At 62.1% G+C, this 230,686-nt stretch carries 198 protein-coding genes and 9 tRNA genes (2 of these 207 cut by a window edge); 97 read left to right on the top strand and 110 right to left on the bottom strand.

The window, feature by feature from the left end; genetic code table 11:
- The 4 genes in view from RQP54_RS10425 to RQP54_RS10410 are tightly spaced (at most 9 nt apart) and all read left to right on the top strand, a layout consistent with a single transcriptional unit that may run on beyond the window.
- Positions 1-349: the 3' end of an FAD-dependent oxidoreductase gene (locus RQP54_RS10425; protein WP_315678203.1), read on the top strand. 785 nt of this gene lie to the left of the window's left edge; 349 of the gene's 1,134 nt are visible here — the last part of the coding sequence; the start codon falls outside the window, past its left edge; it ends in the stop codon at positions 347-349.
- Entirely contained in the window at positions 333-1,874 is a 1,542-nt protein-coding gene (locus RQP54_RS10420; RefSeq protein ID WP_315678202.1) for an FAD-dependent oxidoreductase, read from the top strand. The genes RQP54_RS10425 and RQP54_RS10420 overlap by 17 nt, the downstream gene beginning before the upstream one ends.
- A gap of 9 nt (positions 1,875-1,883) precedes the next feature.
- Entirely contained in the window at positions 1,884-2,543 is a 660-nt protein-coding gene (locus RQP54_RS10415; RefSeq protein WP_315678201.1) for a GntR family transcriptional regulator, read from the top strand.
- Positions 2,544-2,552: 9 nt separating this feature from the next.
- Positions 2,553-4,022 (top strand): NAD-dependent succinate-semialdehyde dehydrogenase, encoded by a 1,470-nt coding sequence (locus tag RQP54_RS10410; RefSeq protein ID WP_315678200.1) that lies wholly within the window; start codon positions 2,553-2,555, stop codon positions 4,020-4,022.
- A 76-nt stretch (positions 4,023-4,098) separates the two neighbouring features.
- Here RQP54_RS10410 and RQP54_RS10405 read toward each other — a convergent pair whose 3' ends face one another.
- Entirely contained in the window at positions 4,099-6,660 is a 2,562-nt protein-coding gene (locus tag RQP54_RS10405) for an EAL domain-containing protein (RefSeq protein WP_315678199.1), read from the bottom strand.
- 160 nt (positions 6,661-6,820) lie between these two features.
- Between RQP54_RS10405 and RQP54_RS10400 the strand changes: the two genes are divergently transcribed.
- From RQP54_RS10400 to RQP54_RS10390, 3 genes are all read left to right on the top strand, one after another.
- A tRNA-Gly gene (locus RQP54_RS10400) sits at positions 6,821-6,894 on the top strand.
- 56 nt (positions 6,895-6,950) lie between these two features.
- On the top strand, positions 6,951-8,756 hold the full coding sequence (locus RQP54_RS10395; RefSeq protein ID WP_315678198.1) for a gamma-glutamyltransferase family protein: 1,806 nt from the start codon (positions 6,951-6,953) through the stop codon (positions 8,754-8,756).
- A 5-nt stretch (positions 8,757-8,761) separates the two neighbouring features.
- Complete coding sequence (locus RQP54_RS10390) at positions 8,762-9,235, top strand: low molecular weight protein-tyrosine-phosphatase (RefSeq protein ID WP_315678197.1); 474 nt, start codon at positions 8,762-8,764, stop codon at positions 9,233-9,235.
- 59 nt (positions 9,236-9,294) lie between these two features.
- On the opposite strand, the gene gabT is transcribed toward RQP54_RS10390, so the two are convergent.
- The 11 genes from gabT to RQP54_RS10335 form a co-directional block, all read right to left on the bottom strand.
- Positions 9,295-10,590, bottom strand: coding sequence for a 4-aminobutyrate--2-oxoglutarate transaminase (gabT, locus tag RQP54_RS10385; protein ID WP_315678195.1), 1,296 nt, complete (start codon positions 10,588-10,590; stop codon positions 9,295-9,297).
- Between the two features lie 36 nt (positions 10,591-10,626).
- Positions 10,627-11,769 carry an ABC transporter substrate-binding protein gene (locus RQP54_RS10380; protein ID WP_315678193.1) on the bottom strand — a complete coding sequence of 381 codons (1,143 nt, stop codon included), beginning with the start codon at positions 11,767-11,769 and terminating at the stop codon, positions 10,627-10,629.
- Between the two features lie 50 nt (positions 11,770-11,819).
- The gene (locus tag RQP54_RS10375; RefSeq protein ID WP_315678192.1) at positions 11,820-13,307 is read right to left on the bottom strand and encodes an aldehyde dehydrogenase; all 1,488 of its coding nucleotides are present in this window, start codon (positions 13,305-13,307) and stop codon (positions 11,820-11,822) included.
- A 124-nt stretch (positions 13,308-13,431) separates the two neighbouring features.
- Positions 13,432-14,820, bottom strand: a complete 1,389-nt coding sequence (locus RQP54_RS10370; RefSeq protein ID WP_315678191.1) for a DUF3138 family protein — start codon at positions 14,818-14,820, stop codon at positions 13,432-13,434.
- A gap of 35 nt (positions 14,821-14,855) precedes the next feature.
- Positions 14,856-15,695 (bottom strand): ABC transporter permease, encoded by an 840-nt coding sequence (locus RQP54_RS10365; protein WP_315678190.1) that lies wholly within the window; start codon positions 15,693-15,695, stop codon positions 14,856-14,858.
- Positions 15,692-16,618: an ABC transporter permease subunit gene (locus RQP54_RS10360; RefSeq protein WP_315678189.1), complete on the bottom strand. Its 927-nt coding sequence runs from the start codon at positions 16,616-16,618 to the stop codon at positions 15,692-15,694. The genes RQP54_RS10365 and RQP54_RS10360 overlap by 4 nt, the downstream gene beginning before the upstream one ends.
- A gap of 5 nt (positions 16,619-16,623) precedes the next feature.
- Positions 16,624-17,778 carry an ABC transporter ATP-binding protein gene (locus RQP54_RS10355; protein WP_409997551.1) on the bottom strand — a complete coding sequence of 385 codons (1,155 nt, stop codon included), beginning with the start codon at positions 17,776-17,778 and terminating at the stop codon, positions 16,624-16,626.
- A 47-nt stretch (positions 17,779-17,825) separates the two neighbouring features.
- Complete coding sequence (locus tag RQP54_RS10350; protein WP_409997569.1) at positions 17,826-18,956, bottom strand: polyamine ABC transporter substrate-binding protein; 1,131 nt, start codon at positions 18,954-18,956, stop codon at positions 17,826-17,828.
- Positions 18,957-19,071: 115 nt separating this feature from the next.
- On the bottom strand, positions 19,072-20,466 hold the full coding sequence (locus RQP54_RS10345; RefSeq protein WP_315678188.1) for an aspartate aminotransferase family protein: 1,395 nt from the start codon (positions 20,464-20,466) through the stop codon (positions 19,072-19,074).
- Positions 20,467-20,495: 29 nt separating this feature from the next.
- Positions 20,496-21,863: a glutamine synthetase family protein gene (locus tag RQP54_RS10340; protein ID WP_315678187.1), complete on the bottom strand. Its 1,368-nt coding sequence runs from the start codon at positions 21,861-21,863 to the stop codon at positions 20,496-20,498.
- A 9-nt stretch (positions 21,864-21,872) separates the two neighbouring features.
- Positions 21,873-22,670: a gamma-glutamyl-gamma-aminobutyrate hydrolase family protein gene (locus RQP54_RS10335; RefSeq protein WP_409997568.1), complete on the bottom strand. Its 798-nt coding sequence runs from the start codon at positions 22,668-22,670 to the stop codon at positions 21,873-21,875.
- Between the two features lie 146 nt (positions 22,671-22,816).
- Between RQP54_RS10335 and RQP54_RS10330 the strand changes: the two genes are divergently transcribed.
- Positions 22,817-24,295 carry a PLP-dependent aminotransferase family protein gene (locus RQP54_RS10330; protein WP_315678185.1) on the top strand — a complete coding sequence of 493 codons (1,479 nt, stop codon included), beginning with the start codon at positions 22,817-22,819 and terminating at the stop codon, positions 24,293-24,295.
- 9 nt (positions 24,296-24,304) lie between these two features.
- Here the strand turns inward: RQP54_RS10330 and RQP54_RS10325 are convergent, their stop codons facing one another.
- On the bottom strand, positions 24,305-25,606 hold the full coding sequence (locus tag RQP54_RS10325) for an FAD-binding oxidoreductase (RefSeq protein WP_315678184.1): 1,302 nt from the start codon (positions 25,604-25,606) through the stop codon (positions 24,305-24,307).
- A gap of 204 nt (positions 25,607-25,810) precedes the next feature.
- Here RQP54_RS10325 and RQP54_RS10320 point away from each other — a divergent pair, with 204 nt between their 5' ends.
- Positions 25,811-26,764, top strand: coding sequence for a DMT family transporter (locus tag RQP54_RS10320; protein ID WP_315678183.1), 954 nt, complete (start codon positions 25,811-25,813; stop codon positions 26,762-26,764).
- Here RQP54_RS10320 and rraA read toward each other — a convergent pair.
- A complete protein-coding gene (gene rraA / locus RQP54_RS10315) occupies positions 26,751-27,269 on the bottom strand; it encodes a ribonuclease E activity regulator RraA (protein WP_315678182.1) in 519 nt (172 codons plus the stop codon). The genes RQP54_RS10320 and rraA overlap by 14 nt on opposite strands.
- A gap of 177 nt (positions 27,270-27,446) precedes the next feature.
- Between rraA and RQP54_RS10310 the strand changes: the two genes are divergently transcribed.
- The 6 genes from RQP54_RS10310 to RQP54_RS10285 all read left to right on the top strand — a co-directional run bounded on the left by RQP54_RS10310 (position 27,447) and on the right by RQP54_RS10285 (position 33,735).
- Positions 27,447-27,887: an SWIB/MDM2 domain-containing protein gene (locus tag RQP54_RS10310; protein WP_315678181.1), complete on the top strand. Its 441-nt coding sequence runs from the start codon at positions 27,447-27,449 to the stop codon at positions 27,885-27,887.
- Positions 27,888-28,059: 172 nt separating this feature from the next.
- On the top strand, positions 28,060-29,070 hold the full coding sequence (locus RQP54_RS10305; protein ID WP_315678180.1) for an ABC transporter permease subunit: 1,011 nt from the start codon (positions 28,060-28,062) through the stop codon (positions 29,068-29,070).
- The gene (locus tag RQP54_RS10300; RefSeq protein WP_315678178.1) at positions 29,067-29,966 is read left to right on the top strand and encodes an ABC transporter permease subunit; all 900 of its coding nucleotides are present in this window, start codon (positions 29,067-29,069) and stop codon (positions 29,964-29,966) included. The genes RQP54_RS10305 and RQP54_RS10300 overlap by 4 nt, the downstream gene beginning before the upstream one ends.
- Positions 29,967-29,976: 10 nt before the next feature.
- Complete coding sequence (locus RQP54_RS10295) at positions 29,977-30,975, top strand: ABC transporter ATP-binding protein (RefSeq protein WP_315678176.1); 999 nt, start codon at positions 29,977-29,979, stop codon at positions 30,973-30,975.
- Positions 30,972-32,009 (top strand): peptide ABC transporter ATP-binding protein, encoded by a 1,038-nt coding sequence (locus RQP54_RS10290; RefSeq protein WP_315678175.1) that lies wholly within the window; start codon positions 30,972-30,974, stop codon positions 32,007-32,009. The genes RQP54_RS10295 and RQP54_RS10290 overlap by 4 nt, the downstream gene beginning before the upstream one ends.
- A 109-nt stretch (positions 32,010-32,118) precedes the next feature.
- Positions 32,119-33,735 carry an ABC transporter substrate-binding protein gene (locus tag RQP54_RS10285; RefSeq protein ID WP_315678174.1) on the top strand — a complete coding sequence of 539 codons (1,617 nt, stop codon included), beginning with the start codon at positions 32,119-32,121 and terminating at the stop codon, positions 33,733-33,735.
- A gap of 104 nt (positions 33,736-33,839) precedes the next feature.
- On the opposite strand, the gene RQP54_RS10280 is transcribed toward RQP54_RS10285, so the two are convergent.
- From RQP54_RS10280 to RQP54_RS10255, 6 genes are all read right to left on the bottom strand, one after another.
- Positions 33,840-34,868 carry an HD domain-containing phosphohydrolase gene (locus RQP54_RS10280; RefSeq protein ID WP_315678173.1) on the bottom strand — a complete coding sequence of 343 codons (1,029 nt, stop codon included), beginning with the start codon at positions 34,866-34,868 and terminating at the stop codon, positions 33,840-33,842.
- A gap of 34 nt (positions 34,869-34,902) precedes the next feature.
- Positions 34,903-38,472, bottom strand: coding sequence for a response regulator (locus RQP54_RS10275; protein ID WP_315678171.1), 3,570 nt, complete (start codon positions 38,470-38,472; stop codon positions 34,903-34,905).
- Between the two features lie 23 nt (positions 38,473-38,495).
- On the bottom strand, positions 38,496-39,635 hold the full coding sequence (locus tag RQP54_RS10270; RefSeq protein ID WP_315678170.1) for an FIST signal transduction protein: 1,140 nt from the start codon (positions 39,633-39,635) through the stop codon (positions 38,496-38,498).
- A 130-nt stretch (positions 39,636-39,765) separates the two neighbouring features.
- Positions 39,766-40,578, bottom strand: coding sequence for an enoyl-CoA hydratase/isomerase family protein (locus tag RQP54_RS10265; RefSeq protein ID WP_315678169.1), 813 nt, complete (start codon positions 40,576-40,578; stop codon positions 39,766-39,768).
- A 76-nt stretch (positions 40,579-40,654) separates the two neighbouring features.
- Positions 40,655-41,470, bottom strand: a complete 816-nt coding sequence (lgt, locus tag RQP54_RS10260) for a prolipoprotein diacylglyceryl transferase (protein WP_315678167.1) — start codon at positions 41,468-41,470, stop codon at positions 40,655-40,657.
- 9 nt (positions 41,471-41,479) lie between these two features.
- Positions 41,480-41,722: a TIGR04438 family Trp-rich protein gene (locus RQP54_RS10255; RefSeq protein WP_315678166.1), complete on the bottom strand. Its 243-nt coding sequence runs from the start codon at positions 41,720-41,722 to the stop codon at positions 41,480-41,482.
- Between the two features lie 98 nt (positions 41,723-41,820).
- Between RQP54_RS10255 and RQP54_RS10250 the strand changes: the two genes are divergently transcribed.
- Positions 41,821-42,135, top strand: coding sequence for a c-type cytochrome (locus RQP54_RS10250; RefSeq protein WP_315678165.1), 315 nt, complete (start codon positions 41,821-41,823; stop codon positions 42,133-42,135).
- A gap of 113 nt (positions 42,136-42,248) precedes the next feature.
- On the opposite strand, the gene acs is transcribed toward RQP54_RS10250, so the two are convergent.
- Positions 42,249-44,243, bottom strand: coding sequence for an acetate--CoA ligase (acs, locus tag RQP54_RS10245; protein ID WP_315678164.1), 1,995 nt, complete (start codon positions 44,241-44,243; stop codon positions 42,249-42,251).
- A gap of 144 nt (positions 44,244-44,387) precedes the next feature.
- Between acs and RQP54_RS10240 the strand changes: the two genes are divergently transcribed.
- The 3 genes from RQP54_RS10240 to murI are packed head-to-tail and all read left to right on the top strand — an operon-like array spanning position 44,388 to position 47,441.
- Positions 44,388-44,996: a TIGR00645 family protein gene (locus tag RQP54_RS10240; protein WP_315678162.1), complete on the top strand. Its 609-nt coding sequence runs from the start codon at positions 44,388-44,390 to the stop codon at positions 44,994-44,996.
- Between the two features lie 20 nt (positions 44,997-45,016).
- A complete protein-coding gene (locus RQP54_RS10235) occupies positions 45,017-46,567 on the top strand; it encodes a fumarate hydratase (RefSeq protein ID WP_315678160.1) in 1,551 nt (516 codons plus the stop codon).
- Between the two features lie 7 nt (positions 46,568-46,574).
- A complete protein-coding gene (gene murI, locus RQP54_RS10230; RefSeq protein ID WP_315678159.1) occupies positions 46,575-47,441 on the top strand; it encodes a glutamate racemase in 867 nt (288 codons plus the stop codon).
- Here murI and RQP54_RS10225 read toward each other — a convergent pair.
- The 3 genes from RQP54_RS10225 to RQP54_RS10215 all read right to left on the bottom strand — a co-directional run bounded on the left by RQP54_RS10225 (position 47,382) and on the right by RQP54_RS10215 (position 48,040).
- Positions 47,382-47,648 (bottom strand): hypothetical protein, encoded by a 267-nt coding sequence (locus RQP54_RS10225; RefSeq protein WP_315678158.1) that lies wholly within the window; start codon positions 47,646-47,648, stop codon positions 47,382-47,384. The genes murI and RQP54_RS10225 overlap by 60 nt on opposite strands.
- A gap of 202 nt (positions 47,649-47,850) precedes the next feature.
- Positions 47,851-47,927, bottom strand: a tRNA-Arg gene (locus tag RQP54_RS10220).
- 36 nt (positions 47,928-47,963) lie between these two features.
- Positions 47,964-48,040, bottom strand: a tRNA-Pro gene (locus tag RQP54_RS10215).
- A gap of 64 nt (positions 48,041-48,104) precedes the next feature.
- On the opposite strand from RQP54_RS10215, the gene aat reads away from it, so the two are divergent.
- The 3 genes from aat to RQP54_RS10200 are packed head-to-tail and all read left to right on the top strand — an operon-like array spanning position 48,105 to position 50,430.
- Positions 48,105-48,875 carry a leucyl/phenylalanyl-tRNA--protein transferase gene (gene aat / locus RQP54_RS10210; RefSeq protein WP_315678157.1) on the top strand — a complete coding sequence of 257 codons (771 nt, stop codon included), beginning with the start codon at positions 48,105-48,107 and terminating at the stop codon, positions 48,873-48,875.
- On the top strand, positions 48,859-49,596 hold the full coding sequence (locus tag RQP54_RS10205; protein ID WP_315678156.1) for an arginyltransferase: 738 nt from the start codon (positions 48,859-48,861) through the stop codon (positions 49,594-49,596). The genes aat and RQP54_RS10205 overlap by 17 nt, the downstream gene beginning before the upstream one ends.
- A gap of 18 nt (positions 49,597-49,614) precedes the next feature.
- A complete protein-coding gene (locus RQP54_RS10200; protein ID WP_315678155.1) occupies positions 49,615-50,430 on the top strand; it encodes an IclR family transcriptional regulator in 816 nt (271 codons plus the stop codon).
- Positions 50,431-50,502: 72 nt separating this feature from the next.
- On the opposite strand, the gene pbpG is transcribed toward RQP54_RS10200, so the two are convergent.
- From pbpG to RQP54_RS10125, 15 genes are all read right to left on the bottom strand, one after another.
- Positions 50,503-51,486, bottom strand: coding sequence for a D-alanyl-D-alanine endopeptidase (gene pbpG, locus RQP54_RS10195; RefSeq protein ID WP_315678813.1), 984 nt, complete (start codon positions 51,484-51,486; stop codon positions 50,503-50,505).
- A gap of 167 nt (positions 51,487-51,653) precedes the next feature.
- Positions 51,654-53,192, bottom strand: a complete 1,539-nt coding sequence (locus RQP54_RS10190) for a 2-isopropylmalate synthase (protein ID WP_315678154.1) — start codon at positions 53,190-53,192, stop codon at positions 51,654-51,656.
- 24 nt (positions 53,193-53,216) lie between these two features.
- Entirely contained in the window at positions 53,217-54,032 is an 816-nt protein-coding gene (gene pssA / locus RQP54_RS10185) for a CDP-diacylglycerol--serine O-phosphatidyltransferase (RefSeq protein WP_315678153.1), read from the bottom strand.
- A 133-nt stretch (positions 54,033-54,165) separates the two neighbouring features.
- The gene (locus RQP54_RS10180; RefSeq protein ID WP_315678152.1) at positions 54,166-54,789 is read right to left on the bottom strand and encodes a DUF6806 family protein; all 624 of its coding nucleotides are present in this window, start codon (positions 54,787-54,789) and stop codon (positions 54,166-54,168) included.
- 96 nt (positions 54,790-54,885) lie between these two features.
- Positions 54,886-54,978: transfer RNA gene (locus RQP54_RS10175), tRNA-Leu, on the bottom strand.
- A 66-nt stretch (positions 54,979-55,044) separates the two neighbouring features.
- Positions 55,045-55,118 (bottom strand) — tRNA-Cys (locus RQP54_RS10170).
- Between the two features lie 80 nt (positions 55,119-55,198).
- Positions 55,199-55,274, bottom strand: a tRNA-Gly gene (locus tag RQP54_RS10165).
- Positions 55,275-55,342: 68 nt separating this feature from the next.
- Positions 55,343-57,763 (bottom strand): endopeptidase La, encoded by a 2,421-nt coding sequence (gene lon, locus RQP54_RS10160; RefSeq protein WP_315678151.1) that lies wholly within the window; start codon positions 57,761-57,763, stop codon positions 55,343-55,345.
- Between the two features lie 169 nt (positions 57,764-57,932).
- The gene (clpX, locus tag RQP54_RS10155) at positions 57,933-59,198 is read right to left on the bottom strand and encodes an ATP-dependent Clp protease ATP-binding subunit ClpX (RefSeq protein WP_315678150.1); all 1,266 of its coding nucleotides are present in this window, start codon (positions 59,196-59,198) and stop codon (positions 57,933-57,935) included.
- 101 nt (positions 59,199-59,299) lie between these two features.
- Complete coding sequence (gene clpP, locus RQP54_RS10150; RefSeq protein ID WP_409997550.1) at positions 59,300-59,929, bottom strand: ATP-dependent Clp endopeptidase proteolytic subunit ClpP; 630 nt, start codon at positions 59,927-59,929, stop codon at positions 59,300-59,302.
- A gap of 126 nt (positions 59,930-60,055) precedes the next feature.
- A complete protein-coding gene (gene tig / locus RQP54_RS10145; protein ID WP_315678149.1) occupies positions 60,056-61,366 on the bottom strand; it encodes a trigger factor in 1,311 nt (436 codons plus the stop codon).
- 78 nt (positions 61,367-61,444) lie between these two features.
- Positions 61,445-61,531: transfer RNA gene (locus RQP54_RS10140), tRNA-Leu, on the bottom strand.
- 88 nt (positions 61,532-61,619) lie between these two features.
- Complete coding sequence (locus tag RQP54_RS10135; RefSeq protein WP_315678148.1) at positions 61,620-64,802, bottom strand: efflux RND transporter permease subunit; 3,183 nt, start codon at positions 64,800-64,802, stop codon at positions 61,620-61,622.
- Between the two features lie 7 nt (positions 64,803-64,809).
- Positions 64,810-65,994: an efflux RND transporter periplasmic adaptor subunit gene (locus RQP54_RS10130; RefSeq protein WP_315678147.1), complete on the bottom strand. Its 1,185-nt coding sequence runs from the start codon at positions 65,992-65,994 to the stop codon at positions 64,810-64,812.
- Positions 65,995-66,118: 124 nt separating this feature from the next.
- Positions 66,119-67,843, bottom strand: coding sequence for a PAS-domain containing protein (locus RQP54_RS10125; RefSeq protein WP_315678146.1), 1,725 nt, complete (start codon positions 67,841-67,843; stop codon positions 66,119-66,121).
- Positions 67,844-67,935: 92 nt separating this feature from the next.
- Here RQP54_RS10125 and hpnC point away from each other — a divergent pair, with 92 nt between their 5' ends.
- The 9 genes from hpnC to RQP54_RS10080 all read left to right on the top strand — a co-directional run bounded on the left by hpnC (position 67,936) and on the right by RQP54_RS10080 (position 84,795).
- Positions 67,936-68,805: a squalene synthase HpnC gene (hpnC, locus tag RQP54_RS10120; protein ID WP_315678145.1), complete on the top strand. Its 870-nt coding sequence runs from the start codon at positions 67,936-67,938 to the stop codon at positions 68,803-68,805.
- Between the two features lie 28 nt (positions 68,806-68,833).
- Positions 68,834-69,673: a presqualene diphosphate synthase HpnD gene (gene hpnD, locus RQP54_RS10115; RefSeq protein ID WP_315678144.1), complete on the top strand. Its 840-nt coding sequence runs from the start codon at positions 68,834-68,836 to the stop codon at positions 69,671-69,673.
- Positions 69,674-69,685: 12 nt separating this feature from the next.
- Entirely contained in the window at positions 69,686-70,990 is a 1,305-nt protein-coding gene (hpnE, locus tag RQP54_RS10110) for a hydroxysqualene dehydroxylase HpnE (RefSeq protein WP_315678143.1), read from the top strand.
- Between the two features lie 57 nt (positions 70,991-71,047).
- Complete coding sequence (locus RQP54_RS10105) at positions 71,048-73,447, top strand: penicillin acylase family protein (protein ID WP_315678142.1); 2,400 nt, start codon at positions 71,048-71,050, stop codon at positions 73,445-73,447.
- Between the two features lie 13 nt (positions 73,448-73,460).
- Entirely contained in the window at positions 73,461-74,573 is a 1,113-nt protein-coding gene (hemH, locus tag RQP54_RS10100) for a ferrochelatase (protein ID WP_315678141.1), read from the top strand.
- Between the two features lie 6 nt (positions 74,574-74,579).
- A complete protein-coding gene (locus RQP54_RS10095; protein ID WP_315678140.1) occupies positions 74,580-79,310 on the top strand; it encodes a response regulator in 4,731 nt (1,576 codons plus the stop codon).
- Between the two features lie 83 nt (positions 79,311-79,393).
- Complete coding sequence (dnaG, locus tag RQP54_RS10090) at positions 79,394-81,289, top strand: DNA primase (RefSeq protein WP_315678139.1); 1,896 nt, start codon at positions 79,394-79,396, stop codon at positions 81,287-81,289.
- Positions 81,290-81,573: 284 nt separating this feature from the next.
- Complete coding sequence (gene rpoD / locus RQP54_RS10085) at positions 81,574-83,892, top strand: RNA polymerase sigma factor RpoD (RefSeq protein WP_315678138.1); 2,319 nt, start codon at positions 81,574-81,576, stop codon at positions 83,890-83,892.
- Between the two features lie 60 nt (positions 83,893-83,952).
- Complete coding sequence (locus RQP54_RS10080) at positions 83,953-84,795, top strand: shikimate dehydrogenase (protein WP_315678137.1); 843 nt, start codon at positions 83,953-83,955, stop codon at positions 84,793-84,795.
- 38 nt (positions 84,796-84,833) lie between these two features.
- Here the strand turns inward: RQP54_RS10080 and RQP54_RS10075 are convergent, their stop codons facing one another.
- Complete coding sequence (locus RQP54_RS10075) at positions 84,834-85,118, bottom strand: late competence development ComFB family protein (protein ID WP_315678135.1); 285 nt, start codon at positions 85,116-85,118, stop codon at positions 84,834-84,836.
- A gap of 231 nt (positions 85,119-85,349) precedes the next feature.
- Here RQP54_RS10075 and RQP54_RS10070 point away from each other — a divergent pair, with 231 nt between their 5' ends.
- From RQP54_RS10070 to RQP54_RS10035, 8 genes are all read left to right on the top strand, one after another.
- A complete protein-coding gene (locus RQP54_RS10070; protein ID WP_315678134.1) occupies positions 85,350-85,661 on the top strand; it encodes a winged helix-turn-helix transcriptional regulator in 312 nt (103 codons plus the stop codon).
- Positions 85,662-85,796: 135 nt separating this feature from the next.
- Positions 85,797-86,150 (top strand): FKBP-type peptidyl-prolyl cis-trans isomerase, encoded by a 354-nt coding sequence (locus tag RQP54_RS10065; protein ID WP_315678133.1) that lies wholly within the window; start codon positions 85,797-85,799, stop codon positions 86,148-86,150.
- A gap of 78 nt (positions 86,151-86,228) precedes the next feature.
- Positions 86,229-86,777, top strand: a complete 549-nt coding sequence (gene grpE, locus RQP54_RS10060) for a nucleotide exchange factor GrpE (protein WP_315678132.1) — start codon at positions 86,229-86,231, stop codon at positions 86,775-86,777.
- Between the two features lie 118 nt (positions 86,778-86,895).
- On the top strand, positions 86,896-88,839 hold the full coding sequence (dnaK, locus tag RQP54_RS10055; protein ID WP_315678131.1) for a molecular chaperone DnaK: 1,944 nt from the start codon (positions 86,896-86,898) through the stop codon (positions 88,837-88,839).
- An 88-nt stretch (positions 88,840-88,927) separates the two neighbouring features.
- Positions 88,928-90,064, top strand: coding sequence for a molecular chaperone DnaJ (gene dnaJ, locus RQP54_RS10050; protein WP_315678130.1), 1,137 nt, complete (start codon positions 88,928-88,930; stop codon positions 90,062-90,064).
- Between the two features lie 92 nt (positions 90,065-90,156).
- Positions 90,157-91,521, top strand: coding sequence for an MBL fold metallo-hydrolase (locus RQP54_RS10045; protein WP_315678129.1), 1,365 nt, complete (start codon positions 90,157-90,159; stop codon positions 91,519-91,521).
- Between the two features lie 96 nt (positions 91,522-91,617).
- Complete coding sequence (locus RQP54_RS10040) at positions 91,618-92,853, top strand: parallel beta-helix domain-containing protein (RefSeq protein ID WP_315678128.1); 1,236 nt, start codon at positions 91,618-91,620, stop codon at positions 92,851-92,853.
- A gap of 28 nt (positions 92,854-92,881) precedes the next feature.
- Positions 92,882-93,994, top strand: coding sequence for an SO2930 family diheme c-type cytochrome (locus RQP54_RS10035; protein ID WP_315678127.1), 1,113 nt, complete (start codon positions 92,882-92,884; stop codon positions 93,992-93,994).
- Positions 93,995-94,087: 93 nt separating this feature from the next.
- Here the strand turns inward: RQP54_RS10035 and RQP54_RS10030 are convergent, their stop codons facing one another.
- Positions 94,088-95,539, bottom strand: coding sequence for a DUF4139 domain-containing protein (locus tag RQP54_RS10030; protein ID WP_315678126.1), 1,452 nt, complete (start codon positions 95,537-95,539; stop codon positions 94,088-94,090).
- A 229-nt stretch (positions 95,540-95,768) separates the two neighbouring features.
- On the opposite strand from RQP54_RS10030, the gene RQP54_RS10025 reads away from it, so the two are divergent.
- From RQP54_RS10025 to RQP54_RS10005, 5 genes are all read left to right on the top strand, one after another.
- The gene (locus RQP54_RS10025; protein WP_315678125.1) at positions 95,769-98,087 is read left to right on the top strand and encodes a DUF1631 family protein; all 2,319 of its coding nucleotides are present in this window, start codon (positions 95,769-95,771) and stop codon (positions 98,085-98,087) included.
- A 134-nt stretch (positions 98,088-98,221) separates the two neighbouring features.
- Positions 98,222-99,718, top strand: a complete 1,497-nt coding sequence (locus RQP54_RS10020) for an ATP-binding protein (protein WP_315678124.1) — start codon at positions 98,222-98,224, stop codon at positions 99,716-99,718.
- Positions 99,715-100,401 (top strand): response regulator, encoded by a 687-nt coding sequence (locus RQP54_RS10015; protein WP_315678123.1) that lies wholly within the window; start codon positions 99,715-99,717, stop codon positions 100,399-100,401. Before RQP54_RS10020 ends, RQP54_RS10015 begins: the two co-directional genes overlap by 4 nt.
- Positions 100,402-100,471: 70 nt before the next feature.
- Positions 100,472-102,352 (top strand): potassium transporter Kup, encoded by a 1,881-nt coding sequence (locus tag RQP54_RS10010; protein WP_315678122.1) that lies wholly within the window; start codon positions 100,472-100,474, stop codon positions 102,350-102,352.
- Between the two features lie 108 nt (positions 102,353-102,460).
- Positions 102,461-103,618 (top strand): GGDEF domain-containing protein, encoded by a 1,158-nt coding sequence (locus RQP54_RS10005; RefSeq protein WP_315678121.1) that lies wholly within the window; start codon positions 102,461-102,463, stop codon positions 103,616-103,618.
- 15 nt (positions 103,619-103,633) lie between these two features.
- On the opposite strand, the gene RQP54_RS10000 is transcribed toward RQP54_RS10005, so the two are convergent.
- Positions 103,634-105,868, bottom strand: coding sequence for a fatty acid desaturase (locus RQP54_RS10000; protein WP_315678119.1), 2,235 nt, complete (start codon positions 105,866-105,868; stop codon positions 103,634-103,636).
- A gap of 100 nt (positions 105,869-105,968) precedes the next feature.
- On the opposite strand from RQP54_RS10000, the gene RQP54_RS09995 reads away from it, so the two are divergent.
- The 9 genes from RQP54_RS09995 (at position 105,969) to RQP54_RS09955 (ending at position 113,242) form a co-directional block, all read left to right on the top strand.
- The gene (locus tag RQP54_RS09995) at positions 105,969-107,033 is read left to right on the top strand and encodes an AraC family transcriptional regulator (protein ID WP_315678118.1); all 1,065 of its coding nucleotides are present in this window, start codon (positions 105,969-105,971) and stop codon (positions 107,031-107,033) included.
- A 63-nt stretch (positions 107,034-107,096) separates the two neighbouring features.
- Positions 107,097-107,939, top strand: a complete 843-nt coding sequence (locus tag RQP54_RS09990) for an alpha/beta hydrolase (RefSeq protein ID WP_315678117.1) — start codon at positions 107,097-107,099, stop codon at positions 107,937-107,939.
- An 84-nt stretch (positions 107,940-108,023) separates the two neighbouring features.
- Complete coding sequence (locus tag RQP54_RS09985; RefSeq protein ID WP_315678116.1) at positions 108,024-108,629, top strand: hypothetical protein; 606 nt, start codon at positions 108,024-108,026, stop codon at positions 108,627-108,629.
- A 26-nt stretch (positions 108,630-108,655) separates the two neighbouring features.
- Complete coding sequence (locus RQP54_RS09980) at positions 108,656-109,408, top strand: prolipoprotein diacylglyceryl transferase (protein ID WP_315678115.1); 753 nt, start codon at positions 108,656-108,658, stop codon at positions 109,406-109,408.
- Positions 109,405-110,094, top strand: a complete 690-nt coding sequence (locus RQP54_RS09975; RefSeq protein WP_315678114.1) for a hypothetical protein — start codon at positions 109,405-109,407, stop codon at positions 110,092-110,094. The genes RQP54_RS09980 and RQP54_RS09975 overlap by 4 nt, the downstream gene beginning before the upstream one ends.
- 26 nt (positions 110,095-110,120) lie before the next feature.
- A complete protein-coding gene (locus tag RQP54_RS09970; protein ID WP_315678113.1) occupies positions 110,121-110,843 on the top strand; it encodes a hypothetical protein in 723 nt (240 codons plus the stop codon).
- A gap of 3 nt (positions 110,844-110,846) precedes the next feature.
- The gene (locus tag RQP54_RS09965) at positions 110,847-111,038 is read left to right on the top strand and encodes a hypothetical protein (protein ID WP_315678112.1); all 192 of its coding nucleotides are present in this window, start codon (positions 110,847-110,849) and stop codon (positions 111,036-111,038) included.
- Positions 111,039-111,064: 26 nt separating this feature from the next.
- Positions 111,065-111,766 (top strand): hypothetical protein, encoded by a 702-nt coding sequence (locus RQP54_RS09960; RefSeq protein ID WP_315678111.1) that lies wholly within the window; start codon positions 111,065-111,067, stop codon positions 111,764-111,766.
- A 3-nt stretch (positions 111,767-111,769) separates the two neighbouring features.
- Complete coding sequence (locus tag RQP54_RS09955) at positions 111,770-113,242, top strand: radical SAM protein (RefSeq protein WP_315678110.1); 1,473 nt, start codon at positions 111,770-111,772, stop codon at positions 113,240-113,242.
- A gap of 105 nt (positions 113,243-113,347) precedes the next feature.
- Here the strand turns inward: RQP54_RS09955 and RQP54_RS09950 are convergent, their stop codons facing one another.
- The 3 genes from RQP54_RS09950 to RQP54_RS09940 all read right to left on the bottom strand — a co-directional run bounded on the left by RQP54_RS09950 (position 113,348) and on the right by RQP54_RS09940 (position 116,035).
- Positions 113,348-114,565 carry a hypothetical protein gene (locus RQP54_RS09950; protein ID WP_315678109.1) on the bottom strand — a complete coding sequence of 406 codons (1,218 nt, stop codon included), beginning with the start codon at positions 114,563-114,565 and terminating at the stop codon, positions 113,348-113,350.
- Between the two features lie 125 nt (positions 114,566-114,690).
- Complete coding sequence (locus tag RQP54_RS09945; RefSeq protein ID WP_315678107.1) at positions 114,691-115,374, bottom strand: FMN-binding negative transcriptional regulator; 684 nt, start codon at positions 115,372-115,374, stop codon at positions 114,691-114,693.
- Positions 115,375-115,384: 10 nt separating this feature from the next.
- A complete protein-coding gene (locus tag RQP54_RS09940; protein ID WP_315678106.1) occupies positions 115,385-116,035 on the bottom strand; it encodes a LysE/ArgO family amino acid transporter in 651 nt (216 codons plus the stop codon).
- A 72-nt stretch (positions 116,036-116,107) separates the two neighbouring features.
- On the opposite strand from RQP54_RS09940, the gene RQP54_RS09935 reads away from it, so the two are divergent.
- Positions 116,108-116,998: a LysR family transcriptional regulator ArgP gene (locus RQP54_RS09935; protein ID WP_315678105.1), complete on the top strand. Its 891-nt coding sequence runs from the start codon at positions 116,108-116,110 to the stop codon at positions 116,996-116,998.
- Between the two features lie 30 nt (positions 116,999-117,028).
- On the opposite strand, the gene RQP54_RS09930 is transcribed toward RQP54_RS09935, so the two are convergent.
- The 22 genes from RQP54_RS09930 to rpsO all read right to left on the bottom strand — a co-directional run bounded on the left by RQP54_RS09930 (position 117,029) and on the right by rpsO (position 137,545).
- The gene (locus RQP54_RS09930; RefSeq protein WP_315678104.1) at positions 117,029-117,499 is read right to left on the bottom strand and encodes a DUF1178 family protein; all 471 of its coding nucleotides are present in this window, start codon (positions 117,497-117,499) and stop codon (positions 117,029-117,031) included.
- Entirely contained in the window at positions 117,496-118,110 is a 615-nt protein-coding gene (locus RQP54_RS09925) for an NUDIX hydrolase (protein WP_315678103.1), read from the bottom strand. Before RQP54_RS09925 ends, RQP54_RS09930 begins: the two co-directional genes overlap by 4 nt.
- A 44-nt stretch (positions 118,111-118,154) precedes the next feature.
- A complete protein-coding gene (gene nuoN / locus RQP54_RS09920) occupies positions 118,155-119,648 on the bottom strand; it encodes an NADH-quinone oxidoreductase subunit NuoN (RefSeq protein WP_315678102.1) in 1,494 nt (497 codons plus the stop codon).
- Between the two features lie 24 nt (positions 119,649-119,672).
- Entirely contained in the window at positions 119,673-121,148 is a 1,476-nt protein-coding gene (locus RQP54_RS09915; protein ID WP_315678101.1) for an NADH-quinone oxidoreductase subunit M, read from the bottom strand.
- A gap of 12 nt (positions 121,149-121,160) precedes the next feature.
- Positions 121,161-123,200 carry an NADH-quinone oxidoreductase subunit L gene (nuoL, locus tag RQP54_RS09910; protein WP_315678100.1) on the bottom strand — a complete coding sequence of 680 codons (2,040 nt, stop codon included), beginning with the start codon at positions 123,198-123,200 and terminating at the stop codon, positions 121,161-121,163.
- Positions 123,201-123,206: 6 nt separating this feature from the next.
- Positions 123,207-123,515: an NADH-quinone oxidoreductase subunit NuoK gene (nuoK, locus tag RQP54_RS09905; RefSeq protein WP_315678099.1), complete on the bottom strand. Its 309-nt coding sequence runs from the start codon at positions 123,513-123,515 to the stop codon at positions 123,207-123,209.
- On the bottom strand, positions 123,512-124,141 hold the full coding sequence (locus tag RQP54_RS09900) for an NADH-quinone oxidoreductase subunit J (protein ID WP_315678098.1): 630 nt from the start codon (positions 124,139-124,141) through the stop codon (positions 123,512-123,514). The genes nuoK and RQP54_RS09900 overlap by 4 nt, the downstream gene beginning before the upstream one ends.
- Before the next feature lie 24 nt (positions 124,142-124,165).
- The gene (nuoI, locus tag RQP54_RS09895) at positions 124,166-124,687 is read right to left on the bottom strand and encodes an NADH-quinone oxidoreductase subunit NuoI (protein WP_315678097.1); all 522 of its coding nucleotides are present in this window, start codon (positions 124,685-124,687) and stop codon (positions 124,166-124,168) included.
- Positions 124,688-124,697: 10 nt separating this feature from the next.
- The gene (nuoH, locus tag RQP54_RS09890) at positions 124,698-125,780 is read right to left on the bottom strand and encodes an NADH-quinone oxidoreductase subunit NuoH (protein ID WP_315678096.1); all 1,083 of its coding nucleotides are present in this window, start codon (positions 125,778-125,780) and stop codon (positions 124,698-124,700) included.
- Positions 125,777-127,891 (bottom strand): NADH-quinone oxidoreductase subunit NuoG, encoded by a 2,115-nt coding sequence (gene nuoG, locus RQP54_RS09885; protein ID WP_315678095.1) that lies wholly within the window; start codon positions 127,889-127,891, stop codon positions 125,777-125,779. The genes nuoH and nuoG overlap by 4 nt, the downstream gene beginning before the upstream one ends.
- Before the next feature lie 12 nt (positions 127,892-127,903).
- Positions 127,904-129,259 (bottom strand): NADH-quinone oxidoreductase subunit NuoF, encoded by a 1,356-nt coding sequence (gene nuoF / locus RQP54_RS09880; protein WP_409997547.1) that lies wholly within the window; start codon positions 129,257-129,259, stop codon positions 127,904-127,906.
- Positions 129,256-129,744 (bottom strand): NADH-quinone oxidoreductase subunit NuoE, encoded by a 489-nt coding sequence (nuoE, locus tag RQP54_RS09875; RefSeq protein WP_315678093.1) that lies wholly within the window; start codon positions 129,742-129,744, stop codon positions 129,256-129,258. The genes nuoF and nuoE overlap by 4 nt, the downstream gene beginning before the upstream one ends.
- Complete coding sequence (locus RQP54_RS09870; protein WP_315678092.1) at positions 129,741-130,994, bottom strand: NADH-quinone oxidoreductase subunit D; 1,254 nt, start codon at positions 130,992-130,994, stop codon at positions 129,741-129,743. The genes nuoE and RQP54_RS09870 overlap by 4 nt, the downstream gene beginning before the upstream one ends.
- A gap of 15 nt (positions 130,995-131,009) precedes the next feature.
- Positions 131,010-131,618 carry an NADH-quinone oxidoreductase subunit C gene (locus RQP54_RS09865; protein ID WP_315678091.1) on the bottom strand — a complete coding sequence of 203 codons (609 nt, stop codon included), beginning with the start codon at positions 131,616-131,618 and terminating at the stop codon, positions 131,010-131,012.
- Between the two features lie 8 nt (positions 131,619-131,626).
- Positions 131,627-132,106, bottom strand: coding sequence for an NADH-quinone oxidoreductase subunit B family protein (locus RQP54_RS09860; RefSeq protein WP_315678090.1), 480 nt, complete (start codon positions 132,104-132,106; stop codon positions 131,627-131,629).
- A 3-nt stretch (positions 132,107-132,109) separates the two neighbouring features.
- Positions 132,110-132,469, bottom strand: coding sequence for an NADH-quinone oxidoreductase subunit A (locus tag RQP54_RS09855; RefSeq protein ID WP_315678811.1), 360 nt, complete (start codon positions 132,467-132,469; stop codon positions 132,110-132,112).
- Between the two features lie 58 nt (positions 132,470-132,527).
- Positions 132,528-132,612, bottom strand: a tRNA-Leu gene (locus RQP54_RS09850).
- Between the two features lie 120 nt (positions 132,613-132,732).
- Positions 132,733-133,089, bottom strand: coding sequence for a preprotein translocase subunit SecG (gene secG / locus RQP54_RS09845; protein WP_315678089.1), 357 nt, complete (start codon positions 133,087-133,089; stop codon positions 132,733-132,735).
- A 33-nt stretch (positions 133,090-133,122) separates the two neighbouring features.
- Positions 133,123-133,866, bottom strand: coding sequence for a triose-phosphate isomerase (gene tpiA, locus RQP54_RS09840; RefSeq protein ID WP_315678088.1), 744 nt, complete (start codon positions 133,864-133,866; stop codon positions 133,123-133,125).
- Positions 133,863-134,858 carry an NAD(P)H-quinone oxidoreductase gene (locus RQP54_RS09835; RefSeq protein ID WP_315678086.1) on the bottom strand — a complete coding sequence of 332 codons (996 nt, stop codon included), beginning with the start codon at positions 134,856-134,858 and terminating at the stop codon, positions 133,863-133,865. The genes tpiA and RQP54_RS09835 overlap by 4 nt, the downstream gene beginning before the upstream one ends.
- Before the next feature lie 66 nt (positions 134,859-134,924).
- Entirely contained in the window at positions 134,925-137,078 is a 2,154-nt protein-coding gene (gene pnp / locus RQP54_RS09830) for a polyribonucleotide nucleotidyltransferase (protein WP_315678085.1), read from the bottom strand.
- A 200-nt stretch (positions 137,079-137,278) separates the two neighbouring features.
- Complete coding sequence (gene rpsO / locus RQP54_RS09825; protein WP_315678084.1) at positions 137,279-137,545, bottom strand: 30S ribosomal protein S15; 267 nt, start codon at positions 137,543-137,545, stop codon at positions 137,279-137,281.
- Positions 137,546-137,872: 327 nt separating this feature from the next.
- Between rpsO and RQP54_RS09820 the strand changes: the two genes are divergently transcribed.
- A complete protein-coding gene (locus RQP54_RS09820; RefSeq protein WP_315678083.1) occupies positions 137,873-138,253 on the top strand; it encodes an Hsp20/alpha crystallin family protein in 381 nt (126 codons plus the stop codon).
- 55 nt (positions 138,254-138,308) lie between these two features.
- On the opposite strand, the gene tsaD is transcribed toward RQP54_RS09820, so the two are convergent.
- A complete protein-coding gene (tsaD, locus tag RQP54_RS09815) occupies positions 138,309-139,370 on the bottom strand; it encodes a tRNA (adenosine(37)-N6)-threonylcarbamoyltransferase complex transferase subunit TsaD (RefSeq protein WP_315678082.1) in 1,062 nt (353 codons plus the stop codon).
- 129 nt (positions 139,371-139,499) lie between these two features.
- On the opposite strand from tsaD, the gene RQP54_RS09810 reads away from it, so the two are divergent.
- The 3 genes from RQP54_RS09810 to RQP54_RS09800 are packed head-to-tail and all read left to right on the top strand — an operon-like array spanning position 139,500 to position 141,595.
- Positions 139,500-140,276, top strand: coding sequence for a type IV pili methyl-accepting chemotaxis transducer N-terminal domain-containing protein (locus RQP54_RS09810; protein ID WP_315678081.1), 777 nt, complete (start codon positions 139,500-139,502; stop codon positions 140,274-140,276).
- 4 nt (positions 140,277-140,280) lie between these two features.
- Positions 140,281-141,186 (top strand): DNA-binding protein YbiB, encoded by a 906-nt coding sequence (ybiB, locus tag RQP54_RS09805; protein WP_315678080.1) that lies wholly within the window; start codon positions 140,281-140,283, stop codon positions 141,184-141,186.
- A gap of 40 nt (positions 141,187-141,226) precedes the next feature.
- Positions 141,227-141,595, top strand: coding sequence for a VOC family protein (locus tag RQP54_RS09800; RefSeq protein WP_315678079.1), 369 nt, complete (start codon positions 141,227-141,229; stop codon positions 141,593-141,595).
- Between the two features lie 13 nt (positions 141,596-141,608).
- Here the strand turns inward: RQP54_RS09800 and RQP54_RS09795 are convergent, their stop codons facing one another.
- Entirely contained in the window at positions 141,609-142,193 is a 585-nt protein-coding gene (locus tag RQP54_RS09795) for a hypothetical protein (protein ID WP_315678077.1), read from the bottom strand.
- Positions 142,190-143,404: a sterol desaturase family protein gene (locus RQP54_RS09790; protein WP_315678075.1), complete on the bottom strand. Its 1,215-nt coding sequence runs from the start codon at positions 143,402-143,404 to the stop codon at positions 142,190-142,192. Before RQP54_RS09790 ends, RQP54_RS09795 begins: the two co-directional genes overlap by 4 nt.
- Positions 143,405-143,457: 53 nt before the next feature.
- Here RQP54_RS09790 and RQP54_RS09785 point away from each other — a divergent pair, with 53 nt between their 5' ends.
- The 5 genes from RQP54_RS09785 to RQP54_RS09765 all read left to right on the top strand — a co-directional run bounded on the left by RQP54_RS09785 (position 143,458) and on the right by RQP54_RS09765 (position 148,119).
- Positions 143,458-144,732: an NAD(P)/FAD-dependent oxidoreductase gene (locus RQP54_RS09785; RefSeq protein WP_315678074.1), complete on the top strand. Its 1,275-nt coding sequence runs from the start codon at positions 143,458-143,460 to the stop codon at positions 144,730-144,732.
- A gap of 126 nt (positions 144,733-144,858) precedes the next feature.
- The gene (locus RQP54_RS09780) at positions 144,859-146,463 is read left to right on the top strand and encodes a methyl-accepting chemotaxis protein (protein WP_315678073.1); all 1,605 of its coding nucleotides are present in this window, start codon (positions 144,859-144,861) and stop codon (positions 146,461-146,463) included.
- 29 nt (positions 146,464-146,492) lie between these two features.
- On the top strand, positions 146,493-147,098 hold the full coding sequence (locus tag RQP54_RS09775) for a chalcone isomerase family protein (protein WP_315678072.1): 606 nt from the start codon (positions 146,493-146,495) through the stop codon (positions 147,096-147,098).
- A gap of 253 nt (positions 147,099-147,351) precedes the next feature.
- A complete protein-coding gene (gene rpsU / locus RQP54_RS09770) occupies positions 147,352-147,564 on the top strand; it encodes a 30S ribosomal protein S21 (RefSeq protein ID WP_315678070.1) in 213 nt (70 codons plus the stop codon).
- A 108-nt stretch (positions 147,565-147,672) separates the two neighbouring features.
- Positions 147,673-148,119, top strand: a complete 447-nt coding sequence (locus tag RQP54_RS09765) for a GatB/YqeY domain-containing protein (protein ID WP_315678069.1) — start codon at positions 147,673-147,675, stop codon at positions 148,117-148,119.
- Between the two features lie 74 nt (positions 148,120-148,193).
- Here the strand turns inward: RQP54_RS09765 and pmbA are convergent, their stop codons facing one another.
- Positions 148,194-149,621 (bottom strand): metalloprotease PmbA, encoded by a 1,428-nt coding sequence (pmbA, locus tag RQP54_RS09760; protein ID WP_315678068.1) that lies wholly within the window; start codon positions 149,619-149,621, stop codon positions 148,194-148,196.
- A gap of 23 nt (positions 149,622-149,644) precedes the next feature.
- Here pmbA and yjgA point away from each other — a divergent pair, with 23 nt between their 5' ends.
- Together yjgA and mog are read left to right on the top strand one after the other, a co-directional pair.
- Complete coding sequence (yjgA, locus tag RQP54_RS09755) at positions 149,645-150,271, top strand: ribosome biogenesis factor YjgA (RefSeq protein WP_315678066.1); 627 nt, start codon at positions 149,645-149,647, stop codon at positions 150,269-150,271.
- Positions 150,268-150,867, top strand: coding sequence for a molybdopterin adenylyltransferase (gene mog, locus RQP54_RS09750; protein WP_315678065.1), 600 nt, complete (start codon positions 150,268-150,270; stop codon positions 150,865-150,867). The genes yjgA and mog overlap by 4 nt, the downstream gene beginning before the upstream one ends.
- Before the next feature lie 69 nt (positions 150,868-150,936).
- On the opposite strand, the gene cysE is transcribed toward mog, so the two are convergent.
- Together cysE and RQP54_RS09740 are read right to left on the bottom strand one after the other, a co-directional pair.
- On the bottom strand, positions 150,937-151,710 hold the full coding sequence (gene cysE / locus RQP54_RS09745) for a serine O-acetyltransferase (protein ID WP_315678064.1): 774 nt from the start codon (positions 151,708-151,710) through the stop codon (positions 150,937-150,939).
- Positions 151,711-151,756: 46 nt separating this feature from the next.
- The gene (locus RQP54_RS09740) at positions 151,757-152,560 is read right to left on the bottom strand and encodes an RNA methyltransferase (RefSeq protein ID WP_315678063.1); all 804 of its coding nucleotides are present in this window, start codon (positions 152,558-152,560) and stop codon (positions 151,757-151,759) included.
- A gap of 130 nt (positions 152,561-152,690) precedes the next feature.
- Here RQP54_RS09740 and RQP54_RS09735 point away from each other — a divergent pair, with 130 nt between their 5' ends.
- Positions 152,691-153,551: an inositol monophosphatase family protein gene (locus RQP54_RS09735; RefSeq protein ID WP_315678062.1), complete on the top strand. Its 861-nt coding sequence runs from the start codon at positions 152,691-152,693 to the stop codon at positions 153,549-153,551.
- A 41-nt stretch (positions 153,552-153,592) separates the two neighbouring features.
- Here the strand turns inward: RQP54_RS09735 and RQP54_RS09730 are convergent, their stop codons facing one another.
- The gene (locus tag RQP54_RS09730; RefSeq protein WP_315678061.1) at positions 153,593-156,562 is read right to left on the bottom strand and encodes an EAL domain-containing protein; all 2,970 of its coding nucleotides are present in this window, start codon (positions 156,560-156,562) and stop codon (positions 153,593-153,595) included.
- A gap of 196 nt (positions 156,563-156,758) precedes the next feature.
- On the opposite strand from RQP54_RS09730, the gene RQP54_RS09725 reads away from it, so the two are divergent.
- Complete coding sequence (locus RQP54_RS09725; RefSeq protein WP_315678060.1) at positions 156,759-157,913, top strand: alpha-hydroxy acid oxidase; 1,155 nt, start codon at positions 156,759-156,761, stop codon at positions 157,911-157,913.
- A gap of 83 nt (positions 157,914-157,996) precedes the next feature.
- On the opposite strand, the gene RQP54_RS09720 is transcribed toward RQP54_RS09725, so the two are convergent.
- Together RQP54_RS09720 and RQP54_RS09715 are read right to left on the bottom strand one after the other, a co-directional pair.
- Positions 157,997-160,675 carry a bifunctional acetate--CoA ligase family protein/GNAT family N-acetyltransferase gene (locus RQP54_RS09720; protein WP_315678810.1) on the bottom strand — a complete coding sequence of 893 codons (2,679 nt, stop codon included), beginning with the start codon at positions 160,673-160,675 and terminating at the stop codon, positions 157,997-157,999.
- A 94-nt stretch (positions 160,676-160,769) separates the two neighbouring features.
- A complete protein-coding gene (locus RQP54_RS09715) occupies positions 160,770-161,528 on the bottom strand; it encodes a substrate-binding periplasmic protein (RefSeq protein WP_315678059.1) in 759 nt (252 codons plus the stop codon).
- Positions 161,529-161,641: 113 nt separating this feature from the next.
- Here RQP54_RS09715 and RQP54_RS09710 point away from each other — a divergent pair, with 113 nt between their 5' ends.
- The 6 genes from RQP54_RS09710 (at position 161,642) to RQP54_RS09685 (ending at position 169,618) form a co-directional block, all read left to right on the top strand.
- A complete protein-coding gene (locus RQP54_RS09710; RefSeq protein ID WP_315678058.1) occupies positions 161,642-162,544 on the top strand; it encodes a prenyltransferase in 903 nt (300 codons plus the stop codon).
- Positions 162,545-162,550: 6 nt separating this feature from the next.
- Complete coding sequence (gene dinB / locus RQP54_RS09705) at positions 162,551-163,792, top strand: DNA polymerase IV (RefSeq protein WP_315678057.1); 1,242 nt, start codon at positions 162,551-162,553, stop codon at positions 163,790-163,792.
- Between the two features lie 149 nt (positions 163,793-163,941).
- Positions 163,942-166,380 (top strand): EAL domain-containing protein, encoded by a 2,439-nt coding sequence (locus RQP54_RS09700; RefSeq protein WP_315678056.1) that lies wholly within the window; start codon positions 163,942-163,944, stop codon positions 166,378-166,380.
- Positions 166,381-166,448: 68 nt separating this feature from the next.
- Positions 166,449-166,871 carry a hemerythrin family protein gene (locus RQP54_RS09695; RefSeq protein ID WP_315678055.1) on the top strand — a complete coding sequence of 141 codons (423 nt, stop codon included), beginning with the start codon at positions 166,449-166,451 and terminating at the stop codon, positions 166,869-166,871.
- A gap of 106 nt (positions 166,872-166,977) precedes the next feature.
- Entirely contained in the window at positions 166,978-168,402 is a 1,425-nt protein-coding gene (locus RQP54_RS09690) for a bifunctional enoyl-CoA hydratase/phosphate acetyltransferase (protein WP_315678054.1), read from the top strand.
- A 1-nt stretch (position 168,403) separates the two neighbouring features.
- Positions 168,404-169,618 (top strand): acetate/propionate family kinase, encoded by a 1,215-nt coding sequence (locus RQP54_RS09685; RefSeq protein WP_315678053.1) that lies wholly within the window; start codon positions 168,404-168,406, stop codon positions 169,616-169,618.
- A gap of 40 nt (positions 169,619-169,658) precedes the next feature.
- Here the strand turns inward: RQP54_RS09685 and queF are convergent, their stop codons facing one another.
- Genes queF through yaaA form a run of 3 tightly spaced genes read right to left on the bottom strand, consistent with a single transcriptional unit; the run spans position 169,659 to position 172,278 of the window.
- Positions 169,659-170,525, bottom strand: coding sequence for an NADPH-dependent 7-cyano-7-deazaguanine reductase QueF (queF, locus tag RQP54_RS09680; RefSeq protein ID WP_315678052.1), 867 nt, complete (start codon positions 170,523-170,525; stop codon positions 169,659-169,661).
- Complete coding sequence (locus RQP54_RS09675) at positions 170,522-171,445, bottom strand: alpha/beta fold hydrolase (protein ID WP_315678051.1); 924 nt, start codon at positions 171,443-171,445, stop codon at positions 170,522-170,524. Before RQP54_RS09675 ends, queF begins: the two co-directional genes overlap by 4 nt.
- A gap of 56 nt (positions 171,446-171,501) precedes the next feature.
- Positions 171,502-172,278, bottom strand: coding sequence for a peroxide stress protein YaaA (yaaA, locus tag RQP54_RS09670; protein WP_315678050.1), 777 nt, complete (start codon positions 172,276-172,278; stop codon positions 171,502-171,504).
- 62 nt (positions 172,279-172,340) lie between these two features.
- Here yaaA and RQP54_RS09665 point away from each other — a divergent pair, with 62 nt between their 5' ends.
- Both RQP54_RS09665 and RQP54_RS09660 read left to right on the top strand, forming a co-directional pair.
- Positions 172,341-173,303, top strand: coding sequence for a MaoC family dehydratase (locus RQP54_RS09665; protein WP_315678049.1), 963 nt, complete (start codon positions 172,341-172,343; stop codon positions 173,301-173,303).
- A gap of 112 nt (positions 173,304-173,415) precedes the next feature.
- Positions 173,416-176,403: a valine--tRNA ligase gene (locus RQP54_RS09660; protein ID WP_315678047.1), complete on the top strand. Its 2,988-nt coding sequence runs from the start codon at positions 173,416-173,418 to the stop codon at positions 176,401-176,403.
- A 67-nt stretch (positions 176,404-176,470) separates the two neighbouring features.
- Here the strand turns inward: RQP54_RS09660 and RQP54_RS09655 are convergent, their stop codons facing one another.
- The 3 genes from RQP54_RS09655 to cysM all read right to left on the bottom strand — a co-directional run bounded on the left by RQP54_RS09655 (position 176,471) and on the right by cysM (position 178,248).
- Complete coding sequence (locus RQP54_RS09655; protein ID WP_315678046.1) at positions 176,471-176,698, bottom strand: sulfurtransferase TusA family protein; 228 nt, start codon at positions 176,696-176,698, stop codon at positions 176,471-176,473.
- A gap of 31 nt (positions 176,699-176,729) precedes the next feature.
- Positions 176,730-177,281 carry an NUDIX hydrolase gene (locus RQP54_RS09650; RefSeq protein WP_315678045.1) on the bottom strand — a complete coding sequence of 184 codons (552 nt, stop codon included), beginning with the start codon at positions 177,279-177,281 and terminating at the stop codon, positions 176,730-176,732.
- Positions 177,282-177,345: 64 nt separating this feature from the next.
- Positions 177,346-178,248 (bottom strand): cysteine synthase CysM, encoded by a 903-nt coding sequence (gene cysM, locus RQP54_RS09645; protein ID WP_315678044.1) that lies wholly within the window; start codon positions 178,246-178,248, stop codon positions 177,346-177,348.
- A 40-nt stretch (positions 178,249-178,288) separates the two neighbouring features.
- On the opposite strand from cysM, the gene RQP54_RS09640 reads away from it, so the two are divergent.
- Positions 178,289-178,373, top strand: a tRNA-Leu gene (locus tag RQP54_RS09640).
- 52 nt (positions 178,374-178,425) lie between these two features.
- Here the strand turns inward: RQP54_RS09640 and rfbC are convergent.
- The 6 genes from rfbC to RQP54_RS09610 all read right to left on the bottom strand — a co-directional run bounded on the left by rfbC (position 178,426) and on the right by RQP54_RS09610 (position 184,384).
- Positions 178,426-178,971 carry a dTDP-4-dehydrorhamnose 3,5-epimerase gene (gene rfbC / locus RQP54_RS09635; RefSeq protein WP_315678043.1) on the bottom strand — a complete coding sequence of 182 codons (546 nt, stop codon included), beginning with the start codon at positions 178,969-178,971 and terminating at the stop codon, positions 178,426-178,428.
- Positions 178,968-179,855, bottom strand: a complete 888-nt coding sequence (gene rfbA, locus RQP54_RS09630; RefSeq protein WP_315678042.1) for a glucose-1-phosphate thymidylyltransferase RfbA — start codon at positions 179,853-179,855, stop codon at positions 178,968-178,970. The genes rfbC and rfbA overlap by 4 nt, the downstream gene beginning before the upstream one ends.
- 6 nt (positions 179,856-179,861) lie before the next feature.
- A complete protein-coding gene (rfbD, locus tag RQP54_RS09625; RefSeq protein WP_315678041.1) occupies positions 179,862-180,767 on the bottom strand; it encodes a dTDP-4-dehydrorhamnose reductase in 906 nt (301 codons plus the stop codon).
- Complete coding sequence (rfbB, locus tag RQP54_RS09620) at positions 180,764-181,831, bottom strand: dTDP-glucose 4,6-dehydratase (protein ID WP_315678040.1); 1,068 nt, start codon at positions 181,829-181,831, stop codon at positions 180,764-180,766. Before rfbB ends, rfbD begins: the two co-directional genes overlap by 4 nt.
- A gap of 30 nt (positions 181,832-181,861) precedes the next feature.
- Positions 181,862-182,965: an NDP-sugar synthase gene (locus RQP54_RS09615; protein WP_315678039.1), complete on the bottom strand. Its 1,104-nt coding sequence runs from the start codon at positions 182,963-182,965 to the stop codon at positions 181,862-181,864.
- 114 nt (positions 182,966-183,079) lie between these two features.
- On the bottom strand, positions 183,080-184,384 hold the full coding sequence (locus RQP54_RS09610; RefSeq protein WP_315678038.1) for a hemolysin family protein: 1,305 nt from the start codon (positions 184,382-184,384) through the stop codon (positions 183,080-183,082).
- A gap of 24 nt (positions 184,385-184,408) precedes the next feature.
- Here RQP54_RS09610 and RQP54_RS09605 point away from each other — a divergent pair, with 24 nt between their 5' ends.
- The gene (locus RQP54_RS09605; protein ID WP_315678037.1) at positions 184,409-185,257 is read left to right on the top strand and encodes a symmetrical bis(5'-nucleosyl)-tetraphosphatase; all 849 of its coding nucleotides are present in this window, start codon (positions 184,409-184,411) and stop codon (positions 185,255-185,257) included.
- A 25-nt stretch (positions 185,258-185,282) separates the two neighbouring features.
- Here RQP54_RS09605 and RQP54_RS09600 read toward each other — a convergent pair whose 3' ends face one another.
- The 11 genes from RQP54_RS09600 to RQP54_RS09550 form a co-directional block, all read right to left on the bottom strand.
- Positions 185,283-186,767, bottom strand: a complete 1,485-nt coding sequence (locus RQP54_RS09600; protein ID WP_315678036.1) for a DEAD/DEAH box helicase — start codon at positions 186,765-186,767, stop codon at positions 185,283-185,285.
- A 130-nt stretch (positions 186,768-186,897) separates the two neighbouring features.
- Positions 186,898-187,464, bottom strand: a complete 567-nt coding sequence (gene dcd / locus RQP54_RS09595) for a dCTP deaminase (protein WP_315678035.1) — start codon at positions 187,462-187,464, stop codon at positions 186,898-186,900.
- A 54-nt stretch (positions 187,465-187,518) separates the two neighbouring features.
- Positions 187,519-188,838, bottom strand: a complete 1,320-nt coding sequence (gene guaD / locus RQP54_RS09590; RefSeq protein WP_315678034.1) for a guanine deaminase — start codon at positions 188,836-188,838, stop codon at positions 187,519-187,521.
- 59 nt (positions 188,839-188,897) lie between these two features.
- On the bottom strand, positions 188,898-189,518 hold the full coding sequence (locus RQP54_RS09585; RefSeq protein ID WP_315678033.1) for a chemotaxis protein CheC: 621 nt from the start codon (positions 189,516-189,518) through the stop codon (positions 188,898-188,900).
- A complete protein-coding gene (locus RQP54_RS09580; protein WP_315678032.1) occupies positions 189,518-189,931 on the bottom strand; it encodes a response regulator in 414 nt (137 codons plus the stop codon). Before RQP54_RS09580 ends, RQP54_RS09585 begins: the two co-directional genes overlap by 1 nt.
- Positions 189,932-189,969: 38 nt before the next feature.
- A complete protein-coding gene (locus RQP54_RS09575; RefSeq protein WP_315678031.1) occupies positions 189,970-191,013 on the bottom strand; it encodes an adenosine deaminase in 1,044 nt (347 codons plus the stop codon).
- Positions 191,014-191,071: 58 nt separating this feature from the next.
- The gene (locus RQP54_RS09570) at positions 191,072-192,223 is read right to left on the bottom strand and encodes a BMP family ABC transporter substrate-binding protein (RefSeq protein ID WP_315678029.1); all 1,152 of its coding nucleotides are present in this window, start codon (positions 192,221-192,223) and stop codon (positions 191,072-191,074) included.
- Between the two features lie 37 nt (positions 192,224-192,260).
- Entirely contained in the window at positions 192,261-193,181 is a 921-nt protein-coding gene (locus RQP54_RS09565; protein WP_315678028.1) for an ABC transporter permease, read from the bottom strand.
- A gap of 13 nt (positions 193,182-193,194) precedes the next feature.
- On the bottom strand, positions 193,195-194,253 hold the full coding sequence (locus RQP54_RS09560; protein WP_315678026.1) for an ABC transporter permease: 1,059 nt from the start codon (positions 194,251-194,253) through the stop codon (positions 193,195-193,197).
- The gene (locus tag RQP54_RS09555; RefSeq protein ID WP_409997546.1) at positions 194,246-195,799 is read right to left on the bottom strand and encodes an ABC transporter ATP-binding protein; all 1,554 of its coding nucleotides are present in this window, start codon (positions 195,797-195,799) and stop codon (positions 194,246-194,248) included. The genes RQP54_RS09560 and RQP54_RS09555 overlap by 8 nt, the downstream gene beginning before the upstream one ends.
- Positions 195,796-196,737, bottom strand: coding sequence for a LysR family transcriptional regulator (locus RQP54_RS09550; protein WP_315678025.1), 942 nt, complete (start codon positions 196,735-196,737; stop codon positions 195,796-195,798). Before RQP54_RS09550 ends, RQP54_RS09555 begins: the two co-directional genes overlap by 4 nt.
- 84 nt (positions 196,738-196,821) lie before the next feature.
- On the opposite strand from RQP54_RS09550, the gene xdhA reads away from it, so the two are divergent.
- The 3 genes from xdhA to RQP54_RS09535 are packed head-to-tail and all read left to right on the top strand — an operon-like array spanning position 196,822 to position 200,974.
- Positions 196,822-198,315: a xanthine dehydrogenase small subunit gene (xdhA, locus tag RQP54_RS09545; RefSeq protein WP_315678024.1), complete on the top strand. Its 1,494-nt coding sequence runs from the start codon at positions 196,822-196,824 to the stop codon at positions 198,313-198,315.
- Positions 198,312-200,642, top strand: coding sequence for a xanthine dehydrogenase molybdopterin binding subunit (gene xdhB / locus RQP54_RS09540; protein WP_315678023.1), 2,331 nt, complete (start codon positions 198,312-198,314; stop codon positions 200,640-200,642). Before xdhA ends, xdhB begins: the two co-directional genes overlap by 4 nt.
- Entirely contained in the window at positions 200,639-200,974 is a 336-nt protein-coding gene (locus tag RQP54_RS09535) for a YnfA family protein (protein WP_315678021.1), read from the top strand. Before xdhB ends, RQP54_RS09535 begins: the two co-directional genes overlap by 4 nt.
- Before the next feature lie 30 nt (positions 200,975-201,004).
- Here RQP54_RS09535 and RQP54_RS09530 read toward each other — a convergent pair whose 3' ends face one another.
- Genes RQP54_RS09530 through RQP54_RS09520 form a run of 3 tightly spaced genes read right to left on the bottom strand, consistent with a single transcriptional unit; the run spans position 201,005 to position 203,042 of the window.
- Positions 201,005-201,799 (bottom strand): transporter substrate-binding domain-containing protein, encoded by a 795-nt coding sequence (locus tag RQP54_RS09530; RefSeq protein WP_315678020.1) that lies wholly within the window; start codon positions 201,797-201,799, stop codon positions 201,005-201,007.
- Positions 201,800-201,857: 58 nt separating this feature from the next.
- Positions 201,858-202,700, bottom strand: coding sequence for an FTR1 family protein (locus tag RQP54_RS09525; RefSeq protein WP_315678019.1), 843 nt, complete (start codon positions 202,698-202,700; stop codon positions 201,858-201,860).
- Positions 202,701-202,712: 12 nt separating this feature from the next.
- Positions 202,713-203,042, bottom strand: a complete 330-nt coding sequence (locus RQP54_RS09520) for a cupredoxin domain-containing protein (RefSeq protein ID WP_315678018.1) — start codon at positions 203,040-203,042, stop codon at positions 202,713-202,715.
- Between the two features lie 219 nt (positions 203,043-203,261).
- On the opposite strand from RQP54_RS09520, the gene RQP54_RS09515 reads away from it, so the two are divergent.
- Genes RQP54_RS09515 through RQP54_RS09495 form a run of 5 tightly spaced genes read left to right on the top strand, consistent with a single transcriptional unit; the run spans position 203,262 to position 208,234 of the window.
- Positions 203,262-204,596 (top strand): glutamine synthetase family protein, encoded by a 1,335-nt coding sequence (locus tag RQP54_RS09515; protein WP_315678017.1) that lies wholly within the window; start codon positions 203,262-203,264, stop codon positions 204,594-204,596.
- 27 nt (positions 204,597-204,623) lie between these two features.
- Positions 204,624-205,991: an aspartate aminotransferase family protein gene (locus RQP54_RS09510; RefSeq protein ID WP_315678016.1), complete on the top strand. Its 1,368-nt coding sequence runs from the start codon at positions 204,624-204,626 to the stop codon at positions 205,989-205,991.
- Positions 205,992-205,997: 6 nt separating this feature from the next.
- Positions 205,998-206,783 (top strand): SDR family NAD(P)-dependent oxidoreductase, encoded by a 786-nt coding sequence (locus tag RQP54_RS09505; protein ID WP_315678015.1) that lies wholly within the window; start codon positions 205,998-206,000, stop codon positions 206,781-206,783.
- Positions 206,780-207,559, top strand: a complete 780-nt coding sequence (locus tag RQP54_RS09500) for an SDR family NAD(P)-dependent oxidoreductase (RefSeq protein WP_315678014.1) — start codon at positions 206,780-206,782, stop codon at positions 207,557-207,559. Before RQP54_RS09505 ends, RQP54_RS09500 begins: the two co-directional genes overlap by 4 nt.
- Positions 207,560-207,580: 21 nt before the next feature.
- Positions 207,581-208,234: a GntR family transcriptional regulator gene (locus RQP54_RS09495; RefSeq protein WP_315678013.1), complete on the top strand. Its 654-nt coding sequence runs from the start codon at positions 207,581-207,583 to the stop codon at positions 208,232-208,234.
- Between the two features lie 12 nt (positions 208,235-208,246).
- On the opposite strand, the gene RQP54_RS09490 is transcribed toward RQP54_RS09495, so the two are convergent.
- Entirely contained in the window at positions 208,247-208,870 is a 624-nt protein-coding gene (locus tag RQP54_RS09490; RefSeq protein WP_315678012.1) for a Crp/Fnr family transcriptional regulator, read from the bottom strand.
- Positions 208,871-209,151: 281 nt separating this feature from the next.
- Here RQP54_RS09490 and RQP54_RS09485 point away from each other — a divergent pair, with 281 nt between their 5' ends.
- The 3 genes from RQP54_RS09485 (at position 209,152) to RQP54_RS09475 (ending at position 214,555) form a co-directional block, all read left to right on the top strand.
- Complete coding sequence (locus RQP54_RS09485; protein WP_315678011.1) at positions 209,152-210,588, top strand: 8-oxoguanine deaminase; 1,437 nt, start codon at positions 209,152-209,154, stop codon at positions 210,586-210,588.
- 104 nt (positions 210,589-210,692) lie between these two features.
- Positions 210,693-213,893 carry an EAL domain-containing protein gene (locus RQP54_RS09480; RefSeq protein WP_315678010.1) on the top strand — a complete coding sequence of 1,067 codons (3,201 nt, stop codon included), beginning with the start codon at positions 210,693-210,695 and terminating at the stop codon, positions 213,891-213,893.
- Positions 213,894-213,928: 35 nt separating this feature from the next.
- Entirely contained in the window at positions 213,929-214,555 is a 627-nt protein-coding gene (locus tag RQP54_RS09475; protein WP_315678009.1) for a LysE family translocator, read from the top strand.
- Positions 214,556-214,586: 31 nt separating this feature from the next.
- Here RQP54_RS09475 and RQP54_RS09470 read toward each other — a convergent pair whose 3' ends face one another.
- From RQP54_RS09470 to xdhC, 3 genes are all read right to left on the bottom strand, one after another.
- Entirely contained in the window at positions 214,587-215,324 is a 738-nt protein-coding gene (locus RQP54_RS09470; protein WP_315678008.1) for a transporter substrate-binding domain-containing protein, read from the bottom strand.
- Between the two features lie 95 nt (positions 215,325-215,419).
- On the bottom strand, positions 215,420-216,643 hold the full coding sequence (locus RQP54_RS09465; protein WP_315678007.1) for a urate hydroxylase PuuD: 1,224 nt from the start codon (positions 216,641-216,643) through the stop codon (positions 215,420-215,422).
- Positions 216,644-216,885: 242 nt separating this feature from the next.
- A complete protein-coding gene (gene xdhC, locus RQP54_RS09460; RefSeq protein WP_315678006.1) occupies positions 216,886-217,701 on the bottom strand; it encodes a xanthine dehydrogenase accessory protein XdhC in 816 nt (271 codons plus the stop codon).
- A 104-nt stretch (positions 217,702-217,805) separates the two neighbouring features.
- Here xdhC and RQP54_RS09455 point away from each other — a divergent pair, with 104 nt between their 5' ends.
- Positions 217,806-218,339 (top strand): hypothetical protein, encoded by a 534-nt coding sequence (locus RQP54_RS09455; protein WP_315678005.1) that lies wholly within the window; start codon positions 217,806-217,808, stop codon positions 218,337-218,339.
- 3 nt (positions 218,340-218,342) lie between these two features.
- On the opposite strand, the gene RQP54_RS09450 is transcribed toward RQP54_RS09455, so the two are convergent.
- The gene (locus RQP54_RS09450; RefSeq protein WP_315678004.1) at positions 218,343-218,744 is read right to left on the bottom strand and encodes a hypothetical protein; all 402 of its coding nucleotides are present in this window, start codon (positions 218,742-218,744) and stop codon (positions 218,343-218,345) included.
- Positions 218,745-218,772: 28 nt separating this feature from the next.
- Positions 218,773-219,864 (bottom strand): beta-N-acetylhexosaminidase, encoded by a 1,092-nt coding sequence (nagZ, locus tag RQP54_RS09445; RefSeq protein WP_315678003.1) that lies wholly within the window; start codon positions 219,862-219,864, stop codon positions 218,773-218,775.
- A 97-nt stretch (positions 219,865-219,961) separates the two neighbouring features.
- Here nagZ and RQP54_RS09440 point away from each other — a divergent pair, with 97 nt between their 5' ends.
- On the top strand, positions 219,962-221,074 hold the full coding sequence (locus RQP54_RS09440; protein WP_315678002.1) for an ATP-dependent 6-phosphofructokinase: 1,113 nt from the start codon (positions 219,962-219,964) through the stop codon (positions 221,072-221,074).
- Between the two features lie 21 nt (positions 221,075-221,095).
- On the opposite strand, the gene RQP54_RS09435 is transcribed toward RQP54_RS09440, so the two are convergent.
- Both RQP54_RS09435 and RQP54_RS09430 read right to left on the bottom strand, forming a co-directional pair.
- Complete coding sequence (locus tag RQP54_RS09435; protein WP_315678001.1) at positions 221,096-222,634, bottom strand: methyl-accepting chemotaxis protein; 1,539 nt, start codon at positions 222,632-222,634, stop codon at positions 221,096-221,098.
- Between the two features lie 107 nt (positions 222,635-222,741).
- Positions 222,742-223,245 carry a DUF1236 domain-containing protein gene (locus tag RQP54_RS09430; RefSeq protein ID WP_315678000.1) on the bottom strand — a complete coding sequence of 168 codons (504 nt, stop codon included), beginning with the start codon at positions 223,243-223,245 and terminating at the stop codon, positions 222,742-222,744.
- An 83-nt stretch (positions 223,246-223,328) separates the two neighbouring features.
- Here RQP54_RS09430 and mutS point away from each other — a divergent pair, with 83 nt between their 5' ends.
- From mutS to RQP54_RS09395, 7 genes are all read left to right on the top strand, one after another.
- Positions 223,329-225,923: a DNA mismatch repair protein MutS gene (gene mutS, locus RQP54_RS09425; protein WP_315677999.1), complete on the top strand. Its 2,595-nt coding sequence runs from the start codon at positions 223,329-223,331 to the stop codon at positions 225,921-225,923.
- Between the two features lie 200 nt (positions 225,924-226,123).
- On the top strand, positions 226,124-227,014 hold the full coding sequence (locus RQP54_RS09420) for a transporter substrate-binding domain-containing protein (protein WP_315677998.1): 891 nt from the start codon (positions 226,124-226,126) through the stop codon (positions 227,012-227,014).
- 26 nt (positions 227,015-227,040) lie between these two features.
- Positions 227,041-227,955: an amino acid ABC transporter substrate-binding protein gene (locus RQP54_RS09415; protein ID WP_315677997.1), complete on the top strand. Its 915-nt coding sequence runs from the start codon at positions 227,041-227,043 to the stop codon at positions 227,953-227,955.
- A gap of 59 nt (positions 227,956-228,014) precedes the next feature.
- Positions 228,015-228,914, top strand: coding sequence for an amino acid ABC transporter substrate-binding protein (locus tag RQP54_RS09410; protein WP_315677996.1), 900 nt, complete (start codon positions 228,015-228,017; stop codon positions 228,912-228,914).
- A 74-nt stretch (positions 228,915-228,988) separates the two neighbouring features.
- Complete coding sequence (locus RQP54_RS09405) at positions 228,989-229,732, top strand: amino acid ABC transporter permease (protein ID WP_315677995.1); 744 nt, start codon at positions 228,989-228,991, stop codon at positions 229,730-229,732.
- On the top strand, positions 229,729-230,394 hold the full coding sequence (locus RQP54_RS09400) for an amino acid ABC transporter permease (protein WP_315677994.1): 666 nt from the start codon (positions 229,729-229,731) through the stop codon (positions 230,392-230,394). The genes RQP54_RS09405 and RQP54_RS09400 overlap by 4 nt, the downstream gene beginning before the upstream one ends.
- A 13-nt stretch (positions 230,395-230,407) precedes the next feature.
- On the top strand, positions 230,408-230,686 hold the beginning of the coding sequence (locus RQP54_RS09395) for an amino acid ABC transporter ATP-binding protein (protein ID WP_315677993.1). The gene runs 456 nt beyond the window's last position; 279 of the gene's 735 nt are visible here — the first part of the coding sequence; it begins with the start codon at positions 230,408-230,410; the stop codon falls past the right edge of the window.

The following is a 230,686-nucleotide window of genomic DNA, read 5'->3' as shown; positions in this document are numbered from 1 at the left end:
TTCCTCGCGCAACTACGACGACACCGACCCGGCCGTGGACGCCGCCATGCTGCGCGCCATGCTGGAGCGCGCCTGCACCTACCTGCCGGGGCTGCGCCACTGCAACGCCATCCGCACCTGGACCGGCGTGCGCTGCGCCACCCCCGACGGCGTACCCATCATCGACGCACACCCCCAGTTGCCCGGTGTGTGGCTGGCCGTGGGCCACGAAGGCCTGGGGGTGACCACGGCACCGGCCACCGGGACGCTGATGGCTGCCTTGGTACACGGTACGAGCGCGCCCCTGGACGCTGCCCCCTACCGGGTCACCCGTTTCACCGCTGCAGAACACCATGCCCCTGCCCACTGAACCGGCGCGCGTCGCCTTCACGCTCAACGGCCAAGCCTGCACGGCCGACCATGGCATCAGCCTGATGGCTGCCATGGCCAACGCCGGGCAAGCCACCACACGCATCAGCGTAGGCGGCGAAGCCCGCTCCGCCCTGTGCGGCATGGGGGTGTGCCAGGAATGCCGCGTCACGGTGGACGGCCAGCGCCGCCTGGCCTGCCAGACCCCGGTATGCGAAGGCATGGTGGTACAGCGCCTGGACGGCAACGAGCCGGTGCCACAGCCCCTCCCTTCGGCTCCCGCAGGCCAGGCCACGGCACACTGCGATGTGCTGGTACTGGGCGCCGGCCCTGCGGGTCTGGAAGCCGCACAGGCTGCCGCCGAGGCGGGCGCGCAGGTGGTGCTGGTAGACGACAACCCGCTGCCCGGCGGGCAAATCTGGCGCCAGCGCCCCGGCGCCCCCTCCGAGGCCCACGCACTGACACGGCGCATCGACGCCCAGCGCACGATCGAGCGCCACAGCGCCACCCGCGCCGTGTCCTTTCCCGCGCCCGGGCAGGTACTGCTCGAAGGCCCGGACTCCGCCTGGGTGCAGTCCTACCAGCACCTCATTCTCTGCAGCGGCGCACGCGAACGCCTGCTGCCTTTTCCGGGTTGGACGCTACCCGGCGTCACCGGCGCCGGTGCCCTGCAGGCCCTGGTCAAGGCAGGCACCCAGGTGGCGGGGCAACGCGTGGTCGTGGCCGGTAGCGGGCCCCTGCTGCTGGCCGTGGCCCACACCCTGCGCGAACACGGCGCCCAGGTGCCGCAGGTGGCCGAACAAGCCCCCTGGAGCGCCATGATCGGCACAGCGGCCGCGCTGTGGCGCTGGCCGGGCAAGCTGGTACAGGCTGCCCGACTGCACACCGCCGCCTGGCAGCCCGGCACGGTAGTGGTGCGGGCCCTGGGTACCGAGCGGCTGGAAGCCGTGCGCCTGCGCCAAGGGGCGCGCGAGTGGGAGCAGGCCTGCGATCGGCTGGCTTGTGGTTATGGGCTGGTACCCAACAACGCCCTGGCGCGCTTGGCCGGATGCACCGTGGACGCAGCCGATGCGGTCGTGGTGGACAGCCAGATGGCCACCAGCGTGGCCGGCATATGGGCAGCGGGCGAGCTCACGGGCCCAGGTGGCAGCGAGCGCGCCCGCGTGCAGGGACGCATGGCCGGGTATGCCGCGACCGGACAGACCGAGCGCGCCCAGAACCTTCGCGGTGAGCTGCGACGCTGGCAAGCGTTTGCCGACACCATGGCACACGGCTTTGCCTTGGGCGAATCGGTGCGCCAGCTGGCCGACGACGACACGGTGCTGTGCCGCTGCGAGGACTTGACCGTGGGCGAAGTGCGCCACGCGGGCGGCTGGCAGCAGGCCAAACTGCAGACGCGCTGCGGCATGGGCCCCTGCCAGGGGCGCACCTGCGCCACCGCGGCCCAAACCCTGTGGGGCTGGGAAACACCGGCACCGCGCGAACCTGTGGTGCCAGTACGCATCGACTCCCTGCTGCAGCGTTAGCATTGCACCATGCCCAGCAGCGAACGCCCCCCCATCAAGCTCCGTGCCGCCGACCAGGCCTACGAAGCCATCGAAGTCCTGATCTCCACCTTGCGGCTGGAGCCCGGCTCCCCCATCGTCGAAGCCGATCTGGTGGCCATGACCAGCCTGGGCCGCACCCCGGTGCGCGAGGCCCTGCTGCGCATGGTCTCCATCGGCCTGATCCAGCAGCAGCCGCGCCGCGGCCTCGTGGTGTCGAACATCGACCTGGCCGACCACCTCGACGTGATCCAGACCCGCCGCGCACTGGAGCGCCTCATCGCCGCCTGCGCCGCCCGCCGCGCCACGGCCATGCAGCGCCAGGAGGTACTGCGCCGCGCCCAGGCCATGGTGGACGCCGCGGCCCAGGGCGACCTCGATGCCTACATGCAGGCCGACCATGCGCTCGACGTCGTGATCCACCTCGCCAGCCAGAACCAGTCGGCCGTGCAATGCGTGCTGCCGCTGATCGTGAAATGCCGCCGTTTCTGGTACGCCTACCAGCACGAAGGCGAAATTGCCGAAGGGGCGCGCCACCACCTGGCACTGGCCCAGGGCATCGCCAGCGCCAACGAATCCGCCGCCATGCTGGGCGCCGACCAGCTGATGGACTACCTGGAAAAATTCGCCCGCCGGGTGATCAACAACTGAAAAAGAACCATGACCTCTCCGTTAAGCCAACTCAAAGACCCCAGCCTCTTGAAGACCGACGCCCTGATCAACGGGCAGTGGGTTGCTGGCGCCAGCCGCTTTGACGTCTGCAACCCCGCCACCGGCGAGAAGCTGGCCGATGTGGCCAACCTCGGCGCTGCCGATGCGAAGCTTGCCATCGACGCCGCCAACGCCGCCTGGCCTGCCTGGCGCAACAAGACCGGCAAGGAGCGCTCCATCATCCTGCGCAAGTGGTTTGACCTGCTCACCGCCAACACCGACGACCTGGCCCGCATCCTGACCGCCGAGCAAGGCAAGCCCTTTGCTGAAGCCAAGGGCGAGATCGCCTACGGTGCCTCCTTCGTGGAGTGGTTTGCCGAAGAAGCCAAGCGCGTCAACGGCGAGACCCTGCCCCAGTTCGACAACAACCGCCGCCTGATGGTCCTGAAGCAGCCCATCGGCGTGTGCGCGGCGATTACGCCCTGGAACTTCCCCCTGGCCATGATCACCCGCAAGGTGGCCCCTGCCCTGGCTGCCGGTTGCCCCGTGGTCATCAAGCCGGCTGAATTGACTCCGCTGACCGCCCTGGCTGCCGCCGAGCTGGCCATCCGTGCCGGTATCCCGGCCGGTGTCATCAACATCCTGAGCGCTGACGCTTCCAACTCCATTGCCGTGGGCAAGGAGATCTGCGCCAACGACGTGGTGCGCCACCTGAGCTTTACCGGCTCCACCGAAGTGGGCCGCATCCTCATGGCCCAGTGTGCTCCCACCATCAAGAAGCTGGCGCTCGAATTGGGTGGCAATGCCCCCTTCATCGTGTTCGACGATGCCGACATCGACTCCGCCGTGGAAGGTGCCTTTGCCAGCAAGTACCGCAACGCCGGCCAGACCTGCGTGTGCTCGAACCGCCTGTATGTGCAAGAAGGCGTGTACGACGAGTTCGTCACCAAGTTCGCTGCCAAGGTGAAGACCGCCAAGGTGGGCAATGGCTTTGACGAGGGTGTGAACCAGGGTCCGCTGATCGAGGAAGCCGCCGTGGCCAAGGTGCAGCGCCATGTGGACGATGCCGTGGCCAAGGGTGGCCGCGTGGTCGCCGGGGGCAAGGCGCTGGGTGGTCTGTTCTTCGAGCCCACGGTGGTGGCCGACGCCACGGCCGACATGCTGTGTGCCAAGGAAGAGACCTTCGGCCCCTTCGCGCCGGTGTTCAAGTTCAAGACCGAGCAGGAAGCCATTGATGCGGCCAACAACACCGAGTTTGGCTTGGCCAGCTACTTCTACAGCCGCGACATCGGGCGCATCTACCGCGTCGGTGAAGCGCTGGAGTACGGCATGGTGGGTTGCAACGTGGGCATCCTGGCCACCGAGCACGTGCCCTTTGGTGGCGTGAAGCAGTCCGGCCTGGGCCGTGAGGGATCTCACTTCGGCATGGACGACTATGTCGAGATCAAGTACCTGTGCATCGGCGACATCCTGAAGTGATGCAAGCCCTGCAGCCGCTACGTTTCCAGTAGCGGACTACGCAATAACGGCGCCGGGTGGCGCCGTTTTTTATTGCCTAATCGGTCGAAACCACGGCCGAACCCGGTGCATGCAGCCAGGGCTCCCACTCGGACGGTGGAATCGCTTTCGACAGCAACCAGCCCTGCATCAGATCGCACCCCTGGGCACGCAGGAAGCGACGTTGGGTTTCGGTTTCCACCCCCTCGGCGAGGGTCTGCATGCCCAGTGAACGCGCCAGCTGGATGGTGGCGGTTATGATGGATTCGTCGGCCACATCCTCGCCGATGTGGCGCACGAAGCTCTGGTCGATCTTGAGCTTGTGGAAGCCCAGGCGGCGCAGGTAGGACATGGACGAATAGCCGGTACCGAAATCGTCGATGGCCACGCGCACGTCCATGGCGCGCAACTGGCGCATGGTGTGCTCGGCCTTGCGGGTGTCACCCATGGCCACCGATTCGGTGAGTTCCAGTTCCAGGCAATGGCCTGGCAGCCCAGTTTCGTGCAGGACGCGCTCCACCATCAACACGAAATCGGTCTGACGGAACTGGATGAACGACACATTCACGGCCATGACCCAGTTGCGCCCGGCAAAGTCCCAGTTACGGGCCTGCTGGCAGGCCTGGCGCAACACCCATTCACCGATGACCAGAATCTGGCCGGCACTCTCGGCCACGGGGATGAACTCCACGGGCGAAACCATGCCAAGAATCGGGTGCGTCCAGCGCAGCAGCGCCTCGGCACCGGCTACACGGCCACTGTCCAGTCGGGCCAACGGCTGGTACATCACGGTCAGCTCGCCGCGCTCCACGGCCTTGTCGAGCGCCGACGACAGCTCCAGCAGGCGCTCGGAGCGCACTTGCATCGCCTGGGTAAAGAAGCGAACCCCGTTGCGCCCCTCCTGCTTGGCCTGGTACATCGCCGTATCGGCATTGCGCAGCAAGGTGTCGAGGTCGGTCGCATCGTCGGGAAACATCGCAATGCCTATGGACGCCGTCACCCCGGACTGGAACGGCCCCAGGTCAAACGGTGCATGCAGCGCATGCTGCAGCCTTTGGGCCATGCGCACCGCACCATCCCCGTCGATGTCGTCCAGCACCATCACAAATTCGTCTCCGCCCATGCGGCAGGCAATGTCGGTGTCGCGCAAGCTCTGCTGCAGCCGTCGTGCCACTTCCATGAGCATCTTGTCGCCTAGCGCGTGCCCCAGAGAGTCGTTGATGTTCTTGAAATGGTCGATGTCCAGAAACACCACCGCCATGGCCTGACCGTGCCGATGCGCGCGCGCTGCCGCCTTGTCGAACAGGCGACGCAACTGTGCCCGGTTGGGCAGGCTGGTCAGGTGGTCAAAGTCCGCCAGTCGCGCGATTTCCGCCTGATCCTGCACCCGCTCGGTCACATCACGCGAGAGCACCATGGCCGTGGCCTTGCGGCCAGATGCGGGGGCCTTGCGCGCGGCCGACAATTCGAACCAGTGAACGCCATCCGGCAGGCCCAGTGAAATGCGCTGCCCCGTGGAGTGACCCTGGGCTATGGCCTCTTGAATGCAATGCAGTACCAAAGCCGATTGCTCGGGTGGCATGACGTCGGCCACCCGCTTTCCCAGCAAGGCTTCACGCTGGGCAACCAGGAGGTCTGGCTGGTTGGCATGAACCTGCAGGTAGCGGCCTTCACCGTCCATCTCGAACAGCAGGTCGGGCACGGCCCGCAGCGTGGCTTCCATCTCATCGCGCTGCGCCTGCACCTGCGCCACAGCCTCGCGCACGCGACGGCGCAGCCACATCGAAACCAGCACCAGGGCGAGTGCTCCCCCCGCCGCGGCAATGAACGAGTGCACGACCCACTCGGGAATCGGCGACTCGGCGTGCACGCCACTCCATTCCCGCAGAACTTCGTAGTACGGGGATCCGGCATCCGCCTGCCACTGCTGTAGACGCGCATCGATGGCAGCCAGCACATCGGCCTGGCGATCCTTCCCGGCTGCGAAGTACAGCTTGGCGGGGTTGAACAGCACCGGGCTTCCGACCAAGCCGTAGGCCGGCGCGCTGTAGTCACCGAAGTGGTAGCTGGACGCAGCGACATCCGCTTGGCCCTGCTGAACCATCGAAAAGGCAGCGGCCACGGTCGGTGTGGCAACGAACTCGGCCTGAACGCCCATGCCTTCAAGCAACGCGCGCAGAGAATCCCGTTGCACGCCGCTGGCCAACACCGCTACGCGTTTGCCCCGCAGGTCCACCACCGACTCGATCTTCGTTCCCGGCCGCCGGTACAACTGCGACCAGCTGCTCAGTGCAGCCACTGCATGGAAGTCAAAACGTGCTTCGCGCTCGGACGTGCGTGCAACGTCCGGCATGATGTCCAGTTCCCCTTGCTCCAGACGCCTGAGGCACTCCTCCCATTCGCAGGACTGGAATCGCAACTCCCAACCCTCGACCTGCGCGATGTCCTTGAGCAAGGCAATGAAGACGCCGGTAGCGTTGCCGCCATCTTCGAAGAAGATTTTTGGAGGGTTGTTGTAGACACCCACGCGCAAGACGCGCTCTGCTGCCATGGCGCCCATGGAGCACGCCAGGCTCCAGACCACCAAAAGGTAACGCACCCAGTTCAACCACTGACCCATCCGAACTCCTGCGCACCTGCGCCATGGACTTACCCAAGAGGACCCGGCCCTCGCCAGGGGCACGGCATGCCCACCATGGTAGTACGAAACAAGGCACTTGCCACGGATTGATTCGCACGACCGGGAGCCACGACGCGAAGCCGCTAGAATCTGTCGGATCGCGGGTGTCGTTCAATGGTAGGACTCTTGCTTCCCAAGCAAATAACGTGGGTTCGATTCCCATCACCCGCTCCACATCCCTTGCCCTGCTGGGATACACCCTCTGGCACGGGCACCGCTGAAGGCCTGCCATGACTGCCTTTCCATTGCGCCTGCTTTCTGTTGTGCTGCTACCCATCCTGGTGGGCGCCTGCGTCGCCCCGCCTCCGACCCCGGCACTTTCCTACAGCATCCCAGCCCAGCCGGAAGGCAGCTCAGGCTATACCGACAAGCCTGGCTGGCATACGCAACGCTTCGCCGTGGCAGCCGCCAACCCCTTGGCTACCGACGCGGGATTGCAGGTGTTGCGGGCCGGCGGCAGCGCGGTGGACGCTGCTATCGCCGTGCAGATGGTGCTGACCTTGGTGGAACCCCAATCCAGCGGTATCGGTGGCGGCGCATTCCTGCTGCACTACGACGGCCAGAACGTGGCAGCATTTGACGGGCGCGAGACCGCCCCCGCCGCAGCGACGGAAAACCTGTTCCTGCAGCCAGACGGCAAGCCCATGCCCTTCATGGCAGCCGTGGTTGGTGGGCGTTCGGTGGGTGTGCCGGGCACGGTGCGCATGCTGGAGCTGGCCCACCGGCAACACGGCAAGCTGCCTTGGGCGCAGCTGTTCATCCCCGCCATCACGCTGGCTGACAACGGATTCAAGGTGAGCCCCCGGCTGCATACCTTGCTCGCCAGCGAAACCCAACTGGCCAAGGATCCGGCAGCTGCCGCCTACTTCTTTGACGCCAGCGGCAAGCCTTGGCCCGTGGGGCATGTGCTGAGAAACCCCGAGCTTGCAGCCGTGCTGCGCGCCCTGGCCACCCAGGGCAGCCGCGCCCTGTACGAAGGGCCGGTGGCCCAGGCCATGGTGGCCAAGGTGCAAGGACACCCCACCAACCCAGGCACGCTATCGATGGTCGATTTGGCCAACTACCAGCCCGTGCAGCGCCAGGCCTTGTGCCACCCGTATACCACCTCCGCCGGGCGACATCTGCGGCTGTGCGGCTTCCCACCACCCAGCTCGGGCGCCATTGCCATCGGGCAGATGTTGGGCATGCTGGCCCATACGCCTGCGCAAACACTGCCGCTGGGAACCGACGGTCTGCCGACACCGCAGTGGCTGCACTGGTACACCGAAGCGGCGCGCCTGGCGTTCGCCGACCGCGCCCAATACGTGGCCGACCCGGCCTTTGTGTCGGCACCCGGCGGTGATTGGATGTCGATGCTGGCCCCGGATTACCTGGCCCAACGCGCACGCAGCATTGGCGCCACGTCCATGAAGGTGGCCCAGCCCGGGCAGCCTGGCACGGTGCGCACCAGCTTTGCGCCCATGCCAGCCCAACCCGAGTACGGCACCAGCCACATCAGCGTCGTGGACGCGCAAGGCCATGCCGTGGCCATGACCACCACCATTGAAGACGCCTTCGGTGCGCGGCAGCTGGTGAAGGGTTTTCTGCTGAACAATGAACTCACTGACTTCAGCTTTGCCCCCCGCGACGCCCAAGGCCGCCCGATTGCCAACCGTGTGGAGCCCGGCAAGCGGCCGCGCTCCAGCATGTCACCCACGCTGGTATTCGACGCCGACACCAAGGCCTTGCTGATGAGTGGTGGCAGCCCCGGCGGTGCGCTCATCATCCACTACACCGCCAAGACCCTGTGGGGCACCTTCAACTGGGGCCTGAATGCGCAGCAGGCCATCAACTTGCCGAACTTTGGCTCCACCAACGGCCCCACCGTGCTGGAGGAAAAGCGCTTCCCCGCAGCCACCCTGCAGTCCCTGCAAGCCATGGGCCATGAGGTGCGTGAGATCGGCATGCCCAGCGGCTTGCAGGCGATCCAGAAGACATCCACCGGCTTCTTCGGCGGCGCCGATCCGCGCCGCGAAGGCGTCGTGCTGGGGGACTGAACGCCGTGCCATCCATTCTCTTTGTGTGCATGGGCAACATTTGCCGTAGCCCAACGGCACACGGTGTGATGCAGCACCTGGTGGAGCGCGCCGGTCTGGCGCACCACATCGAAGTGGATTCAGCAGGTACCCACAACTACCACCCGGGTGAACCGCCAGACGAACGCTCGCAAGCCCATGCGCACCGGCGCGGCTACGACCTGAGTACCCAGCGCGCACGCCAGGTGCGTCTGGAAGACTTTGCGCACTTCGACCTGATCCTGGCCATGGACCGGGAGAACCTCGACCGGCTGGAAGCCCACTGCGGCCCCGAGCACCGACACAAGCTGGGGCTGCTTACCCGCTACTGCACGCGCCACACCGATGCGGTGGTGCCCGACCCCTACTACGGGGGCGCTGCCGGATTCGAGCATGTACTCAACCTGGTGGAAGACGCCTGCGAGAACCTGCTGCGCCAGTTGCAAACCGAACGCCCATGAAAAAGGGGCCCGCGGGGCCCCTTGCATGTTGCGATGCGTCGCGTATCGCGAGCGCCTGATCAGGCCGCCAGCACCTCGTCCAGAATGCCCATGGCTTCTTCGAACACGCTGTCCTCGATGGTCAGCGGGAACAGGAAGCGCACGGTATTGCCGTACACGCCGCAAGTCAGCAGCAGCAGGCCCTTTTTCAGCGCAGCTTGCTGCACGCGCTTGGTCAGGTCCGCATCGGGCGCGCCGGTCGTGGCATTCACGAAATCGCAGGCCACCATGGCACCCAGGGCGCGGATATCGCCCATGGTCTTGTTCGATGCCTTGGCCTTCTCCAGACGGGCCTTCAGTCGCTGACCCAGCACATTGGCACGGTCACAGAGCTTTTCTTCCGCCATGATGTCCAGCACGGCGTGGGCAGCTGCCACCGCCAGGGGGTTGCCAGCATAGGTACCGCCCAGACCACCGGGGTTGGGAGCGTCCATGACTTCGGCACGGCCGACCACGGCAGACAGGGTGGTACCGCCGGCCATGCTCTTGGCCATGGTCATGAGGTCGGGCGACACGCCGTAGTGCTCCATGGCGAACATCTTGCCGGTACGGGCAAAGCCAGTCTGCACTTCATCGGCAATCAGCATGATGCCGTGCTCGTCACACAGGGCGCGCAGCCACTTGGCGGCTTCGGCATGGATCGGGTTGAAACCACCTTCGCCTTGCACCGGCTCGAAAATGATCGCGGCCACACGGCTGGGTTCGATGTCGCACTTGAAGAGCTGTTCAATGCCCTTCTTGGCGTCAGCCAAGGACTCCTCGCACTGGGGGAAGGGAGCGTGGTACACCTCGGGTGCAAACGGGCCGAAACCGGCCTTGTACGGTTGCACCTTACCGGTCAGACCCACGGCAAAGAGGCTGCGGCCATGGAAGCCGCCGCCGAAGGCAATGACACCACCACGCTTGGTGTGGGCACGGGCGATCTTGATGGCGTTTTCCACCGCTTCAGCACCGGTCGAGAAGAAGGCGGTCTTGGCCGGGCCGGCGATGGGCACCAGCGCGTTGATGCGCTCGGCCAGAGCCACGTACTCGGCGTAAGGCACCACCTGGTAGCAGCTGTGGGTAAAGCGCTGCAACTGGGCCGCGATGGCGGCCTGGATACGGGGGTGCACATGGCCGGTGTTCAGTACCGCGATACCGCCAGCGAAGTCGATGAAGCGACGGCCTTCGATGTCCCAGAACTCAGAGTTCTTGGCGTGGTCGATGAAGAAGTCGCCCATCACGGCCACACCACGGGGCGTTGCGGCCAGACGGCGTGCGTGCCATTCGGCGTTGGTACCGGCCTTTGCGCTTGCGGGGTTCATTACTGCGTTCATGCTTTTCTCCTGATTTGCTCAACAATGAATGGAAAACTATTGACTGATCCGTCCGTCGCCAGTCACGACATACAAACTTCCGGGGGATTGCAACCCCCGCTCGCCAGCCTTGCGGTAGTCGAACCGCAGACCAGACACCTCGATGGGCTGATTGGCCAGCACATAGCGCAGGCCCCTGCGTGTGGGGCCAGTACCGAGTTGCTTCAAGCCTTCCAGCGCAACGCGCGCCGCCAGATAGCCTTCGAATGAAGCCTCATCCACGACGACGCGCTCACCCTCCGCCAGCCGCTCCATGGCGGTTCGGTATTCACGCCCGACGACCAGGTGCGTTGCATTGGGAGAAGGCAGGCCACTGACCACACCCATGCCACGCGCGCCGTCTTTCAGCGCAGCGATCAGCTTGCGGGTACCGACATCGCTGTGCGCAACAAACAAGCCCTTGTAGCCCGCCGAGCGCATTTGGCGCACCAGGGCCTCGGTCATCTGGTACGAGCCCAGACTCAACACCGCTTCGGGCTTGCTGGCCATGAGGGCAGCCACCTGCGGGGCCAGTTCGATGCTGGTGTCGCCCACCTCGACCTGCGCCACCAGACTGACCTTACCGGACTTGACCGACTCGCGCAGCAGTTGCACCTGGCGCGCAGCATCCGGGCTGCGCGGCAGCACGACTGCCAACTGGGTAACGGACATGTTGGACAGCAGGCGCACCATGCCTTCCATGACTTCTTCGTCCCCACGACGCACCGGGAACACCCAACCCGCAGGATCTCGTACCTGCGACACCAAGCCTGTCGCCGCGCCGATGAGCGGGACACCATGGCTCTCCAGTACGGGCACCAAGGCCGCGACACTGGGCAGGCCCACGGCGCCGATCAAGCCGACGACCTGCTCGTCCGCAATCGTGGTGGTCAACGCGTCCTTGGCCTGAGCAACGGTCTCCTGCGGCACCGGAAGGGTGTCCAGCGCAACAAGATGCACCTTGCGCCCCGCAATTCCACCCGCACGATTGGCGTCTTCAAAGGCGGCGCGGGCACCGCGATAGTAGGAAACACCGACTTCAGCGAAGGCACTGCTCAATGGCATGAGCACGCCAAAACGAACGATGGAGGGGGTCACACCCGGCTCAGCGCTGGCCAACGAAAACGCAAGCAGGCCCATCAGGGCCATGCAGGTGCTCACGAGTCCTTTGGCAATTGTCGCTCCAGTGCGCATGGGTATGGCTTTCGTCGTCAAACGGGTGAATCGATACGAATCCAGGTCGTCTTGCATTCGGTGTACTTGTCAAACGCATGCAAGGACTTGTCGCGACCCACGCCGCTTTGTTTGAAACCGCCAAAGGGCACGGTGATGTCGTCCTCGTCGTACTGATTGACATGCACGGTACCCGCGCGCAAGGCGCGGGCCACACCATGCGCCTTGTTCAGGTCACGGGTCCAGACGCCGGCTTGCAGGCCATAGATGCTTGCATTGGCCTCCTTCACGACTTCAGCCACATCGGTAAAGGACATGACAGCCAGTACGGGGCCGAAAATCTCTTCCCGCGCAATGGTCATGGATGGCTTGACGCCATCGAAGATCGTAGGTTGCACGTAGCAACCGCCCGATTCCACCAAGGCCTGTTCACCACCGGCCACCAGCTTCGCTCCTTCGGACTTGCCACTCTCGATGTAGCGCAGGACCGTATCCATCTGGATCCGGTCCACCAGCGCGCCCATTTCGGTATCCGGCCGTGTCGGATCAGCGGGCGCATACTGGGGCACCAGTTCCATCGCCTTCTCCAGGAATCGGTCCTTGATGCTGGCTTCCACAAACAGGCGCGAAGGTGCGTTGCAGCTTTCGCCCTGGTTGAAGAAGATGCTGCCGATGGACGCCTCAACCGCACGATCGAGGTCAGGACAATCGGCAAAAACGATGTTGGGTGACTTGCCACCCAGTTCGGTCCAGGCACGCTTGAGGTTGCTCTGCCCTGCCATCACATGGATCTGCTTGCCCACTTTGGTGGACCCGGTGAAAGCGATGCAGTCCACGTCCATGTGCAGGGCCAGCGGCGAGCCCGCTTCGGGGCCAAAACCAGTGACGACGTTCAATACGCCAGCGGGAATACCTGCCTCCAGGGCCAGATCTGCCAGACGCAGAGCTGTCAGCGGTGACTTCTCACTCGGCTTCAAAACCACCGAGTTGCCGGCAGCAAGGGCTGGTGCGATTTTCCAGGCCGCCATGATCATGGGGTAGTTCCACGGCACGATGACGCCAACGATGCCAACCGGCTCGCGCGTGATCAAGGCCAAGGCGGTGCTGGGCGTGGGCGCAACTTCGTCGTAGACCTTGTCGATCGCTTCACCATACCAGCGGATACAGTTGGCGGCGCTGGCCACATCGACAGAGCGCGCATATTTCACCGGCTTGCCCATGTCCAGGGTTTCCAGCAATGCCAACTCGTCGGCGTGCTCTAGCACCAAGTCGGCAAAGCGCTGCATGAAGCGCTTGCGCCTGGCGGGTGCCAAGCCGCTCCAGCGCCGGTCGTCAAAAGCTCGTCTTCCCGCGGCTACCGCAGCATCCACATCGGCCTGGGAGCACCGCGCAACCTGGGTCAAGACGCGTCCATCGACTGGCGAAACACAATCGAAGCATTGGCCGTCCAAAGCATGCACGCGCCGACCATCCACCACGGCACGGCCATCGAACTTGAGGGAGCTGCCTTCTAGCGCTTCAGACATAGTTGTTCCATCTGCAGAGATACCAAGTGGCACCAATTTCCCATTGAAAACTGGCCTCACACATGAGCCCAATTGAAAAGGGGCGACTCGCCGGTCGCCCCTTTGATTGCATTGCAGCGCTGATTTAGAACGACAGCACGAGAGCAGTGCCAATGCGTGAACGCTGGCGTGTAGCGACGCCGTTTGTGTCAACGAAGTTGTGACCACTAGATTGGTCGATGCGGTACTCCACCTTCCACTGCGCATTGGAATTGATCTGGTAGTTCGTACCCAAGGTCAAACGCGTAAGGTTTGCACCATTGTCAACTTCACCCGCGTTCTCGATCGTTCCGTCTGAAGCACGTACAGGACCGAGGCCAGTGGCCGCGTCATCACCAGTCCTCGTCAGAGTGTTTTGAGTCGGTGTCGTGATCACATAAGTACCACCGCCGTTCTTGCTGTTAGCGAGATAGTCAGCACGTGCGATCAACTGCAGGCGTGGGGTAGCTTTGTAACCAACCAAAGCAGACAGTCCCGTCCACTCCGCATCGAGTTGAGCGCCAGAGGCGTCAGTGTTGGACGCTGCACCACGCATCCAACCAGCAGTAATTTGTCCATTGAACTGCCAGTCACCGTGTGTATACCCGCCGTCCAACGCCATGATGCGGAAGTTGCGATTTACGGATCCATGCAATCCGGATAGGCCAATGTATGCAAATTCGTTGATGAACCAGTCACCGCGATATGCCAGCGCCACACTACGGTCCTTAGTGCCATTGGAGTAGGTATTGGGGCTGCTGGTGTCGTTGTCCGTATCAATGGACGGGTCAACATTACCGATCATCCACTTCACGGCATACTTGCCACCATCCAAAGTGTGCGCCATGCCAAGGCCTTGATACTGTGTTGCACCTGCGAGGTCATACAGCGCGTTATGGCTGATCAACTGATTACCCAGCGTCGGATTGGCATTCGGAAATACGTACTCATAGCCCTGATAGTCAGGAATCACACCACCAACGACCCGGTGACCATCGGCAACTGGGATGGAAATAGATGCCTCGTGAACAAGGTTCTCCTGATTTGCGCCAGGGAGAATTCGCAGCGTCCAATCCACCCCCTCACCTTGCGTTTCTTTGGTGATCTGAACCATGCCATAGCCGCTGTAGGTTTTGTCGTCCAAGGTGGAGCCCGACGACGCACCGAAGTTATTGCTACCGATTTGAGAGTCGTAGCCGGCGCCGGCTTCAATCGTGCCGTTGATTTTCATGCCCTTGAAGCCAGTCTTCTCCGCCTCATCATCGGCCAGGTCCAGACGCTGTTCCAAGCGATTCACCTGCTGGGCAACAGCAGCGGATGCTGCTGGTGCTTCCGTCTTGGCATTGAGCGACTCTACCTTCTGTTGCAGCGCCTGCAGCTGCGCACGCAGCGCGGCAATTTCCTTTTGCAGATCGGCCTGAGACTGCGCTTGCGCGCTGACCCAAGGCATGGCTGCTGCGAGTGCAACAACCAACAGCTTCGACTTGAATTCCATCATCATCTCCTTTTGAAGTTATAAAACCAAAGAACCTATGCAGCCCGGTAGGCAGCCGCCATTTCTGCAGCCCTGCGCCTCTCAGCACGGGCAATCCAAACACTCGCCAAAATCACGCCAATACTGACGACAGCCACCGTCAGGGTTGCCACCGTGTTCACACTCGGGCTCAAGCCCAGACGGGCTCGGCTGAAGATGACGATGGGCATGGTGGTGGATCCCGGCCCCGACAGGAAGGCGGAAAGCACCACATCGTCCAAAGATAACGTAAAGGTCAGCAACCAAGCGGAGCCAATTGCCTGCGAAATCAAGGGTAAGGTGACTAGGAAAAACACCTGCAACGGGCGACAGCCCAGGTCTTGCGCGGCCTCTTCGAGCGATGGACTCATCTCCTGAAGACGGGACTGCACGACTACGGTCGCATAGGCCATACCGAGTAAGGTGTGACCCAACCACATCGTGATCAGGCCACGATCAGGAAATCCGAACAGCCGCTGCACCGACACCAACATGAGCAGCAAGGACAGACCCACGATCACTTCCGGCATCACCAGCGGTGAGTTGACCATACCGGCGAACAGGGTTCGTCCGGGAAAACGCTTGAAGCGGTGCAGCGCCAGACCAGCCAAGGTTCCCAATACAACCGAGGAACATGCTGTCGAGAATGCAATTTGGAAAGACAGTATTGCTCCATTGATGATTTCAGTGTCCTGCATCAGCGCGTGGTACCACTTCAGCGACCAACCGCCCCAGCTGGTCACCATTGGGCTGGCGTTGAAGCTCAGGATCACCAAGGTGGCGATCGGCAAATAGAGAAAAATGAAAACGGCGATCATCCAAATCTTGGATGTCCATTGCCCCATGGTCAGTTTCATGGTCGACCTCCTTGGGTGCTCTCAGCCTGGTATTTATTGAAAAGTGCGAGCGGCACGATGATCAGCAGAACCATGACCACGGCCACCGAGGCCGCCATAGGCCAATCGTTGTTGGAGAAGAACTCGTCCCACAGCACACGACCAATCATCAGTGTCTCTGGACCACCCAACAGTTCGGGGATCACGAATTCACCAATGCAGGGGATGAAGACCAGCATGGACCCAGCAATGATGCCGCTCTTGGACAGGGGAACGGTCACCATCCAGAATGCTTTCCAGGGAGTGGCGCCCAAGTCCTGCGCTGCCTCCAGCAGTCGCAGGTCCATTTTCACGAGGTTTGCATACAGAGGCAAAATCATGAATGGCAGGTACGTGTAGACCATGCCGAGCACCAGGGAAAACGGCGTGTTCATCATCTTGATGGGCTCGGATATCAGGCCCAGCGACAGCAGCACATTGTTGAACACCCCGGCATCGGACAACAGCATCTTCCATGCATACACACGAAGTAGAAACGATGTCCAGAATGGCAGCATCACCAGCATCAGCAAGGCCGGACGCTTGTCTGCCGGGCTGCGCGCCATGAAGTAGGCAAAGGGGTAGGCAATGCTCAGACAGATGAGCGTGGTGATCGCTGCGAACTTGATCGAGCTCAGGTAAGTCTGCAGATACAGGGTGTCCTGAGTCAAGCTGAAGTAGTTTCCGAAATTCAACTTGACGGTCAGCGCGTTGTCGGCAAAAGCCAACACGTCCTTGAAGAACACCACATCCATTTCGGACAGGCTGATCTTGAAGACCACCAGAAATGGAAGCAGGAAGAAGACCAGCAGGAACAGCATCGGAACACTGATGACGGCAGCCCGTCCCCAGTTCCCGCTGATTTTGTCGTAGAACGACAAGGGGTTGCGAATCGAGGTAGACATAGGCATTAACGTGTCAGAACCACCACATCGCTGCCGCACCACCAGACATAGACGCGGTCACCCCAAGTCAATCGAGTGAGGTCATGGCGCGCTGCGTTGGTATGCGTTACCTTGACCAGCATGCCACTATCGAGCTTGACATGGTACGTGGTCAGACTACCGAGATACGCAATGTCTTCGACCACGCCCTGCGCAACGTTGTGGCCAATTTCTGCGGGAGATTCACGCTCGACGTCCGACGGCGGCTCCTTGCCGATATCCATCTTTTCGGGACGCACAGCGACATGGACGGTCATGTCTGGCGTACCGGTGATGCCATGGCTCACATAGTGCTTGCATTCGGGCGAATCGATGACCACGTGATCAGGCTCATCAACCACGACCTTGCCCTTGAACAGGTTCACGCTGCCAATGAAGTCTGCAACGAATCGGCAATTGGGCGTTTCGTAGATTTCAGCGGGCTTGCCGATCTGCAGGATCTTGCCTTCGCTCATCACAGCGATGCGGGTCGCCATGGTCATGGCTTCTTCCTGGTCGTGCGTCACCATCACACAGGTCACACCGACCTGTTCGATGATATGCACCAGTTCCAGTTGCGTACGTTGGCGCAACTTCGCGTCCAGTGCCCCCAGCGGCTCGTCGAGTAGCAGCAATTTGGGACGCTTGGCCAAACTTCGGGCCAGCGCGACGCGCTGCTGTTGGCCGCCAGACAGTTGGTGGGGCTTGCGCTTGGCATACTGCTTGAGCTGTACCAATTCGAGCATCTGGGATACCCGAGCCTCGACTTCTTCCTTGGGCAGGCCGTCACGGCGTAGACCGAAGGCAATGTTGTCCCACACCGTCAGGTGCGGGAACAAGGCATAACTTTGGAACATCATGTTGATCGGGCGCTCATAGGGCGCCTGACCAACGATGTCCTCACCGGCCAGAAGAATCTGACCCGAGGTAGGGGTTTCGAACCCGGCAAGCATCCGCAACAAAGTGGACTTACCGCATCCCGACGACCCCAGCAGCGCAAAGATTTCACCTTGCTGGATGTCGACAGATACTTCGTCAACGGCGAATACATCACCGAATTGCTTGACGATGCGTTTGATCTGAAGGAAGGGCGCGCCAACGCGCGCGCTGGTACCACTTCCTGGATTATTTACGGAGGCCACAGAAATTTCCTTTGATGCTTGCTTGAACCGGGTACTAACCCCAACGATCACAGACCGGTTTTGAACCCGGTGAAGGTACGGGTAGCCAGACGACGGATATCGTTGGTCAAAGCCTTGGGGGGAACCATCTTGGCCATGTCCGCCGAGCTCGGGAACACTGCGGGGTTCTTAGCCACAGCTTCGTTGATGAACTTGCGTGATTCCTTGTTGGGATTGGCGTACTTCACCTTGTTCGAGATAGCTGCGTGGACCTCAGGACGCAGGATGTAATTGATGAACAGGTGGGCGTTCTTGGGATGGGAGGCGTCGGCAGGAATCGCCATCATGTCGAAGAACAACAAACCGCCGTTTTTCGGAACGAACGCGACAATGTCATTGCCATTCTTGGCATCGATGGCGCGCTGGCGAGCCTGGGCAATATCTCCACTCCATCCAAGTGAGAGGCACAACGCACCGCTGGCGAGGTCGTTGATGTAACCCGAAGAGCTGAACAAAGTGATATAGGGACGTACGGTCTTGAGCAACTCAGCAGCGTCCTTGTAGTCATTCGGGTTCTTGCTGTAGGGATCACGTCCGAGGAAATGCAAGGTGGCGGGAAGCACTTCGGTCGGTGCATCCAGCACAGAAACTCCACAGCTCTTGAGCTTGCTGACGTACTTCGGATTGAAAAACAATTCCCACACGTTTTCAGGAATTGGCTCGCCACCGAGTGCTGCCTTGACCTTGGCAGTATTCACGCCAATGGTCGTGTAGCCCCACAGCCAGTTCACCAGGTATTGGTTGCCGGGATCAACGCCATCTGCAATCTTGGCCTGCAGATCAGGGTCCATATTCTTAAGGTTGGGCAGCGCCGACTTATCGAGCTTCTGGAACAGGCCGCCATCGATCTGCATGCGGGCAAAGGTCGATGAAGGCACTACGAGGTCGTAGCCCGTCTTGCCTGCCACCAGTTTGGCGTGAACAATTTCGTTGTTGTCGAACGTGTCGTAACGAACCTTGATGCCCGTTTCCTTTTCGAAGTTCGCAATCGTGTCTTCAGCGATGTAATCCGACCAGTTGTAAATATTGAGGACCTTTTCCTCTTGCGCCATGGCACCGACTGCAGCCACGCTGGCGACACCGGCGACCGCCAGTGCGCGCATCAACTTACCTAACCATTTGGAACCTGTTGGATTCATCACTTGTCATCTCCTAGATTGATATGAAAACAGCGTTATCGCCACTACCTTGTGGGGCCGCTAGCGGCCCCGATCACCCGATACTTTGACCGCGTCCCCGGCCATTCGCATCAAATTATGCCAACCACCCCCTGGCCTGAACGTCTTCACGGGTCAGGTCAAGGCAATGCAAGATCAATGCCACCATTTCATCGATTTGCGCATGGGTCATGGTCAAGGGCGGAGCGATGATCATCCGATCACCAACCGCGCGCATGATGAGACCGTTTCCGAAGCAATGTCCGCGGCACACCATGCCGACCGACAGCGAGGGGGCAAAGGTTTGCTTGGACGCTTTGTCCTTCACCAACACCAAACCGCCCACAAAGCCACAGGTTTCCGCCAGCCCCACAAGGGGGTGCGCGGCAACCTCCTGGAACTTCTTCGCCAGATAGGGGCCTACATCGTCGCGAACCCGTCCGACCAGGTTTTCGCGCTCCATGATTTCCAGGTTCGCCAAAGCAACAGCGCAGGCAACCGGATGGCCACTGTAGGTGTAGCCGTGGTTGAACTCGCCGCCTTTTTCGATCAAGACGTCAGCGACACGGTTGCCCACCATCACTCCACCCAGCGGGATGTAGCCACTGGTCACAGCCTTGGCGAAGGTCACAAGATCAGGCTTGTAGCCAAACTTCTCGTAGGCAAACCAATGGCCCAAGCGACCAAAGGCACAAATCACTTCATCGCTGATCAACAGGATGCCGTACTTGTCGACGATGCGTTGGATCTCTCCCCAGTAGGTCGATGGGGGAATGATCACGCCACCGGCCCCCTGCAAGGGCTCGGCAATGAAGGCCGCAACCTTGTCCGCACCCAGTTCCAGGATTTTTTCTTCAAGCCAGCCGGCGGCGCGGATACCGAATTCTTCTTCGGACTCACCAGGGCGACCGTCTTCGAAGAAATACGGTTGGCCAATGTGGGTGATGTTCGGAATCGGCAGGTCCCCTTGGGCATGCATGCCGCTCATGCCACCCAGTGACGCGCCTGCCATGGTGGAACCGTGATAGCCATTGGTCCGCCCGATGATGATCTTGCGCTGAGGTTGACCCATCAAGTCCCAGTAGCGGCGCACCATACGCACGTTGGAGTCATTGCTTTCACTACCGCTGGACGAATAGAAGACGTGGGAAAAATGCCGATCCCCGACTCGGGGTGCAAGCGACGCCAGCTTGGCCGCCAGTGTGGCTGCTGGCACGTTGGTGGTCTGGAAGAAGCTGTTGTAGTACGGCAGTGCCATCATCTGGTCGTAGGCCGCCTGCGCCAACTCCTTGCGGCCATAGCCAGCATTGACACACCACAACCCACTCATCGCATCCAGTACGCGCTTGCCTTCGGAATCCCAGACGTAGATGTCTTCGGCTCGCGTCATGACGCGAGCACCCCGGGTGCCCAAGTCCTTGAAATCGGTAAACGGGTGCAGGTAGTGTGCGCTGTCGATGGCCTGAATGGCCTTGGTATCTACGGTTGTCATGGGAATTGCTCTTTCTCGGATCGAAACCATTACACGTGCAGCAGCAGATGCTCACGCTCCCAGGGCGAGATCACCTTCATGAACTCGTCGAACTCCAACTCCTTGATCTCCGAATACACCGTGATGAACTCCTTGCCCAGCACCTCGTGCAGATCAGTTTCCTTGCGCAGCCAATCCAGGGCCTCGCCCAGGCTCCGCGGCAAGGAATAGGCCGACAGGTAGGCGTCACCGCGCATTTCCGGCTTGGGCTTGATCTTGTTCTTGATGCCCAGGTAGCCACAGGCCAGGGTCATGGCCATGGCGACATAGGGATTGGCATCGGCTCCGATCACACGGTTTTCAACGCGACGGGCCGCCGGCGAAGAAATGGGCGAACGAATGCCCACGGTACGGTTGTCATAGCCCCATTCGATGTTGATCGGAGCCGCCGTGTTGCGTGACAGTCGGCGGTAGCTGTTCACATACGGTGCAACCAGCACCATGGCGGCCGGAATGTAGCGCTGCAGGCCACCAATGTAGTGCATGAACATGTCCGACGGCGTGCCATCTTCGTTACTGAACACATTCTTGCCGGTCTCCCTGCTCACCAGGCTTTGGTGCACATGCATGGCACTGCCGGGCTCGCCAGCAATCGGCTTGGCCATGAAAGTGGCGTACATGTCGTGGCGCAAGGCTGCTTCGCGTACCGTTCGCTTGAAGAAAAACACTTCGTCGGCCAGCCCCAGTGGATGGGCATGGAAGAAGTTGATCTCCATCTGGCCCGCACCCACCTCATGGATCAGGGTGTCGACATTGAGCTCCATCTTGTCGCAGTAATCGTAGATCTCCTCGAACAAGGGATCGAACTCATTCACTGCATCGATGCTGTAGGCTTGGCGCGAGGTCTCGGCGCGACCACTGCGACCGATAGGCGCCTTGAGCAAGGTGTTGGGGTCGGTATTGCGCGCAGTCAGGTAAAACTCCAACTCAGGCGCCACCACGGGCTCCAACCCCTCGGCAGCATACAGGTCACAGACGCGGCGCAGCACGCTGCGCGGCGCGAACGGCACCAGCTTGCCCTCATGGTCAAAGCAATCGTGGATCACCTGCGCAGTCGGGTCGGTGGCCCAGGGAACGATGCGCACCGAGGACGGATCCGGACGCAACTGCATGTCGCGGTCAGTGGGCTCGATCACATCGTAGTACGGACCACTCTCCGGAAACTCTCCTGTCACCCCCATGGCCACGATGGCCTGCGGCAAGCGCATGCCGCGGTCTTCGGTGAACTTGGCGCGGGGAAGGATCTTGCCACGCGCCACCCCAGTCAAGTCAGGCACCAGGCACTCCACCTCGGTCACGCGACGTTCGTTGAGCCACTGCTCGAGATCATTGAAATTCATGGATTTGCTATCGGTCATATCGTCCTCCTACCGCGCTGAAAGGGTCGCACTGTTGCTAGACACCCGTTGTTCGTATCGTTGACGGCATGCTGCCCCAAAGGCACTCAGCAGGGCTTCATAAAAATGATTTTCTGCAGGGCGCCACTCTGGGTGCCACTGCACACCACAGGCAAAGCCCCCACCCTCTTCCATCTCAAAGGCTTCGATGAGCCCATCAGGCGCATAGGCCACCGGGCGCAATCCGGTAGCCAACCGGTCCACCCCCTGACCATGCAAAGAATTGACATGAACGACCTCACCCCCCGCAAGACGAGCAATCTGCGAGCCCGGCTCGAGGCGCACTTCATGTGCCAGCCCATATTGCCGCAGATAAGGCGCACCCGACTCCTCCCGATGGTCCAGCAAGCCGGGCTGCGCATGCACTTCCTGCAGCAAGGTGCCACCCAGCGCCACATTCATCTCCTGGAAACCGCGGCAGATGCCCAACAAGGGGATCTGTCGGCGAAGACAGGCCTTCACCAATGGAAGCGTGAGTGCATCACGCTCGGTATCGAGCCACATGCCTTCATAGGCCATCTCTGCACCAAAGTGCGTGGGGTGAACGTTGGATGGCGAACCAGTCAGCAAAACGCCGTCCACCAGATCCAGCAAGCCCTCGATATCCGCCTCACGCGCCAAGGGAAACACTGCAGACTGCGCACCGCAATAGCCATTCACAGCCTGGGCATACTTGTCGCCCAAGACCCAGAAAGGCATCTTCTCGGCCCGGTCTCCGAGCCAGCGATGGTCCGCAGGTAGCCACACCAAGCTTGGGGGCTTATGCATACATGTCTCCGTTTTGTTTTCAGCAATTGTGGAGCAAAATTGGTATGTCGTGGGAGCCATTTACCCCTACATCATGGTGCCACTGCTGTAAAGTGGCACCATTCAGGCTGGATACCCGAGGAAACAAACAAAACCATTTCTACACCATGCTCTCTGAACTACTACTGACCGAGATCGCCCGTCTGAATGACAAGGACGAGCTGCCACTCCACCGGCAACTGTACGAAGCATTGCGCCGTGCCATGCTCGACGGCAAGCTCGCAGCAGGTGACCGTCTGCCGTCGAGTCGCGAGTTGACCGCCGACCTGAAACTTTCACGCAATACGGTGGTGGCCGCCCTGAGCCAACTCAGTGTCGAAGGCTACCTGGTGAGTCGCGTCGGCAGTGGAACCTATGTCAGCGACACCTTGCCGCGCGCCACGAATCGCCCCCGCTCCGGCACCACCGCCACACACCCCGACGACCTGTCCGAACGCGGTGTTTCGCTGTCAAGCTCCTTCTGCGCAACGCAGTTGGAGGTGCAGCCCTTCACACCGGGCATTTGTGACTTTTCCGCGTTCCCGGTGGCCCTGTGGCAGCGGCTGCAGAACAAGCATTGGCGCATGACCTATCCCGACATGCTGGACTACAGTTCCAGTGGTGGCTATGCGCCCTTGCGCCGTGCCGTCGCGGACTACCTGCGCGTCTTCCGCAGCGTCCCACTCGATGTGGACCAGGTCATCATCACCAGTGGCACCCAGCAGTCGCTGGAGCTGTGTGCGCAGATGCTGGCTGATCATGGCGACACGGTATGGATCGAGGACCCGGCTTATTGGGGCGCCGTCAAGGCCTTCATGGCTACCGGATTGAAGCTGCACCCGGTGCGCGTTGACGAGCAGGGAATCGCCCCCACCAGTGACGATGAACAGGCCGCACCCCGCATCATCTACACCACGCCAAGTCACCAATATCCCACAGGCGCCGTCATGTCATTGGCGCGCCGGCAACAACTGCTGACGCTCGCTGCGGCCCATAACGCCTGGGTACTGGAAGACGACTACGACAGCGAATTCCGCTTCAGCGGCCCACCCATTTCATCACTGGCGGGACTCGACCGCGAAGAGCGCGTGCTGTACCTGGGCTCGTTTTCCAAGGTGCTCTACCCCGGACTCAAACTCGGCTACCTGGTGGTGCCCAAGCGCCTGGTCAGCGCATTCAAGCAAGCCCATTACGATCTCAACCGTCCGGGACAGATGCCATTGCAGGCCGCTCTGGCCGAATTCATCGAACTGGGCCATTTCGCCAGTTCGCTGCGCCGTGCCCGCCAAAGCTATGCCCAGCGCCGCCAGTGCCTGCTGGAAGCGCTGGCCCCCTGCCTCGCCGATGGCAAGACCCAGATCAGTGGCGCCGAGCAAGGCCTGCACCTGTGTCTGCGCCTGCCCCCCGAAGTGGACGATCGTGCCTTGGCAGAGACCCTGGGACAAAAAGGCATTCTGGTGCGTCCGCTGTCGGCCTATTGCCTGCAGCGCAAGGACCTGCGCGGGCTGGTGATCGGCTATGGTTATGCGACGCTGGAGGACATCCAGCGCTATGGGCCGGAGCTGGCCCACATGGTGTGCCAGGAGTTGCGAAAGTTCAGTGCCTAGCGTGCTGATTCACAGCATGTCCATGATCTGGTGATAGGCCATCCCGAGCACCAGGCTCGGGGTGCGCAACCATGTTCCCCCGGGGAACTTGCGGTGCCTGAGTCGGGCAAACACGTCCAGCCGCTGGGCCTGACCACCGATGGCCTGTGCAACCAGACGACCAGCCAGGCCTGTGATGGCCACACCGTGCCCGCTGAAGCCCTGGAGGTAGTACAGGTTGGAGCCGAGGCGTCCAAAGTCCGGTGCGCGATTCATGCTGATGTCCACGAAGCCGCCCCACACGTAGTCGATGGGCACACCCGCCAACTGAGGAAAAACCTGGGCCAAGCGTTTGCCCATGACTTGCTGCAAATCTGCGGGCGTTCTGGCCGAGTAGCTTACCCGCCCGCCAAACAGCATGCGACGGTCCGCGCTGAACCGGTAATAGTCCAGCACGAAGTTGTTGTCACAAACCGCAGCGTTGCTCGGAATCAGACGCTGGCACAGGGCAGCATCCAGCGGCTGGGTTCCGATGATGTAGGTCCCCACCGGCATGATGCGCGCCGCAATCTCCGGAGCAACACGTGGACCGTGTTCGGGCAAGGTGCAGTTTCCAGCCAGTACGCCGTAACTGGCGGTCACCGACCCCTTGGCAGTGCGCGCCACAACCGAGTCGCCCCGCTGCAGGTCTGTCACAGCACTGTACTCATGGATCTTCACACCCAGCGACTGCGCCGCACGCGCCAGACCCAACCCGTATTTCAGTGGATGCAGGTGACCCGATCGCCGTTCATAGGCCGCGGCCTGGTACAGCGGGCTGTCGATCAGACTACGCGTTTGCGCCCCTCGCACGAATTGTGACTTCAAACCCCAGCGGTCTTCCATCGCCCGCATATCCGCTTCCAGAGCCCGGGCTTTGCGTGCCGTCTCGGCCACATACAGATATCCAAACTCGCGGTCACAGTCAATGCCGAACTGCGCAATGCGCTCGTCAATGAGATCGACCGCCTCCAGGGACATCTCCCAGGCCAGACGCGAGGCTTCAGGACCAAGCTGCGCATCAAACGGCCCCTGCCCGCTGGCATAACCCACGATGGCCTGCCCGCCATTGCGCCCGGACGCACCGCTGCAAATCCGGTCTGCCTCCAGGACCACCACCGTCATCCCCCGCTGTGCACATTCGATGGCAGCGGACAGGCCGGCAAAGCCCGCGCCAATCACGACCACATCAGCCCTCACATCGGAGTCCAGCGGCGCAAGCGCTGCCGTGCGTTGCACGCTAGCCTCGTAGTAGCTGCGCTGATTGAGTTGTGTATCGGACTTCAACAACATGATGGTTCCCTCAAAGCAGTGTCGTGGCGAATAGGCACCCCGGGGGGAAGCCTGCCCTGCAAACCATTCATCCTAGGGTATCGTCATGGATAAGGCTGGTGCCAATTGCTAGCTGCAGGGACATCCAATGCCGTCTTGCGCAGGGCGCACCACCGTGACCGTACTCGTGTACGCTCGTCGCTTCCGGCCATTCAAATGATCCCAATGCATCCTTCCGACCATGCTGAACTCCACCGCCCCTGGCTGGCGTATCTTTGTCTTGGGGGCAGCATGGCCATGGTCGGGAGCTACGTGGCCTTGTCCAAACCACTGGTCGGCATTTTTCCGGTCTTCCTATTGGCTTGGCTGCGCTTTGGCATCGCCGCCGTTGCCATGTTGCCCTGGCTGCGCCGCCCTGCCAATGAGGCCCCCATGAGCACGACCACGCGGCGCCTCGTGTTTCTCGAATCGTTTCTTGGCAATTTCCTGTTTTCGATCTGCATGCTCTATGGCGTCAGCATGACCAGCGCCGTATCCGCAGGCGTCATCATGGCCAGCATTCCGGCGGTCATCGCACTCCTGAGTTGGTGGTTCCTGGGCGAGCGGATTCACGCCCGCGTCGGCGCCGCGGCCACACTTGGGTTTGTCGGCATGGCCTTGCTGTCGCTATCAAAAAATGAGCTGTCCACGCAAGATATTCCTGGGGTTCAGGCCGATTTCACCCACAAGGCATGGATAGGGAACCTGCTCGTGTTCGCTGCAGTGGTATGCGAGGCATCGTATGCCGTCATCGGCAAGCGCCTCACCGGGGCGCTCGGCCCGCGTCGCATTTCGGCCCTCATCAACCTGTGGGGCCTGGTACTGGTCACACCGCTGGGCCTATGGGCAGCCTGGTCGTTCGACTTTTCCAGCGTCACCACCGGTGCTTGGCTGTTGCTGGTGTTCTACGCACTTGCGGCGAGCGTGTGGACCGTGTGGCTGTGGATGACCGGACTGCGCAGCGTCCCCGCCGCTCAGGCAGGTATCTTTTCCGTCTTGCTGCCGGTCTCTGCCACGGTGGTAGGCGTCACGGTGCTGGGCGAAAAGCTGCTACCGATGGAAATGGCTGCCTTCGGCGTCTCTATCGCTGGCATCTTGCTTGCCACCTGGCCCGCCAAGTCGCCCGCTACAGCGGCTTGACCGAGATCACCATGCCGTCTTCGTCGGCGTACAGCCAATCACCAGGGCGCACCCACACGCCCTGCACCTGAACGGCGACCTCGCTTTGACCCTCACCGCGCTTTTCGGTGGGCAAGGGCATCGACGCCAAGGCGCGAATGCCGACTGGCTGCTGCGCCAATTCGGCCACATCACGCACACAGCCATCGATTACCACGCCAGCCCAGCCATTGCGTGCTGCAGCTGCCCCCAGGTTGCCACCGAGCAGGGCACGGCGCAGCGAACCGCCGCCGTCGACCACCAGCACCTTGCCGACGCGCCCCTCAGGCGTGTCCACATACCCCACGCTATCGACGGCCGCCTTGACCAGGGTGTTGTCCTCGAAACACTTCACCGTCTGTACAGGGCCTTGAAAGCGACGCTGTTGACCGAAATCGCGAAACACCGGAGGCAGAACGCGAAAGTCGCCCGAACTGTCGTTCTTGTAGGCATCACACAAATCGCAAGTGGCAAGGTGTTTCGTCATCGCATGACCTTCAGAGTGGAAATGGCGACGATTCTCCAATGAAAAAACAACATTTCGCGATGATTTTTCCTTGCATTCGCTTGGAAAGCAGCATATTTGCCATTAGCATGTGCCGTATCAGTGGAGAGCGCCTGCTTTCACTGGTGATCAACCAACGATTCTTAAGGACATTCGACTATGGCAACTGCAAAAAAGGCTGCTCCCGCAAAGAAGGCCGCCGCTCCCGCAAAGAAAGCTGCTCCCGCCAAGAAGGCCGCTGCACCTGCTAAGAAGGCTGCTCCCGCCAAGAAGGCCGCTGCACCTGCTAAGAAGGCTGCTCCCGCCAAGAAGGCCGCTGCACCTGCTAAGAAGGCTGCTCCCGCCAAGAAGCGCACCCCGAACGCAGCTTTCATGAAGGCGCTGACACCCAGCGCCGCACTGGCTGCCATCGTTGGCAACAAGCCTCTGCCCCGCACCGAGGTGGTCAGCAAGCTGTGGGACTACATCAAGAAGAACAAGCTGCAGGACGCCGTCAACAAGCGCATGATCAACGCTGACGCCAAGTTGAAGGAAATCTTCGGCAAGGTTCAGGTGTCGATGTTCGAAATGGCTGGCCTGATCGGTAAGCATTTGAAGTAATACACTCCTCACCCACGAGTGCCAAGGCCAGCGCTTTCGCTGGCCTTTTTCTTTGGGCGTCATGGAAAACCCTTGTCTTCCTTCAAGCTGCCCCTGCCCCAGCGCCGATAGAATCCCGCCCTTGCTGCGCCAAAAGCGCTTTTCAACCCCCTCGCGGAGACTCCACACCACCATGCTGCGATTTCTCTTGACGCGCCTGAGCTTGGTCATTCCTACATTCATCGGAATGACGTTGCTGGCGTTCTTCCTCATTCGCCTTGTCCCTGGCGACCCTATTGAAACCCTCGCAGGCGAGCGCGGCATCGACGCCGAACGGCACGCGGTTCTGCTCAAAGAGTACGGGCTGGACAAACCGGTACTGGTGCAATACGGCATCTATATCGGCAAGGTGCTGCATGGTGATTTGGGCAAATCCATCATCACCCAGGCTCCGGTGCTGCAGGAGTTTGCTGCCTTGTTTCCGGCCACCATCGAACTGGCCCTGTGCGCCATCCTGTTTGCACTGTTGATCGGCATCCCTGCGGGCATCCTCGCTGCGGTGAAGCGCAACTCATTTCTGGACCACGGCGTCATGGGGGTCTCGCTCACGGGCTATTCGATGCCCATCTTCTGGTGGGGTCTGCTGTTAATCCTGCTGTTCTCCGTGCAGCTCGACTTGACCCCGGTATCGGGGCGGATCGCGGTCCAGTACTTCATCGAACCCAAGACCGGATTCCTTCTGATCGACTCGCTTCTCAGCGGCGAAGAAGGTGCTTTCAAATCCACCGTTTCACACCTGATCCTGCCGACCATCGTTCTTGGGACCAACCCCTTGGCCGTCATTGCACGCATGACCCGCTCGGCCATGTTGGAAGTGCTGGGTGAAGACTACATCCGCACAGCACGTGCCAAAGGCCTGTCCACTTTGCGCATCGTGGGTGTCCACGCCCTGCGCAATGCCCTGATCCCGGTCATCACTGTCATCGGCCTGCAGGTCGGCGTGTTGTTCACCGGTGCCATCCTGACCGAAACCATCTTCTCCTGGCCTGGTGTTGGCAAGTGGCTTATCGAAGCCATCAGCCGACGCGACTACCCCGTGCTGCAAGGCGGCATGTTGCTGTTGGGCGTCGTGGTCATGACCGTCAACCTTCTGGTGGACGTCGCCTACGGCATCATCAATCCCCGGATCCGGCACCAGAAATGAGCACCACCACACCGAATGCAGCGGATCGCGCTGCCCCTCCCTCGCCTTTGCGTGATTTCTGGCGCTATTTCAGCGCCAACCAGGGGGCCGTCATTGGCCTGTGCATTGTGATCGGCGTCATGCTGATGGCAGCCCTGGCGCCGTGGATTGCGCCCTATGAGCCCAATGTGACCGACAACTCCGTATTTCTTGTCCCCCCAGCGTGGCAGGCGGGCGGCTCGAGTGCGCACCTCCTGGGTACCGATGCCATCGGACGCGACATCCTCTCGCGACTGATCCATGGCGCAAGGCTATCATTGGTCATCGGCGTGGCCGTGGTCACCCTGTCGGTTGTTGCGGGCACGGTGCTGGGTCTGCTTGCCGGCTATTTCCGCGGCGTGTTCGAAGTTGCTGTCATGCGCGCCATGGACATCATCTTGACACTGCCGAGCTTGTTGCTTGCCATCGTGATCGTAGCCATTCTCGGCCCGGGCCTGATGAACGCCATGCTGGCCGTGGCCATCGTGGTACTGCCGCATTACGTGCGCATAACGCGGGCAGCCGTCATTTCCGAAGCATCGCGCGACTACGTCACTGCTGCCCGCATGGGTGGCGCCGGCCACATCCGCCTGATGTTCAGCGAAATACTGCCCAACTGCACGGCACCCCTGATCGTCCAGGCCTCACTCGGCATTTCGACCGCCATTTTGGATGCTGCTGCCTTGGGCTTCCTGGGCCTGGGCGCACAACCACCGGCTCCCGAATGGGGCACGATGCTGGCCGATGCACGCGAATTTGTCTTGCGAGCCTGGTGGGTGGTGACATTCCCCGGCCTGGCCATCCTGATCACCGTGTTGGCCTTCAATCTTCTGGGCGACGGTTTGCGCGACGCGCTCGACCCCAAACTGAAACGTTGAGGCAAGCACCATGGCATTACTTGAAATTGAGAACCTGTCGGTGGAGTTTCCATCGCACAACGCCGTCATGCACGCGGTCGATGGCGTCAGCCTCACCGTGGAAGCCGGCGAAGTCCTGGGCATTGTGGGTGAATCCGGCTCTGGCAAGAGCGTCACCATGATGGCCCTGATGGGCCTGGTCGCTTATCCCGGACGTGTCAAAGCCGACCGCCTGCGCTTTGACGGTCACGACCTGCTCAAGATGGACGACAAGTCGCGCCGCCAACTCGTCGGCAAAGACCTGTCGATGATCTTCCAGGATCCCACCACCAGCCTGAACCCCTGCTTCACCGTGGGCTTTCAGCTGGCCGAGACCCTGCGCCTGCATTTGGGCATGGACAAGGCCACTGCACGCAAACGTTCGATCGAACTGCTGGAGCAAGTGGGCATTCCCGCGCCGGAGAGCCGCCTGTCGGTCTATCCGCACCAGCTTTCGGGCGGCATGAGCCAGCGCGTGATGATCGCCATGGCCATCGCCTGCAACCCCAAGCTGCTGATCGCCGACGAGCCGACCACGGCCCTGGACGTGACCATCCAGGCCCAGATTCTGGATCTGCTGCGCAGCCTGCAAAAGGAGCGCGGCATGGCCTTGGTTCTGATCACCCACAATATGGGCGTGGTCAGCGAAATGGCCCAACGGGTGGCCGTGATGTACGCCGGCCAGCTGATGGAGCAAAGCAGCTCGCAGACCCTGTTCACCCAGCCCCAGCATCCGTACACTGAGGCACTGATGGCCGCGATGCCCGAGCGCAGCGATGGCAGTGGCCGACTGGCCACCATTCCCGGCATGGTCCCGGGGCTGTACGACCGCCCAGTGGGCTGCCTGTTTGGCCCCCGTTGTAGTCACGCCCAGGAAGGCCGTTGCAACACACGCCCTCAACTGCTGGCACGCGGCGCCGGTTCCGTGCGCTGCCATTTCCCCTTGGGTACTCCCATGGCCTCCCCTGTGACCACGGAGATGAATCCATGAACACTTCCAGCTCCTCGAACGCCACAAGCCCTGCGGCCTCCAGCGACACCTCACTGCCCCCCGTCGTGGCCAGCGCCAGCCAGCTGAAGCAGGTGTATGCGATCTCTCGTGGGCCCTTCAGCAAGCCTGACCAACTGCAAGCGGTCGGTGGTGTGACGTTCACCGTCCGCGCTGGACGCACCCTGGCTGTGGTCGGTGAATCCGGTTGCGGCAAGTCGACCCTGGCACGCATGGTGTCGCTGATCGAAAAACCCACGGCAGGCCAACTGACCATTGCCGGTGTCGACGTCGTCGGTGCGGATGCCAAGGCACTCCATGCGCTGCGCCAAAAAGTGCAGTTGGTATTCCAGAACCCCTATGGATCGCTCAATCCGCGCAAGCGCATTGGCCAGATCCTGGAAGCTCCGCTGGAAATCAACACTGAACTCACGACCGAGCAGCGTGCCCAGAAGGCCCGCAGCATGCTGGCCAAGGTGGGGTTGCGCCCCGAGCACTACGACCGCTACCCGCACATGTTCTCGGGCGGCCAGCGCCAGCGCATTGCGATTGCGCGCGCGCTCATGCTGGAACCTGCACTGGTAGTGGCCGATGAACCCGTGTCCGCGCTCGACGTTTCGATCCAGGCCCAAGTACTGAACCTGCTCGACGATCTGCAACGCGAAATGGGCCTTGCCTACCTGTTCATTTCCCACGACTTGGGCGTGGTGCGCCACATTGCCCACGACGTGCTGGTGATGTACCTGGGGCACACGGTCGAGCAAGGAGAAAAGCATGCCATCTTCGAAAGGCCCCTGCACCCCTACACCCAGGCCCTACTGGCCTCGACACCGGGGTTGGCAGGCCATGGCGCGCAGCGCGAGCGCATCGTGCTCAAGGGCGAGTTACCCTCGCCACTGAATCCGCCCAAGGGCTGCGTGTTCTCGACCCGCTGCCCCCATGCCACCACACGCTGCCACGCCGAGCGCCCACCACTCGAAAACTTCATGGGACGTCAGGTGGCCTGTTTCGAAGTAAAAAACCTCGTAAACCCTTAAACAATTGATTAATAAAAACGACCGTGCTGGCGTAACATGTTGGTTCGGTGACCGGGTGCACAACGCCCGGTTCATGTTTTTAGCCATAGGCTATTTTTAGGAGTTCTGAATGAATCGTTCCACCTTTGGTATGCGCAAGATCGCCCTGCTGTGTGCGGTCGCTGTACCCGCTGTGATGGCCATGTCGGCCGCCCAGGCCAAGACCCTGGTGTACTGCTCGGAAGGTAGCCCCGAGAACTTTGCCCCCAGCATCAACACCACCGGCACGTCCTTCGACGCGACCGAACAGATTTACGACAACATCGTCGACTTCGAACGGGGCGGCACCAAGGTCGTTCCTGGGCTCGCCGAAAGCTGGACAGTCAACAAGGACGGCACCGAGTACACCTTCAAGCTGCGCAAGGGCGTGAAGTGGCACTCGAACAAGAACTTCACCCCATCGCGCGATTTCAATGCCGACGACGTGCTCTTCACCATCGAGCGCCAGTGGAAGGAAAACGACCCCTACTTCCGGGTCACCAGCGCCAACCACGCCTACTTCGGTGACATGGGCATGCCCAAACTGCTCAAGTCCGTGGACAAGATCGATGAGTACACCGTGAAGTTCACCTTGAACCAGCCTGAAGCCCCCTTCCTGGCCAACATGGCCATGCAATGGGCTGGCATCCAATCGAAGGAATACGCCATCGCCATGCTCAAGGCGGGCACTCCGGAGAAGATCGACCAAGAACCCATCGGAACCGGCCCCTTCATGCTGGTGCAGTACCAGAAAGACGCAATCATCCGCTACAAGGCTTTCCCGCAGCACTATGCTGGCAAGGCCAAGATCGACGACCTGATCTTCTCGATCACCCCCGACGCTTCGGTGCGCTGGGCCAAGCTGCAAAAGGGTGAGTGCCACGTCATGCCTTACCCGAACCCGGCCGACCTGGATGCCATGCGCAAGGACGCTAACGTCACGGTCATGGAACAACCGGGCTTGAACATCGGCTATCTCGCCTACAACACCACCAAGAAGCCTTTCGACGACGTGCGCGTGCGCAAGGCAGTGAACATGGCCATCGACAAGAAGGCCCTGGTGTCTGCCGTGTACCTGAGCACCGGCGTACCCGCCACCAACCCCATTCCGCCCACACAGTGGTCCTATTTGAAGACCCTGAAGGACGACGCCTTCAACCCCGCAGAAGCCAAGAAGCTGTTGGCTGCTGCCGGCTACAAGGATGGCTTTACCACCGACCTGTGGGCCATGCCCGTGCAGCGTCCTTACAACCCCAACGCCAAGCGCATTGCCGAGCTGATGCAAGCCGACCTGGCCAAGGTGGGCATCAAGGCTGAAATCAAGAGCTTTGAATGGGGCGAGTACCGCAAGCGCATGCAGGCGGGCGAACACCAGATGGGCATGCTGGGCTGGACCGGTGACAATGGAGACCCAGACAACTTCCTCAACACGCTGTTGGGCTGCGCGTCTGCCAAGCAAAACGGCTCCAACGTGGCGAAGTTCTGCTACCAGCCGTTTGAAGACCTGGTGCAGAAGGCCAAGGTCACCAGCGACGTGAAGGAACGCACCAAGCTGTACGAGAAGGCACAGGTGATCTTCAAGGAACAAGCCCCCTGGTTCACCATCGCCCACGCCGTGCAGTTGAAGCCCGTGCGCAAGGAAGTCATCGACTTCAAGCTGAGCCCCTTCGGCCGCCATACGTTCTACGGTGTTGACATCAAGAACTGACAACTGACGAGTTGAAAAAAGCCGGTACGTTGTACCGGCTTTTTTTTGCCCTTGCTAAGGAGTGTTCAATCTGCGCCGACAGGCTCCGCGGCGCAATTCAGAGCTCAAGCATCGTCTTTGTACTGTTCTCGAATCGCGTGTACTTCGCTCAGGCTGGCCAAGAAGGCCTCCACCACGCGGGGATCAAAATGTCCTCCTGCGCCGTTCTTCACATGACTCACGGCATCTTCCACGGACCACGCCTTTTTGTAGGGGCGCTCTGACGTCAGTGCATCAAAGACATCCGCCACGGCAACGATGCGACTAAAAATCGGAATCGATTCACCCTTAAGACCTCCGGGATAGCCACTTCCATCCCATTTTTCGTGGTGCCCCAACGCTATCTCAGCACCAACCTGCAGTGTTCTGGATGAGCTGCCTTGCAACAATCGGTAGCCGATCACGGCATGCTGCTTCATGATTTCAAATTCATCGGGGGCGAGCTTGCCAGGCTTGAGCAAGATATTGTCGGCAATACCCACCTTGCCGATGTCATGCATGGGGGCCGCTTCAAGCAACAAATCCTGCTCCGCCACGGACATGCCCATTCGCGCAGCAATGATGCGTGAAAAGTGGGCCATGCGAAGAATGTGTGCTCCCGTCTCCGGATCCCTGAATTCGGCAGCACGACATAGTCGCATGACCGTTTCACGCTCACGCTGCACAATGACGTCGGTCGCTTTGCGGACCTCATCCGCTAGCCAGGCTGCTCGATCGAGCAGGCTCCTGCGGGCCTCCGAAACGGTGAGCATGTTCTTAACCCTGGCAAGGAACTCGACCTTGTCGACCGGTTTGGTCAGGAAATCCGTCGCACCCGAATCCAGGGCACGATACCGGATCTGTTTCTGATCGTTGGCGGTGATCATGAGAATCGGCACATGTGTCTGCTGCTGGATAGCCTTGAACTCAGTAATGAATTCAAGGCCATCCATCTCGGGCATCATGTAATCAACAATCAGCAGATCGCATACGTTGGTGCTGGCCCAGCCCAATGCCTGCTTGGGAGCCGCAAAGCATATCCCCTCTGCACCATCGATTTTTTTCACCAAGGCATCAAAGAGAACCAGGTTCACTTCATTGTCGTCAACGATCAATACCCGCTGTGTCATCTTGATGTATTCCGCTCAGTTATTCCGTCGTTCGCCCAATGACTTCCTGCAGGGCAGCGACCACCATACCCAGTTCGGCAAACAATAGCACCATTGTGTCCTGCATGGTGGGCTCGAAACCCGCACGCACTCCAGCTTCGAGTTGTGCCGCAAGTTGCGCGGCAGGCTGAGCGCCGAACAAACTGAGATTGCCTCGCAGCGCATGCATCACCAGCATGAAGCTCATTTGATCGCCCGCGGCGAAGGCTGATTCCAAGCGAGCCCTGTCAATGGGCCATTGTTTCAAAAATGCGTCTGCGATGATTTCGACCATTTCCATGTCCTGCTGCCGCATCGCCTCAACGTAGTCAAAACGAGGCAGCAGACCATCAGTACGCTCAGGCATACCGGCTACAGCGGCACCATGCCCATTTCCGGGTACCGGCTTGTACGGATTCAATCGCTCGAGAACCTTCTGGAGTTCATGTGCAGCAATTGGTTTGGAAACGTAGTCATCCATCCCGGCTTCTAGGCAACGCTCGCGGTCACCTTGCATGGCGTTCGCCGTCATCGCCACGATAGGAACACGGCCGGAACGCTCCTTGGAGCGAATCAACCGTGTGGCCTCCAGCCCATCCATCTCCGGCATCATCATGTCCATCAGTACGACGTCGTACTTCCCAGTCAGTGTCATGTCCACACCAATGCGACCGTTGTCTGCGACATCAACATGATGACCCCAACGCTCAAGCAATGCGAGGGCAAGTTTCTGGTTCACCACGTGGTCTTCAACCAACAAAACATGCATCGCCTTTTGCTGATCACGCATGGAATGGCGAGTAACCAATTGACTCTGGCGGAGACCTGTTGGTTCCATCAGACGGGAAATGGCCTCGAGAAGTTCGTCACGCGTTACCGGCTTGCTGATGTAGCCTGCAATTCCCACCTCCTGAGCACGTTGCGCGTCACCCTTCATGCCAGCGCTGGAAAGCATGAGCATGGGAACACCCGGAAAGCTTCCTGCTTGAACAATCCGCTCCGCAGTAGTGAATCCATCCACATCCGGCATTTGCGCATCCAACAGAACCATGTCACAGGATGCACGAGCGGCCTGCTGTTCGTACAACCAAGCCAACGCACTGGTGCCTGAATCAACAGCATGAACCTGCATGCCGGCGTTTAGCAACGTGGCAACTAGAACCGTTCGGTTCACTTCATTGTCATCGACGACGAGGATACGCTTGCCAGAAAGATCGACAAACGAGTCGCCTGCGTACCGCCTGGCCGGATCAGGCTTCAGGCGCATGGTTACGTGAAAGGTACTCCCCTTGCCGAGTTCACTCTCAACCCAGATCTTGCCGCCCATCGCCTGCGCCAGCCGCGCACAGATGGTTAGCCCCAAGCCTGTCCCACCATACTTGCGGGTGATCGAGCTATCTTCTTGTGAAAACGCTTCGAATATCGATTCCAGCTTGTCAGCAGGGATTCCGATCCCCGTGTCTTGGACACTGAACTCGATCAGCGAGGGATCCGCGTTTGGCGCCGCGGCGCGCTGAACCCGCACAAGTATTTCACCTTTGGCAGTGAACTTGATCGCGTTGCCGACAACGTTGATCAGTATCTGCCGCAGACGGCCTGGATCACCGATGACGTAACTGGGTACGTCCGGATCGATGTCACACACCAGCTCCAGTCCCTTCTCTTGTGCGCGCAGCGCTGTACTCTTCAAAGCTTCCGAAACGGTGTGCCCAATGCGGAAAGGAATATTCTCGATCAGCAGCTTTCCGGCCTCGATCTTGGAGAAGTCGAGAATGTCATTGATAACCCGCAGAAGCGCTTCGGACGAAGACTTCACGATACCGAGGTACTCCTGCTGCTCCGCATCCAGACGGGTATCGAGCAATAGTTCCGTCATACCAATCACCCCGTTCATCGGGGTGCGGATTTCGTGGCTCATGTTCGCAAGAAAGTCTGACTTGGCCTTGTTGGCAGCTTCCGCTGCAGCCATGGCCTGCTGTAGCTCTTCACTGGCCAATTTCGCGGCCGTGATGTCGGCCAAGTACCCGGTGAAGACGGTCGATCCGTCGCTTGACCGTTTAGGTTGCGATTCCGCATGCACCCAGACCACCTGACCAGAATCCGCATGGACAAATCGGAAATCCTCGGCCCAGACGGTATTGGCCGAGTAGGCATTGGCGATCGATGCATTCAATGCCAAAACGTCGTCTGGATGAACTTGGCGGAAGATCTGATCCGGAGACGCGATGATGGATTCGGGCGCAACTCCGGCGATGGTCTGAATGGCCGCACTGATGAACGGGATGGTATGTGTTCCATCAGGATACAGTCGGTACTGGTACACCGCCACAGGAACCAATCGGGTGATCTCCCGCAAGCGCGCATCGGCTTCGACCAGTTCGGTTACATCCTGCCAAATACCTGTAAATACCGTGTCGCCGTTGGGCGCAGGCTCGCTTTCAGGACTGATCTCTGCGCGAATCCAACGCACGCTGCCATCGGGGATGCGAACGCGATAGTCTCCTCGCCATTGAGAGCGGCTTAAAGCGGCTCGCCGAATACCGTCGAAAACCCGCTTCGCATCTTCAACCAGCAGTTGACGTCCGACCAACTGCGGCTGGGCCAGGACATCGTTAGCGCTGAGCCCCAGCACATCGAAGACTCGTTCGCTAACGAAATTGAAAGAGAACCGATCACCCCCCACTTGTCCCTGAAATACGACTCCGGGCACGGCATTGGTGATCCGCCTCAACCGTGCCTCTGCCGCCTTGATTTTGGACTCCATCGCCTTGCGTTCCGTGATGTCGGTGCGTATGGCAATGAACATCGACGGTCGACCATCTTCCCCGCGCAACGGCACGATGGTTGCATCCACCCAGAAAAGCGCCCCGCCTTTGGCGCGACTGCAAACTTCCCCATTCCAGACCTTCCCGGCACAAATGGTGTCCCACATCGCAGCGAAGTACTTGGGTGTATGCACGCCGGCATTGAGCATCCTGTGGCTCTGCCCGATCAATTCCTTGCGTGTATACCCACTGATCTGACAAAACTTGTCGTTGGCATAGGTGATGTTGCCCGCAACATCTGTAATGCTCACAATGGCATGCTGGTCCAATGCAAATTTCTGGTGGGCCAGATCCGCCAAGGCGGCCTGCAGGTCTTTCTGCGTCTCTTCACGCTCCCGGAACAGCGTACTCATCAATTCCGAAAGACTCTCCAGGTTGTCGTCCTTGAACGCTTCCTGGTCCATGTCGACAAAGTCCATCAGTGATATCGCTGTGCTCTTGAGTGAATCAATGGCACGGGTGCGGCTTGCAAGTTCCGCACGCAAGCGCTGATTGGTCTCGGTCAACTCTGCCGAACTTAGCTCCAGACTGCGTGTCTTGAGCTCCAGATCACGGTCATTCTGCTGATAGGCTTCATCCACCTTGGACAGGAAATCACCCAACCGGAGCAACACGTGCACTGCCTGCGGTGACAACTGATTCCCGGCAGAGGGGGCCAACTTCCCCAATTCGCCCAGAACCGACTGCATCGAGGCCTCGTCCAGCCCCAATACACGCTTTGCCTGGCGCGCCAACAGCTTATGCATGCCCGTGCTATCTCCGCTGCGACTCAGCCCGCCTCGCCGATGTATGTGACGGTCATGGTCTGGTTATGCAGTTTGCAGTCAACGGCCTTGGTGAAGGGACTGATCTCGCCATAAGAATAGAACCCAGCTAGCGTCGCACCGCTTCCAAAAACATCGCCCACGGCCTCGACCTCTTCGTCCACGCGCCCCCCCATCACCAACTTACGTCCGACACAACTCACCAGCAATGCCAGTCCGCCTGGTCCACGGCCATGCATGTCAGCAGCCGCCCGGGCCGCACTTTCGGCACCGTCTACAAGTGCATCGGTATTCGCGTGCATGAGCTTGAGGTACCCGTCGTTGTCAATTTCTCCCGCCAATGTCAAGCTACCGGCCGCCTCATCAACCGCCAAGATGGTGCGGATGAGACCGATTTCACTATGGTCGCTTCCCAGCATGGCAAATGGGAACAGCAGACCTGAAGCCGGCAATCCCTTGGCATGTTCACCCAAATACTTTTTGTAGATCCTCAGCGCGGGTTCTCCATCCAATTCATACAGGACGTTGTTAACCGCTCGCGTAACTTTGCGTGCGGGTCCAAATGGAGACCACCCCCCAAAGGAGCCATGGGAAAACACAAGGGCATCGCCGTAAAGCCCGATCGCTACCAGACGGTCGTTGCTGACGCCGCCATCGTCCAGCACAAGGGTCTGTGCAAACGCGCCGCCATCACCCGCCAAACCTCCAGTGATGGGTAGACTTTGGCCAAGCACCGAGACCATTCCGTCAATCACAGCACTGCCATTGATCTGGACCCCTTGGCCAAAAACCAAAACTGCTCTCAACCCCTGCCTTGGAAGCCCCTGGGCCAGCCTGATGCCAGCGTCACGGGAGTCAGTCATCTCGGCGAGTTGCGTCGTACTCTGCCGTACATCCACCGAATCGAAATGGATGCCGGTAACCACCAGCGTTCCATCATCGACGCCGTTTCGCGAGATTTCACCAGCAGTCGAACACCCGGCAAGATGAGCCTGCGGAAATGCCCTTACCAAACTCCCTGCCGCGGCTTGTATTCCCTTGACTGACCCGAAAGCCAAGACCAGACTTGGCTGCAAGGCCACCAAGTCGGAATAGTCGGCGCTGGCAGCGTTGGCTTCAGCGATGGAAAGCTGCAGGGATTTCATGTCCGACTCCTCAGTCGTCAATGTTTGAGGTACCACCGCATTCCGATATTTGGGAATCGGCTCCAAGCACATCATAGAACGAAGTGTGCAACTCTCGCCACGGTATGGGGGCGATTGCAAAGACGCAGTACTAGGATCCCGAAAATCGCGGCTTGCGTTTCTGCAGGAATGCCTCGATCCCTTCCCTATGTTCCGGTGAGTCCGCATAGGCATATGGATCGATGCTCTCATTCGCTACCGAATTCAAAGCGCTCTGCGCCTCGTCTGCGTGACAGCCGATAAGACTCAATGCCCTGAACATCCGCTTGTGTGCACGGGTAGCCAGAGGCGCCAGTTGCACCTGGCGCACTACGAAGGCCATCGCATCGGCCTCCAGCCGTTGATCGTCGACGCAATGGGTCAGAAACCCACACTGAAGCATGCGGTTCGCGTCGAAGACCTCTGCGCCCAACAACATGGCACGGGCCACGCTATCACCCACAGCACGGGAAACCAAAGCAGCCTCTTTTTCCGCCATCGGGAATCCCAGTCGAGCAATGGGTGCACCATACCGCGACGATGCCGCGCCAAGCCGGACATCACAACAACTGGCAATTTCAACCCCTGCCCCCATACAGTTGCCGTCGATGCGAGCCACGATAGGCACGTCGCAATCCAGCATGCACTGCAGGGCCCCCCAGACATCCTCTTCATGAAAGGAGCGCAATGTCTCCGGCTGGAAGCGGAAATCAGGGTATTCCGAAATGTCACCACCCGCACAGAAATGGCCATTGGCACCGCTCAACAGAACGCAGCGAAGGTTCGTATGCTCTTGCAGGGTCGCAAATACCTGCCGCAGTTCACGCCACATGGAGCGCGACATGGCATTGAACTTTCCCGGGTGATTCAGAACAACCTGAACCCAGTCGTCGTGCCGCACTACCTTGACCTCACCGCCAGCCATACCGGCACTCCTCGAAAAGGTGGATCATTCGCTATCTATTTAATAGCTACCCACAAAGCAAATGCCAAGGGAGCGGTCAATTTTGCCCCGAGTTCCTGACGCTGAACCAGTACCAGAGTGCTGCCCCTGCGGCCACCATCGGAATGCATAACCATTGCCCCATGCTCATGCCCAACGCCAGTAAGCCGAGATGCGCGTCGGGCTCCCGAAAGAACTCTGCAATGAAGCGAAACAGGCCATAGCCGAACAGAAACGCCGCGGCCACTTGACCACGCTGGCGCTGCCCCTTGCCATACCACCACAGCAGCACGAAAAGCAACAGCCCCTCCAACAGAAATTGGTATACCTGCGACGGATGCCGAGGCAAGTCCCCAGCGTCGCGAAACACCATGCCCCAAGGAAGGGCTGGATCAGCCACGCGTCCCCACAGTTCACCATTGATGAAGTTACCTACCCGACCGCTGGCCAGGCCCGTGGGAACACACGGGGCGACAAAGTCCGCCACCTCCCAGAAGCTTCGACGGCGCGTATAGGCAAACCACACCATCGCACCAATAACACCAAGCAGGCCCCCATGGAAACTCATGCCGCCCTGCCACACAGCAAACACCTCTAGGGGATGGCTGGCGTAGTAAGCCGGCTTGTAAAAGAGGCAATACCCAAGACGCCCGCCCAGCACGACCCCAACCACACCCAAAAAAAGAATGTCCTCGACATCGGCAAAGCGCCAGGCGGAGTTACCTGCCGTTGCAGAAAATCCAGGGTGCTGCAGCCTCGCCCGCCCCAAGACCATGAAGAGTGCAAATGCCACCAGATAGGTAATGCCGTACCAATGAACGGCAATGGGTCCCAGTTTCAACGCAACCGGGTTAATTTGGGGATGGATCAACATGCAAAAGGTCTAACGCTTTCTCTTGTTCAGGGTGCCCATGGCGTCCTTGTTTTTGGCGATGCGGGCATCGCGCTTGGCATCTTCCCGCTCCATCGCCTTCTTCTTGGTGTAACCCGTCGTGTCTGCCCAGATCCACCAGGCCGATGCCAGCCCGAAGGGGGTCAGCACCACCCACCACGCCCATGAAGCTACTGGATCGATCTCAAGGTACTTCATCAGCGTCAACACGACACCAGCATAGAGAAAATACATAAACTACTCCAAGAAACTGCAAAGACGGTAAGAGCTATGTCAACCACCGTGACTACAATCGCGTTCGCTTACTGTAACCCAACCCTGAAAGGCAACTTATGAAGAAGATCGTCTTGACCGCCGCCCTCGGCGCCCTCGCAGTATTGGCCACCGCCCCTGCCTTCGCGAACGAAGACCTGGCCAAGAAGAAGAACTGCCTGGCCTGCCACTCCGTCGACAAAAAGGTCGTCGGTCCCGCTTACAAGGAAGTTGCCGCCAAGTACAAGGGCGACAAGGGTGCCGTGGACAAGCTGGCTACCAAGATCATCAAGGGCGGCTCCGGTTCATTTGGCCCGGCTCCCATGCCCGCAAACCCTCAAGTCAGCGAAGCTGAAGCCAAGCAGCTGGCGACTTGGGTTCTGGGGCTGAAGTAATCCTTCCGCACTCACCCAGCAGCGCCTGACAGTCTGCAGGGACAAAAAAGCCGCTGTTTTTACAGCGGCTTTTTTGCGTCAACTCGGAAAAAACCCTTGCGGGCTTTTCCAGATCAGTAGGTCTGGCCCAATTGATCCAAGATGGCAGGGTTCTCCAGAGTCGAGGTGTCCTGGGTGATGGACTCGCCCTTGGCCAGCGAACGCAGCAGACGGCGCATGATCTTGCCCGAGCGGGTCTTGGGCAGGTTTTCACCAAAGCGGATGTCCTTGGGCTTGGCGATGGGGCCAATCTCCTTGGCCACCCAGTCGCGCAGCTCTTTGGCAATGGCCTTGCCTTCGTCAGTGCTGGGCAGCGGGCGCTTCAGCACGACGAAGGCGCAGATAGCTTCACCGGTCAAATCATCGGGACGTCCCACCACAGCAGCTTCGGCCACCAGGTCGGTCTTGGCCACCAGGGCCGATTCGATTTCCATGGTGCCCATGCGGTGGCCCGACACGTTCAACACATCGTCGATGCGACCGGTAATGCGGAAGTACCCACGATCGGCGCTGCGCACGGCACCGTCGCCAGCCAGGTAGTAGCCCTTGAGTTCCTCAGGGAAGTAGCTCTTCTTAAAACGCTCGGGGTCGTTCCAGATGGTGCGGATCATCGATGGCCAGGGGCGCTTCACGACCAGGATGCCGCCAGCGCCGTTGGGCATTTCGTTGCCAGCCTCGTCGACGATAGCGGCCATGATGCCGGGCAGCGGCAAGGTGCAGCTACCGGGAACCAGCGGTGTGGCACCGGGCATGGGGCTCATCATGTGGCCGCCGGTTTCGGTTTGCCAGAAGGTGTCGACAATCGGGCAACGCTCGCCGCCCACGTGCTTGTAGTACCACATCCAGGCTTCGGGGTTGATGGGTTCGCCCACCGAGCCGAGCACGCGCAGGGAGTTCAGGTTCCAGTTCTTGGGGTGCACCTTCTCGTCGGTTTCCGCCGCTTTGATGAGCGAACGGATGGCAGTCGGTGCGGTGTAGAACAGCGACACACTGTGGCGCTCGATCATCTGCCAGAAACGGCCGGCGTTGGGGTAGGTGGGCACACCTTCGAAGATGACCTGGGTAGCACCTGCGGCCAGCGGGCCGTAGGCCACGTAGCTGTGGCCGGTGATCCAGCCGATGTCGGCCGTGCACCAGAACACGTCTTCGGGCTTCAGGTCAAACGTCCAGTCCATGGTCAGCTTGGCCCACAGCAGGTAGCCGCCCGTGGAATGCTGTACACCCTTGGGTTTGCCGGTGGAGCCGGAGGTGTAAAGAATGAACAGCGGATGCTCCGCACCCACGGCCACCGGCGCGCACTCCGAGCTTTGACCCGCCAGCGCCTGGTCGAACGTCAGGTCGCGGCCTGCCACCATGTTGCACGCGGTCTTGGTGCGTTCGAACACAAATACGGTCTTGACGGCTTCGCAGCCGCCCATGCCCAGCGCCTCGTCCACGATGGCCTTCAGCGGCAACTCCTTGCCGCCACGCATCTGATAGTTGCTGGTGATGACGGCCACGGCACCGCCGTCAATGATGCGCTCCTGCACGGCTTTGGCAGAGAAGCCACCGAACACGACGCTGTGGATGGCACCGATACGGGCGCAGGCCTGCATGGCGATCACGCCTTCGAGTGTCATGGGCATGTACACCAGCACCCGATCACCCTTCTGGATTCCCTTGGCCTTGAGTGCATTGGCAAACTGGCTCACGCGGGCCAGCAGCTCCTTGTAGGTGGTTTTGGTGACGGTGCCGTCATCGGCCTCGAAAATGACCGCCACCTTGTTTTCGGTGGGCGTGCCCATGTGCTTGTCCAGGCAGTTGGCCGAGGCGTTCAACTCGCCATCGTCGAACCATTTGTAGAACGGCGCGTTGGTCTCATCCAGCACCTTGGTGAAAGGCTTGTTCCAGACCACATTGGCCTTGGCCAGGCGCGACCAGAAGCCGTCAAAATCCTGTTCCGCTTCGCGGCACAGGGCGTTGTAGCCGTCCATGCCAGAAATGCGGGCAGCCGTCACGAAGGCTTCGCTGGGATGGAACACACGGTTTTCAACCAGTACGGACTCGATGGCGGCGCTTTGTTCACTCATGGACAGGTCTCCTCAGGGATGTAAGAACTGGCGTGAATGTCGGCGCATCCACTTACATCCTACTGACTGAGGATACTGACAAACCTCGCTGGCGGCATATGGCCGCCGCCCTACAATCGGGTGGTATTCGATCACCGAACCTCCATGTCCAACACACCCCATACCACGCCGCCTCGGCTGCGCCCCCTTCCCGCCTTCATTTTCGCCAGCCGATGGCTTCAGCTACCGCTTTACCTCGGCTTGATCGCTGCGCAGGCTGTGTACGTTTTTCACTTCTGGGTAGAGCTGGTACATCTCCTGGAAGCGGCTTTCGGCAGCCAGGCTGCTCTGCAGGCACTGATCTCCAGCATCGGCTACAAGGAGTCCGCCATCGGTGGCGCGACGGGCCTGAACGAGACCATCATCATGCTGGTGGTGCTGGCGCTGATCGATGTGGTCATGATCTCCAATCTGCTCATCATGGTCATCGTTGGAGGCTACGAAACCTTCGTCAGCCGCATGGATCTCGATGGACACCCTGACCAACCGGAATGGCTGGGCCATGTCAATGCTTCGGTACTCAAGGTCAAGCTAGCCATGTCCATCATCGGCATTAGCTCCATCCACCTGCTCAAGACGTTCATCAATGCGGCGAATTACGACGAGAAAGTGCTGATCGCACAAACTGTGATCCACATCGCCTTCCTGTTGTCTGCCATGGCGATCGCTTACACCGACAAGCTGATGTCAGCTTCGCCCAGTACAAAACACTGACTTTACCTTTGGACACTGCCATGACCACCATTCGCCAAGAAGACCTGATCGAATCCGTAGCTGCAGCGCTGCAGTACATCAGCTACTACCACCCCAGTGACTACATCGAACACTTGGCCCGCGCCTACGCGCAAGAGCAAAGCCCAGCAGCCAAGGACGCCATGGCGCAGATCCTGACCAACAGCAAAATGTCGGCCATTGGCCACCGCCCCATTTGCCAGGACACCGGTATCGTCAATGTGTTCCTAAAAGTCGGCATGAACGTGCGCTGGGAAGGCTTTACTGGAAGCCTCGAAGACGCCGTGAATGAAGGCGTACGCCGTGGCTACAACTACGCCGAGAACATGCTGCGCGCCAGCGTGGTGGACGACCCACAGTTCGCCCGCAAGAACACCAAGGACAACACGCCAGCAGTGATCTTTACCGAAATCGTGGCTGGCGACAAAGTGGACGTGACCGTGGCCGCCAAGGGCGGTGGCTCCGAGAACAAGAGCAAGATGATCATGATGAACCCCAGCGACAACCTCGTTGACTGGGTGCTCAAGACCGTGCCCACCATGGGTGCAGGCTGGTGCCCACCGGGCATGCTGGGCATCGGCATCGGCGGCACCATGGAAAAGGCCGCGCTGCTGGCCAAGGAAAGCCTGATGGACGAGCTCAACATGTACGAGCTACAAGCAAAGGCTGCCAAGGGCGAGAAGCTGACCCAGGTGGAAGAGCTGCGCCTGGAGCTGTACGAAAAGGTCAACGCGCTGGGCATCGGTGCCCAGGGCCTGGGAGGCCTGACCACGGTGCTGGACGTGAAGATCAAGATGTACCCCACGCACGCCGCCTCCAAGCCCGTGGCCATGATCCCCAACTGCGCCGCCACCCGCCACGCCCATTTCGTCATGGACGGCTCCGGCCCGGTGTACCTGGAAGCTCCGAGCCTGGACCTGTGGCCCAAGGTGGACTGGACCCCCAACACCGAAACCAGCAAGCGTGTGGATCTGAACACCCTGACCAAGGAAGAGGTTGCCAGCTGGAAGCCGGGCCAGACCCTGCTGCTCAACGGCAAGATGCTCACCGGACGCGACGCCGCGCACAAGCGCATCCAGGACATGCTGGCCAAGGGTGAAAAGCTGCCTGTGGACTTCACCAACCGCGTGATCTACTACGTTGGCCCCGTCGACCCGGTACGTGATGAAGTCGTCGGCCCGGCCGGCCCCACCACGGCCACCCGCATGGACAAGTTCACCGACATGATGCTGGCCCAGACAGGCCTCATCGCAATGGTGGGCAAGGCCGAGCGTGGCCCGGTTGCCATAGAAGCGATCAAGAACCACAAGTCGGCCTATCTGATGGCTGTGGGTGGCGCCGCCTACCTCGTATCCAAGGCCATCAAGGGCGCCAAGGTAGTGGGATTCGCGGACCTCGGCATGGAAGCCATCTACGAATTCGACGTGGTTGATATGCCTGTGACCGTGGCGGTCGATGCAGGCGGCACCAGTGCCCACATCACAGGTCCTGCCGAGTGGCAAAAGAAAATAGCAACGGGTGAATTCAAGAACATTGCCATTGCCAGCCATTGACACAGGCGTGAACGAACTTGCCCGCCGACCGATTGGGGTCTTTGACAGCGGCGTCGGTGGATTGAGTGTCTTGCGCGCACTGTGGAGCGAGCTGCCTGAGGAAGACTTTGTCTATGTGGCTGATGCAGGCCATGCCCCCTACGGCGAAAAGGATGACCTGGCTGTGCTCATGCGCGCACAGGCGCTGACACACGAATTGCGCTACCGTTACGGCATCAAGGCACTGGTCGTGGCCTGCAACACCGCCACAGCAGCCGCCATAGCCGAACTGCGCGCCAGCCATCCGGACTTGCCCATCGTGGGTATTGAGCCAGCGGTCAAGCCAGCAATGGCCCAAACGCGTACTGGTGGAGTCGGTGTGCTGGCGACACGCGGAACGCTGCAGAGCGAAAAGTTTCGCACGCTGTTGCAGTCGCTATCGGCAACAGCAGCACCGAAACTGCAGGCATGCGACGGATTGGCGGATGCCATCGAGCGCAATGACGCTATGAAAATAGAAGCGCTATGCACTGAATACACAAGGGCTATAGGACCTTTTGGGCAGAATTTCGGCGACTGCGACACGGTGGTGCTTGGTTGCACCCATTATCCGTTCGCGCTCGACACCCTTCAGCGCCTGTGTGGACCGACGGTGCTTTTTGTCGAGGGAGGCACTCCGGTTGCCAAGCGCACTGCCCAAGTACTGGCCACACATTGTTTGCGCCACCCCGACACGAACAGGTTAGGGCAAACCGAATTCGTCACGACCGGGGATAAGCAAGCCCTTGCTGCCGCACTGCAACGCTGGCTGGGGGTGCTACCGGACAGTGCCAACTTAGCGCCCAACCAAGCTGTTGGACCGATGAGTAGCGGCGCGCCTGCCAAACAGATGTGACAGCCCAAGGACCCGCAACTGGGCTTCGCGTTCGCCCAATTGCTGCGCCAAGGCACTCACCAGTTCTGGCCGCAGATACCACAATGCATCCAGGTCACTGGCATAGCGCAGGCGCTGCAACAGACCCAATTGAAAGGTCTCTTCAATGGCAGGAGCGTCGAACAGCAGCAGCTCAATCATGGCGGAGCGTGCCGCATCGAGCAGCATTCGATCCTCGTCTGACGGCACGGAACCCGTCAGCCACCCGAGCAAACTATCCTTGATCGAAGAAACAGCCCAAGCCACCGTTCAGCCTTTCCTGCGGACGTGCGGACGCACGCATTCATACGTAGTCCATTGGACTACTCCCAACGAGGGATAAAAGGAAGAATTGAGGCAGAGAAACGGCCCAGTAGCGAACTGGCCAAACTGGCGTGCCCGGAGGGGATCGAACCCCCGACCCACAGCTTAGAAGGCTGTTGCTCTATCCAACTGAGCTACGGGCACCAAGAACAAAGGCCCGATTGCGGGCCTTTTGAAAATTGGTCGGGGCGAAAGGATTCGAACCTTCGACCCTCTGCTCCCAAAGCAGATGCGCTACCAGACTGCGCTACACCCCGACAATCTAGTATTCTACCCTGAAGCTAGCCTCGATCCCTTCGGCAACCGCCGAGAATTTAACCCATGCCGTCACACCCCTTGCCTTGGCTCAGCCTGGACTCCGCGTTCCCTCCCATAGAACAGGCGTGGCCGCAAGAATCCGAAGCCCCGGGGCTGCTTGCCGCCGGCGCTGATCTCAGCGTGTCACGTTTGTTGGCCGCCTACCGACAAGGAATCTTTCCTTGGTACTCCGAGGACCAACCGATCCTCTGGTGGAGCACCGACCCAAGAATGGTGCTGGACACCCGTCAATTTCGCATCCACCGATCGTTCCGGAAGATACTGCGCCGATTTATCGCCAACCCGAACTGCGAAATACGCATTGACTGCGATTTTGCGCGCGTCATCGCCCGCTGTGCCTCAACCCCGCGCGACGGTCAGAACGGAACCTGGATCGTCAAGCCCATGGTGCAGGCGTATACAGCATTGCATCATGCTGGCCACGCCCATAGTGTCGAAACTTGGGTGGAGGGGCGTCTGGTGGGTGGTTTGTATTGTGTTGGCATCGGACATGCCGTGTTTGGCGAGTCCATGTTCTCAGTGGAAAGCGATGGGTCCAAGATCGCCTTGGCGGCCCTGGTGGCGTTGTGCCTGCAGCATGGCGTCACCGCCATTGACTGCCAGCAACAGACTCGTCACCTGTACTCCCTTGGGGCACGCCCATGGTCTCGAACCGCCTTCCAAGCCCAATTGATACGCGAATGCGAGCAGCAACCGATTGACTGGACGTGGAAGCACCTATACTGGAATCCCCTGCTCGCCGCCCGACACCCCGATGATGTCCGACCTGAATGACGTATCAGCGAACACCGTTCAGTTCTATGCGACGGCGCCCTACGAGTGCAGCTACCTGCCAGGTCGCATGGCTCGATCGCAAGTCGCCAGCCCGAGCCATGGCATTTCAGGGAATTCCTATTCATCGTTGATTGCACAGGGCTTTCGGCGTAGTGGACTGTTTACCTATCGTCCGCACTGTGACATGTGCACTCAGTGCACCCCACTGCGCATTCGTGTCGCCGAGTTCGATCCCAGCCGCTCCCAGCGCCGGGCTTGGAATGCCCACGGCTCGCTGCAAGCGCATATCCGCGACCTGGAATTTGATGCCAAGCATTTTGATCTGTACACCCGCTACCAATCCGCTCGCCACCCCGACGGGGGCATGGATCGCGATGACTCCGAGCAGTACCGTCAATTCTTGCTGCAGAGCCAAGTACCGACAAAACTCGTAGAATTTCACAATGTGGAGGAAGCCGGTAACCAATCGACACTGAAGATGGTTTCCATCGTTGATGTCTTGCAAGACGGGCTGTCAGCGGTCTACACGTTCTTCGAACCCCATGAGCAGGCAAGCTACGGCACATTCAACGTTTTATGGCAGGTGCACTGGGCTCGGCAGTTGGGGCTGCCATTTCTTTACCTGGGATACTGGATTCCCGCCAGCCCCAAGATGAGCTACAAGGCGCGGTTTCGTCCCTTCGAAATTTATCGCAACGGGGTTTGGTTGCAGCCAGAGTGAGTACAGCGGTATCTATCAATGACAAACACCACAAAAAGAAGCAACACAAAAGACGACAGCCCTCCAGCCACTCCATCGGTTCAGGTCATGGAGAGGATGTTCCTGTTGATAGATATTCTTGCAGGACGCGAAGAGGCCATGACATTGAAAGAGATCAGCGACAAAGCTGGTTTGCACCCCTCAACGGCCCACCGCATTCTCAATGACCTCGTTATTGGACGCTTTGTGGACCGCCCACAGTCCGGCACCTACCGACTGGGTATGCGCTTGTTGGAACTGGGTAATTTGGTTAAAGGGCGGCTCAATATCCGTGACGCAGCCCTGGCTCCCATGCGTGAGTTGCACAAGCTGATCCAGCAACCAGTCAACCTCAGTGTGCGTGTTGGTGACGAAATTGTGTACATCGAGCGAGCATTCAGTGAGCGCTCCGGGATGCAAGTGGTGCGCGCGATCGGAGGCAAAGCACCATTGCACCTGACCTCGGTCGGCAAGCTCTTTCTCAGTGCTGATGAACCGCAGCGCATACGCGCCTATGCAGCCCGTACAGGCTTGCACGGCCATACGAAGAACAGTCTCACCCGCATCGAGGATTTGGAGCGCGAGCTTTCACGTGTACGCCAATATGGCTACGCACATGACAATGAAGAACTGGAGCTGGGTGTGCGCTGCATGGCAGCCGGAATTTACGACGATCAGAACAAGTTGGTGGGGGGGCTATCGATCTCTGCCCCCAGTGGGCGCATGGACGAAGCGTGGCTGCCAAAACTGCGCGAAGCCGCCCAAACGATTTCAGAAACACTTGGGCATCAGCCCAATGCCCGCGCAAGAAGTTAAATCCCAGCCTGACTGAAAGACCAGACACGATACCCAAAGATAGAAAAGGCGCCTTCCGGCGCCTTTTCTATTTCAGTTGGGAAGCGTCATGGCCATACGCAAGTCCGAACGCTCCAACGCCGACAACTTGACTCCTGTGCCGGCGGGGCCTGACTCAACCCATCGACGCACCCGCTGGGCATCCGCAATGCGACTCAACTTACCCGCAGAGTCCAGGAAAACCATGATCAGCTTGCGTCCAGCCACTTTGGCTTGCATCACCAAACACTGTCCGGCCTCGGAGATGTACCCGGTTTTTTGCAGGCCGATATCCCAATCGGGGCTTTTCACCAGACGATTGGTCGTGTTGTATTGCAGGGTTCTGCTTCCCACTTCCACTTGATAATTGGGCGAAGTAGACAACTCACGCAACAACGGATCCCCATACGCGTAATTCACCAATACCGCCAAATCACGTGCGCTGGACTGATTCTGACTGGAAAGCCCCGTTGGCTCGACATATCGCGTGTCATTCATCCCAAGAGTCCGAGCTTTCGAGTTCATGAGTGAAATAAAGGTTTGCAGACCACCAGGGTAGGTACGACCCAGCGCATGGGCCGCACGATTCTCGCTCGACATCAACGCAAGGTGCAGCAATTCACCGCGGGTCAATTGCGTTCCCACCCGAAGACGAGAAGAACTACCTTTCTCCGTATCCACATCCGCCTGGGATATGGTGATGGACTCGTCCATCGGCAATCGCGCCTCGCTGATCAAGACGCCAGTCATGAGTTTGGTGATTGAGGCGATTGGAAGCACGGCTTGGTCGTTTTTACGGTAAAGAACCTCATTGGTCTCCTGATCGACCACCAACGCAACGCTAGACTTCAACGCCAAGCCATCTGCACCTCCATGAAGGCCCGCGACCTTCGCGAAGGATGGCCTATGTGCAGAGACCAACACAGCGCCTTTACGCGTCTTCCCTACTTTTTTCGTTAGGGTACTAACAGGCTTGGCAACTTTCTTGTGTTGGTTCTTGGGCGTTGCGCCAGTGGCCACGGACACTGCCAATGCCATACACCAGGCAACGCCAACGCGCACAATCAGTGTTCTCAAATTGATCCCCTGCAATTGTTTGTCCACACCTCACCCAGCAAGCAAGTCTGGGACTAGCCTAGTGTACGAAAGAAAGTACTTATTGATCAAGTACTTGCAGAAAATTGTTCATGAAGTGTCTGAGAAGACTACCCCTGCGCAGCCACGCGTTCAACGTTCGAATGCAGTTTGTTCAGCGCACTGAGGTAGGCCTTAGCAGAAGCAACCACTATGTCAGGGTCAGCACCCACGCCATTCACAACCCGGCCATTGCTTTGCAATCGCACAGTCACTTCGCCTTGGCTCTCGGTCGATCCGCTGATCGCATTGACCGAGTAGAGCACCATTTCCGCTCCGCTATTCACTTGCGACTCGATCGCCTTCAGCGAGGCATCCACCGGTCCGTTGCCGTCGGACTCAGCCCGCACTTCTTGGTCCGATACCGTGAACACCACGCAGGCATGTGGCCGCTCACCCGTTTCACTGCGCTGGGAAAGTGAAACGAACCCGTAGCGCTCATGCAGGTGCTCGTGACTTTCCTCACTGACCAGCGCAAGAATATCCTCGTCAAAAATCTCGCTCTTCAAATCTGCGAGCTCCTTGAAACGGGCGAAGGCCGCGTTGACATCGGCCTCGCTTTCCATCTGCACCCCTAGCTCTTGCAGACGCTGCTTGAAAGCGTTGCGACCGCTGAGTTTGCCCAGCACAATCTTGTTCGCCGTCCAACCCACATCTTCGGCGCGCATGATTTCGTAGGTGTCACGGGCCTTGAGTACGCCGTCCTGATGGATCCCCGACGCATGGGCAAACGCATTGGCTCCAACCACAGCCTTGTTAGGCTGCACCACAAAGCCGGTGGTCTGACTGACCATGCGGCTGGCCGCCAATATGTGCCGGGTGTCGACGCCTACATCGAGATGAAAATAGTCCTTACGGGTCTTTACCGCCATGACCACCTCTTCGAGGCTGCAATTGCCCGCGCGCTCCCCCAATCCATTAATGGTGCACTCGACCTGGCGTGCTCCGCCGATCTTCACACCGGCCAGGGAATTGGCTACCGCCATGCCGAGATCATTGTGGCAATGCACCGACCAGATCGCCTTGTCGGAATTGGGAATCCGCTCACGCAGTTCACGGATGAAATTGCCATACAGCTCCGGAATCGCGTACCCCACTGTATCCGGCACGTTGATGGTAGTGGCGCCTTCCGCAATCACTGCTTCAAGCACGCGGCAAAGAAAATCAGGCTCACTGCGGTACCCATCCTCAGGACTGAACTCGATGTCGGCCACCAGATTGCGAGCGAATCGAACCGCTTGCTTGGCCTGCTCCAGTACCTGCTCCGGACTCATGCGCAGCTTCTTTTCCATGTGCAAGGGAGAAGTCGCGATGAACGTGTGAATTCGCGCACGGGCTGCATTCTTTAATGCTTCAGCCGCACGTGCGATGTCGCGGTCATTGGCGCGCGACAAGGAGCACACCGTCGAATCCTTGATGTGGTTGGCAATCAACTGCACAGCTTCGAAGTCACCATTGGAACTGGCCGCAAACCCTGCCTCGATGACGTCCACCCGCAGGCGCTCGAGTTGCCGCGCGATGCGCAATTTTTCATCGCGCGTCATTGATGCACCCGGTGACTGTTCGCCGTCACGCAAGGTAGTGTCAAAAATAATCAGCTTCTCAGACATAAAAACCTCCTGCAGCACGCCACACTACTTGTGCAGTCCCCGTTCATCGGGTTCGTCCGTAGACGTGGAAATCACACTGGTCTGTACCCCGCGAGCCTTGCGCACACTGTAGACCACATATCCACTGACGCCATACAACACAAAAATGCCAAACATGACTGTAGGCGGGTCAATGTTGATCAAGGCAATGACCAGGGCGATCAACACGATCACCGCAAACGGTACGCTCTTTCGCATACCGATGTCCTTGAAACTGAAGAATGGCACATTGGTCACCATGGTCAGCCCCGCGTACAAGGCGACAAAGAACATGGGCCACGCCAGCGACGCACCGCTTCTCCCCAAGTCCGTCGACAACCAGATGAAGCCCGCAACCAAAGCGGCAGCGGCTGGCGACGGCAATCCCTGAAAGTAGCGCTTATCCACCACCGCCGTGTTGACGTTAAAGCGTGCCAACCGCAGTGCCGCACAGGCGCAATAGACGAATGCGGCGAACCACCCCCAGCGCCCAAGGTCGCGCAAGGCCCAGATGTAGGAGATGAGTGCCGGAGCAGCCCCGAAAGACACCATGTCGGCCAAAGAGTCCATCTGCTCCCCGAACGCGCTTTGGGTGTTTGTCATGCGTGCCACCCGGCCATCCAGGCTGTCTAAGACCATGGCGCAGAAGACGCCCAATGCCGCCAAGTCAAATCGCCCGTTGACCGCCATCACAATGGCGTAAAACCCGCAGAACAGTGCTGCCAGCGTGAAGAGGTTGGGAAGAATGTAAATGCCCTTGCGTCGCTTGCGCACCACCATTCCATCCACGTCATTGACGCCAGCATCATCGGACCACTGCATTGACTCTCCTCATGGGGTACTTCCACCCGTTACAAATATCGTCTTGCACGCTGCGGCAAGTGTAATACTGCACTATCCTGCAGCCAGGCTTGCATCGTCTGGTGCTCGCACAGACGATGCACCGTGTGTAGCCTCAATGAAGATGACGCGGTTTGCGCCCCCCCCCATGCCCACCACTCCCCCCCAGTCCGCGAGGGGGTTTACCCAGCTCCAGCGAGCTCACCAACGCGTCAAAGCGCTGTGAAAAAAGCTTGTCAACTTCCGCTACCACGCCTTGCAACTCAGTCGCTTCAAAGTGCCGCTCCATCACACTAATCACATCCTGCACCAACATGTCCCGTTGTACCTGCATGATCGCCGCCGGAGTGGGTCCAACAAACAGTACGACAAAGTCATCGCGCGCCTCAGTGCCATCGTCCTCCTCCTCTTCGTCGAAGTCGGCATCGTAAAAGCTAACCTCCAGCGCAGCCCCTTGGGCGGCAATGTCATTGAGGTTCATGCACACTTCGTCAAGCACCTGGCGAAAGTCCTCATCGCCCCTTACCGTCCAGCACAGCTGCAGCAAACCCTCCTGACGATTGAATACGATGCCCGGCTCCTCCTCGTAGGCACTGGCAGCGCCCGCCTCCAAGGTGTCTGCGCCTGCGTATTGCCACATCGGTTTGAGCGCCGTCGCAAGTTGCTTCATCTGGACCCCGGCCACCAAGGGCACCTGCCCGTGGACATGAATTTCAAAGGGGGCATTAAAACGTGACATGAAGATCTACCCAAAGTAGCGCACAGCTACGCGTGTACATCGCGCCCCGTGCGTTGTGAAATGAGCGCGCTCGCCCTGCAATCGCACAGGAATTGTTGGTGCCCGAGACCGGGGTCGAACCGGTACGCCCGTTATGCACGAAGCGGCGGATTTTAAGTCCGATGTGTCTACCAATTTCACCACTCGGGCACAGCGGCTATTCTGAAACAAAAAAGCCCCGCGAACTGGTTTTCACGGGGCTTTTCAAGAACAATTTGGAGGCGCGAACCAGAGTCGAACTGGTCTAACCGGATTTGCAATCCGGGGCATAACCGCTTTGCTATCGCGCCCTCTCAGATGAAAGCCACAACCATGGCGATGACTTTCAACTCAATAAAAATGGGAAGCATAGCTTCCCATTTTTTCAACTTGGAGCGGGATAAGAGGCTCGAACTCTCGACCTATACCTTGGCAAGGTATCGCTCTACCAACTGAGCTAATCCCGCGCTGCAATACAGAAATTATAGTGTAGTTTTGGAAGAATTTTGCATTGCCTCCAAAAAAACGTCACAATTCAATGTTTGACTGCCTCGACCTCGGCAGTGGCACCTGCTGCTAACGCAACCGCAGGCGCCTCTTCCTCGGGGAGAGGCACCGGCGCAGATGTCAGAGCAAATTCCAAGACTTGGTCAAACCACCGCACTGGAACAATCTCCAACCCGTCTTTCACATTTCCAGGGATTTCCTGAAGGTCCTTTGCGTTTTGTTCCGGAATCAACACAGTCTTGATGCCCCCACGCAGTGCTGCCAAGAGCTTTTCCTTTAGTCCACCGATCTCCGTAATTTCCCCACGCAGGGTGATTTCCCCAGTCATCGCGACATCGCCCCGCACAGGAATTCCAGTAAGCGCAGACACGAACGCAGTGGCCATGGCTGCGCCCGCGCTCGGACCATCCTTGGGCGTCGCACCATCGGGTACGTGGATGTGAATGTCCTTTTTCTCAAACACATCATCCTTGATGCCCAGTCGTCGAGCCCGGCTACGCACCACGGTACGGGCCGCCTCTACTGACTCTTTCATGACATCACCCAAGGAGCCGGTACGAGTAATCCCGCCTTTGCCTGGAGTGGTCGCTGCCTCAATGGTCAACAGGTCCCCCCCAACTTCAGTCCAGGCCAATCCCACCACCTGTCCGACCTGGTTCTGTTGTTCGGCGCGACCATAAGTGAAGCGACGTACACCCAGGTAATCGTGAAGATTTTCAGCGTTGACAAGGACCTTCGGCTGCAACTTTTTCAGCAACAGACCCTTGACGACCTTACGGCAAATCTTTGACAGTTCGCGCTCGAGCGAGCGTACTCCCGCCTCGCGGGTGTAGTAGCGAACGATATCGCGAACTGCGGCCTCCTCTACCGCCAACTCAACGTCCTTGACACCGTTGGCTTCCATCTGCTTGGGCAGCAAATAGGTCTGGGCAATGTTGACCTTTTCGTCCTCGGTGTAGCCCGACAGGCGAATCACTTCCATGCGGTCCAGCAACGCCGGCGGGATATTCATCGAGTTGGAGGTTGCAACGAACATCACGTCGCTGAGGTCGTAGTCGACCTCCACATAGTGGTCGCCAAACTTGTGGTTCTGCTCCGGATCCAGCACCTCCAGCAAGGCACTGCTGGGGTCGCCACGAAAATCCGTTCCCAGCTTGTCGATCTCGTCGAGCAGGAACAAGGGATTGCGGGTGCCGACCTTGGTCAGGCTCTGCAATACCTTACCGGGCATCGCACCGATATAGGTACGGCGGTGCCCACGGATTTCCGCTTCATCGCGCATGCCACCCAATGCCATGCGCACATACTTGCGACCCGTGGCCTTGGCAATCGACTGGCCCAGCGACGTCTTGCCGACCCCTGGGGGGCCGACCAGACACAGGATCGGTGCCTTGACCTTGTCGACCCGTTGTTGGACCGCGAGGTATTCCAGGATGCGGTCCTTGACTTTTTCCAGGCCATAGTGGTCTTTGTTCAGCACAGCCTCCGCATTTGCCAAGTTGTGCTTGATCTTGGTCTTGGTCGACCAAGGCAACCCCGTGAGCACGTCGATGTAGTTGCGCACCACGGTAGCCTCCGCCGACATCGGCGACATCAGCTTGAGCTTCTTGAACTCTGCCTCTGCCTTCTTCAAGGCATCCTTGGGCATCTTGGCAGCCTTGATTTTTTTCTCGATCTCTTCGAGGTCGGCGCCGTCTTCCCCCTCGCCCAACTCCTTCTGAATCGCCTTGACCTGCTCATTCAGGTAGAAGTCGCGCTGGTTTTTCTCCATCTGTCGCTTGACGCGACCGCGAATACGTTTGTCGACGTTGAGGATGTCGACTTCGCGTTCGATCTGGTCAAGCAGGCACTCCAGGCGATCCTTGACCGCCACAAAGCCCAGTACCTCCTGCTTGTGCTCCAGCTTCAGCGGGAGGTGGGCGGCGATGGTGTCAGCCAGGCGCCCTGCGTCGTCAATGCTGGAAATGGACGTAAGAATCTCCGGTGGGATTTTCTTGTTCAGCTTCACGTACTGGTCAAACTGCTGCATGACTGCGCGGCGCAGCGCCTCTATCTCACTGTTCTTTTCCGTCGAAGGCTCGGCACCATCGACGGGAAGCACGTTGGCCATGAAGTAGCTCTCACCCTCCTCAATGCGAGCCACACCAGCCCTCTGCTGACCTTCGACCAGTACCTTGACAGTCCCATCTGGCAGCTTCAGCATCTGCAGGATTGAGGCAACACAGCCCATGTCGAACATGTCGGAAACCGATGGCTCATCCTTGGCTGCGGCTTTTTGCGCCACCAGCATGATCTTGCGATCGGCTTCCATTGAGGCTTCCAATGCCTTGATGCTTTTGGGTCTGCCCACAAACAAGGGAATGACCATGTGGGGGAATACGACCACATCTCGCAACGGCAGCAGCGGCAAGTCGATCGGAGTGGCTGGAAGAGAAGGATGGCCGGACATAGAGATACCTTTTGTATATGCCTGACGAATATGGTCAAACCAAAAAAAATTTCAAGCCGTCTGATTATGACGACACACCAATGACCACAAAGGGCGAATCAAATGCCCCATAGCCCCATTCATGCGGGGTCAGGTCGGGGGGACACCCCGACCACATCGCGTCTGCGAATCACGCCTTTTTGGCGGATTCCCGGTACACCATCAATGGAGGCTTGGACTCGTTGATGGTTGCCTCTTCAATCACAACCCGTTCCACATTGGCCACGTTGGGCAGCTCAAACATGGTGTCTATCAGGGCATGCTCCAGGATGGAACGCAGTCCCCGTGCACCTGTCTTCCGCTCCAAGGCCTTCTTGGCAATGGCCGTCAGGGCGCTCGGACGCACATCCAACTCGACGCCTTCCATGGCCAGCAGCTTGGCGTACTGCTTCACCAACGCATTCTTGGGCTCGGTCAGGATCTGCACCAAGGCCTCCTCGGTCAGTTCGGCCAAGGTTGCCACAACCGGCATACGCCCAACCAATTCCGGAATCAGGCCAAACTTGATCAGGTCTTCAGGCTCCACTTCGCTGAACACCTCGGTCAGCGAGCGTTGCTCCTTGCTCTTGACGCTTGCCCCGAAACCCATGCCAGAAGACTGGGTGCGGTTGTCAATCACTTTTTCCAATCCCGCGAAAGCGCCACCGCAGATGAACAGGATGTTGGTTGTATCGACCTGTACGAAATCCTGATTCGGGTGCTTGCGACCACCCTGGGGCGGAACGCTGGCCATGGTGCCTTCAATAAGTTTCAGCAAGGCTTGCTGCACACCTTCGCCCGAGACATCACGAGTGATCGATGGGTTGTCGGACTTGCGCGAAATCTTGTCGATCTCGTCGATGTAGACAATGCCACGCTGTGCCCGCTCGACGTCATAGTTACAGCTCTGCAGTAGCTTTAGAACGATGTTTTCAACGTCCTCGCCCACATAGCCAGCTTCGGTCAAGGTGGTGGCATCAGCCATCACAAACGGCACATCGAGCATGCGTGCCATGGTCTGGGCCAGCAAGGTCTTACCCGACCCCGTGGGGCCAATGAGCAGGATGTTGCTCTTGGTCAGTTCAACATCGTCTTTGCGCGCCTGATCCTTGTGGCGCAGGCGCTTGTAGTGGTTGTATACCGCCACCGCCAGGGTCCGCTTGGCAGGTTCCTGACCAATAACGTAGTTGTCCAGGTTGGACTTGAGTTCGGCCGGGGTCGGCAAATCACTCTTGGCCGATTTGCCCTCGACGGTCGCCGGCAGCTCGTCGCGAATGATTTCATTGCACAACTCGATGCACTCGTCACACACGAATACCGACGGACCTGCAATGAGTTTCTTCACCTCATGCTGGCTTTTACCGCAAAACGAGCAGTACAGAGTTTTTTCGCTGGATGCGCCTTTTTTCTCGGCCATTTCGTCGCGCCCTTCAAGACAATTTGCAGCAATGATAGCTAATCACGGGTGGCACCCTCGCACGGACAGGTACCGCAATACGGGCGCAACACCCGCCAACTTCAAGCGCGCTTGGCGATAACGCTGTCAACCAAGCCATACTCCTTGGCCTCGTCGGCCGAGAGGTAGTAATCGCGCTCGGTGTCGCGCTCAATACGCTCCAACGGTTGGCCCGTACGCTCGGCGAGGATACGGTTGAGTTGCTCGCGCGTTTTCAGAATTTCGCGAGCATGGATTTCTATCTCGGTCGCCTGACCCTGGGCGCCACCCAAAGGCTGGTGGATCATGACCTTGGAGTTGGGCAACGAAAAACGCTTACCCTTGGCGCCGGCGGCCAGCAAGAACGCGCCCATGCTCGCCGCCATGCCGGTGCACAGCGTCGACACATCGGGCTTGATGAAGTTCATGGTGTCGAAAATCGCCATACCGGCGCTGACCGAGCCGCCTGGGGAGTTAATGTAAAGCGAAATATCCTTGTCGGGATTTTCGCTCTCCAGGAACAACAACTGCGCCACAACCAGGTTGGCGGTCTGGTCATTCACGGGACCCACGAGAAAAATCACGCGCTCCTTGAGTAGCCGAGAATAGATGTCGTAGGAGCGCTCACCGCGCCCCGACTGCTCGATCACCATGGGGATCATTCCCAGGGCTTGGGTTTCCAAAGCGCTGTTCATCGTGGCACGGTAGTTCATTGTGTCTCCAAGTGGAAGGTGAGGATGCGAAGTGATTAGACCAAGAAAATAGGGGTTGGCTGAAGAATAACAAGTTCAGCACAACCCCCTTGGCGGATGCCACGCAGTGGCACCCGGCGTTCCCACTCAGTTCTGGCCCATCAGCTCGTCGAAGGCGACGGACTTCTCAGTCACCTTGGCTTTTGCCAAGACAAAATCCGTGACGTTGTTTTCGATCACCACGGCTTCGACTTCAGCCATGCGGCGGTTATCGCTGAAGTACCAGCGCATCACGTCGGCGGGCTTCTCGTAGCTCGATGCCAGCTCTTCTACGTGGGCTTTCAGTTGCTCGGGCTTGGCCTGCAGGTTATTGGCCTTCACCAGTTCAGCCACCACCAGACCCAAGCGCACGCGACGCTCGGCTTGGGGGCGGAACATGTCTTCCGGAATCGGCGCCTTGTCAGCGTCCTTGATGCCGCGTTGCTTGAGGTCTTCGCGGGCACCAGCCACCAGACGTTCCACTTCTGCTTGCACGCTGGCCTTGGGCAAATCGAGTTCAGCCTTGGACACCAGCGCATCCATGACGGCGGCCTTGTTGCGACCCAGCAGACGGAACTTGACTTCACGCTCCAAGTTCTTGCGGATATCGGCACGCAGACCTTCCACCGTGGCGTCGGCGATGCCCAGGGACTTGGCCAATTCACCATCAACTGCGGGCAGGTGGGCAGCCTCGAGCTTCTTCAGGGTCACCAGGAAGTCGGCAGTCTTGCCTGCCACGTCCTTGCCATGGTAGTCGGCGGGGAAGGCCAGCGGGAAAGTCTTGCTTTCACCAAGCTTCATGCCGCGCGTGGCATCCTCGAACTCCTTGAGCATCTGGCCTTCGCCAACGATGAACTGGAAGTCGGAAGCCTTGCCACCGGCAAAGGGTTCGCCGTCGATCTTGCCTTCAAAGTCCACCGTCACCCGGTCGCCGTCCTGGGCTGCTGCATCCTGGGCGCGCTGGGCGAACGTGCGGCGCTGCTTGCGCAGGATTTCAACCGTCTTGTCGATCGCTGCATCGGTCACCTCGGTGCTGATCTTTTCCACTTCAGCGGTGCTCAGGTCACCGATCTTGACCTCGGGGAACACTTCGAACACGGCATCAAAAGCCACCTGACCTTCAGGCGCCTTCTCTGCTTCGGTAATGCGCGGCTGACCGGCCACACGCAGCTGGGCTTCGTTGGCGGCGACCGAGAAGGCTTCGCCAACCTTGTCGTTCATCACTTCGTAGTGCACGGAGTAGCCGTAGCGCTGGGCCACGACGTTCATAGGCACCTTGCCTGGACGGAAACCGTCCATCTTGACGGTACGGGCCAGCTTGCGCAGGCGGGTATTCACCTCGTTCTGGATCGTGTCCACGGGTAGCGTCAGCGTGATCTTGCGCTCGAGCTTTTCCAGAGTTTCAACGGTAACAGCCATTTCGGATCTCCTAAATGCTTGCAGGCAGTCCAGTCCGCCACGCGGCTGCAGACTGCCCTACAAAATCTCAATAAACAGTGGTGCGCGGGGGGGGACTCGAACCCCCACACCATTGCTGGCGTCAGGACCTAAACCTGGTGCGTCTACCAATTTCGCCACCCGCGCAGGAAAACACCAGGAACTCGAACAGCCCTGCCAGCCACCGGCTGGCATACGCCCGACGAACCCGATTGAAATCGGTCAACCTGCTATTTTAACCTGCCTGAGGCGCTGGTTCGGGACTGGGAGGTGGATTAGTGTCCCGGCGTACTCGGAACCAGGCCGCATACATAGCCGGAAGGGCCAGCAGAGTCAGCACCGTGGCCACGATCAGCCCGCCCATGATGGCCACCGCCATCGGCCCCCAGAACACCGAGCGCGACAGCGGAATCATGGCCAGCACCGCCGCGGCGGCCGTCAGGACAATAGGGCGCAGTCGGCGCACCGCCGACTCCACGATCGCGTCCCAGGCAGGAATGCCATTGGCGCGGTCTTGCTCGATCTGATCGATCAGGATGACCGAGTTGCGCTGGATCATGCCCATGAGCGCGATGACGCCGAGCAAAGCCACAAAGCCGAACGGACGGCCCGACACCAACAGGGCCATAGCCACACCAGCAATACCCAAGGGGCCGGTCAGAAAGACCAACATCGCGCGGCTGAAGCTGTGCAGCTGAAGCATCAGCAACGTGAACGTGATGAAGAGCATGATCGGAATGCCTGCCGCAATGGAGGCCGAGCCCTTGCTGCTCTCTTCGACCGCACCCGCGACGTCGATGCGATAGGCATTCATGCCCTTCGCCCTCCACGAGGCCTCCAGCTCCCGCAGCTTGGGGAGCAACTCGGCAGTGACGGTTGCACCTTGCAGACCTTCCACGATGTCACCCTGGACGGTAATGGCGTAATCACGACCCTCGCGCCACATGACGCCGGGCTCCCAGGTGAACGTAGGCTTGGCAATCTGCGTCAGCGGAATCGACTTGCCGCTGGCGGTTGGCAGGTAGGCGTTGCCGATATCAGTAATGGCATTGCGTTCATCGAGCGGCTGGCGCATCACGATGTCGATCAGCTTGTCACCCTCCCGGTACTGGCCCACCGTGGTTCCGGACAAAAGTGTCTTGGATGCCTGGGCGATCGACTGACTGGTCACGCCCAGGGCGCGCGCCTTGGTCTGGTCCACTTCCAGGCGGATGACCTTGACGGACTCATTCCAGTTGTCATTAACACCGCGCATGTTCGGGCTGGCACGAAGCACGGCCTTGACTTCATCTGCACGCGCCCGCAGCACGGCGGGTTCACCCCCCACGACCCGGAACTGCACCGGATAGGGCACCGGTGGGCCATTGGGGAGAATCTTCACCCGGGCACGCACCTCGGGAAACTCTTCCGCCAAGATTGCCGGCAAACGGATACGCAGCGGTTCACGCAGCTTCAGGTCCTTGGGCAGGATGATGAACTGCGACACGTTCGACTGCTGGAAGATGTTGTCCAGTGGCAGGTAGAACCGCGGCACGCCCGAACCCACCCAGGTGGTGACCGACTGGACGTCAGCCTCCTGCATCAGGCGCGCTTCGATGCGCTTGGTAGTGGCCTCGTTGGCAGCGAACGGTGTGCCCTCCGGGTACCAGACATCGAGCAGGATTTCGGGACGCGACGAGTCCGGGAAAAACTGCTGCTGCACCTTGCCCATGCCGGCAATGCCCGCGGCGAACATGAACACCGTCGCACCAATGGTGATCCAGCGGTGCTGCACACACCAATTCACGGTCTTGCGAAATGCGTTGTAGAACGGCGTATCGAACAGTTCATGCGGCTCCTCGCCTGCACCATGCGGCTTGACCTTGAGGAACACGGTACCCAGGTAAGGCACGAAGTACACCGACACCAGCCAGCTCAGCACCAAGGCCATCACCGTCACACCGAAGATCGCGAAGGTGTACTCACCGGTGGAGGAACGCGCGATACCAATGGGAAGGAAGCCCACGGCGGTGATCAAAGTGCCGGTCAGCATGGGCATTGCCGTGATTTCGTAGGCAAAGGTGGCAGCACGCACCTTGTCGTAGCCTTCCTCCATCTTTCGCACCATCATTTCCACGGCGATGATCGCGTCGTCCACCAGCAACCCGAGGGCAATGATGAGCGAGCCCAGGGAAATCTTGTGCAGGCCTATGCCCCAGTAGTGCATGCCGAGAAAGGTCACTGCCAGCACCAGGGGAATGGTGATCCCCACCACCAGTCCGGGGCGGAAATCCACGTAATAGCGATGGTACAACCGCGTTGCACCGTCGCGCTTGTGCAGGCCTAGGCTGATGAAGCTCACTGCCAACACCACCACCACGGCCTCGATCAGCACACCGATGAACTCGTTCACCGACTTGGCCACCGCGGTCGGCTGGTCCTGCACTTCCACCAGTTTGATGCCAGCCGGTAAGGTGGAGCCGATTTGCTCGGTGGCTGCCTTGAGCGCCTTGCCCATGGCGATGATGTCACCGCCCTTGTTCATGGACACGCCCATCGCGATGATCTGCTGCCCCTGGTAGCGCACCTTCACCTGCGCCGGATCGACGTAGCCGCGCTTGATGTCTGCGATATCGCCCAGACGCAACTGGTTTCCGCTGGCGCCGCGGATCGGCATGGCGCGCAGCTCCTCGACCGCGGTGAACTGGCCACCGACCCGCATCTGCACCACGTCTGCCGGGGTTTCGAGCGTGCCAGCACCCTCGACCGCGTTCTGCTGGCTCAACTGGGCCAGCACCTGGTTCATGTCCAGCCCCAGTTGGGCCAGGCGTTTCTGCGATATCTCGACGAACAGCTTCTCGTCCTGCACACCATAGAGCTCGACCTTGTTGACGTCCGCCACCTTGAGCAGCTTCTGCCGCACATCGTCAGCAAAGGTCTTGACCTCGGCGTCACTGAAGCCGTCGGCCTGCAAGGCGTAGATCACCCCGTACACGTCACCGAATTCATCATTGAAGAACGGGCCCTGCACCCCTTGCGGAAGGGTCAGACGCATGTCGCCCACCTTCTTGCGCACGGTGTACCAGGTGTTGGCGACATCCGACCCGCGGGTGGAATCCTTCACCTGGAACAGGATCGTGGTCTCACCCGGCTTGGAATAGCTGCGGATCTTGTCGGCATTGGGCACTTCCTGCAGCGTGCGCTCGATCTTGTCCGTGACCTGTTCGGCCATCTGCTGCGCCGTGGCGCCGGGCCAGAAGGCACGCACCACCATGAGTCGGAACACGAACGGTGGGTCCTCGTCCTGGCCAAGCTGGAAGAAGGCGACCGTACCCAACAGCATGAGCACGATCATCAGGAACTTGGTCAGTGGAACATGGTCCACCGCCCAACGCGAGAGGTTGAAGCCCTTCTCGGGATGCAAGTGCTGGTCACTCATGGCCTGCTCACTTTCCCGCCACTGCAGAGGCTGCGCCGGCCGGCTGGATGGCTGACGTCGCTCCTGAATTAGGAGCTGACTGCCCAGCATTTGTGCCGGCATTGGCCGACTTTTCCTTGTAGACCGTGACTTTCTGACCGGGAGAAAGCACGTGGACACCGGCGACCACAACCTGCTGCCCCGCACGCAATCCGCTGGCAACCACCACCTCGTTGCCATCGGCTGTGGCAATCTGGATCGGCTGAAGGTTCACCGTCATGCTTTGCGTATCCAACACCCAGACCGCGGTACCACCACCATCCTGTCGCAGGGCGCTGGTCGGAAGCTTGATGGCCTGGGTATCCGAACGGCCCAGGGCCTGGGGGAGCACGGTGGCCGTGGTACCGAGCGCTGGAGCGTCACGCCCTTCCAATCCAACCTTGACGACAAACGTACGTGTCACCGGGTCGGCGCTGGCGGCCACTTCCCGGACCGCGCCCTTGTGCAAACCGTTGACACCCCACAGGCGAACCTCCACCGCAGAGCCAGCCTTGACGCGGGCAACCTTGTCCTCCGGGACCGAGAACACCACATCGCGCGGGCCGTCCTGGGCAATGCGCACGACCGGCGTTCCGGCGGCAACGACCTGGCCTGGTTCCGCCTCCACGGCCGTGACCACGCCCGACACATCGGCCTTCAGCACGGTGTAGCCCGCCTGGTTGCCTTGGGCCGAGCCTTGGGCCAGCGCCTGATCCAGTTGCGCCTGCGCGGCTTTCAAGGCCGCATCACGCCGCTCCAGCTCAGCGCCGCTGATGAAATTCTGTTCGCGCAAATCCTTGTAGCGCTTGTAGTCGGCCGCCGCAAGGTCGCGGTTGGTTTGCGCAGCAGCCACTTGGGCCTTGGCGGCAGCGGCTGCGAGCTGGTAGTCCTGTGGATCAAGCTGGGCCAAGACATCGCCCACACGGACGCGCTGGCCGACCTCTGCCTGGCGGCGAATGATCTTTCCCCCGACCCTGAAACCCAGCCGCGATTCGGAGCGCGCCCGCACTTCGCCCGAGAATTCCGCGACAGCCTGCAGGTTGCTGTCCTGCACCTGCATCACCTTGACCGAGCGAATGGGTTCTGGCTGCGCAGCAGGCTTGCTGCAAGCCACCAGCAACGCAGCGACCCCGACCAGGGCGCCGACCAGTGCGGAATTTCGATAAATTGACATGAATACCTCACTCTGATGCCCAGCGGAGTGGCACCGATTATTAATGACTGACTGGTTAGTAATTTAACCGATTGCCCAAATCCCTGTCAAATGCCCGACCGAACGCGGTCTACTCGCCGCGCGCCTAACGGTCCAGCGATGGAGCCGCAGGGGCCACCATGGGAAAGATCAGCGAAAAGCGGGTCCCTTCCCCCTGTCGCGTCTCCAGCGTCACGCTTCCTCCAAGGGTCTTTTTGACCAACTCCTCAACGATGGACGTGCCCAGCCCGGTGCCCCCCTGACCGATTTTGGTGCTGAAGAATGGCTGGAAGATGCGCTCCCGTACCTCCACAGACATTCCCACCCCGTCATCCGCCACCACCAATTCGACCTGCTGACCAGGAAGCTCTCGCAGCACCACCTCCACTTGGCCTTGGGTGCGCCCCTCAAAGGCATGGAGGAATGCGTTGTTGACCAGATTGATCACGATCTGCCCCAATGCGCCGGGGTAGCTATCCATCCATACGCCCGGCGCAAGGCTGGGCACCAGTCGCTGCGACCGGTGCTTGAGACTGGGCCGAAGGGTATCGAGAACCTCCGCAACGGTCTGGCCCGCATCGAAGCGACGACGCTGCTCACTCACCTGGTCAGCGCCTACCTGCTTGAGCTTGCTGACCATCTCCACAGCGCGGAAGAGATTGCGCTGGGTCAACGCACTTCCTTCACGGATTTCCTGCACGAAAGCCGTCAACTCGGACTTTCGCAACCCCTCTCCCTGCAAGCGCTGCGTGATGCGCTTGGCTGCATCCTCACAGGTGGTGGCTGCCATCAGGCTGTTGCCCAGCGGCGTGCTGAGTTCATGCGCCACGCTGGCTGTCAGGGCACTGAGCGCCGCGCGGGTACTGCTGTGTGCCAGCTCTTCCTGCAAATGCTGCAAGCGCTCCATGGCTTTCTCCAGCGCCTGGGTTCGATCGTGCACTCTCTGTTCCAGCGACTCATTCAGGTCGTGAATGTGCAATTCCGCCGCTTTGCGCTCCGAGATGTCCGTATAGGTGGTCACCATCCCCCCATCGGGGGTGGGAGTGCCGATGACTTCCAGCGTCACCCCATCGGTCGGCCGCGTTCGCTCAAAATGGTGAGGCAAGGCCTTGCGGGCGAGTTCGATGCGCTGGCGGACCAGTTCATCAATGTCTCCCGGACCATATTCGCCGCGACGCGCATTGTGGTAGCCCATGTCTTCCATCCGTGCGCCAGGCCGGGTGAGTTCGGGAGGAAGCTGCATCAGCTCACCAAAGCGGCGGTTGCACATCTCCAGCACCAGATCCTGGTTGACGAAGCTGATGCCCTGGTTGACGCTGTTGAGCACCAGTTCCAGCAGCGCTGCCTTCTTCGCCAGTTCCTGTTCCCGTTGCACCAATTGCGCCGTCCGCTCTTCGACCTTGCGCTCCAGTTCCTCACTGAGTTCCTTGAGGGCCTGCTCCCGATGCCTTGGAACCGTGACGTCGGTGTAGGTCGTGACCATGCCACCGCCAGGCAATGGGTTCCCTACCACCTCCAGGATGACACCGTCCGGACGGACCCGTTCGAATCGGTGCGCCTGGAATCTAGCTGCCAGCTCCATGCGGGCACGGACTTGTTCTTCCACATCACCGGGGCCGTACTCCCCCCGGCGAGCCAGGTACCGGAATCCTTCCGCATTGCTGGTCCCAGGCACCAGCAGGTAGTCCGGATAGTTCAGCAGTTCCTGGAAACGTCGGTTCGCAGCCACCAGACACAACTGGGCATCGACCACGGTGAAGCCGATGTCCAGCAGGTCCAGTCCCGCCAGCAACAATTCCCAATTGGCGCTGGCCTTAGTGCCGATATCCATAGGTCCCCTGTGTCGTGTGCAGATTGCGCTCGCAGTCATTCTGCCCCAGCGTCGTAGCGGCGACAATTGTCCGATTCCAGATTACGCGGCCCATGCCTCCCGACAACTTATCCGCCAGCGCTCCTCCTCCGGTGGTGCACTACGAAAATTTCCCCGTGGCCTCGGTGTTGTGCCCGCCCGCCCTGCGCTCTCCGATTGCGGCGATTTACCACTTCGCCCGTACGGCAGACGACCTGGCCGATGAAGGGGCTGCCAGTGCGCACGAACGGTTGGCGCAATTGCATGCATTTCGTGCTGCATTGCAACAAGCAACCGCCACCACGCCTTACCCTACCGAGGCCCCATGGTTTGCGGTGATGCGCCCGCTGCAAGCTGCCATACAGCGCTACCAGCTGCCAGTGAACCTGCTGGAAGATCTGCTGGACGCCTTTTCCCAAGACGTGCGTTACACGGCCGACGGCCACCGCTATGCCGACGAAGCCGAGCTGCTGGACTACTGCCGCCGCTCAGCCAACCCAGTCGGACGCCTGTTGCTGCACCTGTACGGCATCGACGCGCCCCAGGCGCTGGCATGGAGCGACGACATCTGTACCGCACTGCAACTGATCAACTTCTGGCAGGACCTCGGGCGCGACATTGCCCAGCGGCGCTACTACCTGCCCCTGGATGGCTGCGCCCAGTTCGGCTACAGCGAAGCCGACATGCAGGCCGCCCGACCAACCCCATCCGCTACGAATTTGGTAGCCTCCCTCGCCCATTCCGCGAGGGCCCGGATGCTGAATGGCACCCCACTGGTGCACCACATCCCGGGTCGGGCCGGCTGGGAGCTGCGCCTGGTGGTGCAGGGGGGCCTGCGCATTTTGGACAAGATCGAAGCCGTCGACCATGCCACGGTGCGCCAGCGGCCTGTGCTGCGCTGGTGGGACTACGCCGTGATGTTGTGGCGTGCCGCGTGGATGTAGCGAGCGGATGTAACAATAGCGCCCGCCTATGACCCCCGAGCAATACGTCCAAGACAAGGCCGCCGCCTCCGGCAGCAGCTTCTATTACGCCTTCCTGTTCCTGCCGGCGCGCCGCCGTGCCGCCATCACGGCGTTCTACGCCTTCTGCCGCGAAGTCGACGACGTGGTGGACGAAACCACCGATCCCGGCGTCGCCGCCACCAAGCTGGCCTGGTGGAGCCGGGAGGTGCAGCAGGCTTTTGCCGGCAGCCCCAGCCATCCGGTGCTGCAGGCCCTGATGCCCCTGCAGGCCGAATTCGGCATCGAAGCGCGCCACCTGCAGGCCGTGATCGAGGGCTGCCAGATGGACCTGCAGCAGACCCGCTACCTCGACTGGCCGGGCCTGCAGCGCTATTGCCACCTGGTAGCCAGCATCGTTGGCGAAGTTGCAGCCCGCATCTTCGGCCAGACCCAGCCCCAAACCACCGAGTACGCCCACACCCTGGGCCTGGCCCTGCAGCTCACCAACATCCTGCGCGACGTCGGCGAAGACGCGAGGCGCGGGCGCATCTACCTGCCCGTAAACGAACTGCAGCGGTTCGACGTCAAGGCGCACGAGGTCCTCTCCGGCCAGTACTCCGAGCGTTTCACCGCCCTGATGCAATTCCAGGCCCAGCGGGCACATGGTCTGTTCGATCAGGCATTGGCACTGCTGCCCGCGGAGGACCGGCGTGCACAGAAGCCGGGCCTGATGATGGCGGCCATCTACCGCGCCCTGCTGCGCGAAATCGAGCGCGACGGCTTTGCCGTGCTGCATCAGCGAACCAGTCTGACCCCCTTGCGCAAGCTTTGGCTGGCGTGGCGCGTGCAGGCACTCGGCCGCCTCTGAGGCCCGGACACCATGCGCATTGCCGTCGTCGGTGCGGGTTGGGCGGGGCTGTCGGCGGCGGTCCATGCCCGGCTGGCGGGTCACCAGGTGGAGATCTTCGAGGCCGCCACACAGCCCGGCGGTCGGGCCCGTGCCCTGCCCCTGACCCTGCCCGACGGACGCTCCATTGAGGTCGACAACGGGCAGCACATCCTCATCGGTGCTTACAGTGCCACGCTGAACCTGATGCAGCACGTGGGAGTGAAACCACAGCAGGCGCTGATGCGCCTGCCGCTGGCCCTGTGCTACCCCGATGGCAGCGGACTGCAACTGCCACCCTGGCCCGCTCCGATGGACGCGGTGGCTGGCCTGCTGACAGCGCGGGGCTGGCCCTGGAGTGCACGCTGGGCGCTGCTTCGCCGCAGCCTGTATTGGCAGGCCAAGGGGTTTCGCTGCAGGGCCGACACGTCGGTACAGCAACTGTGCGCGGGGCTTCCGACCATCGTCATGGAATCGTTGATCGAGCCCCTGTGCGTGTCGGCACTCAACACCCCCGCCGAACGGGCCAGCGGACAGGTTTTCCTGCGCGTGCTGCAGGACTCGCTCTTCGGCGGCCAGGGTGCATCCAACCTGCTGCTGCCACGCACCGACCTGGGACGCCTGCTGCCTCAGGCGGCAGTGGCATGGTTGCGCCAGCAGGGCAGCCCGGTGCACCTCGGCCAGCGCGTTCGTGCGCTCACCCAAGCCGACGTGGGCTGGGCCATCGACGGCCAGACCTTCGATGCTGTCGTGCTGGCCACTTCGGCACCCAATGCGGCCTTGGCCCTTGAAAACATTGCGCAACGCGCTACTGATTCAATAGCAACAGCAGTGCAAGGCTGGATCCGCTGCGCATCGGCGCTGGCGCACGAAGCCATTGCCACCGTCTACACCTACTGCCCTGGCGCGCGCCTGCCGCAGCCCATGCTGGCCCTGCACAGCAACGCCGGGCACCCCGCGCAGTTCGTATTTGACCGCGGGCAACTCGGTGGCCCGGACGGGCTGTGGGCCTTTGTGGTCAGTGCTTCGGGCACCGAGCGTGGACTGCTGACCCAAGGCGTACTGGCGCAGGCCCGTGGGCAATTGCCCCACTTCCTGGGGTCGTCGCCCATCGTCGCACTGCAGACAGTGGTCGAGAAGCGGGCCACCTTCGCTTGCAGCCCGGGCTTGGCCCGACCAGAACTCTGCATCGCCCCGGGTCTGTGGGCCTGCGGCGATTACGTGGAAGGCCCTTACCCAGCCACCCTGGAAGGTGCGGTGCGCAGTGGAGTCGCCGTGGTGCACGCCATCGGCACCTGAAGGTACTGCCGGACGCTGCGCCGATGCGCATAATCCGGAGCAACAAGAGGAGAGGACATGCGTCTTGCATTGAAAATCGTAGCCGTCGTGCTGGCCGCCATCCTGCTGGCGGCAGGCGGCGCTGGCGTCTGGTACTTCAATTCCAAGCTGCCCCAACGCAAGGGGGATGTTGCACTCAAGGGTCTGTCGGCCCCGGTCAGCGTCGACTACGACGAACGCGGCGTGCCCCACATCCGGGCCCAGAACGAGGCGGACCTGTACCGCACCCTGGGTTACGTGCACGCCCAGGACCGCCTGTTCCAGATGGAAGTGGTGCGCCGCCTGGCGCAGGGGGAGCTGGCCGAAATCCTCGGCCCCAAGCTGGTCGAAACCGACAAGCTTTTCCGCACCCTGCAGTTGCGCCAGCATGCGATCGACTATGTGGCCAGGATGGACATGAGCACACCGGCTTCCAAGGCCTTGCTGGCCTATCTGGACGGCATCAACCAGTACCAGGCCACCCATCCAGCACCGGTCGAGTTCGACATCCTGGGTATCCCCAAGCGCCCCTTCACGCCGCAGGACACCATGGCCGTGTCGGGCTACCTGGCCTACAGCTTTGCGGCAGCCTTCCGTACCGAGCCGGTCATGACGTTCATCCGCGACAAGCTCGGTCCCGACTACCTGCGCGCATTCGATATCGAGTGGCATCCAGAAGGCGTGATGCAGGCCGCGGCCCTCACCGACAGCACCTGGAACAGCCTGGCCCATGTAGCGCGAGCCAGCACCCAGGCCATGGATATCGCCAGCGTGCCGCTTTTCGAAGGCAGCAACGCCTGGGCCATTTCCTCCCGGCGCTCTGCCAGTGGCAAGCCGATCCTGGCTGGGGACCCCCACATTGCGTATGCCGCACCCGCCGTCTGGTACGAGGCCCACCTCAGCAGCCCTGGCTTCGAGCTCTACGGGCATTACCAGGCACTGAACCCGGTGGCACTGCTGGGGCACAACGAACGTTTCGGCTGGAGCCTGACCATGTTCCAGAACGATGACTTGGACCTGATCGCCGAGCAGACCGCGCCTGACCACCCCAACCAGGTCATGTTCCGAGGCGAGTGGGTCGACATGCAGGTGCGCACGGAGACCATCGCCGTCAAGGGCGGCGCACCGGTGCAACTGAGCTTGCGCCGAACCCCCAACGGTCCAGTCATCAATGACGCTTTCTCGGCCACCCTCGGCGCCGCGCCGGTATCCATGTGGTGGGCCTTCCTGGAGACCGAGAACCCGATACTGGAGGCGTTCTACGAGCTCAACCGCGCCGACACCCGTGACAAGGCCCGCGAGGCGGTGGCGAAAATCCATTCACCGGGACTGAACATTGTCTGGGCCAGCGCCAGCGGCGATATCGCCTGGTGGGCTGCGGGCAAGCTGCCGCAGCGCCCCACTGGCGTCAATCCGAGTTTCATTCTGGATGCATCCAAAGGCGAAGCCGAGAAGCTGGGCTACTACGCTTTCCAGTTCAACCCCCAGGAGGAGAACCCGGCGCGGGGCTACATCGTCTCGGCCAACCACCAGCCCCGCCCCCCCAGTGGCGTGCCAGTTCCGGGCTACTACAACTTGCCTGACCGGGCGCGACAGCTTGACCAGGCATTGGCCGAACCCAAGCGCAAGTGGGATGTCTCGGCCGTGCAGACCCTGCAGCTGGACGTTGGCAACGGCTATGCACGCCGCGTCCTCGACGAGATCCTGCCGGTTCTCAAGAGTGTCGTCACCGACGACAACGAAAAGGCCTTTCTCGAACCGCTTGAGAAATGGGATGGCACCTACACCCGCGACAGCATCGCAGCCACCCTGTTCAGCCAGTTCCTGTACGAGTTGGCAAAGGCCGCCATGGCCGACGAGTTGGGGGAGGAACTGTTTGCCAGCCTGTTGCGCACCCGCGCGCTCGACCATGCCCTGCCGCTATTGGTTGCCGACGAGAAGTCTCCCTGGTGGGACAACGTCAAGACCACCAAACGCGCCGAAAGCCGCTACGAGATTGCAGCGATGGCCTGGCACCGCACCTACGAACACCTGAGCACCCTGTATGGCAGCAGCCTGCTCGAGTGGGCCTGGGGCAAGGCACACACCCTGACGCACAACCACCCCCTGGGCCAACAGAAGCCACTGAACCTGCTGTTCAACGTGGGGCCGTTTGCCGTTCCTGGTGGGCGAGAGACCCCCAACAACCTTTCCGGCAACGTGGGGCCTGCCCCCTGGGCGGTCAGCTACGGTCCCTCGACACGACGTGTCATCGACTTCGCCAACCCGGCCGCGTCGGTGGGCATCAACCCCGTGGGCCAAAGCGGCGTGCTCTTCGACCGCCACTACGACGACCAGGCCCTCCCCTTTGCCGAAGGCATCTACCAACCCCAGCATCTGGCCTGGGATGACGTCCGCGCGCACCGGCAAAGTACGTTAAGCTTGCGTCCAGCCCCCTGAGAGCCAGTGCGCCATGCCACAGAAGAACAACAGTCGTTTCGGAACGGAGCCTCCCTACCACCATGGCCAGGGAGGCGGAGTGGCTGTGCTGTACTGCAACCTCGGCACTCCGGATTCCCCCAGCCCCAAGGACGTTCGCCGCTACCTGGCGGAATTCCTCAGCGATCCGCGCGTGGTGGAGATCCCGCGTCTGCTGTGGTGGTGCATCCTGCATGGCATCATCCTGCGCTTTCGCCCGCGGGCCTCGGCGCGCAAGTACGCCAGCATCTGGACCGACCAGGGTTCGCCCTTGGCCCTGTGGACGCGCCAGCAGGCCCAGGCGTTGCAGCAGCGACTGCGCGGGGCAGGTAAACAGGTCACGGTGCTGCATGCCATGCGCTACGGGCAAGACAGCATTGCCCAGCAGCTCGATGTCCTCAAAGCGCAAGGTATCCAGCGCGTGCTGGTGTTGCCAGCCTACCCGCAGTACTCGGGCACCACCACGGCCAGTGTCTTTGATGCGGTGTACTCCTGGGCGCACCGCATACGGTCCCTGCCCGAGATGCGATTCGTGAACCGGTACCACGATCACCCCGCCTACATCGCCGCGTTGGCCGCTTCGATCCGCAAGCGCTGGGCGCTCAGCGGCCGGCCGGACCGCTTGCTCATGAGCTTTCATGGTGTGCCGCTGCGTACCCTTCAGTTGGGTGACCCCTACCATTGCGAGTGCCACAAGACAGCGCGCCTGCTGGCCCAGGCCCTGGGTCTGAAGAAGGACGAGTGGGGCGTGAGCTTCCAATCGCGCCTCGGACGCGCACAGTGGCTGCAGCCCTATACCGAGCCGACCCTGGTGCAGTGGGCACAGACGGGCGTGCGCAAGGTGCACGTGGTCTGCCCAGGCTTCACGGCCGACTGTCTGGAGACCCTGGAAGAGATCGCCATGGAAGCACGCCATGCGTTCCTCGATGCGGGCGGTACCGAGTTCCACTACCTGCCCTGCCTCAATGACGAGGACCAGTGGATTGATGCTTTGGCCGACATTGCAGCACTGCACCTGCAAGGCTGGCCGCTGGATGGCGCCGATACATCCGATCCCGCGGCCCTGGAGAGCCGCTCGCTGGCACTGGCCATGGGTGCACCCGACTGAGTCGCCATGTTGCCCGACCGCCTGCCCGTGTTTCAGCGCTACGTGTGGTGGACAGCCGCCGTCGTCGTTGCAGTGGGGGTCAGCTTGGGCTTCTACCTGCACCTGGATGCCCGGGTGGCCAAGGCGACCCAAGTACGGGTGCAATCCATCCTGCTGGCGGATGAGCTGCGGCAGTCGTCGGATGAACTCACGCGTATGGCCCGCAACTACGTGGCCACAGGGAACCCTGAGTATCAACAGCGCTACCAGAGCGTACTGGACATTCGCGAAGGGCGAAAGCCACGCTCGGTCAAGTTTCTCGGGCGCGCCTTTGGTCGAGATGACGACACCAGTGCGCCCAGCGTCGATACGGCGATGCCCCTGCTGGAGCTGATGCGCCGCACAGGCATCACCGGCACCGAATTCGACACCCTTGCGCGCGCCAAGACGAGTTCCGACAAGCTCGCGCTGACCGAATTCGCCGCCATGGCCATGGCGGAAAAGCATGCCGGCAGTGCTGCCGAATTGTCCAAGGCCCAGGCGATGCTGTATGACAGCGCCTACCAATCGGCCAAGGCGGACATCATGGGCGCCATCGATGCGTTCTACAGCGCAGTCGACGAGCGCACCTCGGGCGAGTTGCGCACCATCGACCGGCTGGCTTCCATCACGCGCACAGCCCTCATTGGCTTCGGACTTGCACTGGTGTTACTGCTGGCCCTGGCAAACCGAGCCATCCATCGCATCCTGGGGGCTCGGCTGGAGACTGTGCACTCCCTGATCACACAACTCGGTCAAGGGGATTTTTCCCGCACCATCGTGGTTCCGCAAGGCGATGACCACAGTGTGCTGGCCCGATTGGCGCAGACCCAGGAGAGCTTGCGCTCCATGCAGGAGGCCCGTGTACAGAGCGACTCAGCCCGCGAAGCTGCGATGCGTGAGGCGACGACCCTGATGCAGGCCATTGATGAGTTTGCGATCGTTTCCATCACGGACACGGCAGGAACGATCACCTATGCCAATGAAATGTTCAGTCGCATCAGCGGCTACAGCAACGAGGAACTGATCGGACAGAACCACCGGTTGGTGAAATCGTCCATGCAGGATGACGCCTACTGGATCAAGGTCTGGAAGACCATTTCCAGTGGCTATGTATGGCGTGACGTCATCTGCAACAAAGCCAAGGACGGCCATCTGTATTGGGTCGACAGCGTGATTGCGCCGTTTTTCAACGGACAGCGGATCGAAAAGTACATCTCGATCCGCACCGACCTGACCCAGGTGAAGGAGGTGCAACGCTCGCTGGAAGCCGAACGGTCGCGCCTGGCCAATCTGATTGCCGGAACCAGTGCTGGTACCTGGGAGATCAATCTGCAGACCGGCGCCATACAAGTCAATGCCCGCTGGGCCGAGATGCTTGGCATGACGCTAGCCGAACTCGGAAGCTCCACCAATGAGATCTGGATGCAACGCACCGATCCTGCCCACCTGAAGGTGGCACAAGAACGGTTGAAACAACACTGCCAAGGCGTTTTGGAGACCCTTGACTTTGAAGCCCGGGTACTCCGCAAGGATGGTACCTGGGTCTGGCAACGTTCGGTGGGGAAGCTGCTGTCGCGCACCCCGGATGGGCGGCCCGAGTGGATCTCGGGCATGACCCTGGACATCAGTGCCCAAAAGGAATCGGAAGATCAGCTCCGCACCGCTGCCAAGAAGCTCGAGGACAACGCCATCTTCCTCGCACGTGCAGGACGCGTGGCAGGAATCGGACGCTGGCAGATCGACCTTGGTGACTGGAGCGTGGAGTGGTCGGAGCAGACCTGCCACATCATGGACATGCCTCCGGGGCACCAACCCAGTTTCGAGCAGATGATGGGATTCATCGCACCGGAATTCCAGGACCAAGTGCGAAGCGCCTTTGCCGTAGCCAGTGAAACCGGAAGGCCGTGGGACATGGAAGTGCAACTGGTCACCGCCATGGGTCGGCGCGTATGGACACGTTGCGCCGCCGAAGCCGAGTATGCCGATGGCCGGCGGACCCGGCTGGTCGGCATCTTCCAGGACATCTCCCAGCGTCGCAAGCTCGAAGACGAAATACGCCAGAAGAATCAATTGATGCGCCAGGTGCTGGACCATATTCCGGTAGGCATCAGCGTATTCGACTCCCGTCTCCATTTGGTCGAGCGCAACGAGCTGTTCCGGACCCTGCTCGACCTTCCCGAGTCGCTGTTCACCCCGCCCACCGTGACGTTCGAATCCATCATCCGATTCAATGCACTGCGGGGCGAATACGGCAAAGGTGACACCGATTCGATCGTGCGGGACATCGTCGCCCGGGCCAAGCTCGGCATGCCCCACCGGTTCCAGCGCGACCGCGGCGATGGCCGCTCCCTGGAGGTGCGCGGGGCGCCGATGCCGGATGGTGGGTTTGTCACCACCTACGCCGACATTACGGAACTCAAGCAAGCCATGGATGCAGCGCAGGAAGCGTCGCAATCCAAGAGCCAGTTTGTGGCCAACATGAGCCACGAAATTCGCACCCCCATGAATGCAATTCTCGGGTTGCTGCGGCTGATGCAGAACACGGATCTGGACAATCGCCAGCTCGACTACATCACCAAGACCGAGGGCGCTGCCAGATCGCTGCTGGGCCTGCTCAATGACATCCTGGACTTCTCCAAGATGGAAGCCGGCAAGATGGAACTCGATCCGCAGGAGTTCCGGCTGGACCAGTTGCTGCGCGATCTTTCGGTCATCCTGTCGGCCAATGTCGGGATCAAGCCGATTGAGGTGCTTTTCGACATCGATCCCACGGTACCCAAAGAGTTGGTCGGAGACAGCCTGCGTCTGCATCAGGTTCTGACCAACCTGGCGGGCAACGCCATCAAGTTCACGGCCGAGGGAGAAATTGTGGTTCGCGTCGCCGTCAAATCGCTGACGGACAGCGCAGCCACGCTCGAGTTTTCCGTGTCCGATACCGGCATCGGCATCGCGCAGGACAAACTGCAGCACGTCTTTGAACTCTTCTCGCAGGCCGAAGGGTCCACCTCGCGCAAATATGGCGGAACAGGTCTCGGACTGTCGATCTCACGCAAGCTGGTCCACCTGATGGGGGGAGATCTGAAGGTTGCCAGCACAGTCGGGCAAGGTAGTCGCTTCTATTTCACAGTCACCATGCCCAGAGCAAGGGCAGGCTCTGACTCCCCCGCACAGACCCAGGCCGAAGCAACACTGCACGGACTCAAGGTGCTGATCGTTGACGACAATCCCGTCGCACTCGAAATCTTGAGCGACATGGCGCGCCAGTGGGGTTGGGACGTGGAGGTCGCGGCCAATGGGGAAGCCGCACTTTCCTTGGTTCAGGCACTGGTATCCAGCATGGCATCCGACCCAACGGCGCGACCATTTGACGTCGTGCTGCTGGACTGGCACATGCCGGGTGGCAGCGATGGATGGCAAACGCTGCAGGCCCTGCGAAGCGCACTGGAAGGCGGAGCGCCACAGCCAGACTACATCATGGTGACGGCCAACGGCCGCGAAAGCCTGGCTGCCCGGACCGCGGCGGAGCAAGCCAGCCTCAGTGGCTTTCTCGTCAAGCCGGTGACAGCCTCCATGCTCCTGGATACCGTGGCCGATGCCCGAGGCGGCAGGCGCAACCTGCGAACTCGCCCACGCACCGAGGCGGGGCACACAGGCCAGCTGCAGGGCTTGCGCATCCTGGTAGCCGAGGACAACCTCATCAACCAGCAGGTCGCTACCGAATTGCTCAACTCGGAAGGTGCCTATGTGGAGCTGGCCGACAATGGCAAGGACTGCGTGGACTTGCTCCGTCGGCGCGGCAGCCAGCACGGTTTCGATGCGGTGCTGATGGACCTGCAAATGCCGGAAATGGACGGACTGACGGCCACACGCGCCATTCGGAAGGACCTGCAGCTCACCAAATTGCCCATCATCGCGATGACAGCCAATGCCATGGTGTCGGACAGGGAGGCGTGTCTGGCTGCCGGAATGGATGACCATGTCGGCAAGCCATTCGATCTCATGCACCTGATACGCGTGCTGCTGATGCGCACCGGCCGCATTGCGCAGAGCGATGCGATGGTGCCAACTGACAAGGTGGATCTCGCTTCCCCGCACTATGGCGAAGCCGATTCACCGGTACCCGATGCCGCCTTGGTCGAAGCGCGGCCAGCACTGGAGCGCATGGGCGGAAACGTGTCGCTGTACCAGTCGGTACTCGCCAACTTCCTTGAACAGGCGGACAAATTCGCCGATGAACTGGACCGCTTAAATTCGCTGCACGACGCCGCTGCCGCGGTACGGCACCTGCATACCGTCAAGGGACTGTCCGCCACGGTAGGGGCCACGGGTCTTTCGAACATCAGCAAGACGATTGAAAAGAAGGCCATTCAAATGGGCGAAGTTCCAGCACGCGCAACACGCGATTTCCGCACGGCCGTCGAAGTTGCATGCGCTGCATTGCGCCAGACCAGCCTTTCGCTTGGCCCGACGGACGCCCCCAGGAATGCAGATGAACCGGCAGATCGATCCCAAACCCTGAACCATCTGCACATGCTGGCCGACTTGCTGGCCCATTCCGACATGCAGGCGATGGAGGAATATGCGGTCATTGCGACGTCGCCCCTGTTGCAGGGGGAACAGTTGGACGGACTGGGGCAGGCAATGGCCAGCTTTGACTTCAGCGCCGCGCACGTCCATACGCTGGCACTGATAGAAGCGCTGGGCCACCAGCACTGATTGCAGAACCGCTGCACACCAAGGCATTGGCCCGCTACGCCTCCAAGGCGGCTCCCGGATCCTGGCTTTCTTACAATCACCCCATGTCCATTCCACAAACCTTCATCCAGGAGCTCGTTGCGCGGGCCGATGTTGTGGAAGTTGTGGGGCGTTACGTCGCGCTCAAGAAGGGCGGCGCCAACTTCATGGGCTTGTGCCCCTTCCATGCCGAAAAATCACCGTCATTCACGGTGAGTCCTTCCAAACAGTTCTACCACTGCTTTGGTTGCGGCAAGAACGGCAACGCCATCGGGTTCCTGATGGAGCACAACGGCATGAGCTTTGTCGAGGCCGTGCACGATCTGGCCCAGCACTATGGCATGCAAGTGCCGCAGGAACAGTCCAGCCCCCAGGATCGCGCGCGCGCCCAGGAGCAACGCCAGAAGCTAGCCAGCCTGAGCGATCTGCTGGAAAAGGCGGCCAAGTCCTACAGGAAGTCCCTGAGAGAGTCGCCCACCGCCATTGCCTACCTCAAGGGACGAGGACTGACCGGCGAAATCGCCCAGCGCTTCGGCCTGGGCTACGCGCCTGCTGGCTGGAGAGCTTTGGCAAGCGTCTTTGCGCACTACGACGATCCCCAACTGGTCGAGGCCGGATTAGTTATTGCCTCTGACGATACGCCAGAAGCGGACAATGGCAAGCGCTACGATCGTTTCCGCGACCGCATCATGTTCCCGATCCGCAACGTCAAGGGCGAGTGCATCGGTTTTGGCGGCCGGGTTCTCGGGGATGAAAAGCCCAAATACCTGAATTCGCCCGAGACGCCGGTGTTCAGCAAAGGGCGCGAGCTGTATGGTTTGTACGAGGCGCGCCAGGCCGTGAGAGAAGCAGGCTACGTTCTGGTTACCGAAGGCTATATGGACGTGGTGGCCCTGGCCCAATGGGGCTTCCCGAACGCCGTCGCCACGCTGGGAACTGCCTGCACCGACGAGCACGTGCAGAAACTGTTCCGCTATACCGAATCCGTGGTTTTCAGCTTCGATGGCGACAGTGCCGGGCGTCGGGCCGCGCGCAAAGCACTGGATGGAGCGCTGGCCTACGCCGAGGACACCCGCAGCATCAAGTTCCTGTTCCTCCCTCCCGAGCACGACCCCGACAGTTTCATCCGTGCGCATGGCAAGGAGGCTTTTTCCGCCTATGTGGCAGGCGCCACGCCACTGAGCCAATTCCTGCTCGAGACCGCACGGGAAGGATGTGCCCTGGACACGGCCGAAGGCCGCGCCAAGCTGGCCAGCCAGGCGCACCCCCTCTGGAATGCCTTGCCCGATGGCGCCCTGAAGCTGCAGGTTCTTGCCTCATTGGCCGACTCGGTCCAGTTGAGCCCGCGCGAACTGCAATCGTTGTGGAACCCCCAGTACGGCAGCCGCGCAGGCAATCGCTCCAGCAAGCGCGGCGCTCCCAAGACCACGGAGTCCGCGCAAACCTATGCGTCCCCCTCTCGTCACGACGCTCTCCCCTCTGCAAGTCGCAGGAGACCCGCGGCTTCCGGCACCCGTACACGGGCCGAAGTGGTGTGCCAGGCCTTGGTGCACTCGCCCGGTCTGTGGGCCATGCTGAGCAACGAGGACCACGCCATGCTGTGTGCCATGGAAGAGCCCTATGGCGCCTTCTGTGCCTGGCTGGAGGGTCAGTTGCTGACGCAGGGAAACCTGGATCGGGCCACCCTGCTCGAAGCGTTACCAGCCCAAAGCAGCTTCTATGCGAGCGCCTCGGTCTGGAGCCAGCAGGTTACCCAGAGCACGTTGGCCGAAGCTGACACCCTGGCGGAGTTGCGCGATGTACTCAACCGCATGCTGGTCGATCGACTGAAGGAACTGGAAACCCAGGCCATTGCCTCTGCAGGGCAGGATCCCCAGGCTTTGCCCCGCTACCGGGAACTGCAGATGCGTCGACGCCAGCTCGAAGCTGCATTGAAGCAGGCGCTGCAGGCAGCATCCTGAGGTGGCCTGACAACACCGCATCCACACAGGCGCCAAGCCTGCGCGTACCAGCGGGCAAGGCCGTTATAATGTCGAATTCGGCAAGTGCGACAGCAACACCTCCGGGCCGGCCACCGATGACATCCGCTCACACCAGGCCACCTACCGCAAGGACTGCATTCCAAATGATCGCCCTCCCCCCTTGCCACCCGGAACCCCTCCATCGCTTGTGCTGACTGACTGCCCACGCCTGTGTGCAGCAGGAAGCGCTGATTCGTTTCCCGTCTCGTTGTCAAAGGTCGTACATGCCCGCACAGAAAGCCGCGAAGTCAGTCCAGTCAGCCGCTAAGTCCGATAAGAAAGAGAAAGCCAGCGCCGTGCCCGCATCCAAATCCGCCCCGAAGTCCAAGGCAGCCCTGCTCAAGGAAGCCGCTGACGCACTCCTTGCCGCTGAATCCACCACCAAGAAAAAGCCCGGGCGCCCGCCCAAGAGCGCGAGTGCCGAGTCCGAGTCCAGCCCTGCGTCCAAGAGCACGACGGGCGCCAAGCGCGGCCGCAAGCCGAAGGCAGCCAAGGAAGAGGCTGCCTCCGACGATCTGGACCTGTCCGACATCGAAGCCGACTTGGCCGGTGACGAAGAGGCTCCCGCCGCCGGAACGCCGGGTGAAAAGGTCAAGCCTTTGCGCATGAAGATCAGCAAGGCCAAGGAACGGGCCTTGATGAAGGAATTCGGCCTGGACGAGACCGTGCTGACCGAGGAAGAACTGGTCAAGCGTCGTGCCCGCCTCAAGACCCTGATCACCCTGGGTAAGACCCGTGGCTTCCTGACCCACGCGGAAATTTCTGACCACCTGCCCGACAAGTTGGTCGACGCCGAAACCCTGGAAGTCGTGATCTCCATGCTCAACGACATGGGGGTGGCGGTGTACGAACAGACGCCCGACGCCGAGACCCTGTTCCAGAACAACGTCGCCCCGACCGCGACTTCCGTGGAAGAGGCCGAAGAAGAAGCCGAAGCAGCCCTGTCCACCGTGGACAGCGAATTCGGCCGCACCACCGACCCGGTGCGCATGTACATGCGTGAAATGGGCACCGTGGAACTGCTGACCCGCGAAGGTGAGATCGAGATCGCCAAGCGGATTGAAGGCGGTCTGATGGCGATGATGGAGGCCATTTCCGCGTCTCCGGCCACCATTGCCGAAATCCTGCGCCTGGGCGAGGAAATCCGCTCCGGCCAGACGGTCATCACGACCATCGTGGACGGCTTCGTCAATGCCAATGAAAACGACGACTATGTCGCCGAAGAGGATTTTGACGAATTCGACGAAGCCGACGATGACGATGGCAAGGGCGGCTCCAAGGCCCTGACCAAGAAGCTCGAAGAGCTCAAGAACCAGGCCCTGGAGCGCTTTGATCGCCTGCGCGAGCTGTTCGAGAAAGTGCACAAGGTCTATGACAAGGAAGGCTACGGTACGCCGGCCTACCTCAAGGCCCAGAAAGCCTTGTCGGAAGAACTCATGACCATCCGTTTCACCGCCAAGGCGATTGAGCGCCTGTGCGACATGGTGCGCGGCCAGGTGGATGACATCCGCAAGAAGGAACGCGAACTGCGGCGCATCATCGTTGACAAGTGCGGCTACCCGCAGGAACAGTTCATTGCCGATTTCAGCGGCCGCGACAAGAACGGCAACCGCGTGCCCTCGCAATTGCTGAACCTGAAGTGGATCGAGAAGCAAGCCGCTTCCGACAAGAAGTGGGCTGCCGTCATGGGCCGCAACATTCCGCCCGTGCAGGATCTGCAGCAGAAGCTGATCGACCTGCAAGCTGCCGTGGTGGTACCGCTGGACGAGCTCAAGGACATCAACAAGCGCATGAACGCTGGTGAGTACGCTTCCCGCGCTGCCAAGAAGGAGATGATCGAGGCCAACCTGCGCCTGGTGATTTCCATTGCCAAGAAGTACACCAACCGCGGTCTGCAGTTCCTCGACCTGATCCAGGAAGGCAACATTGGCCTGATGAAGGCCGTGGACAAGTTCGAATACCGCCGCGGCTACAAGTTCTCGACCTATGCCACCTGGTGGATCCGCCAGGCCATCACGCGCTCGATCGCGGACCAGGCCCGTACCATCCGTATCCCGGTGCACATGATCGAAACCATCAACAAGATGAACCGCATCTCGCGCCAGCACCTGCAGGAGTTCGGCTTCGAGCCCGATGCCTCGGTCTTGGCCGAGAAGATGGACATCCCCGAGGACAAGATCCGCAAGATCATGAAGATCGCCAAGGAGCCGATCTCCATGGAGACCCCGATCGGTGATGACGACGACAGCCACCTGGGCGACTTCATCGAAGACAGTGCCAACACGGCACCGGTCGAGGCCGCCATGCAAGCGGGTCTGCGCGACGTGGTCAAGGACATCCTGGACAGCCTGACACCACGTGAAGCCAAGGTGCTGCGCATGCGCTTCGGTATCGAGATGACCTCGGACCATACGCTGGAAGAGGTGGGCAAGCAGTTCGACGTGACGCGCGAACGTATCCGCCAGATCGAGGCCAAGGCGCTGCGCAAGCTCAAGCACCCCAGCCGCTCGGACAAGCTGCGCAGCTTCACCGACTCCCTGTAAGAAAACGGCCTCATGCCCTTATGGAGAGGGCGTAGGCCGCTATCACTTCAGTAGCGACGCATGGCTGACACGCACCCCTACCGACTTGCCGGCGTCATGGGCTGGCCAGTGGCGCATTCGCGCTCACCCTTGATCCACAACCATTGGATCGGGGAACTGGGCCTGAACGGCGCCTATGTACTGCTCCCAGTCCAGCCGCAGCAGCTGGAGACCGCGCTGCGGGGCTTGCCTGCACTGGGTTTTGCCGGCTGCAACCTGACCATTCCGCACAAGGTCGACTGCATGCGCTGGCTCGACCAGGTGGAACCCCTGGCCCAGCGCATCGGTGCGGTCAACACCGTAGTGGTCAGCCCTGAAGGGGCGCTGCTCGGACGCAACACCGATGCCTTCGGCTTCATCGAGAGCCTGCACCAGGAACATCCCCAGTGGAAGGCCGCATCGGGCCCGGTTTGCGTGATCGGAGCGGGTGGAGCTGCCCGCGCGGTGCTGTGCGCCCTGCTCGACGATGGCGTTCCTCTGGTGCGGCTATGCAACCGCAGCATCGGCAAGGCCCAGGAATTGGCGGAGGAATTTGGCTCCCGGGTCCAGGCACTGCCGTGGGAAGAACGCAACGACGCCTTGACCGGAATCACGCTGTTGGTCAACACCACCAACCAGGGCATGCACGGCCAACCCGCCCTGGAACTCTCGCTGCAGCAACTACCCAACGACGCTGTCGTGGCAGACATCATCTATGTGCCATTGGTCACCCCGTTGCTGCAAGCCGCCCAGGCACGAGGAAATCCGACCATGCACGGACTCGGCATGCTGCTGCATCAAGCCCGACCCGCGTTCGAAGCCTGGTTTGGCATTCGCCCCGAGGTCACGCCAGCGCTGTGGGAAAAGGCAATCCGCAGTCTCTGACGGAAAAATTGCGGTGACTCGTTGTTTGAATCACGCAATCAGGCGCCAGCGGCTTGGCTGCTGCGCCCCTGGACGAAGGTGAAGGCGAAATCGAGCGCCTCCTTGAGCGAGAGTTCGATCGCATGACGCTCCTGCTCCGTGAGATAGAACATCATGTCGACGTCGTGGCGGACATAGCGCGCCGGCAGGCGGTTCAGGGTCACGCAGGCGACATCGGCCAGCGCGTCAGCTCCCAGGTCCGGAAAGTCATGGGAACGCCGAACCACTTCTTCGAATACCAGACGCTCGTAGTAATTGTGGACTTGCTCGAATGAATAGACCATAGATGCCCCTGCGCTCGCGAAATTGATCAGGTGATTGATTCAAACTTAGCACCGTCTGCGGGCACTGGCAAGGGCTTTGGTGCCACGGAAAAAAATATTTTGCTAGCTATGAAACTAGTAGCGTCGCACAAAGTAGGCTATAGTCTGCGCCGAACAACAGGTGCGTACAAACCCGCTTGGCCGCCTGAGAAAGCATGTTATCCTGCATCCGATTGAGGAGAGGTTTTTAGAATGAGCGCAAAAGAATCCGCAGCCATGGGGCACCTGTTGGGCCTGTTGGAAGCACGCTATGCGATCCGCGTTTTGTGGGCCCTGCGTGATGGTCACGGTCAAACCTTCCGATTGCTGCAAGACAGCGTCGGTGGTATCACTCCCAACACATTGAACACCCGCATCAAGGAATTGCGCGAAGCCGGTCTCATGACCCACGGCAATGACGGCTATGCCTTGACCGCTTCGGGTCTGGATCTGCTCAAGCGTATGGGCGACATTCAGACCTTTGCCACCAAGTGGGCCAATGCCCAGGCGAAAAAGGCCAAATAAGCCGTTTCGCCCCACCCCAGCAGGCCCCGGGCCTGCTTTTTTTTTGCTACGGCATAATTGATGGTTTAGCCGACAGAAGGACGCCTCTCTGCGATCCTGCGCATTTGGTGCGGCAAATCACTTCAAGGACTCCCCATGATCACCACTCCCAGCGGCCTGCAATATGAAGACACCGTGGTTGGCGAAGGCGCCGAAGCAACGAACCGCCAGCGCGTCACCGTGCACTACACCGGCTGGCTGTACAACGATGGCCAGCAGGGCGCCAAGTTCGACTCCAGCAAGGACCGCAATGATCCCTTCGTGTTCACCCTGGGCGCCGGCATGGTGATCCGCGGCTGGGACGAAGGCGTGGCCGGCATGAAAGTTGGTGGCAAGCGCACCCTGATCATCCCCGCAGCACTGGGCTATGGCGCCCGTGGCGCTGGTGGCGTGATCCCGCCCAATGCCACGCTGAAGTTTGACGTGGAGCTGCTGGGCTTGGCCGGCTGACATCGCGTCCGACCCTCTTGAATCCCTCCCGAACCGCCCCATCTAGGGGCGGTTTATCGTTTATCCACTGAAGCAAGCATGTCTGAAACCATCCCGACGCCCTCCGCTGACGACACAGTGGCCGCCGCTCCCGAAGCCAGCGAGCAGGCTCCTGCCGAACTGACCATCGAATCGCTGCAAGCCGAATTGGCCAACCTTCAGGCCAAGAATGCTGATCTGGCCGACCAGTTCCTGCGCGCCAAGGCCGACACCGAGAACGCCCGCCGCCGCGCCGAAGATGAGATCGCCAAGGCACGCAAGTTTGCTGTGGAGTCCTTTGCCGACAGCCTGCTGCCAGTCGCAGACAGCCTGGAAGCGGGCCTCGCCATCAAGGATGCCTCACTGGAACAGATCCGTGAGGGGGCCGAAGCCACCCTGCGCCAGTTGGTCGCTGCCCTCGAACGCAACAAGGTGGTGGCGGTCAACCCCGCAGCTGGCACCAAGTTCGACCCGCACCAGCACCAGGCCATCAGCATGGTCCCGGCCGACCAGGAGGCCAACACAGTCGTGACGGTACTGCAGAAGGGCTACACCATCGCCGAGCGCGTTCTGCGCCCTGCCCTGGTGACAGTCGCAGCCCCCAAGTAAGAAAGCCTGTGGGTTCGCCCGGTTTTTGGCTGACCCTGCCGTTATCAGGGTCTTGAAAGCCGCCGCGGCGTCCACACCTGCCATTCATCCAGTTTTCGAGAAATTCAAGGAGTTCATCATGGGAAAGATCATCGGTATTGACTTGGGCACCACCAACAGCTGCGTGGCCATCATGGAAGGCAACACCACCAAGGTGATTGAGAACGCCGAAGGTGCGCGCACCACCCCGTCCATCATCGCCTACCAGGAAGATGGCGAAGTGCTGGTCGGCGCCTCGGCCAAGCGCCAGGCGGTGACCAACCCCAAGAACACCCTCTATGCGGTGAAGCGCCTGATCGGCCGCAAGTTCACCGAGAAGGAAGTGCAGAAGGACATCGACCTGATGCCCTACACCATCGCTGCCGCCGACAACGGCGACGCCTGGGTGGAAGTGCGCGGCAAGAAGCTCGCTCCCCAGCAGGTCAGTGCCGACGTGCTGCGCAAGATGAAGAAGACCGCCGAGGACTACCTGGGCGAGGCCGTGACCGAAGCGGTCATCACCGTACCCGCCTACTTCAACGACGCCCAGCGCCAGGCCACCAAGGACGCCGGCCGCATCGCCGGTCTGGATGTCAAGCGCATCATCAACGAACCCACCGCTGCAGCCCTGGCCTTCGGTCTGGACAAGAACGAAAAGGGTGACCGCAAGATCGCCGTGTACGACCTCGGCGGCGGTACCTTCGACATCTCCATCATCGAAATCGCCGACGTCGATGGCGAAAAGCAGTTCGAAGTGCTGTCCACCAACGGCGACACCTTCCTGGGCGGTGAAGACTTCGACCAGCGCATCATCGACTTCATCATCGGCGAGTTCAAGAAAGAGCAAGGCGTGGACCTGTCCAAGGACGTGCTGGCCCTGCAGCGCCTGAAGGAAGCCGCCGAAAAGGCCAAGATCGAGCTGTCCTCCAGCGCCCAGACCGACGTCAACCTGCCCTACATCACGGCCGACGCCACCGGACCGAAGCACCTGAACATCAAGCTCACCCGCGCCAAGCTGGAAAGCCTGGTGGACGAGCTGATCGAGCGCACCATTGCTCCCTGCCGCACCGCCATGAAGGACGCCGGTGTTTCGGCCTCCGACATCAATGACGTGATCCTGGTCGGCGGCATGACCCGCATGCCCAAGGTACAGGAAAAGGTGAAGGAGCTGTTCGGCAAGGAGCCACGCAAGGACGTGAACCCCGACGAAGCCGTGGCCGTGGGTGCTGCCATCCAGGGCCAGGTGCTCTCCGGTGACCGCAAGGACGTGCTGCTGCTGGACGTGACCCCCCTGTCCCTGGGTATTGAAACCCTGGGCGGCGTCATGACCAAGATGATCAGCAAGAACACCACTATCCCGACCAAGTTCGCCCAGACCTTCTCCACCGCCGACGACAACCAGCCGGCCGTGACCATCAAGGTGTTCCAGGGCGAGCGTGAAATCGCCGCAGCCAACAAGCTGCTGGGCGAGTTCAACCTGGAAGGCATTCCGCCCGCAGCCCGAGGCGTGCCCCAGATCGAAGTGTCCTTCGACATCGACGCCAACGGCATCCTGCACGTGGGCGCCAAGGACAAGGGCACCGGCAAGGAAAACAAGATCACCATCAAGGCCAACTCGGGTCTGACCGAAGCCGAGATCCAGCAGATGGTGAAGGATGCCGAGCTCAACGCCGCCGACGACAAGAAGAAGCTGGAACTGGTCCAGGCCCGCAACACCGGCGAAGCCACCGTCCACAGCGTCAAGAAGAGCCTGACCGAGTACGGCGACAAGCTCGAAGCCGGCGAGAAGGAAAAGATCGAAGCTGCGCTGAAGGACCTGGAAGAAGCCCTCAAGGGTGACGACAAGGCCGCCATCGAAGCCAAGACCGAGGCCCTGGGTACCGCGGGCCAGAAGCTGGGCGAGAAGATGTACGCCGACATGCAGGCCCAGCAGGCGGCCGCCGGCGCCGCCGGTGGTGCCGACCACGGTGCGGAGCAGGCCAGTGCCAAGCCCGCCGACGACAACGTGGTGGACGCCGAAGTGAAGGAAGTCAAGAAGAACTGATTTCCGACCGGAAACGGACCGACTGCCGCGTTGAACACCCCTGGGTGAGGCAACGCGGCATTTGTCTTGAAACGAGCATCGAACCATCATGGCCAAACGCGACTACTACGAAATCCTCGGCGTGCCCAAGAACGCCTCGGAGGAAGACATTAAAAAGGCCTATCGCAAGCTCGCGATGAAGCACCACCCGGACCGCAACCAGGGTGATGCGGCCAAGGCGGCCGAAGAGAAATTCAAGGAGGCCAAGGAAGCCTACGAGATGCTGTCCGACGCCCAGAAACGCGCGGCCTACGACCAGTACGGCCACGCGGGCGTGGACCCGAACCGCGGCATGGGTGGCGGCGCGGAAGGCTTTGGCGGCTTTGCCGAAGCCTTCGGCGACATCTTCGGCGACATGTTCGGCCAGCAACGCGGCGGGCGTGGCGCTGGTGGCCGTCAGGTCTACCGTGGCAGTGACCTCTCCTACGCCATGGAAATCACGCTGGAGGAAGCAGCCAAGGGCAAGGACGCCCAGATCCGCATCCCCAGCTGGGACAGCTGCGACGTCTGCAAGGGCTCGGGCGCCAAACCAGGTACCCAGGTCAAGACCTGCGGCACCTGCAACGGTGCCGGTGCGGTGCAGATGCGCCAGGGCTTCTTCAGCGTGCAGCAGACCTGCCCCACCTGCCGCGGCACCGGTAAGGTCATTCCCGAGCCCTGCACCAGCTGCCACGGGCAAGGCAAGGTCAAGCGCCAGAAGACGCTGGAAGTCAAGATTCCGGCCGGTATCGACGGTGGCATGCGCATCCGCAGCGCTGGCAACGGTGAACCGGGTACCAACGGCGGCCCCCCGGGCGACCTGTACATCGAGATCCGCCTGAAGAAGCACGACATCTTCGAGCGCGATGGCGATGACCTGCACTGCTCCGTGCCCATCAGCATGGTCACGGCGGCACTGGGCGGCGAGATCGAAGTGCCTACGCTGGCGGGAAAAGCCGCTATCGACATCCCCGAGGGCACCCAGACCGGCAAGCAGTTCCGCCTGCGCGGCAAGGGCATCAAGGGCGTGCGATCGAGCTACCCTGGCGACCTGTACTGCCACATCGCCGTGGAGACGCCGGTGAAGCTCAGCGAGCACCAGCGCCGCCTGCTGCGCGAGCTCGACGAGTCGTTCAGGAAGGGCGGCAGCAAGCATTCGCCCAGCGGCGACACGTGGACCGATCGGCTGAAGAACTTCTTCAGCTGAGCCACTTCGCTGCCCCGGACAAGCCGCCCCGTGCCATGCACCGGGCGGCTTTGTCGTTCTGGCATGATGGACTCTCCAACCGAGGAACCTTCATGAGCGTGAACATCACCTTCCTGGGCGCAGCCAATACCGTTACCGGCTCCAAGTACCTGGTGCAGCATGGCGACGAGCGCGTGCTGGTGGACTGTGGCCTGTTCCAGGGCTACAAGCAGTTGCGGCTGCGCAACCGCACGCCCCTGCCGGTGCCGCCTGACCGCATTGGTGCCGTGGTGCTGACCCATGCCCATCTGGACCACAGCGGCTACCTGCCCCTGCTGGCCAAGGAGGGTTTCCAAGGCAAGGTGTACGCCAGCGCCGGCACGCGCGACCTGTGCAAGATCCTGCTGCCCGACAGCGGCCACATCCAGGAAGAGGACGCCCTGTTTGCCAACCGACACGGCTTCTCCAAGCACGATCCGGCCCTGCCGCTGTATACCCGCCAGGACGCGCTGGACTGCCTGCCGCTGATCAAGGCCGTGGAGCCGCACAAGACCTACCAGCCCCTGCCGGGCTGGAAGTTCACGCTGTTTTCCGCCGGGCACATTCTGGGAGCGACCAGTGTCCTGCTGGAAGTCGCGGGCCGACGCATCCTGTTCTCGGGCGACCTGGGCCGCCCGAACGACATGCTGATGAACCCACCGGAGAACCCACCCGCAGCGGACACGGTGCTGATCGAATCCACCTACGGCAACCGGACCCACCCCTCGGACGACATCCTGGGCGAGTTGGGCGAAGCCCTCAAGCGACTGGCCGCCCGAGGCGGTATTGCGGTGGTGCCGGTGTTCGCCGTCGGCCGTGCGCAGGCCTTGATCCATGCCATTGCCCAGCTGAAGCTACAGGGGGCCATCCCCAAGCACCTGCCGGTCTTCCTCGACAGCCCCATGGCCGTCCACACCACCCAACTGTTCGAGAAACACATGGGCGAGCACCGGCTTACCAAGGCGCAGGCCCATGCGCTGACCCACAGCGTTACCATGGTCTCCAGCACCGATGAGTCCAAGGCCCTGGCCTCGCGCCATGGCCCCATGGTGATCCTGTCGGCCAGTGGCATGGCCACGGGCGGACGCGTGCTGCACCACCTGGCCCACCATGCGGGCAAGCACCAGAACATGATCATCCTGACGGGCTACCAGGCCCCCGGCACCCGTGGCGCCACCCTGGCTGCCGGTGCCCGCAGCCTGCGCATCCATGGCCGCGACGTGGAAGTGAATGCCGAAATCGTGCAACTGGAATCGGCCTCGGCGCATGCCGACGGCAAGCAGCTGATTGACTGGCTGCGCGCCATGCCAGCTGCCCCGCGGCAGGTCTACGTGGTGCATGGCGAGGCGGAAGCCGCAGACACCCTGCGATGCCGCATCGAGCGCGAACTGCAATGGCGCGCGATGGTGCCCGAACAGGGCTCCACCTGGCCCAGCTGACCCCGAGAAAACCCCAAGATCGCCGGGCTACGTCACCCCCCTGACGGGCGAGATGCACCCCCTATACTGGTTTCCAAACCACACGAGGAGATCGGTATGACCTTGCTTCGCTCCACGGCCCTGGCGGCCGCCTGCCTGCTGGCGGCCAACTGCGCTCAGGCCCTGACGCCTTCCGAGCAGATCCTGGAACAGTTCATCGATGCCAAGGACGGCAGCGTCATCACCCTGCCCGCGGGCCGTTTCGAATTCAACACCACCCTGTCCATTTCGGCCAACAACGTGACCGTCAAGGGGGCGGGCATGGACAAGACGGTGCTGTCCTTCCAGGGCCAGAATACCGGCAACGGCATCGATGCCACCGGCAAGAACCTGAAGTTCGAGGATTTCGCCATCCTCGACAGCAAGGCCGACGGGCTGAAGGTACAGAACTGCGAAGACCTGGTGATCCGCCGCGTATCCGTGGACTGGAGCGGCCCACCCAAGGAGACCAACGGCGGCTACGGCCTGTACCCGGTGGCCTGCAAGCGCATCCTGGTGGAAGACAGCTACATCCGCGGTGCCTCGGACTCGGGCCTGTACGTGGGGCAGACCGAAGACATCGTGCTGCGGCGCAACCGCGTGACCGAGAACGTGGCCGGCATCGAAATCGAGAACTCCATCCGCGCCGACGTATACGACAACGATGCCTATGCCAATACCGGTGGCATCCTGGTGTTTTCCATGCCCGACCTGCCCGTGATCCAGAACGGTGCCGGTACCCGCGTGTTCAACAACCGCATCCGCAACAACAACACGCCCAACTTTGCCGGCAAGGGGAACATCGTGGGCCTGGTACCAGCCGGCACCGGCATCATGATCCTGGCCAACCGCGATGTGGAAGTGTTTGGCAACAGCATCGAAAACCACCAGTCCGCCAGCGTCATCGTGACCAGCTTCTACGCCTCCGAGCGCCCCATCAAGGACCCGAACTACGAAGCCCAGGCCCGCAACACCTCCATCCACGACAACGTGATGCTCAATGCCGGCTATGACCCGGCCGGCATCATCGCAGAGATCAAGGACGGGGCTTGGTGGGCCGGGGTGAACTTCAAGCGCATGCCCCACGTACTGCACGACGGCATCAAGGCCGGCAAGATCAAGGACATTGCCGAGCTCAACCTGTGCTTCAAGAACAACCAGATGACCCAGCCACAGGACGCCTTTGCCAACCTGGACCTGGAAAACGCGGGAACGCTCAAGGCCCTGGTGCGCTGGTGGAAGCCGCGTGCCTACAGTGCCATTCCGGCCGCCCACGACTGCACCCTGCCCCCCTACCTGCCGTTACCGCGGTAAGCGCGGCCCGCTGACTGTGACCGACCTGATGACATCGCTGCGCCGCGCCCTGCTGGCCTGCAGCCTGCTGGGCCTGGGCGTGCACGCGGCCAGCCCCTTGCCGGAGCAGCTCGATGCCTATGGCGTGCTGCGCAGTGACGGCCGCGAACTGAGCGTGCAGGGCAACACCCTGGTGTACAGCCTGGCGTCACCCCTGTTCACCGACTACGCACTCAAGTTCCGCACCATCACCGTTCCGCCGGGTTCCAAGGTGGGTTACCGCGCAGACGGCGTACTGGATTTCCCCGTGGGTACGGTCATCAGCAAGACCTTCTTCTACGCCAAGGACCCGCAGAAGGTGGGTGGCTGGGTCAAGGCTGCCGCCCCGGGCGGCGAGCGCATCGACCTCGCCAAGTACCAGCTGGTGGAGACGCGCATATTGCAGCGCGACACGGACGGCAACTGGCTGGCCAACGCCTACGTCTGGAACGAAGCGCAGACGGCTGCGACCCTGCGGCGTATCGGCCAGAGCGTGCCGGCCACCCTGCGCGACCCGGCCACCGGGCAGACCCAGACCTTCAGCTACGGCGTACCCAACGCCCGCCAGTGCCAGACCTGCCATGCCGTCAACGCCACCGTAGGCCAGGCCGGTATCCAACCCATCGGCCCCACGGCCCGCTACCTGAACGCCAGCTACGCCTACAGCGATGGGCCACGCAATCAGCTGGAGCGGCTGGCCCAGATCGCCACCCTGGAAGGCCTGCCAGGCAATGTGGTGGAGGTGCCGCGCAACGTGGCCTACGCCAATGCCCAAGGCGCGCCCCTGGAACAGCGCGCCCGGGCTTACCTGGAGATCAACTGCGCCCACTGCCACCATGCGCTCGGCGACGCACGCCAGAGCGGCCTGTTCACCACGCTGCAATCCAGCGGCAGCACCCTGGGGCTGTGCAAGCAACATGTGGCCGCCGGTTCGGGGGGTGCCAACATGACCTACGACATCGTGCCCGGCAAGCCGCAGCAGAGCCTGCTGGTGCACCGCATGGAAGCCACCAGCGGCCAGGCCATGATGCCGCGCGTGGGCCGCAGCCTGGTCGATGTGGAGGGCGTGGCGCTGGTCCGGGAATGGATCAGCAGCCTCAGCGGCAGTTGCGCCACGCACTGAAGCCCGCTGCAGTCGCTATCGTTCCAGTAGCGTGCTACGCAGTATCCATGCGGGCAGCGGCCATTTTCCCCCCTTATTCAAGCTCCCGAAGCATCAGAACCGGGTCAGCACCCGGTAGGTGAGCTTGGTGCTGCCTTGCGCGGGCACGTTCACGGTCCAGGTAGCCAGGTTGGCCGCTGCCTTGGTATGCGGCTGGCTGCTGGCGGTCATCTGCCAGTCGCCGGGGATGGGCTCCTGCACGGTCACCTGCACGGCTTCGTCCTTGGCGTTCTTGAGCACGATCTCGTAGGCGGTGTCGAAGGCATAGCCCTTGCGGTTGTCGTTGCTCACCTGGCGGAAGTCGGTCTGGCGCTTGTCGGCCGTTACATCGAAGGCCTCGCCCAGCTTCAGGCGCACCTTCTCATTCTTGGGCGTGTGGTCGATGCGGTCTTCGCCGATGAACTGCGCGTTGCCAGCCTTGTCCTTCTTGTAGACCCGCACCACGCCCTTGGGCAGAGGCAACCCCAGGCGCGCGGCTTCCCTGTTCTCGAACTCGACGAACACCCCCACCTTGAGCTTCTTGCCAATCTCCCCTGCCTGCGACTGGTAGTAGTAATCGCTGCCACGCAGCACCATCTCCTTGCGCACTGGCACGCCGTTGGCGGACATGAGCGCCACCTGCTTGGTCTGGTTCTCGGCGATGGTGGTGGGGCGCGCCAGGGTGTACAGGTGGTACTCGAACAGGCCTTCCTCGGCCATGTCATTGGCCACCTTGGCCATGGCGGGTGCGGCCATGGCCAGGGCGCGTGGCGCGGCCTGCATTTCCTGCTGCACCCGGTTCACATCACCCGCCACCAACTGCAGACGGGCATTGCGGTAGGTTGCACCGCTGGTATTGGTCAGTGTCACCCAGCCCGAAATGTCGAGCATGTCGTCCTTGGCCCCGAGTTCCACCACGTAGTCGGCGCGCCAGGACAGGCCACCCGTGAGGTAGCTCAGCTCGATGTCCTGCGCCTGGGGCTGCGCGTTTTCCAGTGCCATCACCAGCGTGGGGCGGTCGCGCAAATTGGCAGGTACCTCGCCATAGACGATACGCCCGGGCACCCCGGTCTCGATGCGGTTGCCCACCTGCAGCACCACCCCGCCATTGGCGGCCAGCACCTTGGCACTCTCCACGGTCTCGGCACCGGTGGTCGGGTGCGTGCGCACCACGCTCACGGTCTGGCCCACGTACTTCTCCAGCAGCTTCTGCGGGCTCAGCAGGTCGAAGTCAAAGTTCTGCTCGACCACGCGCACGGCACCGGGCTGGCTCACGCTGCGCAGCAGGGCCGTTTCGGCACGCATGCGCGCACTGACATCGCGAAACGCCAGGTTGCTGGCACCTGGAGGCAGCGCAATGCGGCGCTGGTCTTTCACCAGGGCCAGGTTGTCGTTGTAGATGGTGACGGCCACCTCGCGCTGGTCGGCCAGGGTGGAGCGTTGCTCGGCAGCTTGCGCGAAAGCACCGGAACCCAGACCGGCCAATGAGATCGCGGCGCAGACGGGAAGCAGGGAAAAAACGTTCATGGAAAGTCCTTGGGTGATCGACGCCACGATGGCGAGCGTGCTGACTCATAACGCATGTTCCGGCCTTGCGCAGGAGCCACCTTACAAATCGTAACGAATTGGAGCGCCTGGCAACACGCTACGGGTGCTCGGATTCACAACTTTTTCACACCCGCGTGCGAACATCGGGGCATCGATCCAGACACGCTGCTTTTGTCGTTGGCAGCGCATTGATAGACCGCAAAAGACCGTGCGCAACCAGGACCACCTCACCAGCCTTACCCAGCACCCGCGGGCTGCTGCCTTGGTGCGTGCCCTGGTGGGTCAGGCGCTGCAGTTCTTCCAGTCCCAGGAAAGCGCCTTGCTGCTGGCCGTGCGTTCCCACCTGCAGGACATGGCCGACAGCCGACTGCCACCGGAGAAAGCCCAGAACGTACGTTCTGCCATCCAGCTGCTGGGACAGCAAGGCCCTGCATTCCGGGCGGCGCTGCGTACGCAACTGCCGCTGAGCATTCAGGAGGAAGTGGCACAGAGCTTCCCTTCGCTGGAACCCACGCACAAGATCCCCGGCATCGGTGACCTCGACGGACTCAGCCTGAGCCTGATCGACGTGGACGAAGTGCACCGCATCCTGCTGCTCGACCGCATCTGCCAGCGCTTCAATGCCCGCTACGAACCGGGGCTGGAGCCGCTCACGCTGCGCCTGGGGGTGCTGCGCGGCATCGAGAACACCGCGCTCGCAGACAACCCTTTCCGCCCGCTCGTGTTTGCACGCGCCTTCATGAAGGCCTGGGAAAACGGTCCGTTCGACCAGGCCGCCACCGAAGACCTGATGGATTCGCTGGAGCCCGACCATTTCCTGGACCTGACCCCGCTCTACACCGACCTCAACTGCACCTTGTCGAGCGCCGGCATCGAGGCACAGAAAGTGCACCGCGTGCGCAAGACCGCCGACTCCGGGTTCGCTCCGCTGCCTACAGGCGCAGCACAAGGTGCATCGGCAAATGCCGCCGCTGCGGCCCCCGCCTCGGCTCCCGGTGGTTCCACCCCCAACCCTGGGACTGGTGGCCACGCCGCCCAGCCGCCCTCTTCCGCCTGGGCTGCACTGGTCCCCGCCGGGCGCAGCATTGCCGCACAGGCCAAGGCCTTTCTGCAGCGCCTGGGCGTTGCTGCCGCGGGAGCGCCAGCCCCCGAGGGCGCCAGTGGCATGCACGGCGCGGACGCCAGCCCCACCAGCCTGCCCGATGCCGACCCGCAGCTGCTGCACTACCTGGACGCACTGCAGGCAGGGGGCAGCACGGTCTCCCACTTCGGACTGTACGCACCGGAAGCCGATGGCACCGACAACGTGCTGCGCCGCCTGCGCGAGCGCGACGAGATCCGCCGCGCCCCCGAACCCGACCGCGCCACCGTGGACGTGTTGGCCGAGGTGTTCGACTACGTCTTTGCCGACCCCGCCATTCCGATGCAACTCAAGGTCATCCTGGGGCGCCTGCAGATTCCGGTGCTCAAGGCCGCCATGATCGACCGCGACTTCTTCATGTCGCACGAGCACCCGGCGCGCAAGCTGGTCGACACCCTGGCCCATGCGGCCGTGGAATGGGCGCCGGAGCGCGGTGAGCAGGACCCGCTGTACCAGCGCATCGAATCCACCGTGCAGCGGGTGCTGACCGAGTTTGCGGATGACCTGACCCTGTTCCAGGAACTGCTGGCCGAGTTCACCGAATTCCTGTTCGAGTGCGAGCAGCAGGCCCAAGCCCGCAACGAGCCCGTGGCGCAGCACGAAGTCTCCAAGGAGGCGCTGCAGTCTGCACTGGCACAGGCCGACGAACTGGTGCACGCCCGATTGCAGGCCTTGCCCGAGGGGCTGCCGCTGGCGCCGTTCCTGACACCCTTCCTGACCCACCAATGGCGCGAGGTGATTGCGCGTGCCTGGCTGGCTGAATCGACCCAGCCAGGCGCCTACGCGGCAGCCTTGGCAACGATGGACCAACTGATCTGGAGCACCCAACCCAAGACCACCACGGACGAGCGCCAACGCCTGGTGGCCGTGCTGCCCGAGCTGGTGCGCACGCTCAACACCGAGCTCGATGCGATCCACTGGGACGGCGACGCCCGCGCAACCTTCACCAAGCGCCTGATCTCGACCCACATGCTGGCCATCCGCATGAAGGCCCCGCAGCCCCAGGACGCCCACACGGCCAACCAGGAAAAGGAAGACAGCGAGCAAGCGCTGGTAGCCCTGGAGCAACGCCGTGCTGCCAAGCGCGCGGCGCAGGACGACAGTTTCGATGCCGCGGCCCGGGCCCTGACCCGCGGCCAGTGGTTCGAGGTGCACGAAGGCGGCGCACCGGGCTTTCGCTGCAAGCTGCAGTGGATCAGCCCCATGCGTACCCGCTTCCTGTTCACCAACCGCGAGGGCTTCGATGCCTTCGTGCGCAGCGAGCGCGAGGTGGCCGCCATGCTGCGCATGGGCCAGCTGCAGACGCTGGACCAGACCCCGATCGTGGGCCGGGCACTGGACAAACTGCTGGCCAGCAACGAATCCGAGTTGCAGTTGGCAGCGTAAGCACGGCACACTCGGCCAGCGCGAAGCCTGGCTGGCGGGTCGCCAAGACAAGGCCGATCCCCTCGAAACTGCTGGCACGGTCACCCGGGTTCCTAATGCAATCCTGACACCTGCAGTGATACGCTGCGGTCCCGATGACTGACTTGCCTGATCCTCCACCGGTGACCACCGTGCTACGCCCGCTGGGCGTGGTGCTGGGGACACTTGCGCTGTCCACCCTGGCGGGGCTGGTGCTGGACAGCCATACCTCCCTGCTGAGCCAGGCCATGCTCTTCGTACTGGGCGTGGTCGTGGTGGCGTACAGCCAGCCCTGGCAGGCCTCGCTGGGTTGTGCCCTGGGCGCGGTGGCGGCATTCAATTTCTTTTTCGTTCCGCCACGCTGGACCTTCCAGGTCGAAAGCAGCGAGAACATCGTTGCCCTGGCAACGATGTCCATCGTCGCCCTGGTGATCAGCCATCTGTCTGCCACGCTGCGCCGCGAGACGCAATCAGCGCACAGCAATGCGCAGCGTGCCGATCAGTTGCAAACACTTGCCACCGAACTGGCCGACGCACGCTCGGTGGAAGACATTGCAGGCATCGGGATGCGCCATCTGAACCGCGCGTTCCGCGGCCCCAACTACCTGGCCCTGGGCGGGCCGGATGAAGCATCGGCATGGGGCGCGCACATACCCTCAGCCGTCATTGATGGGCTGGCCTGTTGCATGAAGGAATCCGCCACCTTGGGGCCGGGAACCGGACGCTGGCCCGGCCTGGATGCCTGGTACCTCCCACTCGGTGACCACCACAGCCTGGGCGCGCTCTGCATCCAGCCGGCGCGGGCACCAGACGCCACCGGTCGCGAACATGGCCAGGCCATTGCCTCGCTGCTCACACAGGCAATCTGGCGCCTTCGGCTGCAATCCGCCTTCCAGAGCGCGCAATGGGAGGCCCAACGCCAGCAGACGCACAGCACCTTGCTGGCCTCCATCGCGCACGACCTGCGCACACCGCTGGCGGCCGTGGTCGGCGCGGCGTCAGCGCTGCAAACCCAGTCCGACAAGCTCAGCGCTGCCGAGCGCCAACGCCTGCTCGCCAGCATCGTCCGTGAGGCCAGTTACCTGTCGGAGGTGACCGAAAACACGTTGCAACTGATGCAACTCGCGAACCCCACCAGCGCAAGCGCCCACCAATGGGAGTCGATGGAAGAGATCGTCGGGAGCGTGCTGGCGCGGGTACGCCAGCGCGACAGCACCCGCCGTATCCGCTCCAAGGTGCCGACCGACTTGCCGCTGATCAAGGCCGACCCGGTACTGTTGGCCCAGCTGCTCACCAACCTGCTGGACAACGCGTTGAAGTACAGCAGCGAGGCCGTCGATCTGTCGGTGGGTACCGACGAGGGCACTTTGGTCGTCGCAGTGAAGGACCGCGGTCCGGGCATTCCCGACGACCGGCTGGAGGCGATCTTTGCGCCCTACGCACGAGGTGACCAGTCGGGACAGCGTGGCAGTGGCCTGGGCCTGGCGGTATGCCGCGCCATCGCGAAGGTGCATGGCGGCACACTCACGGCAAGGCGTCGCGGCGGCGGCGGCAGCAGCTTCATGCTGCGCCTGCCCATCGACACGCCCCCCACGGCGACGGAGTCCCCATGAGCCTGCGTGTATTGGTGGTGGAGGACGACAGGGAGATTCGGGCGCTGCTGCAATCGAGCCTGTCCGTGGAGGGCTTTGAGGTCGTGACGGCGGTGTCCGTCCGTGAGGCGCAGGCGCTGGTGGACCACACCGCGCCCGACGTCATCGTGCTGGACCTGGGTTTGCCTGACGGCGATGGCATCACGCTGGTACGCGCGGTGCGCAAGCAGCACACCACCCCCATCCTCGTGGTTTCGGCCCGGCACCAGGAAACACAGAAAATTGCATTGCTCGATGCCGGTGCCGATGACTACCTGACCAAGCCTTTTGCGGTCGGCGAGCTGCTGGCCCGCATTCGCGTAGCCCTGCGCCATCGAGGCACCGCACTGGGTGCCGCCACGACCCTGCATGAACTGGACGACCTGAAGGTAGACCTGTCCCTGCGCGAGGTGCACTGCCGGGGCAACCTGCTGCACCTCACTCCCACCGAGTTCAAGCTGCTGGCCCGCCTGGTACGCAGCGCCGGGCGCGTCGTCACACATCGGCAGTTGCTGACCGATGTATGGGGCCCGGAATTCACCGAGCACACGCACTACCTGCGCCTGTACATGGGCCAGCTGCGTGCCAAGATCGAACAGGACCCGGCCGACCCGCGTCACCTGCTGACCGAAACCGGCGTCGGCTACCGCCTGGCCGTGGCCTGAGCGGCGGTACTTATGCGTTACTGATGCGTGGCCCGTCACAGTGGTGCCTTGTTCATCACTTGGTACGGCAATGAGCGCGAACCCCCAACGCAACAGCCTGGCTGCCCTCACCTTGGGCGCCTTGGGCGTCGTCTACGGCGACATCGGCACCAGCCCCCTGTACACCATGAAAGAGGTGTTCGGCCCCGGCACGGGAATTCCCCTGGACGCACCGCACATCATCGGTGCGGTTTCGGTGATTTTCTGGGGTCTCATGGCGGTGGTCACCCTCAAATACGTGCTGCTCATCCTGCGCGCGGACAACCGTGGCGAAGGCGGGATCATGGCCCTGACTGCACTCGCTTCGCGCGCCGCTGGGGGTACCCGTCGCCTGCACCTCACGCTTCTGCTGCTGGGCGTATTCGGCGCCTCGCTGTTCTACGGTGACAGCGTGATCACACCGGCCATTTCCGTGCTCAGTGCGGTCGAAGGCCTGGAGGTGGCCACACCCGCCTTCAAACCCTACGTGCTGCCCATTGCCGCCGCGGTGCTGACCGGGCTATTCGCCATGCAGCGTTTCGGCACCGCCACGGTGGGCAAGCTGTTCGGTCCCATCATCATGGTCTGGTTCGGCGTGCTGGCCTGCACCGGAGTGGTGGAGATCGCCCGTCAGCCGGCGATTCTTGCTGCCCTGAATCCACAGCATGCCGTGGCCTTTCTGTGGGCACAAGGCTGGGGCGTCTTTCTGGCCGTCGGCGCCATCGTCCTGGCGTTCACGGGGGCCGAGGCGCTGTATGCCGACATGGGGCATTTCGGCAAGCGGCCGATCCAGCTGGCCTGGCTGGGCCTGGTACTCCCATCCCTGGCACTGAACTACATGGGCCAGGGCGCACTGCTGCTGCGCAACCCCGCTGCGCTGGAAAACCCTTTCTATCTTCTGTTTCCGCCCGAGTGGCTCATCCCTGCCGTGGTACTGGCCACGGTAGCCACCGTGATCGCTTCGCAAGCGGTGATCTCCGGTGCCTATTCCATGACGAAGCAGGCCATCCAACTGGGGCTGCTGCCACGCATGCACGTGCACTACACCTCCTCAAAGGAAGCGGGGCAGATCTACATGCCCGAAGTCAACTGGTTCCTGCTGCTGGCCGTGCTGCTGGCCGTGTTCGGCTTCGGCAGCTCTTCCGCCATGGCCGCAGCCTATGGCATCGCCGTGACCATGACGATGCTCATTACCACCCTGCTCACCTACTTTGTCGTACGCAATGCCTGGAACTATCCCTTGCCCATCGCAGTGGGGGCCACCGGCCTGTTTCTCAGCCTGGACTTGCTGCTGGTGGTGTCCTGCTCCATCAAACTCCTCCAAGGCGGCTGGTTCCCGCTGGCGCTGGGGCTGCTCATCTTTGCCGTCATGGCCACATGGCGCCGGGGACGCGAGCTGCTGATCGACAGCATCCGCCAGGACGACCCCGAGCTCATGCCCTTCATTCAGGCGATCTCGGCCGACGAGACCATGCACAAGGTTGCCCGCACCGCCGTGTATGCCGTGGCCAACCCCGGCACGGTGCCCCAGGCCCTGTTGCACAACCTCAAGCACAACCAGGTGCTGCACGAACGCAACATCATCCTCACCGTGGTTTTCCACGAGGTTCCCTGGATACCCTATCAGGACCGGGTGGAGCTGGAGCCACTGACGGAGTACTTCTGGCGCGTGCAGATCAACTACGGGTTCAAGAACACGCCCGACATTCCCAAGGCGTTGGAGCTGTGCAAGGCCAAGGGCTTGCCGATCAACCTGTTTGAGACCTCCTACTTCCTGAGCCGGGAAACCATCGTTCCGACCAAGGGACACGGCATGGCGCGCTGGCGGGAAACCGTGTTTTCAGTGATGTCGCGCAACGCCGGCAGCGTGGCCGGGTTCTTCAACCTGCCCAACAACTGCGTGGTCGAACTCGGAACCCGGGTGCAGATCTGAAGGGCATGGCCGCCGCAAGCGCCAGCGGCCCGAACCGAGGGAGAAGGCAAGCTGCGACGCCACCGGAAGGCGGCACAATACACGCCTCCATCATTACCCGCTCCCCCGATGAACTTTTCACTGGCCAGCCTGGCCGTCGAGCTGTTGCTCTTTTCCGCTGCCTGGCTGGCGGTCGGTCTGTCCATCCGCGAGCACAAGCGCGCCTGCCTGAACTGGGCCTGGGGCTGGCTGCTCATCGGCATTGCGGCGCTGCTCATGTTTGGGCGCCAACTGTGGGCACCGTTCAGCATGGAGCTGCCCATCAACTTCCTGCTGCTCACGGCCTTCCTGCAGATCCAGCAGGGGCTAGCCCACCTGGAACGCAAGGCGATTCGCCCCGCCTTCCTGGTTGCAACCTACAGCGGCCTGGTGCTGATTGAGGTGGTGCGCTGGCTGGAGCCCGGGCACCCGGACTGGTTGGCCTGGATCTTCGCCTGCACGCTGGCGGTACCGGTGTCGGGCATCGTGCGCTTGCTGTGGTCGAACGCACCCGAGTGGTTCCAGCGCCAGCGCATCACCCAGGTGCTGCTGGTGTTTCCCGTGGTGCTGACCGTGGTGGTGCTGCTGGTGCGCGCTTTCATGATGAGCCAGAGCCGCAACGCCGCGCATTTCGACTTCGAAGGCACCACCACCTTCATCATCGTGGCCACCACGGCGTTCCAGGTCTCGCTGGGTTTCTTCAATTTTTCGCTGTTTGCGCTGGTGCTGGGCTCGTTGATCAAGCGTCTGGACAACCTGGTGTCACAGGACCAGATCACTGGGCTGAGCAACCGCAGCGTCATGCTGGAGCGGCTCAAGGCAGAGCATGCGCGCTTCCTGCGCGGCGGCCGCCCTTACGCCCTGGTGCTGATGGATCTGGACCAGTTCAAGCAGGTGAACAACCGCTACGGCCACACGGCCGGGGACAAGACCCTGCGGGCCATCGGCCAGCGCCTGCGGGCCACGGTGCGCGACTCGGACGTCATCGCGCGCTTCGGTGGTGACGACTTCATGCTGTTGCTGCCCGACACCGAACTGGCCGACGCCTGCAAGCAGGCCGAGCGCATCCGTGCCGCCATTGCGGACGAACCCCTGGTCTCCTCGCGTTGCACCGTATCACTCACCATGAGCGTCGGGCTGACGGTGGTGCGCCATGTCGATGTCGACACCGCACCCTGCCTGTCCCGGGTGGACACCGCGCTGCGCCAGGCCCAGAACCAGGGCCGCAACTGCCTGCGCGTGGCCTGAAGAGACTCCTGACCCCTACACCCAACCAGCACGCGCACTGGCCTGCGCGGCCAGCTGCTTCTCGGCCGCGTTGGCGTAGTCGCGGTCCCAGGCCAGCACCTTGGGCGTCATGAGCTTGTGCCACAGCGGTGGAATCATCGCAACCGATATGGTGGTGAGGTAGCCGCCGATCATCATGGGCGCATGGGGGTAGGGCTGCAGGTCCTGGTAGGGCACCTCGCCCTGGGCGTGGTGGTGCGAATGCCGCGTCAGGTTGAAAAGCGCCCAGGAACTGATGCGGCTGTTGGTGTTCCACGAATGGCGCGGCTGCACCGGTTGCGCCGGGTCACGGACGATACCGTAGTGCTCCATGTAGTTCACGATCTCCAGCAGCGCCTTTCCTGTCAGACCGAAGGCACAGAAGTACAACGCAGCCCCGACCCCGCCGAGTCCGAAGGCAGCAGCGACCAGCACCGCACTCATGGCCAGCCCCCGCAGGTAGGCATTGTGCCAAGACAGTACGGGCAAGCCCTTGCGCTGCAACCGCCCCGCTTCGATACGCCAGGCGCTGATGTTTCCACGGATGGTCGAAATCAGCACGTGGGCGTACACGTTGCGTCCGCGCGGCGCCGTGGCCGGGTCGTTGAGGGTCGACACGTAGCGGTGGTGGCCGTACACGTGTTCAATGGCAAAGCCGACATCAAAACTGAACGCCAGCAACCATCGACCCACCCAGAGCGACACCGGGTCCCAGGTGCGGTGTGTGAGCTCATGCCCGGGCACGGTTCCGACCATGCCCACCATCAGCCCCATGAGAACCACGCCCAGCGCATGTTCGTACCAGGTGGTGGCGGACTTTGCGGCCAGCAGATCCATCCCCGTCCACTGCGACAGCATGGCACCCGCGCCCAGCGCATCGCCCGGGCTCACGCTCCACACCGCTGCAAAGCAGATCAGCAACAGCAGGGGCAAAGCCATCCACAGCTGGACGGTCAATATCCACGGATGCCGGTAGGTGGGGGTACTGGTGTCGTCCCCCGCCACAAGATCCAGCCCCATGCTGATGAGCAGGTAAACCAGCAGCCCCACCGTGATCCAACTGCCACCTGCAAACAGCGCCGCTGCCACGGCCAGCCCTTCCACGTGGAAGAGGAAGAACTTGAGGTAGTGCCACACCGCGGCCACCCACTCCATCAGCGACTTGGGAGGCGCTATGGTTTCAATAGCTGCCTGCGCAGTCTTTTCGGGGGCAGAGAGCTCTTTTTGCGTTACAAACCGGTCGGCGTGGATGTGCGCACGGGCCAGGCCCAGCCCCACCAGCGCCGCATGGGCCGCGTCCACCATGGCAGGCGGACCGCACAGGTAGGCGTGCATGCCAGGCTCCACCACCTGGGGCAGTTGCTCGGTCACCAGACCGCGCCCCCCGGCCCAACCGGCGTCTGCCTGGGCTTCGGACAACACCGGCACCAGACGGAAGGCACCGGCCCAGCCTGCAGCCATGGCGCGCAGCTCGTCCATGCCATACAGGTCGGCCTGGGTGCGGGCGCCGAACAGCACCGTCACCGAGCGCGCCGAGCCCTGCTGCTGCAGTGCGCGCAGCATGGCCAGCACCGGGGCCAGCCCGGAGCCGCCCGCCACGAACAGCAAGGGCGCATCCGACTCGCGCAGCCAGAACTGCCCCAACGGACCCTGCACGTGGGCACGCTGCCCAAGCAGATCGTTACCGTGCACATGGCCGGTGAATGCACCGCCCGGCACCTGGCGCACGAAGAACTCCACCACGCCCTGCGCATCGGGCGGGTTGGCAAACGAATAGCTTCGGGTCTGGCCCGGCAGCGCATCCAGCGACAGCTGCGCAAACTGTCCCGGCTTGTAGTGCAGCGGCGCATCGAGCCGCACCCGCAGGCACTGGATGTCGTGCGTCAGCGCCTCCTGCGCCACCACCGTGCCCGCTACCTCCTGCACCGCCAGCGCCCGGGTCTGTTCCACCTCGATGCGCACCGGCCCCATGGGCACGCTCTGGCAGGCCAGGATGGTGCGCTGCGACAGCTCCTCCTCGGACAGCAGGTAGCTGAATTCGGTGAGCTCGCGCACCCGCCCCTCCACCAGCTTGCATTTGCAGCTGGCGCAGCCGCCCACGCGGCAGCTGTGGGGAAAATCCACGCCCTCGCGCAACGCCGCGGTCAGAATGGTTTCGCCCTGCTGCACGCGCACTGGCTGGGCATTGATGGTGGCTACCGTTCCGGTGGAACGGCCTTGAAATCCAAGCATGTCGTCTCCTCGTATTTATGCCCTGCATGGTAGGCAAGCAGGCTTTTCAACGAAAGGTTAGACTGCGCCAATCGCAGGTCATTTCTTGCCAAGCACACCCATGCCGCAAATCACCGTGCCCCCGCCGTCCCGCGCGATCCAGGTCCCCACGCTGTACCTGCGCACGCTGATCGAACTGACACAGGAAATGGGTTATGACCCGGACCCCTGGCTGCGGGCAGCCGGCATCGCGCCACAGGAGCTGGCCCAGCCCGCGGTGGAACTGGACACCCCGCGCTACGTGGCGCTGGTACGCGCGGCCGTGCTGCACACCCGCGAGCCTGCCCTGGGCCTGCTGCTGGGGCGGCGCCTGCGCATCAACACCCACGGCACCTTGGCCTATGCGCTCATGAACGCGGCCAGCCTACGCCAGGCCGCCACGCTGGTAGAGCGCTTCATGCCGGTGCGTACCAACCTGCTGCAGCCCCATTTCAAGAACGACCCCACTGCCCCGCAACTCAGCTTTACCCCCGCGGCGGACCTGGACGTGGCCGAGCTGCTGATCCTGGAAACCGTGATGCTCACCGTGCGCAACGTGTTCGACTACCTGGCCCCAGGCGCACAGTCGGTGCTGGCTGCCACCTTCACGGCACCCGCCACGGGCTATGCCGCGCTGGCCCAGGAGTTGTTTGCCTGCCCCGTGCACTATGGCGCAACCGGGAATGCGCTGCACCTGAACCCGGCCACACTGGACATGCCCATGTCCACCGCCGACGCGCAGGCACTGGAAAACGCTGCCGCCCTGTGCCAGGCCGAGCTCGACAAGATCACCCGCCAGGAGTCGCTCACCGCACGCATCCAGCGCAGCCTGCTAAGCTGCGCTGGCGCCCTGCCCTCGCTGGCCACCAGCGCACGCCTGCTGCACATGGCCCCACGCACCCTGCACCGCCGACTGGAGGCCGAGGGCACGAGCTACCGCGCCATCGTGGAGCAGGTGCGCCACCGCCTGGCACTGCAGCACATCCGCAACCCGCACTTGAGCCTGCAGGAAATTGCCTACCGCCTGGGCTACACCGACCAGGCCAACTTCCGCCGCGCCTTCAAGCGCTGGGAGGGCGTGGCGCCGCAGGTGGCAAGGGAGGCCCTGCCACAAGCCCCCCGCGCTGCGGACCATGAACGTCCCTGAGCCTGCCGGACGCCAACGCCGCATGCACTGGCCCGCCCCAACCCGCCTACCGAACCCCACCCCATGACACCCACCACCGCCCCCCTTCCCCACTGCAGCCTGGGCGCTGCCACCGGCCCGCTGCTGGTGTACTTCCATGGCGCGCCCGGTGGTCTGGCCGAGGCACAGGCCTTGCAGGCCGATGCACAGCGGCTGGGGCTGCGCGTGATCTGCCAGGAGCGCTTCGCGGCACCTTCTGCATTGGCGGGCGAGGCCTACTTCCAGGCCCTGGCCGACGATGTGGCGCGCCATGCGCAGGGGCAACCGGTGGACCTGGTGGGCTTTTCCATCGGCACCTTCGTGGCGCTGCAGGTGGCCCGCCTGCTCGGCGCCCAGGTGCGCAGCCTGCACCTGGTATCCGCCGCCGCCCCACTGGAGGGCGGCGACTTCCTGCCCGCCATGGCTGGGCGCCCGGTGTTCCAGCTGGCCCAGCGCCAGCCGCACCTATTGCGCGCCCTCACCGCGGTGCAAGGCCTGTTGGCCCGTGTGGCCCCCGACGCATTGCTGGGTAGCCTGTTTGCCAGCGCCCAGGGTGCCGACCAGGCACTGCGCACCGACCCGGCCTTCCGCCAACGCACGCTGCACGACCTGCGGCGCTGCTTCAACGCCCTGCGCAGCGGCTATGTGCGTGACGTGGTCGCCTACGTGCAGCCCTGGCACGCGCAGTTGCGCGGCGTGGCGGCCCCCACCCACCTATGGCACGGCGACGCCGACAACTGGTCGCCCCCGGCCATGGCGCGCTACCTGCAACAGCAACTGCCCGATTGCGTGGAATGCCAGGTGCTGCCCGGCCTATCGCACTACTCCACCCTGCACATGGCCCTTCCCCGCATTGGTGCGCAGATCGCGGGCGCGGCGACGCAGTAACCGGACCGGACTGCTGTCGCTACGAAATTGGTAGCTGCCTACGCAATGGATACGAGGGGAAAACCCCAATTCATTGCATGGCCAATGCCGAAGGAGAACACTGAAACAGCCGGTATGATCGCGCGCCAAGGGAGGCTATTCACAATGTTCGATGCTATCGGGCGCTTCTTCGCCGTTCTGGTCGGTTTGGTATTTGTGGTGAGCGGGGGCGTGTGCACCGCCATTGACACGACCTTCTTCTTCTCCCAGCTTTCCTCTGGCAGCATTGCTCCTGCTTTTCTCGCCGTGTTGGGCATTGCTCTCTCGCTTGGCTTGCTGCGTGTCGGCCTTTGGATGATGGGGGTGAAGCGGAAACCCATCGTTGACGATAGCGCCATAGGCGTCACAACAGGCCCAGGTATCTACGTCGGAAAACGCTTTGTCGTCACCATCTTGAGCATCTCCAGCGATGGAGGCGTTCTGGAACGCCAGCAACTGCGCGGCATTGGCCTTCGTATCGATGGCACCGCTGTGATCGTCGATTTGCAAGACAGCGCAAGCGGTGCGACGTTGGCAGTGCGGATCTGGGACATAAAGCCTGCACCCGCAGACTTCAAAGCATCCGGGAGCATCGGTGAAGAGCTAGACGCTCCAGATTTCATCGTGGAGATACGCCGACCAGCGCACTCCTCCAGCAGCACTGCGAACTGAAGCTGATTCAGAACTTCTTCCCCTGCATGAGCCTCTTCATCACCGACCCCGACCGGGCCCACACCGTGCATTACCTGCTCGAATGGGCTGCGCTGGTCACCGGGGCCTGGGTCTACCGCCAGCGCAAGGCGCGCCAAGGCAGCGCCAGCGTGCTGCAAGGCCCGCTGTTCCCCGTCGTCATGGGCTGCCTGCTGGGCGCGGCCATCGGCAACAAGGCCATGTTCTGGCTGGAAAACCCGCAACTTTGGCCCGAATACCTGCACATGCCCACGCTGTGGTTGCAGGGGCAGTCCATCGTTGGCGGGCTGCTAGGGGGCTGGATCGGCGTGGAGCTGGCCAAATGGTTCAGCGGCTGGAGGGGGCCGCGCACCGGCGACGACTTCGTGCCTGCCATCCTGGGCGGCATTCTGGTCGGGCGCGTGGGCTGCTTCCTGGCCGGGCTGAACGACGGCACCTACGGCGTGCCCACCACCCTGCCCTGGGGCATGGACATGGGCGACGGCGTGCCGCGCCACCCCACGGCCTTGTACGAATGGCTGGCGGCCATGCTGGCCCTGCTCACTTGGCCACGCTGGGGGCGGGCGTTGGCCCACACGCCGGGCCTGGCATTCCGCTGCTTCATGCTCGGCTACCTGCTGTGGCGCCTGGCCATGGACGGCATCAAGCCCGTGCCCTACGCCTATTGGGGCGGCCTGTCCGGCATCCAGTGGGCCTGCCTGGCCGCAGCTACCGTCATTGCTGCCAGCGTAGCCATCGAACACAAGGAGACACACCCATGAACTCGTCCCATCTGAACCGCCGCCATGCCATGGCCCTGGGGCTGGGCGCTGCCGTGGTGGGCGGCTGGGGCTGCGCCACCGCCGTGGTGTCGAGCCAGACCAGCACCAGCAAGACCGTGGAAGGCGACGTGGTGCTGTCGGACGACATACTGGCCTTTGGGCGTGCCGACGAGGCCATGGCCAAGTCCATGGGCAAGGCCGATGTGGTGGCCTTCCTGGGCGCGGCCAACACCTACCTGCTGGTCGAAGGCGGCAGCGCCCTGCTGGCCATGACCCAGCTCGACCCCGCGCGCCTGAGCCTCACCCCCGACAACCACCGCCTGTACCTGAAGGACAAGACCGTGTGGGGCACGCTGGAGTTCAACTACACCTCGGACGCAGCCACCGCCACGGACGCGGAGAAAGCCCTGTTCAAGACGCTCGGGTTCGTTCGTACCACCCCGCAGACCGTGCGGCGCATGGTGAGCATCAAGGGCGCGGTGTACCCCGCCATCCAGCTGCAGGGTGCCGCATTCACGGCCATGCAAAAGCCCCGCCCGCTGCGCTTTCACGCACCGCCCAGCACCGAGACCAAACCCAACATCGGGGCCATGGCCCTGCTGCCCGCCGCCATCGTGGTCGATGTGGTCACCGCCCCCCTGCAATTGCTGGGCGGCCTGGCTGTGCTGATCAGCCTGGGGCGCTGAGTTCGTACACACCGAGGAGGACAACCATGCAAGAAAACATTACCGTCCACGACGAGCAACGACGCAGGCTGATGCTGCTGGGGGCGGGGGCTGCGGTGGTGGGGGGATGGGCGTGTGCTACTGCGTCCTCCGTCCCAAAAGCACCGCCCATGATTCAGCAGCTTGCAGCAAAAGGCGAGCCAAGACTGCGGGAAAAGCTAGTGGCAATTGGTAGGCCACATCCCCTATTAAATCGAGCAATGAACATCAATGACGGTTGGATGTCAGTGCTTATTGGCATGCACGGCACCTACTTGATCAGCAACTACGGCGCTTACAACTTCATGCAGAACGATGGATGGGAGGACCCACGCCTCCAGTTAGAGGCGGACTCCGAACTCCTGCACATTGACAACAAGGGAGCCGTCAAGGGTTGGCTCAAGATCGTTTCGAATGAAAGCGCTGGTTCGGCATCCGATCGGATGGTGCTGACCAAACTGGGCTTTAACCTCCCCGATATTGGTGCTCCATTCAGATGGTTGGAGATTGGGGGAGTGGTACTTAGGCCCTTGCGTGACCCCATCACAGCCGCCACGAACCCCGACTCCAAGAACCTCACTTTTCGCGCACCGAAGATTGGCGAGCCAGACCAGTTTTCCGGCCTCGTTTTCGCAAACTCAAATTTGAATGATCGACTCACGATAAAGAACCAGGTTAGCCACAAAAAGGTCTTCGGCCTTCCCTTCTTCGAAGTAACAGTTTCCAGCTAACCCATGTCCCGCAAACAACGCCCCTACCACTTCTACGACACCACCTCCAGTGTCTGCTCCACCTGCCTGCACTCGGTGGAAGCCAAGATCCTGTTCAAGGACGGCAAGGTGTACATGGACAAGTGGTGCCCGGCGTATGGCACCGAACGCGTGCTCATCAACGACGACGTGGACCACTGCCGCCTAAGGCGCTGAGTCCGTACACATCAAGGAGGAGAACCATGCAGGAAAGCAATACCGTGCACGACGAACAACGACGCAGGCTGATGCTGCTGGGGGCGGGGGCGGCGGTGGTGGGGGGATGGGCGTGCGCATCACGCCGCTACGTGGAACAACCCAGCAATGAGGAATACAGGGCCAAGCGAGGTGACGTTACGTTATCGGAATCAATACTAGGGTTTGCGTATTTGAACAACGATCTTCAGCGAATCTTGCAATGGGAAGACGCTGTCGCCCTACTTGGCAAGCAGAAGACCTTCATTATCTCTACAGGGAAAAGTGCATTTGAAGAGTTGAAGCACATGAGCCGCTTTGGTCTTGGTCTGAAAAAAGACACCAAACTATTGAAATTCAAGGACGATGCCTTTTGGGGGCGACTGGCATTCACTTACGCCGGCAGCGACACGCTATCAAAATCCGAAGCTGCCACGCTCACAGAGAAGGGGTTTCAGGTCAGTGGTATTGAGTCATCCAGATGGCTGTTCGTCCACGGGCGTGCATTTCGGCCAATGGTGACTCAATCAAATTTTGTTGTTAGTGAAGCGAGACCCAAGGCTCTTGATTTCAGAGAACCAGGGAACGACGAGAGTCCCCCAGGGTGGCCAGACCACGACTTTGCCAGCGTAGAGAACAAGCTGAGCTTGATGAATCAAATCGGAGATTTCATGGGACTTCCGCTGTTTAACCTTGGATTGACCAACTAACCCATGTCCCGCAAACAACGCCCCTACCACTTCTACGACACCACCTCCAGTGTCTGCTCCACCTGCCTGCATCCGGTGGAAGCCAAGATCCTGTTCAAGGACGGCAAGGTGTACATGGACAAGTGGTGCCCGGCGCATGGCTCCGAGCGCGTGCTCATCAGCGACGACGTGGACTACTACCGCCTGGGACGCGAGGTGTTCGTCAAGCAGCCGGAAATGCCCAACCTGTTCAACACCCGAATGGAGTACGGCTGCCCCTATGACTGCGGGCTGTGCCCGGACCACATGCAGCACTCGTGCCTGAGCATTGTGGAGATCAACGACCACTGCAACCTGAACTGCCCCATCTGCTACGCCGACAGCGGCACCCACCGGCCCGAACACCGCAGCCTGGACGAGGTGCGCCGCATGCTCGACACCGTGGTGGCCAACGAGGGCGAGCCCGACGTGGTGCAGATTTCGGGTGGCGAGCCCACTACGCACCCGCAGTTCTTCGAGATTCTGGACGAGGCGCGCAAGCGCCCCATCAAGCACCTGATGATCAACACCAACGGCGTGCGCATTGCGCAGGACGCCGCGTTCGTGGAGCGCCTGGCCAGTTACGGTCCGCAGCGGCTGGAGGTGTACCTGCAGTTCGACTCGCTGCGCGCCGCCGCCCTCAAAGAATTGCGCGGCGCCGACCTGACGCGCATCCGCCAGCAGGCGCTGGAGCGGCTCAATGCGGCGGGCATTTCCACCACGCTGGTGGTCACGGTCAAGCGCGGGCTCAACGACGATGAGCTGGGCGACATCATCCGCCACGCGCTTGCGCAGCCCTGCGTGCGCGGCATCACCTTCCAGCCCATCCAGGAAGCCGGGCGCACCGACGGCTTCAGTGCCCAGCACCGCCTCACGGTGAGCGAAATCCGCCGCGGCATTGCCGAGCAGAGTGGCGTGTTCACGCTCGACGACATCGTGCCCGTGCCCTGCAACCCCGACACGCTGGCCATGGGCTATGCCCTGAAGCTCGGTGGCCAGGCCGTGCCGCTGACGCGCCACCTCAAGCCCCAGGAGCTGGTGGAGGGCTCGGCCAACACCATCGTGTTCGAGCAGGACCAGACGGCCAAGGACATGGTGTTCAAGCTGTTTTCCACCAACCATTCGCCCGAGTCGCAGGCCAACTGCCTGTCCGAGCTGATGTGCTGCCTCCCGCAGGTGGCCTCGCCCGAGGGCATGGGCTACCAGAACGTGTTCCGCATCCTGATCGTGCAGTTCATGGATGCGACCAACCTGGACATCCGCTCACTCAAGAAGTCGTGCATCCACTTCGCCACGCCCGAGGGGCAGATGGTGCCGTTCGAGGCCTACAACCTGTTCTACCGCGATGGCAAGCGCCAGGTGCTGGACACGGTGCGCAAGAATCTGGCGGCCAGCCACCGTGCCCGCAAGGTGTGGAGCATTGCGCCTGCACCGCAGGAATTGGACCCGGTCGCCTGAGGCCAGGTAACCGGGGGGCCGCGACGCGGTCCACACCGAAAGGCTAGTGAGGCGCTACACAATTGGTAGCTGTCTACGCAATAAATACGCGGGCTATGGCCAGATTTATGCAGTATCTTCCTGCAGCATGGACGCCGTGCGGGGCTGCAGCAGCAGGTCGGTCAATGCGACCCACTGGGCGGCGCTGTCCTGGGCCGGTGCCACGCGGTGCAGGTAGCGGCGCACCAGGTCCTGGCCCAGGTTGTAGTTGATGACGTAGGCACGGTTGTGCTCGATGAAGCGCAGCCGCTGGCGGGCGCGCGCCTCGTCGTACAGGCAGTAGCGCATCAGCAGGGCCACGGCCTGCGCGGCGTCGATCTCGCCGTCCAGAAAACGCTGCGCCACCATGTTGCCCGCGTACGAGAGTTGCTGCACCACGGCCTGCACCCGGTAGTACTGCGGCGCCTCCGCCGAGTCCAAGCCTGCCAATGGGAACAGCACCGCCTGCTCAAAGGCCAGCCGCTCCTCGGCCGGGAAAACCACCTCGATGCCGTGGTTGGCCGCGCCTTCGGACAGCAGGGCCATGGGCGAGTACAGCGGGAACACGCTGTATTCCAGCCAGCCCTTGCCCTGCACCAGGTGGTGCTCGCCCAGCAGGTGGAACACGTGGTGGCCGGGGTAGCCTTCGTGCGCGGCGAGGTCGATGGCGCGGCTGATGCCCATGGGCAGATCGGTGTTGACTTGGATCAGGCTGTGGCCGCGGCCCTGGAACCAGTTGTAGGCGCTCCACACCTGGTTGGTGACGTACTCCACGCGAAAGCTCTCTCCTGGCGGCAGCGCAATGTGCTGGGCCGTGCGCTGGCGTGCTTCGGCGATGGCGGCGCTGAACACGGCGTCGAGCCGCTGCACGGGGATCTGGAAGCGGCGGTTGTAGGCCACCATGCGCTCCGGCACGTCGCCACTGCCCGGCAGCAGGGCGCCCAACCCGTCCAGCACGGCGTCGAGTCGCGCTTCATCCACGGGTGGCGAGACCGCGTCGTACAGGCCCAGCGATTCCTGGTCGAACGGCAATCGCTCGCCCTGCAGTTTGCGGATGTACACCGCCACGGACGCGACATGCTTGTGCAGGAACTGCCAGCGCAGCCGCTCGGCGCCAGACAGCGCCAAGGCCAACAGTTCGCTGTGCAACCGTTGCGCCTGCCCCAGCAAGGCCTCTAGCGGCTGGGCACTGCCCGTGGGGAGCAGGGCCTCGGGGCCGTAGTAGGCGTCCACGTAGCCGGGGTCATGCTGGCCCACGGCCAGCACCAGTTGCACGTAGGCAGATGCTGCGGTATCGAGTGTCATGCGGTTCCTTGGAAGCTTGCGCTGCGGGCAGCGTGTCGGCGATGGTAACGCGACCCGCCAGGCCGATTGAAGCGGCCTGCCAGGCGCTATGCAATCAATAGCTGCCTACGCAATATCCATGCGGGCTAGGGCTTGAAAATGCCATCCAAACCGCCAGAAACGGCGTGCCCCTCGGCGGCCAGGGCCTGCACCACCTGGCGGGCTACCGCGCGCTGCTGCTCGCCCCCGGCCGCGTGCAGGCCCAGCACCGTGCCCTGGCGGTCCTCCAGGGCTTCGTCCTGACTGGCCTTGTTGCGCCCCTCCAGCCGCTCAATGGGGATCTCGATGCCGACGATGGCGCCGAGCAGCTTGTCGATGTAGTCGGCCGGGGCATCCTGCACCTGCCAGGGTGCGGCCCGGCCTGCCTCTTGCGCGTGCGTGAGGCGCTGCAGCATGTCCAGCAACCAGCTGCGGTCTTGCACGGCACGGGCGGTGCCGTGGGCGTGGGCCACGGCATAGTTCCAGGTCGGCACCACCTTGCCGTGGGTTGCCTTGCCCGGGTACCAGCCGGGCGATATGTAGGCTTGCGCGGCGGTGAACATCACCACCGCCGGGGCACCGTCGGCCAGCTGCCGCCACACCGGGTTGCCCCGCGCCACATGGCCGATGAGCGTGCCGTGGGCCCCTTGCGTGCGGTCCAGCACCCAGGGCACATGGTTGGCCACCAGGCCGTCGGCGCACGCCGACACCCAGGCCCCCAGTGGATGGGCGTCGATCAGTGCCCACAGTGCATCGCGCTCGGTCAGGGCATGGTAGTTGGGGAGGTACATGGCGGCTCGCTCAGAAATTGACCAGCACGTGGCGCACCAGCAGCGCGGACAGCGTCCACATGGTGAGTGCGATCAGGGCGTCGAGTATGGCCCACGCCCGTGGGCGGGCGAACAGTGGTGCCAGCCAGCGCGCCCCATAGCCCAACCCCACGAACCACAGCACACTCGCACCACTGGCCCCGGCAATGAACCAGCCACGCGCTGCGGCCGGTTGCTGGGCACCGATGGAGCCCATGAGCATGACCGTGTCCAGGTACACATGGGGGTTGAGCAGCGTGAAGGCCGCCGCCTGGGCCAGCGCTGCCCCACGGCCCAATACCTGCACCCCCGGGGCGGCCTGCAACCGGTGCGGCTGCAGCGCCCGGCGCATGGCCTGCAGGCCATAAATGGCCAGGAACACGGCACCGGCCACCGCCATTGCCTGCGCCACCAAAGGCCGTTCGCCCAAGGCCTGCGCCATGCCCAGCACCCCGGCGGCAATGAGCACGGCGTCGGATGCGGCGCAGAAGGCCACCACCGTGCCCACGTGCTCACGGCGCAGGCCCTGGCGCAGCACAAATGCGTTCTGCGCGCCGATGGCAACAATGAGCCCGAGGCTCAGCACGAAGCCCTGCAGCAGGGCGGGAAAGAGCGATGCAAAGGAGGGAAATGTCGACAACATGGCGCTAGCTTGCCAGCCTTCCGAAATAAAGCCAAACTATCTTTACTAACATCAATTCAGTTTTTCTAAACCATGCTGGACTACGCTTCCCTCCATGCCCTGGCCACGGTGGTGCGCGAGGGCTCCTTCGAGCGCGCTGCCCGCGCCCTGCACGTCACGCCCTCGGCAGTGTCCCAGCGCATTCGCCTGCTCGAAGAGCGCGTGGGCTGTGCCCTGGTGGTACGGGCCCAGCCCTGCACCGCCACAGAAACCGGGCGGCGCATGTGCCAGCACATGGACCGGGTGCTGCTGCTGGAGCAGGAACTGGAGGGCACCCTGCCCGCGCTGGCCGCCGACACCGCGGTACGCGTGGGGCTGCCAGTGGCCGTGAACGCGGACAGCCTGGCCACCTGGTTCGCCCCAGCCATGGCCGCCTACGCGTCGACCGCTCCGGTGCTCATGGACGTGGCGGTGGACGACCAGGACCACACCTTCGAATGGCTGCGCAACGGCACCGTGCTCGCCGCCGTGACCGGCACCGCACGCGCCGCCACCGGCTGCAGCAGCCAGCCGCTCGGCGCCATGCGCTACGTGGCGGTATGCAGCCCGTCCTTCCACGCCATGCATTTCGCCAATGGTGTGGGCGCAGGCAGTCTGGCCCGGGCCCCGGCCCTGGTGTTCAACACCAAGGACGAACTGCAGTCACGCTGGGTGCATCGCCTGTGCCACCGCCATGTGGAACTGCCTCGCCACTACCTGCCCTCCAGCCATGCCTTCGTGGCGGCCTCGCTGGCCGGCATGGGCTGGGGCATGAACCCGCTGGTGATGGTACGCGAACACCTGGAGCGCGGCAGCCTGGTGGAACTGTTGCCCGACACGCCGCTCGATGTGCCGCTGCACTGGCAGCGGGCCCGCGCCGCGTCCAAGCTGCTGGAGGGGCTGACGCACCACGTCATGGAGGCGGCAAAAGAAGCACTGCTGTAGCCGCCCAGGCGACCCGGATTCAGAACGGCCCTACTGCAAGGTGTGCTTGGCAGGTTCAGGCAGGGCCAGCGGCAGCACGTCGATGCCTTCTTCGAGCAAGTCCCGTACCTCGTCTGGGGACGCCTGGCCACGGATGCCCCGCTCCTGTGCTTCCCCGTAATGGATCTTGCGCGCCTCTTCGGCGAACTGGGCACCCACATCGTCGGTAGACTCGACCACCTTGCGCGAGATCTCCATCCAGGCACGGACCAGTTCGGGAGGCAATCCCCTGGGCGCACCCTGCGTCGTGCTGACCACGGGCGCTGGAACCACGGCCTGCTGCTCCGACGCCGGGGATTTGAGATTCAAGCGTGGAGCCGACAGGCCCTTGTGCACCTCACCCGAGTTGCAGACTGGGCAGGTCAGCAGCCCACGTTCATGCTGCGACTGGAAATCGTCTTCATTGGCGAACCAGCCTTCAAACGTGTGCCCGGCGCCACAGTGCAGGTTCAGGACCTTCATGGCATGGACTCCGGGGCCGGTACCTGCTGCCACTGCACGGGCAGGCGCCCCTGCAGGTGGTTCTGCAACCAGAAAGCGCCTACCAGGGTCTTGGCATCGGTGATTTCGCCATTCATGCAGGCATGAAACAGCGGATCCAGCGCGATGTCAAATACTTCGAGAAACTCCCCGCCATCCAGAGCCCGTTCACCGGCCGTCAATCCCTTGGCCAGCCAGACCTCGATGAATTCGGTGGAATACGCAATGACCGGGTGCAATACGCCCAGGCGCGCCCATTGGCTGGCACGGTAGCCCGTTTCCTCGCGCAATTCGCGTTGGGCGCAGGCCAATGTGGCCTCGCCCGGGTCAAGCTTGCCGGCCGGAAACTCCACCATGGTCTGGCCCACGGGGTAGCGGAACTGGCGCTCCATGACCGCACGCAGGTTGCCATCGGGACCTTCCAGCATGGGGATCACCATGACCGCACCGGGATGCACCACGTACTCGCGCACGGCCTGCGCACCATCGGGCAGGCGCACCGTGTCGCGGAAGGCATGCAGAAAACGACCGCGGAACAGCTCTTCGCTGTGCACGCGGTCTTCCTGGAGTGGGGTACTGGGACGATTCAGCAAGCGCGAGCGCCTCTACCCGAAATGAGACACGACCCCGACCGGAGTCAGGTCGTCAGCATCTGCAGCACAGCCTCGGCACACAGGGCCATCAGGGTTCCGGGAACCAGACCCAGCACCAGCACCAGCAGGCCGTTGACGGTCAGCACCATGCGCATCTCGCCAGAAGCCTCGATCGGTTGCGCATTCTCGGCCGGGGCATCAAAGTACATGACCTTGACGACGCGCAGGTAGTAGAAGGCACCGATCAGGGACATGATGACGGCATACACCGCCAGCGCAATGTACATGGGCGAGTTGGATACGACCAAGGCCTGCAGCACCGAGAGTTTGGCGTAGAAACCGACCATGGGCGGAATGCCGGCCAGCGAGAACATGCAGGCGGCCATGATGCCGGCGTACAGGGGGCTGCGTTGGTTCAGGCCCGCGAGGTCCGCGAGTTCGTCACTCTCGAAACCCTTGCGCGACAGCAGGATCAGTACGCCGAAGGAAGCCAGGGTCGTCAGCACGTAGGTGATGATGTAGAACATGGCCGAGCTGTAGGCGTTGGCGCCGCCCTTGAAGCTGCCATTCACCAGACCAGCGATGACACCCAGCAGCACGAAGCCCATCTGGGAAATGGTCGAGAACGCCAGCATGCGCTTGACGTTGGTCTGCATGATGGCAGCCAGGTTACCGACGAGCAGCGAAGCAATGGCCAGGAACATCAGCATCTGCTGCCACTGCGCTGCCAGCGGCCACAGGCCTTCAACCAGCAGGCGCATGATGATGGCAAACGCAGCCAGCTTGGGCGCGCCACCGATCATCAGCGTGATGGCGGTCGGGGCACCGTGGTACACGTCGGGAATCCACATGTGGAAAGGCACCACACCCAACTTGAAGGCCAGACCGGCCACGATGAACACCAGGCCGAACACCAGCACGCCCATGCGCAGTTCACCCGATGCCACATAGCGCACCACTTCACCCAGGTTGAGCGAGCCGGTGGCGCCGTAGAGCATGGACATGCCATAGAGCAAGAAGCCGGAAGCCAGGGCGCCAAGCACGAAGTACTTCATGGCGGCTTCGGTGGCATTGAGGTCATCACGGCGCAAGGCCACCAGGGCATAACCTGCCAGGGTCAGCAGTTCCAGACCGAGATAGATCACCAGCAGGTTGGAGCCGCTGATCATCACGAACATGCCCAGCAGCGAGAACAGGGTCAGGGTGAACAATTCACCACCACGGGCCAGCATGTCGCGTTGGACCGCATAGTCGCGGGCATAGACCAGGGTCACCATGACGGCGATGGTGGCGAAGAATTTGAGCCAGTTGCCCATGGGGTCACTGACCAGCATACCTTCGAAACCGTAGTGGGTAGCGCCAGTGGCGGCGAACTGCCACTGGATGAGGGCCACCGCAGCCAACGTGCTTTGGGTAATGGCGTAGGACAGGTTGCGGCGCGGTGTGTTCACGCCGAGGTCCACCAGGGCCACCACACAGGCCATCACCAAGAGGATGGCCTCGGGGTAGACGGTAATCAAACTGATGGTATCAATCATTTTTTCGCTCTCGTTCCCAACCGGTTATTGCAGCTTGCTTGCGCTCACCTGTTGCAGCAGTTGCATGACAGAGGCATCCATCACGTCGGTAAACACCTTGGGGTACAGGCCCATGCCCAGGGTCGCCAGGGCCAGCAGCAGCATGATCGTGAATTCACGCGCACCGATGTCGGTCAGACCCTTGACGTCGTCATTCGCCACAGCGCCCAGGTAGACACGCTTGAACATCCACAAGGTGTAGGCCGCGCCAAAGATCAATGCGGAAGCGGCGGCGAATCCGATCCAGAAGTTGTACTTCACGGCGCCCAGGATCACCATCCACTCGCCCACGAACCCGGCAGTGCCCGGCAGGCCGCAGTTGGCCATGGAGAACAGCAGGGCAAAGGCCGCGAACTTGGGCATGGTGTTCACCACGCCCCCGTAGCTCGCAATCTGGCGCGAATGCACACGGTCGTACAGCACGCCAATGGACAGGAACATGGCAGCGGACACAAAGCCGTGGGCAATCATCTGCACCAGGCCACCCGAAATGCCCAGTTCATTGAAGATGAAGAAGCCCAGGGTCACGAAACCCATGTGGGCGACCGACGAATAGGCCACCAGTTTCTTCATGTCCTGTTGCACCATGGCCACCAGACCCACGTAGACCACAGCCACCAGTGACAGCGCGATGATGAACCAGGCCCATTCGCGCGACGCGTCCGGGGCGATCGGCATGGAGAACCGAAGGAAGCCGTAGGCACCGAGCTTGAGCATGATGGCCGCCAGCACGGCAGAGCCACCGGTAGGCGCTTCCACGTGCACGTCGGGCAACCAGGTGTGCACCGGCCACATCGGAACCTTCACGGCAAAGGCGGTGAAGAAGGCGAAGAACAGCAGGGTTTGCTCCTGCATGGTCAGGGGCAGCGCATGCCACGTGGCGATATCGAAGCTGCCTCGGGCCTGGATGTAGAGATAGATCAGCGCAACCAGCGTCAGCAGCGAACCCAACAGGGTGTAGAGGAAGAACTTGAAGGCGGCGTAGATCTTGTTCGGACCACCCCAGACGCCGATGATGAGGTACATCGGGATCAGCGTGGCTTCGAAGAACACATAGAACAGCATGCCGTCCAGTGCGGAGAACACGCCGATCATCAGGCCACTGAGGATCAGGAAGGCGCCCATGTACTGGTTGACACGCTCGGTAATCACTTCCCAGCCGGCCAGCACCACGATCACGGTGATGAACGAGGTCAGCAGCACGAACCACATGGAGATGCCGTCAACGCCGAGGTGGTAGTAGATGTTGAAGCGGCCGATCCATGGCGCCTTCTCGACGAACTGCATGGCCGCCGAGCCGATTTCGAAATTGATGTACAGCGGCAGGGTCACCACGAAGCTGCACAGTGCGCCCAGCAAAGCCACGGCACGCACAAAGCCAGCGTTTTCGTCCTTGCCTACGACCAACAGAAGCACGCCGAAGACGATCGGCATCCAGATTGAAAGGCTCAAAAATCCCATTTTCTTGTTCTCCTACTTGAGCCAGACGAAATAAGGCCACATGAACCAAGTCATCAAGGCAAACACACCCAGTACCATGACCAGTGCGTAGTGGTACAGGAACCCAGTCTGCAGCTGGCGCACCACGGCAGCCACGGCGCCCACCACTTTCCAGGAGCCATTGACAACGGCGCCGTCGATGATGGCCTGGTCGCCCACCTTCCACAGACCGAGGCCGAGACCGCGGGCCGCACGGGCCAGGATGTTCTCGTTGATCCAGTCCATGTAGTACTTGTTTTCCAGTACGGTCACCACCGGCGACAGCGCACGACCGATGGCGGCAGGGATGTTCGGCGCCACCATGTAGAACACGAAGGCCGTCACCACGCCGCCCAGGGCCAGGGCGAAGGGCAAGGTAACAAAGGCATGCATGGCCATGGCCGCTGCACTGTGGAACTCTTCGGCCAGTTCCGCCATCGCGGGGTGGTGCTCGGCATTGACGACGATGGCACCGCTGAAGAAGTCACCGAACAGCATGGGCTGGATCGTGAGGTAGCCGATGAACACCGACGGAATGGCCAGCAGCACCAGCGGCAGAGTCACCACCCAGGGGCTCTCGTGCGGCGTATGGTCATGGCCATGACCGTGGTCATCGTCATGGTGGTCGTGCTCACCCGGGAAAGGCTTGTGGTGGAAGTGCTCCTTGCCATGGAACACCATGAAGTACATGCGGAAGCTGTAGAACGCTGTCACGAACACGCCGATGATCACGGCGTAGTACGCATAGTGGGCAAACGGCAGGTGGCTGGCGTGCACGGCTTCGATGATCGAGTCCTTGGAGTAGAAGCCGCTGAAGAACGGCGTACCGATCAGGGCCAGCGAACCCAAGAGCGAGGTGATCCAGGTGATGGGCATGTACTTGCGCAGGCCACCCATGTTGCGGATGTCCTGGTCATGGTGCATGCCGATGATGACCGAGCCGGCGCCGAGGAACAGCAGGGCCTTGAAGAAGGCGTGGGTCATCAGATGGAACACGGCCACCGAGTAGGCAGAAGCACCCAGGGCCACGGTCATGTAACCGAGCTGGGACAGCGTGGAGTAGGCCACCACGCGCTTGATGTCGTTCTGGATGATGCCCAGGAAGCCCATGAACAGCGCGGTGATCGAACCGATGACGAGGATGAAGTTCAACGCGGTGTCGGACAACTCGTACAGCGGCGACATGCGGGCCACCATGAAGATGCCGGCCGTCACCATGGTCGCGGCGTGGATCAGTGCCGAGATCGGAGTCGGACCTTCCATCGAATCGGGTAGCCAGACGTGCAGCGGAAACTGGGCCGATTTACCCATGGCACCCACGAACAGGCAGATGCAGATGACCGTGATCAGCATCCAGTCGGTGCCCGGGAAGCCCAGGGTACCCAGGTTGGGGGCAGCGGCAAACACCTCGGTGTAGTTGAGCGTACCCGCATAGGCGGCGATCAGGCCGATGCCCAGGATGAAGCCGAAGTCACCGACACGGTTGACCAGGAAGGCCTTCATGTTGGCGAAGATGGCGGTTGGTTTGTTGAACCAGAAGCCGATCAGCAGGTAGGACACCAGACCCACAGCTTCCCAGCCGAAGAACAGCTGCAGCAGGTTGTTGCTCATGACCAGCATGAGCATGGAGAAGGTGAACAGCGAGATGTAGGCGAAGAAACGGTTGTAGCCGTCGTCCTCTTCCATGTAGCCGATGGTGTAGATGTGCACCATCAGCGACACGAAGGTCACCACGCACATCATCATGGCCGTGAGGCCATCGACCATGAAGCCGACTTCCATCTTCAGGCCGCCCACCACCATCCAGGTGTAGATGGTCTCGTTGAAACGCGCACCATCGTTGATGACCGACTGGAGCGTCATGGCCGAGAGCACAAACGCCAGCAGGACACCCAGAATGGTGAAGGTATGGCTGGCGGCGCGCCCGAACATATTGCCACCGAACTTGGTGCCGAAGATACCCGCCAGTGCGGAGCCTGCCAGGGGCAGCAGCGGCACCGCAAGCAAGGTGGTTGCAGACAAGGTTTGACTCATATCGTATTAACCCTTGAGCGAATTGAGCTCTTCGACGTTGATGCTCGAACGGTTACGGAACAGCAACACCAGAATGGCCAGGCCGATGGCCGACTCCGCAGCAGCGACGGTCAGGATGAAGAAGACAAATACCTGGCCCTGCAGGTCGCCCAGATAGTGCGAGAAGGCCACGAAATTGGTGTTCACCGCCAGCAGCATCAGTTCGATGGCCATCAGCAACACGATCAGGTTGCGGCGGTTCAGGAAGATGCCTACCACCGACAGCGCAAACAGCATCGCGCCCAGCGTCAGGTAGTGTCCCAGGGTAATGGTCATGACTTTTCTCCTTCAGCAGCGGCGGCATCTTCACGCACGGTGGGTGCCATCTTCACTACTTCCATGCGGTCGCGCGACTTGACACGTACCTGCTCCGCGGGGTCGACGTACTTGCTGTCCTTGCGCGCGCGCAAGGTCAACGCGATGGCCGCAAACATGGCCACCAGCAGGATCGCTGCCGCAATTTCCAGCGGGTAGATGTACTTGGTGAACATCAGCTTGCCCAGCTCCTTGGTGTTGGACGCTGCAGCGGCCATGGCCTGGGCTTCTGGGGACTCGACCACGCGAATCGGCATCAGCACCAGCGCCATTTCAAACACGATGACCACGCCGACGACCGCAGCCAGGGGGAAGTGTTTCCAGAAACCTTCGCGCAAGGCTTCGACGTTGATGTCCATCATCATCACGACGAACAGGAACAAGACCATGACCGCGCCGACGTACACCAGCACCAGGGTGATGGACAGGAATTCCATCTTCAGCAGCATCCAGATGGCGGCGGCCTGGAAGAAGGTCAGCACGAGGAACAAGGCCGCATGGACCGGGTTGCGCACCGTGATCGTACGGAACGCCGCGAACAGCATGACTGCCGCAAACAGGTAGAAAAGACCGGTGGTTACGTTCATGACAAGTTACATCCTGTAGTCCGGTTAGCGGTATTTGGCGTCGGCCTGCTTGTTGGCCGCGATTTCTTTTTCGTACTTGTCACCCACCGCCAGCAGCATTTCCTTGGTGAAGTACAGGTCACCGCGCTTTTCGCCGTGGTACTCGAAAATGTGGGTCTCCACAATCGAGTCCACCGGGCAGCTTTCTTCGCAGAAGCCGCAGAAGATGCACTTGGTCAGGTCGATGTCATAGCGGCTGGTGCGACGGGTACCGTCCTCGCGCACCGTCGACTCGATGGTGATCGCCATGGCGGGGCACACGGCCTCGCACAGCTTGCAGGCAATGCAGCGCTCTTCACCGTTCTCGTAGCGACGCAAGGCGTGCAGCCCACGGAAACGCGGCGACAGCGGGGTCTTTTCTTCAGGGTACTGAAGCGTGACCTTGGGGCGGAACAGGTAGCGCCCGGTCAATGCCAGGCCCTTGAACAATTCCAGCAGCAGAAAGCTGCGCAGAAAATCGCCCAGGGAAAACGGAGCAGCAGTACGCGAGATGCTTTGATTGGACATGGACACGTCCTCACTTCCAGATGTTGAAGGGTGTCTGCAGCCAGATACCCACCACCATCAACCAAACCAGGGTCAGGGGAATGAACACCTTCCAACCCAGACGCATGATCTGGTCATAGCGGTAGCGCGGGAAAGTGGCACGGACCCAGATGAAAAAACTCAGGATGAAGAAGGTCTTGGCACCGAGCCAGATCCAGCCCGGGATCCAGTCGGTCAGCGGGCTGCTGAACGGTGCCAGCCAGCCACCGAGAAACATCACCGATGCCAGGATGGACACCAGCCACATGTTGGCGTATTCCGCCAAGTAGAACATCGCATAGGACATGCCCGAGTACTCGACCATGTGTCCAGCCACGATTTCGGCTTCACCCTCGACCACGTCAAACGGGTGGCGGTTGGTCTCGGCCAGGCCCGACACGATGTAGATCACGAAGATGGGCAGCAGCGGCAGCCAGTTCCAGGACAGCACGCCCAGTCCGGCGGACGCAAACGTGCCCTTGGCCTGTGTCATCACGATGTCGGTAAGATTCATGCTGCCAGTGACCATAAGCACGATCACCAGGCAGAAGCCCATGGCAATTTCGTAGCTCACCATCTGCGCCGATGCGCGCAGAGCGCCCAGGAAGGCGTACTTGGAGTTCGAGGCCCAACCGGAGATGACGATGCCATAGACCTCCATGGACGTGATGGCCATCACAAACAGCAGACCTGCATTGATGTTGGCCAGTGCCACGTCAGGTCCGAAGGGCACCACGGCCCAGGCAGCCATGGCCGGCATGATGGTCAGGATGGGGCCAATGAAGAACAACCCCTTGTTGGCCATCGAGGGAACCAGGATTTCCTTGGTCAGCAACTTGAAGGCGTCGGCAATCGGTTGCAGCAGGCCCCACGGGCCCACGCGGTTCGGGCCCACACGAACCTGCATCCAGCCCAGGAACTTGCGTTCCCACAGCGTGGCATAGGCGACGGCTCCCATTAGCGGCAAAACGACCGCCACAATTTTGAGCAAGGTCCAGACCACCGGCCAGCCAATTTCAACCCAGCGAGGATCGGAAGACAGCGCCAAGCCGCCGTTGTAGAGTGCGTCGATCATGCTTGTACTCCCTCCTGACGACCGTCCGCCGTAGCCTGCAAGGATGCGGCGCGCCGCACCAAGCCATCCAACTGGTAGATCGATGCACTGACCGGTGCCACAGCCTGTTCAGACAGGTCGATGGCAGCGTCATTCTGGTTCGACAACCCTGCTGCGCGACCGGTTTGCGCATCGATGCGGCCGGCAGCGCAGATCTGCTCGTACACCTGCTGGGAAGACACCTGCTGGAAGCCATCCAGTCCCAGCACATTGCCCAGAACGCGCAGGACCTTCCAGCCTGGACGGGTATCACCCAATGGCTTGACCACGGCGTGGAAGCCTTGGGCACGCCCCTCGGCATTGACAAAGGTGCCCGACGTTTCGGTGAAGGGGGCGATGGGCAGCAGCACGTCGCTGATATCCAGATTGGTCTTGAACGGGCTCAGTGTGACGACCATGTCGGCGTTGGCCAAGCCAGCAGAAGATCCCGCGGTATCGGCGCCGGGCTCAACGTTGAAGAGCACCACGGCCTTGGCAGCACCGGACAGCATTTGGGCCGCATTCAAACCGCCTTCGCGCGGTTGGGCACCGACCAGTTGGGCACCGACGGTATTGGCGGCTTCGGTCAGCACACCCACCTTGGCACCCGTCTGTTCTCCGATCCAGTTGGCCAGACGCAGCAGGCTCTCGAACGCGGGGTGGTGCGCAGCCGCATTGCCCAGCAAGACAGCCTTGCGCTCACCTGCCAACAACGACTGGGCGATTGCTTGTGCCGTTGCATCGGCGGTCGCAGCCACCGGCGCTGAAACACCCTTGATGGCAGCTACCGCGCTGGCGATCCCTGCCAGTGCACTGACCCACTTCGCTGTGGGCGCAAGCACGCTGTGGCGTACCGGCAAAGCCCAGTCCTGCTCGCTGGCGAGCAGGCGATGGACCTGGCAGCCCTTGCGTGCTGCGTGGCGTACGCGCATGGCAAACAAGGGATGATCCTTGCGCAGGTTCGAGCCCACGACCAGGACGCTTTGCAACTCGGACAAAGCGGCGATATCCATGCCCAGGTAACGAACACCACTGGGCGCAGCAAACTGCGCATTGCGCAGGCGATAGTCCACACTTGCGCTGCCGAGACCGTGGACCAGCTGTGTCAGCAACTGGACTTCTTCGAGCGTGCTGTGCGGGCTGACCAAGGCACCCACCGCATTGGCGCCATGGTCGGCGGCGATGTCCTTCAGGCCGTTGGCCACGTATTCCAGGGCCGTCTGCCAATCCACCTCACGCCATTGACCATCCTGCTTGAGCATTGGTTTGGTCAGGCGGTCTTCACCATTGAGCGCCTCGTAGGAGAAGCGATCGCGGTCGGCCAGCCAGCATTCGTTGACAGCGTCGTTTTCCAGCGGCACTACGCGCATCACGCGGTGGTTCTTGACCTGGACGATCAGGTTGGCACCGGTGCTGTCATGGGGGCTGACGGACTTGCGGCGCGACAACTCCCAGGTACGGGCGCTGTAGCGGAAAGGTTTGCTGGTCAGTGCACCCACTGGGCACAGGTCAATCATGTTGCCCGACACTTCGGAATCGATGGTGGCGCCGACAAAGGTTTCAATCTCGGCATGCTCACCACGGTGCGACATGCCCAGTTCCATGACGCCCGCCAGTTCCTGACCAAAGCGCACGCAACGCGTGCAATGGATGCAGCGGCTCATCTCCTCCATGGAGATCAGGGGCCCGACGTCCTTGTGCTCGACCACGCGCTTCTCTTCCTCGTAGCGCGATTTCGTACCGCCGTAACCGACGGCCAAATCCTGCAACTGGCACTCGCCGCCCTGATCGCAGATCGGGCAATCCAGCGGGTGGTTGATCAGCAGGAACTCCATCACGGACTGTTGCGCCTTGATGGCCTTGTCGCTCTTGGTGCGCACCACCATGCCCTGGGTCACCGGGGTGGCACAGGCAGGCATGGGCTTGGGCATCTTCTCGACGTCGACCAGGCACATGCGGCAGCTGGCCGCGATGCTGAGTTTCTTGTGGTAGCAGAAATGCGGAATGTAGGTGCCAGCCTTCTCGGCCGCATGCATCACCATGCTGCCTTCGGTGACTTCGACCTTTTTTCCGTCCAGTTCGATTTCAATCATCTTCAGACCCACTCAAATGGATGCAGGGACGAGACAGGACTTGTGTGTCACGTGGTGCTCGAATTCATGGCGGTAGTGCTTGATCATGGCGCGCACAGGCATGGCTGCCGCATCACCCAGTGCACAGATGGTGCGTCCCTGGATGTTCTCGGCCACGTTGTCCAGCAAGTCCATGTCGCTCGGACGCCCCTGCCCTGCTTCGATGCGGTCAACCATGCGTGACAACCAACCCGTACCTTCGCGGCAGGGCGTGCACTGACCGCACGACTCGTGCATGTAGAAGTAGCTCAGACGCTGCAGCGCCTTCACCATGCAGCGCGAGTCGTCCATGACGATCAATGCGCCAGAACCGAGCATGGAGCCAGCCTTGGCAATGGAGTCGTAGTCCATCGTACATTCCATCATGATCGACGCCGGCAACACGGGCGAAGACGAGCCACCGGGAATCACTGCCTTGAGTTGACGGCCCTTGCGCACGCCACCCGCCAGTTCCAGCAACGTGGAGAACGGGGTACCCATGGGAATTTCGTAGTTGCCGGGGCGCTCCACATCACCGCTGACCGAGAATATCTTGGTGCCGCCGTTGTTGGGCTTGCCACACTGCAGATAGGCTTGGCCACCGTTGCGAATGATCCAGGGCACGGCAGCAAAGGTCTCGGTGTTGTTGATGGTGGTGGGCTTGCCGTAGAGGCCGAAGCTGGCCGGGAACGGCGGCTTGAAGCGCGGCTGGCCCTTCTTGCCTTCCAGCGACTCCAGCAATGCCGTCTCCTCGCCACAGATGTAGGCACCAAAACCGTGGGCGGCGTGCAACTGGAAGCTGAAGCTCGAACCCAGGATGTTGTTGCCGAGGTACCCGGCGGCACGGGCTTCTTCCAACGCCGCTTCGAAGCGGTCGTAGACCTGGAAGATTTCGCCGTGGATGTAGTTGTAGCCAACGTTGATCCCCATGGCATAGGCGGCGATGGCCATGCCTTCGATCACGATATGGGGGTTGAACATCAGGATGTCGCGGTCCTTGCAGGTTCCAGGCTCTCCCTCGTCCGAGTTGCAGACCAGGTACTTCTGTCCCGGAAACTGGCGCGGCATGAAGCTCCACTTCAGACCCGTCGGAAAGCCTGCACCACCGCGGCCGCGCAAGGCGGATTCCTTGACGGTGGCAATGACTTGGTCCTGGGTCATGCCGGCACCGCCGTCCTGACCCAGGATCTTGCGCAGGGCCTGGTAGCCACCGCGGGCCACATAGTCCTTCAGGGACCAGTTGCTGCCGGTGAGGTCTGCATAGATTTGCGGATTGATGTGGCGACCATGGAAACAGGTCTCATTGCCGGTGGAGGCAAACTGGTTCAGCAGATTCTGGACGCTCATCATTTGCCCTCGGCAGCCTTGAGTCCATCCACCAATTGGTCGATGCGCTCTTCGGACATGAAACTGCACATGCTGCGGTCGTTGACCAGCATCACCGGCGAGTCGGCACAGGCGCCCAGGCATTCGCTTTGCTGCAGCGTGAACAGGCCATCGGCCGTGGTCTCTCCCATGGAGATACCGAGCTTCTTTTCCAGGTATTGCAGGGTCTTGACACCGTCACGCAACTGGCACGGCAGATTGGTACAGACGTTGAGCTTGTACTTGCCCACCGGCGTCTGGTTGTACATGTTGTAGAAGGTGGTAACTTCATGCACAGCCATGGCGGGCATGCCCAGGTAGGCACCCAGCTCAGCCTCGCTCTCGGGACTCACATGGCCCAACTCCTGCTGGATGATGGCCAGACAGGCCATCACAGCAGACTGCGCCTGCTCGGCAGGGTACTTGGCGACTTCGCGCGCAAAGCGCGCCTTCATAGATTCAGAGATCATCGATCAATCTCTCCAAAAACAATGTCCATGGTGCCGATGATGGACACCGCATCGGCAATCATGTGGCCCTGGGCCATTTCGTTGAGCGCAGACAGGTGCACAAAACCTGGCGGACGGATCTTCATGCGGTAGGGCTTGTTGCCACCATCGCTGACCATGTAGATGCCGAATTCACCCTTGGGATGCTCGACCGCGGCATAAGCCTCGCCTGCCGGCACCCGGAACCCTTCAGAGAACAGCTTGAAGTGGTGGATCAGGGCCTCCATGTTGGTCTTCATGCTCTCGCGCGACGGAGCAGCCACCTTGATGTTGTCCGTGATGACCGGTCCGGGGTTGGCGCGGAGCCAATCCACGCACTGCTTGATGATGCGGTTCGACTGGCGCATTTCTTCCATGCGCACCAGATACCGGTCATAGGTATCGCCGGTCTTGCCCACCGGAATGTCAAAGTCGAGCTTGTCGTAAGCGTCGTAGGGTTGCTTCTTGCGCAGATCCCAGGCAATGCCCGAACCACGCAGCATGGGCCCGGTAAAGCCCAGGTTCAGAGCGCGCTCCGGGCTCACGATACCGATGTTGACCGTACGCTGCTTCCAGATGCGGTTTTCGGTCAACAGCGTGTGGTATTCCTCCAGGCACTTCGGGAAACGCTGCGTGAAGTTGTCGATGAAGTCCAGCAGCGAACCCTTGCGGTTATAGTTCAGCGCATCCACTCCCTTGGCGCCGCGAACCTTGCTGGACTTGTGCTGCGGCATGGTATCCGGCAGATCGCGGTACACACCGCCCGGCCGGAAGTAGGCCGCGTGCATGCGCGCGCCGCTGACCGCTTCATACATGTCGAACAGGTCTTCGCGCTCGCGGAACGCGTAGATCAGGATAGTGGAGCTGCCGATGTCGTTGCCATGGGAACCCACCCACATCAAGTGGTTCAGGATGCGGGTGATCTCGGCATACATGACACGGATGTACTGCGCACGAATGGGTACTTCGATCCCCAGCAGGCGCTCCACCGCCAGGCAGTAGGCATGCTCATTGCACATCATCGACACGTAGTCGAGCCGGTCCATGTAGGGCAAGGCCTGTATGTAGGTCTTGGTCTCTGCCAGCTTTTCCGTCGCACGGTGCAGCAAGCCCACGTGCGGGTCGGCACGTTGGATGACCTCACCGTCGAGCTCCAACACCAAACGCAGCACACCGTGCGCTGCCGGGTGCTGCGGACCAAAGTTCAGGGTGTAGTTCTTGATTTCCGCCATAACTCGACGCGCCGATCAGCGCAGCCCCCCATAGTTGCTTTCCCGCACCACACGCGGCGTGTTCTCCCGCGGCTCAATGGTGACCGGCTCGTACACGACCCGAGCCCGCTCCGCGTCGTAACGCATCTCGACATGCCCGGACATCGGGAAGTCCTTGCGGAACGGATGTCCGATGAAACCATAGTCCGTCAGGATGCGGCGCAAATCGACGTGGCCATCAAAGACGATGCCATAGAGGTCAAAGGCTTCGCGCTCAAACCAGTCTGCGGAAGCCCATACCGAACACACCGAGGCAACCATGGGCATCTCGTCATCGGCCACAAACACCTTCAGGCGCACGCGCTGATTCAAGGACACGGACAGCAGATGCAGCACCACTGCAAAACGCTTGCCATCAATGGCCGCTTCCGGATACTCCGAATAGTCAACACCACACAAATCGATCAACTGCTCGAACTTGCACCCCTCGGTATCGCGCAATGCCAGCGCAGCAGCCAGATAGTCAGCCGGAGCAACGCATACCGTCACTTCACCGTGGTCCACCACCATGCGTCGAATGGACTTGCCCAGCGCCGCCTGCACGGCAGCCTGGATCTGTTGGGTAGAAACTGCGATTTGGGTCATTGTGGTCCTCACGCGCGCGCAATGGTTTCGGTGCGGCGAATCTTTTGCTGCAGCTGCAAGATGCCGTACACCAGTGCTTCCGCCGTGGGCGGACAACCCGGGACATAGACATCCACCGGCACCACGCGATCACAACCACGCACGACCGAATAGCTGTAGTGGTAGTAGCCCCCACCGTTGGCACAGGAACCCATGCTGATGACCCAGCGCGGCTCCGACATCTGGTCATAGACCTTGCGCAGGGCAGGCGCCATCTTGTTGCACAAGGTTCCGGCAACGATCATCAGATCGGACTGGCGCGGGCTGGCACGGAACACCTCCGCACCAAAGCGACTCAGGTCATACCGCGCAGTCGCCGCATGCATCATTTCGACCGCGCAGCAGGCCAAACCAAAGGTCATGGGCCAGATCGAGCCAGTCTTGGCCCAGTTCATTACCGAGTCATAGCTCGTGGTAACAAACCCTTCTTTGAAAACGCCTTCAATCATCGATCACTCCCAGTCCAGGGCACCCTTTTTCCACATGTACACGAAGCCGATCGTCAGCACGACGACGAACTCCGCACCAATGAAAAATCCCATCAAACCAATCTCCTTGAGCGCAACCGCCCAGGGAAACAGGAACGCAGTTTCCAGGTCAAACAAGATAAACAGGATGGCCACGAGGTAGTAGCGCACATCGAACTTCATGCGCGCATCTTCAAAGGCCTCAAAGCCACATTCGTAAGGAGAGTTCTTTGCCGGATCAGGCCGGTTGGGACCCAGCACATACCCGATGACCTGGGGCAGTATGCCAATGGCAATGCCAACCAGAATGAACAAGAGGACGGGGAGGTATTGATCGAGGTTCATCTGGTTCACTGATCACTGCTCACCCCCGAGGGCATTGCACCCTTAGGAGTCTTGTTTTTGGTGCCGTCGGCGAGACTCGAACTCGCACAGCTTTCGCCACTACCCCCTCAAGATAGCGTGTCTACCAATTTCACCACGACGGCTGCTTGTCTTTTGCTTCGAAAACGCTGCGAGGGCTCCCGTAGGGCACGCGTTCTCGACAGACTCCGAGTTTACCCTGATTTCGCCCCATTTTCGGTAGGGCGAAGTCAGCACGCACCAAATTATTTAGCAGGAATCTGGGCAGCACCCGATGCAGCCGCAGCAGGCGCGGGCGCAGCAGGAGCAAGGGCAGCCGCCGGGGCCGCGGCAGATTCCAGAACACTGTTGCCCCCGGTGGGGCGCAGGTTGCCGAAATAGGCCAACGCCAGGGTGCAGATGAAGAAAATGGTTGCCAGGATGGCGGTGGTGCGGGACAGGAAATTGGCACTGCCCGTCGCGCCGAACAGGCTACCCGAAGCGCCGCTACCAAAAGCCGCCCCCATGTCGGCACCCTTGCCATGCTGTACCAAGATAAGGCCGATCATGGCAATGGCACACAGCATCTGAACAGTCAAAATGATCGAAGCAACAATACTCACACGATTCTCCTAAGAACTTGCAAACAATTCGATTCAGGACGCAGCAGCAATGATGGACAGGAAGTCCGCTGCCTTGAGCGACGCGCCACCTACGAGACCGCCATCGATGTCGGGTTGCGCCAGAAGCTGGGCAGCATTGGCTGCGTTCATGCTGCCGCCATACAACAGCGGCACCCGGGCCGACTGGGCGCTGGCCGCATGCAGTTGTGCGCGAAGCACCGCATGCACGGCTTGCGCCTGCTCCGGGCTGGCGGTCTTACCCGTGCCAATGGCCCACACCGGTTCATAGGCCACCACGATCTCGCTGATGCAATGGCCATTCACATGGATCACGGCAGCCAGTTGGCGCTTGACGACCTCTTCGGTCACACCCGCCTCACGCTCAGCCAGCGTTTCCCCCACGCAAACGATCGGTGTGATGCCACTGGCCAAGGCGCGCTGCGCCTTGTGTGCCACCACCACGTCGGTCTCGCCATGGTACTGGCGGCGCTCCGAGTGGCCGACGATGGCATAGCGCACGCCCAGATCCCGCAGCATCACCGCCGACTGCTCGCCCGTAAATGCACCCGACTCGTGCTGCGAGACATCCTGCGCACCCACCGCAATAGGAGACCCCTGGGTCAATGCCACCACCTGAGACAGGTAGACCGATGGCACGCACAAGGCCACGTTGCAATTCCAGGGCGTGGTTGCGCCCGCCAGCAAGCCCTTGATCAAGGCTTCGTTGGCAGCCAGGCTGCCATTCATCTTCCAGTTGCCAGCGATGAGTTTTTTCATACGTCACCCCATGTCAAAACAATTTTTCCGATATGCGCATTGGATTCCATCAACGCATGGGCCTGCGGCGCTTGCGACGCCGCGAAGGTAGCGTGGAGCACCGGCTTGACTTTGCCCTGCGCAATCCAAGGCCATACATTGGCCAGACAGGACTGCGCCAGCGCTGACTTGAACTCCACACTGCGCGCGCGCAAGGTGGAGCCGGTAATGGTCAGGCGCTTGCGCAGGACCAAGCCGGCATTGAACTGTGCCTGCACACCACCCTGTACGGCAATGAACACCAGACGCCCGTCCTCCGCCAGCAGTTCGACTTCGCGCGCAACGTAATCGCCTGCCACCATGTCGAGGATGACATCGACACCGCGCCCCCCCGTGATGCGTTGCACCTCGGCGACGAAGTCCTGGCTGCGGTAGTTGATCGCATGGTCCGCCCCCAGGGCGCGACAGGCATCGCACTTGGCCTGCGAGCCTGCGGTCACGATGACTGTCGCACCCGCAGCCTTTGCCATCTGAATCGCAGTCACGCCGATGCCGCTGCTGCCACCCTGGATCAACAGGGTTTCACCAGCGCGCAGACGCCCGCGGTCAAATACGTTGCTCCACACGGTGAACACCGTTTCCGGCAGGCTGGCCGCCTCGGCATCGGACCAGCCCGCAGGGGCTGGCAGACACTGCCCGACCGGCGCCACACAGTACTGCGCATAACCGCCACCGGCCACCAGAGCCACCACGCGCTGCCCGCGCACCAGCCCTGCCTGAGCCATGGCAGCAGCATCGCCATCCACCAGCTCGCCGGCCACTTCCAGACCCGGCAGGTCTGAAGCACCGGCAGGCGCCGGATAGGCACCCTTGCGTTGCAGCACATCAGGGCGATTCACACCGCTGGCAGCGACACGAATCAAGACTTCGCCCACCCCTGGCTCCGGGACAGGGCGATCCACCAGACGCAGGACGTCTGGAGATCCAAAGGACGAAATTTCAATCGCTTTCATGGCGAAATCGGCATCCAGCCCGCATGATAACTGCGTGAGCAGCTACCAAATCAGGAGCAACTCGGTTTAGGCCGCAGGCTGCTCGGTCACTTCGGCAGCCGGTGCAGCCACAGGCGCTGCAGGCGCGGGGCGATCCAGCAAGGCCTTCATGGACAGCTTGATGCGACCCTTTTCATCGGTCTCCAGCACCTTGACCTTGACGATCTGCCCCTCGGACAGGTAGTCGGTGACCTTCTCCACGCGCTCGTGGGCGATCTGGCTGATGTGCAGCAGGCCGTCCTTGCCGGGCAGCAGGTTCACCAGGGCGCCGAAGTCCAGCAGCTTGGTGATGGGGCCTTCGTAGACCTTGCCGATTTCGACTTCGGCGGTAATGCCTTCGATGCGCTTCTTGGCCTCGTCGGCCTTGGCAGCATCGGTAGCCGCGATGGTGATGGTGCCGTCTTCCTCGATGTTGATCTGGCAACCGGTTTCCTCGGTCAGCGCACGGATCACGGCGCCGCCCTTGCCGATCACGTCACGGATCTTCTCGGGGTTGATCTTCATGGTGTAGAGCTTGGGCGCGAAATTGGAGATCTCGGTCTTGGCTTCACCCATGGCGTCTTGCATCTTGCCCAGGATGTGCATGCGGGCTTCCTTGGCCTGGGCCAGCGCGACCTGCATGATTTCCTTGGTGATACCCTGGATCTTGATGTCCATCTGCAGCGCAGTGATACCGTTGGTGGTACCGGCCACCTTGAAGTCCATGTCACCCAGGTGGTCTTCGTCACCCAAGATGTCGGTCAGCACGGCAAAGCGGTTTTCTTCCTTGATCAGGCCCATGGCGATACCGGCCACGTGCGCCTTCATGGGCACACCGGCGTCCATCAGCGACAGGCAGCCGCCGCAAACCGAGGCCATGGAGGAGGAACCGTTGGATTCGGTGATCTCGGACACCACACGGATGGTGTAGGGGAACTCTTCCTTGGAGGGCAGGCAAGCCACGAGGGCGCGCTTGGCCAGACGGCCGTGGCCGATCTCGCGGCGCTTGGGGCTGCCCACGCGACCGGTTTCGCCAGTGGCGAAGGGGGGCATGTTGTAGTGCAACATGAAGCGGTCGTCGTACTCGCCGCTCAGCGCGTCGATGTGCTGGGCATCGCGCTCGGTACCCAAGGTGGTGACCACCAGGGCCTGGGTTTCGCCACGCGTGAACAGGGCCGAGCCGTGGGTACGGGGCAGCACGCTGTTGCGGATCTCGATCGGGCGCACGGTACGGGTATCGCGACCGTCGATACGGGGCTCACCGGCCAGGATCTGGCCACGCACGATCTTGGCTTCGATCTCGAACAGCAGGCCTTCGACGGCCACGCTGTCAAAGGCGATGTCAGCCGCCTTGAGGCCAGCCATGACGTCGGCATAGGCAGCGCGGCAGGCTTGGGTACGGGCTTGCTTGTTGCGGATCTGGTAGGCCGCTTCGAGCTTGGCCTTGCCCAGTTCGGACACCTTGGCGATCAGGACCTCGTCCTTGGCCGGGGCAGTCCAGTTCCAGACGGGCTTGCCGGCGTCGCGCACCAGTTCGTGGATGGCGTTGATGGCGATGGCACCTTGCGTGTGACCGAACACCACGGCACCCAGCATGATTTCTTCCGACAGTTGCTGGGCTTCAGATTCAACCATCAGCACCGCAGCTTCGGTACCAGCGACCACGAGGTCCATGGCCGAGTCCTTGCGCTGGGTCTGACCCGGGTTCAGCACGTATTCGCCATTGATGTAGCCGACGCGGGCGGCACCGATGGGGCCATTGAAGGGGATACCGGACACGGCCAGGGCCGCGCTGGTGGCGATCATGGCGGCGATGTCGGCATCGACTTCTGGGTTCAGCGACACGGTATGGATGACCACCTGCACTTCGTTGAAGAAACCTTCAGGGAACAGGGGGCGAATCGGGCGGTCGATCAGGCGGCTGGTCAGCGTCTCGAACTCGCTGGGGCGGCCTTCGCGCTTGAAGAAGCTGCCGGGAATCTTGCCGGCGGCATAGGTCTTTTCCAGGTAATCGACGGTCAGGGGGAAGAAGTCCTGGCCAGCCTTGGCTTCGGTCTTGGCAACCACCGTGGCGAGTACCACGGTGCCGTCCATATCGAGCAGCACGGCGCCCGAGGATTGGCGTGCAATTTCACCGGTTTCCATGCGGACCGTGTGCTGGCCCCATTGGAATGTCTTGGTCACTTTGTTGAACATTGTCATGTGTTTTCTCCGTCATGTTCTCGGGATGCAGGCCACCCCGTCAAGCCCGGATTCAACCACGCAGTCCACGATGCCATTCCACAGAGACTGCCGCGCAATTTCTCTGGAATGACACAGCTTCGCTCTGCTTTGTGTTGTCTCCGAAGTAAAAAACGCCTGAGCTAGTGAACTAACTCAGGCGTTCGTCATTGGTTTCGCGATTACTTGCGCAGACCCAGCTTGGCGATCAGCGCGGTGTAGCGGTCAGCGTCCTTGGACTTCAGGTAGTCCAGCAGCTTGCGGCGACGGCTCACCATGCGCAGCAGGCCGCGACGGCCGTGGTGGTCCTTGGCGTGGGTCTTGAAGTGGGGGGTCAGTTCGTTGATGCGGGCGGTCAACAAAGCCACTTGAACTTCGGGGGATCCGGTGTCGGACGCGCTACGGGCGTTGGCCTTCACCACTTCAGCTTTGACGCTGGATGCAATCATGGTATTTCCTTGGAAATGGGAGCCACAGGCAAAACCTGCTGGTCCCGGTTTTTGACTTGCGCCAGCAGCTGGAACTGCCACTGGCGTGCGCTCTGCCCAATGCAGAACTGCCGGATTATAGCCGCAGTTCATGACCAGGGCAATTCCAGCGCACCACAACACCGTGGATTCGCCAGGCGGCACTAGGGGCGATCGGCGCCATTTCAAGCCCTGCCGATGGCTCTAAATTTTTTGCCGATCGCCTTGAAAACCAGCCACACCGGGCCTAGCTTCGACGGCATGCAGCGCTCACGGTGAGTGCCGCGCAGTCCGACACAGGAGTCATCCATGTTCTTCGCCGCTACCGCCCAACCCCGCCTCCACACCCCCGCCTTTGCAGCCGTGGACCGCTCGGTACAGCGCTTCATCAACCAGACCATCGCGTCCAGCAACCGCAGCGGTTGCGCCTACTCGCAGGACGAGACGCACTACCAGTTGGAACTCGATCTGCCCGGCGTGCCGAAAGACCAGCTGTCGATCTCCATCGAAGACAACCAGGTGCGCATTCAGTCCAAGGAAGGTGCCGCTCGCCAATACCGCCTGGCCTACGAGTTCGCGCAGGAAATCGACGCCAGCCGCAGCCAGGCCTCGATGGAACATGGCGTACTGACCCTGAAACTGGCAAAACGCCTGCCGGTCAGCAAAGCCAGCGAGTTGAATATCCAGTAAGCGAACCTGAATCGCTACGCTTTTAGTAGCAATCTGCGCGCGTCCAGCGTTGATTTCAAGCCGCCATGGCCTGCAATGGCCAGCGCGGTTTGACGTCGAAGGCGTACTCGTACAGTGGGGCCTGCATGCCGCTTTGCAGGCGCATGGCTCCCGCCATGGCGATCATGGCGCCGTTGTCGCTGCACAGGTGCAACTCGGGGTAGTGAACCCGGACTTTGCGCTTGGCGCATTCGGCGTTGAGCAAATCCCGCAGCGCCCGATTGGCCCCCACGCCGCCAGCAACCACCAGTCGCTTGAGTCCCGTTTGCTTGAGCGCAGCAATCGACTTCTTCACCAGCACATCCACGATCGCAGCCTGTGTGGAGGCCGCCAGGCTCTTCCGCACCGATTCGTCGAGCAGTTCAAAGCTCGCTACACCCTGTGCGGCGACCAGCTTGTTGGCCTGCACCAATACCGCCGTCTTGAGACCGGCAAACGAAAAATCCAGGTTGCCACTGTGCAAAAGAGGCCTAGGCAGGGCAAACGCCGCACCATCGCCGCCTTCGGCCATGCGCGCGAGGGCCGGCCCCCCGGGGTAGCCCAGGCCCATGAGCTTGGCCGACTTGTCGAAGGCTTCCCCGGCGGCATCGTCAATCGTTTCACCGAGCAGCTCGTACTGACCTACTGCCTCCACCCGCATCAGCTGGGTGTGCCCCCCCGACACCAGCAGGGCCACAAATGGAAACTCCGGCGCATCAGCACTGAGGAAGGGGGACAGCAGATGCCCTTCAAGGTGGTGGATCCCCAGCACAGGCTTGCCCAGCGCCGCCCCCAAGGCACAGGCGACACCCGCCCCCACGAGCAAAGCGCCAGCCAGACCGGGGCCACGCGTGTAGCACACCACATCCACGTCCGACAGGGCGCGACCTGATTGCGCCAGCACCTGCCGCGTGAGCGGAACCACGCGGCGGATGTGGTCTCGGCTCGCCAACTCGGGCACAACGCCGCCGTAGGCCTGGTGCATATCGATCTGGCTATGCAGGCCGTGTCCGAGCAGGCGCGGCAATTGGGCGTCAGGCGCATCCACCAGCGCCACACCCGTTTCATCACACGAAGACTCGATTCCCAAAACCAGCATGCATCCCCCTTGCAAGGGCGCCAGTGTAGAGGAAGCTTGTAACCAGACATGCGAATTAACAAAGGTCAAGGATGCCGTTTACGCTGCACCGCACAATCCGCGCTCCTTCCTTCGCCCCCCTTGTTCGCCATGAAACTCGATCGCAGAGCCATACTTGCCTTGGGAGCCTTTGCGGCGCTGCCGGCCACGGCCCAAGTCACGGACATCAATGACGCCATCAACAAGGCTGGCCGCCAGCGCATGCTGAGTCAGCGTGTAGTGAAGGCTTACATGGCCCTGGGCCTGCAGGTACAGCAAAGCACTGCCACCAAGGTGTTGGACCAGTCCATGGCCTTGTTCGACCGGCAGCTGGTTGAACTCAAGACCTTCGCCCCCGCCGCCACCGTGCGCGAAACCTATACACAACTCGAAAACCAGTGGTCCGGACTGAAGGGCTTGCTGGTCGGTGCCGCGCCCAGCGTGGCCAACGCTGCCAAGCTGTTGGCGCAGGACAGTGCGGTACTGGCACTGGCCAATACGGGAACCCAGCAACTGGAGCAGATTCACGGCAAACCTGCCGGCAAGTTGGTGAACCTTGCCGGACGCCAGCGCATGCTGTCGCAGCGCATGGCCAAGTATTACCTGGCCAGCACCTGGGGCGTCGAGACCGGCGTCGCCAGCGGCGAAATCGCCAAAGCCCGCACCGAATTTGCGCAGGCACTGGAAACGCTGCGCAATGCCCCCGAAGCGACCCCCGACATCCTGCAGGAACTGTCGCTGGCCGACGGCCAGTGGGTGCTCTTCAGCGCAGCCCTCAACGCCAAGCCCAGCGGCCAGGGCGCATCCAACGTGTTCATTACGAGCGAAAATCTGCTGGCCGTGATGGATAAAGTCACCGGCTTGTACAGCAAACTGCAGAAAACCTAATTGCATGACCATCGGGCACTACATCAAGGACATCGGACGCGGCAAGGAAGGTGCCCGCGACATCACCCGCGAGCAGGCCAGCGACCTGATGGGCCAGATTCTGGACGGCCAGGTCAGCGACCTCGAGCTGGGCGCCTTCTGCATTGCCATGCGCATCAAGGGCGAGTCGGTGCAGGAAATGCTCGGGTTCCTGGATGCCATACGCCAACGCATGGCGACATTCCGAGCGCAAGCTGTTGCGCCGGTCGTGGTACTGCCCAGCTACAACGGCGCCCGCAAGCTGCCACTGCTGACCCCGTTGCTGGCGCTGCTGGTAGCGCGCCAGGGCTTGCCCGTGCTGATCCACGGCGCCAACACCGAATCAGCCCGCGTTTCCACACAAAATGTCCTCTCAGCCCTCGAAATCACTGCGCGGCCAGCTACTGATTCGATAGCGAACGGGGAAGTTCGGTTTGTACCGACCAGCGCCATCCATCCGCAGCTGCAACACCTGCTCGAGGTGCGCAATACCCTGGGGCTGCGCAACAGCGCCCACAGCCTGGTCAAGCTGCTCGCCCCCTGCACCGGGGCCCACGTGCTGGTCACCAGCTACACCCACCCGGAATACGCCGACTCCATGGCCGCAACCCTGCAAGCACTGGGTTCCACCGCCCTGCTTCTGCGCGGCACCGAGGGCGAAGCCGTGGCCGACGCCCGTCGCTGCCCGCGCATGCAGGGCATCCACCTTGGCTCCTGTGAGGAGTTGCAAGCACGCCAGGAGGGCTCGTTGGCCCAACTGCCTGAACTGCCTGCCGACATCACGCCTGAGAGCACCGCCCGCTATACCCGCGCCGTCCTGGCGGGCGAGCTTCCCATCCCAGAGCCCGTCGCCTGCCAATTGCGCCATATCGTGGCACTGGCCGCCCGCTAGCCCTACACTGCGCTCCTTCCATCCACCGAAGGAGTGCTCCATGATCGGCTACATCACCCTGGGAACCAACGACCTCGCACGCGCCACGGCGTTCTATGACGCTCTGCTGGCGGAAATCGGGGCCAAGCGCCTGTGGGAATCGGATCGCGGCATTGCCTGGGGTATTGCCTGGGACAAGCCCAGCCTGGGGGTCATGCGTCCGTACGACGGGCAGGCCGCCAGCGTGGGCAACGGCGTCATGGTGGCATTGGCCGTCGCCAAGCCCGAACAGGTGGACCGCCTGTACCGCAGGGCAATCGAACTCGGTGCGAAAGACGAAGGCGCCAACGGCCCGCGCGGAGACAAGTTCTATGCCGGCTACTTTCGCGACCCGGACGGCAACAAGCTCAACGTGTTCTTCATGACCTGAGCGTTGCCATGGTTCAGGCTGGCACCGGGCTGGGGCTTGGTCGTGCAAGGACCGTGCCCAGCCCGATGACCGCCAGGGCCAACAGGTAGTGAAATGCCTGCGTCCGATTGAACAAGCCCGCGAGCAGCGCATCGGCCGGCATCAGGGCCGCAACGGCAAAGCTGGCCAGCAGAACGGCACCAAACACCATTCCCATCACCGAGCGCATCTGCCACATGGTCCACGCGACCAACAAGGCGCTCACGCCGGGAATCACCTGGGACCACAGTGGCGTCAGGATCTGGGACAGCGCCACGCCCACGCCCCCCACCAGCACCACGAACCGCCCCACGGCGCTCGACCGCCGGGCCAACTGCCCTTGGGGCCAGCGCAGCGCTGCCAGCGTCAGAAGGAAGGCCACACAAGCCGCCAGCAGGCTGGCAAAACGATGCGGACCGAGCGCCCATTCCAGCCCGCTGAAGCGCAACACACCACAGGCCGCCGCCAGACCCAGCAACACCATGGCACCGCGCCAGGCCGGTCGCTCCACCCCGGCGTACCACCAGGAACCAACACAGGCCAGCAGCAATACCAGATCGGACAAGGCGTCGGCGTTCATGCACGGGCCTCCTGCACGGGCTGGGCACCGAAGCGCACCATGTAGAACGCGCTCCCCAGCCCAAAGAGCATGAATGCCCAACGTAGCGGATCGGGTGCCTCAAACCCGAACCAGTCAGTGGAAACGGCAAACACCACGCCCAGTGTGGCGGAGCGCGCGGCTTCTGCCCAGCGCGCCCAAAGCCGCCCTTCGAGCAGCCCCCCCAGACACACACTGCTGGCCACGATGCCCAGTGCGTAGGTCAGCCCCAGGGCCAGCGGCAGGCGTTCTGCCACGGCGATGCAATGGCTGATGAACGGCACGGCCACGGCGTACTGCAGTGCCACATACCAACGGATCGGCCCGGGCGCGGTGGGCTGGAAACGCACGAAGGTGCTGCCATCGAAATGGGCTATGGGCTCGTCGGACCAGCCCCCGGGCGGTGCCAGCCACACCCCGAGCTTGGCACGCCAGCCCTGGGCCGCGCGCGACTCGTTCCACAGATCCACGTAGTAGTGCAGGTTGCCCCACACCGGGTTGAACGAGCGCAGCGGCTTGCGGATGCCGTAGTGGATCTTTTCGTCCTCACGCTCGTCGATGAAGGTGCCGAACAGGCGATCCCACAGAATGAGGATGCCACCGTAGTTGCGGTCGATGCAGTAGTCGTTCTGACCGTGGTGCACGCGGTGGTTGGACGGCGACACGAACACGCGGTCAAACCAGCCCAGGCGCCCGACCAGCTCGGTGTGCACCCAGTACTGGTAGAGCAGGTCGATCAGTGCCACCGTCATGAACATGATGGGTGGCACACCGGCCACTGCCATGGGCAGGTAGAAGATCCAGCCGAACAGCCAGCCGGTAGAGGTCTGCCGCAGCGCCGTGGACAGGTTGTAGTACTCCGACGAATGGTGCACCACGTGCGAAGCCCACAGCACCGAGACTTCGTGCCCGAGTCGGTGGGCCCAGTAGTAGCAGAAGTCGTAGAACACCAGCGCCAGCACCCACAGCCACCAGGGCTGGGTAGGCCATTCAGTGGCACGGAAGGCCTCGAACACCAGCGCATAGATGCCGAACTTGGTGAATATGCCCAGTACCTGGCTCAGCACACCGTGGTGCAGGCTGGTGACGGCATCGGGAATATCGTAGACCGGAAGCGCCTTGCGCCAGGCCAGCCATGCCTCCAGCACGATGGTCAGCATGAACACGGGAATGGCGTAGACGATGGGATTCATGGGCTGTCACAGGATCGATCGGAAGCGTCGGATTGTGCGGATGCGCCCCAGCCATGGCAACGGTGTTTCCCCCTACACTCCCCGCCATGCAGGAGTTTGACGTAGCCATCATCGGTGCCGGTGCCGCCGGGCTTTTTTGTGCGTCGGTGGCGGGCCAACTGGGCTTGCGCGTCGTACTCATCGACCACAGTCCACGAGTGGCGGAGAAGATCCGGATCTCCGGTGGCGGGCGCAGCAATTTCACCAACACCAGCGTCAGCGCCGCAAACTACCTGGGCCAGAACCCGCGCTTCGCCAAATCGGCGCTGGCGCGCTACCGGCCGCAGGACTTCCTGGAACTGGTGCGCAAGCATGGAATTGGCTTCCACGAAAAGCACAAGGGACAGCTGTTCTGCGACCGTTCGGCCCAGGACCTGATCGACATGTTGTTGGCGGAGTGTGGCAACGGGGGCGTCAGCCACTGGCAGCCGTGTGCCGTCCGATCGATACGCTTTTCAGCCTCCAGCCCTTGTGGAAAGAGCGCAAGCAGCTATGAATTGGATAGCGACCGGGGTGCCATTCGCTGCAGTGCCTTGGTCATTGCCACGGGCGGCTTGTCGATCCCCAAGATAGGGGCAACCGGCTTTGGCTACCGGGTGGCCGAGCAGTTCCAGATTCCGGTGGTGAGCACCCGCCCCGCCCTGGTACCCTTGAGCTTCGACGCGCAGCAGTGGGCTCCTTTCTCGGAGCTCAGTGGCCTGTCACTGCCGGTGGACATCGCCACCGGTGGAAAGAAAGATGGCATGCAGTTCCAGGAAGACCTGCTATTCACCCACCGCGGCTTGAGCGGCCCGGCCGTGCTGCAGATTTCAAGCTACTGGACACCGGGCACCCCTGTCCGGCTGAATCTGGCGCCCGGCAGCAAGCTGGCAGATGCACTGTTGCAAGCCAAGGGTGAGGGCAACCGGCGCAAGCTCACCAACGTCCTGTCCACCTTGCTGCCCTCCCGCCTGGCGGATACCTGGATTGCACGCGGTCCAGCCCTGGGACACGACTGGCAGCGTCCGGTCAATGAATGCTCCGACAAGGCTTTGCTGGTATTGGGCGAGCAACTGGCGCGCTGGGAAATCACACCCACCGGGACGGAAGGCTACGCCAAGGCCGAGGTCACCGCCGGAGGGGTCGATACCGCGGCCCTGTCCAGCCAAACCATGGAGTCGCGCCAGAGCGGCCTCTACTTCATCGGCGAAGTGGTCGATATCACAGGATGGCTGGGCGGCTACAACTTCCAGTGGGCCTGGTCGAGTGCCTTTGCCTGCGCACAAGCCCTGGCTGTAAGACTTGCTTAATACTTCGACAAATTAGGGAATTTACTTACCGTTTCGAGCAAATTTAGTTGACGTTGATGGCAAACTCAGGGGCGTTGGTAGGAATTGCGGCACCGCAATCGGAACCCTGATCAGAGGAATAGAAATATGTTTTCGAACATGAGTCTGGGCAAGCGTTTGACTGTGAGCTTTACCTTGGTCATCGGATTGATGGCGATTCTTGCGTCACTGGCCTATGTGCGCATCAATGACCTGAACGCCGAGTTCTCCACCATCATCACCGACCGATACCCCAAGACAGCGGTCGCCAACGAGATCAAGGTCCAGATCAACGAGATCTCCCGCTCCATGCTCAGTATCCTGATCATGGAAGACCCGGGTCAGATCAAGGGTGAGGTCGACAAGATCGAAAAGGTCTCCGCCGCCAATGCCGCTGCGTTCGAGACGCTGGAAAAAACCATGACCGATGAGAAGGGCAAGGAACTGCTCAAGCCCATCATCGCCATCCGCGACAAGCTCAAGCCCCACCAGAAGGCGTTTCTCGACCTGATCAACCAGGAGAAGAAGGAAGAGGCGCAGCTGAAGTTCCTGTTTTCCATGCGGCCCTTGCAGACCAAGTATTTCGAAGCGCTGGACGTGTTCGTGAAATACGAAAACAGCCTGATGGAGTCCGCCAACGAGACCTCGAACCATATCGCCAGCCAGACCACCACCCTGATCCTGGTGCTGGCCTTTGCCGCCGCCATTCTGAGTACGCTCATCGGCTATTTCGTCACCCAAAGCATTGTTTCGGCCATGCGCCGCGCCTCGGACATCACACAGCGCGTCGCCTCGGGTGACCTGACCAGTGACATTCAGGTGCTGACCAAAGACGAGGTCGGCCAGATGATGGCGGGGCTCAAGGAGATGAACCAGGGACTCAAACACCTGGTGGGCGAAGTCAACCACAGTACCCATTCGCTGACCAACACCGCGTTGGAGATCGCGCAGGGCAACCACCAGCTCAACGACCGCACGGTGGAGCAATCCCAGGTCCTACAGGAAACGACGTCGTCGATGCAGGACCTGACCAACGTGGTTCGCCACAGCACGCAATCCACCCAGGAAGCCAATGAGCTGGCCGCCACGGCCTCGCACATCGCATCCAAAGGCGGCACCGTGGTGGCGGAAGTGGTGCAGACCATGGGCGCGATCCACTCTTCCAGCAAGAAAATCGCGGACATCATCGGTGTGATCGACGGTATCGCGTTCCAGACCAATATCCTGGCACTCAACGCGGCGGTCGAGGCCGCGCGTGCCGGAGAACAGGGCCGGGGCTTTGCCGTGGTGGCCTCCGAAGTGCGCAGCCTGGCCCAGCGCTCGGCAACGGCAGCCAAGGAAATCAAGGCGCTCATCGATGACTCGGTCAACAACGTCGAGGCCGGGAGCCGCCTGGTGACCCAGGCCGGCTCCACCATGACGGAAATCGTCGACAGCGTGCAGCGCGTGGCCTCCATCATGGGTGAGATCACGGCCGCCAACCGCGAACAGGGCGAGGGCATCGCGCGTGTCAACCAGGCCATTGAGCGCATGGACCATGTCACGCAGCAGAACGCCGCCATGGTCGAAGAAGCCGCCGCCGCCGCCGAATCGATGCGCGAGGAAACCGACCGGCTGGTGCGTGCCATCAGCGTCTTCAAGCTCGACGTGTCGGAAAGCCCTGCCCTGCCCGGCACGGCATCGCCACTCGCACTGCCACACCATTCCACTTGATTTCCCAACTTGTTACAGGAGCCAACGCCATGCGCATTACCCCTCGAATCGCTTCCATCACATTGACAGCAGCATTGGCAATCGGTGGTGCTGCACTGCCCGCCATGGCCGCTGACGTCGGCGGAGTGAAGGTGGACGACACGGCCACCGTCGCAGGCAAGGAACTCAAGCTCAACGGCGCAGGCATGCGCCAGATCCTGATGATCAAGGGCTACGCCATTGGCCTGTACCTGCCCGAGAAGAAGGAAATGAGTGCCGCCGAACTCCTGGCGCTGCCGGTGGACCGCCCCCGGCGCGTGGCACTGCACATCCAGCGCGAAATCAACAGCGACGAGTTCGGTCAGTTGTTCATCAAGGGCATGAACGCCAACTCCACCAAGGAAGAAAAGGCCAAGGTGATCAACCAGACCACCAAGTTCGGTGAGATGTTCGCAGCGCTGGAGCCGGTGAAAAAGGGCGACGTCGTGACCCTGGACTGGGTTCCTGGCCAAGGCACGGTCAGCACGCTCAACGGCAAGAAGATCGGCGAAACCCTGCCCGACATTGCCTTCTACAACGCCGTGCTGCGGATCTGGGTGGGCGAAAACCCGGTTCAGGAAAACATCAAACGCCTGTTGTTGACAGGCAAGAACTGATATCTCGGCCGGGTCGGCCGCCGATCGACAGCCCAGGCCAGCGCAACTGCGCTGGCTTTTTCCATTGCAGGTCCCCCCAACGCAGGGACTCGTGCCGCCTCGCAGTTCCGGCTATAATGCTTGGCTTACTCCTTGGCACGACCCCCGTCGGCCAAATACTAGTTACAGACGGGGGACAATCGCTGAACGTGGCAGGTGGGGCCCGATCTTCCCCACCCGACTGGCGACAGCACATTTTTGAAATCATTACGTAATGACAACGATCCGTGTAAAAGAAAACGAGCCCTTTGAAGTTGCCCTGCGCCGCTTCAAGCGCACCATCGAGAAACTGGGCCTGCTGACCGACCTGCGCGCCCGCGAGTTCTACGAAAAGCCCACTGCCGAGCGCAAGCGCAAGAAGGCTGCTGCCGTGAAGCGCAACTACAAGCGCATCCGCAGCATGCAGTTGCCCAAGAAGCTGTACTGATCCGGTACAGCCCGCTGCGGCAAGAAATCAAGCCCGCCTGGGGACGCTCCGGTGGGCTTTTTTGTTTCTCACCCATTTGTTTCCCCTTTTGTTCAAAGGAATGACGCCATGTCCCTCAAGGACCAGATAACCGAAGACATGAAAACCGCCATGCGCGCCAAGGACACGGAGCGCCTGGGCACCATCCGCCTGTTGCTGGCTGCGATCAAGCAGAAGGAAGTGGACGAACGCGTGGTGCTGGACGACGCCGCCGTTGTGGCCCTGGTGGACAAGCTCATCAAGCAGCGCAAGGACTCCATCGCAGCCTTCGAGCAGGCAGCCCGCCAGGACTTGGCCGACAAGGAAGCGGCTGAACTCAAGGTGCTGCAGACCTACCTGCCGGCACGCATGTCGGCGGACGAAGTCCTGGCTGCCGTGAAGGCCATCGTGGCCGAGGTCGGCGCCTCCGGGCCCGGCGACATGGGCAAGGTCATGGGCGTGGTCAAGACCCGACTGGCCGGCAAGGCCGAAATGTCTGCCGTGTCGGCAGCCGTGAAGGCAGCTTTGGCGGGTTGATAGACGCCACCAAGACTCTGAAATGCAGAACGCCCTCGTAAGAGGGCGTTCTTGTTTGCAGCGTTCGAGGCGTATCAGTTACCGGCGATCTTCATGCGGTTGATGAGGATAGAGCCCACCGCCTTGGCGCCATAGACATACTCGTCTGCGCCAATGGCCTCAATGCCCTTGAACATGTCTCGCATGTTGCCGGCAATGGTGATCTCTTGCACCGGAAATGCGATCTTCCCGTTTTCGACCCAGAACCCACTTGCACCGCGCGAGTAGTCCCCGGTTACGTAATTCACGCCCTGCCCCATCAGTTCGGTCACGAACAGACCCGTGCCGAGCATTTGCAGCATCGCCTCCAGATCATCACCCTTGCGGGTGCGGCGCGAGGTGAAACGCAGGTTGTGGGAGCCACCAGCGTTGCCCGTGGTGCGCATGCCCAGCTTGCGGGCTGAATAGCTGCTCAGGAAATAGCCCTGCACCACGCCCGCGTCGATAACCTTGCGCGGCTGGACCCGAACGCCCTCCTCATCGAAGGGCGAACTACCCTTGCCACCCAGGACAAACGGATCCTCGTACAGGTCGATGTGCTTGGGGAAGATGGCCTTGCCCAGACTGTCGAGCAGGAAACTGCTCTTGCGGTACAGCGCACCGCCGCTCACGCCCTGGACAAAGGCGCCGAGCAACCCTGCGGCCAAAGGGGATTCGAAAAGCACCGGGCACTCGGTGGTGGCGATCTTGCGGGCCTTGAGGCGACTCAAGGCACGGCGGGCCGCATATTCACCCACGGCCTGCGGGCTGGCCAGCGCCTGCGCATTGCGCTCGGAGCTGTACCAGTAGTCGCGCTGCATGTCGCGCCCCTTGCCCGCGATCGGTGACACCGACAAGGAGTGGCGCGAGCTGGCATAGCCCCCGCGAAAACCGTTGGAATGGGCCGAGAAGAAGTGCGATTGTTGCGCCGACACCGACGCACCTTCGCTGTTGGTGATCTGCTTGCTGACCCCACGTGCCGCGGCTTCGCATTCCAGCGCGATGGCAGCGGCCTGTTCGCTGGTCACGTCCCACGGATGGAACAGGTCCAGGTCGCGCAGGCGGTCTGCGTCCGAGGCCAGATCGGCGGCATCGGGCAATTGGGCAAACGGATCTTCCGCCGTGAAACGGGCGATGTCGTAGGCCGCCTGCACCGTGCGGGCGACAGCCGCTTCGGAAAAGTCGGACGTGCTGGCATTGCCCCGGCGGTGACCGATGTAGACCGTCACGCCCAGCGACTTGTCGCGGTTGCGCTCCACGTTTTCCAGTTCGCCATTGCGCACCGACACACTCAGGCCACAGCCTTCGGATATCTCTGCGCCCGCGTCGCTGGCGCCCAGGTGGCGCGCATAGGCCAGCGCCTGGTCCACCACGCCTTCAAAGTAGGCCCGGCTATAGGAAAACCCTGGCAGAGCTTCAGTCAGCTTCACAGGCTTGTGGGCGGTTCCTACCGCAACAGAGTGGGTGGCATGGGGTTTGTTCATAGCGAAGGCTATGATACTTGCCTATGCCACGCAAACCGAAAAAAGGCTATTTCGTTCGCGGACAGTTCGTTGCCGAGGGCAGCGAACTCGACCTGGAACTGAAACGCGAACTCAAGGGTGGGGACGAACCCACACGTACCGACCTCAAGAAAGAAAGCTCCGAGCTGCAAAAGCTCGGCGAAGACCTGCTGACCCTGCGCGCCGAGCTCATGGAGAAACTCGAACTCCCGGCGCGGCTGGTCGAAGCGGTGGCAGAAGCCAAGCGCATCACCAATTTCGAAGGCAAGCGCCGCCAGATGCAGTTCATCGGCAAGCTCATGCGCCAGCTGCCGCCCGAGCAGGTGGAAGCCGTGCGCGCCGCCCTGGTGGAGCAGCACATGCCCAGCCGCAAGGAAACCGAGCTGCTGCACCACGCCGAAAAATGGCGCGCACAACTGATCGCCAACGACGATGCCGTGGGCCAGTGGCTCAACATCCACCCGGCTACCGACAGCCAGCAGCTGCGCGCGCTGGTGCGCCAGGCGCGCAAGGACGCCAAGCCTGAGAAACCCGGCGAGGCCCCACGCCACGGCCGCGCCTACCGCGAAATCTTCCAGTTGGTCCGCACAGCCCTCGGTGGCGACAACGAATCGGAAGAGCCTTCCGAATGAGTATTTCCTTGCACGACAGCGTCAAGATCGGCCTGGTGTCCATCAGTGACCGCGCATCCACCGGGGTGTACGAAGACAAGGGCATTCCTGCACTGCAGGAGTGGCTGCGCCGCGCGCTGCACAACCCGCTGCAGTTGGAAACCCGCTTGATCGCCGACGACCAGGCCACCATCAGCGCCACGCTGATCGAACTGGTCGATGCCGGTTGTTCGCTGGTACTCACCACCGGCGGCACCGGACCCGCTCCGCGCGACGTGACCCCGGAAGCAACGCTCGCGGTGGCCGACAAGGTGATGCCGGGCTTTGGTGAGCAGATGCGTGCCATCAGCCTGCATTTCGTTCCCACGGCCATCCTGTCACGTCAGGTGGCGGTGATCCGCAAGCAGTCCCTCATCATCAACCTGCCGGGGCAACCCAAATCCATTGCGGAAACGCTGGAAGGGCTGAAGGATGGAGAGGGCAAGCAGATCGTTGGCGGCATCTTCGCCGCCGTGCCCTACTGCGTGGACCTTATCGGTGGGCCCTACATGGAGACCGTGGACACGGTGTGCAAGGCCTTCCGTCCGAAAAGCGCCATTCGGGCACCCAGAGCATAAAACTGGGCTGAGGCCCGCACAAACATTGCGCGGCCAGCTACATTATCAAAAGCGACTACGCAACAAACGCTACTTCCCTACCAACTGGTTGAGCTTCTCCGCCTCGAAGCACTCCTTGCGCGCGGCATCCTGGGGCATGCAATCGCCGCGCTGGGCCGCGGCAGACAACTGCTCGATCGCCTTCCACAGCAGGGCAATCTGGTGGTCCTGTCCGGCTGCGGTGTTGATGAGTCCGTGCATGGCCTGGCTCAGGGGGTCGTCTTCGAGCGTGATGCCGTAGGCGTTGAATTTGCGCTCCTGCGTGGTCACGTCGGCACTCACACCTTCCTTGCTCGGGATGATGCGCGCCGGAATGCCCACAGCGGTCGCCCCTGGCGGCACCGGCTTGATGACCACCGCATTGGAACCGATCTTGGCGCCGTCACCCACCTCGAAGCCTCCAAGCACCTTGGCCCCGGCACTCACGACCACATCCTTGCCCAGGGTCGGGTGGCGCTTGGCCCCCTTGTACAGGCTGGTGCCACCGAGCGTGACGCCCTGGTAAATGGTGCAACCGTCGCCGATCTCGGCAGTTTCACCCACCACCGTGCCCATCGCATGGTCGAAGAACACACGCTCGCCGATCTTGGCGCCCGGGTGGATTTCGATGCCGGTCAGGAAGCGCGAGATGTGGGAAATGAAGCGCCCCAACCACTTGAGCCCGTGGTTCCAGCACCAGTGGGCGCGCCGGTGCAGAACCAGCGCATGCAGCCCCGGGTAACAGGTCAGCACCTCCCAGGTGCTGCGCGCGGCGGGGTCACGGTCGAGGATGCACTGGATATCGGAGCGGAGTCGGGAAAACATGGGGTGAGTCTAAACCTTGGCTGGTGGCGCGGAGCCGATAGGGTTTTCAGACCTTCGCCTGCAGCTTTTCCAAAGCCGCAGACTGCTGCAGCACGGCCTTGGCGATGCCGCGAAGGATGTGTATTTCCTCCTGCGTAACCTGTGCCCGGTTGAACAGGCCATTGAGCCGGGGCATGAGCTTCTTGGGTGCTGCAGGGTCCAGGAATTCCAATGCCACCAGCGCCTGTTCCAGATGACCCAGCATGCCCGCCACCTGGGCCGCGTCGGCCAAGACGGGCTCGGCGGCTGCGCTTTGGACACCAAAGCCGCCCAGCGCCAGGCGCCATTCATAGGCGATGACCTGCAACGCCGCACCGATATTGAGCGAACCGAACTGGGGGTTGCTCGGAATGCTTAAGGCAACATGGCAGCGGTACACGTCTTCGTTGCGCATGCCGAAACGTTCGGAGCCGAACAGGAAGGCCACCCCCTGCTGCCGGACGGCCGGTTCATTGGTCAAATTGGCATCCAGCCCGCATGCAGATTGCGCAGGTAGCTCCTGTTTTCGTAGCAACTCAAAATGCTCGCGCGGCGAGCGCGTGGGTGGCCCGAAGTCGCGCGGTGTCATGGCGGTGGCACACAGGTGGCTCATGCCGTCCAACGCTTCGTCGAGCGTGTCGACAATGCGGCACTTCTCCAGCACGTCGAGGGCGCCGCTGGCACGCTGGATGGTTTCCTCGCGGCGCAGCACATTGGCCCAGCGCGGCGCCACCAGCACCAGGTCGTCAAAGCCCATGGTCTTCATGGCGCGGGCAGCAGCGCCCACATTGCCGGCATGGCTGGTCTGGATCAGGATGAATCGGGTTTTCATGGACAGGGAGAGACAGGCCAAGGCCAGGGCGCGTAAAATAGCGCTATTGTCGCCTGCGGCATCGACCCGCTGGCATCACCGCTCATCCCGTGCCGCTGTCCGACGGACTGCAGCCCACTACAAGCTATCCATGACGACCAATCAGCACCCCATGCTCAATGTAGCTGTGAAAGCAGCCCGTACCGCCGGCTCCATCATCAACCGTGCAGCGCTCGACATCGAGTCGGTTCGCATTTCGCAGAAAAAGGCCAATGACTTCGTGACCGAAGTGGACCATGCCGCTGAACGGATCATCATCGATACGCTGCTGAGCGCCTACCCCGGACACGGCATCTGGGCCGAAGAATCCGGCCGCACCATGGGTGCCAAAGACTCCGATTTCGTCTGGATCATCGACCCGCTCGATGGCACCACCAACTTCATCCACGGCCTGCCGGTGTACTGCGTGAGCATTGCTCTGGCAGTCAAGGGCAAGATCGAACACGCCGTGGTGTACGACCCCACCCGCAACGACCTCTTCACGGCCACCCGTGGTCGCGGTGCATTCCTCAACGAGCGCCGTATCCGCGTCTCGCGTCGCACGCAGCTCAAGGAGTCTCTCATCTCCACCGGTTTCCCGTTCCGCCCCGGCGACGATTTCAACCGCTACCTAGCCATGATGGGCGAGGTGATGCAACGCACCGCCGGCCTGCGCCGCCCGGGCGCTGCCGCGCTGGATCTCGCTTACGTGGCTGCCGGCTACACCGAAGGCTTTTTCGAAACCGGCCTGCAACCCTGGGATGTGGCCGCGGGCTCCCTGTTGGTGAGCGAGGCCGGTGGCCTGGTGGGCAATTTCACCGGCGAGCCCGACTTCCTGGAACAGCACGAATGCCTGGCGGGCACCCCCAAGGTTTACGGCCAGCTCGTGGGTGTGCTGGGCAAGTACAGCAAGTTTGCCAGTGCTGGCGAGAAAGCCGCGGTGCGCCAGGCACCCGCTGCATCGGCCGAGTAAGCCGCCGCACCACCTAACGCAGGCCCCTCCGTGGGCCTTTTTTACAGCCCGACGAAGCGGCTCGACGCGGTATCACGCAAGTCAAGCATCTGCACCGGCACGGGACGGCCAAACAGATAGCCCTGGAATGAACGGCACCCGTTTTCCTTCAGGAAATCGCGCTGACCGGCAATCTCCACCCCTTCCGCGACCACGCCGAGGTCCAGGCTGGCCGCCAGGGTCAGAATGGTCCGGGCGATCGCCGCATCATTGGGATCGTGCAGCACCCCGCGCACGAAGGACTGGTCGATCTTGAGGTGGTCCAGGGGCAGTTGCTTGAGGTAGCTCAAGGACGAATAGCCGGTACCGAAGTCGTCCAGGGAGAAACTGACCCCGATGGAACGCAGCTCTGTCATCTTGAGCGTGACATCGGCAAAGTCGGTCAGCAGCAGGCTCTCGGTCAGCTCCAGCTTGAGCCGGTAGGGATTGGCTCCCGTCTGCCGCAGCACATCGAGCACTTGCGTCGTGAAGCCCGGATGACGGAATTGACGCGCACTGACATTGACGGAAATGCTCAGATCGCGGGTCAGCGCATTGCCACGCCACAGCACCAGTTGCTGGCAAGCCGCGCGCAGCACCCACAGGCCGAGATCCAGGATCAGCCCGGTCTGCTCCGCCACCGGAATGAAATCCCCGGGGCTGACCATGCCGCGGGTGGGGTGCACCCAGCGCACCAGCGCCTCCACACCCGTCGTACGTTCCTGTGCATCGACGACAGGCTGGTAGTACAGGACCAGCTGGTCGCGCTGCATGGCCTGTCGCAGTTCTGCCTCCACCGTAGCCCGCGCGGTCGCTGCGGCCTGCATCGTGGGGTCAAAGAAGCGCAAGGTGTTTCGTCCCGCCGCCTTGGCCTGGTACATGGCCAGGTCGGCCCGCTTGAGCAGTTCGTCCAGCGTCAGTCCCTCCCCCTGGAACATGGCGACCCCGATACTCGGCGTGCTGTGGTGCTCGGCACCGCTGAGCCGGTACGGCTCGTTGAGCGTCTGCAGGATCTTGCGTCCGACGGTTTCCACATCGGCCGCGGCCTCATCCGCTATGGGGCTGAGCTTCTGCAGCATCACCACGAATTCATCGCCTCCCAAACGGGCCACGGTATCGGCGTCACGCACGCATTCCCCAAGGCGGATCGCTACCTGCTTGAGCAGTTCGTCGCCCACATCGTGGCCACGGGTGTCGTTGAGGTCCTTGAAGTTGTCCAGATCGATGAACAGGATCGCGCCGGTGCTGCCGTCGCGCTCGCGCAGGGCCAAGGCACTGTGCAGGCGGTCCATCAGCAGGCGCCGGTTGGGCAGGCCGGTCAACGCATCGTAGAACGCCAGGCGCTCGATCCGGTCTTCGTCGCGCTTGCGCTCGGTAATGTCGCGTCCGATACCGCGGTAACCAATGAATTTGCCCTGCTTGTCGAAAATCGGCGCACCACTGATCGATGCCCACATGACGCTGCCATCGGACAGGCGTCGGGCCACCTGGAAATCGTGGAACGTTCGATGCGCGAACAGGTCGGCACGGTGCTTGGCCCATTCCGATGCGCTGACGCCCTCCACACCCGATTCCCAGCGGGTCTTGCCAATCAGCGAATCCGCTTCCAAGGACATGGCCCCGGTGGGACTGCCGTCAATCCGCACAAAGCGGTACTCGGCGTCCTGCTCCCAATACCAGTCGGACGACAGGTCCGTGAGGGCGCGAAACCGAGACTCGCTGGCGGCCAGGCGCTCCTGCGCATGACGACGGTCCGTGACATCGGTGAGGAAACCGCTCCACAGCGTGCTGCCATCGGGGGCCAGCTCGGGAATGGCATGGCCCAGGATCCAGCGCACTTCCCCGCCCGCAAGGCAGAGCCGGTACTCGTGCTGCCAAGGGGTGAGCATGCGCGCCGACAAGTCGATGGAGCGGCGAAACTCCGGCAGGTCATCGGGATGGTGCAGCGCCAGCGCGCACCGAGGGTCCTCCAGCACCTGCTCTGCCGTCAATCCCCGGTACATGTCGCGCAGCGGCTCGGCCAGGTACAGGAACCGGTACGCACCTTCCGGGCTGCGCAGCATCTGGAAAATGACCCCAGGCGCCCGCGAGGTCACCTTCTGGATGAACTGCAGCCGTTCCTGCAGCCGTGCATTGGTGGCCTTGAGCAACTGCTCGCTGGCCAGCAGGTTTGCCGCATTGGCCCGTTCCTGGGTCACGTCACGCACGTAGCTCAGCAGGTATTGGCCGTCTCCGATCTCGACCCGGTTCGCGCTGTGCTGCAGCACCACGCGCCGCCGGTCTGGCCGAACGAACGGCTTTTCCATGACGGGCAGGCTCGAACCCGCATCTCCCTGGGACTCAAGCCACTGGATACGCTCCTGGGAATCTCGCCAAAAGCCGATATCGGCCTCCGTTCGTCCCAACACATCCTGCAAGGAATAGCCCGTCACTTCGGTCCAACACGCATTCACGTCCACGAACGCCCCATCAGACAACCTGCTCAGCGAAATCGCCGTCGGACTGTGACCAAAAATGGCCGACATCTGCTGCTGCACGTGCATGCGCAGCGCAGAGCCGTCACTAGACTCACTGCGATCCCAGAATTTGACGACGACCTCGCCCTGCGCACACTGGTAGGCCATCATGAGATACGAGCGCCCGGACAGCAGGCCCTCTCCCGAAAACGGGGTCGGCGGCAGTGCCCCGCCGTCCTGGGCCAGTCGGCACAGTTGCCGATGGATCGGGCGAAGCTGCAGGCCAGGAAACACCTGAGCAAAAGTCTGCCCCACAGCACCGCCCAAGTCGCGCTGCATCAAGCCAGAACCGGCGGTGTTGCATGCCAGCAGCACCAATTCACCAGCGCTGTCGAGGCGCCACTTCAGCAAACCCAGGACATCGCCATTGGCCTCTTCCAATGCCTGCCAACGCCTCTGCTGCGATTGCAACTGGCTTTCCAAAGCGGCTACGCGCTGCTTCAATGTTTCAAGTGACAGGGCGACGGAGGAATCCATGGGAAATGAAAATTCCAAAACCAGGCATTGTGCCGCATTGGCGATGCGGCGCCTATGGCCGAGGCTGCGCGGCGATGGCCCGCATGTTCCGAAGTCAACTGGACGCCATCAAAATTTTTTCACGCTGACGACACCGCTCTTCACACCACCTTCCCTGACCCGGACGCTACCATGCAGGCCGACCAAGGAGACTGCCATGACGACCATCACCACCATCGAAGACCTGCGTGTTCTGGCCAAGAAACGCGTACCGCGCATGTTCTACGACTATGCCGACTCCGGCTCGTGGACCGAGAGCACCTACCGCGCCAATGAATCGGACTTCCAGTCCATCAAGCTGCGCCAACGCGTGGCGGTGAACATGGAGAACCGCACTACTGCCACCACGATGATTGGCCAAAAGGTGGCCATGCCGGTGGCGATTGCCCCCACGGGCCTGACCGGCATGCAGCATGCCGACGGCGAAATCCTCGCGGCCCGCGCAGCCCGCGCGTTCGGTATCCCGTTCACGCTGTCGACCATGAGCATTTGCTCGATCGAGGACGTGGCCCAGCACGCCGGTCCCGGTTTCTGGTTCCAGCTCTACGTCATGAAGGACCGCGGCTTCATTGAGCGCCTCATTGACCGCGCCAAGGCGGCGGGCTGTTCGGCCCTGGTACTTACGCTGGACCTGCAGATCCTGGGCCAGCGCCACAAGGACCTGAAGAATGGCCTCTCCGCGCCTCCGAAACCCACCTTGGCCAACATCATCAACCTGGCCACCAAGGTGCGCTGGGGACTGGGCATGCTGGGCACGCCGCGGCGCCAGTTCGGCAACATCGTGGGCCACGTACAGGGTGTGGACGATGTGTCGAACTTGGGGGCCTGGACCGCGCAGCAGTTCGACCCGGGGCTGAACTGGAACGATGTGGAGTGGATCAAGAAACGCTGGGGCGGCAAGCTGATCCTCAAGGGCATCCAGGACGTGGAGGACGCCCGCCTGGCGGTGCAGTCCGGCGCCGACGCCCTGATCGTTTCCAACCACGGCGGTCGCCAGCTCGACGGGGCCGAGAGCAGCATCCGCGCCCTGCCGCGCATCGTCGAAGCCGTGGGCAAGGACATCGAGGTGCACATGGATGGTGGCGTACGGATGGGTCAGGATGTGCTCAAGGCCCGCGCCCTCGGCGCCCAGGGCACCTACATCGGGCGGGCCTTCCTCTACGGCCTGGGGGCCATGGGCGAAGCCGGTGTGTCCAAGTGCCTGGAGATCATCCACAAGGAACTCGACCTGACGATGGCGTTCTGCGGCCACACCAACATCGAGACCGTGGACCGCAGCATCCTGCTGCCTGGCACCTTCCCTACGCCCTGACCCTCGGGCTTGCATGCCAATTCTGGCTGCAGCCCAGGTAAACATTGCGTAGACCGCTACAAATTACGTAGCAACCGCACCATCTACAACAGGTGCGTGACGAGCTTGAAGTCTGGGTCGTCGGCGTAGGTCTTGATGCTGAAGCCCAGGCTCTTCATGAGCTTGAGCATGTTGGCGTTGTTCGCCAGCACCAGGCCCTCGATCTCGGTCAGGCCTTTCTCGCGGGCAAAGTCCATGATCGAGAGCATCAGCCGCGAACCCAGCCCCTGGCCCTTGAAGTCGTCGGCCACCACCAGCGAGAACTCGCAGGTCGCGCGGTCGGGGTTGGTGATGTAGCGTGACACCCCCAGCACGCGCTGGGTTTCCACGGTTTCGCCATCAGCCCCCACCGTGCGCTCGCGGCACACCGCCACCAGCGCCATTTCGCGGTCGTAGTCGATCAGCGTGAAGCGCGACAGCATGGTCGGCGGCAGCTCCTGAATCGACGAGACAAATCGGAAGTAGCGGCTCTCGGGCGACAACTGGCGCACGAACTCCTGCAGCATCGAGGCATCGTCGGGATGGATGGGGCGCACCGTGTACTCGCCGCCTCCGCGCATCGGCCACTCCTGCTCATGCTGGGACGGATACGGCAGGATCGCCAGGTGGTTGTAGTGCCGCACCGAGGGTGGCGCGTTGTCCACCACGATGCGCGCATCCACCGCCACCGCGCCGCTCTCGTCGACGATGATGGGGTTGATGTCCATCTCGCGCAGCTGGGGCAGCTCACACACCATTTCGGACACCCGCAGCAGCACCTGCTCCAGCGCCGCCATGTCCACCGGGGGCGCACCGCGCCACTCGCCCAGTGTCTCTGCCACACGGGCGCGGTCGATGAGCCGGCGGGCCAGGAACTGGTTCAGCGGCGGCAACTCCATGGCGCGGTCGTTCATGAGCTCGATCATGGTTCCACCCGCACCGAACGCGATGACCGGCCCGAATGGCGCGTCGGTCACCAGCCCGATGTAGATCTCGCGCCCCCGCTTCTGCGACGACATGTTCTGGATCGTGACCCCGTTGATGCGCGCGCCCGGCTGCGCCTTGGCTACCGCTTCCACCATGTCGACGTAGGTATCGCGCACCGCCGTGGCGTTGAGCACGTTGAGCGCCACGCCGTGCACGTCGGACTTGTGGGCAATGTCGGGAGAGTCGATCTTGAGCGCCACCGGAAAGCCGAGCTGGGTGGCAATCATGATCGCTTCGTTGACATTGCGCGCCAGGATGGTCCGGGTCACGGGGATGTGGAAGGCCGCCAATAGCGCCTTGGACTCCATTTCCGTCAGCACCTTGCGTCGCTCGGCCAGCACGCTTTCCACCAGCATGCGCGCGCCATCCACATCGGGCTTGGCCAGGTCCGACAGGGGCGGCGGGGTCTGCTGCAGCAGCTGCTGGTTCTGGTAGAACGAGGCGATATTGGAGAAGGAGCCGACGGCGGCTTCGGGCGTGCGGAAGCTCGGAATGGCGGCATCGTTGAGGATGCGCCGCGCCTCACCCACCGTGGCATCACCCATCCAACAGGTCAGCAGTGGCTTGCCCAGGCGCCGGTTGGCCTGCGCCAGGGCGGTGGCAATGGCAGAGCCGTCCGAACCATGGGCCGGCGAATAGATGGCCAACACACCGTCCACCTCGCTGGCCTGGGCTACGGTATCCAGTGCCGCCGTGTAGTGTTCGGGACCCGCCTCCTCGGACAGGTCAATGAGGTCGACCAGGGACGCCAGCGGCGGCAGCTTGGGCTGCAGGGCCTGGGCGTGGGCATCGCTCAGGATGCCCAGATGCAGCTTGACTTCGTCGATCCAGTCTGCCGCCAGCACGCCGGGCCCGCCGCCATTGGTGATCACGGCCAGGCGCCGCCCCACAGGACGGTAGCGCGATGCCAATGACTTGGCGGCCGAGAACAGGGCCACGAAGGAGCGCACGCGCACCGCGCCGGCACGGCGCAAGGCCGCGTCGAACACGTCATCGCTGCCGACGATGGTGCCACTGTGGGTCAGGGCCGCACGATTGCCCTCGGCCTTGCGGCCGGCCTTGAGTACCACCACCGGCTTGGCATTGGCCGCCGCGCGCAGGGCGCTCATGAAGCGCCGTGCATTCTTGATGCCTTCGAGGTAGACCACGATGCTGTGGGTACGCGCGTCAGTGGCCAGGAAGTCGAGCACTTCGGCCATGTCGACCGCCGTGTTGGGTCCCAACGACACCACGGTCGAAAAGCCCACGCCGTTCTTCTGCGCCCAATCCAGGATCGAGGATGTCAGCGCACCGGACTGCGAGACCAGGGCCAAAGGGCCGCTGCTGGCCAAGGGACCAGCCACGCTGGCGTTGAGCTGCAAATGCGGGCGCTGGAACCCAAGGCAATTGGGGCCCAGCAGATGGATGCCGTCGCGGCGTGCCACCCGGTGCAGTTCCCCGGCCAGTGCGGCGTCCATGCCGCTCGAAATGACCACGGCGGCCTTGCATTTGATGCGACCGGCGATTTCCAGTGCGCCGAGCACCTCGTCCTTGGGCAGTGCAATCACGGCCAGGTCCGCCTGGGTGGTGGCCAGGTCGGCCAGGGTTCCGGCGAAGTCGGAATCGAGGAACACCAGCGAGCCTTCGAATCGCTGGGCCTTGAGCGCCTGGTGAAGCGCCTGGGCTTGGGGTGTCTGCGTCTGGGGGTCATCCGGCTTGCCCGCGAATACCGCGATGGATTGCGGGGCGAAAAGGGGAGACAGGTAGTGCTTGTCCATGGCCAGGGCCTTACTTGAATTGCTGCACAGCAGCATAACGCGAATATTAGGGTTTTTACTGAGTCAGCGACCTATTCGTACCAGAAACATCGGCTCAGAAGGGTGTCTTTTCCTGCGTCTGCAAACGGTAGGCGGATCCCAAGTGGTTGCGGAATATCGTCGCCAATTGGCCACTCTTCTGCAAGCGCTTGACGCCCGCGACCAGCTTCTCCGCGACCGCAGGGGCCAAGGTTGGGGAAAGCATCAACCATACCGGGCGGGCCCCCAGCTCCATGAGCTTGGCCGCGCGCAACTTGGCTTCCAGTCCCTGGTTGCGGATTTCCGCCCGTATGGCCTCTTCCGTGGAACAGAAGGCGTCGATGCGACCAAGGGCCAACATGCCCACAGCCGACGCCTGCGAATTGATCTCCTGGAATTTCACAGCGGCACCGGTTCGTTCGGCCAGTGCCTGGCACCCCCCATTGAGACGGCCGATGGTCAGGCCGTTCAGGCTCCGGTCCACGCCCAGTTGCAAACCGGGTCGCAACAGCAGGACCTGCCGCGTGTAGAACACGACCACCGCTTCGACCGCCTTGCCGTCACTGAATGCATTGGCCATCATGATGGTGGCATCCGCGCCGCCTTTGGCGACCTCGTTCGCAGCGCGTGCGAACGGCACCAGCTCCACCTGCACGTCCAGCCCGGTTGCCTGCTCCAGCGCCTGGGCAATGTCCGGGTACAAGCCGCTGGCACGTCCCTCACTGTCCAATGCACCATAAGGTGGTGCAGTGAGCAATGCCATCCGCACCACCTGGGCCGACGCTTCGCTCCACAGGCAAACGGCCGCAACGAAAACCAACAGCCAACGTGTCATGCAGCCCCTCCTTGGCACATGCTAACGTCGAAACGCAAACTCCGCACTACCCCAGGACCGTTGGCGTACTGGATGGGGCAATCAACTGTGCTTCCGTGCCGTATGCTTGGCCCATGACGAACCTGAAGTTGCTGCTGGGCACCGCCCGCCTGCCTTTTCTTGTGCTCACCCCGGCCTGCATCGTGCTGGGTTGGGCCTGTGCGTCGGCCACGACCGCGCCGTTCCCCTGGGTTGATGCGCTGCTGGTGCTGTTCGGTGCGCTGTTGGCCCATGTCAGCGTCAACGCCTTCAACGAATACCTGGATTTCCGCAGCGGACTGGACCTGGCAACCGAGCGCACACCGTTCAGCGGGGGCAGCGGCACCCTGCCCGCGCACCCGGAGCTGGCGCCTGCAGCACGGGCGCTGGCCGTGGCAACCCTGGGCATGTGCATGGCTGTCGGCGCATATTTCGTCTGGCTACGCGGCAGTGCACTGCTGCCGCTGGGGCTCGCTGGCGTCGTGCTGGTGGTGGCCTACACACGCTGGGTCACCCGTTCGGCCTGGCTATGCCTAGTGGCACCCGGACTCGGGTTCGGTCCGCTGATGGTGCTCGGCACCGACGTGGCTCTGACGGGCCATTACCACCTGAGCACCTGGGCGGCGAGCCTAACACCGTTCTTCCTCGTCAACAACCTGCTGCTTCTGAACCAGTTTCCGGATGTGGAGGCTGACCGCCAAGCCGGGCGTCGCCACCTCCTTGTGCAGCACGGCACAGGGCTGGCCAGTCGGCTGTTTGTCGCCATGACCATCGCGGCCTATGCCATTCCGGTGCTGGCCGTGGGCTGGGGGTGGCTGCCCTGGGGCGCCTTGCTGGGGCTGGGGGGCCTGATACTGGCCGTACCGGCCGCGCGCGATGTACTGCGGCACCACAACGATGTCCCCGCACTGCTGCCTGCCATGGGACGCAATGTCGGAGCCAATCTGCTGACCCCCGTGCTCATGGCCACTGGAATGACACTCCAACGTCTGCTCTGACCCCCCATGGCCCCGCAGGCACCATGCCGCCGCATTGCCCATCTCGACATGGATGCGTTCTACGCCTCCGTGGAACTGCTGCGCTACCCCCAGCTCAAGGGCTTGCCGGTGGTCATCGGTGGCGGACGCCGACCCGCTGACGAAGCGGTGCTCGAGGCCGCCCAGAGCATGTCGCTGGACCGCATTCTCCTGGATCGGTTTGCGCGCCTGGGCGATTACACCGGGCGTGGCGTCATCACCACCGCCACCTACGCCGCGCGCCAGTTCGGAGTCGGGTCCGCCATGGGGCTGATGAAAGCCGCCAAGCTCTGCCCGCAGGCCATCCTCCTGCCAGTGGATTTCGCCCAGTACCGCCGCTATTCGCGCCAGTTCAAGGACATCATCACCGAGATTGCCCCACGCATGGAAGACCGCGGGGTGGATGAGGTGTACATCGACTTCACCGAGGTTCCGGGCGGGCAACGCGAAGGCGGGCGCACGCTGGCGCGACTGATCCAGAAAGCCATCTTCGACGCCACCGGCCTGACCTGTTCGATCGGAGTCGCTCCCAACAAGCTGCTGGCCAAGATGGCCAGCGAGTTCAACAAGCCCAATGGCATTTCCATCGTGCGCGAGGAGGATCTGCAGTCCATGATCTGGCCCCTGGCATGCCGCAAGATCAATGGCGTAGGGCCCAAGCTCGACGAGAAGCTGCAGGCCCATGGCATCCGCACCATCGGTGAACTCGCGCAACGCGATGAGCAGTGGCTGATGGACAGCTTCGGCCAACGCACGGGACTCTGGCTGTATCGCAGCGCGCGGGGGCTGGACGACCGCGCCGTGGAACTGGAGAGCGAACCCGTGAGCATGAGCCGCGAGACCACCTTCGAGCGCGACATGCACGCGGTGCACGACAAGGCCGAGCTTGGCTCCATCTTCACAGCCTTGTGCGAGCAAGTGGCGCAGGACCTGCAGCGCAAGGGCTATGCGGGAAAGACCGTAGGCATCAAGCTGCGATACACCAACTTCAAGATTCTGACCCGCGACCTGACGCTGCCCGAGCCATTGCAGGATGCACAAGCGATCCGTAAGGCAGCGGGCCAGTGCCTCAAGCGCGCACCGCTGCAGCAGCGCTTTCGGCTGCTGGGCGTGCGCGTCGGCAACCTGCAGCGCGCCACGCAGCCGGGCGGTGTACCCACCGAAATCCCCGCCCCGCAGCCGGCAAGAGCCCACGCAGGCCCGACCACCGGCAATGCCGAGCTCTTCTGAGCCGAACGGCCAACACGCTGGCCTCCCGTACCCGCCCTGCCAGCGCCAAGGGTGATGCACACGGGCTTCGCCCATCGGGTACCTGGTACCCAGTCCGACTAGAATCCGTCATTAAGGAACCCGCATCTCCGTGCGGCGCTGCCCCAACGATGCCTGCGGACCAACTCCACCTCTCTCTGAGCCACCACCCGATTGCGTGCAAGGCGCTGCTCGACGCAATCCCGCTACCAGCCTATGTCCGCGACGCCCAGGGCCACTGGCTGGCGCTCAACCTGGCGGCCCAATCCGCATGGCAACTCGACCTGGCGCAATTGCAGTCGTCCGTGGACTGCCATCCATTCCCGGTGCCGCAATGGCAGGCGCTGCAGCAATGCGAACGCCAGGCACTGGACACCCAGGAGGTCGCCAGCCTGACACTGGAGGACGGGGGTAACGGGTTGCTGGCCCATTTCCACCCAGTGTGCGACGAACAGGGCAAGGCGAGCTTCGTCGTGGTCCTGCTGCAACCGGTGGCGCACGCGGGTGGAGCGGCCTCTGATCTGTACCGCTCCCTGGTGGAGTGGTCGCCCGACGCGGTGCTGGTGCTGCGCGGCGAACAGGTCCAGTATGCCAATCCGGCGGCCATCGCACTGCTGGGGGGACAGTCCGAGAACGACCTGCTCCTGTTGCCGGCCCTGCAACTGCTGGCACCCGAACTGCGTGAGGACCAACTGGCTCACTTGCGGCGTGTCGAAACGCGCAGCCTGGCTGCCTGGCGCATGGAGACCCGCTTCATCCGGCTCGATGGCGTGCCCATCGACGTGGAACTGCAGGCCGTGCGCATCCAGCTGGCCCAGGGCACTGCATTGCAGCTGCTGGTGCGCGAGATCTCGGACCGCATTGCAGCGCGGGAGCAGCGCAGGACCGACGAGCGCGCATTGCGCGATGCGGCCCGGCATACCCAGACCATTCTGGACAACATGGTCGATGGGGTGATCACCATCAATGCCCAGGGCTTGGTGGAGTCTTTCAACTATGCAGCCGGACGCATATTCGGCTACGAAGTCCACGAGGTGCTCGGGCGCAACGTGCACATTCTCATGCCTGAACCGCACCGCAGTCACCATGACGGCTACCTCGAAACCTACCTGCGCACGGGCGAAGGCCGGGTCATGGGCAAGCCGCGCGCGGTGCAGGGGATGCGCAAGGATGGCACGCTGTTTCCGATGACGCTGTCGGTCTCGCAGGTGGAGCGCGGAGGCCAGACCACCTTCGTCGGACTGGTGCGTGATGACACCGAGCAGCGTGCCCACGAGGAAGAGATCCGGCGCCTGGCGTTCTACGATCCCCTCACCCAACTGCCCAACCGTCGCCTCCTGCTCGACCGGCTCCAGCATGCATTGGCCATGGTGGAACGCAATCGGATCTACGGCGCGCTGATGTTCCTGGATCTGGACCACTTCAAGCAACTCAATGACACCATGGGGCACGACCTGGGCGACATCCTGCTGCAGCAGGTCGCGCAGCGGCTGCTGGGGTGCGTGCGCGAGGTCGACAGTGTGGCCCGTTTCGGCGGCGACGAGTTCGTCATCATGCTGGAGGGACTGGGCGCCAATCCCAAGGATGCGGGCACCCACGCGGAGACAGTCGCCCACAAGATCCTGCTGTCGCTGGGACAACCCTACTCCCTGCGCGACTACGTCCACGCCAGCACGCCCAGTGTGGGCATCGTGGTGTTCGGTCCCGGCGACACCTCGGTCGACGAGCTGCTGAAGAAGGCCGACGTTGCCATGTACGAGGCCAAGGCGGCCGGGCGCAACACCTCGCGTTTCTTTGACCCGAGCATGCAGGCCAGCGTCAGTGCCCAAGCCGCACTGGAACAGGAGCTGCGGCACGGCTTGACCCAAGGCCAGTTCCTGCTTCACTATCAGGTGCAGGTGGACGCAACAGGGACCACCACCGGCGTCGAAGCCCTGATTCGCTGGAACCATCCGCAGCGCGGCTTGGTCAGTCCAGGGGAGTTCATCCCGATTGCCGAGGAATGTGGCCTGATTCTCGCCCTGGGGCAGTGGGTGCTCGAAGCCGCCTGCCGACAACTGGTGGCCTGGGCCGAAGACCCCGTGCGCGCCAGCTGGACCATGGCAGTCAACGTCAGTGCGGTGCAATTCGCGCAGTCCGACTTCGTCGGCCAGGTGCAACGTGCCTTGCTTGCCACCGGCGCCCAGCCCCAGAAGCTCAAGCTGGAAATCACTGAAAGCATGCTGATGGCGAACGTCGAGGAAATCATTGTCAAGATGAATGCCGTCAAGGCCCACGGTGTGCGCATGTCCCTCGACGACTTCGGCACCGGCTACTCCTCCCTGTCCTACCTCAAGCGCCTGCCCCTGGACCAGCTGAAGATTGACCAGTCCTTTGTGCGGGACCTGCTGACGGACCCCAACGACGCCGTCATCGCCAAGACGGTGGTGGCCCTCGGACACAGCCTGGGACTGCGGGTCATTGCGGAAGGCGTGGAGTCCGCCCAACAGTGTGAGATGCTGCGGAACATGGGCTGTGACGCCTTTCAGGGCTACCATTTCGGGCACCCGGTTCCTGCGGCGTTGCTTTAGGGAAGACCAGAATAGTCTGGTGGACCGCTGGGCAGGGACAATCGCGAACCAACCCACCACCCAAGGCCATGTCCAGACTCTGGAAGGATTCCCTCACCACCGGTGTCCCACTGATGGACCAACAGCACATGGTTCTGATTGGCCGCATCGAAGTGTTCGACAGCCTGTGCGCCGCGGGCCAGACACACCGTGCGCTGGACGAGCTGCTGCCGCAGCTCAAGGAATACGTGCAGTTCCATTTCAGCGAGGAAGAGCAGCTGATGCACAAGCTCGGCCAGGACTACCGCGAGCTGGACGTCCACATGGCAGTGCATCGCAGTTTTTTCGACCGGGTGCAACAGATGGAAGCCCGGCGCTCCGAATGGGGTGACCTGCAGACCGCCATGCGCATGCGCACCTACCTGCACGACTGGCTGGTACAGCACATTGCAGGCACGGACCAGACCTTGGCCATGCAGCTGCTGGGGCAGCGCATCACCGGCCTGGGCTGAGCACACGCTCTAGAGCGAGCTCACAGCGCCTGCGGCTGCGATGTAGGCACAATGCAAGGCAGCGGCGCTACGCTGGCACCGCCATTCGCTCCACTTCCCTCCTGCCATGACCGAGCCCAGCAACGATCTCATCGAAAACGTCACCTTCGACGAACTCACCATCGGACAGAGTGCCCAGCTGGTCCGCACCCTCAGCATCGACGACATCCGCGCCTTTGCCGCGGTGTCGGGCGACACCAACCCGGCCCACCTCGACGCCCAGTACGCCGCCGAAACCCTGTTCCATGACGTCATTGCCCACGGCATGTGGGGCGGCTCGCTGATCTCTGCCCTGCTGGGCACCCAATTTCCGGGGCCCGGCACCATCTACCTGGACCAGAGCCTGCACTTCGCCAAGCCGGTGCGCGTGGGAGACACCCTCACGGTGAGCGTCACCGTCACCGCGAAGGATGCGGAACACAAGGCAGTGGAGCTGGATTGCCAGGTGCTCAACCAGAAGGGCGCCAAGGTTCTCAGCGGAGTGGCACGCGTCATGGCACCGACCAAGAAGGTGCGCCGCCCGCGCATCGAGGCGCCGCTGATCCGCCTGTTCGACCCCCACAGCCGCTTCGAGAGCCTGCTGGCCCAGGCACGGGGGCTGGAGGCCTTGCGTTGCGCCGTGGTGCACCCCTGCGATGCCGAGTCGCTGGGCGGTGCACTCGATGCGGCCGCGCGTGGCCTGATCGTTCCGGTACTGGTAGGCCCGCGTGTGCGCATCGAGCACCTGGCGCAGGGTGCCGGTCTGGCGCTCGACGGCATCGAGATCGTGGACACGGAACACAGCCAGGAATCCGCCGAGGCTGCAGCCGAGCTGGCGGCCAAGGGCAGCGTGGCGATGCTGATGAAGGGCAGCCTGCATACCGACGAACTGCTGCACGCGGTACTGGCCCAGCCGCGCCTGCGCACGGCGCGGCGCATGTCGCACGTGTTCCGCTTTGACGTACCGCTGTACCACAAGCCCCTGCTCATCACCGACGCGGCGCTCAACATTCACCCGACACTGGCCGAGAAGATGGACATCGTGCAGAACGCGGTCGACTTCGCCCGCATCCTGGGCATCTCCGCACCCAAGGTCGGCGTCCTGTCCGCGGTGGAGACGGTAAATCCCAGCATCCCTTCCACCATCGATGCCGCGGCCCTGTGCAAGATGGCCGACCGCGGGCAGATCCATGGCGCCATCCTCGACGGTCCCCTGGCCTTCGATAACGCCATCTCCAGCCACGCCGCCCAGATCAAGCACATTGCCTCGCAGGTGGCCGGCGATGCCGACATCCTGATGGTGCCCGACCTCGAATCGGGAAACATGCTGGCCAAGCAGCTGGAATACCTGGCAGGAGCCACCTGCGCCGGCATCGTGCTCGGCGCACGGGTTCCCATCGCGCTGACCAGCCGCGCTGACGGCCCGATGAACCGCGTGGCCTCAGCCGTGCTGGCGCTGCTGGTGGCGCACAACGCGCGGCGCGACCACCCGCGCCAGGCCTGGGCGCATTGACGTGGCCATCCTCACGGTCAACGCCGGTTCATCCTCCCTGAAGTGGGCCGTGTATCCGCTGGACCGCCAGGGCCAGCCACAAAACGCCACCTGGCACGGCATGGCGCAAGGACTGGAGCCCGGCGGACAGCCGCAGGTAGCGTTTGGCTTGGCCGGGCAGCCCTTGCGGCACGGCGCTAGCGCTCCTTGTGCGGCCCCGCACGAATGGGCGCTAGAGCAACTGCAGGCCGGTCTGCGGGCCAGCGGTGTGGAAGCCCCTGCAGCCATTGCCCACCGCATCGTCCATGGCGGCCCCGACCTGGCCGGCAGTACCTGGCTCGACGAGGCCACGCTGGCCTACCTGAAGACGCTGGAGCCCCTGGCGCCACTGCACCAGCCCCACAACCTGCGCGGCGTGGAACTGCTGCGCAGGGTCTGGCCCGGAGTGCCGCAGGTGGGCTGTTTCGACACCGCCTTTCACCGCAGCATTCCGGCACTGCACGCCCAGTGGGCGTTGCCGGCCGATGTGCGCGCCCTGGGCGTGCAGCGCTACGGCTTCCATGGCCTGTCGTACGACTTCGTGCTGCACCGGCTGAAGGCACACAGTGCACGCGGGAACCAGCGTGTGCTGATGGCCCATCTGGGCAATGGCGCCAGCCTCTGCGCCGCCCGCGATGGGCGCTCACTGGCCACCACCATGGGGTTTTCCACCCTGGACGGGTTGGTCATGGGTACACGCAGCGGTGCCCTTGACCCCGGTGTGCTGCTGTACCTGCTGCAGCAGGGTTGGACTGCGGACCAGCTGCAGGACTTGCTCTACCGGCGCAGCGGCCTCATGGGCGCCTCTGGCCTGAGCGCCGACATGCGCACCTTGCGCGCCAGTGCGGACCCAGCCGCCCGCAATGCGATTGCGCTGTTCACGCGCTCGGTGCTGCACGAGGCCGGAGGCCTGGTCGCAGCCCTGCAGGGGCTCGATGTGCTGAGCTTCAGTGGCGGCATCGGCGAGCACGACGCCGCCCTGCGCCAGGACGTGTGCCGCCAGCTGGCTTGGCTGGGCGTGCGGCTGGACGAAGAGCGCAACGCGCAGGCGGGTGGCACCGACATGGTGGCACTGCACCGCAGCGACAGCACCGTGGAGGTGTGGCTGGTACCCACCGATGAAGGCTGGGTTGCCGCCCGGGACGCCGCAGCCATCCTGGCCTCATTCAACAGGAAAAACGGCCTCCAGCCCGCATGAAAACTGCGCAAGCAGCTCTCAATAGAATAGCAACTCGGGACTACTGACGCGCCGTGCGGTGGTTGGCCGGCAATGCCTGCGGGTGGCTGGTTCGGAACGGATTGATGTCAAGCCCACCGCGGCGTGTGTAGCGCGCGTAGACCGTGAGCTTGAGCGGCTGGCAGCGCTTCCAGATGTCCGTGAAGATGCGCTCCACGCACTGTTCGTGGAACTCGTTGTGGTTGCGGAAACTCACCAGGTACTGCAGCAGACCTTCGTGGTCGATCTGCGCACCGGTGTAGCTGATCTGCACGCTGCCCCAGTCGGGTTGGCCCGTCACCAGGCAATTGCTCTTGAGCAGGTTGCTGGTCAGCACCTCCGACACGGGCGCCTCATCTTCCGAGGGCACCACGCGCAGCAGGTCTGGCGCGGGCTGGTAACGCGTGCACTCCACGTCCAGCCGATCCAGGCTCAGGCCATCGAGCTCGTACACGGGTTCGCGGTCGAACCAGTCGGCACCGATGATCTTCACCCCCAGGCTGCCACCCTGCGCTTGGGCCGCGCCACGCCACAGGGCCTCGCTCAGGTCAGTACGCAACTGGGCCTTCACGGCATCCGCATCGGCAAAGCGCGTGTTGTTGAAACTGTTGAGGTACAGCTTGAACGACTTGCTCTCGATGATGTTGGGTGTGTCGGCCGGAATGGTGAAGTGCGCCAGCGACACCTGGGGCTTGCCGCGCAGGTTCAGCCAGCTCAATTCGAACGCCGTCCACAGGTCGGCGCCCATGAAGGGCAAGGCCCCGGTGATGCCGATCTCCTCGCGCTTGGGTGTGCGCGAGATGGGAAACAGCAGGCTCGGATCGAGCTGGTCGATGTAGGCGGACTGGCGGCCCAGCTGCGATTGTTCGGGCGTGTTGGGGTTGCTCATGCATGCACCTTGCGCTGTGCCTGTTGCAAGTGGGGTACCAGGGCGTTCAGGATCTGGTTCACGGGCTCGGGCGGCAGGTCGTGGCCCATGCCCTCGATGGTGACCAGTCTCGCCCCGGGGATGCGGTTGGCCGTATCCACACCGTGCTCCGGAGGCACCAGCGGATCGGAATCGCCGTGGATCACCAGCGTGGGTGACTGGATGCGGGCCAGCGCCTCGGCACGGTCATGGTCGGCCACGACAGCCACCATCTGGCGCAGCATGCCCACGGGGTGGAAGCTGCGCGCCAAACCCGCCTGCACCCGTTCCATCAACTCCTCTTCCGGTGTGGGATAGGCCGGACTGCCGATGGCCTGGAACAGCTTGACGCTCTGGGCCGCAATGGCCTCCATGCCCGCGCCCGCAGGGCGGCGCGTGAGCAGCTTGACGATGGCCTTGTCGGGCTGGGGCAGCTTGCGCGCACCGCTGGAACTCATGATGCTGGTGAGACTGGTCACGCGGTGCGGTGCCGCAATCGCCACCCGCTGGGCGATCATGCCGCCCATGCTCACGCCCACGATGTGGGCGCGCTTGATGCCCAGGGTGTCGAGGATCCCCAAGGTGTCTGCCGCCATGTCGGCCAGGCTGTACGCCGAACGGTTGCGCAGGCCCAAGCGGTGCTTGAGCACCTCCCAGACGATGCGCGGGCGGCCCAGGTGGTCCAGGTGGCTGCTCAGGCCGATGTCGCGGTTATCGAAGCGGATGACACGGTAACCGGCATCGACCAGGTCGTCGACGAACTGCTGGGGCCAGGCAATGAGCTGCATGCCCAGGCCCATGATCAGCACCACCACCGGGCGCGCCTGCAGGTCTGCGTCCAGCGGGTTGATGCTGGCACTGTCCTCTACTTCGAACTCGAGTCCGTTCGCTACTACTTTCATAGCTATATACGCTTATCCCTTGCGGGCCGAAGCCCTGTTTTATCCAATTGACAGACTCAGTTGGCAGCCTTGCGCCGAAACACCAGTGTATCGCTGCTGCTGGCAGCCTTGTCCCAGCGGTAGCCATCAATATCAAAGGCACGGAGATCTTCAACTTGCGCTAGCCGATGCGTGATGGCATAGCGTGCCATGGCCCCCCGGGCGCGCTTGGCGTTGAAGCTGATGACCTTGTACTGACCGTTCTTGTAGTCCTGGAACTGGCATTCCACCACCCGCGCCTTCAGGGCTGGCGTGTTGGCGGCCTTGAAGTATTCCTGCGATGCCAGGTTCACCAGCACACCGCTGCCGTCTACCTTGAGGCGCTGGTTCAGATGCTTGGCCAAGGTATCGCCCCAGAACTTGTACAAGTTGCCGCCGTGGGCATTGGCCAAGGCCGTTCCCATCTCCAGGCGGTAGGGCTGCATCATGTCCAGCGGGCGCAGCACGCCATACAGGCCGCTGAGGATGCACAGGTGCTCCTGCGCCCACTGCAGCTCAATCACACCCAGGGAACGCGCAGCCAGACCGTCGTACACATCGCCGTCAAACGCAAACACGGCTGGTCGCGCGTTCTTGGCCGTAGCCCGGCTGGACCAGGCGGCATAGCGCGCCACATTGAGGGCCGCGAGCTTGTCGCTCAGGTCCATGAGCTCGGCCACCTGCTGAACGCTTAAAGCTCGCAGCAAGGCAATGAGTTCCTTGCTTTGGGCGTTGAACTGGGTGCTGGTGGGGGTGACCGCTGGAGCGGGGGCCTCGTAGTCGAGCGACTTGGCTGGCGAAAGAACAAAAAGCATTGCCGTATTATCGGAAAGTCCGGACTCCCGCGGCGGAGCCTGCCCCCTAATTTCCCCCGCCCATGGGCACGCATTCACACCCTTTAGAGTCGATCACCTTGCAGTACGACGCGCCGCCGCGTCTGTGGGCGGCGCTGGGCCGCGCCCTGCTGCGCAAGGCCCCGGCGCCAGGTGCCCCCTTGGTGGTACCGGCCATCACAGCGCAATGGCGTGGTGCGCGGGCACATGCGCCATCGCTTCGCAGCTACACCGAGCTGTGCGAGGACAACAATGCCGCAGCAGGCGTCTGCGTGCCCCCGGCCCCGGCCCCGTACTACACCTTCGTGCTGCCGCCGCTGTTCATCCATGCCATGGCGATGCCGCTGCACTTGGCCATCCTGACGCACCCCCGTTTTACGCTGCCGCTGATGGGACTGGTGCACCTGGCCAACCGCACCGAAATGCTGTGCCCCGTGCCACCGACCGAGGCACTGGACTTCACTTGCACATTGGAAGGGGTCGAGCCTGGACCCAAGGGCCCGCAGTTCACGCTGCACACCAGCGCCAGCGTGAACGGGAAGGTGGTGTGGCGTGAGCAGAGCACCTACGTCTATCCCCAGCAGACCGGTGCCACAGCACGGCGCAGGAAGTCCGCTGCGGCGTTCGAACCGGACCAGGAAGTCGCCCAATGGGACGTGGCCGCCGACGCGGGCCGCCGCTTTGCGCTGCCGGTACGTGATTTCAACCCCATCCACCTCAGCTCTTTTAGTGCCCGGCTGTTGGGGCAGCGCACGGCCATCGCCCACGGGCTGTTCAGCGCCGCGCGCTGCCTGGACGTGTTGCGCCAGCAGCAGCCGGTATCCACCCCCTATGTACTGGACGTGCAGTTCAAACGCCCCCTGCCCCTTCCCTCGCGCGTGGCCCTGTACGCCCAAGCGTACCGGCAGGGTCGCAAGTTTTCCCTGCAGATCCTCGACCCCCAACGCGGCACGGCCAGCCAGCCCCACCTGGAGGGGACCCTCCTGCCACTGTCAGACACCCATTGAGCGTTCGACGGGCCTAGGCGCGCGGCCCCAACGATGGGCACCGCCCAGCCCGTAAAATGGCGGGTTCCGTCCGCAGCCTGTGCCTGCCCATTTTTCCTTGGCGACGCCCACCATGACCGACACCAAAACCCCTGAACAACCCGGCCTGCAATCCCTGTCCAAATCGTTTGAACCGGCCGCCCTGGAAGCCCATTGGGGCCCCGAGTGGGAAAAGCGCGGCTATGGCGTGGCGGGTTTCCGCGGCACGCAGGCACCGCAAGCGGGCGCTCCTTCGTTTGCCATCCAGCTGCCCCCGCCCAATGTGACCGGCACGCTGCACATGGGCCACGCGTTCAACCAGACCATCATGGACAGCCTCACGCGCTACCACCGCATGGCCGGGTTCAACACGGCCTGGATTCCGGGCACCGACCACGCCGGCATTGCCACCCAGATCGTGGTGGAGCGCCAACTGCAGGAACAGAAGATCAGCCGCCACGACCTGGGCCGTGAAGCCTTCACCGCCAAGGTATGGGAGTGGAAGGAAAAGAGCGGCAACATCATCACCAGCCAGATGCGCCGCATGGGCGACAGCGTGGACTGGAGCCGCGAGTACTTCACCATGGACGACAAGCTGTCCAAGACGGTGACCGAAACCTTTGTGCAGCTCTATGAGCAGGGCCTGATCTACCGCGGCAAGCGTCTGGTGAACTGGGACCCGATCCTCATGAGCGCCGTGAGCGACCTCGAAGTGGAAAGCGAAGAGGAAGATGGCTCGCTGTGGCACATCCGCTACGACTTTGTGGATGGCCCTCAGACCGTCAATGGCGAAAGTGTGCAGGGCTTGGTGGTGGCAACAACACGTCCCGAAACCATGCTGGGCGACGTGGCCGTGATGGTGCATCCGGAAGACGAGCGCTACCAGCATTTGATTGGCAAGCATGTGAGGTTGCCCCTTTGCAACCGGAACATACCCATCATTGCTGACGAGTACGTGGACAAGGCCTTCGGCACCGGCGTGGTCAAGGTCACGCCTGCCCACGACCAGAACGACTACCAAGTCGGCCTGCGCCACCAGCTGCCCATGATCTGCGTGCTGACGCTGGACGCCAAGATCGTCCATAAAGACGCTGACTTGCAGTCCATCCATGAAAGCTTGCGTTCCACATTAGGTCGTGCTTATGACTTGCATGAAGCTCGCCAGTTCATTCCCGAGGATTTGCAAGGACTTGACCGCTTTGTGGCCCGCAAGAAGATCGTGGCCGACCTGGAAGCCGGAGGCTTCCTGGTGGAAGTGAAGAAACACAAGCTCATGGTGCCGCGCTGCGCCCGCACCGGCCAGGTGATCGAACCGATGCTCACCGACCAGTGGTTTGTTTCCATGACAAAACCCGCTCCGTCCGGCACCAGCATTGCGCAAGGCGCTATCGATGCCGTAGCAAGCGGCGACGTGAAGTTTGTGCCTGAGAACTGGGTCAACACCTACAACCAGTGGATGAACAACATCCAGGACTGGTGCATCAGCCGCCAGCTGTGGTGGGGCCACCAGATTCCGGCCTGGTACGACGAAGAGGGCAATGTCTACGTGGCCCGCAACGAAGCCGAGGCACAGGCCAAGGCCCCAGGCAAGACGCTCAAGCGCGACGAAGACGTGCTCGATACCTGGTACTCCAGCGCCTTGGTGCCTTTCAGCACCATGGGCTGGGGCAATGAGGGCGCAGGCACCGGCGCCACCGACGACTACAACCTGTACCTGCCCTCCTCCGTGCTGGTCACCGGCTACGACATCATCTTCTTCTGGGTCGCCCGGATGATCATGATGACCAAGCACTTCACGGGCCGCGTGCCGTTCAGGCACGTCTACATCCACGGTCTGGTGCGCGATGCCCAGGGCAAGAAGATGAGCAAGTCCGAAGGCAACGTGCTCGACCCGGTGGACCTGATCGATGGCATTGCCCTCGCCCCCCTGCTGGACAAACGCACCACCGGCCTGCGCAAGCCCGAAACCGCGCCTGCCGTGCGCAAGAACACCGAAAAGGAATTCCCCGAAGGCATTCCCGCCTATGGCGCCGACGCGCTGCGCTTCACCTTTGCCGCGCTGGCGTCCCTGGGCCGCTCCATCAACTTCGACAGCAAGCGCTGCGAGGGTTACCGCAACTTCTGCAACAAGCTGTGGAACGCCACGCGCTTTGTGCTGATGAACTGCGAAGGCCAAGACTGCGGGCTGGACGAACACGCCCCCGCAGCTTGCGATACCGGCTCCTACCTCGCCTTCAGCCAAGCCGACCGCTGGATCGTTTCGCTGCTGCAGAAGGTGGAAGCCGAAGTGGCCCAGGGCTTTGCCGACTACCGCCTGGACAACGTGGCCAACACCATCTACGACTTCGTGTGGAACGAGTTCTGCGACTGGTACCTGGAAATCGCCAAGGTGCAGATCAACACCGGCTCCAATGCACAGAAACGCGCCACCCGCCGCACCCTGATCCGCACGCTGGAAACCATCCTGCGCCTGCTGCACCCCATCACCCCGTTCATCACCGAAGAGCTGTGGCAGAAGGTGGCCCCCGTGGCCGGTCGCAGCGGCCCCTCGATCAGCATTGCGGCCTACCCCGTGAGCCAGCCCGAGCGCATCGACGAAGCAGCCATCGCCCACATCGCCAAGCTGAAGGGCTTGGTAGATGCCTGCCGTAATCTGCGCGGGGAGATGAACGTATCGCCCGCCACGCGTTTGCCACTCTATGTGGTCGCACAAACCGAAGCAGAAGGCTCGTTCCTCCAGTCGTCGGCCGCCGTGCTGCAGGCCCTGGCCAAGCTCTACGAAGTGAAGCTGTTCGACAACGAGGCCGCTTGGGCGGCCGCTGCCCAGTCCGCCCCCGTGGCGGTGGTGGGCGAAGCCCGCATCTGCCTGTTTGTGGAAGTGGACGTGGCCGCCGAGAAGCTGCGCCTGGGCAAGGAAGTGGCACGACTGGAAGAGCAGATCGCCAAGGCCAATGCCAAGCTGTGCAACGAAGCCTTTGTGGCCAAGGCACCGGCTGCGGTGCTGGAGCAGGAACGCAAGCGCGTGGCAGACTTCAGCGCCACCCTGGACAAGGTGCGCGAGCAGCTCAAGCGCTTGGGCTAAGGTTGCCGCTCCCCCATGCAAAAGGCCACCCCGCGGGTGGCCTTTGTTCATTGGCGCCGGATGGACGTCACCGGCGACGCAAGACGTGGATGATTTCTTCGCCCACCGTTTGCTGGTCCACCAGTTCATTGCCCGTTTGCTTGGCAAAGGCCTGGAAATCGCGCACCGAGCCGGGATCGGTGGCCACCACCTTGAGCAACTGGCCACTGAGCATCTCGGACAGCGCCTTCTTGGCCTTCAGGATGGGCAAGGGGCAGTTGAGCCCGCGGGTATCAATTTCTTTGTCGATGTTCATGCAATCGGCTTTCTAGCGCAGAGGGGCCATTTTAAGTCGCCAGCTTCTCGGCATCCGCACGCCACACGGGATCGATGAATACGGGCTCATGTCCGCGCGAACGCAGGAAATCCGCCAACGCGTAGCCCGTACCCGCAGGCCAGCACTTCACGTCCTCCATGTCATAAAGGCGGTAGTCCACCAGTTCGGGGCTGAGCTTCACCTCCCCTTCGCACACGGCATGAAAGGCGATGATGACCTGGTTCATGCGCTGGAAGTCGTAGACGCCCAGCAGGTTAAGCGCCGTGGTCGCAAGCGCAGTCTCTTCAGCAATCTCGCGCGCAATGCCCTCCTGCGCCGACTCGCCCGCTTCCATGAAGCCGGTGATGAGCGCATACATCTTGCCGGGCCAGGCCACGTTGCGCGCCAGCAGCACCTTGCCCTGGTACTCGATGACCGCAGCGAGCACGGGCGTCGGATTGTTCCAGTGTGTGAAGTTGCAGGCCGGGCAGCGCAAGCGCTCACGCGGCCCGCCGTCCTCCTGCTCCACCCGCATCTGCAAGGGCGTTGCGCACTGGGGGCAATACTGGAAATGGGCACTCATACCGACCAATTGCTCCTAAAAACGCAGCTACCTACGCAATACCCGCAAGGGCCACGGACCGATTTCATGCAGGAAACACGCCCGTGGACAGGTAGCGATCGCCGCGATCGCAGACCACAAAGGCAATCACGGCCTCGCGCTCGTGCTGGCTTATCTGCTGCGCCACCCAGCATGCACCCGCCGCCGAAATGCCCCCAAAGATGCCTTCTTCGCGCGCCAGGCGACGGCACATGTCCTCGGCATCCGACTGCGTCACCAACACCAGCTCGTCCACGCCGCTGGGGTCGTAGATCTTGGGCAGGTATTCCTGCGGCCACTTGCGGATGCCGGGAATGCGCGAACCTTCTGCTGGCTGTGCTCCGATCACGCGCACGGCGGGGTTCTTTTCCTTCAGGAAGCGGCTCACGCCGGTGATGGTGCCGGTGGTTCCCATGGCGCTCACGAAGTGCGTGATGCGCCCCTGCGTCTGCTCCCACAGTTCGGGGCCGGTGGTCTCGTAGTGGATGCGCGGGTTGTCCGGGTTGGCAAACTGGTCCAGCACCCGGCCCTTGCCTTCACGTTGCATCTTGTCGGCCAGATCGCGGGCGTATTCCATGCCACCGCTCTTGGGGGTGAGGATCAGTTCCGCACCAAACGCCTTCATGGTCTGTGCGCGCTCAATGGACAGGTCCTCCGGCATGATCAGCACCATGCGGTAGCCCTTGATGGCCGCAGCCATGGCCAAGGCGATGCCGGTGTTGCCCGACGTAGCCTCGATCAGCGTATCGCCGGGGCAAATGTCCCCTCGCTCCTGCGCGCGCTGGATCATCGACAAGGCCGGCCGGTCCTTGACCGATCCGGCAGGGTTGTTGCCCTCCAGTTTGGCCAGGACGACATTGCCACGGCTATCGTTGTCCAAGGCACCTACGCGCTGCAAGCGCACCAGCGGCGTCTTTCCGACCGCGTCTTCAATCGTTGGGAATTTCATGCCCTCAAATGTGCCATAATTCGCGCTTCACTGAATACCCGCCCAGGTGGTGAAATTGGTAGACACAGGAGACTCAAAATCTCCCGCCGCAAGGTGTGCCGGTTCGAGTCCGGCCCTGGGCACCAAGTCAAAAGGCCGAACCAACTGTTCGGCCTTTTTTGTTTTCAGTTTTCCCTCTTAAGCCGCCATGGCCTGCGCCCAGCTCATCCCCTGCTGGTCCTTGACCGACAGGGAGGGCGCCATGCCGACATCCGGCCAGGCAATGGCCAGGCTCGGGTCATTCCAGGCGATGCATCGTTCATGCGTCGGCGCGTAGTAATCGGTGGTCTTGTACAGGAAATCGGCCGAGTCGCTCAGCACCACGAAGCCATGGGCCAGCCCCGGTGGTATCCAGAGCTGGCGCTGGTTATCTGCGCTCAACTCCACCCCGACCCACTGCCCAAAGGTAGGTGATTCACGCCGGATGTCGACCGCCACATCCCACACGGCGCCAGCAGCCACCCGCACCAGTTTGCCTTGAGGCTGCTGCACCTGGTAGTGCAGGCCACGCAGCACACCCTTGCCACTGCGGCTGTGGTTGTCCTGCACGAACTGGAGCCGGGTGCCCGTGGCTTCGTCAAATCGTTGCTGGTTGAAGCTCTCGAAAAAGAAGCCGCGGGCGTCGCCGAACACCTTGGGCTCCAGGATCAGGACATCGGCGATGGCCGTAGGAATCACGTTCATACGCGTGAACCGTCATTGAGCAGAGACAGCAGGTATTGCCCATAGCCGTTCTTCTTCAGCGGTTGCGCCAGACGCTCCAACTGCGCCGCGTCAATCCATCCCTGGCGGTAGGCAATTTCCTCAGGACAGGCCACCTTGAGCCCTTGGCGGCGCTCCAGGGTTGCGATGAACTGGCTGGCGTCCAACAGGCTGTCGTGCGTGCCGGTGTCCAGCCACGCATAGCCCCGGCCCATGATCTCCACCTGCAAGTCCGCGTCATTCAGGTACAGGCGGTTGAGGTCGGTGATTTCGAGCTCCCCGCGTGGCGAGGGCTTCAGAGCCTTGGCCTTGGCGCACACGGTACGGTCATAGAAGTACAGGCCGGTGACGGCGTAGTTGCTCTTGGGACTGACGGGCTTCTCTTCAATGGAAAGCACCTTGCCCGCCTTGTCGAACTCCGCCACGCCGTAGCGTTCGGGGTCCGTCACGTGGTAGGCGAAGACAGTCGCCCCCTGCTCGCGCGCCATGGCGTTCTTTAGCAGCGGCTGGAAATCGTGTCCGTAGAAGATGTTATCGCCCAGCACCAATGCGCTGGGGTCATTGCCAATGAAGTGTTCGCCAATGAGAAAGGCCTGGGCCAGTCCGTCCGGGGAGGGCTGCACGGCGTACTGCAGGTTCACGCCCCACTGGCTGCCATCGCCCAGCAACTGGGTAAAGCGCGGCGTATCCTGGGGGGTGCTGATGATGAGGATGTCACGCATGCCCGCCAGCAGCAGGGTGCTGAGCGGGTAGTAGATCATGGGCTTGTCGTACACCGGCAGCAGCTGTTTGCTGATGGCCAGGGTGGCCGGGTGCAGCCGGGTGCCGGAGCCTCCGGCGAGGATGAGGCCTTTACGGTTCGTCATGGTCTTCTACTTCTGGGCGATTTCGGTGAGCATGCGGGCTACCCCCTGTTGCCAGGGGGGCAGCTGCAGGCCAAAGGCCTGTTGCAGCTTGGCGGTGGACATGCGCGAGTTGAGCGGACGGCGGGCTGGTGTGGGGTAGCTGCTGGTGGGCGTAGGTAGCACTGCTTCGGGAGTGGCCTTCAGGGGCAGGCCCAGGGCCTGCGCTTGGCTCAGCACAAAGCGGGCGTAGCCGTTCCAAGTGGTCTCCCCAGCTGCGACGCAGTGGTACAGGCCGGCCAGCCCTGGTCGGGTCTGCAGGGTGCGTATGGCATGGGCGGTGACATCGGCCAACAGTTCGGCCGAGGTCGGTGCCCCCCATTGGTCGTCGATGACGGTGAGCTGTTCGCGCTCGGTTGCAAGGCGCAGCATGGTCTTGGCAAAGTTGCCCCCGCGGGCAGCATAGACCCAGCTGGTGCGCAAGATGAGGTGCTTCGGGCTACTGGCCACGGCCTGCTCGCCTTCCAGCTTGGTTCGGCCGTACACGCTCAAGGGACACGTGGCATGTTCCTCGGTCCACGGTGCGCTGCCGCTGCCGTCAAAGACATAGTCGGTGCTGTAGTGCACCAGCCATGCTCCTGTTTTAATAGCTTTCTGCGCCAGCGCGGCAGGGGCCAGTGCGTTGATCAGCCGTGCAAGCTCGGGCTCGGACTCTGCCTTGTCCACCGCCGTGTGGGCGGCGGCGTTGACAATGACGTCCGGGCGCACGGCGTCCACGGTGGCTCGCAGGCCCTGCAGGTTGGTGAAGTCGCCACAGAGGCCGCCGGGGTTGGTGCTGGCGTCCGCGTCCAGCGCGACCACGTTTGCAAGGACGCTCAAGGCACGCTGGAGCTCCCAGCCGACCTGGCCACCACGGCCAAAGAGCAGTATCTTCATGCCTGTGCGCCGTACTGCTGGTTCACCCACTGGCGGTAACTGCCGCTTTGCACATTGGCGACCCACTGGGGGTTGTCCAGGTACCAGCGCACGGTCTTCGCGATGCCGGTGTCGAAGGTTTCGGCCGGCTTCCAGCCGAGTTCGCGCTCGATCTTGCGGGCATCAATGGCGTAGCGGCGGTCGTGGCCGGGGCGGTCTGCCACGTAGGTGATCTGTTCGGCGTAGCGCTTGCCATCAGCACGAGGCTGGAGTTCGTCGAGCAGTGTGCAGACGGTCTGGACGATGTCGATGTTGGCTTTCTCGTTCCAACCACCAACGTTGTACGTCTCCCCGACCCTGCCCGCTTCGAGCACGCGGCGGATGGCACTGCAGTGGTCCTTCACATAGAGCCAGTCGCGGATCTGCTGGCCATCTCCGTAAACGGGCAAGGGCTTGCCGGCCAGGGCGTTGACGATCATCAGCGGAATCAGCTTCTCGGGGAAATGGTAGGGACCGTAGTTGTTGGAGCAGTTGGTGGTGAGTACCGGCAGCCCATAGGTGTGGTGCCACGCGCGCACCAGATGGTCGCTGGCAGCCTTGCTGGCACTGTAGGGACTGTTGGGTTCGTGGGGGTTGCGTTCGGTGAAGGCCGGATCGTCCTTGGCGAGTGACCCATAGACTTCGTCGGTGCTGACGTGCAGGAAGCGAAAGCCGCTCTTGCCTTGCGCAGGGAGTTCGCTCCAGTACGCACGCACCGCTTCGAGCAGATGGAAGGTGCCGACGATGTTGTTCTGCACGAAGGCTTCAGGGCCGTGAATGGAGCGGTCAACGTGGCTCTCGGCAGCAAAGTTGACGACCGCACGCACGCCGTGGTCTCGCAGCAGTGGCCCCACCACGGCCGCATCACCAATGTCGCCTTGAACGAAGGTGTGGCGGGAATCTCCCTGCAGGGAGGCCAGGTTTTGCAGGTTGCCCGCATAGCTGAGCTTGTCCAGATTGATCACGGTTTCGTTCGACTGGGCCAGCCAGTCCAGCACAAAATTGCTGCCGATGAAGCCTGCGCCGCCGGTGACAAGAATGGTCATGGTTTGGGAATACTTCAGTGAATGTTGCTTTCAGGCGCGGGCATCGCTCCAGCGCAGATGGGTGCTGTCATCACCCCGGTAGGTCGTATGTCCCTGGCGGTCAACACAATAACGCGGTGACACCACCATGTCTGCCATCGCGACATCGGTACCGATGCGCGTGTACTCCATGAGCACGCAGCGGTCCAGCCTTGCCCCAGACCGCAGATGACTACCATGGCCAATCCATGCAGGGCCACGCACCGTGCAACCGGACTCGATGCGCACCGACGAGCCCAGGTACACGGGCCCCTGGATGTCGACCGTATCCCAATCGACCTGAACGCTGAGTCCGACAAACACACCGGGGCGGATCTCCCGTCCCGGCATGGTCACGTTGGCCAATTCACCAGCCAGTGCTCGCTGCAGGACCGACCAATAGTCCGTGACGCGACCGATATCGATCCACCGGAAGGGGCGGCTCTGGACGAAAAATGGCAGACCTTTCCCCACCAGTGAAGGAAACAGCTGTGACCCAATGTCGTAGCTTTGCTGTGCCGGAATGTGCTCCAGCACTGCGGGCTCAAACAGATAGATACCGGTGGAGGCCAAGGTGGACTGTGCTTGGGCTGGCGTGGGTTTCTCCTGGAAGGACTCGATCCTCCCCGCTGCATCGGCGACCACGATGCCGTAGTTGGCCACGTCGCTGCGCGGCACTTCCAGGGCCACCACACTGGCCAACGCCCCCTGGTCGCGGTGTTCGGCAACGGCTGCTGTCAAGTCCAAATCGACCAACGCATCACCACACGCCACCACGGTCGTTTCGTCGAAAAACCCAGAGCAATCCTGAATATGGCGCATGCCACCGGCAGACCCTTTGGGCCGCGGCACCACGTCGCCATGCTCCAAAGCGCCTTCGTAGGAGTAACCGATTTCGACCCCCCAGCGCCGGCCATCGCCAAAATACTCTTCGATCTTCCTGTGGTGCCAGGCCACATTGACCATGATTTCCCGGATACCGTGGGATGCCATGAGCTCAATCAAATACTCCATCACGGGCTTGCCCAGAATGGGAATCATGGGTTTGGGCACATCATTGGTCAGGGGACGAACGCGTGTTCCCTGGCCCGCCGCCAGAATCATGCCCTTGGTCATCGCTTGTCTCTCGCCGCCGCGTTCATCATGCAAGCGAGTGTAAACCCATGCAGACTCCTCACAGGCATGCCCTGCACTGATGCCGCAAACCCAGGGGGGGCCCGAAAATGCGCCCTATGTCGCGGCAGGTGGCTGCTGGGCCCGGGGTGTAGCCCGAATGCTGTCCAGACGCATGCCTTGCACCGTTGCAACCTCAAACTCCCATCCAGCGCATTGGACCCTCTCACCAACCGCCAGCAGGCGCCCACTGACTGCCATCAGCAATCCGGCGACCGTGCTGTAACGCTGCTCCAACGGCAACTCGACATCGATGTCCAGGCGATGCTTCATTTCCTCCACCGGCATGGCGCCATCCAGCAGCCATCCACCGTTGTCCTCCTTTTGTGCCCACGCGTCGGCAGCCACTGTCGGCTTGAGTTCTCCGGTAATCGCCTGCAACAGGTCAAATGGCGTCAGCAGCCCCTGCAAATCACCATATTCGTCCACTACGAACACCATGCGTGCGGCCTTGGCACGAAAGTGCTCGATCAACTCCATGCCATTGAGCGTTTCGGGAACGAAAACCGCCGGCTCAGCCCAATCCTCGATGCCCCCCTGGGCAGTGGTTCCCAATTCGAGCAGCCGAGCGACGCTGATCATGCCCACGACCTGCTCGAGGGACCCCCGGCATACCGGATACCAGGAGTGGTGCTCACGACCTTGGCCCAGAGACTCCAGGGTCTGCGCCACGGTGGCCGTCGCATCGACCCACTGAATTTCGGAACGCGGCTGCATCATTGACGTCAGGGTGCGGTCATCCAAGTGAAACACGTTGCGCACCATCTGGTGCTCGTGCTCTTCGATGATGCCGGCGTCCACCCCCTCCTCCAGGCTGGCCGAAATCTCCGCCTCGGTCACCCCGCGGCTGTCGGTCGTATCGATGCGCAACAGACGCAAGATGCCATGCGTCGAATACGACAGCAATCGCACGAATGGGCGGGCAAGGCGGGCAACCCAAGTCATCGGCCGCGCCAGCAGGCTGGCGACCTGCTCCGGATACAGCTGCCCAATGCGCTTCGGAACCAGCTCACCCAGAAGAATGGTCAAAAAGGTGATGCACGTCACGACCAAACCCGTAGCCGTGACTTCAGCCACCCGATCCGACAGGTGCACCGTACCCTTGAGCCACTGGGCCAATCCTTCGCTGAACGCAGCCTCGCCGACAATGGCATTGAGCATGCCAATCGAGGTGATACCTACCTGCACCACCGAAAGGAACTGGGTCGGATTGTCGAGCAGCACGAGGGCGGCCCGCGCGCCCTTGTCACCGGCGTCCTGCATGTTCTGCAGGTGGATGCGCTTGCTGGCCGTAAGCGCCAGCTCGCTCATGGCGAACAAGCCATTGAGCACGGTCAACACCAGTATCAGCAAGAAATCCATGGAAACTGCGGCGAAAATCGGAAGATGGCACTGTACCTGATTGGCGATATCCAAGGCTGCGACGACGCGCTGGCCCAGCTTCTGCATCATGTGGACTTCTCTCCCAGCCGAGACACCCTGTATGTGCTCGGCGATCTGGTCAACCGCGGCCCCGATTCGGTGGCGGTCGTGCGTCGACTGATGGCCTATGGAAGTAGCGCCCACTGCCTGCTGGGAAACCATGACCTGCACTTGCTGGCCGTGGCCCACGGCTGCCGACCTCCGAAACGCAAGGACACACTTACGCCGTTGCTGGAAGACCCGGGCCGCGATGCGATGGTGCACTGGTTGCGCCACCAAGGTTTGGCCCACCGTGAGGTAATCGGCACGAGAACCGTGCTGATGGTGCATGCGGGCGTATTGCCCCAATGGTCTGCCAATCAAGCTGTGTCGTTAGCGCGGGAAGTGGAAGCCGTACTTCAAAGTAACGCCGCGCGGGATTTCTTTGCCACCATGTATGGCGATGCACCATCCCGATGGCACGACGACCTGAAGGGGCACGACCGTATCCGCGTGATCGTCAATGCGCTGACACGCCTGCGCTTCTGCGATGCGCAGGGGACCATGGAGTTTTCCGCCAAGGGCCCCGCCGCATCGGCGCCGGACGGCTGCATGCCCTGGTTTGACGTCCCAGGGCGCCAAACCGCACGGGACATCGTGGCTTTCGGCCACTGGTCTACCTTGGGCTGGCTAGGCCGGGAGGACGTGTATGCCTTGGACCAGGGTTGCGTCTGGGGTGGTCAGCTTGCAGCGCTACGTGTTTCCGACCGACAGCACTGGAGTCCGGAGCTGATCACCGTGGACTGCCCCCAAATGCAAGCCCCGGGCACTTGAGTGCGTTGGAGGAAAAGGCTGCCGATCAAGAGGCCTTGAACAGCGCAGCCACCTTGCGCTTGGGACGAATATTGGCAGAAATGCTACGGGCTGCCGGTCGACTTCCTGCTTCCCACGCTGCAGGTGCAGCAGCGGCATCGGCCGCAGCCGGCTCGTAAGGCTTGTCAAAGAACGGATCGCGTGGTGTCTGTACCGGTCGGGCAAAGTCGCCGCGCGGTGTGCTGCGGTGGTGCTCGCCGTGGGACTGGTCCGAGTACATGCGACGTCCGGAGTTGATGCGCCCCTGGCGGTGAATGTCCGGCAGATCCGACGCAAACTCCAGGCCCTCCACCTCGATCTTCTTCTTGATCAGTTTCTCGATGTCGGAAGCCAGCCTGGCGTCATTGCCACCGCCTACGAAACTGAAGGCCAGGCCATTGGCGCCAGCGCGCCCAGTGCGGCCAATGCGGTGTACGTAGTCTTCGGCATTGAACGGCAGATCAAAGTTGAAGACTGCGGGGACATCCTTGATGTCCAAACCGCGCGCGGCCACATCGGTACACACCAACAGGTCGACTTCGCCTTTCTTGAAGGCATCCAAGGCTTTCAGTCGCTCATCCTGGCTCTTGTCACCATGCAGAGCGGCCGCCTTCAGGCCATCGCGCTCCAACGCGCGCGCCAGCCGTGCACACCCGAGCTTGCTATTGACAAAAACAAATGCCTGGCGGATTTCGCGCTGACGCAGAAGTTCATGCAATGCGCGACGCTTGTTGTCCTCTGGGACACCGAAGAAGCGCTGCTCCACTGTCGAAGCCGTGGCGTTCGGCCGTGCCACCTCGATCGTTACCGGGTTCTGCAGGTAGCTGCTCGCCAATCGCTTGATTTCAGGTGAAAACGTGGCCGAAAACAGCAAGGTGGTTCGCTGCTTGGGCAGATAGGAAAGAATGCGCTGCAGATCCGGCAAGAAGCCAATGTCGAGCATGCGGTCGGCCTCGTCGAGCACGACGTACTCCACCTGGTTCAGAACCGCACTCTTGGCCTCGATATGGTCAAGCAAACGACCAGGGGTAGCCACCAGCACTTCGACCCCGGCCTTCAGTTCGAGGGTCTGCGGCTTCATGTCGACCCCCCCAAACACCACTGCGCTACGCAGTTGTGTGTACTTGGCAAACAGTTTGATTTGCTGCGCTACCTGATCGGCCAATTCACGGGTGGGTAACAGAACCAAGGCACGGACGGGGTGACGTGCTGGCGACGTGGAGGCATTCTCGTGCTTCATCATGCGGTGCAGCAGAGGCAAGGAAAACGCCGCCGTTTTCCCCGTACCGGTCTGTGCTGCCCCCATGACATCACAACCCTGAATCACCACGGGAATCGCTTGCGCCTGAATCGGCGTCATGGACTGGTAGCCCATTTCAGCCACGGCCTTGCGCAGTGCCGGGGCCAATTCCAGGTTCGCAAACGACTGGGAAACAGGCTCGGCGGCCTTCGTGGATTCAGGGGCTTGTGTAACGGCGGTGTGTTCTGTCATGCAATGGAGATCGGTAGGCTGGGCGACGTTGCCCAACCACCCTCTGGGTCAGAGGGCAACCCGCATTATCCCCCATAGCCCGCAAATCCGGCAGGATTCCAACGCAGGCAACACCCGCAGCAGGTGCCGATCAGGCCTTGGGCAGCGTCACACCGTGCTGACCCTGGTACTTGCCACCACGATCCTTGTAGCTGGTTTCGCAGACTTCGTCACTCTCGAAAAAGAGCACTTGCGCACAACCTTCGCCGGCATAGATCTTGGCTGGCAGCGGTGTCGTATTGGAAAACTCCAGCGTGACATAGCCCTCCCACTCCGGCTCGAAGGGAGTCACGTTGACGATGATGCCGCAGCGCGCATACGTGCTTTTCCCCAGGCAGATGGTCAACACGTTGCGAGGAATGCGGAAATATTCGACGGTGCGGGCCAATGCGAAACTGTTGGGCGGGATGATGCAGACATCATCATGGAAGTCGACGAAACTCTTTTCGTCAAAATTCTTGGGATCAACCACAGTGCTGTGGATGTTGGTAAACACCTTGAACTCCGCCGCACAGCGAATGTCGTACCCATAGCTGCTGGTGCCATAGCTGATCAGGCGGTTGCCGTCGCGCTGTCGGATCTGCCCGGGCTCGAAGGGCTCGATCATGCCGTGCTGTTCGGCCATGCGCCGAATCCACTTGTCGCTCTTGATGCTCATGTTGCGCTCCAAAAGCACCATTCTAGTGGTGCTCCCGATGCATCCCCAGCGCCATCAGACCGACGCGAGATGGGTTCGCTCGATGACCCGGTCATCCCCCAGTACTATAAGAGAGAACAGCAGTTCATCCAGTGTCTGCGCCCCAGCCGTCTTGCGTGCCAACAAAGGCGTGGCCTGAGGATTAAGTACGACAAAATCAGCGTCGGCGCCTTCGACCAGGTTGCCGACCACTGCCTCCCCGTTGTCACCGCACAGTCCCATCGCTTGTCCGGCACCGGCGGTGTGCTGCCACCACAGATGCTGCGGAGACAGCGATAGCCCTTGCTTGGTCATTCCCTCACGCCCCACGTAATACGCCGCGAGCATGGTGTGGAAAGGACTGAACGATGTACCACCACCTACATCGCTGGCCAACCCGTAGTGGAAGCCCACACGGTCCGCCCCGACGAAATCAAAAAAACCGCTGCCCAAAAATAGATTGCTGGTGGGACTGACCGCCGCCCCGGCATGATGGTCACGCATCATCGCGCGATCGTAGTCGTCGAAGTGGATGCAATGGGCATACAGTGCACGCCTGCGCATCAAACCAAAGTGCTCATAGACCCCCAGGTAACTGTGCGCCTTCGGAAACAGCTCGCGTACCCAGGCAATCTCATCCCTGTTCTCCGACACGTGCGACTGGATCCAGACATCGGGGAATTGGGCCGCCAACTCCCCCGCACCGCGCAACTGCGCTTCCGAACTGGTCGGGGCAAACCGTGGCGTGATGGCGTAGCCAATGCGGCCCTTGCCATGCCATTGCTGAATCAGGGATTCCGTGTCGCGCAAACTCTGCTCGGTGGCCCCTACCGCCCCACTGGAGGGATTGAGCAGGTAGTCAGGCGCATTGCGATCCATCAGCACCAGCCCACTGACAAGCCGCAAGCCGCGTTCGAACGCCCGCGCATTCAAGGCCTGCACGGAATGCGGGTGCGAAGTGGCGAATGCAACGGCAGTCGTCACGCCATTGCGCACCAATTCATCGACGAAGGCCTCCGCAGCTCGCGTGCTGTAAGCCGGATCAGCATACCGTGACTCTTCTGGAAAGGTGTAATTCTCCAACCATGGCAGCAATCCATCGGCTGGCGAGCCAATGATGTTGGCCTGGGGAAAATGAATATGCAGATCGACAAATCCCGGAGCGATGATTCGTCCGGGCAAGTGCTCGGTCGGAACGTCAGCAAATTGGCCATGCAAAGCCTGCCACGCACCGACGGCCCGAACCACCCAATGGCCACAACCATGGCGCTCCAGCACCAACAGGCCGTCATCTTCAAGACAGGCCTGTGCCGCCCCATGGGGAAACCACAAAAGACGCGAACGAAATGCTTTCATCAGATGCACTGTAGCGGGCGGTCGCACGCGGCGTTATACAACTTCGCAAATATCCGCTATCAGATGCTCTCGATGTAGCGTGCCAATTGCACCACCAAGCGCTCGCTGGACGGAATGTCCAGCAGGAATGCAAGGTAGCCATTGACCTGTCTGGTTTCCAGTGCGAAATCAATGGTCAGTGCCAACACCGATGACGGGGCGCCGCCCGCTTTGCTCCGCCCCACGAGATCCGTGAATATGCCCTGTGCATCAATGATGCTGACATCCGGAAGCGAGCCGTCAAAAGACAGGTTCAAGGTATTGGAAATGCTGGAGATTACGGCATTGAGAATGATGTTGCCGATCTCGGCCATGGCATCACGCTCCATGTCCGCCAGCTGCTCCACCGGCACATCACTACCGACCATGGCACGCACCAACTCCAGGCTATTGTCTTCAGGAAACATCAAGATGGCGTCGGTGGTGACCTCACCGACGTAGGTCTGTCGTATGGCACATAAAGGGCGCTTGATGCGTTCCACGAAATACAGTCCAGCCTGATCGTGGCTAACGACTTCAACGATCGGCACCGACAATCGCACCGTCTCGTTGACCATCTGGCTCATCACGTCCGCAGCCAGACCCACACCAACATTGAAGATCTCGCCCAGAGCATCGATTTCCAGTTCGCTAAGCCTCATCATGGCGTCACCAGCATGAAGTTGAGCGCCTGCTGCAGGGATGCCTCCGTGACCGGTTTGGCAACGAAACTCAGCTGCAGATTGGCTGCCATCTGCTTGCTGCTCTCCTGGATATTGGCCGTCAGCATCACGACCCGTGCAAGCGGATTGATGGCCAGAATGCGTGGTGCCGCCTCAAAGCCACTGATGCCTGGCATATTGACATCCATGGTCACATAGTCAGGTACGAAGCTCGCACAAAGCTGCAATGCCTCATCACCACTCCCTGCTTCCTGGACGACCCAACTCGGACAATGATTGTCAAAGAACGCACGAATGCGCATGCGCGACACCTTGCTGTCGTCCACGATCAACAGTTTGCTGCCTTGTGTATTCATGTCCTGCGCCATGAAATCTCCTCTTGTGATGATCATTTATGGTGCCGATTATTGCGCACACCGCAGTGACGCATTCAAGGGCGATAGAAAGTTTCGAACACCTTGTCGAGCCTCTCGATGCACTGTTTGCGCTGGGCCTCTTCCATGAAGCTGGCCTGAAAGCTGTTGCGCGCGAGTTGGTAGGCATGGGTTGCGTTCAGGGGCAACGCGGCGAAGGTTTGGGTGTAGTTCTCGTTGATGTAGCCGCCAAAGTAGGCCGGATCGTCGGAGTTGACCGTGGCACAGACCCCGGCATCGAGCAAAGCCCCCAGGCAATGGTCCTGCAGCCGATGCACCACCTTGAGCTTGAGGTTGGAAATCGGGCACACCGTCAAGGGCACACTTTCCCGGGCCAGCCGGCGCACGAGTTCGGGGTCGCGTATGGCCTGCACGCCATGGTCGATTCGCTCGACGTGCAGGACGTCCAGTGCGCTGTAGATGTACTCCGGCCCTGCCTCCTCGCCTGCGTGGGCCACCAGCCGGAAACCGAGCTCCTTGGCGCGCGCAAAGACCCGCGCAAATTTCTCGGGCGGATGCCCCGCCTCACTGGAGGCCAGACCGATGCCTACGATCTTCTCCCGCATGGGCATCACCTCTTCCAGGCAGGCAAACGCCTCCTGCTCACTCAGATGACGCAGGAAGCACAGGATCAGGGAAGCCGTGACGCCATACTTGGCGGGCGCATCCTGACAGGCCCGGTACAAACCATCCACCACAACCTTCGCTGCCAATCCATGGCCGATGTGGGTCTGGGTATCAAAGAAGATTTCCGTGTGCAACACGTTGTCCGCCTTGGCGCGTTCAAGGTAGGCACAGGTCATGTCGTAGAAGTCCTGCTCGGTCTTGAGCACCAAGGTGCCCTCGTGGTAGATGTCCAGAAAGCTTTGCAGGTTGTCGAATTCGTAGGCACCGCGCAGCGCCTCTACCGAGGGGTATTTCATGGCCACGCCGTTGCGGCGCGCCAGCGCGAACATGAGCTCTGGCTCCAGTGAACCCTCGATGTGCATGTGCAATTCCGCCTTGGGCATCTTGCACAGCAGTTCGGGCAGTCTTTCGGGATCAATCGTTCGATACAGCATTGCGGCCTCTCCAGAAAAAAAGGCCGCTTTGCAGCGGCCTTGGTTGGTGCTACCGATATTACTTGGCGCCAGGGATCTTGCCTTCCACGCCCTTGACGTAGAAGTTCAGGCCACCCAGGAACTTGTCATCGGCCACTTCATCCTTCTTGAGCTGCTCCTTGCCGGTGTTGTCGACAATGGGGCCCTTCCAGATGGAGAAGGTGCCAGCCTTCAGGCCTGCCTTGACTTCTTCGACCTTGGCCTTGGTTTCGGCAGGCACGTCTTCCGCGATGGAAACGATGTCGATCGCGCCCTCTTTCACACCCCACCAGGACTGGGTCGACTCCTTCTTGCCGGCCAAGGCATCCTTGGTGGCTTGAATGTAGTAGGGACCCCAGTTGATGATGGCGGAAGCCAGGTGGGCCTTGGGACCGTAGGCGGTCATGTCAGAGTCCCAACCGAAGGCGCGCTTGCCCTTGTCCTGAGCGGTCTTGAGCACGGCAGGAGAATCGGTGTTCTGGAACAGGACGTCAGCACCGCCATTGATCAGGCTGGTGGCTGCTTCGGTTTCTTTCGGCGGATTGAACCATTCGTTCACCCACACCACCTTGGTCTTGACCTTTGGGTTGCTGCTCTGCGCGCCCAGGGTGAAGGAGTTGATGTTGCGGATCACCTCGGGAATTGGGATCGAAGCCACTACACCGAGGGTGTTGGACTTGGTCATCTTGCCGGCAATCACACCTGCCATGTACGCCCCCTCGTAGGTGCGGCTGTCGTAGGTGCTCATATTGGCAGCGGTCTTGTACCCAGTGGCATGCTGGAAGTTGACGCCAGGATGGTCAGCCGCCACCTTCAGCATGGGCTCCATGTAACCGAAGGTGGTACCGAAGATCAGCTTGTTGCCTTGGGCAGCCATGTCGCGAATGACACGCTCGGCGTCAGCGGACTCGGGAACGTTCTCCACAAAGGAAGTGACGACCTTGTCGCCGAATTCCTTTTCCACTGCCTTGCGACCGGTATCGTGGGCGAAAGTCCAACCGCCATCGCCAACAGGACCAACATAGGCAAACGCAATCTTGAGCGGCTCAGGCTTCGCGGGAGCCGAAGCAGCGGGTGCAGGTGCGGGGGCGGGAGCCGGCTCCTCCTTCTTGCCGCAGGCCACAAGGGCCGCACTGGCAGCAGCCGCCAGTGCGGCAACTTTCAAGAGGGAGCGTTTTTGCATGTCTGTCATGTCGAGTCCTCGTTGTGAAAAAAAGAAATAAGCTGGTTCAAGAACCGGGGTAAAAAGGCTTCCCGATCGAAGCTGGCATGTTAATACGAATCCAGCGGGGATTGCGCGAAATCAGCGCCAGCACCACGATCGTGGCCACGTACGGCAGCATGCTCAGGAACTGGCTGGGAATGTCCACGCCGGCGCCTTGCAGATGGAACTGCAGCATGGTCACACCACCGAACAGGTAGGCACCAAGCAATACCCGTGCCGGACGCCAGGTGGCAAACGTGGTCAGGGCCAGCGCGATCCACCCTTTTCCAGCCACGATACCTTCTACCCACAGGGGGGTGTAGATAACGGAGATGTATGCCCCGGCCAGTCCGCACAACGCGCCACCGACCATGACCGCGAGCAGGCGGATCTTGCGCACCGGGTAACCCAGGCCGTGGGCGGACTCCGGACTTTCCCCCACACTGCGCAGAATGAGCCCGGATCGTGTCTTGTACAGGAACCAGATGAGCGCCAACGCAAAGACGATGGTCAGGTACACCAGCGGGTGGTGCTTGAACAGCGCAGGGCCTACCAGAGGAATGTCGCTCAAGCCGGGAATGTCGAAGCTCTCACGCTCAGGTATCTTTTCCTGGACATAGGCTATGCCCGCAAATGCGGAAAAACCGGCACCGAAGAGGCTCAGCGCCAGGCCGGTCGCATACTGGTTGGTATTGAGCCAGATAACCAGCCCGCCAAAGATGGTGGCCATCAGGGCGCCGACGGCCATCCCGGCACCAAAACCGAGCAAGTCGCTGCCGGTATGCACCACAGTAGCAAACCCAGCGATGGCTGCGCACAACATCATGCCCTCCGCCCCCAAGTTCACGATACCCGCCTTTTCATTGATCAACAGCCCGAGGGCCGCAATCGCCAACACCGTACCGGCATTCAGCGTCGCTGCAATCAGCAGTGCGTACGATTCCATGTGCATCCTCTCCTTACGCGCGCTTGAAACGCAGACGGTAGTTCACCAGCGTGTCGCAGGCGAGCAGACTGAACAACAAAAGGCCCTGGAATACGCCCGTCAGTGATTTGGGCAGGCCCAAGCGAGACTGGGCCAGTTCACCACCAATGTAGAACATGCTCATGAGAATGGCGGAAAACACCATGCCCACGGGATGCAGCCGCCCCACGAAGGCCACGATGATGGCGGCGAACCCGTAGCCCACCGGCACATGGGGCGTCAGCTGGCCAATCGGTCCCGCGACCTCCAGCGCACCGGCCAGACCCGCCATTCCGCCCGAGACCAGCAGAGCGGTCCACATGGCCTTGCGGGAAGAGAAGCCCGCGTAACGCGCCGCGTGCGGGGCCAGGCCCCCAACTTGCAAGGCAAAGCCCGACCGCGTACGGAAGAGGAAAACCCAGAATCCGGCTACGCCCAACAACGCCAAGATGACGCCGATATTCAAGCGCGAACCCTCCATCAGCTTCGGGATGCGGGTGATGGCATCGAAGGTCTTGGTTTGCGGGAAGTTGTAGCCATGGGGGTCTTTCCAGGGCCCCAGCACCAGAAACTGCAGTACCTGGATGGCAACGTAGACCAGCATCAGACTCACCAGGATTTCATTGGCATTGAACTTGTCGCGCAGCAAGGCCGTAATGGCCGCCCACAGCATGCCACCCAGGATGCCCGCCAGCACGATGGCGACAACGATGCCGCCACCGGTACCCTTGTCCGCCAGCAAGGCCACACCACTGGCGCCAATCGCCCCCAGGATGTACTGGCCTTCCGCCCCGATGTTCCACACGTTGGATCGGAAACATACCGCCAGCCCCAGCGCGATGAGCAGCAAGGGCGTGGCTTTCACCACCAGTTCACTCAAGGCGTAGCTGGACTTGATCGGTTCCCAGAAAAACACCTGCAAGCCGCGCACCGGGTCCTTGCCGAGCGCACTGAAAAGAATGACACCGATGATTACCGTCACGACCAGTGCCAGCACCGGCGAGCCATAGCTCCAGAAACTGGACGGCTGGGGGCGGGTTTCGAGCTTAAGCATGCGCCACCTCCGCCTTGGCAGGTTTGGCTCCATCCCACAGGCCACTCATCCAGATACCGATTTTTTCCACCGTGGCTTCTCCTATGGGCATGGATGGCGACAGGCGCCCCCCTGCGATCACATGCAACCGATCGCTCACTTCAAACAACTCATCCAGTTCTTCGCTGACCACCAGCACCGCACACCCGGCATCGCGCAGGGCCAAGATCTCGCCACGAATCTGCGCTGCCGCACCTACGTCCACACCCCAGGTGGGCTGCGACACGATGAACAGGGTGGGCTTGGCGTCGATTTCGCGGCCGACAATGAACTTTTGCAGGTTGCCACCCGAGAGCGACTTGGCCGCCGAATGCGGGCCACCGGCCTTCACGTTGAATGCCTTGATCAAGCGCGCAGCGTGCTCGTCCAAGGAGCGCACCCGGATCCAACCCCCGGCGAATTTCGGTGCCGATATCGACTCGTTGCGCGTCAGGAGCAGGTTCTGCGCCAGACTGAGCGTCGGAACCGCGCCCCTACCCAAACGCTCTTCGGGAACGAAGTGCAGGCCCTTGGCGCGGCGCTGTGCAGGGTTCAGCTTGCTGGCGTCGGCACCGCCGATGTGAATGCTGTCGATGGGCGCGCGACAGTCTTCGCCGGACAAGGCATACAGCAGTTCCTTCTGGCCATTGCCGGATACCCCGGCGATACCCACGACTTCCCCGGAACGCACCTCGAACTGAATGCCCTGCAGGTTCACGCCAAACTGGTCTTCCTTCTCCAGCGACAGACCCTTGACGTTGAGAACCGCAGCACCTGGCGTCTGCGGACGGTGCACCAACTGCGGCGGTTCCGCACCGATCATCAGGCGCGACAGCGAGGCATTGCTTTCCTCCTGTGGGTTGCACACTCCGGTCACCTTGCCACCACGCAACACCGTGCAAGCGGTGCACAACTCGCGTATCTCGTCGAGCTTGTGGCTGATGTAGAGAATCGAGCACCCTTCGCTGGACAACTGCTTGAGCACCACGAAGAGTTTCTCTACGGCCTGCGGTGTCAACACCGAGGTGGGCTCGTCCAGGATCAGGAGCTCGGGCCGCGTGAGCAGTGCGCGGATGATTTCGACCCGCTGCATTTCGCCCACGCTCAACGTATGGACAGGACGGTTCGGGTCAATGTCCAGCCCGTATTCGTTGGCCTTGGCCAGGATGGCGGCGCTCACCTGCTCCAGACTGGTTCGCATCAGCCCCAGCCAGACGTTCTCGGCCACGGTCATGGTCTCGAACAGATTGAAGTGCTGGAACACCATGCTGATGCCATTGGCGCGCGCATCGTTGGGGTTGCGGATGACGATCGGCTGGCCGTTGATGCGCATCTCACCGGCGTCGGGTTTGACCGAGCCGTAGATGATCTTCATCAGGGTGGACTTACCCGCGCCGTTCTCACCCAGCACGGCATGGATTTCTCCCGCCTGCACGGTCAGGGACACATCGCTGTTGGCAACCACGCTCGGGTAGGCCTTGGTGATGCCGGTGAGCTGCAGTCTCGGATGAGGATGGGACATGGTCATGCCGTAGTTTTGGTTTTCAGGGTAGCGGCTACCGCCTTGACGCGATCGCGCAGCCAGCGGCTGGAGGCCGAGGTGTGTGCGCGTTCGTGCCAAAGCTGGTAGTACACCAGAGGCGGGAACTTTACCGGACACGGCAGGATACGCACCGGAAGCTCATCGACAAAGCGCTCGCAGTACTGCCGCCCTGTCGTCAACACAAGCAAGGTCGATGCCACCATGCCGGGGATGAGGCCGAAATGCGGGCAGCGCGCCACGATGTGGCGGCGCAAGCCCAGGTTGGCCAAATGCTCGTCGATGACGCCCCGGGCCCCCATGTGGGTTGCGGTAGGTGCAATGTGGTCCACCTCCAGCCAGGCCGCCTCGTCCCAGCCACGGCGCACTGCGGGGTGTTTTTCCGACACCAGACACACCACTTCGTCGGAAAACAGCTTGCCCATGTGCAAGTCCAGCGGTGGTGTGAGCCAGTTACCGATCACCACATCGACGTCGCCACGTGCCAACTGCTGTTGGTAATCCGTGGCGGCGGTCAGCGGGTGGATTTCGATCTCGGACAGGGGCGCGTTTTCCTTCACGTCCTTGACCAGGCGCGGAAGGAACTGGGGATCCAGGTAGTCACTGGCGGCAATGCGAAAGACCGCCCGGCTGGTAGCCGGCGCAAACTCGCGGGCGTCGGAGAACAGGCGCTGCGCATCACGCAGGATGTTGGCTGCCGGCTCGACCATGCGCAGGCCCGCTACCGTGGGCACCATACCGGAGCCGCTGCGCACCAAAAGCGGGTCTCCGGCGTAGTCCCGCAGACGCTTCAAGGCCGCACTCACCGCAGGCTGGTGCATCCCCAGGCGGATAGCTGCTCTCGAGACGCTGCGTTCAGTCAACACGGTGTGCAAGACCCTTATCAAGTGGAGGTCTATCTTGTCGAATTGGGTCAGGTCTGTCATACCGCGGTGGTGATTTATGCCATATGCTAAGGCGTATGTAGGGCAGGAGCATACCGACATACCCTAAGCAGAGAGGATGAAGCCATGAACCACCCACCCCTGCGAATTCTGCGTCGCGGCGAGACCATCACGCTGCACAACGTCCCCCCCGAGCGCACCCTGCTCGAAGTGCTGCGCGAGGATCTGCATAGCTGCGGCACCAAGGAAGGCTGCGGCGAAGGCGACTGCGGTGCCTGCACTGTGGTGCTCGGACAGGAAGAGAACGGCCAGCTGCGCACCCGGGCCGTGAACAGCTGCATCAAGCCCGCCCACGCCGCCAACGGCATGGCCTTGTGGACGGTGGAGGACCTGGTGCAGCCGGATGGCTCGCTGCACCCCACCCAGCAGGCCATGGCCCAATGCCACGCTTCGCAATGCGGCTTCTGCACCCCTGGCTTCGTGATGAGCCTCTTCAGCCTGTACCAGAACCATACGCTTCAGGGCGAGACCGTGTCGCGCGAGCAAGCCGCGCAAGCGCTTTCCGGCAACCTGTGCCGCTGCACCGGCTACCGCCCGATTCTCGATGCCGCGGAATCCATGCAGACGCTACCAAGGGTGGCCGTGGATGAAGTCGAGACGCTATCAAAACTGAAGCTGCTTGCGCAAGAATTACGAGGGCCAGAGCCTGATTCGACCTACATTTCCCCGACCACGCTGAAAGACCTGCTGCAGACGCGGGCCCGGCACCCGCAGGCACAGCTGGTGGCCGGTTGCACCGACGTCGGCCTGTGGATCACCAAGATGCACAAGGAGTTTGGCCGCATCATCGACCTCACCCGCGTGGCAGAACTTCAGCGGGTGGAAACCTATCCCCACCACATTGCCATCGGTGCGGCCGTCTCGCTGACCGACGCGTTTGCCGCCCTGGTAGCCGATCGCCCCCAACTGACCGACTTCGCCCACCGCTTTGCCGGCCAGCCGGTGCGCAACGCCGGCACGCTGGGTGGCAACGTGGCCAATGGCTCACCCATTGGCGACTCCATGCCGCTGCTCATCGCCTTGGGGGCCAACGTGGTCCTGATGCGCTGGGAGCAAGAAAAGAACGGCAAAGGCCAGATCCGCCACCGCGAGATGCCGCTGGAAAAGCTCTACACCGGCTACCGCCAGAACGTATTCCTGCCCAACGAGGTATTGGCCTGGATCAAGGTGCCGCGTCCCACTGCTAGCGAACTGACCCGGTCCTACAAGATCTCCAAGCGGTTCGAAGACGATATCTCGGCCGTGTGCCTCGTGCTGAGCCTGCACATCGTCGATGGCGTCGTGCATCAAGCCAGCATTGGCGCCGGTGGCGTGGCCGCCACGCCAGCCCGCGCTGCGCAAACCGAAGCGGCGTTGCGCGGCCAACCTTGGAACATGACCACGGTGCAACGCGCCCAGCAAGTTCTGCGTGCGGAATTCAGTCCGATTTCCGACATGCGGGCCTCCAGCGACTACCGCCGCACGGTGCTGGGCAACCTGTTGCAGCGCTTCTGGTTGGAATCGCAGGGCCAGGCCCTCGTCGAAGTGCGCCAGCTTCGCGCCGAAGGAGCCCACGCATGAGCCAAAAAGCCGCTTCCCATCTAACCACCCCGGCCGCTGGCAAGACCCTGGTGCACGAAAGCGCCCTGGCCCAGGTGGCCGGTGCCGTGCACTACATCGATGACCTGCCGGAGATCCGTGGCACCCTCTATGCCGCACCCATCCTGTCGAACGTGGCCCACGGGCGCCTGCGCGGCGTCGACGCCTGCGCGGCGCTGGCCATGCCAGGCGTGTGTGGCGTCGTGCTGTCCAAAGACATTCCGGGCGATCCGATGCTGGCCGCCTTTGCCGGGGATGAGCCGGTGTTTGCCATAGACACGGTGCAGCACATCGGCCAGGTGGTCGGCCTGGTGGTGGCACGCACGGTCATGCAGGCACGCAAGGCGGCCCGCAAGGTGCGGCTGGACATTGATCCCCTGCCTGCGGTGCTGACGGTGCAGGATGCGCTGGCGCAGAAGAACTACGTGCTGCCCCCCGTCACGGTGCGCCGAGGCGATGCCGCAGCCGCCCTGGCACGGGCCCCGCACCGCCTGAGTGGCACCCTCGAGGTGGGTGGCCAGGAGCATTTCTACCTGGAAGGCCAGATCGCCTACGCCGTGCCGCTGGAGCAGAACCAGTGGCAGATCTACAGCAGCACCCAGCACCCGGGCGAGGTGCAACACTGGGTTTCGCACGCCTTGGGGCTGGACAACCATGCGGTGCGCGTCGAATGCCGCCGCATGGGCGGTGGCTTTGGCGGCAAGGAAACGCAGGCTGGGCACCTGGCCGTGTGGTCGGCTGTGGCGGCGCAGAAGTTCAGGGCCCCGGTGAAGCTGCGCCTGGACCGGGACGACGACTTCATGATCACGGGCAAACGCCACCCGTTCTCCTACGAGTACACGGTAGGCTTTGACGACACCGGCCGACTGTGTGGCCTGCAGTTGCAGATGGCCGCGCACTGCGGCTTCAGTGCCGACCTCTCCGGCCCGGTGGCGGACCGCGCCATCTTCCACAGCGACAACGCCTACTACCTGCAGGACGTAGACATCACCAGCTACCGCCTCAAGCTCAACACCCAAAGCCACACGGCGTTCCGCGGCTTCGGTGGCCCGCAGGGCGTGATCGCGATCGAAACCATCCTGGGCGACATTGCCCGGCACCTGGGCAAGGACGCTCTGGACGTGCGCCTGCGCAACCTGTACAGCGACGAGGTGATTCCCGGCACGGCGTTGCAGCGCGACACCACCCACTACCAGATGAAGGTGGAGGACAACATCCTCCAGCCGTTGCTATCGAAATTGGAGCTTTCTGCGCAATACCGACGAGGGCGAGAGGCCGTTTTGGCATGGAACTCCAGCCACCCGACGCTCAAGAAGGGCCTAGCCATCACCCCGGTCAAGTTCGGCATCAGCTTCACCGCCACCCTGTTCAATCAGGCCGGTGCGCTGGTGCATGTCTACACCGACGGCAGCGTGCAGGTGAACCATGGCGGTACCGAAATGGGCCAGGGCCTCAACACCAAGGTGGCACAGATCGTGGCCGACGAGCTCGGCGTGCCCTACGAGCGCGTGCTGTGCACCGCCAGCGACACCAGCAAGGTACCCAACGCCTCGGCCACCGCCGCCAGCTCGGGAACCGACCTCAATGGCCGCGCCGCACAGTTTGCCGCACGCAATGTGCGCGACAACCTGGCTTCCTTCGTCTGCGGGCTGGACGGCTGCGGGGCGGGTGCCATTCGCTTTGAAGGCGGGAAAGTCCACTCACCCAAGACCACGCGTGACTTTGACGACGTGGTGAAGCAGGCCTACGCCAACCGCATCCAGCTCTGGAGCGACGGCTTCTACCGCACCCCCAAGATCCACTACGACAAGACCACGCTCAGCGGCCGCCCCTTCTACTACTTCGCCTATGGCGCGGCCTGCACCGAGGTCGTCATCGACACCCTCACGGGCGAAAGCAAGGTGCTCAAGGTCGACATCCTGCATGACGTGGGCCGCTCCATCAACCCGGGGCTGGACATCGGCCAGATCGAAGGCGCCTTCGTGCAGGGCATGGGCTGGCTCACCACCGAGCAGCTGGTGTGGAACGACAAGGGTCTGCTGACAACGCACGCCCCGAGCACCTACAAGATTCCCACCGCAGGCGACGTACCGGAACACTTCAAGGTGGAGCTCTGGCCCGAGGCCAACCGCGAAGACAACGTGTTCGGCAGCAAAGCAGTCGGCGAGCCACCGTTCATGCTGGGCATCAGCGTCTACGAGGCCTTGCGTGACGCCATTGCCCAGGCCCGTGGCGATGGGCAGCCGGTGCAACTCACGGCCCCAGCGACGGCGGAAAACGTTTTACGTGCCCTGGGACGCTTGGCGTGAGCGAACTGCTGCGCATCGGCGGCTTGTTCGCCCTCACCGCTGTGGCGGAAATCGTGGGCTGCTACCTGCCTTGGCTGGTGCTGCGGCAAGGCAAGAGCGCCTGGCTGCTCCTGCCTGCCGCCCTGTCGCTGGCCTTGTTTGCCTGGCTGCTGACCCTGCACCCCAGCGCTGCAGGCCGCACCTATGCGGCCTATGGCGGCATGTACATCGCCGTGGCCTTGTTGTGGCTGCATTGGGTCGACGGACTGTCCCTCTCGCGCTGGGACCTGCTAGGTGCCGGCTTGTCCCTGGCCGGCATGGCTGTCATCGCACTGCAACCGGACGCAGCCTGACGCCGAGAGCGTCTCCTTCCCCAGCCGAGCTCAATTGCGGCCGGGCAATCGCTTGAGCAAGGCGTCCAGTCGCTTGCTGCGCTGCAGTTCCGCATAGCCGGCGTCGAACTCATTGATGATGTCCCTCGCGCCCGGCACCTTCTTGGAAACCACGAGGAAGATCGGTACTACCCAGAACTCCTTCTTCTGCACCAGAAACCGGGAGCGGTCCTCCGCATTGAAGCGCGTCCCCAGCATGTAGTGCGCCACCGACTCCTCCAGGGGGAACAGGTCAACACGCCCCAACAACAGCTTGTTGAGCCCGTTGATGTCGTCGTTACCCACATCCACCTCCAGAACCTTCTGATCGACCAGATCAGCAAACGGCTGGGAATAGAAGTTGCCGCGCGTGACACCGATGCGTTGGCCCGCCAGGTCACTCAGCTGCGCCCAGGCACGTGGCTCCTGTGCACGCTGCACGAACACCATGCGGTAGGTATGGATAGGCTTGGCCGAAAAGTACAGCGCTTCATCGCGTTCGGCGCTGTGGGCCCACCCGAAGCTGGCATCGTAGTAGCCAGCCATGGTGCCAACAATGGCACGGTTGTTGGGCACCCACTCCAGCACCACATTGACATTGCGTGCCTTGAATGCCTCGACGACTACCTCCGTCAGCACCCCGCCACCGGGCACGGACTGCACCTTGAATGGCGGATATTCGCCGATCGCGACACGTACCTCCGCAGGCTGGGCACCTGCACCGACACAACAGGCGGCCACCATGGCCACCAGGGTTCGGCGCACCGCACACCACACCGCAGCAAAATCCAAAAAAGAGAGGCTCATGCGAGCGCATCGTATGCGCCAGCCGATGCGCCGGCAAGCCCTAATCCGCGCGGAAATGTCAGGCCCGCAACGGCATCGATACCGCTGGCTGCACCACCGCCTTCGGGGACGCCAGCCGCATCCCCGCGTAAATGACGGCGACGGTGGTGAGATAGAAAACCAGCTGCATGCCCGCCGGCTGCGGGTCGTAGCCCACCAGACCATGCAGGATGGACCCCAGCGCCGACCCCTGCTCCAGCACGGCCGAAGTGTCCCACAGCGGCATACCCCAGCTGGGCAGCACGTCGGCCTGGATCAGCAACCGGGCGATCTGTGAGGCCATGCTGGCCGCGAGCAGCAGCACCAACACGCCCGTGACGCCGAAGAACCAACGCAGCGGTACACGCAGGAGCCCTCCGTACAACAGGCCGCCGACCAGCGCCCCAGCCGCCAGACCCGCACCACCACCGAGCAGCGTGGCCTGCATGCCGCCCTCTTCCGAGGTTGCCATGCTGTACAGGAACAACACCGTCTCCGAACCCTCCCGAAGCACGGCCAAGGCAATCACCAGGAAGATGATGGATCGCTCGCGTGATCCATCCAGCACGGCACGCGCGGCACTGGCGGCCTGGGCCGCCATTTCACGCCCGTGGACAGCCATCCAGATGTTGTGCCAGGCGAGCATGCCCACGGCCAGCGTGAGGATGCCGATGTTGAACCACTCCTGACCCATGCCGCTGGCCCAGTCGGAGATGAACTCCATGCTCGACGCCACCACGGCGGCTCCCGCCAGCCCGGCCAGCAGTCCGCCCAGAATCCAGCGCGAACGCGCCGGAATGCCCCGGGTAGCGGCCGCCATGATGCTGATGATGAGGGCGGCTTCCAGGGATTCCCGGAACACGACGATGGCAGCGGCAAACATGGTGTGCGGTCCTTACTGAGCGATCAGAACACCTTGGGCGCCAGGCTCCTTCTCGTGGAACTCTTCCACGAAATCGTAGCGACCGGGTTTGAGCGGACCGAGGTTGATGGTGATCGACTTGCCACCGGGAATCAGCTTTTCGCGACCCAGCGGCTTGCTTTCGAATTCGGCCGTGGTCTTGTCTTCATTAACCACTACCAGCTTGAACTTCTGACCCGCTGGAACGGTGAGTTCCTTGGGCGAAAAAGTGTGGTTCTTGATGGTGAGGGTGAACTGGGCATCCTGGGCCATACCGGCTTGGGCCGTCAAGGCCAGCGCGGCACACAAGAGAAAGCGACGCATTGCAACTCCATACATGTTTTCGATACAGACAATGATAACAATTCTCATTTGATAAATCCAGCAAGGAATCACCAGCGATATTGGCTTGACGCGTCGTATGAAGGCATGAGGTGATCACATTATTCGAATAGCTGTACTGAAATCCTATAAAAAAGTGGAACCAATCCTGATTTGTGATCACAAATAGAATTTCATGCATCTGCACTACCGAGCATTCGCATGAACCAATCGATCGAACAATTCCTGGCCGATAACCGTATCCACGAGGTGGAATGCGTCATCCCCGACATGACGGGTATCGCCCGCGGCAAGATCCTGCCCAAGGATTTGTTCCTCAAGAGCGGCGAGATGCGTATCCCGAAGAGCGTGCTGCTCAACACCGTGAACGGCCAGCAGCCCGACAACGGCCCCTTCGTGGGCGACACCGACCCTGACATGGTCTGCAAGCCCGACGCCACCACCGCCCGCGTGGTGCCCTGGGCCGCCGAACCGGTTGCCGTCGTCATCCACGACTGCGAGGAGTGGGATGGCCGCCCGGTGCAGCTCTCGCCGCGCGCCGTGCTGCGCCGCGTGCTGGCCCTGTACGAACAACGCGGCTGGAAGCCCGTAGTTGCGCCCGAAATGGAGTTCTACCTGGTGGCTCGCCAACAGAACCCGCACGAACCCCTGCAGCCTCCGCTGGGCCGCACCGGCAAGCCTGAGGTGGGCCGCCAGAGCTACTCCATCGATGCCGTCAACGACTTCGACCCCTTCTTCATGGAGTTGTCGCACTTCTGCGAAGTACATGACCTGGGCGTGGAGACCCTGATCCACGAAGCCGGTCCCGGCCAGATGGAGATCAACTTCACCCACGGCGACCCGCTGGAACTGGCCGACCGCGTGTTCCTATTCAAGCGTACGGTGCGCGAAACCGCGCTGCGCCACGGTGTGTTCGCCACCTTCATGGCCAAGCCCATGGAAGGGGAGCCCGGTAGCGCCATGCACATCCACCAGAGCATTGTCGATGCCAACGGCAACAACATCTTCAGTCGCGAAGACGGCAACGCCAGCGAGCACTTCCACCACTTCATTGGCGGGCTGCAGACCTACATCCCGCAGATCATGCCGATGTTTGCCCCCTACGTGAACTCGTACCGCCGCCTGTCGCCCTTCATGTCGGCCCCCATCAATGTGCGCTGGGGCTATGACAACCGCACCTGCGGCATCCGCATTCCCAAATCCGGCCCCGAAGCGCGCCGTGTGGAAAACCGCGTGCCTGGCGTGGACGTGAACCCCTACCTCGCCATGGCTGCCACGCTGGCCTGCGGCTGGCTCGGCCTGCGCGACAAGGTGCAACCCACCGAACCCATGGTCGACAGTGCCTGGAACGTGGACCACGAACTGCCCCGCCACCTCGAGGATGCGATTGAAGCCATGCGGGCCTGCGAAGAGATGCGCGACGTACTGGGCGAGAACTTCGTCGACGCCTTCTGCGCCGTGAAGGAACTCGAATACGCCACCTACAACCGCGTCATCAGCTCCTGGGAGCGCGAGCACCTGCTGCTGCTGGTCTGAAAGACGAAACCCCGAAGAGACATTGCCATGACACACCACACCCGCCAAGGCCTGAACGAGGCCACGCTGCAAAACCTGGCTACCCAGGAGCGCCAGCGCTTCATCGAACGCAACCCCCAGTCCAAGCTGCTGGCCGACCGCTGCACACCGCACTGGTTGTTCGGCGTGCCGCTGCACTGGATGAACGACTGGTCCACGCCCTTTGCGCTGCACGTTTCGGCGGCCCAGGGCGCCCACGTGACCGACGTGGACGGCCACCAGCTCATCGACTTCTGCCTGGGCGACACCGGCTCCATGTTTGGCCATGCTCCGGCTGCGGTGGTCAAGGCCGTGCAAACGCAAGTGGCCAAGGGCTGCACCACCATGCTCGCCACCGAAGACGCGGCCTGGGTGGGTGAAGAACTGGCGCGCCGCTTTGGCCTGCCCGTGTGGCAAAGCGCCATGACCGCCAGCGATGCCAACCGCTTCCTGCTGCGCTGGGTGCGTGCCGCCACGGGCCGCCAGAAACTGCTGGTGTTCAACGGCTGCTACCACGGCACGGTGGACGACGTGTTTGTCGACCTGGTGAACGGCAAGCCGCAACAGCGCGACAGCCTGCTGGGCCAGGTACACAACCTGCTCGACACCACTGTGGTGGTGGAGTTCAACGACCTGCCTGCGCTGCAAGCGGCCCTGGACGCAGGTGACATTGCCTGCGTGCTGGCCGAGCCGGTCATGACCAACATCGGCATGGTGCTGCCTGAGCCCGGCTACTGGGAAGCCGCGCAGGCCATGATCCGATCAGCCGGGGCCATGCTGATCCTGGACGAGACCCACACCATCTCCAGCGGCACCGGCGGCTATGCCCGTACCGAGGGACTGCAACCCGACGCGCTGGTGTTCGGCAAGCCCATCGGCGGCGGCGTGCCCTGCGCGGTGTACGGCATGTCGGCCGAACTGGCACAGCGTGCCATGGACGCCAAACGCAATGCCGCGCCCGGCCACTCCGGCATCGGCACCACGCTCACCGCCAACATGCTGGCCATGGCCGCCATGCGCGCCACGCTGGGCGAAGTGGCTACCCAGTCCGCCTACGACCACATGCTGCCCCTGACGCGTACGCTGGCCGACGGCCTGCGTTCCGCCATCGCCAAGCACCAGTTGCCCTGGTGCGTTACCCAGGTGGGTGTGCGCTGCGAATTCCAGTTTGGCCCGACCCCACCGCGCAATGGCACCCAGGCCGATGCACTGCGCGACGGCGGTCTGGAGCAGCTGATCCACCTCATGCTGCTCAACCGTGGCTGCATGATCACGCCCTTCCACAACATGCTGCTCACCTGCCCGGCCACCACCGCGCAGGACATCGAGAAGCTGCTGGCGGCGTTTGACGAAGTGCTCACCGCACTCAAGGGATAAGCCACGATGAACGCGCACCCCCTGTTCAGCCTGCAGGGCCAAGTGGCACTGGTCACTGGCGCGGGCAGCGCCGAAGGCATCGGCTTTGCGACCGCGCAGCTGCTGGCCGAACTGGGCTGCAAGGTGGCCATTTGTGCCACTGGGCCGCGCATTGAGGAGCGTGCTGCGGAGCTTCGGGCACAAGGCTTCGAGGCCCGCGGCTACACCGCAGACCTGACCGATGGCGCAGCAACCGAAGCGCTGGTGGCCCGAGTGCTGGGCGACTTCGGGCACATCGACATCCTGGTCAACAACGCGGGCATGGTGCAGCAGGGGCAGGCGGAGAACTTTGCGCCGTTTCACGAACTCACAGCCGAGCAGTGGAGCGCCGACATTCGTCGCAACCTGGATACCTGCTTTCACACCACGCGCCATGTACTACCCGGCATGCGCGCGCGCCGCCAGGGGCGCATCATCAACGTGTCGTCGGTCACCGGCCCGGTGGTCGCCAACCCGGGTGAAGTGGCCTACAGCGCGGCCAAGGCCGCCATGGTCGGCATGAGCCGCGCGCTGGCGTTGGAGTGCGGCACCGAGGGCATCACGGTGAACTGCGTGGCACCAGGCTGGGTGGCCACGGGGTCGCAGACGGCCGAAGAAGCCGTGGCTTCCCGCCATACCCCCCTGGGTCGTGCTGGCACCCCGCGCGAGATGGCCGCCGCCATCGCCTTCCTGGCCATGCCGGGTGCGAGCTACATCCACGGCGAATTGCTGGTGGTGGACGGTGCCAACTGCCTGCAGGAGCGCAAGGGATGAACCCGTTCGCCCCCGGGCTCTTTGCCGACCGCGTGGTGCTTGTCACCGGCGCCGCCGGAGGTGTCGGCGGTGCACTGGCCGAGGTGCTGGCCCCGCTGGGTGCCCGCCTGGTGCTGACCGACCGCGATGTCCCTGCCCTGCACGAGCGCGCCAGTGCGCTGGGTGCCACGGCCTGTGCCGCTGACCTGAGCAAAGTGGCGCAGATCGAGCGCCTGATCGCCCACACCCTGCAGACGCATGGCCGCCTCGATGGCTTGGCCCACTGTGCGGGTATCTGGGTGGAAGGCCCCAGCGAAGAGGCCACCGAAGCCGACTGGCAGCGCTGCATGGACGTCAACCTCAAGGCCACCTTCTTTCTCAACAGTCGCGCCATCCCGGCCCTCAAGGCCACGCGCGGTGCCATCGTGAACATCAGCTCGGATGCCGGGGTGGTGGGCAACGCCGGTGCCGCCATCTACTGCGCCAGCAAGGGCGGCGTGGGGGTCATGACCAAGGCCCTGGCCCGCGAGCTGGCCGCGCACGGCGTGCGCGTCAATGCCCTGTGCCCGTCGGACATCTTCTCGCCCATGCTGCAGTTCCAGGCCGAGCGCTATGGCGCTGGCGACCCGCAAGCCTACTTCCAGCGCCTGCTGGAGCATTACCCGCAAGGCGCCCAGGCCCGCTTCCTGCGCCCCGAGGAGGTCGCCTGGCACGCCGCCTGGCTGCTGAGCCCGGCCTGCGAGGGCGTCACGGGTTCCAACGCCCTGCTCGACTTCGGCCTGACCGCTGGCTACTGAGCCGCTGGCTACACTTGCGCCATGACCGACACGTCCAGTTCCACCACGCTGCAGGACAACACCTACGCCACCTTGCGCCAGTGGGTGTCGGTGGGCAAGTTCCTGCCGGGCGAGCGGCTCAAGATCCGCAACGTGGCGCAAGCCCTGGGCGTGGGCGTGATGCCGGTGCGTGCGGCCTTGCTGCGCCTGGCCGCCGAAGGCGCGCTGACCCACAGTGCCAACAAGGGGGTGTCCGTTCCGTCGCTATCCAAGGCCGAGTTCGACGATGTATTGCAGAACCGCCTACTGCTGGAGGGCGAGGCGGCTGAACGCGGCGCGCTGCGCATGGGGGCCGACGGGCGCAAGCTGCTGGCGGACTTGGTTACCGCCATGGAACGCGCGCTGGCGGCCAACGATGCCAAGGCCTACCTCGATGCGAACGAGGAATTCCATGTGCGCCTGTACCGCGCCGCCGGTTCGCCCATGCTCATGACCTTGATCGAGACCGTGTGGCTCAAGGTTGGCCCCTTGTCGAACCAGCTGTTCGACGACAACCCGGACAGTGGCGTACTCAACGACGCCCACACCGACATGATGAAGGCGCTGGAAAACGGCGATGCAGCCGGCGTACGTCGCGCCGTGGAGCGCGACTTGTTCGTCGCAGGCCAGTTTCTGCGCAGCCGCTGCACGCAATGACACTGCGGGTGTTCAGACCCCCGCAAGCTGGTTCAGCGCAGGCAGATCCACCAACTCGACCACCTTGCCGGTGCCTGCAATCAGGCCCCGTTCGCGCAGCAGCTTGAAAATGCGCGAAAGCGTTTCGGGTGCGATACCCAGAATCTGTGCCACCTGGCGCTTGCGATCCTGGAACTCGACCACCACATGACCATCGGCTGCGCCCTTGGCATGCTGCAGCAGCCATTGGGCGCAACGCCCTTCCGCATCCTTGACCAGACGACCGACGGCCACCTCGGTCTGCTGCAGGTGCAGTCGCGCCATGTCACACACCATGCTGTGCACGCCGGGGCTGCAACCACCGAGCGCCTGGCGGAAATCTGCCAACGGAATGCGCCGCAGGAGGGTGGAGCTCTGGGCCATGGCATCCATCACCGGGGCCAGACCCAGAATGGCTGCACTGGGTTCCAGCCAGCAAGGCCCCTGGGCCAGGCCTAAGCAATGCTCCAGCTCCTGGGCACCGGCCACGCCAAGACCAACCACACCGCTGTCGACGAAGATGACTTCCTGCGCAAAGACGCCGCGCCGTTGCAGCACGGCACCAGGCCCGCAACACTCCTGCGGACGCCCTTTGAGCAACGATTCCTGGCCAAACATAGCCGAACTGTGCCGACTCCAAGGGATGCTGACCTTAATCAAAATCAAAAAGATCCCGTTGCATCTCTACGGGTAAACCCGAGAACCCATCCAATTCTCGGGCGTTGAGAGAAAATCCCACTCAGTACATCCTTCGTAGATGCACACTTCAGCACAGCCCGGTATGCTCGGCAATCGCGGTGCTCGCCTCGGTGGATTCATCCACTGTGGGATTCGGCCTCGACCTACCGCCATGGCGCATTGATCGCGCCATCCGATACGTTGAACACAGGAATCGCTGAATGGCCACCCTACTGATACGCAACGCACGCTGCATCGCCACCATGGACGATCGCGGACGCGAGTTCTCTAACGCCTCCATTGCCGTGCAGGATGGCACCATCGCCTGGCTGGGCCCCCACACCGAACTGCCACCGGTGTGGGAGCAAGCCGACCGGGTGATCAATGCCGCGGATCATCTGGTCACACCGGGGCTGGTCAACACCCATCACCACATGTACCAGAGCCTGACGCGGGCCATTCCCGGGGTGCAGAACGCCGAACTGTTCTCGTGGCTGAAGGGGCTCTACCCGATTTGGGCTGGACTCACGCCCGAGATGGTGCGCGTCAGTACCCAGGTGGCGATGGCAGAACTGCTGCTGTCGGGCTGCACCACCAGCAGCGACCACCTCTACATCTACCCCAACGGGGTACGAATGGATGACAGCATTGAGGCGGCGCAAGCCATCGGCATGCGCTTCGTCGCATGCCGCGGAAGCATGAGCGTAGGCCAAAGCCAAGGTGGCTTGCCCCCTGATGCCGTGGTCGAAAAGGAAGATGCAATCCTGAAGGAAACCCAGCGCCTGATCGAGACCTGGCATGACGCCAGCCACGGCAGCATGCTCAACGTGGCGGTGGCGCCCTGTTCTCCCTTCAGCGTCAGCCGCGACCTCATGCGCGAGTCGGCGGCTCTGGCGCGCCACTACGGAGTGCGCCTGCACACCCACCTGGCGGAAAACGACCACGACCTGGCCTACAGCCGCGAGAAATTCGGCTGCACCCCAGCCCAATACGCCCAGGAACTGGGCTGGCTGGGCCCCGATGTGTGGCACGCACACTGCGTCAAGCTCGATAGTGAAGGAATCAGCCTTTTTGCCGCCAGCCGTACCGGCGTGTCGCACTGCCCCTGCAGCAACATGCGTCTGGCCAGCGGCATCGCCCCGGTACGCAAGATGCTTGATGCCGGTGTACCCGTCGGCCTGGGCGTGGACGGATGTGCCAGCAATGACGGAGCGCAGATGGTTGCCGAAGCGCGTCAGGCACTGCTGCTGGCGCGGGTCGCACGCGCCATGCAGCCGGCTGAGAGTCGCCGGGTTGACGGTGCGCAGCGGAGCTTCTTCGGTTGCGACCTGGGGCCAGCGGAAATGACAGCGCGTGACGCCCTGCGTCTTGCGACCCGAGGCGGCGCGGAAGTGTTGGGACGAACCGACCTTGGCCAACTGGCAGTGGGCCAGTGCGCTGACATGGCGCTGTTCAACCTGCAGACCCTCGGCTTCGCTGGCGGTGCCGTGCACGACCCTGTAGCCAGTCTGCTGCTGTGTGCCAGCCCACAGGCTGCGTACACCATCGTCCACGGACGCATCGTCGTGTCCGAAGGTCGGCTCCAGACGCTGGATTGCGCGCTGCTGGTCGAACAGCACAACCGCATGGCAAGGCAGCTTTGTGCGGTCACGGGGTGATGTGTTGCATGCGCGGGAACGGTCCATAGCCTGCGTTTGGCAAGGCCTTGGTTGGCCATATTGACAAGCGAAGGGCATGCACCGACGATCGGGCCTTCGTCTGAATGCGCCGCCCCTTCGATCACTTCATGCGCCTGCCCAAGCAAAGCCAGATACTTGCTGTTGGACTGGTGCCCGCCCTGGTGGCCTTTTGCCTGCTGGTGCTGGTCGCTCGCCACACCTTGCAATCCTGGGTGCTGGAACGACGCTCCAACGACCACGAGGCTTTCGTGGCTTCGCTGGTCACCGATATCGAAAGCCGTATTGATCAAAGCAGCCAGGCGCTGCAGACCGCGGCGCTGTCGACCGACTTTGCAGCCTTGCCAGAGCGCCAGCACATCGATCGGCGCATCAACGGACTTCCGCCCCATTTGGAAGAACGCAAGCGCGCCATCATGGAATTCCTGCGCACGCAGGCGGGCTTTTCGGTCGTCTTTGTTCTTACTCCCGAAGGGGACCATTACCTGTCCCACCCCTTTGAAGTGCAGCGCAACCTGCAGCAGTTCAACCTTTCCAACCGACCCTACATCCAGAAAGCCCTGAAGACGCGGTCGCTGGCGATATCGGACCGCTTTGTCGGCGCAGATGGCCGTGCCGCAGTCGCGATGGACATCCCGGTCTTTGACGCCAACGGCCGGCTCCAGCTCCATCTGGGTGGGGTGGTACACCTTGACCAACTCGACCGCCTGGTCTCGCGGGAGCACATCGCGCCATTCGACCGCGCCCTTCTGGTTGACAGCGAAGGGCACCCGCTCGCCAGCAGCACACCCCTACTGGCAAGCAGTGGTCTGGATGAACCCTTTCGGTCCGCGATGGCTGCCAACCCACCGAGCCAACCGAAGGACGCAAGCCGCTCTGCCGTTGACAGCGTGCAGCGCAGCACCGTGACCGATGGGAATGGGGCCCGCTGGCTGACTTTCCAGGCCACTACCGTCCTGGGCTGGCACCTTTACCTGTTGCGCGACGAATCCAGCCTGCTGGCGGAGATCGAGCCTGCAATGAACCAACTCACCGTCACAGCGGCGATCACGCTGTTGATTCCAACCTTGTTGGGCCTGTGGATGGCAGTGCGATTCAGCCGGCGCTCGCACAAAGCCGACCGCGCTCTGGAGCAGGCCAACCGCGTGCTGGAGGAGCGCGTAGCCGAACGCACCGCAGAGCTGAATCGGTCGGAACTACGCCACCGCACCCTGTTCGAATCGGCGGTCGACGCAGTGCTGATCATGGAGGACAGCAGAATCATCGATTGCAACCCCGCCGCAGTCACCCTCTTCGGTGCGCGAGACCGTAGCGACCTGATCGGTTTGCTGCCAAGCGCTCTGTCGCCTCCCAACCAGTCCGACGGACTACCGTCGCAGCGCAAGGCGCTTGACATACAGGATGCGCTCCGATCTGCCACCACCGGACATGTCAGTTTCCAGTGGACGCACCAGAAACTGCATGGGGGACCCCAATTCATGGCCGAGGTGCGCCTGAACCGCATGCTGATTGATGGCACGCCGGTCACCCAGGCACACATACGCGACATCACCGATCAGTTGCAGGCACAGGACGCCCTGCGCATCGCTGCCACCGTGTTCGAGTCCCATGAAGGCATGACCGTCACCGACGCCAGCAACACCATTTTGCGGGTCAACTCAGCGTTCACGAGGATCACTGGGTACCGTGCCGATGAAGTCATCGGCAAGCGCCCCAGCATTCTCCAGTCGGGTCGCCACCAGGCCGACTTCTACCAGTCGATGCGCGACGCACTGATCGCGGACGGGGCTTGGCAAGGCGAGATATGGAACCGCCGCAAGAATGGGGAGATCTACCCGGAGTGGCTGACCATCAGTGCCGTCAAGGATGCGTCCGGAAGCATCACCCACTATGTCGGCATCTTCATGGACATCAGCTCCCGCAAGGCTGCAGAAAGCCAGATACAGCAGCTGGCTTTCTACGACCCGCTGACCAATCTTGCCAATCGACGCTTGCTGCAGGACCGCTTGAGTCTGGCCTTGAGTTCCAGCACTCGGCACACCCATCTCAGCGCATTGATCTACATCGATCTGGACGATTTCAAGTTGCTCAACGACAGCATGGGCCACGCCTTGGGCGACCGCACGCTCGAGCAGCTCGCAAAACGCCTGCGCCACTGCGTGCGCCAAGGTGATACGGTGGCTCGGCTCGCAGGGGATGAGTTCGTGGTCATGCTGGAAGACCTCAGCAGCAAGGATATGGAGGCAGCGAGCCAGGCCGAACTGACTGCCGAAAAGATACGCACAGCGATTGCAGCCCCCCTGGAACTGGACCGCCACACGGTTCATTGCAGTGCAAGCATCGGCGTCACCCTGTTCGGATCGACCTTTCACCTCAAGCCCGAAGACCCTTTGGTGCGCGCCGAGCTCGCGATGTTCCAGGCCAAGAGCAGCGGCCGCAATGCCGTTCGGTTCTTCGACCCGCGTATCCAGGAGGCCGTGAATGCCCGTGTGGCGCTCGAGGCTGCATTGCGCACAGCGCTGCAGGAGCGCCAGTTGTTGCTCTACTACCAGCCCCAGGTGGCGCGCGATGGTCGCCTTTTCGGAGTCGAGGCACTGGTACGGTGGTGCCATCCACAACGGGGCATGGTCTCTCCGGGTGAGTTCATTCCGCTGGCAGAAGAAACCGGCCTGATCCTTCCCATTGGTCAATGGGTACTGGAAAAAGCCTGCAGCCAATTGGCCAGCTGGTCTGCGGATGCCCAGACACGGGAACTCATCATTGCAGTCAACGTGAGCGCCCGCCAGTTTCACCATGTTGATTTTGACCGCATGGTGCAGCGAGTATTGGTCGATTCCGGCGCGAACCCGCAGCGACTGAAGCTGGAACTGACGGAAAGCATGCTGGCCACCGATCTGGACGACGTCATTGCCAAGATGTCACGCCTCAAAAACTTGGGGGTGAGTTTCTCGCTGGACGATTTCGGCACCGGATACTCTTCCCTGTCCTACCTCAAGCGACTGCCGCTGGACCAGCTCAAGATCGATCAGGGTTTTGTGCGCCACATCGAGACCGATGGCAACGATGCCGCCATCGCCAAGATGGTCGTTGCGTTGGCCGACAGCTTGGGACTGGCGGTCATTGCCGAAGGGGTGGAAACACCAGGCCAGCGCGACTTCCTGTCCGCACTGGGTTGCCATGCCTACCAGGGCTATCTTTTTGGCAGGCCGGGGCCGGTGGATAGTCTGGCAACCTGGTGGGACCGGAAGGCAAACGCGGATCGCGCGACGGGCCCGGCCACCGCTTAAGATTCCTGGTCGCCCCATTTGCACCCAACACCACCATGCTCAGCCTCGATACCACCCTGACCTTCTTCGCAGCCAGCGTATTGCTGGCACTGTCACCAGGACCGGACAACGTGTTCGTGCTCCTGCATTCCGCTGTTCACGGCCGCAAGGCCGGTCTGCTGGTGGTGCTGGGACTGTGCTCAGGTCTGCTGTTCCACACCGCGGCGGTGGCCTTGGGTCTGGCGGCGCTGCTGGCCGCGTCCAGCACCGCGTTTCTGGTCCTCAAGCTAGCTGGTGCCGCCTACCTTCTGTACCTGGCCTGGGGGGCCTGGAATGCACCGGCCGGACTCGGCGATGCGCCAGCCAGTACGGCCATGACGCCCAGGCAGACCTATCTGCGTGGCGTGGTGATGAATGTCACGAACCCCAAGGTGGCCATCTTCTTCCTGGCGTTTCTGCCGCAGTTTGCCAACCCGGAAATTGGCAGCGTGCCGCTGCAGATTGCCTTGCTCGGTGCCGTGTTCGGTCTGGCAGCGCTGCTGACGTTCGGCTGCATCGCTTGGTTTGCCGCAAGCTCCGGTGCGGCATTCAAGCGTTCAGCACGGGCCCAGAAGACCCTCAATCGAACTGCCGCGCTGGTATTCACCGCACTGGCGGCGCGCTTGGCACTCGCGCAGCGCTAGATCGTCAGGCTCCCGATGCAGGCAGCAGTGCCTACTCCACGATCTTGTACTTGGCCTTGAGCTTTCCGATCAGGTCTTTCTCCTTGGCCAGAAACTCATCGAGTTGCTTGATCACCTCGGGGTGCGACAAGGTGGACAGTGAAAAGTCATTGGTGGAATTGGGCAAAGCGGGGTCAAACACCAGCACCCCCGGCTGCTTGAGTGTTTCCGCCATGATGTAATTTGCGGCCAGGGTACCCAGATATACGCCGTCAACCCTGCCAGCCTCACCGAGCTTGATGGCTGCCTCGGCGGCGTTCACCTCGGTCACAGCCACTTTCTTGGACTTGATCTGATCCAGATAGGGAAAAGGCGTAAAGCCGCGCAACGTGGCGATCTTGCTGACACTGCTGAGCTTTCCCTTGTTGGTTGGCAGCACCAAGAGTCCCTCGGTGACTGCGACCACCCCCTTGCTGTAGGTGATGCTGAGCCCCTTTTTTGCATCACCTGCCCAGTACGGGTTGTCAGGGAACTTGAAGTCAAGCGACTTCTGAACCGCGAACTCGTCAAACAGGCGATTGACGGGATAGGGCTTGTAGCTGAATGTGTGGCCGTACTTGGCCGCAAAGGCATCAAGGACATCCCGCGCATAGCCGCTGTAATTTCCACCCTCTCCCTTGGAAATGGGCATGTAGTCATTGGCCTCCACGCCCACCGTAAAGCTAGCCGCATGCCCCGATGGGGCCGTAAGCGCTGCACACAAGGAAACAATGGTCAAAACACGTTTCATGGTTCTACACTCCTCTAGGCGTTGAAGGTTGCTCCATCGTAGTGACACTTGTCAGACACTGCAAGTGCGAGCGGCGCCTGCAGCAGGGAGGATAGTCAGCGTACGCTGGCCCCGCTTTCAAACCAGGTCTTGAGGATCTGGCGCTCCTCTTCGGTAATACCGGTCGCGTTGTTCAGGGGCATGGTACGGGCCACAACGGCTTGGGTATAGAGCGCCTGCGCATGCAACTCCACCGCCGGAGCTGAATCAAGACGAACATTTTTCATCTGCACCGTTTCACCATGGCATGCATAACAGCGTTGCGCCAAGATCGGCTCGATGCTTCTGTACCCCAAGTGGGCCACCGAAGCCGTGCCATCTGCCTTGACTGCTACGCCATTGACAGCAGATGCCATCGGGCGCATCCATACGATCAGCAACACGATCGTCGCTAGCCCGGCAAGTGCATAGCCCCAGGGGTTCGGGTTGCGGCCGAGCTTGTAGCCATGGCGCAGCACGAAGAACTGCCGGATGGCTGCGCCGGCAGCCATCATGCCAATCAACACCAGCCAGTTGTCCGGATGGTTGTAGGTGAAGCTGTAGTGGTTGCTCAGCATGGCGAACAGCACCGGCAGGGTGAAATAGGTGTTGTGCACGCTGCGCTGCTTGCCGCGCTTGCCATGGATCGGATCCACCGCGCGCCCGGCGGCAATGTCCGCCACCATGGTCTTCTGTCCAGGGATGATCCAGAAGAACACGTTCGCACTCATGCTGGTCGCAAGCATTGCCCCCATGAGCAGGAAGGCGGCGCGGCCGGCAAACCAGTGGCACGCCAGCCATGAGGCAATGCATACCAGCACAGCCACCAGCACACCCACGATGGTGTCGCCATTCTTGCGTTGGCCAAAAACACGGCAGATGCCGTCATAGGCCAGCCAGAACACCACCAGGAAGGCCAGTGCCACGGCCACGGCCGATGAAGGCCCCCAGTCCATGCGAGACTTGTCCACCAGATACATGCCCGCGTTGTAGAGGTAGGACACCGTGAACAAGGAAAAACCGGTCAACCAGGTGCTGTAACTTTCCCAGTAGAACCAGTGCAGGTGGGAAGGCAGCTTCGGCGGCGCCAAGGCAAACTTGACCGGGTGGTAGAAGCCCCCGCCATGGACCGCCCACAGCTCGCCGCTGACCCCCTGGCGCTTGAGGTCATCATCCTCGGGCGGAGTAAGGCTCGAATCCAGGAAGACAAAGTAGAACGACGACCCGATCCAGGCGATGGCAGTGATGACATGGGCCCACCGCAGCAGCAGGTTGACCCAATCCAGAACATAGCTTTCCATACGGATGTGCCTTGCAAGGAGTGTGCCCGGAATACCGGGGCATGTTGACGCTGCTCACCACCGCGGGCGCTCTGAGCAGTTCCATGGCCACGAACTCCCGCCTGCGACCCCGTACAGGCTGGCGCCTGCGCTGGCGGGAGAGGCTTCGGCTCCGCTGCGACCCGTGAAAAGTGTATACAGTTTTCACGGAACGTACCACCGCCAAGGTAAACAGAAGCCTCCATTTTCCGTCGGTGTTTTCCCTAGGATGCCATGCTTCCCAGGGTCTGCAGCAACTGGGCAGCGACTGCCACGGCGATCACCTCCGGGCGCTTGTCCGCGATGCCTGGGACCCCGATCGGACAGGTCACATGGGCGAGGTCCTGGTCTGTATATCCACGCTCGCGAAGACGCCCCTGGAACGACGCCCATTTGCTCTTGCTGCCGATCAGCCCGACAAAAGGGAGGTCGCCTCGCAAACGCTGGCGCTGCAGGCAGGCCGCGACCACATCGAGGTCTTCTGCGTGGCTGAAACTCATGACGAGAACCCGAGACCCGGGCTGCAGATCTGCCACAGCCGCTTGCACCGGCGCACTGTGCTCGCACTGCACGTTGCACGGGAGCTGCTGCGGAAAGATTTCGTCCCGGCTATCGACCCACTGCACCTGTACCGGCAGGCTGCCCAGCAGGTGTACGAGTGCGCGCCCCACATGCCCGCCCCCGAACAAGGCCACCGGCATGCATGCGACTTTCAGTTCAGAGAGCAGGGATTCGACGTCAGCCGCGCCGATGGCGCGAAAACCAAGGGTCATTTCGCCTCCACAGCATTGCCCCAGGCTGGGCCCCAGGGCATACCGCACGCTAACCGCTCCCTGTGCCCCACCGTCGAGCAACCGCCGTGCATGCTCCAGCGCATCCCATTCCAGGCGTCCGCCACCAATGGTGCCCATCTGCGACGTCTTGAAGACAGCCATCCAGGCCCCCACTTCGCGTGGCGCCGACCCGCGCACGCCCAATACCTGCACCAGGATCGCCGGCTCGGCCGTGAGTGTTTGTAATAGTTCGTCAAGAAGAGGCATGGTCGCAATGCTTGCTTACATAAAGAGTCCCCGCAACGCGCGGGGCGGTTACGCACTCTGGCACAGTATGCTCAGCCTTACATAAGAAATTTCGGAGAGATACCATGTTCGACGCCATACACCGCCAGCAGACGGCGCGCACGTCCTTGCGTTGGCTGGCGGTAGCGGTCGCCGCCGCGCTCGCTGCCTGTGCCAGCAAGCCGCCCCCCGCACCAGTCCCCACCCCACGACCCGCCCCGGCACCGCTGCCACCCCAACCGGCTCCACTCCCCCCACCGGAACCTGCGCCACAGCGCATATCCGTGGCCACCAACATCCAGGACTACCGCAAGGACGTGGCCACCCACCTCTATAGCTTGCATCGCGACGAAATCTACGCGGGCAAGCTACCCCCATTGCTTTACGCGGTGGGTGTGCTGCAAACCGACATCGACAAGCGTGGCTACGTCACCGGCGTGCGCTGGATGCGCGCGCCCAGCCATGCCCCCGAAGTCATGGCCCAGATCGAAGCCAAGGTACGCGCCGCAGCCCCCTATCCGGCACCTTGGAAGTTGGGCTCCGTGACCTACACCGAGACGTGGCTCTGGCACAAGAGCGGGCAGTGGCAACTGCACACCCTGTCGGAAGGCCAGTACTGAATCTCAGCGCTTGTGCTTGCGCGCCTTGACCGGGCGTTGGGCACGCTTCTTGGCTGCGGGTTTGCCGGCGTGACGCGTCGGCGCCGCCTTGGCGCTTGGGCGCGCAGCAACATGCGAGGTTCCCATGGCGCGCTGCGTGGATTTATGCCTGGCTGCTGCAGTGCCGGAGGGACGCACCCCTGCCTTGTGGGCGCCGGAACCGACACGCGTGGAAACAGCCGCATGGCGACGCGTTGTTCTTGCCTGTAGTCCGCGCTCGGCAGGCGCCTTGGCGCCATGGTGTTTCCCCGTCGACGTCTTGGCGTGGTGTGGCACCGACACAGTCTTTTTGCTGGCGGCTGCAGCACCCCAGGGCAGGTACAAGGCCCCCAGTGCCAGCACCAGAGCCAGTAAGCGTCCCATCATGGGCATAGCGATTCCCTTCCAAGCCGTTTCAAAGCACCCAGTCCATCGCCTGCATGTAGGCGGGCTGCACCATCAGGGTGTCCCAGTCCGGTGCAGGTGAAGTTGGCAGCAGTGCCCGACGACGCTGCTCGCTGGCTTCGCTGGCGTTCCAGCGGCCCTTGACCTGGGCTTCCGTGAGTCCGTCAATCAGTTCGTCCACCGGCTCGCCCTTACCGACCGACTGGTTGCACAGCAGCACCAGGTCGCAGCCGGCATTGAGCGCAGCCACGGCCGCATCGGTATAGCTCACCACCGCGCCGTCAATGCGCCGCGCACCTTCCATGGAAAGGTCGTCGCTGAAGATGGCGCCGGTGAACCCCAGCTGGCCGCGCAGGATGTCATTGAGCCAGCGGCTGGAGAAGCCCGCCGGGCGGCTGTCCACCTTGGGGTAGATCACATGGGCCGGCATGACGCTCGTGAGGCTGTGGCTGAGCCAGCGGTAAGGAGCCGCATCGTCAGCCAAAATGGCCGTCAGGCTACGCTTGTCCACGGGAACCTCGGTATGCGAGTCGGCCTTGACGAAGCCATGACCAGGAAAGTGCTTGCCGCAGTTGGCCATGCCGCTTTGCAGCAGCCCCTGCATCAGGCTCTTGGCCAGCAGGCTGGCAACGCGCGGGTCGCGGGCAAAGGCGCGGTCGCCGATAACGCCGCTTTCCCCATAGTCCAGGTCCAGCACCGGGGTGAAGCTCAAGTCCACGCCGCAGGCGCGCAACTCGGCACCGAGCACATAGCCACACGCCGTGGCGGCGTTGGTGGCGTCCATGGGCCCGGCTTTCTTGGCCGCGGTGGTGCCGGCCTGCGTGCCCATCCACATCTCGCCCAGGGCGCGCATGGGTGGCAGGTGGGTAAATCCGTCGGTCTTGAAGCGCTGCACACGCCCGCCTTCGTGGTCCACACAGATCAGCAGGTCCTTGCGCACGCGTCGGATGTCACGGCACAAGGCGGTGAGTTGTGCGCGATCGACCCAGTTGCGGGCGAACAGGATGAGACCGCCCACCAAGGGGGACTTGAGACGTTCGCGGTCCACCTTGCTCAGTGTGGTGCCAGCGATGTCGATGATCAGGGGTGCGTGAAAGGACATGGAGGTAATTGCTATCAAAGTGGGAGCTGTTTGCGCCCATTTTATGCGGGCAGGAGGCTAAAAAAGGCATATGCTTCGCGCTGTTGAGGAGAGCGACATGAGCACATCGAAAATCCGCCGCATTGCCATCAGCACCGGGGGGGGCGACGCCCCGGGCCTGAACGCCGTCATCCGCGCCGTCGTCATGGCAGCCACGAACCGCGGCTGGGAGTGCGTGGGCATCCGTGATGGCTTCAACGGCATACTGAACCCCGAGCGCTACCCGCAGGGCGGCACCCTGCCGCTCACGCCGGACACTGTGCGCGGAATTGCCCACCTGGGTGGCACCATCATCGGCACCACCAACAAGGGCAATCCCTTCCACTACCCGGTGGTCCAGGCCGACGGCAACGTGCAGGACACCGACCGCTCCGACGAGCTGCTGGACTGGTTCAAGGCCCGAGGCATCGACGCATTGGTATCGGTGGGGGGAGACGGCTCGCTCACCATCGCCGACGCCCTGCACAAGAAAGGCCTGCCCGTGGTGGGTGTGCCCAAGACCATCGACAACGACCTCGACAAGACCTTCACCACCTTCGGCTTCGACACCGCCGTGTCGTTTGCCACCGAGTGCCTGGACCGGCTGCACAGCACGGCCCAAAGTCACCAGCGCGTGATGGTGGTGGAAGTGATGGGACGCTACGCTGGCTGGATCGCGCTGCACGCAGGCATTGCCGGCGGCGCGCACGGCATCCTCATTCCCGAGATCGCCTTTGACATCGACAAGGTCGCGGCCAAGGTCAAGGAGCGGGACGCCATGGGCCGCCAGTATTCGCTCATTGTGGTGGCTGAAGGTGCCCAGCCGCGCGATGGCGAGCGGGCGGTGGCGGCAGCGGCTGAGATCGGCCACGCAGAGCGCCTGGGGGGTATCGGGGAGCGCGTCGCAGCCCAGCTGGCAGAACGCACCGGCAAGGACGCCCGCACCGTAGTGCTGGGCCACCTGCTGCGCGGTGGCAGCCCGACCTCATTCGACCGTCTGGCGTCCCTGCGTTTCGGCACCGCTGCGGTGCGGGCGCTGGAAGACGGCATGTCGGGGGTGATGGTGGCACTGGCCTTCCCCAACGTGAACTACGTGCGGCTGGATGAAGTGGCCGGACGCATGAAGGCCGTGCCCATGGACAGCGACACCCTGCAGACCGGGCGCGACCTCGGCATCACCTTCGGGGACTGATTGGCCCCGGGCTGGTGAGCTTCAGGCGGAGAGCTTGAAGGTGTTGACCACGCGCTCGAGGTTACCGGCCTGATCCTGCAACTGCTGCGCACCGGCCGCTGCCTGCTCCACCATGGCGGCGTTCTGCTGCGTGACGGAATTCATTTCGGAAATGGAAGTGTTGACTTGCTCAATACCGGCCGTCTGCTCCATGCTGGCGTTGGCGATCTCGCCCATGATGCCGGCCACGTGCCCGATGCTCTGCACGATCTCGTCCATGGTGGCGCCCGCCTGATTGACCTGCGCGCTGCCAGCCTCGACCTTGCTGACCGATTCGTCGATCAGCTTCTTCACCTCGCGTGCGGCAGCTGCGCTACGCCCAGCCAGCGCACGCACTTCCTGCGCCACCACGGCAAATCCGCGGCCCTGCTCACCGGCGCGCGCCGCTTCAACGGCGGCATTGAGCGCCAGGATGTTGGTCTGGAAGGCAATGCCGTCGATCACACCGATGATGTCCTCGATCCTGCGCGATGAGGCGTTGATGGATTCCATGGTCTCCACCACTTGCGCCACGGCCCCGCCACCGCGCACGGCGACCTCGGAGGCCGACGCCGCCAGCTGGTTGGCCTTGCGAGCGTTGTCGGCGTTCTGGTTCACGGTGGCGGTCAGTTGATGCATGGCTTCGGCCGTCTTTTCCAGCGTACCGGCCTGCAGTTCGGTGCGATGCGACAGGTCGGTGTTGCCAGCGGCAATCTCGCGGCTGGCAATGAAGATGGTGTCGGTTCCGGTACGCACCTGGGAGACGATGCGCGTCAGGCTGGCATTCATGTCCTTGAGCGCCTGCTGCAGTTCACCCACTTCGTTGTCCGAGGTAACAGCAATTTCCTGCGTGAGGTCGCCCGAAGCAATGCGCCGCGCTGCCTGGACGCCGCTGGACAGCGGCTGGGTCACAACCTTGCGGATGAAGGGATAGATCAGCATCAGCACCGGTATGCTGGTGAGAATGGCCGCCAGGATGGACTTCCAGCGCTGCGCTGCCAAACCGGCGTTGACGGACTCCAACGAAAGTCGCATGCTGACCGCTCCCAGAACGGTCGCCTCAGGCACTTGGTGGCAGCTGGTGCAATCCTTCCCCAGGTAATCGGAGTAAGCTAGCGTAGGACGCACGGCCCGCAGATACTCCACGCCGTCTTTCAATTCGACTCCGACAATGGGTTTACCCGTTTTCATGACCTCCGCCTCGACGGAATCGGGCACTGTGGTGTCTTTTGCCGTGCCTGGCCCAAAGAGTTTGCTTACCGCCTCTCCGCGAATCACCCTCACATCGCGGATGTAGCCCAACTGCTTGATCTGGTCCAGAAACACGTCACGCTGCGCCACCGTCCCAGTAACCATCATGCCGGTCAATCCCGCCATGGTGGCATCGTGCATGGACATGGAAAACTCTTCCGCCTGGGCAAGCGCAGCCTCGCGTGCCGTATAGGATTGCCAAATAATCACGCCGATCCAGACAACCGTAAGGGCCGCAGCAATCGTAGTGAGCAACTGCACCCAAATTCGGCGGGTTGTGGTTTGCGCCATGCTTGTCCTTCCCTGAAAGTCACTAGGGGGCAACCGCGTTTGCAGCACCCAAAGGCGGTCACTTTATCGGCACTTTGCTACAGAGTCTTGACCCAGGTCAAGCGAAGTCAGCGCATGATGTCCTGGATCGCGTCCACCACCATCATGGTCCCCACCGCCACCAGCAGGATGTCCCCAGCCACCCGAACGTACTTGTAGCCTGCCGGAGGCACACCCATGCGCACCACCAGTTCATTGGGCAGCGGGTAGTACTGCACGTCACGCGGCAGCACCTGACCCTTCTGCCACTTCTTGGCCTGGCCTGGAGGCAGGCAACCATTGTTCTTCTTGGCCAGCCCAGGTGGGCATTTCCCCGCGCGCGCCTGAGCACCGTAGTAGTCCTGGGCTGCACGCTGCTGCTGGCTGCCGAAACCGATGTTCACCGACAGGTTGATGCCCCCGCCCTGTTGCTGTGGCTGCTGCTGGTATTGCTCTTCCTGCTGGTGCTTGTTCTTGCCATGGCCTTGACCTGCCCATTCGGGCTTGCCGGCAACGCTGGACACCGAAAAAGCGACCATTGCGAGGCAAAGGGCGCCGCGTTGGGCTTGGATACGAAACGCAGTGGCGGTCATGGGATGGCTCCAATTAATGCAGGAATCCGGCAACTGTAACGCCAAGTCCCTGTCGCTGAGCCCTTGTTAGACTTGGTAACACTATGAGCGACACCGCCCTGCCACACACCCCCATGATGGCCCAGTACTGGGCGCTCAAGGCGGACTACCCCGACACCCTGCTGTTCTACCGCATGGGCGACTTCTACGAGCTGTTCTACGCCGATGCGGAGAAGGCGGCTCGGCTTATCAACATCACCCTCACCACGCGCGGCCAGACGGCCGGGCAACCGGTGGTCATGGCGGGCGTCCCGTTCCACTCGGTCGAGACCTACCTGGCACGGCTCATCAAGCTCGGTGAATCGGTGGCGATCTGCGAACAGGTGGGCGATGTCGCCACCAGCAAAGGCCCCGTAGAGCGCAAGGTGGTGCGTGTGGTCACGCCCGGCACGCTGACCGATCTGGAACTGCTCAGCGACAAGACCGAAGCCTTGCTGCTGGCCGTGCACCAGGGGACGCGCAATACCTGCGGCCTGGCCTGGATGAGCGTGACCCAAGGCGAAGTGCTGTTGGCCGAATGCGCCAGCGATGCCCTGCCCGAGTGGGTGGCCCGCATTGGCGCGGGTGAGGTGCTGCTCAGCGCCGGGGTTACCCCCACATTCGAGGCCCGCATGCGCGCCGTGCTGGCGACCACCAACGCAGCACTGGTGCTGCGCCCGGAATGGCAATTCGACAGCGCCCTGGGCCAGCGCACCCTGCTGGAACAGCTCAAGGCCGCCAGCCTGGCCCCTTGGCAGGCACAGGACCTGCCCCAGGCCCATGCAGCCGCCAGTGCGCTGCTGGCCTATGCCAGCCACACCCAGGGCCGGGCGCTGAGCCACGTGCACAGCGTGCGCGTGCAGCGTAGCGACGAACTCATCGACCTGCCGGCTACCACCCGGCGCAACCTGGAGCTGGTGCAGACCCTGCGCGGCGAGGACAGCCCCACCCTGTTTTCATTGCTGGACACCTGCTTGACAGGCATGGGCAGCCGCACCCTGAAAAGCTGGCTGCTAGAGCCGCGGCGCGACCGCGCCCAGGCGCAGCAGCGGCACGGGGCCATCGCAGCGCTCAGCCAAGGCCACGCCTGGGAAGACCTGCGCCTGCGCCTCAAAGGCAGTGCCGACGTGGAGCGCATCACCGCCCGCATCGCATTGCGCCAGGTGCGCCCGCGCGAACTCGTGGGCCTGATGCAGACGCTATCAAAAACAGAGCTGCCTGCGAACATTCCACGCGGGCTGGATGCCTATTTGGCACAAATTCACGGCGACCTGCAGCCCCCAAGTGGGTGTGCCGACCTGCTCTCGCGCGCCATCACCCCCGAGCCGTCGGTGCTGGTGCGTGACGGCGGCGTCATTGCCACCGGTTTCGATGCCGAGCTCGACGAGCTGCGCGCCATCTCGGAAAACTGCGACAGCTTCCTGCTCGACCTGGAACAGCGCGAGCGCGCCCGCAGCGGCATTGCCAACCTGAAGGTGCAGTTCAACAAGGTGCACGGCTTCTACATCGAAGTGACGCAGGGGCAACTGGACAAGGTGCCCGAGGACTACCGCCGCCGCCAGACGCTCAAGAATGCCGAGCGCTTCATCACGCCCGAACTGAAAGCCTTCGAGGACAAGGCACTCTCGGCCCAGGAACGCGCACTGGCGCGCGAGAAGTGGCTGTACGAGCAGATCGTGGACCAGCTTCAGCAGTTCGTACCGGCACTGACACGCTTTGCCCGCGCCCTTGCCACGCTGGACGCCCTGTGCGCACTGACCGAGCGTGCGCTGACGCTGAACTGGGTCGCACCGCAGTTCGTGAAGGAGCCGTGCATCGACATCACCCAAGGCAGACACCCGGTGGTGGAAGCCCGCCTGGCCCAGGCCAGCAGTGGAGGTTTCATTGCCAACGACACCCGCCTGTCTGCCAAGCAGCGCATGCAGGTCATCACCGGCCCCAACATGGGTGGTAAATCCACCTACATGCGCCAGATCGCCGTCATCGTGCTGCTGGCCAGCATGGGCTCCTTCGTGCCGGCCACGGCCTGCCGCCTGGGGCCCATCGACGCCATCCACACCCGCATCGGCGCCGCCGACGACCTGGCCAACGCGCAGTCCACGTTCATGCTCGAAATGCTGGAGGCGGCGCAGATACTGCACAGCGCCACGCCGCACAGCCTGGTGCTGATGGATGAGATCGGGCGCGGCACCAGTACCTTCGACGGCCTGGCGCTGGCCAGCGCCATCGCCACCCAGCTGCACGACAAGACCCAGGCCTTCACGCTGTTTGCCACGCACTACTTCGAGCTCACCGAGTTTCCGGCTGCGCACCACGGCGCCATCAACGTGCACGTGAGCGCCACCGAGAGCGGGCGCGACATCGTGTTCCTGCACGCCATCGAGCCAGGCCCGGCCAGCAAGAGCTACGGTATCCACGTGGCGCGCTTGGCCGGCATGCCAGCCGCCGTGGTGAACCATGCCCGCAACACGCTGCAGGCCCTGGAAGCCCAGGCCGACGCCAGCCGCGCGCAGGTCGACCTGTTCGCCGCGCCGCCGCAGGAAGTCAGTGCAGGCCCCAGCCCGATGGAAGCCGCACTGGCTGCCATCGACCCAGACGCGCTTTCGCCGCGCGAAGCGCTGGAAGCGCTGTACCGACTCAAGGGCCTGCAACGCGGCTGAGCCCGGCGCCGCCATTCGACGTACGGATTTCCGTTTCGCCACCCCCAATGGCGTCGGAAATCCGTTTGCCGTCAAGGGGGCAGCCGCCCGGAAATCCGTCAATAGAACGCCAATCGGGGGCCTGTCGGCCCGCTTTTTCAGGGTAAACCCTGCATGGCACAGGTATTGCGATTAGGCAGGCACTCAACCGCCCTGCCTCCATGCTGCGAAACCTCGTTCTGACCCTGATCCTGCCGCTGACGGCCCTGGCGCATGCCGAGCCTGTAGACAGCCCTACCCTGCAGAAGATCGCCCGCACCGGCACCATCAACCTGGGACACCGCGAGTCCTCGGTTCCGTTCTCCTATTACGACGCACGCAAGCAAGTGGTGGGCTATTCCCACGAGCTGATGCTGGCCGTCGTGGAGGATGTGCGCAAGGAACTGCGGCTGCCGGCATTGGCCATCCGTCTGGTACCCATCACCTCACAGAACCGCATTCCCCTGGTTCAGAACGGAAGCATTGACCTGGAGTGCGGCTCGACCACCCACAACCGCGAACGGGATCGCCAGGCAGGGTTCTCGGTATCGATCTTCCAGACCAGCGCACGCCTGCTGACCCGCACCACCTCCGGGGTGCGCGACGTTGAGGACCTGCGTGGACAAAAGGTCTTGGTGACGGCCGGCACTACCAGCGAACGCCAGCTCATGCTGTACCAGCAGACCCACGGTGGTCGCTTCAACATCATCGCAGCGGCGGACCACGGCGACGCGTTCACGCAACTGCAGAACGGTGCGGCCGCTGCGTTCCTGATGGACGATGCCGTGCTCTACGGCCTGCGCGCCAAGGCGGAACGGCCCAGCGACTGGACCGTGGTGGGCCAGCCGCTATCGATCGAGGTCTATGCCTGCATGTTCCGCAAGGGTGATACGGCATTCAAGGCCATTGTCGACCGCAGTCTGGTGCAACTCATGCGATCGGGCGAAGCACTCAAGATCTACCGCAAGTGGTTCCAGAGCCCGATTCCGCCCAAGGGCTTGAACCTGAACTGGCCTGCGCCCGAACACCTGCTGGAGTTGTACCGCAATCCCAGCGACGCCCCCCTGAACTGACACCGCCACTTCGACAAGGAGCAGCCATGCACACCTTTGCGGCACCACGAACCCGCCGATTCCTGACCCTGGCCCTGTGCCTGGCGGCCGGGTTCCTGCCCTGCCTTTCCTGGGCCGGACCGGTACTCGACCGCATCCGGGCCAATGGCGAGATCACGCTGGCGCACCGGGAGTCTTCGGTACCGTTTTCCTATGTCGACAAGGAATCCCTCAAGCCTGTGGGCTATGCGCTGGACATCTGCCGCCGCCTGGCCGAGGCGGTATCACGCCAGCTGGCATTGCCCAAACTCAATACCCGCTACCTGTTGGTCACGCCAGCGAACCGCATGGCAGTCATCGAAGAGGGCCAGGCCGATCTGGAGTGCGGATCCACCACCAACAATGCCGAGCGTCGGGAAAAGGTGGCGTTCACCATTCCGCACTACATCACCGGCGCACGCTTCCTGGTACAGGCCGACATGCCAGCCACCCAGATCAGCGACTTCCGCGGCAAGCGCGTGGTATCCACCAAGGGTACTACGCCCTTGAAGGCCATCATCCGCGCCAACACTGACCACCTGCTGGGCATGCAGATCCTGGAGGCACCCGATCACGCCAAGGCGGTGGAAATGGTGGAGCGCGGCGAAGCCGACGCCTTCGTCATGGACGACGTGCTGCTGTACGGACTGGCTTCTGCACGCCCCGATCCTTCCAAGCTCAAGGTCGTGGGCAAGTTCCTCACCATCGAGCCGCTGGCCATCGTGCTCAACAAGAACGATCCGGAATTCAAGCGCATCGTCGACAACGAGATGAAACGCCTGATCGTTTCGCGCGAAGCCCATGCGCTGTACGAGCGCTGGTTCATGCAGCCCATTCCACCCCACAGCAAACCGCTGAACCTTCCCATGAATTTCCTGCTGCGCGACTTCTGGAAGTACCCCACCGACCAGGTGCCGGGGTGATCGCGTCACACAGTACCCACGTTCCTTTTCCTACAACCATCCCCAAGAAAGGTGTCTTTATGAAGAAATCCCTGCTCGTGATTGCTGCCGCCCTGGCATGCGCTGGCGCATCGGCCCAGCAGACCGAAACACTGAAGAAGATCAAGGACAGCGCCTCCGTGACCATGGGCGTGCGTGACTCTTCGGGTTCACTTTCCTACACCCTGGGCGACGGCAAGTACGTCGGCTACCACGTTGAAATTTGCCAGAAAGTTCTTGCTGACATTCAAAAGCAATTGGCGCTGCCCAAGCTGGAAATCAAATACCAGCCGGTAACGTCGCAAAACCGCATTCCCCTGGTGCAGAACGGCACAGTCGACATCGAATGCGGCTCCACCACCAACAACGCGGTGCGCCAAAAAGACGTGGCCTTCGCGGTCACCACATTTGTCGAGGAAGTGCGCATTGCAGTGAAGGCCAACTCCGGCATCACCTCCATCAACCAGCTCAACGGCAAGACGGTGGCCACCACCACCGGAACGACCTCGGTGCAGACTCTGCGCAAGCACGAACGCGCCAACGGCGTGGACTTCCACGAAGTGTTCGGCAAAGACCATGCGGACAGCTTCCTGCTGCTCGAATCTGGCCGCGCCGACGCCTTCGTGATGGACGGCGCCATCCTGGCAGGCAACATCGCCAAGGCCAAGAATCCGACTGACTTCAAGATTGTCGGCGAAGTGCTCTCGACCGAGCCCATCGCCATCATGCTGCGCAAGGATGACCCTGCGTTCAAGACCGCGGTGGACAACTCCATCAAGGCCATGATGAAGTCCGGTGAAATTGCCAAGATCTGGGCCAAGTGGTTCGAGCAGCCGATCCCTCCCTCCAACACCAAGGTCGGCATGGCGCCCAACGAGAACACCAAGGCCGCATGGGCGCAACCCAATGACAAGCCTGCTGAGGATTACGCCAAGAAGTAAGCCTCTGGCCTGCATCGTTTGAACCCGCCGTCCGGCCCCCGGTTGGACGGCATCTCTTGACAAGGGGACTCGTTGTGAGTGCTTGGGATTGGCAGGTGTTCTGCAAGGACACCATTGAGCAGCAGGTGGTTGCCGGCTGCTTTGGCAAGGGTGGGGACATCACCTACCTCGATTGGCTGTTGTCGGCGTGGGGTTGGACCTTGACCGTATCCGCGCTGGCGCTGGCATTGGCATTGGTGGTCGGTGTCTGCGTGGGTGTCATTCGCACCTTGCCGCACCGGGGACTGGCATTGTTTGGCGAAGCCTGGACGGAGCTGTTTCGCAACATTCCCGTGCTGGTGCAGGTCTTTCTCTGGTATTTCGTAGTGCCTGAATTCATTCCCGTGATCAAGCAACTGCCGACCTATGTGCTGGTGGCCTGCGGACTCGGGTTCTTTACCTCAGGACGCATTTCAGAGCAGGTGCGGGCCGGCATTCAAAGCCTGCCGAAGGGTCAGCGTTACGCGGGTCTGGCCATGGGCCTGACGCTGGGTCAGACGTATCGCTACGTGCTGCTGCCGGTGGCGCTGCGGGTAGTGATTCCGCCCCTCACCAGTGAAGCCATGGGCATCATCAAGAACTCTGCGGTGGCGTTTGCCGTGTCCATCGCCGAAATGATCATGTTTGCACGCCAGGCGTCGGAAGAAACATCACGTGGCATTGAGATCTACCTGGCAGTCACGCTGCTGTATTTCATCTCTTCGCTGTTGGTGTTTGCGCTGGCGCGCTTCATTGAAGTCCAGGTGCGGGTACCGGGTTTTCTGGGAGCCAAGCAATGAATCTGGATTTCAGTTTTCTCACGGGTGAGCTGCTGGCCAGCTATGTCTGGGGTGGCCTCAAGTATTCGGTCGTACTCACCCTCGTGGCCATGGCGGGCGGCATTGTGCTGGGCACGCTGCTGGCACTGATGCGCCTGTCGGGCATCAAGGCGCTCGAACTGGTTGCTGCCTTCTACGTCAACACCATGCGCAGCATTCCGCTGGTGATGGTGATTTTGTGGTTCTTCCTGCTGGTGCCGTTCATGATTGGGCGACCTATCGGTGCGGAGGCCTCGGCCTTCCTGACCTTCACCCTGTTTGAAGCCGCCTACTACGCCGAAATCATGCGTGCTGGCATACAAAGTGTGCCCAAGGGCCAGACCTACGCCGGGTATGCGATGGGGCTGACCTACGGCCAGACCATGCAACTGGTAGTGCTGCCGCAGGCCTTCCGCAACATGCTTCCGGTACTGCTCACGCAGACCATCATCCTGTTCCAGGACACCTCGCTGGTGTATGCCATTGGCGCCTACGACCTGCTCAAGGGCTTTGAGGTGGTCGGCAAGAACTTCAACCGCCCGGTGGAAACCTACCTCCTGGCCGCCATTGTCTATTTCGTCATTTGCTTCTCGCTGTCGATGCTGGTGCGTCGCCTGCAGAAGAAGATCGCCATCATCCGCTGAAAGGCCCCTCTCCATGATCCAGATACAGAACGTCTCCAAGTGGTACGGCAGTTTCCAGGTACTGACCGACTGCACCACATCGATCCAGAAGGGCGAAGTGGTGGTGGTCTGCGGGCCGTCCGGCTCCGGCAAGTCCACGCTCATCAAGACCGTCAATGCGCTGGAGCCCATCCAGAAGGGCGACATCATCGTCAACGGCACCTCCATTGCTGATCCCAAGACCAACCTGCCCAAGCTGCGCAGTCACGTCGGCATGGTGTTCCAGCACTTCGAGCTGTTTCCCCACCTATCG

This window comes from Curvibacter sp. APW13 (assembly GCF_032337135.1).
GTDB lineage: Bacteria > Pseudomonadota > Gammaproteobacteria > Burkholderiales > Burkholderiaceae_C > Allorhodoferax.
This window is presented reverse-complemented; position numbering and strand designations above follow the sequence as displayed.

Excerpts from the sequence above, each read along its gene's own strand:
- tsaD (WP_315678082.1), bottom strand. The coding sequence starts at position 139,370 with ATGCTGGTTTTGGGAATCGAGTCTTCGTGTGATGAAACGGGTGTGGCG.
- RQP54_RS10030 (WP_315678126.1), bottom strand. The coding sequence starts at position 95,539 with ATGAACGTTTTTTCCCTGCTTCCCGTCTGCGCCGCGATCTCATTGGCC.
- rraA (WP_315678182.1), bottom strand. The coding sequence starts at position 27,269 with ATGACGAAACACCTTGCCACTTGCGATTTGTGTGATGCCTACAAGAAC.
- RQP54_RS09470 (WP_315678008.1), bottom strand. The coding sequence starts at position 215,324 with ATGAAACGTGTTTTGACCATTGTTTCCTTGTGTGCAGCGCTTACGGCC.
- RQP54_RS09665 (WP_315678049.1), top strand. The coding sequence starts at position 172,341 with ATGGGCACGCATTCACACCCTTTAGAGTCGATCACCTTGCAGTACGAC.
- RQP54_RS09400 (WP_315677994.1), top strand. The coding sequence starts at position 229,729 with ATGAATCTGGATTTCAGTTTTCTCACGGGTGAGCTGCTGGCCAGCTAT.
- guaD (WP_315678034.1), bottom strand. The coding sequence starts at position 188,838 with ATGAAAGCATTTCGTTCGCGTCTTTTGTGGTTTCCCCATGGGGCGGCA.
- RQP54_RS09430 (WP_315678000.1), bottom strand. The coding sequence starts at position 223,245 with ATGACCGCCACTGCGTTTCGTATCCAAGCCCAACGCGGCGCCCTTTGC.
- RQP54_RS10405 (WP_315678199.1), bottom strand. The coding sequence starts at position 6,660 with ATGGGTCAGTGGTTGAACTGGGTGCGTTACCTTTTGGTGGTCTGGAGC.
- RQP54_RS10240 (WP_315678162.1), top strand. The coding sequence starts at position 44,388 with ATGTCCAACACACCCCATACCACGCCGCCTCGGCTGCGCCCCCTTCCC.
- nuoG (WP_315678095.1), bottom strand. The coding sequence starts at position 127,891 with ATGATTGAAATCGAACTGGACGGAAAAAAGGTCGAAGTCACCGAAGGC.
- xdhB (WP_315678023.1), top strand. The coding sequence starts at position 198,312 with ATGAGCCAAAAAGCCGCTTCCCATCTAACCACCCCGGCCGCTGGCAAG.
- RQP54_RS09855 (WP_315678811.1), bottom strand. The coding sequence starts at position 132,469 with ATGAACCTCGATCAATACCTCCCCGTCCTCTTGTTCATTCTGGTTGGC.
- RQP54_RS09515 (WP_315678017.1), top strand. The coding sequence starts at position 203,262 with ATGAACCAATCGATCGAACAATTCCTGGCCGATAACCGTATCCACGAG.
- RQP54_RS09965 (WP_315678112.1), top strand. The coding sequence starts at position 110,847 with ATGTCCCGCAAACAACGCCCCTACCACTTCTACGACACCACCTCCAGT.
- cysM (WP_315678044.1), bottom strand. The coding sequence starts at position 178,248 with ATGAAATTCCCAACGATTGAAGACGCGGTCGGAAAGACGCCGCTGGTG.
- RQP54_RS09975 (WP_315678114.1), top strand. The coding sequence starts at position 109,405 with ATGAACTCGTCCCATCTGAACCGCCGCCATGCCATGGCCCTGGGGCTG.
- RQP54_RS10255 (WP_315678166.1), bottom strand. The coding sequence starts at position 41,722 with ATGTATTTTCTCTATGCTGGTGTCGTGTTGACGCTGATGAAGTACCTT.
- RQP54_RS09955 (WP_315678110.1), top strand. The coding sequence starts at position 111,770 with ATGTCCCGCAAACAACGCCCCTACCACTTCTACGACACCACCTCCAGT.
- RQP54_RS09440 (WP_315678002.1), top strand. The coding sequence starts at position 219,962 with ATGAGCACATCGAAAATCCGCCGCATTGCCATCAGCACCGGGGGGGGC.
- nuoN (WP_315678102.1), bottom strand. The coding sequence starts at position 119,648 with ATGATTGATACCATCAGTTTGATTACCGTCTACCCCGAGGCCATCCTC.
- RQP54_RS10415 (WP_315678201.1), top strand. The coding sequence starts at position 1,884 with ATGCCCAGCAGCGAACGCCCCCCCATCAAGCTCCGTGCCGCCGACCAG.
- RQP54_RS09985 (WP_315678116.1), top strand. The coding sequence starts at position 108,024 with ATGCCGAAGGAGAACACTGAAACAGCCGGTATGATCGCGCGCCAAGGG.
- RQP54_RS09800 (WP_315678079.1), top strand. The coding sequence starts at position 141,227 with ATGATCGGCTACATCACCCTGGGAACCAACGACCTCGCACGCGCCACG.
- RQP54_RS09810 (WP_315678081.1), top strand. The coding sequence starts at position 139,500 with ATGAAACTCGATCGCAGAGCCATACTTGCCTTGGGAGCCTTTGCGGCG.
- xdhC (WP_315678006.1), bottom strand. The coding sequence starts at position 217,701 with ATGCCTCTTCTTGACGAACTATTACAAACACTCACGGCCGAGCCGGCG.
- gabT (WP_315678195.1), bottom strand. The coding sequence starts at position 10,590 with ATGAACGCAGTAATGAACCCCGCAAGCGCAAAGGCCGGTACCAACGCC.
- RQP54_RS09550 (WP_315678025.1), bottom strand. The coding sequence starts at position 196,737 with ATGACAGACCTGACCCAATTCGACAAGATAGACCTCCACTTGATAAGG.
- RQP54_RS10335 (WP_409997568.1), bottom strand. The coding sequence starts at position 22,670 with ATGCATAAGCCCCCAAGCTTGGTGTGGCTACCTGCGGACCATCGCTGG.
- RQP54_RS09560 (WP_315678026.1), bottom strand. The coding sequence starts at position 194,253 with ATGCTTAAGCTCGAAACCCGCCCCCAGCCGTCCAGTTTCTGGAGCTAT.
- RQP54_RS10075 (WP_315678135.1), bottom strand. The coding sequence starts at position 85,118 with ATGGTCTATTCATTCGAGCAAGTCCACAATTACTACGAGCGTCTGGTA.
- RQP54_RS09775 (WP_315678072.1), top strand. The coding sequence starts at position 146,493 with ATGCGCATTACCCCTCGAATCGCTTCCATCACATTGACAGCAGCATTG.
- aat (WP_315678157.1), top strand. The coding sequence starts at position 48,105 with ATGCCGTCACACCCCTTGCCTTGGCTCAGCCTGGACTCCGCGTTCCCT.
- nuoH (WP_315678096.1), bottom strand. The coding sequence starts at position 125,780 with ATGATCGACGCACTCTACAACGGCGGCTTGGCGCTGTCTTCCGATCCT.
- RQP54_RS10330 (WP_315678185.1), top strand. The coding sequence starts at position 22,817 with ATGCTCTCTGAACTACTACTGACCGAGATCGCCCGTCTGAATGACAAG.
- RQP54_RS10410 (WP_315678200.1), top strand. The coding sequence starts at position 2,553 with ATGACCTCTCCGTTAAGCCAACTCAAAGACCCCAGCCTCTTGAAGACC.
- RQP54_RS10360 (WP_315678189.1), bottom strand. The coding sequence starts at position 16,618 with ATGTCTACCTCGATTCGCAACCCCTTGTCGTTCTACGACAAAATCAGC.
- RQP54_RS09710 (WP_315678058.1), top strand. The coding sequence starts at position 161,642 with ATGACGAACCTGAAGTTGCTGCTGGGCACCGCCCGCCTGCCTTTTCTT.
- rpoD (WP_315678138.1), top strand. The coding sequence starts at position 81,574 with ATGCCCGCACAGAAAGCCGCGAAGTCAGTCCAGTCAGCCGCTAAGTCC.
- RQP54_RS09420 (WP_315677998.1), top strand. The coding sequence starts at position 226,124 with ATGCTGCGAAACCTCGTTCTGACCCTGATCCTGCCGCTGACGGCCCTG.
- RQP54_RS09415 (WP_315677997.1), top strand. The coding sequence starts at position 227,041 with ATGCACACCTTTGCGGCACCACGAACCCGCCGATTCCTGACCCTGGCC.
- RQP54_RS10135 (WP_315678148.1), bottom strand. The coding sequence starts at position 64,802 with ATGAGTGACCAGCACTTGCATCCCGAGAAGGGCTTCAACCTCTCGCGT.
- ybiB (WP_315678080.1), top strand. The coding sequence starts at position 140,281 with ATGACCATCGGGCACTACATCAAGGACATCGGACGCGGCAAGGAAGGT.
- RQP54_RS10310 (WP_315678181.1), top strand. The coding sequence starts at position 27,447 with ATGGCAACTGCAAAAAAGGCTGCTCCCGCAAAGAAGGCCGCCGCTCCC.
- nuoI (WP_315678097.1), bottom strand. The coding sequence starts at position 124,687 with ATGTCCAATCAAAGCATCTCGCGTACTGCTGCTCCGTTTTCCCTGGGC.
- RQP54_RS10300 (WP_315678178.1), top strand. The coding sequence starts at position 29,067 with ATGAGCACCACCACACCGAATGCAGCGGATCGCGCTGCCCCTCCCTCG.
- RQP54_RS09835 (WP_315678086.1), bottom strand. The coding sequence starts at position 134,858 with ATGAAAGCGATTGAAATTTCGTCCTTTGGATCTCCAGACGTCCTGCGT.
- mutS (WP_315677999.1), top strand. The coding sequence starts at position 223,329 with ATGAGCGACACCGCCCTGCCACACACCCCCATGATGGCCCAGTACTGG.
- RQP54_RS09715 (WP_315678059.1), bottom strand. The coding sequence starts at position 161,528 with ATGACACGTTGGCTGTTGGTTTTCGTTGCGGCCGTTTGCCTGTGGAGC.
- RQP54_RS09580 (WP_315678032.1), bottom strand. The coding sequence starts at position 189,931 with ATGATCATCACAAGAGGAGATTTCATGGCGCAGGACATGAATACACAA.
- RQP54_RS09555 (WP_409997546.1), bottom strand. The coding sequence starts at position 195,799 with ATGACCATGTCCCATCCTCATCCGAGACTGCAGCTCACCGGCATCACC.
- RQP54_RS10040 (WP_315678128.1), top strand. The coding sequence starts at position 91,618 with ATGACCTTGCTTCGCTCCACGGCCCTGGCGGCCGCCTGCCTGCTGGCG.
- RQP54_RS09785 (WP_315678074.1), top strand. The coding sequence starts at position 143,458 with ATGGCAACGGTGTTTCCCCCTACACTCCCCGCCATGCAGGAGTTTGAC.
- rfbB (WP_315678040.1), bottom strand. The coding sequence starts at position 181,831 with ATGACCATTCTTGTCACCGGCGGCGCAGGCTTCATCGGCAGCAATTTT.
- hemH (WP_315678141.1), top strand. The coding sequence starts at position 73,461 with ATGCCACAGAAGAACAACAGTCGTTTCGGAACGGAGCCTCCCTACCAC.
- RQP54_RS10275 (WP_315678171.1), bottom strand. The coding sequence starts at position 38,472 with ATGCATAAGCTGTTGGCGCGCCAGGCAAAGCGTGTATTGGGGCTGGAC.
- RQP54_RS09940 (WP_315678106.1), bottom strand. The coding sequence starts at position 116,035 with ATGTTGTCGACATTTCCCTCCTTTGCATCGCTCTTTCCCGCCCTGCTG.
- RQP54_RS09915 (WP_315678101.1), bottom strand. The coding sequence starts at position 121,148 with ATGGGATTTTTGAGCCTTTCAATCTGGATGCCGATCGTCTTCGGCGTG.
- rfbD (WP_315678041.1), bottom strand. The coding sequence starts at position 180,767 with ATGAAGATACTGCTCTTTGGCCGTGGTGGCCAGGTCGGCTGGGAGCTC.
- RQP54_RS10015 (WP_315678123.1), top strand. The coding sequence starts at position 99,715 with ATGAGCCTGCGTGTATTGGTGGTGGAGGACGACAGGGAGATTCGGGCG.
- RQP54_RS09980 (WP_315678115.1), top strand. The coding sequence starts at position 108,656 with ATGAGCCTCTTCATCACCGACCCCGACCGGGCCCACACCGTGCATTAC.
- RQP54_RS10270 (WP_315678170.1), bottom strand. The coding sequence starts at position 39,635 with ATGAAATCCCTGCAGCTTTCCATCGCTGAAGCCAACGCTGCCAGCGCC.
- RQP54_RS10295 (WP_315678176.1), top strand. The coding sequence starts at position 29,977 with ATGGCATTACTTGAAATTGAGAACCTGTCGGTGGAGTTTCCATCGCAC.
- nuoE (WP_315678093.1), bottom strand. The coding sequence starts at position 129,744 with ATGATCTCTGAATCTATGAAGGCGCGCTTTGCGCGCGAAGTCGCCAAG.
- pssA (WP_315678153.1), bottom strand. The coding sequence starts at position 54,032 with ATGCAGTGGTCCGATGATGCTGGCGTCAATGACGTGGATGGAATGGTG.
- tpiA (WP_315678088.1), bottom strand. The coding sequence starts at position 133,866 with ATGAAAAAACTCATCGCTGGCAACTGGAAGATGAATGGCAGCCTGGCT.
- RQP54_RS09500 (WP_315678014.1), top strand. The coding sequence starts at position 206,780 with ATGAACCCGTTCGCCCCCGGGCTCTTTGCCGACCGCGTGGTGCTTGTC.
- queF (WP_315678052.1), bottom strand. The coding sequence starts at position 170,525 with ATGAGCAACCCCAACACGCCCGAACAATCGCAGCTGGGCCGCCAGTCC.
- RQP54_RS09570 (WP_315678029.1), bottom strand. The coding sequence starts at position 192,223 with ATGACAGACATGCAAAAACGCTCCCTCTTGAAAGTTGCCGCACTGGCG.
- RQP54_RS09900 (WP_315678098.1), bottom strand. The coding sequence starts at position 124,141 with ATGAACGTAACCACCGGTCTTTTCTACCTGTTTGCGGCAGTCATGCTG.
- RQP54_RS10325 (WP_315678184.1), bottom strand. The coding sequence starts at position 25,606 with ATGTTGTTGAAGTCCGATACACAACTCAATCAGCGCAGCTACTACGAG.
- RQP54_RS09520 (WP_315678018.1), bottom strand. The coding sequence starts at position 203,042 with ATGCGTCGCTTTCTCTTGTGTGCCGCGCTGGCCTTGACGGCCCAAGCC.
- RQP54_RS10095 (WP_315678140.1), top strand. The coding sequence starts at position 74,580 with ATGTTGCCCGACCGCCTGCCCGTGTTTCAGCGCTACGTGTGGTGGACA.
- RQP54_RS10130 (WP_315678147.1), bottom strand. The coding sequence starts at position 65,994 with ATGTCAATTTATCGAAATTCCGCACTGGTCGGCGCCCTGGTCGGGGTC.
- RQP54_RS09690 (WP_315678054.1), top strand. The coding sequence starts at position 166,978 with ATGACCGAGCCCAGCAACGATCTCATCGAAAACGTCACCTTCGACGAA.
- RQP54_RS09700 (WP_315678056.1), top strand. The coding sequence starts at position 163,942 with ATGCCTGCGGACCAACTCCACCTCTCTCTGAGCCACCACCCGATTGCG.
- RQP54_RS09660 (WP_315678047.1), top strand. The coding sequence starts at position 173,416 with ATGACCGACACCAAAACCCCTGAACAACCCGGCCTGCAATCCCTGTCC.
- rfbC (WP_315678043.1), bottom strand. The coding sequence starts at position 178,971 with ATGAACGTGATTCCTACGGCCATCGCCGATGTCCTGATCCTGGAGCCC.
- RQP54_RS10375 (WP_315678192.1), bottom strand. The coding sequence starts at position 13,307 with ATGTCTGAAGCGCTAGAAGGCAGCTCCCTCAAGTTCGATGGCCGTGCC.
- RQP54_RS10225 (WP_315678158.1), bottom strand. The coding sequence starts at position 47,648 with ATGCTGCTCGATGCGGCACGCTCCGCCATGATTGAGCTGCTGCTGTTC.
- RQP54_RS09615 (WP_315678039.1), bottom strand. The coding sequence starts at position 182,965 with ATGACCAAGGGCATGATTCTGGCGGCGGGCCAGGGAACACGCGTTCGT.
- yjgA (WP_315678066.1), top strand. The coding sequence starts at position 149,645 with ATGCCACGCAAACCGAAAAAAGGCTATTTCGTTCGCGGACAGTTCGTT.
- RQP54_RS09795 (WP_315678077.1), bottom strand. The coding sequence starts at position 142,193 with ATGAACGCCGACGCCTTGTCCGATCTGGTATTGCTGCTGGCCTGTGTT.
- RQP54_RS10045 (WP_315678129.1), top strand. The coding sequence starts at position 90,157 with ATGAGCGTGAACATCACCTTCCTGGGCGCAGCCAATACCGTTACCGGC.
- RQP54_RS09725 (WP_315678060.1), top strand. The coding sequence starts at position 156,759 with ATGACGACCATCACCACCATCGAAGACCTGCGTGTTCTGGCCAAGAAA.
- dnaK (WP_315678131.1), top strand. The coding sequence starts at position 86,896 with ATGGGAAAGATCATCGGTATTGACTTGGGCACCACCAACAGCTGCGTG.
- RQP54_RS09655 (WP_315678046.1), bottom strand. The coding sequence starts at position 176,698 with ATGAACATCGACAAAGAAATTGATACCCGCGGGCTCAACTGCCCCTTG.
- RQP54_RS09525 (WP_315678019.1), bottom strand. The coding sequence starts at position 202,700 with ATGTTTGCCGCTGCCATCGTCGTGTTCCGGGAATCCCTGGAAGCCGCC.
- RQP54_RS09475 (WP_315678009.1), top strand. The coding sequence starts at position 213,929 with ATGCTCAGCCTCGATACCACCCTGACCTTCTTCGCAGCCAGCGTATTG.
- clpP (WP_409997550.1), bottom strand. The coding sequence starts at position 59,929 with ATGAACTACCGTGCCACGATGAACAGCGCTTTGGAAACCCAAGCCCTG.
- dinB (WP_315678057.1), top strand. The coding sequence starts at position 162,551 with ATGGCCCCGCAGGCACCATGCCGCCGCATTGCCCATCTCGACATGGAT.
- RQP54_RS09950 (WP_315678109.1), bottom strand. The coding sequence starts at position 114,565 with ATGACACTCGATACCGCAGCATCTGCCTACGTGCAACTGGTGCTGGCC.
- RQP54_RS10250 (WP_315678165.1), top strand. The coding sequence starts at position 41,821 with ATGAAGAAGATCGTCTTGACCGCCGCCCTCGGCGCCCTCGCAGTATTG.
- RQP54_RS10265 (WP_315678169.1), bottom strand. The coding sequence starts at position 40,578 with ATGGCTGGCGGTGAGGTCAAGGTAGTGCGGCACGACGACTGGGTTCAG.
- xdhA (WP_315678024.1), top strand. The coding sequence starts at position 196,822 with ATGAACCACCCACCCCTGCGAATTCTGCGTCGCGGCGAGACCATCACG.
- RQP54_RS09870 (WP_315678092.1), bottom strand. The coding sequence starts at position 130,994 with ATGGCGGAAATCAAGAACTACACCCTGAACTTTGGTCCGCAGCACCCG.
- nagZ (WP_315678003.1), bottom strand. The coding sequence starts at position 219,864 with ATGTCCTTTCACGCACCCCTGATCATCGACATCGCTGGCACCACACTG.
- grpE (WP_315678132.1), top strand. The coding sequence starts at position 86,229 with ATGTCTGAAACCATCCCGACGCCCTCCGCTGACGACACAGTGGCCGCC.
- RQP54_RS10350 (WP_409997569.1), bottom strand. The coding sequence starts at position 18,956 with ATGAATCCAACAGGTTCCAAATGGTTAGGTAAGTTGATGCGCGCACTG.
- RQP54_RS09995 (WP_315678118.1), top strand. The coding sequence starts at position 105,969 with ATGCCGCAAATCACCGTGCCCCCGCCGTCCCGCGCGATCCAGGTCCCC.
- RQP54_RS09780 (WP_315678073.1), top strand. The coding sequence starts at position 144,859 with ATGTTTTCGAACATGAGTCTGGGCAAGCGTTTGACTGTGAGCTTTACC.
- RQP54_RS10235 (WP_315678160.1), top strand. The coding sequence starts at position 45,017 with ATGACCACCATTCGCCAAGAAGACCTGATCGAATCCGTAGCTGCAGCG.
- acs (WP_315678164.1), bottom strand. The coding sequence starts at position 44,243 with ATGAGTGAACAAAGCGCCGCCATCGAGTCCGTACTGGTTGAAAACCGT.
- RQP54_RS09820 (WP_315678083.1), top strand. The coding sequence starts at position 137,873 with ATGTTCTTCGCCGCTACCGCCCAACCCCGCCTCCACACCCCCGCCTTT.
- hpnE (WP_315678143.1), top strand. The coding sequence starts at position 69,686 with ATGCGCATTGCCGTCGTCGGTGCGGGTTGGGCGGGGCTGTCGGCGGCG.
- RQP54_RS10180 (WP_315678152.1), bottom strand. The coding sequence starts at position 54,789 with ATGTCACGTTTTAATGCCCCCTTTGAAATTCATGTCCACGGGCAGGTG.
- RQP54_RS09605 (WP_315678037.1), top strand. The coding sequence starts at position 184,409 with ATGGCACTGTACCTGATTGGCGATATCCAAGGCTGCGACGACGCGCTG.
- nuoF (WP_409997547.1), bottom strand. The coding sequence starts at position 129,259 with ATGATGAGCGTCCAGAATCTGCTGAACCAGTTTGCCTCCACCGGCAAT.
- RQP54_RS09695 (WP_315678055.1), top strand. The coding sequence starts at position 166,449 with ATGTCCAGACTCTGGAAGGATTCCCTCACCACCGGTGTCCCACTGATG.
- RQP54_RS09450 (WP_315678004.1), bottom strand. The coding sequence starts at position 218,744 with ATGATGGGACGCTTACTGGCTCTGGTGCTGGCACTGGGGGCCTTGTAC.
- RQP54_RS09455 (WP_315678005.1), top strand. The coding sequence starts at position 217,806 with ATGTTCGACGCCATACACCGCCAGCAGACGGCGCGCACGTCCTTGCGT.
- RQP54_RS10190 (WP_315678154.1), bottom strand. The coding sequence starts at position 53,192 with ATGTCTGAGAAGCTGATTATTTTTGACACTACCTTGCGTGACGGCGAA.
- RQP54_RS10065 (WP_315678133.1), top strand. The coding sequence starts at position 85,797 with ATGATCACCACTCCCAGCGGCCTGCAATATGAAGACACCGTGGTTGGC.
- RQP54_RS10395 (WP_315678198.1), top strand. The coding sequence starts at position 6,951 with ATGACTGCCTTTCCATTGCGCCTGCTTTCTGTTGTGCTGCTACCCATC.
- RQP54_RS10000 (WP_315678119.1), bottom strand. The coding sequence starts at position 105,868 with ATGCTTGGATTTCAAGGCCGTTCCACCGGAACGGTAGCCACCATCAAT.
- yaaA (WP_315678050.1), bottom strand. The coding sequence starts at position 172,278 with ATGCTTTTTGTTCTTTCGCCAGCCAAGTCGCTCGACTACGAGGCCCCC.
- dnaJ (WP_315678130.1), top strand. The coding sequence starts at position 88,928 with ATGGCCAAACGCGACTACTACGAAATCCTCGGCGTGCCCAAGAACGCC.
- pbpG (WP_315678813.1), bottom strand. The coding sequence starts at position 51,486 with ATGGCATTGGCAGTGTCCGTGGCCACTGGCGCAACGCCCAAGAACCAA.
- RQP54_RS09740 (WP_315678063.1), bottom strand. The coding sequence starts at position 152,560 with ATGAAAACCCGATTCATCCTGATCCAGACCAGCCATGCCGGCAATGTG.
- RQP54_RS09510 (WP_315678016.1), top strand. The coding sequence starts at position 204,624 with ATGACACACCACACCCGCCAAGGCCTGAACGAGGCCACGCTGCAAAAC.
- rpsU (WP_315678070.1), top strand. The coding sequence starts at position 147,352 with ATGACAACGATCCGTGTAAAAGAAAACGAGCCCTTTGAAGTTGCCCTG.
- RQP54_RS10125 (WP_315678146.1), bottom strand. The coding sequence starts at position 67,843 with ATGGATATCGGCACTAAGGCCAGCGCCAATTGGGAATTGTTGCTGGCG.
- RQP54_RS09490 (WP_315678012.1), bottom strand. The coding sequence starts at position 208,870 with ATGTTTGGCCAGGAATCGTTGCTCAAAGGGCGTCCGCAGGAGTGTTGC.
- RQP54_RS09585 (WP_315678033.1), bottom strand. The coding sequence starts at position 189,518 with ATGAGGCTTAGCGAACTGGAAATCGATGCTCTGGGCGAGATCTTCAAT.
- RQP54_RS09480 (WP_315678010.1), top strand. The coding sequence starts at position 210,693 with ATGCGCCGCCCCTTCGATCACTTCATGCGCCTGCCCAAGCAAAGCCAG.
- RQP54_RS09970 (WP_315678113.1), top strand. The coding sequence starts at position 110,121 with ATGCAAGAAAACATTACCGTCCACGACGAGCAACGACGCAGGCTGATG.
- RQP54_RS09610 (WP_315678038.1), bottom strand. The coding sequence starts at position 184,384 with ATGGATTTCTTGCTGATACTGGTGTTGACCGTGCTCAATGGCTTGTTC.
- rpsO (WP_315678084.1), bottom strand. The coding sequence starts at position 137,545 with ATGATTGCATCCAGCGTCAAAGCTGAAGTGGTGAAGGCCAACGCCCGT.
- lon (WP_315678151.1), bottom strand. The coding sequence starts at position 57,763 with ATGTCCGGCCATCCTTCTCTTCCAGCCACTCCGATCGACTTGCCGCTG.
- RQP54_RS10290 (WP_315678175.1), top strand. The coding sequence starts at position 30,972 with ATGAACACTTCCAGCTCCTCGAACGCCACAAGCCCTGCGGCCTCCAGC.
- RQP54_RS10345 (WP_315678188.1), bottom strand. The coding sequence starts at position 20,466 with ATGACAACCGTAGATACCAAGGCCATTCAGGCCATCGACAGCGCACAC.
- RQP54_RS10035 (WP_315678127.1), top strand. The coding sequence starts at position 92,882 with ATGACATCGCTGCGCCGCGCCCTGCTGGCCTGCAGCCTGCTGGGCCTG.
- RQP54_RS09935 (WP_315678105.1), top strand. The coding sequence starts at position 116,108 with ATGCTGGACTACGCTTCCCTCCATGCCCTGGCCACGGTGGTGCGCGAG.
- RQP54_RS09960 (WP_315678111.1), top strand. The coding sequence starts at position 111,065 with ATGCAGGAAAGCAATACCGTGCACGACGAACAACGACGCAGGCTGATG.
- dnaG (WP_315678139.1), top strand. The coding sequence starts at position 79,394 with ATGTCCATTCCACAAACCTTCATCCAGGAGCTCGTTGCGCGGGCCGAT.
- RQP54_RS09860 (WP_315678090.1), bottom strand. The coding sequence starts at position 132,106 with ATGATTGAAGGCGTTTTCAAAGAAGGGTTTGTTACCACGAGCTATGAC.
- cysE (WP_315678064.1), bottom strand. The coding sequence starts at position 151,710 with ATGTTTTCCCGACTCCGCTCCGATATCCAGTGCATCCTCGACCGTGAC.
- RQP54_RS10305 (WP_315678180.1), top strand. The coding sequence starts at position 28,060 with ATGCTGCGATTTCTCTTGACGCGCCTGAGCTTGGTCATTCCTACATTC.
- RQP54_RS09410 (WP_315677996.1), top strand. The coding sequence starts at position 228,015 with ATGAAGAAATCCCTGCTCGTGATTGCTGCCGCCCTGGCATGCGCTGGC.
- RQP54_RS10370 (WP_315678191.1), bottom strand. The coding sequence starts at position 14,820 with ATGGAATTCAAGTCGAAGCTGTTGGTTGTTGCACTCGCAGCAGCCATG.
- RQP54_RS09485 (WP_315678011.1), top strand. The coding sequence starts at position 209,152 with ATGGCCACCCTACTGATACGCAACGCACGCTGCATCGCCACCATGGAC.
- nuoK (WP_315678099.1), bottom strand. The coding sequence starts at position 123,515 with ATGACCATTACCCTGGGACACTACCTGACGCTGGGCGCGATGCTGTTT.
- RQP54_RS10205 (WP_315678156.1), top strand. The coding sequence starts at position 48,859 with ATGTCCGACCTGAATGACGTATCAGCGAACACCGTTCAGTTCTATGCG.
- RQP54_RS10365 (WP_315678190.1), bottom strand. The coding sequence starts at position 15,695 with ATGAAACTGACCATGGGGCAATGGACATCCAAGATTTGGATGATCGCC.
- RQP54_RS10105 (WP_315678142.1), top strand. The coding sequence starts at position 71,048 with ATGCGTCTTGCATTGAAAATCGTAGCCGTCGTGCTGGCCGCCATCCTG.
- RQP54_RS10080 (WP_315678137.1), top strand. The coding sequence starts at position 83,953 with ATGGCTGACACGCACCCCTACCGACTTGCCGGCGTCATGGGCTGGCCA.
- RQP54_RS10420 (WP_315678202.1), top strand. The coding sequence starts at position 333 with ATGCCCCTGCCCACTGAACCGGCGCGCGTCGCCTTCACGCTCAACGGC.
- RQP54_RS09945 (WP_315678107.1), bottom strand. The coding sequence starts at position 115,374 with ATGTACCTCCCCAACTACCATGCCCTGACCGAGCGCGATGCACTGTGG.
- RQP54_RS09735 (WP_315678062.1), top strand. The coding sequence starts at position 152,691 with ATGACGACCAATCAGCACCCCATGCTCAATGTAGCTGTGAAAGCAGCC.
- RQP54_RS09730 (WP_315678061.1), bottom strand. The coding sequence starts at position 156,562 with ATGGATTCCTCCGTCGCCCTGTCACTTGAAACATTGAAGCAGCGCGTA.
- RQP54_RS10005 (WP_315678121.1), top strand. The coding sequence starts at position 102,461 with ATGAACTTTTCACTGGCCAGCCTGGCCGTCGAGCTGTTGCTCTTTTCC.
- RQP54_RS10285 (WP_315678174.1), top strand. The coding sequence starts at position 32,119 with ATGAATCGTTCCACCTTTGGTATGCGCAAGATCGCCCTGCTGTGTGCG.
- RQP54_RS09865 (WP_315678091.1), bottom strand. The coding sequence starts at position 131,618 with ATGACCCAAATCGCAGTTTCTACCCAACAGATCCAGGCTGCCGTGCAG.
- hpnD (WP_315678144.1), top strand. The coding sequence starts at position 68,834 with ATGACCCCCGAGCAATACGTCCAAGACAAGGCCGCCGCCTCCGGCAGC.
- RQP54_RS09765 (WP_315678069.1), top strand. The coding sequence starts at position 147,673 with ATGTCCCTCAAGGACCAGATAACCGAAGACATGAAAACCGCCATGCGC.
- lgt (WP_315678167.1), bottom strand. The coding sequence starts at position 41,470 with ATGTTGATCCATCCCCAAATTAACCCGGTTGCGTTGAAACTGGGACCC.
- RQP54_RS10010 (WP_315678122.1), top strand. The coding sequence starts at position 100,472 with ATGAGCGCGAACCCCCAACGCAACAGCCTGGCTGCCCTCACCTTGGGC.
- RQP54_RS10340 (WP_315678187.1), bottom strand. The coding sequence starts at position 21,863 with ATGACCGATAGCAAATCCATGAATTTCAATGATCTCGAGCAGTGGCTC.
- RQP54_RS10070 (WP_315678134.1), top strand. The coding sequence starts at position 85,350 with ATGAGCGCAAAAGAATCCGCAGCCATGGGGCACCTGTTGGGCCTGTTG.
- nuoL (WP_315678100.1), bottom strand. The coding sequence starts at position 123,200 with ATGAGTCAAACCTTGTCTGCAACCACCTTGCTTGCGGTGCCGCTGCTG.
- RQP54_RS09465 (WP_315678007.1), bottom strand. The coding sequence starts at position 216,643 with ATGGAAAGCTATGTTCTGGATTGGGTCAACCTGCTGCTGCGGTGGGCC.
- RQP54_RS10020 (WP_315678124.1), top strand. The coding sequence starts at position 98,222 with ATGACTGACTTGCCTGATCCTCCACCGGTGACCACCGTGCTACGCCCG.
- RQP54_RS09720 (WP_315678810.1), bottom strand. The coding sequence starts at position 160,675 with ATGGACAAGCACTACCTGTCTCCCCTTTTCGCCCCGCAATCCATCGCG.
- RQP54_RS09600 (WP_315678036.1), bottom strand. The coding sequence starts at position 186,767 with ATGACAGAACACACCGCCGTTACACAAGCCCCTGAATCCACGAAGGCC.
- RQP54_RS09435 (WP_315678001.1), bottom strand. The coding sequence starts at position 222,634 with ATGGCGCAAACCACAACCCGCCGAATTTGGGTGCAGTTGCTCACTACG.
- RQP54_RS09990 (WP_315678117.1), top strand. The coding sequence starts at position 107,097 with ATGACACCCACCACCGCCCCCCTTCCCCACTGCAGCCTGGGCGCTGCC.
- mog (WP_315678065.1), top strand. The coding sequence starts at position 150,268 with ATGAGTATTTCCTTGCACGACAGCGTCAAGATCGGCCTGGTGTCCATC.
- RQP54_RS09565 (WP_315678028.1), bottom strand. The coding sequence starts at position 193,181 with ATGGAATCGTACGCACTGCTGATTGCAGCGACGCTGAATGCCGGTACG.
- dcd (WP_315678035.1), bottom strand. The coding sequence starts at position 187,464 with ATGAGCATCAAGAGCGACAAGTGGATTCGGCGCATGGCCGAACAGCAC.
- RQP54_RS09675 (WP_315678051.1), bottom strand. The coding sequence starts at position 171,445 with ATGAAAGTAGTAGCGAACGGACTCGAGTTCGAAGTAGAGGACAGTGCC.
- clpX (WP_315678150.1), bottom strand. The coding sequence starts at position 59,198 with ATGGCCGAGAAAAAAGGCGCATCCAGCGAAAAAACTCTGTACTGCTCG.
- RQP54_RS09930 (WP_315678104.1), bottom strand. The coding sequence starts at position 117,499 with ATGAAGGTCCTGAACCTGCACTGTGGCGCCGGGCACACGTTTGAAGGC.
- RQP54_RS10320 (WP_315678183.1), top strand. The coding sequence starts at position 25,811 with ATGCATCCTTCCGACCATGCTGAACTCCACCGCCCCTGGCTGGCGTAT.
- RQP54_RS09495 (WP_315678013.1), top strand. The coding sequence starts at position 207,581 with ATGACCGACACGTCCAGTTCCACCACGCTGCAGGACAACACCTACGCC.
- RQP54_RS09575 (WP_315678031.1), bottom strand. The coding sequence starts at position 191,013 with ATGCTGTATCGAACGATTGATCCCGAAAGACTGCCCGAACTGCTGTGC.
- RQP54_RS09790 (WP_315678075.1), bottom strand. The coding sequence starts at position 143,404 with ATGAATCCCATCGTCTACGCCATTCCCGTGTTCATGCTGACCATCGTG.
- RQP54_RS09530 (WP_315678020.1), bottom strand. The coding sequence starts at position 201,799 with ATGAGCCTCTCTTTTTTGGATTTTGCTGCGGTGTGGTGTGCGGTGCGC.
- tig (WP_315678149.1), bottom strand. The coding sequence starts at position 61,366 with ATGGCTGTTACCGTTGAAACTCTGGAAAAGCTCGAGCGCAAGATCACG.
- RQP54_RS10200 (WP_315678155.1), top strand. The coding sequence starts at position 49,615 with ATGACAAACACCACAAAAAGAAGCAACACAAAAGACGACAGCCCTCCA.
- RQP54_RS09650 (WP_315678045.1), bottom strand. The coding sequence starts at position 177,281 with ATGAGTGCCCATTTCCAGTATTGCCCCCAGTGCGCAACGCCCTTGCAG.
- pnp (WP_315678085.1), bottom strand. The coding sequence starts at position 137,078 with ATGACAATGTTCAACAAAGTGACCAAGACATTCCAATGGGGCCAGCAC.
- RQP54_RS09505 (WP_315678015.1), top strand. The coding sequence starts at position 205,998 with ATGAACGCGCACCCCCTGTTCAGCCTGCAGGGCCAAGTGGCACTGGTC.
- pmbA (WP_315678068.1), bottom strand. The coding sequence starts at position 149,621 with ATGAACAAACCCCATGCCACCCACTCTGTTGCGGTAGGAACCGCCCAC.
- hpnC (WP_315678145.1), top strand. The coding sequence starts at position 67,936 with ATGCCTCCCGACAACTTATCCGCCAGCGCTCCTCCTCCGGTGGTGCAC.
- rfbA (WP_315678042.1), bottom strand. The coding sequence starts at position 179,855 with ATGACGAACCGTAAAGGCCTCATCCTCGCCGGAGGCTCCGGCACCCGG.